The 230,686-nt window shown below is 51.5% G+C and carries 216 protein-coding genes, 1 tRNA gene, 2 pseudogenes and 1 riboswitch (2 of these 220 cut by a window edge); of the genes and pseudogenes, 67 read left to right on the top strand and 152 right to left on the bottom strand.

All coding sequences use genetic code 11. The annotated features are described in order from the left end of the window. Window positions 1–396, bottom strand: the 5' portion of a protein-coding gene (locus PDUR_RS08370) for a TetR/AcrR family transcriptional regulator (RefSeq protein WP_233277506.1). Its footprint begins 138 nt before the window's first position; 396 of the gene's 534 nt are visible here — the first part of the coding sequence; it begins with the start codon at window positions 394–396; its stop codon lies beyond the left edge, outside the window. Window positions 397–636: 240 nt separating this feature from the next. Here PDUR_RS08370 and PDUR_RS08365 point away from each other — a divergent pair, with 240 nt between their 5' ends. Both PDUR_RS08365 and PDUR_RS08360 read left to right on the top strand, forming a co-directional pair. Beyond that, window positions 637–1,524 (top strand): ABC transporter ATP-binding protein, encoded by an 888-nt coding sequence (locus PDUR_RS08365; RefSeq protein ID WP_042205876.1) that lies wholly within the window; start codon window positions 637–639, stop codon window positions 1,522–1,524. Next, the gene (locus PDUR_RS08360) at window positions 1,521–2,333 is read left to right on the top strand and encodes an ABC transporter permease subunit (RefSeq protein WP_042205874.1); all 813 of its coding nucleotides are present in this window, start codon (window positions 1,521–1,523) and stop codon (window positions 2,331–2,333) included. Before PDUR_RS08365 ends, PDUR_RS08360 begins: the two co-directional genes overlap by 4 nt. Window positions 2,334–2,842: 509 nt before the next feature. Here PDUR_RS08360 and PDUR_RS08355 read toward each other — a convergent pair. From PDUR_RS08355 to PDUR_RS08345, 3 genes are all read right to left on the bottom strand, one after another. After that, window positions 2,843–4,066, bottom strand: a complete 1,224-nt coding sequence (locus PDUR_RS08355) for an aminotransferase class I/II-fold pyridoxal phosphate-dependent enzyme (protein WP_233277505.1) — start codon at window positions 4,064–4,066, stop codon at window positions 2,843–2,845. Between the two features lie 185 nt (window positions 4,067–4,251). Further along, window positions 4,252–4,983: a ThuA domain-containing protein gene (locus tag PDUR_RS08350; RefSeq protein WP_042205873.1), complete on the bottom strand. Its 732-nt coding sequence runs from the start codon at window positions 4,981–4,983 to the stop codon at window positions 4,252–4,254. A gap of 28 nt (window positions 4,984–5,011) precedes the next feature. After that, a complete protein-coding gene (locus PDUR_RS08345; RefSeq protein ID WP_042205872.1) occupies window positions 5,012–5,947 on the bottom strand; it encodes an AraC family transcriptional regulator in 936 nt (311 codons plus the stop codon). A 300-nt stretch (window positions 5,948–6,247) separates the two neighbouring features. On the opposite strand from PDUR_RS08345, the gene PDUR_RS08340 reads away from it, so the two are divergent. The 6 genes from PDUR_RS08340 (at window position 6,248) to PDUR_RS08315 (ending at window position 13,544) form a co-directional block, all read left to right on the top strand. Then, complete coding sequence (locus tag PDUR_RS08340) at window positions 6,248–6,766, top strand: hypothetical protein (protein ID WP_156130371.1); 519 nt, start codon at window positions 6,248–6,250, stop codon at window positions 6,764–6,766. A 220-nt stretch (window positions 6,767–6,986) separates the two neighbouring features. Beyond that, complete coding sequence (locus PDUR_RS08335) at window positions 6,987–7,979, top strand: substrate-binding domain-containing protein (RefSeq protein WP_042205871.1); 993 nt, start codon at window positions 6,987–6,989, stop codon at window positions 7,977–7,979. Then, window positions 7,976–9,436 (top strand): sensor histidine kinase, encoded by a 1,461-nt coding sequence (locus tag PDUR_RS08330; protein ID WP_042205870.1) that lies wholly within the window; start codon window positions 7,976–7,978, stop codon window positions 9,434–9,436. Before PDUR_RS08335 ends, PDUR_RS08330 begins: the two co-directional genes overlap by 4 nt. Continuing rightward, window positions 9,411–10,742, top strand: a complete 1,332-nt coding sequence (locus PDUR_RS08325) for an AraC family transcriptional regulator (RefSeq protein ID WP_042205869.1) — start codon at window positions 9,411–9,413, stop codon at window positions 10,740–10,742. Before PDUR_RS08330 ends, PDUR_RS08325 begins: the two co-directional genes overlap by 26 nt. A gap of 245 nt (window positions 10,743–10,987) precedes the next feature. Continuing rightward, complete coding sequence (locus tag PDUR_RS08320) at window positions 10,988–12,421, top strand: sugar porter family MFS transporter (RefSeq protein WP_042205868.1); 1,434 nt, start codon at window positions 10,988–10,990, stop codon at window positions 12,419–12,421. Window positions 12,422–12,596: 175 nt separating this feature from the next. Further along, complete coding sequence (locus PDUR_RS08315) at window positions 12,597–13,544, top strand: ArsR/SmtB family transcription factor (RefSeq protein ID WP_042205867.1); 948 nt, start codon at window positions 12,597–12,599, stop codon at window positions 13,542–13,544. Between the two features lie 142 nt (window positions 13,545–13,686). Here PDUR_RS08315 and PDUR_RS08310 read toward each other — a convergent pair whose 3' ends face one another. The 12 genes from PDUR_RS08310 to PDUR_RS08255 all read right to left on the bottom strand — a co-directional run bounded on the left by PDUR_RS08310 (window position 13,687) and on the right by PDUR_RS08255 (window position 24,468). Continuing rightward, window positions 13,687–14,457, bottom strand: coding sequence for a class I SAM-dependent DNA methyltransferase (locus PDUR_RS08310; RefSeq protein ID WP_042209182.1), 771 nt, complete (start codon window positions 14,455–14,457; stop codon window positions 13,687–13,689). Between the two features lie 28 nt (window positions 14,458–14,485). After that, window positions 14,486–15,424, bottom strand: a complete 939-nt coding sequence (locus PDUR_RS08305; RefSeq protein WP_042205866.1) for a CvfB family protein — start codon at window positions 15,422–15,424, stop codon at window positions 14,486–14,488. Then, window positions 15,421–15,768, bottom strand: a complete 348-nt coding sequence (gene rsfS, locus PDUR_RS08300) for a ribosome silencing factor (protein WP_042205865.1) — start codon at window positions 15,766–15,768, stop codon at window positions 15,421–15,423. The genes PDUR_RS08305 and rsfS overlap by 4 nt, the downstream gene beginning before the upstream one ends. Beyond that, window positions 15,765–16,343, bottom strand: coding sequence for a bis(5'-nucleosyl)-tetraphosphatase (symmetrical) YqeK (gene yqeK / locus PDUR_RS08295; protein WP_042205863.1), 579 nt, complete (start codon window positions 16,341–16,343; stop codon window positions 15,765–15,767). Before yqeK ends, rsfS begins: the two co-directional genes overlap by 4 nt. Next, entirely contained in the window at window positions 16,315–16,917 is a 603-nt protein-coding gene (locus tag PDUR_RS08290; protein ID WP_042205862.1) for a nicotinate-nucleotide adenylyltransferase, read from the bottom strand. Before PDUR_RS08290 ends, yqeK begins: the two co-directional genes overlap by 29 nt. Before the next feature lie 118 nt (window positions 16,918–17,035). Further along, window positions 17,036–17,332, bottom strand: a complete 297-nt coding sequence (gene yhbY, locus PDUR_RS08285) for a ribosome assembly RNA-binding protein YhbY (protein WP_025693178.1) — start codon at window positions 17,330–17,332, stop codon at window positions 17,036–17,038. Between the two features lie 50 nt (window positions 17,333–17,382). After that, the gene (locus PDUR_RS08280) at window positions 17,383–18,276 is read right to left on the bottom strand and encodes a shikimate dehydrogenase (protein ID WP_042205861.1); all 894 of its coding nucleotides are present in this window, start codon (window positions 18,274–18,276) and stop codon (window positions 17,383–17,385) included. Window positions 18,277–18,293: 17 nt separating this feature from the next. Next, the gene (gene yqeH, locus PDUR_RS08275; RefSeq protein WP_042205860.1) at window positions 18,294–19,421 is read right to left on the bottom strand and encodes a ribosome biogenesis GTPase YqeH; all 1,128 of its coding nucleotides are present in this window, start codon (window positions 19,419–19,421) and stop codon (window positions 18,294–18,296) included. Beyond that, complete coding sequence (locus PDUR_RS08270) at window positions 19,418–19,945, bottom strand: YqeG family HAD IIIA-type phosphatase (RefSeq protein WP_042205859.1); 528 nt, start codon at window positions 19,943–19,945, stop codon at window positions 19,418–19,420. The genes yqeH and PDUR_RS08270 overlap by 4 nt, the downstream gene beginning before the upstream one ends. A 92-nt stretch (window positions 19,946–20,037) precedes the next feature. Beyond that, window positions 20,038–22,269 carry a transglutaminase TgpA family protein gene (locus PDUR_RS08265; protein ID WP_042205858.1) on the bottom strand — a complete coding sequence of 744 codons (2,232 nt, stop codon included), beginning with the start codon at window positions 22,267–22,269 and terminating at the stop codon, window positions 20,038–20,040. Then, window positions 22,266–23,510: a DUF58 domain-containing protein gene (locus PDUR_RS08260; protein ID WP_042205857.1), complete on the bottom strand. Its 1,245-nt coding sequence runs from the start codon at window positions 23,508–23,510 to the stop codon at window positions 22,266–22,268. Before PDUR_RS08260 ends, PDUR_RS08265 begins: the two co-directional genes overlap by 4 nt. Before the next feature lies 1 nt (window position 23,511). Then, on the bottom strand, window positions 23,512–24,468 hold the full coding sequence (locus PDUR_RS08255) for an AAA family ATPase (protein WP_042205856.1): 957 nt from the start codon (window positions 24,466–24,468) through the stop codon (window positions 23,512–23,514). Between the two features lie 244 nt (window positions 24,469–24,712). Here PDUR_RS08255 and PDUR_RS08250 point away from each other — a divergent pair, with 244 nt between their 5' ends. Continuing rightward, window positions 24,713–25,405 carry a DinB family protein gene (locus PDUR_RS08250; protein ID WP_042205855.1) on the top strand — a complete coding sequence of 231 codons (693 nt, stop codon included), beginning with the start codon at window positions 24,713–24,715 and terminating at the stop codon, window positions 25,403–25,405. 131 nt (window positions 25,406–25,536) lie between these two features. Here the strand turns inward: PDUR_RS08250 and spoVAE are convergent, their stop codons facing one another. From spoVAE to spoVAC, 3 genes are read right to left on the bottom strand one after another with little or no spacing between them, the layout of a single operon-like run. Then, complete coding sequence (spoVAE, locus tag PDUR_RS08245) at window positions 25,537–25,887, bottom strand: stage V sporulation protein AE (protein ID WP_042205854.1); 351 nt, start codon at window positions 25,885–25,887, stop codon at window positions 25,537–25,539. Beyond that, entirely contained in the window at window positions 25,884–26,918 is a 1,035-nt protein-coding gene (gene spoVAD / locus PDUR_RS08240; RefSeq protein ID WP_042205853.1) for a stage V sporulation protein AD, read from the bottom strand. The genes spoVAE and spoVAD overlap by 4 nt, the downstream gene beginning before the upstream one ends. Then, entirely contained in the window at window positions 26,915–27,382 is a 468-nt protein-coding gene (gene spoVAC, locus PDUR_RS08235; protein WP_407944315.1) for a stage V sporulation protein AC, read from the bottom strand. The genes spoVAD and spoVAC overlap by 4 nt, the downstream gene beginning before the upstream one ends. A gap of 480 nt (window positions 27,383–27,862) precedes the next feature. Here spoVAC and PDUR_RS08230 point away from each other — a divergent pair, with 480 nt between their 5' ends. Beyond that, window positions 27,863–28,936, top strand: coding sequence for a M42 family metallopeptidase (locus PDUR_RS08230; protein ID WP_042205851.1), 1,074 nt, complete (start codon window positions 27,863–27,865; stop codon window positions 28,934–28,936). Between the two features lie 688 nt (window positions 28,937–29,624). Here PDUR_RS08230 and PDUR_RS08225 read toward each other — a convergent pair. Genes PDUR_RS08225 through PDUR_RS08210 form a run of 4 tightly spaced genes read right to left on the bottom strand, consistent with a single transcriptional unit; the run spans window position 29,625 to window position 34,825 of the window. Further along, window positions 29,625–30,812 carry a mannitol-1-phosphate 5-dehydrogenase gene (locus PDUR_RS08225; RefSeq protein WP_042205850.1) on the bottom strand — a complete coding sequence of 396 codons (1,188 nt, stop codon included), beginning with the start codon at window positions 30,810–30,812 and terminating at the stop codon, window positions 29,625–29,627. After that, complete coding sequence (locus PDUR_RS08220) at window positions 30,809–31,246, bottom strand: PTS mannitol transporter subunit IIA (protein ID WP_042205849.1); 438 nt, start codon at window positions 31,244–31,246, stop codon at window positions 30,809–30,811. Before PDUR_RS08220 ends, PDUR_RS08225 begins: the two co-directional genes overlap by 4 nt. A 16-nt stretch (window positions 31,247–31,262) precedes the next feature. Beyond that, complete coding sequence (locus PDUR_RS08215) at window positions 31,263–33,338, bottom strand: BglG family transcription antiterminator (RefSeq protein WP_042205848.1); 2,076 nt, start codon at window positions 33,336–33,338, stop codon at window positions 31,263–31,265. A gap of 20 nt (window positions 33,339–33,358) precedes the next feature. After that, a complete protein-coding gene (locus PDUR_RS08210; protein ID WP_042205847.1) occupies window positions 33,359–34,825 on the bottom strand; it encodes a PTS mannitol transporter subunit IIBC in 1,467 nt (488 codons plus the stop codon). 192 nt (window positions 34,826–35,017) lie between these two features. Then, window positions 35,018–35,115, top strand: a riboswitch (purine riboswitch). Between the two features lie 54 nt (window positions 35,116–35,169). On the opposite strand from PDUR_RS08210, the gene PDUR_RS08205 reads away from it, so the two are divergent. Further along, window positions 35,170–36,582 carry an 8-oxoguanine deaminase gene (locus PDUR_RS08205; protein ID WP_042205846.1) on the top strand — a complete coding sequence of 471 codons (1,413 nt, stop codon included), beginning with the start codon at window positions 35,170–35,172 and terminating at the stop codon, window positions 36,580–36,582. A 94-nt stretch (window positions 36,583–36,676) separates the two neighbouring features. Here the strand turns inward: PDUR_RS08205 and PDUR_RS08200 are convergent, their stop codons facing one another. Genes PDUR_RS08200 through PDUR_RS08190 form a run of 3 tightly spaced genes read right to left on the bottom strand, consistent with a single transcriptional unit; the run spans window position 36,677 to window position 39,118 of the window. Beyond that, window positions 36,677–37,642, bottom strand: a complete 966-nt coding sequence (locus PDUR_RS08200) for a 2-hydroxyacid dehydrogenase (RefSeq protein ID WP_042205845.1) — start codon at window positions 37,640–37,642, stop codon at window positions 36,677–36,679. A 21-nt stretch (window positions 37,643–37,663) separates the two neighbouring features. Next, on the bottom strand, window positions 37,664–38,566 hold the full coding sequence (locus PDUR_RS08195; RefSeq protein WP_042205844.1) for an aldo/keto reductase: 903 nt from the start codon (window positions 38,564–38,566) through the stop codon (window positions 37,664–37,666). Between the two features lie 18 nt (window positions 38,567–38,584). Beyond that, entirely contained in the window at window positions 38,585–39,118 is a 534-nt protein-coding gene (locus PDUR_RS08190) for a DinB family protein (protein WP_042205843.1), read from the bottom strand. A 327-nt stretch (window positions 39,119–39,445) separates the two neighbouring features. On the opposite strand from PDUR_RS08190, the gene PDUR_RS29330 reads away from it, so the two are divergent. Further along, entirely contained in the window at window positions 39,446–39,805 is a 360-nt protein-coding gene (locus PDUR_RS29330) for a hypothetical protein (protein WP_042205840.1), read from the top strand. Window positions 39,806–39,952: 147 nt separating this feature from the next. On the opposite strand, the gene PDUR_RS08175 is transcribed toward PDUR_RS29330, so the two are convergent. The 9 genes from PDUR_RS08175 to PDUR_RS08135 form a co-directional block, all read right to left on the bottom strand. Then, a complete protein-coding gene (locus tag PDUR_RS08175; RefSeq protein WP_042205839.1) occupies window positions 39,953–41,926 on the bottom strand; it encodes a glycoside hydrolase family 125 protein in 1,974 nt (657 codons plus the stop codon). Between the two features lie 34 nt (window positions 41,927–41,960). Continuing rightward, window positions 41,961–42,770, bottom strand: a complete 810-nt coding sequence (locus tag PDUR_RS08170) for a carbon-nitrogen hydrolase family protein (RefSeq protein WP_052410126.1) — start codon at window positions 42,768–42,770, stop codon at window positions 41,961–41,963. Between the two features lie 35 nt (window positions 42,771–42,805). Continuing rightward, a complete protein-coding gene (locus PDUR_RS08165; RefSeq protein WP_042205837.1) occupies window positions 42,806–43,639 on the bottom strand; it encodes a carbohydrate ABC transporter permease in 834 nt (277 codons plus the stop codon). Window positions 43,640–43,643: 4 nt separating this feature from the next. Continuing rightward, window positions 43,644–44,579 carry a carbohydrate ABC transporter permease gene (locus PDUR_RS08160; RefSeq protein WP_169744899.1) on the bottom strand — a complete coding sequence of 312 codons (936 nt, stop codon included), beginning with the start codon at window positions 44,577–44,579 and terminating at the stop codon, window positions 43,644–43,646. A 57-nt stretch (window positions 44,580–44,636) separates the two neighbouring features. Next, window positions 44,637–45,995 (bottom strand): extracellular solute-binding protein, encoded by a 1,359-nt coding sequence (locus PDUR_RS08155; RefSeq protein WP_042205835.1) that lies wholly within the window; start codon window positions 45,993–45,995, stop codon window positions 44,637–44,639. Between the two features lie 233 nt (window positions 45,996–46,228). Then, on the bottom strand, window positions 46,229–47,311 hold the full coding sequence (locus PDUR_RS08150; protein ID WP_052410125.1) for a LacI family DNA-binding transcriptional regulator: 1,083 nt from the start codon (window positions 47,309–47,311) through the stop codon (window positions 46,229–46,231). A gap of 157 nt (window positions 47,312–47,468) precedes the next feature. After that, complete coding sequence (locus PDUR_RS08145; protein ID WP_052410124.1) at window positions 47,469–48,452, bottom strand: phosphotransferase; 984 nt, start codon at window positions 48,450–48,452, stop codon at window positions 47,469–47,471. A gap of 19 nt (window positions 48,453–48,471) precedes the next feature. Then, the gene (locus PDUR_RS08140) at window positions 48,472–49,260 is read right to left on the bottom strand and encodes a HipA family kinase (RefSeq protein WP_042205834.1); all 789 of its coding nucleotides are present in this window, start codon (window positions 49,258–49,260) and stop codon (window positions 48,472–48,474) included. Between the two features lie 14 nt (window positions 49,261–49,274). After that, entirely contained in the window at window positions 49,275–50,738 is a 1,464-nt protein-coding gene (locus PDUR_RS08135) for a hypothetical protein (protein WP_042205833.1), read from the bottom strand. Window positions 50,739–50,914: 176 nt separating this feature from the next. On the opposite strand from PDUR_RS08135, the gene PDUR_RS08130 reads away from it, so the two are divergent. The 4 genes from PDUR_RS08130 to PDUR_RS08115 are packed head-to-tail and all read left to right on the top strand — an operon-like array spanning window position 50,915 to window position 54,457. After that, on the top strand, window positions 50,915–51,598 hold the full coding sequence (locus tag PDUR_RS08130; protein ID WP_042205832.1) for a glycosyltransferase family 2 protein: 684 nt from the start codon (window positions 50,915–50,917) through the stop codon (window positions 51,596–51,598). 14 nt (window positions 51,599–51,612) lie between these two features. Further along, on the top strand, window positions 51,613–52,932 hold the full coding sequence (locus PDUR_RS08125) for a glycosyltransferase (protein WP_042205831.1): 1,320 nt from the start codon (window positions 51,613–51,615) through the stop codon (window positions 52,930–52,932). Then, window positions 52,932–53,441, top strand: a complete 510-nt coding sequence (locus tag PDUR_RS08120; RefSeq protein WP_052410123.1) for a PIG-L deacetylase family protein — start codon at window positions 52,932–52,934, stop codon at window positions 53,439–53,441. The genes PDUR_RS08125 and PDUR_RS08120 overlap by 1 nt, the downstream gene beginning before the upstream one ends. A gap of 50 nt (window positions 53,442–53,491) precedes the next feature. Further along, complete coding sequence (locus PDUR_RS08115; RefSeq protein WP_042205830.1) at window positions 53,492–54,457, top strand: glycosyltransferase; 966 nt, start codon at window positions 53,492–53,494, stop codon at window positions 54,455–54,457. 1,613 nt (window positions 54,458–56,070) lie between these two features. On the opposite strand, the gene PDUR_RS29735 is transcribed toward PDUR_RS08115, so the two are convergent. Further along, window positions 56,071–56,295 carry a hypothetical protein gene (locus tag PDUR_RS29735; RefSeq protein WP_233277607.1) on the bottom strand — a complete coding sequence of 75 codons (225 nt, stop codon included), beginning with the start codon at window positions 56,293–56,295 and terminating at the stop codon, window positions 56,071–56,073. Between PDUR_RS29735 and PDUR_RS08105 the strand changes: the two genes are divergently transcribed. The 8 genes and pseudogenes from PDUR_RS08105 to PDUR_RS08070 all read left to right on the top strand — a co-directional run bounded on the left by PDUR_RS08105 (window position 56,191) and on the right by PDUR_RS08070 (window position 63,217). After that, complete coding sequence (locus PDUR_RS08105) at window positions 56,191–57,552, top strand: transposase (RefSeq protein ID WP_233277503.1); 1,362 nt, start codon at window positions 56,191–56,193, stop codon at window positions 57,550–57,552. The genes PDUR_RS29735 and PDUR_RS08105 overlap by 105 nt on opposite strands. Window positions 57,553–57,556: 4 nt before the next feature. Next, window positions 57,557–58,201 (top strand): MFS transporter, encoded by a 645-nt coding sequence (locus tag PDUR_RS08100; RefSeq protein ID WP_233277502.1) that lies wholly within the window; start codon window positions 57,557–57,559, stop codon window positions 58,199–58,201. Window positions 58,202–58,216: 15 nt separating this feature from the next. Next, window positions 58,217–58,444 carry an HPr family phosphocarrier protein gene (locus PDUR_RS08095; protein WP_042205826.1) on the top strand — a complete coding sequence of 76 codons (228 nt, stop codon included), beginning with the start codon at window positions 58,217–58,219 and terminating at the stop codon, window positions 58,442–58,444. A gap of 61 nt (window positions 58,445–58,505) precedes the next feature. Further along, window positions 58,506–59,030: pseudogene (locus tag PDUR_RS08090) on the top strand (alpha-amylase family glycosyl hydrolase); the annotation flags it as partial. A 186-nt stretch (window positions 59,031–59,216) separates the two neighbouring features. Continuing rightward, a complete protein-coding gene (locus tag PDUR_RS08085; RefSeq protein WP_052410173.1) occupies window positions 59,217–59,753 on the top strand; it encodes a DUF6431 domain-containing protein in 537 nt (178 codons plus the stop codon). A gap of 40 nt (window positions 59,754–59,793) precedes the next feature. Next, window positions 59,794–61,146, top strand: a complete 1,353-nt coding sequence (locus PDUR_RS08080; protein WP_042205201.1) for a DDE-type integrase/transposase/recombinase — start codon at window positions 59,794–59,796, stop codon at window positions 61,144–61,146. Next, window positions 61,139–61,939, top strand: coding sequence for an ExeA family protein (locus PDUR_RS08075; protein ID WP_042205200.1), 801 nt, complete (start codon window positions 61,139–61,141; stop codon window positions 61,937–61,939). The genes PDUR_RS08080 and PDUR_RS08075 overlap by 8 nt, the downstream gene beginning before the upstream one ends. A gap of 33 nt (window positions 61,940–61,972) precedes the next feature. Then, on the top strand, window positions 61,973–63,217 hold the full coding sequence (locus PDUR_RS08070) for an alpha-amylase family glycosyl hydrolase (RefSeq protein WP_081949438.1): 1,245 nt from the start codon (window positions 61,973–61,975) through the stop codon (window positions 63,215–63,217). A 389-nt stretch (window positions 63,218–63,606) separates the two neighbouring features. On the opposite strand, the gene PDUR_RS28665 is transcribed toward PDUR_RS08070, so the two are convergent. From PDUR_RS28665 to PDUR_RS08030, 7 genes and pseudogenes are all read right to left on the bottom strand, one after another. Beyond that, window positions 63,607–65,016: a hypothetical protein gene (locus tag PDUR_RS28665; RefSeq protein ID WP_169744897.1), complete on the bottom strand. Its 1,410-nt coding sequence runs from the start codon at window positions 65,014–65,016 to the stop codon at window positions 63,607–63,609. 493 nt (window positions 65,017–65,509) lie between these two features. Then, entirely contained in the window at window positions 65,510–66,172 is a 663-nt protein-coding gene (locus PDUR_RS08060; RefSeq protein WP_042205823.1) for a UPF0158 family protein, read from the bottom strand. Between the two features lie 80 nt (window positions 66,173–66,252). Then, window positions 66,253–66,687: pseudogene (locus tag PDUR_RS08055) on the bottom strand (transposase zinc-binding domain-containing protein); the annotation flags it as partial. Between the two features lie 157 nt (window positions 66,688–66,844). Then, window positions 66,845–67,552 (bottom strand): DNA alkylation repair protein, encoded by a 708-nt coding sequence (locus tag PDUR_RS08050; RefSeq protein ID WP_042205822.1) that lies wholly within the window; start codon window positions 67,550–67,552, stop codon window positions 66,845–66,847. Window positions 67,553–68,217: 665 nt separating this feature from the next. Continuing rightward, on the bottom strand, window positions 68,218–68,919 hold the full coding sequence (sigK, locus tag PDUR_RS08040; RefSeq protein WP_025694476.1) for an RNA polymerase sporulation sigma factor SigK: 702 nt from the start codon (window positions 68,917–68,919) through the stop codon (window positions 68,218–68,220). A gap of 261 nt (window positions 68,920–69,180) precedes the next feature. Next, on the bottom strand, window positions 69,181–69,516 hold the full coding sequence (locus PDUR_RS08035; RefSeq protein WP_042205819.1) for a hypothetical protein: 336 nt from the start codon (window positions 69,514–69,516) through the stop codon (window positions 69,181–69,183). An 85-nt stretch (window positions 69,517–69,601) separates the two neighbouring features. Continuing rightward, complete coding sequence (locus PDUR_RS08030; protein WP_042205818.1) at window positions 69,602–73,669, bottom strand: AAA domain-containing protein; 4,068 nt, start codon at window positions 73,667–73,669, stop codon at window positions 69,602–69,604. A gap of 814 nt (window positions 73,670–74,483) precedes the next feature. On the opposite strand from PDUR_RS08030, the gene PDUR_RS08025 reads away from it, so the two are divergent. The 3 genes from PDUR_RS08025 to PDUR_RS08015 are packed head-to-tail and all read left to right on the top strand — an operon-like array spanning window position 74,484 to window position 75,701. Next, entirely contained in the window at window positions 74,484–74,753 is a 270-nt protein-coding gene (locus PDUR_RS08025; protein WP_052410119.1) for a DUF3006 domain-containing protein, read from the top strand. Beyond that, window positions 74,750–75,004, top strand: a complete 255-nt coding sequence (locus PDUR_RS08020) for an excalibur calcium-binding domain-containing protein (protein ID WP_042205817.1) — start codon at window positions 74,750–74,752, stop codon at window positions 75,002–75,004. Before PDUR_RS08025 ends, PDUR_RS08020 begins: the two co-directional genes overlap by 4 nt. Window positions 75,005–75,050: 46 nt before the next feature. Beyond that, window positions 75,051–75,701: a hypothetical protein gene (locus tag PDUR_RS08015; RefSeq protein ID WP_042205816.1), complete on the top strand. Its 651-nt coding sequence runs from the start codon at window positions 75,051–75,053 to the stop codon at window positions 75,699–75,701. Between the two features lie 629 nt (window positions 75,702–76,330). Here PDUR_RS08015 and PDUR_RS30060 read toward each other — a convergent pair. After that, on the bottom strand, window positions 76,331–76,948 hold the full coding sequence (locus PDUR_RS30060; RefSeq protein ID WP_218918451.1) for an MFS transporter: 618 nt from the start codon (window positions 76,946–76,948) through the stop codon (window positions 76,331–76,333). Then, a complete protein-coding gene (locus tag PDUR_RS30055; protein WP_218918450.1) occupies window positions 76,896–77,795 on the bottom strand; it encodes an MFS transporter in 900 nt (299 codons plus the stop codon). Before PDUR_RS30055 ends, PDUR_RS30060 begins: the two co-directional genes overlap by 53 nt. A 396-nt stretch (window positions 77,796–78,191) precedes the next feature. Between PDUR_RS30055 and PDUR_RS30200 the strand changes: the two genes are divergently transcribed. From PDUR_RS30200 to PDUR_RS07985, 6 genes are all read left to right on the top strand, one after another. After that, window positions 78,192–78,308: a pirin family protein gene (locus PDUR_RS30200; RefSeq protein WP_156130675.1), complete on the top strand. Its 117-nt coding sequence runs from the start codon at window positions 78,192–78,194 to the stop codon at window positions 78,306–78,308. Between the two features lie 33 nt (window positions 78,309–78,341). Then, window positions 78,342–78,929 carry a TetR/AcrR family transcriptional regulator gene (locus PDUR_RS08005; RefSeq protein WP_042205815.1) on the top strand — a complete coding sequence of 196 codons (588 nt, stop codon included), beginning with the start codon at window positions 78,342–78,344 and terminating at the stop codon, window positions 78,927–78,929. A 218-nt stretch (window positions 78,930–79,147) separates the two neighbouring features. After that, on the top strand, window positions 79,148–79,903 hold the full coding sequence (locus tag PDUR_RS08000) for a 3-oxoacyl-ACP reductase family protein (RefSeq protein ID WP_218918449.1): 756 nt from the start codon (window positions 79,148–79,150) through the stop codon (window positions 79,901–79,903). Between the two features lie 51 nt (window positions 79,904–79,954). Next, window positions 79,955–80,551 carry an NADPH-dependent F420 reductase gene (locus PDUR_RS07995; protein WP_042205813.1) on the top strand — a complete coding sequence of 199 codons (597 nt, stop codon included), beginning with the start codon at window positions 79,955–79,957 and terminating at the stop codon, window positions 80,549–80,551. 125 nt (window positions 80,552–80,676) lie between these two features. Next, the gene (locus tag PDUR_RS07990) at window positions 80,677–81,078 is read left to right on the top strand and encodes an STAS/SEC14 domain-containing protein (RefSeq protein ID WP_042205812.1); all 402 of its coding nucleotides are present in this window, start codon (window positions 80,677–80,679) and stop codon (window positions 81,076–81,078) included. Further along, complete coding sequence (locus PDUR_RS07985) at window positions 81,075–82,229, top strand: MFS transporter (RefSeq protein ID WP_042205811.1); 1,155 nt, start codon at window positions 81,075–81,077, stop codon at window positions 82,227–82,229. Before PDUR_RS07990 ends, PDUR_RS07985 begins: the two co-directional genes overlap by 4 nt. 16 nt (window positions 82,230–82,245) lie before the next feature. On the opposite strand, the gene PDUR_RS07980 is transcribed toward PDUR_RS07985, so the two are convergent. The 21 genes from PDUR_RS07980 to PDUR_RS07885 all read right to left on the bottom strand — a co-directional run bounded on the left by PDUR_RS07980 (window position 82,246) and on the right by PDUR_RS07885 (window position 106,178). Continuing rightward, a complete protein-coding gene (locus tag PDUR_RS07980) occupies window positions 82,246–82,989 on the bottom strand; it encodes a hypothetical protein (RefSeq protein ID WP_042205810.1) in 744 nt (247 codons plus the stop codon). A gap of 91 nt (window positions 82,990–83,080) precedes the next feature. Continuing rightward, window positions 83,081–85,174: a 3-keto-alpha-glucoside-1,2-lyase-like domain-containing protein gene (locus PDUR_RS07975; RefSeq protein WP_042205809.1), complete on the bottom strand. Its 2,094-nt coding sequence runs from the start codon at window positions 85,172–85,174 to the stop codon at window positions 83,081–83,083. A gap of 30 nt (window positions 85,175–85,204) precedes the next feature. Beyond that, complete coding sequence (locus tag PDUR_RS07970; RefSeq protein ID WP_042205808.1) at window positions 85,205–86,782, bottom strand: response regulator transcription factor; 1,578 nt, start codon at window positions 86,780–86,782, stop codon at window positions 85,205–85,207. Further along, window positions 86,757–88,505, bottom strand: coding sequence for a sensor histidine kinase (locus PDUR_RS07965; RefSeq protein ID WP_042205807.1), 1,749 nt, complete (start codon window positions 88,503–88,505; stop codon window positions 86,757–86,759). The genes PDUR_RS07970 and PDUR_RS07965 overlap by 26 nt, the downstream gene beginning before the upstream one ends. A 171-nt stretch (window positions 88,506–88,676) precedes the next feature. After that, complete coding sequence (locus PDUR_RS07960) at window positions 88,677–90,035, bottom strand: ABC transporter substrate-binding protein (protein WP_042205806.1); 1,359 nt, start codon at window positions 90,033–90,035, stop codon at window positions 88,677–88,679. A 141-nt stretch (window positions 90,036–90,176) separates the two neighbouring features. After that, window positions 90,177–91,013: a carbohydrate ABC transporter permease gene (locus tag PDUR_RS07955; RefSeq protein ID WP_042205805.1), complete on the bottom strand. Its 837-nt coding sequence runs from the start codon at window positions 91,011–91,013 to the stop codon at window positions 90,177–90,179. Between the two features lie 21 nt (window positions 91,014–91,034). Continuing rightward, the gene (locus tag PDUR_RS07950) at window positions 91,035–91,976 is read right to left on the bottom strand and encodes a carbohydrate ABC transporter permease (RefSeq protein WP_042205804.1); all 942 of its coding nucleotides are present in this window, start codon (window positions 91,974–91,976) and stop codon (window positions 91,035–91,037) included. Further along, window positions 91,973–93,340, bottom strand: coding sequence for an FAD-dependent oxidoreductase (locus tag PDUR_RS07945; protein WP_042205802.1), 1,368 nt, complete (start codon window positions 93,338–93,340; stop codon window positions 91,973–91,975). Before PDUR_RS07945 ends, PDUR_RS07950 begins: the two co-directional genes overlap by 4 nt. A 261-nt stretch (window positions 93,341–93,601) precedes the next feature. Further along, the gene (locus tag PDUR_RS07940) at window positions 93,602–94,936 is read right to left on the bottom strand and encodes an exonuclease domain-containing protein (protein ID WP_042205801.1); all 1,335 of its coding nucleotides are present in this window, start codon (window positions 94,934–94,936) and stop codon (window positions 93,602–93,604) included. Between the two features lie 149 nt (window positions 94,937–95,085). After that, window positions 95,086–95,478: a PIN domain-containing protein gene (locus PDUR_RS07935; protein WP_042205800.1), complete on the bottom strand. Its 393-nt coding sequence runs from the start codon at window positions 95,476–95,478 to the stop codon at window positions 95,086–95,088. After that, window positions 95,479–95,712, bottom strand: a complete 234-nt coding sequence (locus PDUR_RS07930) for a hypothetical protein (protein WP_042205799.1) — start codon at window positions 95,710–95,712, stop codon at window positions 95,479–95,481. 249 nt (window positions 95,713–95,961) lie between these two features. Beyond that, window positions 95,962–97,506 (bottom strand): HAL/PAL/TAL family ammonia-lyase, encoded by a 1,545-nt coding sequence (locus PDUR_RS07925; RefSeq protein ID WP_042205798.1) that lies wholly within the window; start codon window positions 97,504–97,506, stop codon window positions 95,962–95,964. After that, window positions 97,499–98,605, bottom strand: coding sequence for a thiohydantoin desulfurase (locus tag PDUR_RS07920; protein WP_042205797.1), 1,107 nt, complete (start codon window positions 98,603–98,605; stop codon window positions 97,499–97,501). Before PDUR_RS07920 ends, PDUR_RS07925 begins: the two co-directional genes overlap by 8 nt. A 169-nt stretch (window positions 98,606–98,774) precedes the next feature. Further along, window positions 98,775–100,439 (bottom strand): thiourocanate hydratase, encoded by a 1,665-nt coding sequence (locus PDUR_RS07915; RefSeq protein ID WP_042205796.1) that lies wholly within the window; start codon window positions 100,437–100,439, stop codon window positions 98,775–98,777. Window positions 100,440–100,460: 21 nt separating this feature from the next. Beyond that, the gene (locus PDUR_RS07910; protein WP_042205795.1) at window positions 100,461–101,396 is read right to left on the bottom strand and encodes a nucleoside hydrolase; all 936 of its coding nucleotides are present in this window, start codon (window positions 101,394–101,396) and stop codon (window positions 100,461–100,463) included. 18 nt (window positions 101,397–101,414) lie between these two features. Next, window positions 101,415–101,561 carry a hypothetical protein gene (locus PDUR_RS29450; protein WP_218918448.1) on the bottom strand — a complete coding sequence of 49 codons (147 nt, stop codon included), beginning with the start codon at window positions 101,559–101,561 and terminating at the stop codon, window positions 101,415–101,417. Beyond that, window positions 101,558–102,091: an ABC transporter permease gene (locus PDUR_RS07905; RefSeq protein ID WP_218918447.1), complete on the bottom strand. Its 534-nt coding sequence runs from the start codon at window positions 102,089–102,091 to the stop codon at window positions 101,558–101,560. The genes PDUR_RS29450 and PDUR_RS07905 overlap by 4 nt, the downstream gene beginning before the upstream one ends. Continuing rightward, window positions 102,072–103,040, bottom strand: coding sequence for an ABC transporter ATP-binding protein (locus PDUR_RS07900; protein ID WP_233277501.1), 969 nt, complete (start codon window positions 103,038–103,040; stop codon window positions 102,072–102,074). The genes PDUR_RS07905 and PDUR_RS07900 overlap by 20 nt, the downstream gene beginning before the upstream one ends. Before the next feature lie 152 nt (window positions 103,041–103,192). After that, entirely contained in the window at window positions 103,193–104,125 is a 933-nt protein-coding gene (locus tag PDUR_RS07895) for a glycine betaine ABC transporter substrate-binding protein (protein WP_042205793.1), read from the bottom strand. Window positions 104,126–104,424: 299 nt separating this feature from the next. After that, window positions 104,425–105,066: an ABC transporter permease gene (locus PDUR_RS07890; RefSeq protein ID WP_042205792.1), complete on the bottom strand. Its 642-nt coding sequence runs from the start codon at window positions 105,064–105,066 to the stop codon at window positions 104,425–104,427. A gap of 371 nt (window positions 105,067–105,437) precedes the next feature. Next, on the bottom strand, window positions 105,438–106,178 hold the full coding sequence (locus PDUR_RS07885; RefSeq protein WP_042205791.1) for an IclR family transcriptional regulator: 741 nt from the start codon (window positions 106,176–106,178) through the stop codon (window positions 105,438–105,440). 448 nt (window positions 106,179–106,626) lie between these two features. Between PDUR_RS07885 and PDUR_RS07880 the strand changes: the two genes are divergently transcribed. Further along, a complete protein-coding gene (locus tag PDUR_RS07880; protein WP_052410118.1) occupies window positions 106,627–107,592 on the top strand; it encodes an NADP-dependent oxidoreductase in 966 nt (321 codons plus the stop codon). Window positions 107,593–107,686: 94 nt separating this feature from the next. Here the strand turns inward: PDUR_RS07880 and PDUR_RS07875 are convergent, their stop codons facing one another. Further along, window positions 107,687–108,280 carry a TetR/AcrR family transcriptional regulator gene (locus tag PDUR_RS07875; protein ID WP_042205790.1) on the bottom strand — a complete coding sequence of 198 codons (594 nt, stop codon included), beginning with the start codon at window positions 108,278–108,280 and terminating at the stop codon, window positions 107,687–107,689. Window positions 108,281–108,860: 580 nt separating this feature from the next. Between PDUR_RS07875 and PDUR_RS07870 the strand changes: the two genes are divergently transcribed. The 3 genes from PDUR_RS07870 (at window position 108,861) to PDUR_RS07860 (ending at window position 111,358) form a co-directional block, all read left to right on the top strand. Then, window positions 108,861–109,448: a TetR/AcrR family transcriptional regulator gene (locus tag PDUR_RS07870; protein ID WP_042205789.1), complete on the top strand. Its 588-nt coding sequence runs from the start codon at window positions 108,861–108,863 to the stop codon at window positions 109,446–109,448. 218 nt (window positions 109,449–109,666) lie between these two features. Next, on the top strand, window positions 109,667–110,422 hold the full coding sequence (locus tag PDUR_RS07865; protein ID WP_218918445.1) for a 3-oxoacyl-ACP reductase family protein: 756 nt from the start codon (window positions 109,667–109,669) through the stop codon (window positions 110,420–110,422). A 51-nt stretch (window positions 110,423–110,473) separates the two neighbouring features. Further along, a complete protein-coding gene (locus PDUR_RS07860) occupies window positions 110,474–111,358 on the top strand; it encodes an NADPH-dependent F420 reductase (RefSeq protein ID WP_081949437.1) in 885 nt (294 codons plus the stop codon). Between the two features lie 38 nt (window positions 111,359–111,396). Here PDUR_RS07860 and PDUR_RS07855 read toward each other — a convergent pair whose 3' ends face one another. Next, window positions 111,397–112,845 (bottom strand): sucrose-specific PTS transporter subunit IIBC, encoded by a 1,449-nt coding sequence (locus PDUR_RS07855; RefSeq protein WP_042205787.1) that lies wholly within the window; start codon window positions 112,843–112,845, stop codon window positions 111,397–111,399. 16 nt (window positions 112,846–112,861) lie between these two features. Further along, window positions 112,862–114,499, bottom strand: a complete 1,638-nt coding sequence (locus PDUR_RS07850; protein ID WP_330217249.1) for a glycoside hydrolase family 13 protein — start codon at window positions 114,497–114,499, stop codon at window positions 112,862–112,864. A 116-nt stretch (window positions 114,500–114,615) separates the two neighbouring features. Between PDUR_RS07850 and PDUR_RS07845 the strand changes: the two genes are divergently transcribed. Then, entirely contained in the window at window positions 114,616–115,479 is an 864-nt protein-coding gene (locus PDUR_RS07845; RefSeq protein WP_042205786.1) for an AraC family transcriptional regulator, read from the top strand. A gap of 177 nt (window positions 115,480–115,656) precedes the next feature. Here the strand turns inward: PDUR_RS07845 and PDUR_RS07840 are convergent, their stop codons facing one another. Then, window positions 115,657–118,824 (bottom strand): DEAD/DEAH box helicase, encoded by a 3,168-nt coding sequence (locus PDUR_RS07840; protein WP_233277500.1) that lies wholly within the window; start codon window positions 118,822–118,824, stop codon window positions 115,657–115,659. Window positions 118,825–119,125: 301 nt separating this feature from the next. On the opposite strand from PDUR_RS07840, the gene PDUR_RS07835 reads away from it, so the two are divergent. From PDUR_RS07835 to PDUR_RS07825, 3 genes are all read left to right on the top strand, one after another. Further along, a complete protein-coding gene (locus PDUR_RS07835) occupies window positions 119,126–119,575 on the top strand; it encodes a MarR family winged helix-turn-helix transcriptional regulator (protein ID WP_042205785.1) in 450 nt (149 codons plus the stop codon). 61 nt (window positions 119,576–119,636) lie between these two features. Next, window positions 119,637–120,449 carry an arsenite methyltransferase gene (locus PDUR_RS07830; RefSeq protein ID WP_042205784.1) on the top strand — a complete coding sequence of 271 codons (813 nt, stop codon included), beginning with the start codon at window positions 119,637–119,639 and terminating at the stop codon, window positions 120,447–120,449. A gap of 22 nt (window positions 120,450–120,471) precedes the next feature. Then, window positions 120,472–120,969, top strand: a complete 498-nt coding sequence (locus PDUR_RS07825) for an arsinothricin resistance N-acetyltransferase ArsN1 family A (RefSeq protein WP_042205783.1) — start codon at window positions 120,472–120,474, stop codon at window positions 120,967–120,969. A gap of 69 nt (window positions 120,970–121,038) precedes the next feature. Here the strand turns inward: PDUR_RS07825 and PDUR_RS07820 are convergent, their stop codons facing one another. From PDUR_RS07820 to PDUR_RS07780, 10 genes are all read right to left on the bottom strand, one after another. Further along, window positions 121,039–121,668: a YfbR-like 5'-deoxynucleotidase gene (locus PDUR_RS07820; protein ID WP_042205782.1), complete on the bottom strand. Its 630-nt coding sequence runs from the start codon at window positions 121,666–121,668 to the stop codon at window positions 121,039–121,041. Between the two features lie 202 nt (window positions 121,669–121,870). Further along, window positions 121,871–122,488 carry a PepSY domain-containing protein gene (locus tag PDUR_RS07815; RefSeq protein WP_042205781.1) on the bottom strand — a complete coding sequence of 206 codons (618 nt, stop codon included), beginning with the start codon at window positions 122,486–122,488 and terminating at the stop codon, window positions 121,871–121,873. A gap of 18 nt (window positions 122,489–122,506) precedes the next feature. Then, the gene (locus PDUR_RS28655; protein WP_156130365.1) at window positions 122,507–123,208 is read right to left on the bottom strand and encodes a hypothetical protein; all 702 of its coding nucleotides are present in this window, start codon (window positions 123,206–123,208) and stop codon (window positions 122,507–122,509) included. Between the two features lie 176 nt (window positions 123,209–123,384). Next, entirely contained in the window at window positions 123,385–124,212 is an 828-nt protein-coding gene (locus PDUR_RS07810; RefSeq protein ID WP_042205780.1) for a Cof-type HAD-IIB family hydrolase, read from the bottom strand. Between the two features lie 29 nt (window positions 124,213–124,241). Continuing rightward, window positions 124,242–125,126 (bottom strand): DeoR/GlpR family DNA-binding transcription regulator, encoded by an 885-nt coding sequence (locus tag PDUR_RS07805; protein ID WP_269079204.1) that lies wholly within the window; start codon window positions 125,124–125,126, stop codon window positions 124,242–124,244. 51 nt (window positions 125,127–125,177) lie between these two features. After that, entirely contained in the window at window positions 125,178–125,543 is a 366-nt protein-coding gene (locus tag PDUR_RS07800) for a glyoxalase/bleomycin resistance/dioxygenase family protein (RefSeq protein WP_042205779.1), read from the bottom strand. A gap of 43 nt (window positions 125,544–125,586) precedes the next feature. Beyond that, window positions 125,587–126,162 (bottom strand): NAD(P)H-dependent oxidoreductase, encoded by a 576-nt coding sequence (locus tag PDUR_RS07795; RefSeq protein WP_042205778.1) that lies wholly within the window; start codon window positions 126,160–126,162, stop codon window positions 125,587–125,589. Between the two features lie 125 nt (window positions 126,163–126,287). Next, window positions 126,288–126,758, bottom strand: coding sequence for a MarR family winged helix-turn-helix transcriptional regulator (locus tag PDUR_RS07790; RefSeq protein ID WP_042205777.1), 471 nt, complete (start codon window positions 126,756–126,758; stop codon window positions 126,288–126,290). 160 nt (window positions 126,759–126,918) lie between these two features. Continuing rightward, window positions 126,919–127,806, bottom strand: a complete 888-nt coding sequence (gene modA / locus PDUR_RS07785; protein ID WP_042205776.1) for a molybdate ABC transporter substrate-binding protein — start codon at window positions 127,804–127,806, stop codon at window positions 126,919–126,921. A gap of 35 nt (window positions 127,807–127,841) precedes the next feature. Further along, window positions 127,842–129,518, bottom strand: a complete 1,677-nt coding sequence (locus tag PDUR_RS07780) for a glycoside hydrolase family 13 protein (protein ID WP_042205775.1) — start codon at window positions 129,516–129,518, stop codon at window positions 127,842–127,844. Between the two features lie 280 nt (window positions 129,519–129,798). Between PDUR_RS07780 and PDUR_RS07775 the strand changes: the two genes are divergently transcribed. Next, window positions 129,799–130,794: a LacI family DNA-binding transcriptional regulator gene (locus tag PDUR_RS07775; protein ID WP_081949435.1), complete on the top strand. Its 996-nt coding sequence runs from the start codon at window positions 129,799–129,801 to the stop codon at window positions 130,792–130,794. Window positions 130,795–130,931: 137 nt separating this feature from the next. On the opposite strand, the gene PDUR_RS07770 is transcribed toward PDUR_RS07775, so the two are convergent. The 16 genes from PDUR_RS07770 to PDUR_RS07700 form a co-directional block, all read right to left on the bottom strand. Beyond that, window positions 130,932–133,274 (bottom strand): xanthine dehydrogenase family protein molybdopterin-binding subunit, encoded by a 2,343-nt coding sequence (locus tag PDUR_RS07770; protein WP_042205774.1) that lies wholly within the window; start codon window positions 133,272–133,274, stop codon window positions 130,932–130,934. Between the two features lie 17 nt (window positions 133,275–133,291). Beyond that, complete coding sequence (locus PDUR_RS28650; RefSeq protein ID WP_052410117.1) at window positions 133,292–134,050, bottom strand: fibronectin type III-like domain-contianing protein; 759 nt, start codon at window positions 134,048–134,050, stop codon at window positions 133,292–133,294. Then, window positions 133,953–135,527, bottom strand: a complete 1,575-nt coding sequence (locus PDUR_RS07765) for a glycoside hydrolase family 3 protein (protein WP_052410116.1) — start codon at window positions 135,525–135,527, stop codon at window positions 133,953–133,955. The genes PDUR_RS28650 and PDUR_RS07765 overlap by 98 nt, the downstream gene beginning before the upstream one ends. Window positions 135,528–135,537: 10 nt before the next feature. Further along, on the bottom strand, window positions 135,538–137,832 hold the full coding sequence (locus PDUR_RS07760) for a xanthine dehydrogenase family protein molybdopterin-binding subunit (protein ID WP_042205773.1): 2,295 nt from the start codon (window positions 137,830–137,832) through the stop codon (window positions 135,538–135,540). Between the two features lies 1 nt (window position 137,833). Then, complete coding sequence (locus PDUR_RS07755) at window positions 137,834–138,343, bottom strand: (2Fe-2S)-binding protein (RefSeq protein ID WP_042205772.1); 510 nt, start codon at window positions 138,341–138,343, stop codon at window positions 137,834–137,836. A gap of 26 nt (window positions 138,344–138,369) precedes the next feature. Then, window positions 138,370–139,242: an FAD binding domain-containing protein gene (locus PDUR_RS07750; RefSeq protein WP_042205771.1), complete on the bottom strand. Its 873-nt coding sequence runs from the start codon at window positions 139,240–139,242 to the stop codon at window positions 138,370–138,372. 21 nt (window positions 139,243–139,263) lie between these two features. After that, window positions 139,264–139,698: an SRPBCC family protein gene (locus PDUR_RS07745; protein WP_025688391.1), complete on the bottom strand. Its 435-nt coding sequence runs from the start codon at window positions 139,696–139,698 to the stop codon at window positions 139,264–139,266. Between the two features lie 54 nt (window positions 139,699–139,752). Continuing rightward, window positions 139,753–140,448: an isochorismatase family protein gene (locus PDUR_RS07740; protein ID WP_025688392.1), complete on the bottom strand. Its 696-nt coding sequence runs from the start codon at window positions 140,446–140,448 to the stop codon at window positions 139,753–139,755. A gap of 12 nt (window positions 140,449–140,460) precedes the next feature. Further along, entirely contained in the window at window positions 140,461–140,832 is a 372-nt protein-coding gene (locus PDUR_RS07735; RefSeq protein WP_042205770.1) for a DsrE family protein, read from the bottom strand. An 88-nt stretch (window positions 140,833–140,920) separates the two neighbouring features. Beyond that, window positions 140,921–141,736 (bottom strand): DUF3891 family protein, encoded by an 816-nt coding sequence (locus PDUR_RS07730; RefSeq protein ID WP_042205769.1) that lies wholly within the window; start codon window positions 141,734–141,736, stop codon window positions 140,921–140,923. A 22-nt stretch (window positions 141,737–141,758) separates the two neighbouring features. Next, window positions 141,759–143,024 carry an FAD-dependent monooxygenase gene (locus PDUR_RS07725; RefSeq protein ID WP_042205768.1) on the bottom strand — a complete coding sequence of 422 codons (1,266 nt, stop codon included), beginning with the start codon at window positions 143,022–143,024 and terminating at the stop codon, window positions 141,759–141,761. 33 nt (window positions 143,025–143,057) lie between these two features. Then, window positions 143,058–143,750 carry a GntR family transcriptional regulator gene (locus PDUR_RS07720; RefSeq protein ID WP_042205767.1) on the bottom strand — a complete coding sequence of 231 codons (693 nt, stop codon included), beginning with the start codon at window positions 143,748–143,750 and terminating at the stop codon, window positions 143,058–143,060. Between the two features lie 140 nt (window positions 143,751–143,890). After that, window positions 143,891–144,727: a sugar ABC transporter permease gene (locus tag PDUR_RS07715; protein WP_042205766.1), complete on the bottom strand. Its 837-nt coding sequence runs from the start codon at window positions 144,725–144,727 to the stop codon at window positions 143,891–143,893. Beyond that, the gene (locus PDUR_RS07710; protein WP_042205765.1) at window positions 144,728–146,083 is read right to left on the bottom strand and encodes a carbohydrate ABC transporter permease; all 1,356 of its coding nucleotides are present in this window, start codon (window positions 146,081–146,083) and stop codon (window positions 144,728–144,730) included. Window positions 146,084–146,178: 95 nt separating this feature from the next. Beyond that, window positions 146,179–147,474 (bottom strand): sugar ABC transporter substrate-binding protein, encoded by a 1,296-nt coding sequence (locus PDUR_RS07705; RefSeq protein WP_042205764.1) that lies wholly within the window; start codon window positions 147,472–147,474, stop codon window positions 146,179–146,181. Between the two features lie 23 nt (window positions 147,475–147,497). Beyond that, a complete protein-coding gene (locus tag PDUR_RS07700) occupies window positions 147,498–148,616 on the bottom strand; it encodes an alpha/beta hydrolase (RefSeq protein ID WP_042205763.1) in 1,119 nt (372 codons plus the stop codon). Window positions 148,617–149,033: 417 nt separating this feature from the next. Between PDUR_RS07700 and PDUR_RS07695 the strand changes: the two genes are divergently transcribed. Continuing rightward, a complete protein-coding gene (locus tag PDUR_RS07695) occupies window positions 149,034–149,906 on the top strand; it encodes a LysR family transcriptional regulator (protein ID WP_042205762.1) in 873 nt (290 codons plus the stop codon). Between the two features lie 83 nt (window positions 149,907–149,989). On the opposite strand, the gene PDUR_RS07690 is transcribed toward PDUR_RS07695, so the two are convergent. From PDUR_RS07690 to moaA, 3 genes are all read right to left on the bottom strand, one after another. Then, complete coding sequence (locus tag PDUR_RS07690; RefSeq protein WP_042205761.1) at window positions 149,990–151,231, bottom strand: MFS transporter; 1,242 nt, start codon at window positions 151,229–151,231, stop codon at window positions 149,990–149,992. A 241-nt stretch (window positions 151,232–151,472) separates the two neighbouring features. Beyond that, a complete protein-coding gene (locus PDUR_RS07685) occupies window positions 151,473–152,162 on the bottom strand; it encodes a GntR family transcriptional regulator (RefSeq protein WP_042205760.1) in 690 nt (229 codons plus the stop codon). Between the two features lie 165 nt (window positions 152,163–152,327). After that, entirely contained in the window at window positions 152,328–153,341 is a 1,014-nt protein-coding gene (gene moaA / locus PDUR_RS07680) for a GTP 3',8-cyclase MoaA (protein ID WP_042205759.1), read from the bottom strand. A 282-nt stretch (window positions 153,342–153,623) separates the two neighbouring features. On the opposite strand from moaA, the gene PDUR_RS07675 reads away from it, so the two are divergent. The 4 genes from PDUR_RS07675 (at window position 153,624) to PDUR_RS07660 (ending at window position 156,405) form a co-directional block, all read left to right on the top strand. Continuing rightward, on the top strand, window positions 153,624–153,842 hold the full coding sequence (locus PDUR_RS07675) for a PspC domain-containing protein (protein WP_042205758.1): 219 nt from the start codon (window positions 153,624–153,626) through the stop codon (window positions 153,840–153,842). Between the two features lie 21 nt (window positions 153,843–153,863). Continuing rightward, window positions 153,864–154,556, top strand: a complete 693-nt coding sequence (locus PDUR_RS07670; RefSeq protein ID WP_042205757.1) for a PspA/IM30 family protein — start codon at window positions 153,864–153,866, stop codon at window positions 154,554–154,556. A 140-nt stretch (window positions 154,557–154,696) separates the two neighbouring features. Next, a complete protein-coding gene (locus tag PDUR_RS07665) occupies window positions 154,697–155,599 on the top strand; it encodes a stalk domain-containing protein (protein WP_042205756.1) in 903 nt (300 codons plus the stop codon). 86 nt (window positions 155,600–155,685) lie between these two features. Continuing rightward, the gene (locus PDUR_RS07660) at window positions 155,686–156,405 is read left to right on the top strand and encodes a 3'-5' exonuclease (protein WP_233277499.1); all 720 of its coding nucleotides are present in this window, start codon (window positions 155,686–155,688) and stop codon (window positions 156,403–156,405) included. Between the two features lie 97 nt (window positions 156,406–156,502). Here PDUR_RS07660 and PDUR_RS07655 read toward each other — a convergent pair whose 3' ends face one another. The 18 genes from PDUR_RS07655 to ggt all read right to left on the bottom strand — a co-directional run bounded on the left by PDUR_RS07655 (window position 156,503) and on the right by ggt (window position 177,714). Beyond that, entirely contained in the window at window positions 156,503–157,459 is a 957-nt protein-coding gene (locus tag PDUR_RS07655; RefSeq protein WP_042205755.1) for a 3'-5' exoribonuclease YhaM family protein, read from the bottom strand. 236 nt (window positions 157,460–157,695) lie between these two features. Next, window positions 157,696–158,148 carry an IDEAL domain-containing protein gene (locus PDUR_RS07650; protein WP_042205754.1) on the bottom strand — a complete coding sequence of 151 codons (453 nt, stop codon included), beginning with the start codon at window positions 158,146–158,148 and terminating at the stop codon, window positions 157,696–157,698. 538 nt (window positions 158,149–158,686) lie between these two features. Continuing rightward, the gene (locus PDUR_RS07645; RefSeq protein ID WP_042205753.1) at window positions 158,687–160,516 is read right to left on the bottom strand and encodes an adenine deaminase; all 1,830 of its coding nucleotides are present in this window, start codon (window positions 160,514–160,516) and stop codon (window positions 158,687–158,689) included. Between the two features lie 168 nt (window positions 160,517–160,684). Next, window positions 160,685–161,911 (bottom strand): pyridoxal-phosphate-dependent aminotransferase family protein, encoded by a 1,227-nt coding sequence (locus PDUR_RS07640; protein ID WP_042205752.1) that lies wholly within the window; start codon window positions 161,909–161,911, stop codon window positions 160,685–160,687. Next, a complete protein-coding gene (gene allC, locus PDUR_RS07635; protein ID WP_042205751.1) occupies window positions 161,908–163,197 on the bottom strand; it encodes an allantoate deiminase in 1,290 nt (429 codons plus the stop codon). Before allC ends, PDUR_RS07640 begins: the two co-directional genes overlap by 4 nt. Then, a complete protein-coding gene (locus tag PDUR_RS07630; protein ID WP_042205750.1) occupies window positions 163,194–164,588 on the bottom strand; it encodes an allantoinase in 1,395 nt (464 codons plus the stop codon). The genes allC and PDUR_RS07630 overlap by 4 nt, the downstream gene beginning before the upstream one ends. A 56-nt stretch (window positions 164,589–164,644) precedes the next feature. Continuing rightward, window positions 164,645–165,022, bottom strand: a complete 378-nt coding sequence (uraH, locus tag PDUR_RS07625; RefSeq protein ID WP_042205749.1) for a hydroxyisourate hydrolase — start codon at window positions 165,020–165,022, stop codon at window positions 164,645–164,647. Window positions 165,023–165,215: 193 nt separating this feature from the next. After that, entirely contained in the window at window positions 165,216–165,686 is a 471-nt protein-coding gene (uraD, locus tag PDUR_RS07620; protein WP_233277498.1) for a 2-oxo-4-hydroxy-4-carboxy-5-ureidoimidazoline decarboxylase, read from the bottom strand. A gap of 52 nt (window positions 165,687–165,738) precedes the next feature. Continuing rightward, window positions 165,739–165,834, bottom strand: a complete 96-nt coding sequence (locus PDUR_RS27855; protein WP_081949432.1) for a 2Fe-2S iron-sulfur cluster-binding protein — start codon at window positions 165,832–165,834, stop codon at window positions 165,739–165,741. 325 nt (window positions 165,835–166,159) lie between these two features. Then, window positions 166,160–167,089 (bottom strand): ABC transporter permease, encoded by a 930-nt coding sequence (locus tag PDUR_RS07615; RefSeq protein ID WP_042205747.1) that lies wholly within the window; start codon window positions 167,087–167,089, stop codon window positions 166,160–166,162. 22 nt (window positions 167,090–167,111) lie between these two features. After that, entirely contained in the window at window positions 167,112–168,161 is a 1,050-nt protein-coding gene (locus PDUR_RS07610) for an ABC transporter permease (RefSeq protein ID WP_407944314.1), read from the bottom strand. 62 nt (window positions 168,162–168,223) lie between these two features. Continuing rightward, a complete protein-coding gene (locus PDUR_RS07605; RefSeq protein WP_042205745.1) occupies window positions 168,224–169,756 on the bottom strand; it encodes an ABC transporter ATP-binding protein in 1,533 nt (510 codons plus the stop codon). A 142-nt stretch (window positions 169,757–169,898) separates the two neighbouring features. Then, a complete protein-coding gene (locus PDUR_RS07600) occupies window positions 169,899–171,074 on the bottom strand; it encodes a BMP family ABC transporter substrate-binding protein (protein ID WP_042205744.1) in 1,176 nt (391 codons plus the stop codon). Window positions 171,075–171,334: 260 nt separating this feature from the next. After that, window positions 171,335–171,979 (bottom strand): NTP transferase domain-containing protein, encoded by a 645-nt coding sequence (locus PDUR_RS07595; RefSeq protein ID WP_052410115.1) that lies wholly within the window; start codon window positions 171,977–171,979, stop codon window positions 171,335–171,337. A gap of 19 nt (window positions 171,980–171,998) precedes the next feature. After that, a complete protein-coding gene (locus tag PDUR_RS07590; protein WP_042205743.1) occupies window positions 171,999–172,934 on the bottom strand; it encodes an XdhC family protein in 936 nt (311 codons plus the stop codon). A 34-nt stretch (window positions 172,935–172,968) separates the two neighbouring features. Further along, on the bottom strand, window positions 172,969–174,543 hold the full coding sequence (locus tag PDUR_RS07585) for a PucR family transcriptional regulator (protein ID WP_042205742.1): 1,575 nt from the start codon (window positions 174,541–174,543) through the stop codon (window positions 172,969–172,971). A 250-nt stretch (window positions 174,544–174,793) separates the two neighbouring features. Continuing rightward, window positions 174,794–176,026: an amidase gene (locus tag PDUR_RS07580; protein WP_042209166.1), complete on the bottom strand. Its 1,233-nt coding sequence runs from the start codon at window positions 176,024–176,026 to the stop codon at window positions 174,794–174,796. A gap of 110 nt (window positions 176,027–176,136) precedes the next feature. Beyond that, the gene (gene ggt, locus PDUR_RS07575; protein ID WP_042205741.1) at window positions 176,137–177,714 is read right to left on the bottom strand and encodes a gamma-glutamyltransferase; all 1,578 of its coding nucleotides are present in this window, start codon (window positions 177,712–177,714) and stop codon (window positions 176,137–176,139) included. 319 nt (window positions 177,715–178,033) lie between these two features. On the opposite strand from ggt, the gene PDUR_RS07570 reads away from it, so the two are divergent. Next, complete coding sequence (locus PDUR_RS07570) at window positions 178,034–178,618, top strand: chromate efflux transporter ChrB (RefSeq protein ID WP_042209165.1); 585 nt, start codon at window positions 178,034–178,036, stop codon at window positions 178,616–178,618. After that, entirely contained in the window at window positions 178,619–179,158 is a 540-nt protein-coding gene (locus PDUR_RS07565; RefSeq protein ID WP_042205740.1) for a chromate efflux transporter ChrA, read from the top strand. A 53-nt stretch (window positions 179,159–179,211) separates the two neighbouring features. Here PDUR_RS07565 and PDUR_RS07560 read toward each other — a convergent pair whose 3' ends face one another. Then, complete coding sequence (locus PDUR_RS07560) at window positions 179,212–179,592, bottom strand: PH domain-containing protein (RefSeq protein ID WP_042205739.1); 381 nt, start codon at window positions 179,590–179,592, stop codon at window positions 179,212–179,214. A gap of 200 nt (window positions 179,593–179,792) precedes the next feature. On the opposite strand from PDUR_RS07560, the gene PDUR_RS28645 reads away from it, so the two are divergent. Beyond that, the gene (locus PDUR_RS28645) at window positions 179,793–179,957 is read left to right on the top strand and encodes a hypothetical protein (protein ID WP_155986863.1); all 165 of its coding nucleotides are present in this window, start codon (window positions 179,793–179,795) and stop codon (window positions 179,955–179,957) included. Window positions 179,958–180,104: 147 nt separating this feature from the next. Then, the gene (abc-f, locus tag PDUR_RS07555; protein WP_042205738.1) at window positions 180,105–182,069 is read left to right on the top strand and encodes a ribosomal protection-like ABC-F family protein; all 1,965 of its coding nucleotides are present in this window, start codon (window positions 180,105–180,107) and stop codon (window positions 182,067–182,069) included. A 314-nt stretch (window positions 182,070–182,383) separates the two neighbouring features. Here abc-f and PDUR_RS28640 read toward each other — a convergent pair whose 3' ends face one another. Both PDUR_RS28640 and PDUR_RS07550 read right to left on the bottom strand, forming a co-directional pair. Then, window positions 182,384–182,539, bottom strand: coding sequence for a hypothetical protein (locus tag PDUR_RS28640; RefSeq protein ID WP_155986922.1), 156 nt, complete (start codon window positions 182,537–182,539; stop codon window positions 182,384–182,386). A gap of 357 nt (window positions 182,540–182,896) precedes the next feature. Continuing rightward, window positions 182,897–183,253, bottom strand: a complete 357-nt coding sequence (locus tag PDUR_RS07550) for a hypothetical protein (RefSeq protein ID WP_042205737.1) — start codon at window positions 183,251–183,253, stop codon at window positions 182,897–182,899. Window positions 183,254–183,305: 52 nt separating this feature from the next. On the opposite strand from PDUR_RS07550, the gene PDUR_RS07545 reads away from it, so the two are divergent. Further along, window positions 183,306–184,484 carry a sensor histidine kinase gene (locus PDUR_RS07545; protein ID WP_156130361.1) on the top strand — a complete coding sequence of 393 codons (1,179 nt, stop codon included), beginning with the start codon at window positions 183,306–183,308 and terminating at the stop codon, window positions 184,482–184,484. A 92-nt stretch (window positions 184,485–184,576) separates the two neighbouring features. Here PDUR_RS07545 and PDUR_RS07540 read toward each other — a convergent pair whose 3' ends face one another. Next, entirely contained in the window at window positions 184,577–185,398 is an 822-nt protein-coding gene (locus tag PDUR_RS07540; protein ID WP_233277497.1) for a protein-glutamine gamma-glutamyltransferase, read from the bottom strand. Window positions 185,399–185,639: 241 nt separating this feature from the next. Here PDUR_RS07540 and PDUR_RS07535 point away from each other — a divergent pair, with 241 nt between their 5' ends. After that, a complete protein-coding gene (locus tag PDUR_RS07535) occupies window positions 185,640–187,004 on the top strand; it encodes a dipeptidase (RefSeq protein WP_042205736.1) in 1,365 nt (454 codons plus the stop codon). A 173-nt stretch (window positions 187,005–187,177) separates the two neighbouring features. On the opposite strand, the gene PDUR_RS07530 is transcribed toward PDUR_RS07535, so the two are convergent. Further along, window positions 187,178–187,251: transfer RNA gene (locus PDUR_RS07530), tRNA-Gly, on the bottom strand. Window positions 187,252–187,305: 54 nt separating this feature from the next. Further along, window positions 187,306–189,432: a putative bifunctional diguanylate cyclase/phosphodiesterase gene (locus PDUR_RS07525; protein WP_042205735.1), complete on the bottom strand. Its 2,127-nt coding sequence runs from the start codon at window positions 189,430–189,432 to the stop codon at window positions 187,306–187,308. 308 nt (window positions 189,433–189,740) lie between these two features. On the opposite strand from PDUR_RS07525, the gene PDUR_RS07520 reads away from it, so the two are divergent. Genes PDUR_RS07520 through PDUR_RS07510 form a run of 3 tightly spaced genes read left to right on the top strand, consistent with a single transcriptional unit; the run spans window position 189,741 to window position 192,259 of the window. After that, a complete protein-coding gene (locus PDUR_RS07520; protein ID WP_042205734.1) occupies window positions 189,741–189,983 on the top strand; it encodes a FeoA family protein in 243 nt (80 codons plus the stop codon). Next, on the top strand, window positions 189,980–191,992 hold the full coding sequence (gene feoB, locus PDUR_RS07515) for a ferrous iron transport protein B (protein ID WP_042205733.1): 2,013 nt from the start codon (window positions 189,980–189,982) through the stop codon (window positions 191,990–191,992). The genes PDUR_RS07520 and feoB overlap by 4 nt, the downstream gene beginning before the upstream one ends. A 42-nt stretch (window positions 191,993–192,034) precedes the next feature. Continuing rightward, window positions 192,035–192,259, top strand: coding sequence for a FeoB-associated Cys-rich membrane protein (locus PDUR_RS07510; RefSeq protein WP_330217248.1), 225 nt, complete (start codon window positions 192,035–192,037; stop codon window positions 192,257–192,259). 137 nt (window positions 192,260–192,396) lie between these two features. Here PDUR_RS07510 and PDUR_RS07505 read toward each other — a convergent pair whose 3' ends face one another. The 4 genes from PDUR_RS07505 to leuB all read right to left on the bottom strand — a co-directional run bounded on the left by PDUR_RS07505 (window position 192,397) and on the right by leuB (window position 196,480). Further along, window positions 192,397–193,512, bottom strand: coding sequence for an ATP-binding protein (locus tag PDUR_RS07505; RefSeq protein ID WP_052410113.1), 1,116 nt, complete (start codon window positions 193,510–193,512; stop codon window positions 192,397–192,399). A gap of 523 nt (window positions 193,513–194,035) precedes the next feature. Beyond that, the gene (locus PDUR_RS07500) at window positions 194,036–194,443 is read right to left on the bottom strand and encodes a hypothetical protein (protein ID WP_025695991.1); all 408 of its coding nucleotides are present in this window, start codon (window positions 194,441–194,443) and stop codon (window positions 194,036–194,038) included. A gap of 202 nt (window positions 194,444–194,645) precedes the next feature. After that, window positions 194,646–195,185, bottom strand: a complete 540-nt coding sequence (locus PDUR_RS07495; protein WP_042205731.1) for a peroxiredoxin — start codon at window positions 195,183–195,185, stop codon at window positions 194,646–194,648. Between the two features lie 215 nt (window positions 195,186–195,400). Next, a complete protein-coding gene (gene leuB, locus PDUR_RS07490; RefSeq protein ID WP_042205730.1) occupies window positions 195,401–196,480 on the bottom strand; it encodes a 3-isopropylmalate dehydrogenase in 1,080 nt (359 codons plus the stop codon). A 356-nt stretch (window positions 196,481–196,836) separates the two neighbouring features. On the opposite strand from leuB, the gene PDUR_RS07485 reads away from it, so the two are divergent. Further along, entirely contained in the window at window positions 196,837–197,817 is a 981-nt protein-coding gene (locus PDUR_RS07485; protein ID WP_042205728.1) for an aldo/keto reductase, read from the top strand. 106 nt (window positions 197,818–197,923) lie between these two features. Here the strand turns inward: PDUR_RS07485 and PDUR_RS27205 are convergent, their stop codons facing one another. The 8 genes from PDUR_RS27205 to ilvB all read right to left on the bottom strand — a co-directional run bounded on the left by PDUR_RS27205 (window position 197,924) and on the right by ilvB (window position 206,061). Then, the gene (locus PDUR_RS27205; protein WP_052410112.1) at window positions 197,924–199,015 is read right to left on the bottom strand and encodes a DUF4097 family beta strand repeat-containing protein; all 1,092 of its coding nucleotides are present in this window, start codon (window positions 199,013–199,015) and stop codon (window positions 197,924–197,926) included. An 18-nt stretch (window positions 199,016–199,033) separates the two neighbouring features. After that, the gene (locus PDUR_RS27200; RefSeq protein ID WP_052410111.1) at window positions 199,034–199,534 is read right to left on the bottom strand and encodes a hypothetical protein; all 501 of its coding nucleotides are present in this window, start codon (window positions 199,532–199,534) and stop codon (window positions 199,034–199,036) included. A gap of 69 nt (window positions 199,535–199,603) precedes the next feature. Continuing rightward, entirely contained in the window at window positions 199,604–200,053 is a 450-nt protein-coding gene (locus PDUR_RS07470; protein WP_042205727.1) for an anti-sigma factor family protein, read from the bottom strand. Then, window positions 200,050–200,709, bottom strand: coding sequence for an RNA polymerase sigma factor (locus PDUR_RS07465; protein ID WP_052410110.1), 660 nt, complete (start codon window positions 200,707–200,709; stop codon window positions 200,050–200,052). The genes PDUR_RS07470 and PDUR_RS07465 overlap by 4 nt, the downstream gene beginning before the upstream one ends. A 297-nt stretch (window positions 200,710–201,006) precedes the next feature. Then, window positions 201,007–202,548, bottom strand: coding sequence for a 2-isopropylmalate synthase (locus PDUR_RS07460; protein WP_042205726.1), 1,542 nt, complete (start codon window positions 202,546–202,548; stop codon window positions 201,007–201,009). A gap of 122 nt (window positions 202,549–202,670) precedes the next feature. Further along, window positions 202,671–203,663: a ketol-acid reductoisomerase gene (gene ilvC, locus PDUR_RS07455; protein ID WP_042205725.1), complete on the bottom strand. Its 993-nt coding sequence runs from the start codon at window positions 203,661–203,663 to the stop codon at window positions 202,671–202,673. A 167-nt stretch (window positions 203,664–203,830) separates the two neighbouring features. Continuing rightward, window positions 203,831–204,316, bottom strand: coding sequence for an acetolactate synthase small subunit (gene ilvN, locus PDUR_RS07450; RefSeq protein WP_042205724.1), 486 nt, complete (start codon window positions 204,314–204,316; stop codon window positions 203,831–203,833). A gap of 2 nt (window positions 204,317–204,318) precedes the next feature. Beyond that, window positions 204,319–206,061 carry a biosynthetic-type acetolactate synthase large subunit gene (ilvB, locus tag PDUR_RS07445; protein ID WP_042205723.1) on the bottom strand — a complete coding sequence of 581 codons (1,743 nt, stop codon included), beginning with the start codon at window positions 206,059–206,061 and terminating at the stop codon, window positions 204,319–204,321. A gap of 601 nt (window positions 206,062–206,662) precedes the next feature. Between ilvB and PDUR_RS07440 the strand changes: the two genes are divergently transcribed. Further along, the gene (locus PDUR_RS07440; protein ID WP_042205722.1) at window positions 206,663–207,121 is read left to right on the top strand and encodes a GNAT family N-acetyltransferase; all 459 of its coding nucleotides are present in this window, start codon (window positions 206,663–206,665) and stop codon (window positions 207,119–207,121) included. Window positions 207,122–207,129: 8 nt separating this feature from the next. On the opposite strand, the gene PDUR_RS07435 is transcribed toward PDUR_RS07440, so the two are convergent. From PDUR_RS07435 to PDUR_RS07415, 5 genes are all read right to left on the bottom strand, one after another. Further along, on the bottom strand, window positions 207,130–207,459 hold the full coding sequence (locus PDUR_RS07435) for a hypothetical protein (RefSeq protein ID WP_042205720.1): 330 nt from the start codon (window positions 207,457–207,459) through the stop codon (window positions 207,130–207,132). A 219-nt stretch (window positions 207,460–207,678) separates the two neighbouring features. Next, window positions 207,679–208,635 (bottom strand): ABC transporter permease, encoded by a 957-nt coding sequence (locus PDUR_RS07430; RefSeq protein WP_042205719.1) that lies wholly within the window; start codon window positions 208,633–208,635, stop codon window positions 207,679–207,681. Beyond that, on the bottom strand, window positions 208,636–209,709 hold the full coding sequence (locus PDUR_RS07425) for an ABC transporter permease (protein ID WP_042205718.1): 1,074 nt from the start codon (window positions 209,707–209,709) through the stop codon (window positions 208,636–208,638). Then, entirely contained in the window at window positions 209,702–211,240 is a 1,539-nt protein-coding gene (locus tag PDUR_RS07420) for an ABC transporter ATP-binding protein (protein WP_042205717.1), read from the bottom strand. The genes PDUR_RS07425 and PDUR_RS07420 overlap by 8 nt, the downstream gene beginning before the upstream one ends. A gap of 172 nt (window positions 211,241–211,412) precedes the next feature. Continuing rightward, complete coding sequence (locus tag PDUR_RS07415; protein ID WP_042205716.1) at window positions 211,413–212,489, bottom strand: BMP family lipoprotein; 1,077 nt, start codon at window positions 212,487–212,489, stop codon at window positions 211,413–211,415. A gap of 287 nt (window positions 212,490–212,776) precedes the next feature. Between PDUR_RS07415 and PDUR_RS07410 the strand changes: the two genes are divergently transcribed. After that, window positions 212,777–213,319 (top strand): acyl-CoA thioesterase, encoded by a 543-nt coding sequence (locus PDUR_RS07410; RefSeq protein ID WP_407944290.1) that lies wholly within the window; start codon window positions 212,777–212,779, stop codon window positions 213,317–213,319. A 90-nt stretch (window positions 213,320–213,409) separates the two neighbouring features. Here PDUR_RS07410 and rplT read toward each other — a convergent pair whose 3' ends face one another. The 4 genes from rplT to PDUR_RS07390 all read right to left on the bottom strand — a co-directional run bounded on the left by rplT (window position 213,410) and on the right by PDUR_RS07390 (window position 216,071). After that, entirely contained in the window at window positions 213,410–213,769 is a 360-nt protein-coding gene (gene rplT / locus PDUR_RS07405; RefSeq protein WP_042205714.1) for a 50S ribosomal protein L20, read from the bottom strand. Between the two features lie 33 nt (window positions 213,770–213,802). Further along, window positions 213,803–214,003 carry a 50S ribosomal protein L35 gene (gene rpmI, locus PDUR_RS07400; protein ID WP_042205713.1) on the bottom strand — a complete coding sequence of 67 codons (201 nt, stop codon included), beginning with the start codon at window positions 214,001–214,003 and terminating at the stop codon, window positions 213,803–213,805. 32 nt (window positions 214,004–214,035) lie between these two features. After that, window positions 214,036–214,533, bottom strand: a complete 498-nt coding sequence (infC, locus tag PDUR_RS07395; protein ID WP_042205712.1) for a translation initiation factor IF-3 — start codon at window positions 214,531–214,533, stop codon at window positions 214,036–214,038. Between the two features lie 299 nt (window positions 214,534–214,832). Continuing rightward, window positions 214,833–216,071 carry a glycosyltransferase family 2 protein gene (locus PDUR_RS07390; protein WP_042205711.1) on the bottom strand — a complete coding sequence of 413 codons (1,239 nt, stop codon included), beginning with the start codon at window positions 216,069–216,071 and terminating at the stop codon, window positions 214,833–214,835. 406 nt (window positions 216,072–216,477) lie between these two features. Here PDUR_RS07390 and PDUR_RS07385 point away from each other — a divergent pair, with 406 nt between their 5' ends. Then, on the top strand, window positions 216,478–217,005 hold the full coding sequence (locus tag PDUR_RS07385) for a phosphatase PAP2 family protein (protein ID WP_042205710.1): 528 nt from the start codon (window positions 216,478–216,480) through the stop codon (window positions 217,003–217,005). A 258-nt stretch (window positions 217,006–217,263) separates the two neighbouring features. On the opposite strand, the gene trmB is transcribed toward PDUR_RS07385, so the two are convergent. Next, a complete protein-coding gene (gene trmB, locus PDUR_RS07380) occupies window positions 217,264–217,998 on the bottom strand; it encodes a tRNA (guanosine(46)-N7)-methyltransferase TrmB (RefSeq protein ID WP_042205708.1) in 735 nt (244 codons plus the stop codon). A 220-nt stretch (window positions 217,999–218,218) separates the two neighbouring features. On the opposite strand from trmB, the gene PDUR_RS30050 reads away from it, so the two are divergent. From PDUR_RS30050 to PDUR_RS07360, 5 genes are all read left to right on the top strand, one after another. Then, complete coding sequence (locus PDUR_RS30050; RefSeq protein ID WP_269079203.1) at window positions 218,219–218,347, top strand: hypothetical protein; 129 nt, start codon at window positions 218,219–218,221, stop codon at window positions 218,345–218,347. 82 nt (window positions 218,348–218,429) lie between these two features. Then, window positions 218,430–219,386 (top strand): tRNA modification radical SAM protein MnmL/YtqA, encoded by a 957-nt coding sequence (locus PDUR_RS07375; protein WP_042205707.1) that lies wholly within the window; start codon window positions 218,430–218,432, stop codon window positions 219,384–219,386. Beyond that, window positions 219,386–219,985 (top strand): tRNA 5-(aminomethyl)-2-thiouridylate-methyltransferase MnmM, encoded by a 600-nt coding sequence (locus PDUR_RS07370; protein WP_042205706.1) that lies wholly within the window; start codon window positions 219,386–219,388, stop codon window positions 219,983–219,985. Before PDUR_RS07375 ends, PDUR_RS07370 begins: the two co-directional genes overlap by 1 nt. A gap of 36 nt (window positions 219,986–220,021) precedes the next feature. After that, entirely contained in the window at window positions 220,022–220,990 is a 969-nt protein-coding gene (locus PDUR_RS07365; protein ID WP_042205705.1) for a type I phosphomannose isomerase catalytic subunit, read from the top strand. A gap of 90 nt (window positions 220,991–221,080) precedes the next feature. Further along, entirely contained in the window at window positions 221,081–222,037 is a 957-nt protein-coding gene (locus tag PDUR_RS07360) for an alpha/beta fold hydrolase (RefSeq protein WP_179945184.1), read from the top strand. Between the two features lie 234 nt (window positions 222,038–222,271). Here the strand turns inward: PDUR_RS07360 and PDUR_RS07355 are convergent, their stop codons facing one another. The 6 genes from PDUR_RS07355 to recQ form a co-directional block, all read right to left on the bottom strand. Further along, window positions 222,272–222,526, bottom strand: a complete 255-nt coding sequence (locus PDUR_RS07355) for a hypothetical protein (protein WP_042205703.1) — start codon at window positions 222,524–222,526, stop codon at window positions 222,272–222,274. A gap of 241 nt (window positions 222,527–222,767) precedes the next feature. After that, window positions 222,768–223,346 carry a nucleotidyltransferase family protein gene (locus tag PDUR_RS07350; RefSeq protein WP_233277551.1) on the bottom strand — a complete coding sequence of 193 codons (579 nt, stop codon included), beginning with the start codon at window positions 223,344–223,346 and terminating at the stop codon, window positions 222,768–222,770. A 5-nt stretch (window positions 223,347–223,351) separates the two neighbouring features. Then, window positions 223,352–223,531, bottom strand: a complete 180-nt coding sequence (locus PDUR_RS29725; RefSeq protein ID WP_233277496.1) for an N-acetyltransferase — start codon at window positions 223,529–223,531, stop codon at window positions 223,352–223,354. Beyond that, on the bottom strand, window positions 223,525–223,887 hold the full coding sequence (locus PDUR_RS07345) for a GNAT family N-acetyltransferase (RefSeq protein WP_052410108.1): 363 nt from the start codon (window positions 223,885–223,887) through the stop codon (window positions 223,525–223,527). The genes PDUR_RS29725 and PDUR_RS07345 overlap by 7 nt, the downstream gene beginning before the upstream one ends. A 76-nt stretch (window positions 223,888–223,963) precedes the next feature. After that, on the bottom strand, window positions 223,964–225,850 hold the full coding sequence (locus PDUR_RS07340; RefSeq protein ID WP_042205701.1) for a B12-binding domain-containing radical SAM protein: 1,887 nt from the start codon (window positions 225,848–225,850) through the stop codon (window positions 223,964–223,966). 15 nt (window positions 225,851–225,865) lie between these two features. Beyond that, window positions 225,866–227,710, bottom strand: coding sequence for a DNA helicase RecQ (recQ, locus tag PDUR_RS07335; RefSeq protein WP_042205700.1), 1,845 nt, complete (start codon window positions 227,708–227,710; stop codon window positions 225,866–225,868). Between the two features lie 136 nt (window positions 227,711–227,846). Between recQ and dhaS the strand changes: the two genes are divergently transcribed. Together dhaS and PDUR_RS07325 are read left to right on the top strand one after the other, a co-directional pair. Continuing rightward, on the top strand, window positions 227,847–228,416 hold the full coding sequence (gene dhaS, locus PDUR_RS07330) for a dihydroxyacetone kinase transcriptional activator DhaS (RefSeq protein ID WP_042205699.1): 570 nt from the start codon (window positions 227,847–227,849) through the stop codon (window positions 228,414–228,416). Window positions 228,417–228,639: 223 nt separating this feature from the next. Next, the gene (locus PDUR_RS07325) at window positions 228,640–230,220 is read left to right on the top strand and encodes an oleate hydratase (protein WP_042205698.1); all 1,581 of its coding nucleotides are present in this window, start codon (window positions 228,640–228,642) and stop codon (window positions 230,218–230,220) included. Between the two features lie 99 nt (window positions 230,221–230,319). On the opposite strand, the gene PDUR_RS07320 is transcribed toward PDUR_RS07325, so the two are convergent. Continuing rightward, a protein-coding gene (locus PDUR_RS07320) for a DsbA family oxidoreductase (RefSeq protein WP_042205697.1) crosses the window boundary here: on the bottom strand, window positions 230,320–230,686 show its 3' portion. Its footprint extends 350 nt past the window's final position; 367 of the gene's 717 nt are visible here — the last part of the coding sequence; its start codon lies beyond the right edge, outside the window — the gene reads right to left on this strand; the stop codon is at window positions 230,320–230,322.

Below are 230,686 nucleotides of genomic sequence, written 5' to 3'. Positions count from 1 at the left end.
GGAGTTTACGGAAACCTTGGACGAGATTTCATTCCTCGCCTTCCCCTCCTCCAGCATCCGGATCATCAGCGGCAGGACTGCCTGCTCGTACCGTTCCTGAATATAGCGGAACATTTCCTGATCTTCAAGCATCATCTTCTTCATCAGCGACGGGGGAATGGCGGCATACGTTTCTTTTTCCTGAATAATGGTATACTCCACAATCTCTTTGATCGAGCGCTTCTGATTGAGAACTTCTTCAAAGCCGTCAATCGCCCGGTCCAAAAAGTCTTTGAGCGATTCCTCGATGAGCGCTTCTTTGCTGCCGAAATAGTTGTAGATCGTTACCTGCGAGACGTCCGCCGCCTTGGCGATATCGGCAATCCGCATCCGCTTGGGCTCCCATGTTTTTAGCATTTCTAGAGTCACCCTCATAATTTTTTGCCTGATTTTCGCCGCTCTCTTTTCAAAACCGTTCATTTTTTTCATCTGAAAATCCACCCTATCTGGCATTGTATGATATAGAAAGTGTAATTAATGAAATATATAAATAAAATAATTTCATAATTATATTGACGCTGAGCCTGATTGGGATTATTATAACACATGAAATATCTGACCAAAAATATTTCATTATTTTACACCGGAGGTGGCAGTATGCTTACTGTCCAAGGATTGACCAAGACATTTTCAAACGGGAAGGGAATTCGGGATATTACCTTTTCGGTAAACAAGGGCGAGGTATTTGGCTTTCTAGGACCGAACGGAGCGGGCAAGTCGACGACCATCCGGCATCTTATGGGCTTTATGAAGCCCGACCGGGGACATGCGGCCATATGCGGGCTCGATGTGTGGAAAGCGCAGGGCACGGTGCAGAAACATGTAGGCTACCTGCCGGGAGAAATCGCCTTCGTCGACGGGATGACGGGAATTGCCTTTCTCGATTTTATGGCGGAGATGCAGGGCCTTAAGGACAAAAGCAAGCGCGGTGAGTTGATCCGGCGCCTGCAGTTCGACGCGAATACCCCAATCCGCAAAATGTCCAAGGGGATGAAGCAGAAGGTAGGCCTTGTCGCCGCATTCATGCACAGCCCTCAGGTGATTATTCTCGATGAGCCTACTTCCGGCCTGGACCCGCTGATGCAAAAGGTGTTCATTGAATTAGTGCTGGAAGAAAAAGCGCAGGGCACGACCTTCTTAATGTCGTCGCACAGCTTTCCCGAAATCGAGCGCACTTGCGACCGGGCCGCCATTATCAAGGACGGCATCCTCATTGCCGTCAAGAACATTCATGAACTGCAGTCCATGCAGCGGAAGCTGTTCGACGTCGTCTTCGAGAACAAGGAGGACGCGCTGCGGTTCCGTACCTCCGGTCTTTCCATCGAGAATTACGATGATTTCCGCGTTAGGGTCGCCATACAAGGCAACTATAATACATTCATCGAAGAAGCGGCGAAGTACCGTATCCGCAGTATGGATGTGTTTACCCAGAATCTGGAGGATATTTTTATGGATTATTACGACCGGGAGGGAAGCCAGCCATGAATTTCCCATTATACAAACAAATGATGAAAGTAAATGCCAAAGGCATCATGAACTACGCCTTCGGCTCTGCCTTCTATATTCTCCTGATCTTCTGGCTGTACCCGGGTATTGCGAAGAATACGCAGGCGCTGAACGATCTTGTAAAGTCCATGCCTGAGGGCGTGAACAACGCATTCGGCCTGAACAGCGGATTCGCCAGCGCGGAAGCGTTCGTCTCGGGGGAATATTACGGTCTCATTCTGGTGCTGATACTAGCCATTGTCTGCGTTCAGATGTCGACCCGGCTGATGGCCGGCATGGTGGACCAAGGCTCGATGGCCTATCTGCTGTCTACACCGACCACCCGCGCCAAAGTGTCGGCAACGCAGGCCCTAGTGCTGGTAACGGCCCTGATCGTAATCATAGGCGTAACGACCTTGGCGGGATTTTTGGGAGACGCTTGGTTTCTTGACGCCTCCTTCCCTTTCAACAGCGGACGGTTTCTGCATCTCAATATTGTTGCCTTCATGCTGTTCTTCGCGATCGGCGGCCTGACCTTTCTAGTGTCCTGCCTGTCCAACGATGAGAAGAGAGCGCTCGGCATTTCCGGCGCTATTGCCTTCGGCTTCTTCACCATTGATCTGGTCGCCAAAATCAGCGACAAGCTGAGCTGGATGAAGGCTCTGACGCTCTTCTCGCTGTACCGGCCCAGCGAAATTGTCACGGGGCAAGCGAAATGGGGCCAAATCTCCCTTGTGCTGCTGGCCGTCGGCCTGCTCGCTTTCGCCCTCGGCATCCTTCTGTTCAAGCGGCGCGATCTGCCGCTGTAAGAGCTTCGCACCAGCGGACGGAACTGCATGGCCGGGCGGAAGCAAGGCGGGACGGTGTGGCAAGCGGGACGCGGGACGCCTGCAAGCCCGGCGGCTCGTGCTGTCTAGGCTGCCCGCGCCCTCACCCAAGCCCCGGCACTACGCTCGTTCCGCTAAAACGGAATTTCTCCCCCTTATTTTACTAATAAGGGCCCAAATCATAATTAAGCGGGAATTTCTCCCTCACATTAGATCGATTAAGATCATTTTCCCGGAAACAGGCCGAATAAGATGGAGATTTTCCTGTTCATCCAGCTAATTCAAGCCTTAAAGGGAAAATATGAGGGAGAAATTCCCGTTCATATTTTCTATAGAGATTCCACCTGATCATTTTGGCAGCCGGATGAATCGGCGTTATCGCCCCTGCCACTCGCCGGGACGCCAGCCGGGGCACTCTGCCGGTTGACCAGCGCCTGCCTCCACCCAATCCGCTCCCGCTCAGCACCGACCGCACCGCACGTACAAAGCCTCTACTCCGCCAATCCCTTGGCGCGGAGAAACCGCCCGATCCGCCGGGCCGCTTCGGCGAGCCGCTCCTCTTCCTCCACGAGCGCGATGCGGACGAAGTCCCGCCCTTCCGCGCCGAAGGCGTCGCCGGGGATGACGGCGACGCCCGTCTCCAGCAGCAGCTCGCGGGCGAAGCGGCGCGAGTCAAGGCCGCCCGCAGCCGCCGCTACGGGCAGCGGCGCCCACACGAACATCGTCGCCGCGGGCTTCGGCACGTCCCAGCCTTCCCCGCGCAGCGCGCCGATGAAGGCATCGCGCCGCCGCTCGTACAGCGGGCCGACGCCTTCGCCTGCGTCCGCGCCCATCGCCTGCTCCAGCGCGGCAATGGCCGCCTCCTGCACAGGCTCGAAGACGCCATAGTCGATGTTGCCCTTCAGGCTTCGCAGGGCGCCTACGGCTTCGGCGTTCCCGGTCAGGAAGCCGATGCGGCAGCCGGCCATGTTGAAGCTCTTAGAGAAGGAATGAAATTCGACCGCCGTCTCACGCGCCCCCGGCACCTGCAGGATGCTGATCGGACGATAACCGTCAAAGCCCATCTCGGAGTATGCGAGATCATGCACGACAAGCAAATTCCACCGCCGGGCAAAGCCGATCAGCCGCTCAAAGAACGGAAAGTCCGCTCTTACAGAGACCGGATTGCCGGGAAAATTCAGCAGAATAAATGCGGCTCGCTCCAGCACTTCTTCGGGGATAGAGCTAAGATCCGGCAGAAAGCCATTCTCCGCCTTAAGCGGCAGCGGCCAAGGCGTAACGTCGGCAATGGCCAGCGCTCCGGAATAAATCGGGTAACCGGGATCGGGCACAATCGCCACATCGCCGGGATTGCAGACTGCCAGCGCCAAATGCGCAAGTCCGTCCTGGGAACCCATCAGCGTCAGTATCTCTTTCTCGGGATCGACCTCTACTCCGAACCGGTAGTTCATCCAGTCTGCGGCTTTGCTGCGGAAAGCGAGTCCGCCTTCGGAGGACGGATACGAATAGCTGTCTTCCTTAAAGACGGCCTCGCTGAGTACGCGCCGGATTTCAGAAGACGGTCCGCGGTCTGGACTGCCGATACCGAGGTCGATAAGATCAAGGCCGCCCGCAGCCGCTTCGGCTTTCCAGCCGGCAACCTCTTGAAAGATGGAGGACCCGAGGTTCGACAGCTTGTTCGCGCGCCATCTATTTTTAGAAGCTTTAAGAGTCAACGATACACACCTGCCTGTTTTTTTAAAAATATATATTAGATTCAACTAAGTATAACACCGTCCGCCCGCTTCCGGCACCGCCCTGGAACGATTAATGAAGCTTAACGCGAATATAAGCAGCAAAAAGGAGCCGAACCAGGGGAATTTCCCCGGCAGGCTCCTTTTGTTCTCGGAATCAGCTGTCCTTATAGCAGCACTTCCCGTCTGATCGTCTCCAGTTCCTGGGATCTGCCGTAAACCGGATAAGCGCGCTTTGTCGGCCCGCACCAGTTCACGCCGTTGACGATAACCTTCTGAATTTCCGGATGATAATAGGTCGGATAAGATTCATGGCCCGGCTGGAAGTAGAAGATTTTGCCGTTCCCGCGCCGGTAGGTGGAGCCGCTCGGAAAGACGTTCCCGCCTTCAAACCAGCCGACAAAGATCAGTTCGTCCGGCGCAGGCACATCAAAATGCGTACCGTACATCTCCTCATGCTCAAGCTCTATATATTCGCCGATGCCTTCCGCGATCGGATGGCTCGGATTCATGACCCATAGACGTTCCTTCTCACCGGCTTCACGCCATTTCAGATCGCAGCTCGTACCCATCAGCTTCATGAAGATCTTCGACATATGCCCGGAATGAAGCACCACAAGCCCCATCCCCTGAAGAACGCGCTGATGGACGCGGTCCACGATCTCATCGCTTACTTCCTTATGGGCAATATGGCCCCACCAGACGAGGACATCCGTATTGTTCAGCACTTCCTCTGTCAGCCCGTGCTCCGGCTCATCCAGGGTCGCCGTCCGGACATCCAAACCCGCGTCTTTCAGGAAGCTGGCGATTTGACCATGAATGCCCTCCGGATATACAGCAGCGATTTTTTCGTCGTTCCGCTCGTGGCGGTACTCATTCCATACGGTTACTTTAACCATACTATTCTCTCCCCTGTCCCCAAGTTAATCATTTGCCTTCCTTATCATACAACTCGGAGAAGGACCTTTCCTCCTGCATTCTAGCCGAATTATTCCCGAATATTGTCCTCCGGTATTTCATCGGCGAAACGCCGGTCGCTTCCTTGAAAAAATGATGAAATGTCTTCACGCTTCCAAAGCCCGAGGCTTCGGCGACCGCAGTAATCGGCGCGTCCTCGTTAAGCAGCAGCCATTTGGCCTTGTTGAGCCGGTATTCATTCAGAAAGGACACAAAAGTCATGCCCGTGTTGCGTTTGAACAGCTTGGTAAAATAGTACGGGCTGAATCCCATATATTTCGCGACTTCCTTCAGGGTTATGGCCTCACGGTAGTGCTCTTCGACATAGACGAAAATCCGCTCCAGCTTCTCCAGCGTTTCCTTGGATTTAGTGGCCGACTCCTCCGAAATTTTGGGCTGCCGATGCATGCCGCTTTTCGGAACCTCGCGAAGAATCAATGCCAGCATTTCAAACAGCCGGGCTTTGATCAGATAGGCGTACCCTTCCGCCCGCCGGACATTTTCCTCGTGAATGCTCTCGATCAGCCCCCGCATTTTATCCGCCAGCCCTTCGGGCCATTTCCATCCGGACTGCTCCATCGAAGCAAAGGTGTCGCGGAGCGAATGCTCCTTGGCGTCCAGAACCGAGACTTCCTGAAAAAAGCTCAAATCAAACTGAATGACCACCCGCTCGCTGTCGGGCGAAGCCAGAAAATAGTGCACGTCTCCGCCACCCACAAACTGGATTTCCCCCTGCCGCATATGGATTGGCACATCGTTGACTCCGAGATCCAGGCTCCCTTTAACCACATATATGATCTCGATTTCTTTATGCCAATGCGGGTAGCACAGCCGGTCTCCCTTGTTCACAAAGCTGCGAAACGGAAAATGCTTGTCAAGCTCCGGAATCTCCAGATATAGTTTCATGACGTCTCCCGTACCTTTACGCTTTAATCTAATCTGTATTGATAATAATTCAGCGCAGCGGCAAAGGGCAAAAGATTTTTTCAGATAACGGCGGGAAGCAGCAGAAAAGCTTAATATGCCTCAACCAAGGAACAATATTCTTGGTTTCCCAAGCTGCCGAAAAAAGATGCCGCAGTGCTCTTGCAACCTTTTTTCGTCTAATCCGTTAAATGAAGTGAAAGAATCGTTTGAGAAACAACCCAGAGGGTAAATAGCTTTATACTCTGCTTTATAGAGTCAAGGGGGAGATTGATCATATTATTGAAAAAAACTGTTGTAATGCCTGTCACTGTGCTGCTGTTCCTTTCCCTCATCAGTACCGCAAGCACAACCCTAACCCGGGCGGTTGCCCAGAGCATCGGGCCGGCGCAGCAATTGACCGTCTATATTCATTCATTGCAGCCTGACGGCAACAAGGTGATTCTGACGGCGGATGAGATTAATTGGTATGAAGGAGCTGAAGCCGACCGCGTCTTTGCACAGCGGGAACCGGAAGCCGCACAAGAGATTGGCGGCGCGCCGGACGGCTATTATATCGTGAACGACAGCGATACGCTTACGGAGTACCCGCTGGCTGAGAATGTGGACATCAAGACGCAAATATTTGACCATACCGGAATCCCCGGGGATCTGGATATTATATGGAATGAATCGGTTGATCTGGATACGTTCCTGAACAAGTTCGGCGATACGGATGTGGTGGATTTAAGCCAGTTCCCTTATCACATCACGGTTCAGGACGGCAAAGTGACTGCTATCGTTCAGCAGTATATCCCTTAACTTAAGTAAGATTAACAGCGGCCCGCAGAAGAGCTCTCTGACACATGAGCTCTGTCTGCAGGCCGTTTCACGTTTACGACTCTATTGACGGCACGGAAGCCGGTTTACCCCTGGGATCGATAATTTATCATTTGGGAGTCGGCATGTTCTCCGGTATAATAAAGATCAGGCGAATTGAATGATTATCTGACTAAAGGATATTTGACTAAAGGAGACTGGGATGTTTAACCGGAGATGGAGCATTGCCCTACTGATATTATTAGGCGGATTTCTTTACACCCTGGTCCAATTTATTATCTCCACGAACCGATTGCAGCATCAGGTGGATAACTTGCTCCCCGGACAGGCTCAGGCGGTCCCTTCGCATCGGATCATGCTTATATCCCAGGAACTCGACAACCCTTACTGGCGGTCCATTGAGCAAGGAGCCCGCGCAGCGGCCGGCAAGTACGGTATGGATTTCGAATATACTGGGCCCTTGCGGATTAATCCGGAAGAACAGCTCTCCCTGCTGGAACAGGCAATCGCTTCGCGGCCAAGCGCCATCATTGTGCAGGGCACCGGCGGAGCCGACTCTAAGGAGCTGATAGACCGGGCGGCGGCGCTCGGCATTCCCGTCGTGACCGTCGATGCCGATGAGCCCGGAAGCCACAGGCTGTTCTACGTCGGGTCTGACAATCTTACGGCAGGCGAAGAGATGGGCCGGCTGGTGGCGGAGGCCGCGGACGGCAAAGGAACAGTCGGCGTACTGGTGGGAACGGCCCGGGCCGACAGCCAGCGTCTCCGTCTGGAGGGCCTGCGCAGCATTATTGCGAGTTACCCGGAAATGAAAATTGCCGACGTTCGGACATCCGATATATCTCGGCTTCAGGCCTCTGAGCAGACCCGAAGCCTGCTTGCCGCTCATCCTGACCTGAAAGCGGTCGTCGGATTCAGCGCCCTGGACGGCCTTGGAGCACTGGACGCGGTGCGGCAGCTGAAGACAAATCGGCTGCTGTTCGCTTTCGACGATTTGGACGAGACAAAGGAAGCCGTGCAAAAAGGGTTAATAAAGCTAACCCTTGTCCAGCAGCCGCTGGAAATGGGCAGCACAGCTATAACACTGCTCCATGACTATTTTCAGGGGAAATCCGTACCGGATGTCAGCTATACGACGATCCGCTTGCTTGGAGACAGCAGCAATGCAAAGCCTGACGGGGAGGGTGCGCCATGACTATTCGCAGCAAACTGCTGATCTTCATCCCCCTGCTCGTTCTGCTGATGAATCTGGTGACTTATTTTTTATTTCAAAGCGGAACAATCGTTCGGGATAGCTATGACCTGATAATGGGCCGGATTCTCAAATACAAAGAGACCACCAGGGCGTCCGAGGACAGCCTTAAGGCGGTGTATGCATATCTGCTTCACCCGGCGGAAGACTCTAAGGCGCAGGCGGACCGAAGTCTCACTACCCTGTCGGGGCTTCATTCAACCCTGATGGATGCGGGCGCCGCCCCGCCCCTGGCCTCCTCTTTAACCGGGTATGGGAATATGATTCGAACTTTGCTGTCGCTTGAGCAGCAGACGCTCGCCGCCGCAGAGAACGGCAGTTCTTCGGATGCATTCGGGCATTATCTCGAAGCCGAAAAGACCGTTTCCTTTATCCGGAGCGAGGGACAGCGGCTGGTTGAAGGTGAATTGGATCATTACCGTCCGGTATTCCGGAACATTCAGGCGGAGAATGCGCGGCTGTACAAGCTGGGAGTAGCCGTATTCGCTCTGGGCACGACGCTTAGCCTTGTGGTTGCAGTCTGGATTTCCCGCAGCATTACGGTTCCGGTCAGCGCGCTCGTCCGCTCGGCGAAATCCGTGTCCAGGGGAAATCTGGACCCTCCCCTTCCCGCCGGGGGCAAGGACGAGCTTGCCGCCCTGTCTGCCGCCTTTACCCGGATGCTGGCCGGTCTGAAAGAGTCAATTGAAAAAGACAGGGATATAGCCGAGAAGGAACGGCTGGTCAAGACTCTGGAGCTGCAGGCGCTGCAGAGCCAGATCAATCCTCATTTTTTGTACAATACGCTTAATGCTTTATCGAAGCTTGCTCTGCTGGAAGAGGCGGAACAAACCAGCGATCTGATTGTCTCGATGTCAAACTTTATGCGTTACAACCTGCAGAACCTGGATCGGCAGGTTCCTCTGCGCAATGAGTTGGAGCATGTAAAAGAATACATCAGGCTCCAGCAGACCCGGTTCCGTGACCGGGTGTTATTCCAGCTCGATATCGACGAAAAAGCGCTCAATGTAAGGGTTCCCTCCCTGACCATACAGCCTATAATCGAGAATGCGTTCATACATGGCATCGGTCATATGGAGAGCGGAGCCGTCATCTCCCTTTCCATTTACGGCGGGCCCTCGATTACAAAGATAGTTATACAAGATAACGGCATGGGGATGACCGAGAATATACGTGCATCCTTGCTGAACCACACGCAAGTGCCGGCGGCAGAGACGAAGGTCCAGGCACGCTCTACCGGTCTTGGAACCCGTAATGTGTTCAGAAGACTGGAACTGGTCTACGGGCGGAAAGATTTGGTGGAAATCACCAGCGAACCGGGGAAAGGAACGACCGTAGTACTAAATATTCCGGTGGGAAGGAGCGGGATGAGCAGTGTATCGGCTGTTGATAGCAGATGACGAGGCGCTTGAGCGCGAAGGATTGGAGTGGATTATCCGCCGGGCAATGCCGGATACGTTCCTGATTATTCACGCCGAGAACGGAAGAACGGCGATCGGACTTGCCGAGGAGCACCGGCCCCATATTATTTTCATGGATGTCAATATGCCCGGCATTCAGGGACTGGAGGCCCTCAAGGAAATCAAAGCGCGGATGCCGGACGCCAAGCTGGTGCTGGTCACCGCCTATGACTATTTCGCCTATGCCAAGGAAGCCATCTCGCTCGGAGTGGAGGAATATATCGTAAAGCCCGCCAAGCGGGAGGAACTGGTGTCCCTGCTGCATAGACTGGTGGACGAATTGGATCAGGAAAAAGCAAGACGCGAGGAAGAGCTGGAAATGCGCGACCGGATGTCCCAGCTGATGCCGCTCGCCGAGAACGAGCTCGCCCTGCTGCTGATGATGAACAAAGCAGCGGATGAAGAAAGCCAGAAGCTTTCCGAATGGCTTGATTTTCCGCTTGACCGGGGACTCGGGCTCGTCGTGGCTTTCCATGACGAAATGAACATCGGAAGACAGAAAGTGTACAATGTCATTCACAGTCTCCTTAGAACCTTCGGCAGCTCGATTTCCAGTTCGATCATCGACCGTCATGTCGCCGTATTCCTGCGCATGCCGCCGGATATGTCCGAAACGGAGTTCAACGATGAAGTGCATCAGTACGGAGAGAAGCTGCGTTCCCACGCAGAGCAGCACTTCGGACTTTCTGCGGCAATCGGGATCGGCACGGTTCGCGAAGGCGCCGAAGGCCTTCATGAATCCTACTTTGAAGCCGTGTTCGCCTCCACTCTTGGCGCGCGAAACGGCGAAATCTGCCACTTTGGCGATCTGAAGAAGGAGGACTTCGAATTTACCGACAGGAATCCGGCTGCGGTCAACCAGGCGGGCCAGCGTTCCTATGTGGTCGCAGCGCTTGAGCGCATACGGGAAGAACGGGAACAGCAGACGATGAGCGTGATGGATAAAGCGAAACGGTATATCGGCTTAAAATTTACGGAGGAACTCTCGCTGGAGGAAGTCGCTGATCACGTGCATCTGAACCCTTTTTACTTCAGCAAAATCTTTAAGCAGTTAACGGGGGCGACCTTCATTGATTATCTGACTGGTCTCAGAATCGGCAAAGCCAAGGAACTGATTGCAGCCGGGGATCTCAGTCTTAAGGAAGTCACTTATCTCGCAGGATACAAGGACCCGAATTACTTCAGCCGGGTATTTAAAAAGGTGACCGGAGTCACTCCAAGCGAATATCGTGAACAGATTCATTAATACAGTCCATGCCGCCAGGCGTGGATTTTTTTGTGCCTGGAGGACAAGATAGTACTAGTCTCGATATTCCCCACCATCATTCCCTCCCCATCTTAAAGAAATGCGCAAAAGAGGACAAAATCGTGCAGGGGATAGCTCCTCTGTATGCTGAGGGGTGATGTTATAATTCTAAGAAGAAACAACTGCTGCGCTGATTTAATGGCGGTATCCGCCGGTAAGCGCACAGATGGAAAGGGGAATATGATATGAGTACTTTATTGCAACATCCGGCCAAAGAGTCGGAGACCAGTATAAAATTTGTTCTGCTTGTATCCATGGTCGCGGCCCTTGGCGGTTTCTTATTCGGATTCGATACGGCGGTAATGTCAGGAGCTAACGGATTATTACGGGCCCGGTTCGAGCTCGGCGACTTTATGCTTGGCTGGACGGTATCCTGCCTGATTATCGGCTGTATGGCCGGAGCAGCGGTGTCCGGTTCGATAGGTGAACGTCTTGGCCGAAAAAAAGTGCTGATTGCAGCTGCAGTTCTGTATACAGCCGGAATTTTCGTTTCCGCCCTCTCGCCGTCGCTCGGATTGTTCATCACAGCCCGCATGATCGAGGGCATTGGAATCGGGATTACATCGACGCTCTGCCCGCTCTATAACGCGGAGATCGCCCCCGCCAGATTTCGCGGCCGGCTGGTCGCCATGAACCAGATGGCGACAGTTAGCGGTATCTTTCTCGGCTCCTTTCTGGTCTTTGGCGTATCCAGCATGGGCAATGACGCATGGGACGTTTCCACGGGCTGGCGCATCATGTTTGGAACCGGTATCGTGCCGGGACTTCTGTTCCTGACTCTTCTGTTCCTGGTTCCGGAAAGCCCAAGATGGCTGATCAAGAAAGGAAGAGCTGCGGAGGCGCTGCCTATTCTGCTGAAGATTCACGGAGAAGAGCTGGCCAAGAAAGAAGTGCTTGATATCAAGCAGAGCTTTGCACAGGACGAGGAAGCCAAAGCTGCCTCCGGCCGGAGATTTACACCAGCCCTGCGCACCGTCCTGATCGTTGGCATTATCGTCGCTATGCTTCAGCAAGTTACGGGTATCAACGCCGTAATGTACTACGCGCCGGAAATCTTCCGCCAGACCGGTGCGGGAGCGAGCGGTTCCCTTACTCAGACCATTATGGTCGGACTTGTCAATCTGATCTTCACCGCGCTGTCCCTCTGGCTTGTTGATAAGCTTGGCCGCAAGGTACTGCTGCTGGCCGGTTCGTTCTTCATGACCGTCAGCCTGGGGATCATCGGCTTTGCTTTCCATACCGGGCGTACGGACGGTCCGATTGTGCTGATCTGCATTCTGGTCTATGTTGCGGCCTTCGCTATTTCACTTGGGGCCGTGGTTTGGGTAATCCTGTCCGAGATCTTCCCGAGCCGGATTCGCGGCCTTGCTACGGCGGTCGCCACAATGGCTCTCTGGGGAGCCGACTTCGCGGTTTCCCAATCCTTCCCGCCGCTGCTTGCTTCTGCGGGACCTGCTATAACGTTCTGGATTTTTGCCGCAACCTCCCTGTTTACATTCCTCTTTACTTGGGGAGTCATTCCGGAGACCAAAGGCAAATCCCTTGAAGAAATCGAAGCGATGTGGGAAAAGAAACACGGTGACAAACAAGAGAGTCTTAAGCCCTCTCTTCAGGATTAATCAATACGCGCAACGGGCCGAAAAGGGATCATCCCTCTTCGGCCCGTTTTTCGTCTGCCCGTCTGCTTGCTGCCGCCATCACTACAGACTTTCGCAGCTTTCTTTTTTACCCAAATAAGTTTATGATGATCTAAAATATTGTTTTCACAAAGCCACTGGGAGAAGATAGCTGAACATGATCTATATTAAAGATTTGATGAGCGGAATTGATATTTTCAAAGCGCTCAGTTCCGAAATACGAATACAAATTTTGGAAATGTTAGCCTCCAACCCGCAGCTAAACCTGAATGAAATCGCCAAACGGCTGAAGCTGAGTAACGGCGCCATCACGATGCATATTAAAAAGCTTGAAGAAAGCGGTCTTATTGAAATTAACACTTCCGTCGGCAAGCATGGTATTCAGAAGGTATGTTACTTGAACAAAGACCGGCTGATGGTCGAACTCCGCAGCAAGGCTATCGGCAATCTGTACGAGGTGGAGATTCAGGTCGGGCATTACAGTAACTATGCGGCTGTTCCAACCTGCGGTCTTGCGACTAAGGACAGCATTATCGGGGAATTCGACGAACCGCGCTATTTTGCCGATCCGGAGCGGATCAAGTCGGAGATGATCTGGATGGCCGATGGTTTTCTCGAATACCGGATTCCGAATTATTTAAAACCAAATCAGAGCTTCCGTGAGATCCAGCTCTCCTTAGAGCTTGGGTCGGAAGCGCCTGGCTGCTCAGATCATTATCCTTCGGATATTTACTTCTACCTTAACGGCGTAGAGCTCGGTTTCTGGACAAGCCCCGGTGATTTCGGTGATACACGCGGTACGTTCAGCCCGGATTGGTGGCCTCCCCATTTGAACCAGTACGGAATGCTGAAGCTGATCCGGATCAACGATGAAGGAAGCTTTATCGACGGCTCGCGCATTTCGGATGTTACTCTAGATGATATGAAGCTGGATTACAAAAGCGAGCTGACCTTCCGCATCGCTGTTACTGACAAGCCGATTAATAAGCGCGGATTGACGATATACGGCAAGCATTTCGGCAATTACAGCCAGGATCTTCTTGCACGTGTGCTGTACGATGTCCGCGAAGCCGGAGAGGTGCTTACGGTTCCAGCCAGGCCGTGACGAAACAAGACGACAGATTCATGCCAAAACGCTCCAGAAAGCGGAATATCCGTTCTTCTGGAGCGTTTGCGTTTGTTCGAATATAAGTGTCATTTGCCGGAGGCTGCAACCGCAGCCCCAGGGATGTCCTTTTTGCATCCAATTACTTTACAGCCACATAGAACAGCCGCTGCGTGTCGTCCCCGGCCGGTCTCCATTCAAAATCGGCATACACCTTTACCTCGCTGAATCCGGCTCTCCGGAGCGCTTCCTCCATCCACTGCGGATCGTAAGCGCGCTGCACATGTGTCTCCTCGAACCGGCGGTACCGGTCGCTGCCTGGTTCTTCCCGGACGAAGATAGAGAGATGATGCTCGATTTCGGTTCTTGGCCTATCCATTTCGCAGGTCCAAATGTAAGACACCGGGAGATCATCCATGATGAAGGGCTGCTCCTCCTCATAACGAATCAGAGTGCGGGGATGGTGAACGTCAAAGAGAAAGCTGCCCCCGGGCTTCAGTCCCTTGCAGGTACGCTCGAACACAGCGGAAATATCGCTCTCTTCGAGTATATAATTCAGACTGTCGCAAAATGAAATCACGGAGTCTACCGGTTCCGGCAGCTCCCATTCCCTCATGTCCTGTCTGATCCAATGGACGCTGCCTTCCCGCATAAACCGCCGTCCCCGGGGACGATCCTCCATCTTCTGGCGCGCCACGGCGAGCATATCCGAAGACAGGTCAATTCCCGTCATATGATATCCCGCCTCGGCCAGCGGAATGGTGAGGCTGCCGGTGCCGCAGCCAAGCTCGGCCACGGTCTTCGGCTTCCCCAGCCGCTCCCACGCAGCTTCGGCGAAGGCGAGCCACTGCGGATAAGGCATATCCGCCATCAGCTCGTCGTAGACATATGCAAATTTTCCATACGAGGACACTGACAACACCGCACTTTCCATTGCCGTACTAATCGGCAGAGTTTCCACGGCTGCCGCCGCTCTGTTCGCCGGAAGACTGACCGGGCTTATCTCCCTGCGCCAAATACGTCCAGCTCTCTTTCTGGGAGATAAGACCTTCCTTCATCAGCTTACCGAGCGCACGCTTGAACGCCGCCTTGCTGATTCCGAACCGCTGCTTGATAATATCCGGCGGCGTCGCATCCGAGTACGGCATTCCTCCGCCCGGACGATTCTGCAGAAATTCCAGAATCTTGGCGGAATCCATATCCCGTCCCACTTCCTTGCGCTGGGCCATGGACAAGTTGACGCGTCCGTCCTCCCGAATGAACGCTACACGGGCTTCAAACTCCTCGCCCAAACGAAGCAGCCTCGGGCGTTCAGAGGAATGGATCATGCCGATTGCACCGAAGCCGAGCACGCCTCCGTCCACAATGACAAAAGTACCCATTTGGAGAGGCTTGTACACCCGGGCCTTCAACCACTGGCCCTTCCAGCTGGAAGGGGCCGGGAACGTCAGCGGCGCAAGCTCCTGTTCGCCCGCCAGCTTGGCCCGCAGCCGTCCCTGCTTATCGTGCTCCATAATGACGAATACGCGGTCGCCTACCTGAGGATGCAGCTCCTTCAGTTCAGGCAGTTCGCGGATTGGCAGAAGCAGCTGGCGCCCAAGTCCCATTTCTAGAAAACAGCCAAGACGCGGATGAACATCCGCCACTTCCAGCAAGGCCATTTCGCCAAGCGTGAGATACGGTTTCTTCATCGTTGCCGCAAGGCGGTCCTCCGTATCGTAGAACAGGAACACTTCGACCTTGTCTCCCGGCTTGACCTTATCCGTAAGCTCCGTATAATGCAGCAGCACATCCTGGTCGCCCGCGCTCAAGAAATAACCGTAGGGCGAAACCTCTCTCGCCACTTCGAGCGTGACTACGCTTCCGGCTATCAGGCTCATACGGGTTCCACTACCTTCGCGTCGGACCACAGCCGCTCGATATTGTAATATTCGCGCTCGTCCCGGTGGAAGATGTGTACAACCACATCGCCCAAATCCATGAGCACCCAGCGCGCCGCGTCCATTCCTTCTATGCCGCGAATGACTGCCCCGGCTTCCTGCGCAACCTTGCGAACCTCGGTAGCGATCGCCTGCACCTGGGTATCGGAGTTGCCGTGACAGATAATGAAATAATCGCTGATCAGCGAAATGCCGCGCAAATCGAGGGCTACAACGTTCATCGCTTTTTTATCTTCAACTGCTTCAAGCGTCAGCCGAAGCAGCTCTTTTGATTGTATGGTCATTCATTTTCCTCCAATATTCTTACTAGATCGTTTCTTGCCATTACCGTCAGCGGGAATACAATCCGCCGTTTCTCCAGCAGCAGGCTGATTGTAGAATCGAATCCGGCGACAAGTCCTTCTTCCAGGCTGGAAGCGGCAAGCTTGCGTATACGGCCGACACCTGGAAAATCACGCCCCGGCTCAATGTAATCAGCCAGACAGACGATCTTGTCCAGAAGGGTCATGCCTACCCGGCCTGAAGTATGGTAGCGGATGGCATCGAGCACGCCCGTATCCGTGATGCCGTACTCTTTTTCCGCTACATAGGCCCCCACCTCCGCGTGCCACAGCTGCTTGTCATAGGACAGCAGTTCAGGCGAGAGGTGATTCTGTTCTATAATTTCGCGCTGGCGTTCGACCGGCCAATATTTCGCCACATCATGCAATAGCGCCGCCAGCTCGGCGCGTTCCGGATCGCCGCCATATTTCCTAGCAAGCGCTCCTGCCGATTCAACCACGCCCAGCGTGTGCTTCCAGCGCTTCTTCGGCATCTGCGAGGATACCGACTCAATTAGCGCTTCGCGGCTGAACCCCATACAACTCACTCCTTTGCACGTAGTCGTACACCGCATCAGGCACCATATACCGGATCGACTTCCCGGATGCAGCCCGCTCCCGGATCATTGTGGACGATATATCGACCATCGGCATGTCCGCAAGCAGCACCTTCTCGGCGATATTGACCGAAAGCGTCCCAAGATTAAGGGAATTGCCCGGACGTCCCACACCGATAAAGGTAAGCCGCCGCACCAGTTCACCGATATCCTTCCATTTTGGCAAATACTGCACCATATCCGCTCCGATAATAAAATAAAAATCATCGGACGGATAACGCTCGTTAAGCATCCGCGCCGTTTCAATCGTGTACGATATGCCCCCGCGTACAATCTCCCAATCGAGGATACGGAAAGATTCATTATCCCTGATCGCCTCGCTCACCAGAGCCAGCCTCGTCTCACCCGAGGCTCCTGCCGCATGCTTATGCGGCGGGATATGCGAAGGCATGAACCATACCTGTTCCAGCCCGAAGGCATCTCTGGCCGTCTCCGCAACAAGCATATGACCGATATGAATGGGATCGAAGGTGCCGCCCATAATGCCGACCTTCACACTCCCACCTCCTTGCAAATTTGCCTCACTCGCCTGAGGCCTAGTCTACGTACTGCTTACGTATGGAAGCAGCTTCGCCCCGTCCGCTTCCGGGATATTGACTTTCCGGGATATTGATCTATCTGGGCAGCTCAATCGTCTTGTTGTCGCGGGATTCCTTGTACAGGATGATCGTCTTGCCTATGACCTGCACAAGCTCGGAGCCGGACTGCTCCGCAAGCTCGCTGCCTATCTCCTTAGGATCTTCGGCGCAGTTGTTCAGCACGCTGACCTTCATCAGCTCGCGCTTTTCAATCGCCTCCTCGATATGACGGATCAGATGCTCGTTAACGCCGCCCTTCCCAACCTGAAACACAGGGTCAAGGTGATGGGCAAGCGAGCGAAGATAGCGCTTTTGTTTGCCGGTTAACGTCATGTATGCATACTCCTTATTTATGAACTATTATTACCCGATTATCCTAAAATCTATTTACTTCCTGATGATTCATCAGCGCCTAGACTGCTCATCAGAGCCTCACGCATCACATCGATCGGAGCGGGCATTCCCGTCCAGTATTCGAGAGCGTAGGCCCCTTGATATAGGAACATCCCCACGCCGCCGTGAATATTGCAGCCCCGGCGTTTGCGGCTTTCCAGCAGCAGACGGGTATGCAGCGGGTTGTAGATCAGATCGCTGACCACGATTCCTTCCGGAATGATATCCGGGTCTACGGGCATTTCATCTACACTCGGGTGCATTCCTACCGAGGTTGTATTGATCAGAATATCCGTACCGCCGATGCAGCCCCGGATCTGATCAAATCCAATGCCCTTGATATCGCCCCGGCTGCTCCAGCTTACCGCAAGCCGTCTCGCCTTCTCCTCATCGCGGTTTACAATAATAATCGACGCAGGATTCTCCTGAAGCAGCGCGTCGATGATGCCCCTTGCCGCGCCGCCTGCGCCGATAACCATTATCTTTCGTCCGGACAAATCGGAGATCGCTTCTGATTTCAGAGAGCGTACATATCCGATTCCGTCGGTATTGTAGCCGGTCAAAATACCGTTGTCGTTAACAATGGTGTTGACCGCCCCAATCGCCTCCGCTGCCGGGTCCACTCTGTCCAGATGTTCAATCACTGCCAATTTATGCGGAATGGTCACGTTGATGCCCCGAAAATTCAGTGTCCGTATGGCCTGGATCGTCTCTCCAACTTTATCGGGATTTACGTGCAAGGGAACATACGCTCCCGGGATTCCAAGCGCCTTCAGACCCGCGTTATGCATCACGGGCGATTTGGATTGCAAAATGGGGCATCCTATAACCCCTAGAAGAATGCTTCCGCTCGCCGAAGACCAGGTTTCCGTTGCAGCTGTCATCATTGTCCTCCTTCTATCTAAATCAGCGAAGGGCGAACAAGCACCTTCACGCCGCGGGGGACATGGACAGCCACAACCGCGCCTTCCGTTCCGTTCAATTTGATCCAGCCCAAGCCGGAGATGAATACATCGCTGTGGCTTCCTCTGGCTATTCTGAATTCGTGCCGCTGCCAGGCCGGGAGCTTATCCACATCGCCGGAAGCAGGCGGGGACAGCATTTCACCGCGGTGATTGCGGTACAAATCGTCCGCCCGCTCCAGCTTGGTGCGGTGAATCTTGAGGCTGCCGCTGATGAAGCAGGTGAACGACTGATGCTCGCCCTGCACGAAGTCGAACCGGCCCAAGCCGCCGAAAAAGAGCGTCTGTCCCGAGTTTAGCTGGTACACCGCAGGTTTGAGCGGCTTCGCAGGCATGACCGCATCCAGATCCTGACGCTCAACCAATTCACTGTACCGCCAAGGATAGACAATCCCCGGTGTGTCGATGATGTAATGACCGTCGTCGAGCGGAATCTTGACGCTATCCAGTGTCGTTCCGGGATACCGGGACGTCGTCAGCTCCTGCTCCAGATCGCTATAATCCGAAATGAGCCGGTTGATCAGCGTCGACTTGCCGACATTGGTTGCGCCTACAACGTACACATCGCGCCGGCCGCGAAGCGAAGACACCGAATCAAGCAGCCGGTCGAAGCCCTGTCCCCGCTTAGCGCTGCAAAGCACGATTTCCGCAGTTCTCAGTCCAAGCTCTTTGCTGCGCTGCTGCACCCAATTGCGCAGCTTGTTCCAGTTGGTCACCTTGGGCAGCAGATCGCATTTATTCACGGCCAGAATGACGGGATTGCTGCCGACAAACCGCTGCAGTCCGGAGATAAGGCTGCCTTCAAAGTCAAAAAGATCGACGATGTGGACGACAAGCGCGTTCTTTTCCCCGATTCCGGAGAGCAGGCGCAGAAATTCGTCCTGGTCTACGGAGACCGAGGAGACCTCGTTATAATTCTTAATACGGAAGCACCGCTGGCAAATGACAGGGTCACGGTCATAAGCCGCCTCCGGCATATATCCCGGCTGATCCCGGTGCACGGTCTGCAGCTTAATGCCGCAGCCGCTGCAGCTTATGGGACGCTGCCGTTCAGTCTGTTCGTTCATTCGTGTTGTTCCTCCTCATGCCACAATCCTCGTTTGCGCAATCTGGTCAGCGCAATCTGCTCGATCCGGCGGTTGATACGGGTGCCAAGTCCTTCATCCTCAAGGGAGATCGGCAGCACCAGCACGGTATACAGACCCAGCCGGTTGCCTCCGTATACGTCGGTAAGCATCTGGTCACCAACCACGATCGTTTTCTCCGGTTCCAGATTCATCAGCTTCATAGCCTTGTGAAAAGGGGCATTGCTCGGCTTGCGCGCCCTGTGGACAAATTCGATATTCAGCGGCGCCGCAAATCGTGATACCCGGTTCATATTATTGTTGGACACGATCACCAGCTTAAAGCCGAGCTGCTTCACCTTGTCGAACCACAGCACCAGCTCCGGTGTAGCCAGCGGCGCCTTGGCGCCGACCAGCGTGTTGTCCAGATCGGTAATGATGCCCCTATAGCCCTTCAAATACAGATCTTCGAGATTAATATCGAATACCGTATTTACCCGCAGCTTGGGGACAAGCCTTTCAAACATACGTTCACCTCGATTTCATACGACAAACTATATCATAATCTTAACTCTTCGGAAATGATTGTTAGATAGAGAAATCGCCGGTTATCCGCCGTTCATTTCGTCAGCTTCACACTCTTGCGCAGCCGCAAAGCTTCAGTATACACGGCTTGCCAGTCTTTGTCTTCAATTACTTCAGGGCTGTATTTCGCCTTCTCGAACCAGCCGAGCAGCGCCGATAGACTTTCCGATGCTCCCGGACGCTCGCCTTTCCACCGGGAAACCGATTCCCTAAGCGTCTCATGCTTGTCTCTGGAGAAGCCTTTCCGGCGCATGAACGCTACCCAGCGCTCCGTCTCGGCCACAATCTTCTCGGCGGAAGACAATGGTCGTCCGCTGCGGATTCTCTGCAGCAGATAGCGAAGGTCGGACCGGCGCTGCCACAGCAGGAATGCTGCCCAACCGGCTGCAATAGCAGCCGCTGCTGCAACGACCCATGTTCCCACGGACAAGCCGCTTTCTTCGGAACCCTCACCTGCAGTCTGTTCTTCGTCCTGCGTAACTTCGTTCGGAGCTTCGGATGCTTCGGGCTGAGGGTCGGACTCGCTTTGCGTCAGCAGCGGGGTATCGAAGCCGGGCGTCGCCTCTACTGGAATCCAGCCGTAATCCCCGAAGTATACCTCGGCCCAGGAATGGGCATCGGCGTTAGTGATCGTATAGTTATTGTTCACGGCCTCTCCCTGCCGCAGGGCAAGGCTGTCGGGAAGCTGGGCCTGTTCACCCGGAGCGTAGCCTTTGACCCAACGGGCCGGAATATTCAGCGAACGGGCCATGGTCACAAGAGCCGTGGAATAATAATCACAGTAGCCCTCTTTAATCTCAAACAGAAAGCCTTCCACAAAATCCCTGCTTTTTTTGAGGGACAAGTCGGGATCATTTGTGTACGGAAACGTCTGTTGTAAATATTGTTGCAGAAGCATCGTCTTTTCATACGGCGTCTGCGCCTGAGCCGTAATTTCACGGGCCAGATTCCGCACTCTTTCAGGAAAATTATTCGGAAGCTGCAGGAACGGGTTCGGGATATTCTTTCCGCCATACAGGTCGGAGAATGTCTTTGCGCTCAGTTCCTGAACCGGAACGACGGGCAGCTCGGAAGTCAGCTCATATGTCTTCGGGTAAGGAGCGGAATCGGCGCCGTTAATCAACAATTCGCCGTCCCGGCTGCGCCATGACAACCCGCCGGCTTCTGTTTCACCATTAATAGAATCGATTCTGGAAATCGAATAAGCGCCGAACAGCACCGGATACCGGTTGTTGCTGAGCATACGGACGGTATACTGCAGCTCCTGAGTTGGAGTAGACGGCGTATAGTCGTTCTCCAGCGCCTTCCCCGCCTCCGCCGGCTCCAGGCTGCCTTGTTTATTGCGGAGGTTATCGCTCCATCCCGTGCCGGAGTATATGTTTCTCGTCTCCCCGCGCATATAGATGCGCGAAGACGAGGTGACCGACATCACCGGGGAGTAATCAAAAGAGAAGCCTCCTCCGAGATTGGCATCATTGAGGCTGTACCCGGAAGCCGTTCCTGACGAGCCTGTGCCGCTTGATTCCGTTTCCGTATTGTCGGCTCTATTCGTTTGCGGCGCGCCGCTGCCGTTCCACTCCCTCCAGGCCGTATATGGATCGGTCAACGTGGGTTTGACCGACGGCGCATTCACGCCGGTAAGAATGACCAGCGCAAAAATAACGGCGATATTTACTGATATTTTGAGCGGATAATCAATTAGATATTTCCAGCCCCGGGGATAGCGCAGCTGAAAGCTCTTTAAATGATTGCTCACCAGCCAGCCCAGCCCGGCGAACACCGTCCAGGCGACTTCCTGCCACAGCACCGAGGGCGTGAAGGAATCCAGCGCCGCGAATGCCGCGATATTCATGCCGATAAACAGCAAAATACGGCTCTTGGTCGTTACCAGCAAGGAGGCCGACAGCATAATCGCCCAGCCTCCGAGAGCGAACCAGAGATATGGCGTCATCTGCGATAAAGCATCGGTCAGCCGTTCGTCAAGCGGCGCCGCAGGATATGGGATATAAAGTCCGTAATATTGAATGGTCCGGTATACGATGTACAAAACCGCGGCCGCTTCGATCATGATGCGGTACAGGATGGAAATCGGCAGCAAAATTTCAATAACTGCCACGGCCGCCAGCGTGATCAACACCGCAGTGCTCGTCTGCTGCAGCCAGATCGGCTCGGTGAAAGAAAGCCACTGCAAAGCTATGATGATCATCCACAGCAGACCGAAAGACCGGTGCCAGGACGATTTCATTAGGTTCCACCAGTTCCTCATCGTCCATCCCCCCCAAGCGCTGCGGGCAGTTCACGAAGCGAGCTTACCCTATGCCCCATGATCCCGCGGGACTCAAGCTCGCTGTACCATTCGTCGCCGCGCTGCGAACCCGCAGGGTTCTGTATGTGGATGTGGCAAGGAGTCATCCCTCTGCTCTCAGCCCACTGCAGTGTCTGCAGCACATTACCGTCCTTCTGCGGGCTGATCAGCACGAAGTAGGCTCCTCTCGGAAACATGCGGTATCCCTTTTCCAGCCGGGGAACAAGCGGTCCTCTGCCCTCCCCGTTGATGTCGATCAGATATTGAACCATCTTCTGCCGCTCCGCAGTGCTCTCCGCAGGGGCGAATACTTTAGTATTTTTGTCGAGACAGCACAGTCCGATGCCTATCCGTTCCCGTACGCCATACCCAAGCAGGGAGGCTGCTGCCGAGACCGCAAGTTCGAACTGCGCGGAAGAGGCGTAAGCCGAGGCGGTTCCGTCGAGAATAAGCATTGTTTTGGGCAGCGATTCATGCTCGAATTCCTTGGATTTCCATGCCCCGGTCTTGGCCGTCGCATTCCAGTGAATGCGGCTTAAGCGGTCGCCGTACACGTAATCGCGGACGCCGTTGATCTGCGTCGTCTCCCGACGTGACTGAGCCAGCGAAACCTGGGGCCCGGAAAGCCGCGAATTCCGTTCGTACAGCACCCATCTGGGGATGTGCACGACACGTGGCAGCACCCGGAATTGTCCCTGCGCGAGAAAGCTCCCTTTGTGCTCAACCAGCCCAAAAATATCCTCGCTGGAAATCCCCGTCTCGGAAAAAGAATAGCGGCCCCGTTCCAGCGGCGGCGTCTGAAATCTGAGTTCACCCTGTCCTTTAAAGTTCGGAACAAGGCTTTCCTCAAAAATCCAGGACTCTCCATTATGCCTTTTGAGCATTTCACGGACAACAACAAAAGGAATCGGCAGAAGGCCGGGGAGCGCAATTTCGAGCTTGACGCGCAGATGGCCTCCCGCATACAGCAAATCGGACTTTTCTCCGTCGGTGAAAAGGGTGCGGGCTCCCCGGGCTTTGCGTACTCCGGAAAATCCGCCGGCAAGCAGATATACCATCAGGACTGACACCATAGTGAACAGCATGAACGACGTTTTGCCGCCTTGAAACAGCACATACAGCAGGGTAACACACCAGACCGCGGCAATTCCGGCCAGCTTGGCCGGCAGCCTCACGGCGGCTGCGGACAAATAGCGTCTCATTTTATTGCCTCATTGTCACGGGCACCTGGATACTCTGCAGAAGATTATTCAGCAGTGTATCCGGGCTGACGTTGTCCAGGCGGGATTCGGGACGCAGCAGGAGGCGGTGGCCGAGCGTGTATGGAGCCAGCGACTTCACATCATCCGGCAGCACATAATCACGCTCCTTCATAAAGGCGAAGGCCTTGCATGCCATCATATAAGACAGTGCTGCACGGGGGCTGGCGCCGAGGAGGACCAGCGGATGCTCCCTGGTGCCGCGGACAATATCGAGCAGATAGCCCAGAACCGGCTCGCTGATATACACCTCGCGGATTTCCTCTTGAATCGATGCTATTCTTTCCATTCCGGTCACCGGCTGAAGCTTATTAACCGGTTGGCCTTCCTGATGGGTCAGGAGCAGATTTCTTTCCGTAGCCGCATCGGGATAACCAAGGCTGATTCGCAGCATGAAGCGGTCGAGCTGCGCTTCGGGCAGCGTGTACGTGCCTTCAAAGTCAATCGGATTCTGCGTGGCGCACAGCATGAACGGATGCGGAAGCGCATAGGTCTCCCCGTCCACCGTTACGTTGCGCTCCTCCATGACCTCCAGCAGCGCGGACTGCGTCTTGGTCGTAGCTCTGTTGATTTCGTCGGCAAGCAGGATATTCGTCATTACCGGTCCCGGACGGAAGTGGAACATCTCATCCCGGGGATGATACACCGATACACCCGTAATATCGCTCGGGAGAATGTCCGGATTGCACTGAATCCGGCGGTAGTCTCCGGAGATGGATCTGGCCAGCGCGCGGATCAGTTGGGTCTTGCCCGTTCCCGGGACATCCTCGATCAGGACATGGCCGCCTGCAAGCAATGCAGTCAGCAGCAGCTCTATTTCAAACGTTTTTCCGAGAATGCAAGATTCTAAATTGGCGCGGACAGCATTTACGATTTGCATCGATTCGTGGAGTACGGGCATATACAGTAAAACCTCCTAAGTCAGAATAAACAGTATACTTACTATTTTACATGATTAGGAGGGACAAAGTACATTCGGGCGATTTTGAAAGCGGTTAAGACGAGTACATAGATACGGATTGTCCGTTTTATCTGTAAATAATCTTGATGGAGCCGTCAATATTCCTTCCTGCACAGCAGGATTTCCATAATATTGAAAGAATCATTACATTGACAAAATTTCCTCAAACTTTGGGAGGGACAGGATGAACGCAGAACAGCGGAAGGTGTGGAATGAAGATCACAAACAGCTGACAGCCATGATTCTCATACCGAGTGAACATAAGGAGGCCGTCTCTTTGCTGCTGCGGCAGCGTGCTCTGTTGTATGCGGATGGCGAAGAGGGAAACGCAAGCTTGAGTTATGAGGATCTGCTTCTGAAAGACATCCGGGAGGATACGCTGCGATGCTATCCGGTGCGGTCTCCCGATACGCGGAATTCCATCGTTTGGCATTTATGGCACAGCGCCAGAATAGAAGACATCACTATGAACATGCTGGTAGCCGGTACGGGGCAGGTTCTGGATACAGACGGAATGCCTCAGGGACTGAATATCCGGTTCCACCATTCCGGCAACGAGATGACCGAGGAAGAAATGGCGGAGCTCAGCGCGGAAATCGGGATCGAGGGTCTGCTTGCTTATCGGCGGGCTGTCGGGCGGAGGACAAATGAAATTATAGCAACTCTTGCGCCGGGACAATTCAGGCAGAAAGTGGATGCGGGTAGGATCAAGGCTGTCCGGGATCAAGGGGCGGTTACGGAAAAAGCAAGCTGGCTGACCGACTACTGGAGCGGAAAAACGATAGGCGGCTTGATGCTTATGCCCGCGACGCGGCATAACTTCGTTCACCTGAACAAAGCGATGCGGATCAAAAGCAAGCTTCGGCGGGGCCGCTAACGAGGCAAATAGGCTAAGAAGAAATGGCCGCGCCGTTCTCCAAGGGGCCTATCTTCCAGCGATACAGTGATACTTTCCTTTTTCGCAAAAGAACCCGCCGGAGCCATGTCCGTCGGGTTCTTGGCAAGCATTCAGCCCTTGGGCCGCACAACCAGCGCAGCCAGGAAAGAAAATACGATCGCCGATGATATCCCGGCGCTCGTAATGTTGAAGATACCTGTAACTACACCAATCCAGCCGACCTGCTCCAGCTCGATCAGCGCGCCGTGGACCAGCGAGTTGCCGAAGCTCGTAATCGGTATGGATGCGCCCGCGCCGGCGAACTTGACGAGCGGATCGTATATTCCGACCGCATCCGCGATCGCCCCGGCGACCACGAGCGTGCTCATCGTATGCGCCGGAGTCAGTTTGATCACATCCAACATCAGCTGGCCGATTACACAGATCAGACCTCCGACCAGAAACGCCCACACAAAAATCATGCTTGCTCACCTCCGCTCTCCAGCGCAACCGCGTGCGCAATACAGGGAATACTCTCACTCTGCTGATACGTCAGCGGCGAGAGCAGCGCTCCCGTGGCAACGACGAGAACGCGCTTCAGCTGTCCTTGTTTCATCCGTTTCAAGATATGCCCATAGGTGACGGTCGCCGAACAACCGCACCCGCTGCCTCCCGCGATGACATATTTCTGTCTTTCCCGGTCGTAAATCAGCAGGCCGCAGTCGGTGAATTCGGTCTGTTCCATCGGAATGCCTTCTTTAGCAAGCAGTTCCTTTGTTATGGGCAATCCGACTGAGGCAAGATCGCCGGTCACGATCAAATCGTAATAACCCGGAGACAACCCCGTATCGCGAAAATGCGCCGTGATCGTATCCGCTGCGGCGGGAGCCATGGCAGAGCCCATGTTAAAAGGGTCTTTAATATCAAAATCCATAACTTTGCCAATGGTTGCGGCAGTGACAAACGGACCGGTCTGGGTTCCGTCGTTCCGGGTAATAACCGCGCAGCCGGAGCCCGTAACGGTATACTGCGCCGTCGGCGGTTTTTGCGAGCCGTATTCGGTGGGATAGCGGAATTGCTTCTCTACTGTACAGTTATGGCTCGCGGTTCCGGCCAGCACATATTTCGCTCCTCCGGAATCCACGATCATGGATGCGACCGCCAAGCTTTCCATGGAGGTGGAGCAGGCGCCGAATACGCCGAGATAAGGAGTGCCGAGCTTTTTGGCCGCGAAAGAAGCGCTGATAATCTGGTTCATCAGATCGCCGCCCACGAAAAAGCCCAAGTCCTCCTGCTTAATTCCCGCATTGATCAAGGCCAGACGGATCGACTTTTCAAACAGCCGGCGCTCCGCTTTCTCCCAGGTCTTCTCGTTCATCTTCAGAGTATCGTACACGAAGTCAAAATCCGAGGCGAGCGGTCCCTCACCTTCCTCCGGTCCCACTACCGCAGAAGCGCCAAGGATGGCTGGCCGGGATGTGAACTGCCACGTCTGCTTGCCCAGCTGCTTCATAAATGTCCTCCCCCATGGCCAAGGAAGATGTAGACGATGCCGATAATAAAGGCGGCCACGACACCGAAGACAATGACCGAGCCCGCAAGCTTGAACATATTGGCTCCCACGCCCAGCACAATCCCTTCGGCACGATGTTCAATTGCAGCCGAGCACATACTGTTGGCAAAGCCGGTTACGGGAACGGCCGTCCCGGCGCCGCACCACTGCGCCAGCTTGTCATATACGCCAAAGCAGGTGAGTATGACGGACAGCAGGATCATCACCGCGACGGTCGGGCTGGCCGCCTGCTTTGCACTCATGTTGAAGTAAGCCATAAACGCTTCCTGTATGGCCTGTCCAATTACGCAAATCAGGCCGCCTGATAGAAAAGCGCGAAAGCAGTTTTTAAGTACGGGCCTGGAAGGCTCGTGCTTTTTGGCCATCTGCTTGTAAACTTGGTTATTCAGGGAATCAAGCTGCAGCTTGACCCCCGAACGTTTGGTTTTTGCCGGCAATGAAGGCACCTCCTAAAGGTTTGGCGAAGACTTTAGTCCGCTTGCGTAAATACGCAGTCATGACAATTAACCGGCTTCGCATAGAAGATTTTCCTTTATTGTTCGCCGTCCGGCTTTTCCTTATGACATTTAAGATTCAGGAAAAATACAGCAGCACTGCGACCAGCAGCAAAAACAGCACTAAAATAAGGATAGCTTCGCGTTCCGCTTCAGACTTATTCATCCTATTCCCGCTCCTTTTCAGGGCTCCGGCCTTTCTAACGCCCGTCACAGCATTATATTCCCCGCCTTACCGCCGGGTGTACACTTAAGAACTACGCTAAACGCATATTTTAAAGACCAGATGGCCTGTATGCGAAGTGTTCTGGGATCCTTTATGACCCGGGTCCAATAGACAACCAGGTGGCGAAAGTTCATACTAGACGGTAGTAAAGGAGAGATGGCAAGATGAACCAGGAAACACTTGATATGTTCAAAACCCTTACCGAATTCCCTTCCGCCCCCGGTTTCGAACGTGAACTGCGTAATTTTGTAAGAGAAGCCATGGCTCCGTATACCGATGAATTTGTCCATGACCGTCTCGGCAGCCTGTTCGGTGTGCTTCGCGGCGATGTAAACGGACCGAAAATTATGGTCGCCGGCCATTTTGATGAAGTCGGCTTTTTGGTTACTGGAATAACCGATAACGGAATGATCCGTTTTCAGCCGCTTGGCGGCTGGCTGCCTTCGGCGGTTAACTCCCAGCGGCTGCAAATTATTACGCCAAAAGGAGCGATTACGGGCGTCGTCGGCAGTACGCCGATCCATCTGCTCAGCCAGGAAGAGCGCAACAAGGGCGGGGACATCAAAAAGATGTTCATTGATATCGGCGCGGAAAGCCGCGAAGAAGCGATGGAGTTCGGCGCAGCTCTCGGCCAGCAAATCGTTCCCGTCTGTCCCTTTACCCCGCTTGCCAATCCGAAAAAAATATTGGCCAAAGCATGGGACAACCGATACGGCGTAGGGCTTGCCATTGAGCTGGTCAAGGCGCTCAGCGGCAAAAAGCTGCCGAACACCATCTTTGCCGGCGCTACCGTGCAGGAAGAAGTCGGGCTTCGGGGAGCCCAGACATCAGCCAACCTTCTTCAGCCGGATATTTTCTTCGGACTTGACGCAAGCGCCGCTTCGGATATGACCGGGGACAAGCAGGCATTCGGGCGGCTTGGCGATGGCGCGCTGCTGCGCATCTTCGACCCGACGATGATCACCCATCGCGGACTGCTTGAATATGTGCAGGATACAGCGGATACGCACAGGATTAAATATCAGTATTTTGTCTCCCAGGGCGGCACGGACGCAGGCCAAGTCCACGTAAGCGGAATCGGCGTGCCTTCCGCCGTAATCGGCATCTGCTCGCGGTATATTCATACTTCCACATCCATGATCCATACCGACGATATCGACGCGGCCAGAGAACTGCTGATCAAGCTGGTGGAAGGACTTGATCATACCACGCTGCAGACCATTATTGAGCGAAGCTAAGGTCACGGGTTTGCAGCACTGGGACACATGCCGATCTAACGGTTGAAGCTATCCCATAAGTGAATATCTGCGGTACGGCCGCCTTCCTAAAAAAGTTAAGAAGCCAGCAAGTCTTAGGGTTATTGGAGACTTGCTGGCTTTTGCTTTTCTATTCGGCAATTCCTCCATCGGAGATCTTAGTTCAGCATCATTGCAAAACAGCTAAAGTACAGCTTTTTTCGATCAAAAACGTTTTTTCTCGAAGAAAACCTGCAATTATACAGGGATTTGAGGCTGTTCTGACTGAATTTGAGGCTGAATGGGAACAAACCTGCATTTTTGCAGGCGTGTTATACATAGGTGTTCTTAGTCCACCAAAAGATGCACAATTTCAGGTTTTCTGCATTATTTGCTTCACCCCCCTAAATTGAAGAAGAATCCCCCGCTTCCATTCGGGTGGCCCCGTCCACCTACCTAAATCCCACCTAAAAAAAGGGCATCCCATTAGCCTTCTACGGCTTATGGGACACCCCCTTTTTTTCGTCGGCTTGCATAGCGTGTTTTCGTCGGCTTGCATAGCGCACAATCAAGGCAGAAATTTTAATATCATTTATTATTATGAATTTTTCATATGATGATTTTATCATATATTATGCCGCGAAGTTGCCCATCTGCACCCTGTTTAATACCCTGTCAGCAGCTTTTGGAGCTAGGCTTGCTTCAATAGATCTAGCAGCTTCAATTCGTTAACACGCTTTAATTCATCGTAATGTTTCAGGATCGATTCATGAATCTTATGACCTGGCTGAATGCCTGTATACTTAGCCAGCGACGCCCGGGCTCCCGCTTTGGCCACGGAAGCCTGAAGCTCGGCAGCTTCGGGATCTTCCATCACATCGAACATCAGCGCTCCCGCCATCGACCTTGCCAGCGCCGAGAAGCTAAGGCCCCTCTCATAAGCCTGCATCGCAGGTGAGACGAGACGGTCGCCCGGTGAAAGCTTACGGATTGGAGAACGCCCGACGCGGGACACTTCATCAGTCAGTGCCGGATTTCGGAAACGTTCCAGAATTTTATCGATATATTTGCCATGCTCTTTACGGTCGAAGCCGTGCTTTTGCACCAATAATTCCCCGGTCTCTTCGAGCACTTCCCGCACAGAAGCGGTAAGCTCTTCATCCCCCATCGCCTGCTGGATCGTTTCCCAACCGCGAAGATAGCCGAGATAGGCCGCCGAGCAATGTCCGGTATTCACCGTGAACAGCTTGCGCTCGATGTATGGCTCCAGATTGTCGACGTAATGGACTCCCTTAATCCGCTTATAGCCCGGAATCATTTGTGAGGAATCCACGACCCATTCATGAAACGGCTCCACGACTACTTTCAGAATATCCCTATGCTGCTGAATGGGTACGATTCGGTCCACTGCGGCGTTCGGAAAAGCGATCATTTGGTCAGCCTTGCTTCGCGTTTCCTCGTCAAGTCTGGCGTAGACAAGCTCTTTAAGCTGTGCGCTGCCGCCTATCGCATTCTCGCAGGCGATGATATGCAGCGGTTCGGATGACTCCGCCACCCGAAGGGCCACACCCCGGGCGATGACACCCGCGATATGCTTCAGAATAGAAACACCTACTGCCGTTGTTATAAGATGTGCATTGGCGACAGCCAGCATCACCTCCTCTTCCTGGGAGGCGCTGCTGAGCGCAGTTACATTGTTCACCGTTACCGTTTCCCGTCCTTCGCTCGCCAGTGTAACGGTATATTCGCCGCGTTCCCGCAGCTCACGAACCATTGCTTCGTTCACGTCCACAAAGGTCACTTCATAGTCTGATTGCGACAGCAGCAGACCGATGAAGCCTCTTCCGATATTGCCGGCTCCAAAATGAACTGCCTTCATACCTGTACACCTCCCTCAAAAATCCCGATGATATCCAAGGGGCTTGCGGCGTTCATAATCCGTTCGATCGCGTCGTCCTCAGTGAAGATCATCGCCACATTAGTGAGGACTTCCATATGCTCTTCTCCTGCGGCTGCTATACCGATCACCACAAACGCCGGCTCGTCACCTCCGAAGTCAACGCCTTCCGGAAACCGGGCGATGGACAGCCCCGTGGAGTTGATATACGGTTTCGCATCCTTTGTTCCGTGGGGTATGGCGAGTCCGCCTCCCATGTATGTGGATACGACCTCTTCCCGCTCCAGCATCTTCGGAATATAATCCTTTGTGACATGCCCCCCCTCCACCAGCAGTTGGCCGGCGATTGCAATTGCCTCGTACTTGTCTTTGGCGGCGGCGTTCATCATAATTTTATTTTCTGACAAAATGGTCATTAGGTTTCTCCCTCTCTCATCTTTTATTTTCGAAAAAACGCAGAAGCTCGGCGGACAAATAGGTTCGGATCTCCTGCTCCGGCCTCTCCTCCAGCAAACGCATCAAATCCGTATCCAGAAGCATCGCGCTGATCTCGCTAAGCACTTCCAAGCTTTCCTTCGAAAGCACCTTCGGGGCAAGCATCAGCAGAATCGTTGTCACCTCGGTATTTCCGTCCAGAATAAGCGGCGACTGGAGCCGGTAGAGCGTCAGCGAGGACATAAGCACGTGGCTGCTGCGGGTATGGAACAGCGCAAGACGGGTATCCGGTATAACCTGGCTGGCCATTTTTTCCCGTTCCAGCAGCCGATTTTGCAGCGTCTTGGGATCATCGGTTACGCCGCTGCCGCGCAGCTTATCCAACATCGCGCCGATGGTATTCTCCAGATCCATCCCTTCATTGCTTAGTGAATAGTAGCGGAAGCGTTCGACCAAACCATCGATTTCATCGAGCAGCCCTTTGTAGCTCCTTAATCTGCCTATAACCGATTCCCCTGTCACCGGCTGGTCTTCTTCTCCGGCAGAAGCGCTTCCATCTTCCGCCGGCGCCTTGTTCTGGATGTAGCGCAGAAGCTTGTCGGTCTCTTCCGCCGTCAGCAGCGGGCTTATTCGGATATATTGGTCTTTTTCCATTGGAAGATCGATTGTCGATATGATCAGGTCGTAGTCTTCTTCCGGCATCCGGGCTGCCTCGTACCAGGAGACATTGCCCAATATTTCAAGCTGGGGCATTTCCTTTCTAAGCCGCTCCCCGAGCAGACGGGATGAGCTTAGACCGCTGGCACAGACGAGAATCGCCCGCACATTACGCCTCAGCTGGCTCAGCCGCTCCGTAGAGGCTCCAAAATGCATGACCAGGAAGGCAATCTCCTCGTCGGGTACGGCCAGATCCAGCTTCAATTCCTCCACCGCATCCCGGATCATGCGGAACAAGTACTGATAATCCTTGCGGATCGGTCCGAGCAGCGGATTGCGGATGCGGGTGCCCTCGCGGATTCGTCTAAGCGCCTGCTCCACATGCTCAAGAAGACCTTCCCTCAAAATACGGTCGCTTTGGAACGGAAATCCGGTTCGCTTGACGACCTGCTCCGTCAGACGGTATACCAGCCCCATCAGTCCGATGTCCCCATGCACAAAATCATCATGCCCGCTGGACTCCTGCGCCCTGTCAAACCATTCGGCGATGTATAAAGTCTCCGATGTCGGAAGCGAAAGGTTCATCTCATTCTTAAGCTGCTTGACGAACTGTTCCGCGCCGGAAATATTCTGGTGATCGGATATTCGCGGATAGGCCTTTTCCTCGGAATCGTGAATGACCATTCCGATTTCCCAGCGCCTTACGGCGACGGACAGGCCGAGCAGCAGTTCCATGTAGACACTTTCAGGCAGCTCGGCCGTCCAGTTCCATTCCATGTCCCACAGGAGATTCTCCACGTTCAGCAGTCTGCTCTGTCCGACAGCGGCGAGCAGCTTCCGGAAGACCGGACTTCCCTCTCCTTCGGGTTGAGGCCCCCGGCCGACCAGGTCCGACTGATCCAGATGCTCGGCTGCCAGCCTGCAGAGTGCGCGCCGCTTGTCGGCTTCGGCGCCGGTGATTTCGACGCCATATCCCCTTCTGCGAACGAGCTGAAGTCCAAATTTGCGTACCCACGGCTCCAGTTCATCCAGATCGTTGCTGACGGTAGCTACCGTTACTTTCAAGGTGTGTGCCAAGGCGAACAGCTTTAGCGGCTCTTCCGTCTCAATCAGCGAGCACAGCTCGAATATTTTTCGTTCCTCTCCAGAATATTCCGCCGGTTTTTCCGCCCGCAAAAAGTGCCTGAGCTGCCCAAGTCCGGTTTCCGGTCCATTCATTTGGATACCCTTGCCGGATTTGCGGCTTAATGTCAGCCCGAAATCCTGAAGGATATGTTCGGTATCCTCCATCTCCCGGTGGACGGTTCGCACGCTAACACCGATATTCCCGGCGATTTCTGCAGCGGTTATTTCCTCGCGATTGTCGAGAAGCAGTTGAATCATCTGCCGCTGCCTGGCGGTAATCTTCCTTAACATAGAAACCCTCCTGAAAAACCTTAACTCAAGCGTTCTACCAGTTCGTCATATTTTGGACTCTTCAGGAAATTATCAATTGAAATATGCTCGGCCTTCGGATTGCTCGCGATTGCCCGGTCCGTCAGTGTCTTTTGCGTAACCACAATGTCGGCATCGGCCGGAATTTCACTAACCGGTGAATTGACTACCGTCACCTGAACACCGGCATTTTGCAATTTTTTTCTCAAGACGGAGGCGCCCATGGCGCTGGAACCCATGCCTGCGTCGCAGGCGAACACGATTTTTTGTACTTCGCCCTTGCTGCGGACGTTCCCGGATGTACTGGAAACGATTGCATTTTGAGCTGTAACGGTTTGAGCGGTTGCGATTTGAGGCGCTGCGCCTGCCGTTTTCATCCCTTTTAATTTGGTCGATGCTTCTTCCAGATCCATTTCCTCTTTACTCTCCTTAACGGTCTTCAGCAGCACCGAGGCAATAAAGAAGGAGACGGCTGTCGCGGCGATGACGCCGGCAAACATCGGAAGGTATCCGCTCTTAGGCGTCATGGCGATATAGGCAAAGATACTGCCCGGGGAAGGGGAAGCCGACAAGCCTGCTCCAAGAAGCTGGAAGGTGAAGGTTCCTGTCACACCGCCGCCGATAACCGCCAGAATCAGACGCGGATTCATCAGAATGTACGGGAAATAAATTTCATGAATACCTCCCAGAAAGTGAATGATGATAGCGCCGGGAGCGGAAGTTTTGGCTGAACCCTTGCCTGCAAGCCAGTAAGCCAGCAGAATGCCAAGACCGGGACCCGGGTTCGACTCAAGCATGAACAGAATCGACTTGCCTGTGCTGGCCGCCTGCTGAACGGCAATCGGGCTTAAGATCCCGTGGTTGATCGCATTGTTCAGAAACAGCACCTTGGCCGGCTCAATGATAATGTTGACAAGCGGCAGCAGGTGGTTGTTGACCAGAAATTGTACGCCGCTGGACAGGATATTCGTCAGTCCTTGAATAAAAGGTCCGATGCCTGTGTAGGCTCCCAGAGCCAAAGCGCCGCCGATGATACCGAGCGAGAAGTTGTTGACAAGCATTTCAAAGCCCGCTTTAATCTTGCCGTCCACCGTCCGGTCAAACCATTTCAGCACCCAGCCGGCCAAGGGGCCGACAAGCATCGCGCCAAGGAACATCGGAATATCCGAGCCGATGATTACGCCCATTGTGACCAAGGCGCCGATCACCCCGCCGCGCTTGCCGTGAACCATTGTTCCGCCCGTATAACCAATCAGAAGCGGCAGCAGATAAGTAATGACCGGTCCTACCAGTTTGGCCAAGTGTTCGTTAGGCGCCCACCCTGTCGGAATGAATAAAGCGGTGATCAATCCCCAAGCGATAAATGCGCCGATATTGGGCATTACCATGCCGCTTAACAGACGGCCGAGCTGCTGTACCTTCACCCGGACACCGCCGGGTGCCGTTTGCTTTGTTGCCAGTGTAGCCATGTATTTTTCCCCCTAAATTAATAGAATGTAAAGCCTTTCAATAGGCTTGAAGGAAAGTCATTTCCTATGAATTCATCATAAATCGAAGCGCTTTCTTTGTCACCAAATTGTAAACATGGTTTCGGCATGAACGTTGTTGACAACATTTAAGAGCAGTGCTGTTGACATCTATTTGAGGTTCTACTTATACTAATAACAACTTCACAGGTTGTTCGTATAACCCTGATAATCGGTTCGGGGGCTCTACTGGGGTCCGTAAAATCCTAACTACGAACGCAATATTCCACGATATTGCGCTCGCGGTTGGGATTTTTTGCATTCCACATCAACAAGGGAGGTATAGCATGAGCACACTGCTGATCAAGAATGCTCGCAATATTATCACCATGGACGCGGAGCGCCGCTGTCACCCGGGAGGAAGCCTGTTCATCGAAGATCAGGAAATCAAAGCCATCGGGACTAACATCCCCTATGAGGACGCCGACACCGTCATTGACGCGGCCGGAAAGATCGTTTATCCGGGACTGATCAACACCCATCATCATTTATATCAGACCTTCACCCGGAACATCCCGTGGGCTCAGGACTGCGAGCTGTTTGACTGGCTGCTGACGCTGTACGAGATTTGGCGCCATATGCGGCCGGAGGATGTATACTTAAGCGCTATGGTAGGACTCAGCGAACTGCTCAAGACCGGCTGCACGACCGCTTCCGATCACTTTTACTGTTTTCCGGACGGGGTCAGCGGCGAGCTGATCGATGAAGAAATCCGCGCCGCAGGGGAGCTTGGCATCCGTTTTTACCCGACGCGAGGCTCCATGAATCTCGGCAGATCGCAAGGAGGGCTTCCGCCGGATGAGGTGACGCAGTCGGCCGAGGTCATTCTGAAGGATACCCGCCGGGTTATTGAAACCTATCATGACGCCTCCAAGTTTGCCATGGTTCGTATTGGCGTCGCGCCCTGCTCGCCTTTTTCGGTGTCCGAGGATCTTCTGCGGGAATCCGCCCGTTTGGCGCGCAGCTACGGCGTTCGGATGCATACCCACCTGGCTGAGACGAAGGATGAGGAAGACTTCTGTCTGGCGAAGCTCGGACTTCGTCCGCTGGAATACATGGAGAAGACGGGGTGGATCGGCCGCGATGTGTGGTATGCGCACGGCATCCATTTTAGCGGCGATGAAATACACAGAATGGGCGCCTGCGGCTGCGGGGTCGCCCATTGTCCGAGCAGCAACATGAAGCTGTCTTCAGGAGTGTTCCCCGTGCGGAGCATGCTGCAGGCGGGCGTTCATGTCGGACTTGGCGTAGACGGTTCGGCATCCAACGACGCGTCCAATCTGCTTGGGGAAGCGCGTCAAGCCTACCTGCTGCACAAGCTGACCGCCGGAAGCGCAGGCCCTACGGCTGAAGAAAGCTTATGGCTCGGTACGGTCGGATCGTCGAGAGTGCTCGGCTGGGAGGATGCGATCGGCTCTTTGGAGGTCGGCAAAGCGGGAGATCTGTTCATGATCGACTCGCGCAGGCTGGAGTATGCCGGCGCTTTGTTCAACGACACGGCCCTGCCCGTCGTAACAGGCATCAGCCAGAACGTGGACATGACGGTCGTCGGCGGGCGGATTGTCGTGAAAGACGGACGTCTCGTTAATATCGAGGAAGAACGGATCGCGGAAGCCGCGGGGGCCGCGGCTCTCCGGATGGTTCAGGCGGCATCGAGACGCACCGGGGTCAATTATCTCAGGCATCGCGGGCGCGTCTAGCCTATGCCTTACACTTCCTCCATTTATACAAAGAAGGCTGCCCCTTAAGTAGATTCATCGCTACTTTTGGGACAGCCCCCGCGTCTGCTCTTTTCTATTTTGCCTGAATCAGATTTGGAGGCGTCTTGCCTATAAGTCCCGCCACCAAATTTCTCGCCGCCGTCCAGGCCATTTCCAGCCTAGTCTCCCGTGTAGCCGAACCGATATGCGGCAGGAGAACGGCATTATCCAGCGAAAGGAGCGGATGATTCTCCGGCAGCGGCTCCTGTACGTACACATCCAGGCCTGCCGCCCAGATTGTTCCGCTGCGCAGCGCTTCGATCAATGCTTCTTCATCGACTGTGGCCCCTCTTGATCCGTTGACGAAAATAGCGGTCTTCTTCATCAGCTTAAATTCGCGCTCGCCGATCATCCCCCGGGTCTCCGGCGTCAGCGGCGTCATGAGGCACACAAAATCCGCTTCCGCCAGCAGCTCGTCGAGTGTGCGGTAAGCTGCACCATATTGTTCCTCCAGCTTGGGATTACGCGAACGGTTGTGATAAATAATATCCATATCGAATCCGAACCGGGCGCGCTGAACGATCTTCTCTCCGATGCCGCCAAGTCCGATAATACCGAGCTTCTTATGATGCACATCAAGGCCAAACTGGACATCATCTCTTGAATCCTTCCACTGCCCGTTCCGGACATACCGATCCAGCTCCGGCATCCGGCGCGCCGTTGCCACCAGCAGGCCGAAGATGGTATCGGCCACCGTATCATTAAGTACTCCCGGTGTGTTGGTCGCCATTATTCCGCGGCGGCTGATTTCAGGAATATTCAAATTATCGTATCCGACGGAAATATTGCTCACCACCTTCAACCGAGAGGCACGGTCCAACAATGCCGCATCCACCTTTAGTCCGGCGCCGAGCAGTCCCTCCGCTTCTTTGAGCGCCTCCGCGAATGGGGAACCAGGAGAGCTGTCAGGGGCATCGAAACATGACGCGTCACAGTGCCCCTTAACGTATTCCAATACTTCTTCGGGCAGTTTGCTGTATACAATCGCTTTTGGTTTCATCGATCCATTCCTCCGTGTAGTTTAAATGATGTCGAGCGGCATTTTCCGGGCCGGTTCGGGTAACGCCTCATCGAGCAGCCGCAGCTCTTTCCCGCTCAGAGTGATCAATCCTGCCGCCTTATTCTGCAGCACATGTTCCCGGGATGAAGCTTTGGGAATCGCAATGATATCCCCTGCCCGTATGCACCAGGCGAGGAGAACCTGCAGAGGAGAGGCACCGTATGCCGCGGCAATTTCCTTTACTGCTTCATTCTGAATAAGACCCTTCCGCAGCGCCCCTGCCTGGGCAAGCGGCGAATACGCCATAATCGGCATTTGCCGCTTACGCTGCCAGGGGAGCAGATCGAACTCAATTCCGCGCGATCCCAAATGGTACAGCACCTGGTTCGTAGCGCAGTGCGTTCCCCGGGCAAGCTGGAACAACTCTTCCATATCGTCCGTATCGAAATTGGATACGCCCCATCTTGTAATTTTCCCCTGCTGCACCAGCTGCTCCATGCCTTCTACCGTTTCTTCCAGCGGAACGCTGCCTCTCCAGTGCAGCAAATACAAGTCCAGGCGGTCGGTCCGCAGACGCTTTAGGCTGTCCTCGCAGCTCTTAGCGATCCGCTTTAGGCCGGCGTTATGCGGGTATACCTTGGATATAAGAAAGACCTTGTCCCGTATGCCTTGCACCGCTTCTCCCACCACCGTCTCGGACCGTCCTTCCCCATACATCTCTGCGGTGTCGATCATGCTCATCCCGAGCTCGATACCCAGCCTGAGCGCCTCCACCTCCTCACTCCTGCGGGAAGCATCGTTGCCGATATTCCAGGTTCCCTGTCCGATTCTGGGTACAAGAGCTCCATCCGGCAGAGCAATACGGCTGCGGGAATTGGCCTCTTCGATTTCGACTCTGCTCGCTTCATTAACGGAGTTGTTCATCGGTATGCGCCTCTTTCCTTAATGATATTTCCCCGATATATGCTTCTCCGTCCGGGACAAAATTTTGGCCAATAAAACAATCTGTCCGGTATGATAGCCGTAATGCGCCGATATCCTCAGTAGAAGAGTACGAATGCTGTTGACGTCCTTGGCGTCGCCTTCGGAAGCCTGACCGCCCTTCATCCGGTTCCAGTCCCCAAGATCATAAGGAACGGTAACCTCACGGTTCAAGTCCTGCTCCGATAAGGAGGAGAGAATCGCTTCCGATTGGCTTCTCACTTCTTTGAGCTTGGCAATGAGCTCTTCCCGTGATAAACCACCCTCTGCGGTAAATTCCTTGGAGCGCTCCCGAATGAGCGGCCTGCCGCCAACACCCGTTACGAAATACTGATATTCGTTGCCCGCAAGGTGCAGGCAGTAATTGCCGATGCTGTTCATCCCAGGATTCATTTTCGTCCAAATTTGCTCATCCGACAGGAGCAGCAGGCTTGTTTCGATGTTATTTAGCTGACTGTTCATATAATCCAGTGCGTCTTTTGCCAGTTCAATCATTATCATCCCTCCAGCTTCGTATAGACTATGGCAAGCATATCATATTTCCCCGAAGGACCGCCAAACCAGGCGAAGGCTCCTAATATTAACCTTCTCGCTTCCCGCCGACACGGTTTAGCCGTACAGAAATCGGCTATAGAAGCCGTCTTTTGCAACGTCATAGCTGACAAGACACGTTCTTTGCTATCCCAGATCTCACACTGCATGCTTTCCCGGCTGCGCTTTATCCATTTCAACGCAGAGCGTTGAGAAGCTTGGGGCTTTCTATCTCCATTCATCACTGGTATAATTTAGTTATTTCAATACAGTTAGGAGAGAATACCTTTCATGAGCATTGGCCTTATATTTATTGTAGTTTTGGCTTTTGTGCTGGTAAGCGGCATTATCCGAAGAGATGGATATGGTAAGCCTCCTGGTAAAACCCGGAACAACACCGACTATAATTCTTCCCTGTTTATGCTGTCCAACCCCGATCTTACCGGCAGTTCCGACAGTGATTCCCATCCCAATGGACGTAATCATCACCATCACGGCGGTTCCGATTGCGAAGGCGGCGGCCAGCATCATGGACATCACGGAGGCTCGCATGATTTCGGCGGCTTTGGCGGCCATTCCCACGGCGGACACAGCTTTGACGGAGATCCCGGAGGCGGAGGAGACTGCGGCGGCGGTGGGGGCGGAGACTGAGCTTGCCGCGTCAATCAAGACAAAAAAACGGCTTGTTTCCTCGGGAAACACAGCCGCTTTATGTTTATATTCGAATTTAAATGATGAGGTTATAATGGCCCGAACTTCCCCGGTTTCTAATTTTAGGGATTCTGAGTCAGCAGATTTTCACTCGCTAAGGGAATGAACGAATACAGAAGATATAAATGCACCCGGCCATGAAAACCAATGCCTTGATTCAACATCTCCAGTATGCTCGTTTACCGCCTCGGGAAAAAGTCCGTCCCACTGGACGGTCCCCGCCAATTTGCGCCGAACCTGTTGCTGACGCCTATCGTCCCCGATCTGCAAGCTGTACAGAAGCTCCTGCCCGTCTCCCAATGGCCAAGGGTGAGGGGTGTGAACAGAACCGAGTCCGCCGTATTCCCCGTCGTAAAAGCCTCCTTTATTCTCCTCCGAAAAAGCAAACTCCATCGTATTTATCCATCTCAGGTCATTCGAATTACAGAACCCCCAGATAGGAGCATAGACCGTCGGAAGATCGTTCGCATCATGATAAAGCTGAAAGCTTCCCTTCAAGTCAGAAAGATAGGCAAACAGTTCCCCGTCACCATGCGGCGTAACAAAGCAATCCAGGATATCGTTTTTGACGAGCCGGGCCATTTCCAGCAATTCGAGATTCGTAAAAGAAAAGGTTTCATTCAGCTTGGCCAGCGATGTGAGCGTATGCCAAACCAATACCTGGCTGGAGAAATGATAAGGGTACGCGACTTCGTCATCCGCCGGAGTTTCACCCGTTTGAAAAAGCCATCGTTCCCTATCCTTGTATTCCATGATCATATCCAGTATTTCGTGAATCTTGGGCATTAGTCTTACAACCGTTTGGTGATCCCCGAACCTGTCGTAATATTCGCAAAGCTGAAGCAGCGGATAGCACTGTTGATCCAGTTGGAATACATCATCCTTGCAAAATCCGTTAGTCAGGTAGGCGCGGCCCCAATAACGGTTCGGACGAACGGCTTGTTCGAACATCCACAATAGATGGCCCTTGACGGTTCGCTGTACCTGATTGTTGAATGCGGGAATGTAGGATGCCTCGTACAGACAGTGTGCGTACTGCTCCGAATCAAGCAGCAGCCTCATCATATAATAGGAATCCCGATTCCACGACAAAGGCAGAAGCTGATGATCGGTAATGATGCACACAGCCTCTTCATCGACCGGGACGGAGCAGCAGGACAGAATGTAGTCGATATTCCTGTGAATGATGGGCTTCTCCGCACCCAAACGGCCGTCCGTTGTCAGCCTTGGCGTCTCTTCCCATGCCCTCTTCATCCAAGCCTGAAGTTCGTCAAAGCTGAAATCTGCCGGATCTCCTGCTTCCTCTGATATCAGGCAAAGCATTGTAAGCTCGCGGCTTTCCCCGCTGTTTAAAAACAATTCTGTATCGTATATATAAGTTGCCGGGCGGTTCGCCAATTTCTCCATCGGCTGCAATTCCAGCGGGTCTTCTCCGTTAAAGAAATACAGGCTCGCCTCAGCCGGAAGATTCCGATTGGTAATTGTCAGGCGGTTGTTAGATGCAGTAAAAGCAAGATCCGCCCTCGGAATGGGGATCGGACCGCCTTCCGTCAATTGCCCGTAGCTGCACCGGTGAAGGCTGAAAGTGCCGCCAACCGCTAAAGGAATGGACTCCGGTTGTTCTCCGCAATTGGTGACCGTAAGCTGCTGGGTCATGCCGCTCATCCCATCATGATGAATAGGGATATACACCGCATGGATTTCAATGTTTGGCTTATGGTACCGGATGAGCGGGAAATGATTCCGGACCCAAAAAAACTCTCTTTTCCACTCCGTGCCCTTCGGTTGTATCCCGAATCCGGCGGCTCCCTCCGAGGCAGGCCGCTGATCTATTAGACGTCTGCGGTAATGACGAACGTATTCACTGTCGTACCATTTATCGTTTGGAAATGGTTCTGTTGGTTCCAGCGTAATGAATCCGTGGCGCGAATGAAAGTGATTGATAGAGCGGATATAACCATCCTCTCCGATGCTGGCAGAAAGCGGGCCGCACCCCACATCCAGAGGCTTGCGGTTTAATGCATCAGGTAAACGCATGAACTCAAAAGAGAAAAAAGACAAAGGAATTCCTCCAGTTTACCGCATTCTATTTGGCCTAATGTGTCAATGATCCATACAGCTCCGGTCTTCTACTGCGGAGGCTCATTTCCTGCTTCCGCTCTCTTGCGATTTCGCAAAGATCAATCGTGGCTGTCGCTACTTCTTCCTCATCGCCGGCTTCGCAAATCACGTCGCCCCGCGGATTGACGATCTTGCTGTTTCCGCAATAGACAATACCTGCTTCCGAGCCTACCCGGTTAACGGCTACCGTGAAGATTTGATTGTCCTGGGCACGGGCTCTCGTTCGCAAATCCAGCAGGTACTCGAAGTCTTTCGGAATGACGGAAGGGATAAAGATAACCTGTGCTCCTTTCAAGGCCAACACCCGGAACATTTCTCCGAATGCATGATCATAGCAGATGGCTATGCCTGCTTTTACCCCCCAAATCTCAAATATAGGAAAATCCGAACCGCTGCGGAAATATTGATGCTCTGTCGGATACAGGTGCGCTTTTCGATACTTCCCGACATACTCGCCCTTTTCATTGATGACAAAAGTTGTATCATAAAGCACGCCGTCCTGGTTCCCGTCCTTTTCCACGATCGTCCCGATAATGGCTGTCCCATAGGTTCCCGCTTTTTTCGCCAAACGTTCGACGGTCGGACCCGGAATCGTTTCCGCCAGTTCATAGAAAGCATCTCCGATCAAACCGAAATTGTAGCCGGTCGTAAAAAGCTCCGGGTAACAAATAACGTCCGCTTTCCCCCTTGTCTGATCCAGTAAAGCTTCCGCTTTGTGCAGATTATATTCCTTGTCCATAATTTTGCTGTCCATCTGTCCAATCGCGATTGTCAGCTCCGTCATATTCATTCCTCCGTCATTTTCACAATTTCACATGATTAGCCTTTAACGCCCCCGGCTGTAAGCCCCTGAACGAAGAAGCGCTGAAGCAGAGCAAAGATCAGTAAAGTCGGTATGGTGCCGAGAGCGGCAGCGGCGAACAGGACGCCGTAATTGGTCCCCATGATCGGATCGCCGACAAACTTGTACAGCATAACGCTGAATGGAAACTTGTCCTCATTAAACAGCATCGTTAACGGCAGGATGAAGTCGATCCAGGTCTGCATAAACGTAAACATGGCAGCAGCCCCGATGCCAGGCAGAGCCAGCGGCAGTGCGACACGATAGAGGGAAGCGATTTTCGAGCTGCCGTCCACCATCGACGATTCGATTAATTCGTTCGGAATGGACTGAAAAAAACCTTTTAAAATCCAAATGTTCAGTGGCAGCGTTCTTGCGGTATAAATGAGAATCAAGCCGGTGTAAGTATTCACCAGATGCATTCGCTGCAAAATATCGAATAAAGGGACAATCGCCGCCATACCGGGAATCAGTTGGGTGGCCAGGATGGCCAGCAAAAGAATGGTTTTCCCTTTAAATTCGTATTTCGCGAGTGCGTAAGCGGCCGGAAAGCTCAATGTGACACTTAGAGCCAGCGTGCCTACGGCTAAAATCAGGCTGTTGATCAATCCATTATCGATACCCGCTTCAAATAACGCTTTTGTATAGTTGCCGAATTCCCATTTATCCGGCCAGATCGTGGGAGGAAACTGGTACAGCTCATCAGTCGGCTTGACGGACATGATGAACATCCAAAGAACAGGAAAGGCAATGGCGACAGCCGCGGCGCTCATCAAAAGATAGATTCCAAGTGATTTCTTTCGGTTCGTCATCTTGTTACGCACCTTCCTTCAGCGTGTTCAAGCCGAACAACCGGATATACACCAGAGTAATCAGGATATTGACAACAAAGATCAAGGTAGAAATGGTTGCACCCAGCCCGAGGTCCATGAATTGGAAGGCGCTGCGCCACATGAACATTCCGATCACATCCGTACTGCCAAGCGGGCCGCCCGCCGTAAGGACAAAAATAATGCCAAAGGAGTTGATGGTGTACAAGGTAATCATGATCATGTTCAAAAGCGACACATAGCGTATGGATGGCAGCGTGATATGAACAAATTTGCCCCAGGATGTACAGCCGTCCACTTCCGCCGCTTCATAAAGTTCCTTGGGAATACCCTGCATCGCCGATTCCAGCATCAGCAGGGAGAAGGTGCTTCCCCACCAGACATTCGCTACAATAACGGCAGGAAGCGCGAAGTCAAAGAGCCAGTTCTGGGGATCGGCGCCAAGCAGAGTGGCGAAATAATTGATAATCCCGAACTCGGTATCCAGCATCTGCAGCCAGATTAGCGATACAACCAATTCGGAAAGCGTGTAGGGAACAATAAACGCCGTCCGAAAAAATCTTTTTCCCTTGACGCCCTGAGCGGAGAGCAGAGCAGCCAGCACAAGCCCCACGAGAAATTGCAGTGCGACCGAACCGGCCACATAGATGACGGAGACCTTCAGGGCATTGATAAATTCTCCGTTTGCAAACAGCTGGGAATAATGATCCAGCCCGACAAATGTTTCCCCCGGATTCAGAAGCTGCTTATCGTATAAACTGAGCCGAAATGCGTTGATGACCGGAAACAAAGCGAACAGTCCCATCACCGCAAGTGCGGGAAGCATCAGCAAGAAGGGGATGGATTTGGCCCATTTCTTGCTCAATCTGGATTTGGATGAACCGGTATTATCCCGGATCGCTGTGATCAGCGATTGTCCCACATGCGCCACCACCTTTTTAAAAAGAATAGGGGATGGAAACATCCCCCTTACTGTAAGTTATTGCTGAGGAAGTCCTGTAACATCGCTGATCGCCTTAGCCGCTTCCGTTACCGCTTGATCGGCAGGCGTTTTGCCGGATACCGCGCTCTCAATCATCTTCTGAATTTGTTCCGATACCTTTGCATATTCAGGAATCACCGGACGGACATTCGCGTCATACAGGAACTTGCCCGTTTCAGCGAGGAACCAGTCCTTGTCTTTGTCCAGACCTTCGGTTACCGAAATCCGCGGAGAATTCTGTGCCGTGTCCACTACGAACTCCTTCATCAGTTCAGGGCCGGTTACAATTTTCAAAATCTCCATGGCGAGTTCTGGCTGCTTGGCCTGTTCATAAATGACATAGTCCATCCCGCCCGCAGATGTGGCAACTTTCCCGCTGCCGCCGGCCGGAATAGGCACGAAACCAAGCTTTTCTTTCATTTCGGCATCGCTCCACCCGGTCGTGTTCTTGATCATCGCGTATTCATAGCTGCCCCCTACGGACAAAGCCACTTTTCCTGTTGCCAGCAATTTCGTGGCCCGATCCCATTCATAGGAAATCACTTCCTTGGTAGATGCCTTTTCATTAACAAGATCAGTCAGGAATTGGACCGCCGCCTTCGACTCCGGACTGTCTAATACCACTTTCCCATCCTTGAAGACATCCGCGCCGCTGGACCAGAAGAACGGCATTAACAGACTTGTCGTCGTTTCTCCGGCTTTCAGACCGCCTGGAAAGGCGATGCCTTGAGAGTTCCCGTATTTGGCCTGAACGTCCTTCTGGGAAAAATGCTTGGCCGCAGACATCAATTCGTCCCAGGTCTTCGGCGGTTGAATGCCTTCTTGGCTGAACCAATCCTTGCGGAACCAGATAAGAGCCATATCCGTTTGGGAACGGATGGCATAAGGCTTCCCTTCATAAGAGTCACCGCCAACGAATACCGGATAGAAGTCTTTCTTAAAATCATTCTCCACCCAGTCGGGATCGATCGAATCGAGCGGTTTAAGGTATCCGGCGTCCGCAAACTCCGCCACCCACACCGAGTCGATCAGGGAGAAGTCGGGAGCTTGTCCGGCTGCAGCTGCGGTTGTAATCTTTTGGCGCAATTGCGGGTAGCCGAGGACAAGCTGATTGAGCTTCACTTGCTTATCAGGATGTTGTTCGTTCCAGATTTTCACCGCCTTTTCCACATAAGGAGCCCAGCGGTCCTGGTTAATGACGATTAATTCAGTCGGTTCAGCGGAAGATGCACCTGCGCTATTTCCACCCTGACTATTCTGGGAAGTGCCGGAACCGGAGCTTTCTCCTCCGCATCCTGCCAAGATCGCCATGACTGCCATTACGAAAACCAGCACCAATACCTTCAATTTTTGCATGGTATTCTCTCCTCCTTAGATTTGCCAGTGTATTTTTCTAAAACGTTTTCCGAAAAAAAGGTAAAGCTATCGGATTTTTCTACTGCATCACACCCCTTGTTTCTCAAATAATCACCTGCTCCATCTGCTCTCTTATATGTGAACGAATAAAAAGCGGAGTGTTCACCTGGAAAGCTCCTTATTCGGTCCACCCATTTCCTAAAACGTTTTAGATAAAATTTGAAACGAAGGCGTTAGCCCTCTCGTTTCGTTCCGCTGCTTTCTCTGATCACAAGTCTCGCTGGAATCGTGGCATGCCGGGTAATTCCGTCTTGGCTGTCGATCAGCTGAAGAAGCATTTTTGCCGCCGTTTCCCCCATTGTAAATCGCTGTTGGTGGACGGTTGTCAATGGAGGCTGATAGTCTTTGGATTCGTCTATATCGTCAAAGCCGATGACTGCAATATCTTCAGGAACCCTGAACCCTAAATCCTTCAGAGCATCAATGATTCCGAAAGCCATCATATCGCTGGATGCGAATACGGCCGTGACCCCGGAAGGTTTTGAGAAGAAACGTTTGATTAACTGATAGGCTTTGTCCCTGGAGAACTCCCCGTATAGGATCAAATCGTTATCTACTTTAAGCCCATGCTTATTCAGTGCCTGCTTGTAACCTTCGATCCGGTCGTATGACGCCTTGGCCACCTGGTCTCCTGCCATCTTCAAAATTCTCGTATGACCCAGCTGAATCAGATGTTCTACCGCCTGGAACGAGGCATTCACATTTTCCGTTTCAACGAAGTTAACATTGGTGTATTGATAGGATACGCTGTCGATATAAACGGTCGGCAGACTCTCATGCAGTTCCCGGATGTTTTCATCCGTACGCTGGTCGCCGGTGAGAATCAGGATGACGCCGTCGACACCTTTTTCATAGCATATGGTCTTATAACTGGACGTAGTTCGCTTCTGATTGGCGAAGATGAGAATATCGTACCCCTCCGCACCGGCCACATCCTTGATCGAACGGATCAGCTCACTGAAGAACGGATTGTCGAACCCCGAGTTCTGCCTGTCCCCGAAAAAGATTCCAATCGTATTCGATTTCTTCGTGATCAGCCCCCTAGCCATTACATTGGGCAAATAATCCATTTCTCTCGCGACATCGAGGATCATCTCCCTTGTCTTGCTCTTTACATCCGAATAGCCGTTCAATGCTTTGGAAACGGTAGATACGGAAACTCCAGCCGCTTTAGCGATATCTCTTATGTTAACTATAATAACGCACCCCACATTATCTAAAACGTTTTCGATAATTTTTATATATTCATAATACATTCATAACAAAGGACTTGCAATGTTTTTTTATTTTAATGTTATTATATTTGACATTGATATTAGTCCGGATATCGTATTTCAATTATACATCTGGAAAACAGCGAAAAAACAGCCTGCCAATGACAAGCTGCACTTTCCTCTCCCTCTACTGCTCAGACTAACGTTTGGTGTGCTGCAGGAAATACACGGTTTTGTCATACTCTCTTTGTAAATAAGCTGTCACATGATCCAAGGACATATTCCTGTATCCGCCTTTATCTACAAAGCGGTAAAAGCTATGAGGAAAAGCCAAGTCCAAAAACATTAGATCCAGTTGGTCATCACGGAGCGGATTTTCCCGGAGATAAGAATTCAGAAGATGATCAAACCAGACAGGGTCCCAACCTTTTCGCCGGTTCATCATACCTTGCAGAAAACGGGCTATATCTTTGGAAGGATAGTCATATCGGATGAATTCAAAGTCGATAACGTAGAGACTTGATCCCACCGTCAGGATATTATCGCTATGAAAGTCGCCGTGACACAAAAAATGCTTGTGAAGAGGAGTATCGATCCAGCTTTTAAAAAAGGCATGCCGCTCAAGCCGTTCAACCAACTCCTGTCCTGCCTGCTGAAAAAAATCGGTATAGGACAGGATCATCTTTTTTTTGGATGCTCTAGAGTTTTGGTACCAGTGAACCCAATCCTTCAAAGAGGATAGTTCCCTTAGATAAGTACTTAGCCACAGCCTTTCCTCAGAACCGTATGGTCCATGTTTCGAAAGGAAGCCTAGCGAAGAGGAATGCATTTTCCCCAGAAGGGCCGCCCTGCGGGTCAAGGCCTCTATTGTCGTCGGAGGAAACGGAACACCCCGCAATTTTTCTTGCAGGACATACCGGTCCCCTTCCCACAGAAAATAACGCGTACCTGCGAGAGTAGGAAGAATCTCGGGGATATGAATTCCCTGCAGCCGCAGAAAGTGTTCGGCTTCCAAGATAAATTGCAGGCGTTTTTCACTAGTAAATATACTTTTCAGAACATAATCACCCTGCAGGGACTTCACAGCCAGGACCAGCGTCCGCCCCGTTTTATGAAGAATTTCAAATTCGCAGAATGCGATCCCATATTGTTCTGAAGCGGCTTGCAGCAACTGGTGAAACATAAAGAATCACCTCGTCAGGCTAATATTGAGGCGCGTTATTCCAGATCGGAAAATAGTCTCTTAATTCCTCCAAAGCACCCCGAACGAGGTTCTTCCTGCACATTAAAAAATCAATCAGCCCAGTCACATCTTCCCGGGAGATATTCCACTGTTTTGGAAGCCCCTGTACCGCTTGAATCACCGTTTTCTCGCTTACCTGTTCGACTAACGAAACATAATGACCGAACGGGTCCGGGCCGTCGATAAAAGGAACAAATCTTTCATATAAAGGACCCCAGAACACATCCATTCTATCACTGTCTTCCATAAATTCTTCTTTATCCCAATACGGTCCGAAAAAAGCATCCGAGTGATCAATCAGTTGAATTTTCCGCTCATCCGGTATATATAAAAGATTGGACTCTGCGGTATGCCGGTCCCAATTATTAATCCAATGATCAAATACAATCATCCCGGCTGCATGATGAAAATTTTTGCATAATGCCAAATTGAATTCTCCCAGCAAGGTCGTCCCTTGTTCGAAATATAAGCTGCCAAGGTGCAGGCCTGCAGGGATATCCATGCTTTTCAAAACAGGGAACATATCCACAATATCCCGTGTTATCTGAATAATGCGATAGGGTGGAATCGGCAATCCAAGCCATTTCCCCAGACGATAAGCAATCAGCTCGTTCGCTAATATACCAGAACCGGAACGATTATTAATGAATTTAACAACATAGGTTTGACCGTCCTCGCATTTGAACAGATGCGGGAGTGTCCATCCATCATCCATTGGTCTAATGTATTGCACAGCCAGGATGCTCATCGGTCCTCAACCTCTTAATCGTAAGGTCCATACCACACCCAGCTGTTGTGGTCGTCCCTAACGTAGTATTGATACTTGCCTTCTTTACATGAAATTGCTGTCAATTGTTTCTCATTGTTCTCTACTAAAATCACTTCGTCATACTGCTCTGTACCGAATACGATCGGGCCAAACCATGGAAGCATGGGATCGTCGTTGTTTCTCCACCAATGACCCAGCCCCCCCTCCTTAAGCGGGGCAACCACCTCGAAATTTCCGTAGCTGCTCTCCAGAAAAGCGGGCATTCCCGTGACACCTTCCGCAAATGGTTCAGATGGCGACCATTCCCCGGTATGCTCATCTCTCCAATAATGCACAAGCCTGTTGCCGGTTCGGCATACCGCTTCAAGATTGCCGAATCTGCTTTCAAGCGCTGTTAATCCTTCAATCTTTTCGCTTCCGAATGCATAGGGGCCAAACAAGATATCTTTAGTTCTGCCTGATTGATTTTCCCTCCAGTAAAGCAGCCCTTTATCCTCTGAGGCGGCAAGCCATTCTATTTTTTTGCCATAATACTTGCTTCTGCGAATAAGATAAGGCATTTCGCCGAGATACTCTTCCATAAATCGTTCTTGATAGTCGGGACTGAGCTGAATTTTCCGTTTCATTGCCTCCCGGATAAAGCTTCTTGCTTCATCCTTAAGCTCCCGAAAGACCGGATGAATGAGAGAGCATTCAAGTTGAAAATTCACAAGACTGACCATCTCATCCAATGGAAAATGCGGCCGATAACGAATAGCTGATGCAACATCCTCCCGGTAAGCATGCAATTTATAGCCAAGCCGTTCAACCATCGTGACAAAGACAATCTCATCTACTCCGAAGGACTTTGTATCACGGAGGTTACTTTTTAACAATTCATACTGGTCATCATGTAATAAGCGAAGGACCAATTTCCTGCTGTATACCTGCCCTACGTTAAAGGACTCCCTATAAGGTTCGTTTCCCAGCAGGGGGATCCATTGGTTGAATTCCTGCCTAAGTTGTACTAAGCAATAAAAATCATCATCCGGTATTTTCGTACCGACACCCATGTATTCCTTGTCTTTCATCTCGTTAAGAATGAACTGCTCAAAGCCTTCTCTGGCAAACAAAACATCAGAATCCAGATTAATAAGTACATCGTAGGAATAATCAATATCCTCGAGCCACTCCATCACTTCAAGCATATATATTGCGGTTACCCCGTAATATAATTTTCTGCTGGTTGGGCATACCGGATATCCCACACCTTTGCATAATTCCGGGTCATCTCCACCGTTGTACAAGACGACAGAACTGTTAGGACAGTAACAGCGGATATTGTCTAATAAATCGATGAGAACTTCACTTCGATTATGCACCAATATGGCAAAACAGATTTTTTTGCGTGGATAGTCCGTGTACTCAGAATACGCTGAATAGTCCGTATATTCAGTGTAATCACTGCTTTCCGTCACGATAAATCACCTTCCTTATGTTGTGCCGCTGTTATTGTATTTCTAACCCCCAATTTTGATTGGGTAGGTACATATTTCCTTATATAATTTAGGAAAATATACAGTTACCCCTTTCAAATGTTTTCTTTAGTTCATATGGTGAACAGACATGATTGTTGGAATGGAGGGGTTGACCTGTGCCGCTTGCACGAATTGACCAGCTTGTAAGCATCGTGATCCCGTGCTTTAACGCGGAATCTTACATTGAGGACTGTCTGGATCATTTATACGAGCAAACCTACCCAAACATAGAATTCATCATTGTAGATGATGCGTCGACGGATAGATCTGCCGATCGTATCCAGTTGTGGCAGGCCCGCCGGCGATTCCCCCGCTTCACACTGCTTCAGCTGCCTCGTAATGTAGGATTCTCCGGTTCTCTGACTACGGGGCTGTTTATGGCAAGCGGAGAATATATCGCCATTCACGATGCGGATGACTACTCCCATCCCGAAAGGATTCGTAAGCAGGTCGAGTTTCTGATGAACCACCCGGAGATCGGCTTGGTCGGCACGAACTATATGGCTTTTGAAGAAAGCGACATTCTCAAACAAACCCCATCTAATTGGCTAAGTTATGGTGAGGATATTCCCAAGAGATATGCGATAGGAGAGCATTGCGTTTCTCATCCGACCATTTTGTTTCGAGGCAGTGTATTCGATCGCTTGGGAGGACTTTCCCGGAACATGAATGGAGCCGAGGATTATGAGTTTATTGCCAAGTGCGTTTATCATGGCATCCGGGTAGAAAATCTGCGGGAGACCCTGTATTATTACCGCTCTCATCCGGCCCAGCGGTCCCGTGAGTTTTATCCAGAATAAGGAGCTGAATCAGATTGAAAAAAAAGGTAGAGGATCGCAGCAAGAAACGCACGGTTAAGAAACGCATATACACCCAAAAGCCGATTGTACAATACGTCGTGAACACCCAACCGCCCAAGCAAGTGGTCTGGCTTAATAAAGATGAATCGAATTACAGCATGGAATCGCGATATTCAGTTAGAGACCTGCGCATTTTAATGGTGCTGGACCAATTTAACATCGGCGGAACCGAAACGCACGTTCTGACATGCGTACGGGAATTGCTTAGAAACGGTATTCACGTCGTTGTAGCCGCGAAACGCGGGGAAATGTGTGATGCATTCGCCGCATTAGGCTGTCCCGTATATGAGATTAACTTCGTTACGAACGAATATATAGTTAATGATGCCGATGAGCAGAAGATTATCTCCCAATTAAAACAAATCATGAATACGGAAGGAATTACAGTCGTTCACATTCATCAAATCCCTTCCGGTTCTTTTGCCGCAAAAGCCGCAGATCAATTGTGCATCCCCCGCTTATGGACGCTCCACATGTTACTCCCATTTACATTCCATGAATTCGAGCTGATCAAAAGCAGCGCGGCGGTTGTCTGCGTTAGCCCATCCATAGTGAAACAACTGCCGGTAAAAGAGATGCCTGTCCAATTGATTCCTAACGGAATTGATACCATACAGTTCAATTACCGCTCCCTTATTCAGAGTGACTTGCGCGAAGAACTGGGAATTCCAAAAGGCGCGCCCGTTATTATGTACACCGGCAGATTGTCTTGGGAAAAAGCGGACATTTGCAGAGACATTATAGAAGCTTGCAGACGGTTAAAGGCTGAACACTACCCTAACCTGAACATCCTCGTGACCGGCGAAGGGCGGCATAGTGAGAGTATTAAATCACTGGTTGATGTGATCCATAAAGAAATGAATGGAAAATTCATTCATTTGCTGGGAAATACTCTCAATATGTCTTCCTATTATTCTATTTGCGATGTCTTTGTTGGCACCGGGAGAGCCGCCCTAGAGGCTCTGGCCTGCTGTCGTCCTGTGGTCGCTGTTGGTGTGAAGGGCTTTGTCGGACTGGTGCATCCAGGTAATTACCGGGCAGCATGGGAGACATGGTTCGGTGACCATCATGCCGATGAAGGCTGGACAGTAGAGAAGTTAAAAGCAGATATTAAGCGAGCGCTGGATATGCCGGTTCAAGAAAAGATGGAAACAGGCTGGGTAAACCGAAATCTGGTAAAGGAACAATTCAACTTCACCCGTACTACAGATATGCTGATAAACGTATATACCAACATTCTAAAAGACCGTTATGCCCCCTACGAGGTGGAGTGATGTCAGCCTATTCGGAAGCAGATAAGCTAATGATCGTCGCTCATCCTGACGATGAAAGCATATTTGGAGGCGGAGCCTTAATCCAGGAGTCAGGCTGGAAAGTCATTTGCTTAACCAACGAAAGCAACGAGACTCGTTCCAGGGAATTCCAGGAAGCAATGAATTTCGTTGGCGCCGAGTTCGAAATATGGGATTTCCCGGACGAATACAATGGAGAGTTTGATGAAGAAGAAGTGGGAGACGCTTTAAGAGACGTATTAGATTCCGGAGATTTCCATAAAGTTGTCACTCATAATCTGGAAGGGGAATACGGGCATAGCCAGCACCGGTCGTTGTCCCGTATTTTGCACAGCATGGATTTAGATAATCTGTATGTATTTGAAAGAGCGGATGATCCGCTTCCATATCATATATTGCAGATGAAACTCCAATTATTGCAGCACTATAAAAGCCAAATGTATGTAATTGAACAACTGATGCCATTCATCGTGAATGAGCGGTTAATTTAGATTGACCCATGGGAATCTTAAGCTTCCATGATTTTAAGCAGAGGTGATTTATGGTGATCATTGTTCAGATCGCTCCGAACATCATTCCTCTTCCCGGCAGCGGAGGTCTCGAAAGGGTCGTTTACAATTTATCGGATGCGCTTGTCGATATGGGACATGAAGTCTATGTGTATGCTCTCGCAGCGAGCCGAAGCCGTGCTGTCGTCATTCCGTACGGACACCGGTATGAAACGGACAGCATCAAGGATTTCGTTCTTGATACGATTCCGGACAATACCGATATCATACACGACCATACCCATGATCTCCTGTTTGGACAGGAAGACCTAAACATTCCAACGGTCTCCACGATTCACACGGAATGGTCGCTTCATCTCCCGGTAAAGCATCCTGTATATGTGAGCCGTACGAAGCTTAAACAGTCTCCTAACCGGTATAAAGGATTTTATGTACACAATGGAATTGACCTAAACGAGTATAAATTTAGTGAGCGCAAAGACGATTATGTGCTGTTTCTAGGACGGATTGATTGGGAAAAAGGCGTGCATACTGCGATCGATGTGGCCGAAATGACAGGTGTAAGAACGATCATAGCAGGTCCCGCCTGGGACGGAGACCTGTTTAATCAGATCCTTCCACGAATTAATAACAGTCCTAACATCGAATATGTCAATGAAGTCCATGGAAAGGAAAAGCAAGAATTACTGCGGCATGCCAAATGGCTTATGTTCCCGACCGCTTGCGAAGAGCAATTTGGACTGGTGATGATTGAAGCGATGGCCTGCGGAACGCCTGTTGCCGCATTCCCAAGAGGGGCTGTCCCGGAAGTATTATCAGGATTTCCCCAATTCTTGTGTGAAAGCGCGGAGGATATGGCGAAGATGATTATGGGTGATGCATCCGTCCATCCCCAGCAGCTTCGTCAGTATGTCGCTAGCCGATTTACAAAAGAAAAGATGGCTGAGCGTTACTTGAAAATCTACGAGAAGGTTATTGGACACAGTCATAATCTGTAAAATAGACAACTAAAACAACGCGGCCGTTTCCCGGACTTGGCCGGGGAACGGGTGTTTTTGTAAAGTATAGCCACCAACTGGAAATCGTTCCGATGACCGTATATCCTTATCCGGCTTCGCGAATTCGTTATACTATGGACTTAAGAGCATCTTTTCACCGAGATTACGGAAAGCGAAGCTTTTAAGAACGCTACGGTGTAATATCTCCCCTGAGCACTTCCATGAATCGATCCAGTGCTTATTTCCACACGCTGTAACCACAATCGCTAAAAGAGTGAATAATAGTACTAAAACACTTTTCCTTATTTAAGATTCCTCACTACCTTTTTTTGAATACGATTAAAAGTGCATTGAATGAAAGGACTGTATGGCAGGCGTTCATCATTTGTAGTGGTACTCCGCAGGCAGATTGGTCTCTCCGTTCACGATTTGAATACGAACCCCTATATTTTTTCAATTCTTATTATGTACTTACTATTTTGTAAATATAATATTTTATATCTCTCATAGCTCCTAATATGCTTGTTATATAAATATGTCTTAATATCAAACTTAATTTTATTCACTTCAAAAAATTGGGAACGGATTTTAGTGCCTTCGATACTGATATTTCTTGGTTTTCCCTCAACCATGCGGTAATTACCACTAATCAAATTAGGGATATCAAGATACATATTAAGCAGGTAGGATTTGTTAAACAAAACAAAACATAAATACAAGATAATAACCGCAGGTTTAATGAAAACTGAAGATTTACCATAATATTGCTTAAACTTATTAATGATAGATAGTACCAAAGAATAAAGGATAATAACGGGTAATATTGTAAAGAATAGAAGCTCACAAATAAAGTAAATTTTAGTATTAACCGCAATGATGGAGTACACTAGAAACAATATATCTGTCAATAGAATGATTATGAGCGACAAGAAAATACTTCTGTCACTTTTATTTACTCGAAATTCATCCATAATAATCTCCTTCATATTAAAAACTATTTAAATCGAAAATTTGGTTATTAATTTTCTAAGTATAAAAATCTAAGTAGAGCCTGAGGGCATGATAGATGATGTTAATATCATACCCTCTACTTCATCAAGATTTTGAGAAAATACTATTTTCTAATGATACCAGTACTTATTATTCTTAATCCTCATACAACTATAATTGTGACGTTGACTATAAATAAGCCTTTAAAGAGTTTATCAAGTATCAAGTTTTTTAGTGGTTGGATTGTACGATCCTATTTACTGTGATTGTAAATACACAATTTCTCGTAATCATTTTTGATGGTTAAATAATGCCCTAAAGGGGGATGGCCGGTTTCTACATTCCTTAATAATGTAGGCTTTCTAAATCTTAAGCTGTTTTGCAACTTGAAAAAAGCAGTATCTTGATTCATCTTCACATATGATACATTTATCCATATTGGAACTAAAGGTACTAGCCCGCAGTACAAATTTATAGTGTTTTCTAAAGGAAGCTTTTTCCCTCCAATATTTTCTTCACTAAATAACTGGACAGTGAAAAGTTCTCTATAGAAAAATAACCCAATCGGGCGATTGTATGGTATCCTAAGGTTCTCACACGAAAGGATAGAATCGCTGAAAGGGTTATAGACAGTAGTCTACCCCATTTCCGAGCGATTGACCAGACCTATGCTCCCATTCATCGATAAAATTTTGCTTCAATTTCGTTCCTGCTTTTCCAGACGAGCCGCCTTTCACTGGTTTGTGATAACCGTCATCGGCCTTATGCTGCGTTCCGATCAGTTGGGCGTAACTTCCATCCTCCGGGATCTTTCGTTGCATCCGCGTTGCTACGAGACCTTGATCCATTTTTTTCGTTCCTCTGCTTGGTCACTGGAATCCCTTCGGCAGACCTGGCTTCAAGTTGTCCGCAAGACAGCTCCCTTGATGGTTGTTCATGAGCGTGTCGTACTCGTCGGAGATGGGATGAAGCAGGCCAAGGAAGGTCGGCGAATGCCTGGTGTGAAGAAATTACATCAGGAATCGGAAAATTCATCCAAAGGCGAATACATCTTCGGCCATCTGTTTGGCGCCATCGGCGTGTTGGCAGGGACGCCAACCAAGTGGTTTTATTTGCCGCTGCTTATGAATCTGCAAGACGGGGTGAAGGCGATTCGGAACTGGAACGCATCCGCCGAACAAGAACCAGCCTCCCATGTCGTGCAAATGATCGATCAGGGCTTTGCCGCTGCAAAGACGTTCGGCAGCGCCTTGCTACTTCTGGACCGCTACTTCCTGTCCATTCCTGCTTTGGAGCAATGGAAGCGGAGCCAGACTTCAAATAAGGCTTGTCTGGATCTCGTCACAAAGGCCAAAACCAACGCCATTGCCTATGAGCCGCCCGCAGCTAAGAAACCGGGCCGGGGCCGCCCGCCAAAGAAGGGCAAGAAGGGCAAGCTGAAAGAGTTGTTTCAAACGCGAGCCGCGGAGTTTCAGACGGCCACCCTGTTACTATATGGCAAAGAAGAATCCGTTTCGTTTTTGTGCCTAGATCTGTTGTGGGGACAAGGCTTGTACCAGCCCTTGCGCTTTGTGCTGGTGCTGCATCGGGGGCAGCCCTCTATTTTGGTGAGCACAGATTTGACGCTTGAAGCAACGGAGATCATCACCCTTTACGGCTATCGGTTCAAAATCGAATGCACCTTCCGGGAAATGAAGCAAGTGATCGGCGCCTTTGGCTATCGCTTCTGGAGCAAATCGATGCCTAAGCTCAAGCGGTATCTGCGTAAGAATGAGGGGCATCCGTTGGAACAGGTGACAGACGAAGCCGACCAGAAACGGATTCGGCTCACGCTAGAAGCCATTGAGAGATTTGTGATGTGCAGTTGCATCGCGACAGGCTCGGTCCAGATGATCGCGTTGCGGTTTTCTACGCGTACGCCGGGCTTGTTTTGGCGCTACCTCCGAACGCCTTCAAAAGCGATCGTCTCCGAGGCCACCGTTATGGTCTATCTGCGTAAATCGATTTTTCGCCTGTTAGCCCAAAGCCCGCACCTAACCCTAACCCAAATTATTCGTTTCAAGCAGGAAAAACGCCATATGGACGCGGATTTGCTGGCTTCTTAAGCATTTGAACTTTTCACTGTCCAGTAACTTTATAAGCCAAGGAATTGGCGGCGGCATTTTCATTTACTATGCACAATATGTGCTACATGATCCCAATCTAGTTGGAACTCTCATGCTAGTCGGAATGGTTCCAACGCTCGTCGGCTTCGCGTTGCTCCCCCCTATTATCAAGCGGATCGGCAAACGGAATGTAGCGATGATTGGCTGTGCCTTGCTGATCTTGGGGTCACTTGCTATCGTACCCGATCCAGGCAATCTGATTACGGTTTGCGTCGGGAATGTTATCCGAGCATTCGGAGGAGCGGCAACCTTGGGCACCTTTTTCGCCATGCTTGCAGATACAATTGAGTACGGTGAATGGAAAACGGGTATGCGCACGGAAGGGCTCGTATACAGCGCTGGCAGTTTTGGAACGAAAGCGGGCACAGGTTTAGGCGCGGCCGCTGTTGATTGGGGGCTGTCTCTAGGCGGGTATGTCGGAGGACAGACTACAATAAGCGCTTCGGATCTTACGTCAATTCACGTCATGTTTATTTATATGCCCATCATCTTGTCCGCCATCCAGATTGTTATCCTGGCATTCTATAAGCTGGATAAATTGTACCCGAGAATTATCAAGGATTTGCAAGCTGTAAAATCTGAAAATTAAAGGAGTCAAGCCGAAATGAAGACAAAGGAAATCATCGTTCATCACGGCGGGTTTAATGTAGTGTTTGCCAAAAAACTGACCTCGGCAGCTGAACAATTTGCTTCCCAAATTCGCATTGTTTGGGAGGCTAAGAATATCGTTTCGGATGCAAAGAGCATCTTGGGGGTCATGGCGCTGGATGTGGCGAAGGGAACGGCGATCACCCTTACAGCGGAAGGACCTGATGAAGAACAGGCCGTTTAAGTATTAGCGAGCTTGTTTGCCGATGAACATTACTAAACAAGAAAGAAAGGACAGATTAACAATGGAAACAACGAAAAGATGGTGGGAAAATGCGGTGTTTTATCAAATCTATCCACGTAGCTTTCAGGATAGCAATGGGGATGGGATTGGTGATTTAAAAGGGATTACTTCTCGTCTGGACTACTTGAAAGAACTGGGTATTGATATTATTTGGCTTTCGCCGGTCTACCAATCTCCAAATGATGATAACGGTTATGATATTTCCAATTACCGCGATATCATGAAAGAATTTGGTACGATGGCTGATTTCGATCAAATGCTGACGGAGGCTCATACTCGTAACATCCGGATCATGATGGATCTTGTAGTCAACCACTCCTCAGACGAGCACCCATGGTTTATCGAATCTCGCTCCTCCATTGATAATCCTTATCGGGATTATTACATATGGAAAAAAGGCATTGACGGCAGACCTCCGAATAACTGGGGATCTCTCTTCGGAGGTTCCGCATGGGAATGGGATGAACAAACTGGGGAATACTACCTCCACCTTTTTAGTAAAAAACAGCCGGATCTTAATTGGGAGATGTTTCTGCTAAAGCATAACGCCGCGAAGCTGGCGGGATTGCCTGTCCGGAAGTTGCCAGATATAATGACCGTATTCTAGCAAAGGAAAAAGGATACTTCCATCGCGTGTATGCCTGCTAGCACAGGCCGCACCGGAAATATCCTTCATCATTAGACATGGTCATTGTAACAGAGTATGCGCTGGTTGAAAAGATCCCTGGTGTTTTTCGTCAGGGGTGCGGAGGAGGTGCCCTGCCCGTGCTGCACAGAGAACCTGGAGATTATCGGTAGCCGGGAGCGGAAGGTCCGGGGTGGGGGTGGTGAGCTGCGCCAACTGGTGATTCGCAGACTCCGGTGTGCGGGATGCCGCAGGATTCACCATGAGCTCCCGGATCTACTCATTCCCTATAAACGGTACGATTCCCGTTGTATCGAACAGGCGGTCACGGAGCCGGAGGCGTCCGTGACCGCCTGCGCGGAAACCTCTACGTTACGGCGTTGGAAGGTCTGGTTTCGCGTGCTCTCTATCTACTTCATCCTCGTTCTGCAGGCGCTGGAGGCTCGGATGTCCGGCCTCGCTCCCGGGTCCCCCGAAGCTTCGGATCACCTGCGTATGACCTCCGCCCCCGCCTTTCGTCAGCAAGGACCCGGCTGGCTGGCCAGACTTGTCCGCCCCGTCGCAAACGCTCATTTGTGGGTACATACCCGTTTTGCCTATCTGTCCGCCCCGGCTCTACGGTAGACTCTCCTTGAGTTCATTTCAGGAAGGAGTTTACCGACCCATGAAAGACCAAAAGAAAGCCGAAGCCCTCGCCGCAGAGCGGATGCAGCTTCTCGCTCCCCTGCTTGCCGAAGGGCTGGACCCGGCCAAAGCCCGGGAGATGAAAGCGCAGATTTGTAAGCAAACCGGACTCTCCGAACGTACCTTGCGCCGGTATTTGGCGAGTTACCGGAGCGAAGGATTTACCGGCCTGAAGCCCAAAGGCAAAGGGCGGCAGCCCTCCGAAGAGATTCTTCCTACCGCCGTGCTCGAGCAAGCGATTCTCTTGCGCCGGGAGGTCCCCGGCCGCAGCGTCGCACAGCTCATTCAGATTTTAGAATGGGAAGGGCGGATTTCGCCGGGCCAAATTAAGCGTAGTACCCTGCAGGAGAGACTGACTGCCTGTGGCTACAGCTCGCGCCATCTGCGGATGTACGCCGAATCCGGGGTTGCCGCCAGACGCTTCCAGCAGCGCCACCGGAACCAGCTGTGGCAGTCAGACCTCAAATACGGACCGTATTTGCCCCTTGGCGAAAGCGGGACGATGAAACAGGTGTATCTGGTCGTGTTCATTGACGACGCTACAAGGTTTATTCTGCATGGGGAGTTTGTGCCGGTCATGGACCAGCGGCTGGTCGAATCGGCGTTTCGCCAAGCGATCCAGAAGTATGGGGTACCAGAAGCGGTCTATTTTGACAACGGCAAGCAGTACCGTACCCAAGCCATGACCCGGATATGTTCCAAGCTCGGAACCCGGCTGCTCTATGCGAAGCCCTACTCGCCTGAATCCAAAGGCAAGGTCGAACGGTTTAACCAAATCGTCGATTCGTTTCTGAGCGAAGTCGCCTTGGAGAAGCCGAAGACACTCGAGCAGTTGAATGAGCGCTTCGAGGTATGGCTCTCGGAGTGCTACCAGCACAAGCCCCACTCCGCCCTGCCGGACAAGCAAAGCCCGGAAACGGCGTTTCGGAGTGACAAGAAAGCACTGCGGTTCATGGACCCGGATACCTTGGCGGACGCGTTCTTGCATAGTGAAAAGCGGAAGGTCGACAAGTCGGGCTGCATTAGCTTCATGAACCGAAAGTACGAAGTGGGCCTGACGGTCATTGGCTGTACGGTCGAGGTGGTTTATGACCCGGCAGACCCCACGGAACTGACGATTGAGTATGAGGGACGAGCGCCGTGGCGGGTGCGCGAGATGGAAATCGGTCAGCGGGCGGGAACCCGTCCGGCGTTGCCGGAGCACCTGGGCGCATCTATGACCGACACGTCGAGACTGCTGGAGGCGGCAGAGCAGCGACACCAGCAGCGCAAACAGCGGGAAGCACCTGCGGTGACGTACCGCAGAGTGCAGGCGGAGGATGGCCATGTTTGAGTCCTTCTACGAGTTGCACCGTGCTCCGTTCTCCAGAGATCTTGCGGTAGACGAGTTATATGCGTCTGCGTCGCAGGAAGAAATGCTCGGGCGTCTGGCCTATGTCGCGGAACGCCAGTGGTTTGCCGTGCTCACAGGGGACTGCGGGACCGGGAAAACGACTACGATCCGGCGGTTAGCCAAGGAACTGGACGAGGCGCGCTTTAAGCTACTCTACCTGTCCGATTCGAAACTGACCCCGCGCCACTTCTACAAAGGGCTGCTGGAGCAGCTCGGCTGTGAGTCGAAATTTTACCGGGGGGATGCAAAACGGCAGTTACACCGGGAGATTGAACTCATGCGTGGGATTCACCGGCTACAGCCCGTGGTCGTGGTCGATGAAGCCCATCTGCTGGACCGGGAGATGCTGGAGGAACTGCGATTTCTACTAAATCTGAAAATGGATTCACAGAGTCCGATGGCCCTGATTCTGGTGGGGCAAAGCGAACTGTGGGACCGGCTGGGGCTGCAAGCCTATGCGGCGATCCGCCAGCGAATTGATATGCAGTGTTATCTTCCGCATATGGACCGGGCGGAAGTGGGGGCCTATATGAAGAGGCATCTGAGTGCAGCAGGTGCCGAGCATGAACTGTTTACGGAGGCGGCGATGGATGAAATCTACCGTTTTTCCAGCGGAGCCGCCCGGCTGGTGAACAAGCTCTGTACCCACGCGTTGATCTACGGCGCACAGAACAAGCACCGGATTGTGGACGACCATATGGTAAAGCGCGTGATCCAGGGAGAATTGTCATGATTCTCCCTGCTTTTCTATCCTACTGCGGACAGCATGGCCGTCAATAGCAGGACAGCTTACACCGTCAACCTCCGGTCATTATGGGTTAGCAGTAACAGGGAGAATCCGCATTTGCGTGATGAAGTGTACGAAATGATGCTCTGGTGGCTGGATAAAGGCGTGGACGGCTTTCGCATGGATGTTATCAATTTTCTTTCCAAAGTTCCAGAATTGCCGGATGGTGAAGTTGTGGAAGGATATAGCTACGGTAACGGCTTCCCCTATTTTATGAACGGTCCGCAAATCCATACGTACTTGCGGGAGATGCACGATCACGTCTTGTCGAAGCATGAAGTGGTAACTGTCGGCGAAACGTTAGGGGCTACGGTCGACGAAGCCAAACTCTATACGGGAAAAGAGCGTCACGAACTGGACATGGTATTTCAGTTTGATCACGTAACGTTGGGCTACGGTAAATACGGAAGATGGTCTGTTGAAGACTGGAAGCTAACCGAGTTGAAGGAGATTTTTAGCAGATGGCAATATGGGCTTGAAGAGGATGGATGGAACAGTCTTTATTGGAACAATCACGATCAGCCCCGGGCAGTTTCTACTTTTGGCAATGACAACGAGGAATACCGGGTCGTTTCAGCAAAAATGCTGGGGGTATGCCTGCATCTGCAGAAAGGAAGTCCTTTCATTTACCAGGGCGAAGAGTTGGGCATGACGAATGTTCAGTTCCCCGAAATCGGTTCCTACAAGGATATAGAAACCATGAACGGCTATCGGGATTATTGTTCAAGTGGACTTATTCCGCATGACGAAATGATGAAGGCCATTCACAAGAGAAGCAGAGACAATGCTCGTACTCCCATGCAATGGAATAGCAGCCTGCATGGAGGATTTACGACTGGAGAACCGTGGATTAAATTGAATCCGAATTACCCTGTCATTAATGCGGAGCAATCGCTGGCCGATCCAGATTCAGTTTTTTACTTTTACAAAAAGCTTATTAAGCTCCGTAAGGAAAATGAAATTGTTGTCTATGGAAAATTCGATGAGATTCTGGAAGAAAATGAGGAAATCTTTGCCTATACCCGAACTCTGAAGGAAAAGGTATGGCTTGTTGTGTGCAATTTTACCGCAGGCACACCAGTATTCATCTTACCTGAACGCTATGCAGCTTATTCTTTGGAAGAGTGGGTTCTTGGGAATTATCAGGAGGATTTAAACCGGTCCATCCATGAATTTGAACTAAAGCCATACGAGGCAGCTGTGATTTCTTTAAAAGCACGCTAAAAAGAACGCCTGCCACGAGAAAAAAACTGCATCGTCGGTTTGTCCCGGCATCCATGCCCTGCTTGTTCACCTCATGTTCTCTGGCCCGCATTTTATTTCTTATGAGGTGTAAAACATGTATTCCCAAAAAATTCACTTAATTCATCATCGTCATCTCCCTTCAGGATGAGTAACCCACCATTAGGTAACTTACAAAAATTAAAATATTTATTCATTCTATAGCATCCCCCTTTTTGTTGAAATGCTAGACATTTGTCGGCATGTTCGACATGCAAGAGGGATGTTTTTTGTTCTAAATAACGTTGATAAGAAGCGGGAGGGATGGCAGTCTCTTCAATCCCTCGACCCTAGGTGCTCGCCAATCAAAAACCCACTTGCATTCATTTCGCTCACGATGATGATTCGATCACGAATGTTTTCAAATAATCGTTCAGATCGAAATTCTTCATCGTTTTTGCACAGCAGAACTTGTATTTCGCTTGGCTGCCGCACGGACACGGATCATATATATTCGCGGGCGCAAACCGTTCTTTTAGCGCTTTCTTTAAATCGCTTAAATCCTCCGTAAGCTCCATGCCCATGATGTAATGCCAATTAAAATGATCACATACGCGCGCGACCTGCGCCGCCCGCTCTTCCGTTCTCACTTTGACAATGATGGGTTGCCGCTCGGATCCCCAGCCTGTATCCGGATAACAGGCTTTATCTTTTCTCATGACCGTCTCCTCACCTTCTTCCAACTGTTGCATGGTTTGATGCTTGCGAAGCTTGCGCTCATGTTCAGGGATGTCATCCGTCAATGTCCCCATATACATCTCCGCCACCGGCAGGAATGACTCCCGATCCCCTGGTTGCAAATCAAATTCATACAATTGTAATTCATGCGTTGCAGTTGCAGCCGTTTCATTTAACTGCTTCATAACATCAAGCTCCTCCTCCGTCGGCAGAAAAGGAACTTTTTCTTTCGTTTCACGATGAATATCCAACAGCTTGCATAAGCTGTCCGCCAAAAAATCCCGAAGTTTCAAAGCATCCAGCCTCGTGTATGCGCGAGCATATACCAGAGTCTGCCGAAAATACCTCCCGGAAATCTCCAGTTCTCCAATTTGCAACAGCATATCGGCTAGCGAATAGCAGGATTCCACGTGTGAAGCATCGACTTCGATCGAATGCTCGAAAACTGCCGCTGCCAACTCCGGGCGCCCACCCTTATAATACAAATTCCCCAGTTTGTTCCATAGATGACTATCTCCCGGATCATTCTTGAGCCGTTCCAGAAACCGTTCTTCCCCATCACTTACCCATTGCGGACTCGTGCCGTCGTATAACTGCATGCGTCCAAGCATAAAGCCTACATCCGGATCTTCCTTCACCCTCATTACATGCCCCATCAGACCAAGCGTAAAAAGAGGCGAGGTAAACTCCCATGCCCCTGCTCCATTGCACTTGGCGCAACGAATATAGCCGGTAAATTGTGCGTAATCAATCAAATTCCGCCGCATATCGAAGTCCGTATTCGTATTGGAAAGATAATCGCTATTTTCAACCGCTTTCGCCCAGCCTGTCCCGTTAAAAACAGTAATGCCAATATCGTATACCGCAGCGTGACCGCATCGCATGCACCGCAGCCGCTGCTTGTTAGATTTATAGGCGGGCGCAACTTTCTTGTTTCGCTTGGCAACCATTCGTGCTGCGCTTCCCGGCAACATCTCTGCAGTCGGTGCTTCATCTGTCGGTAGTTCCGCTCCGGTCATCACAGCAATCAGCTTTGGATTAATTCCTTTTTCCTTTCGGCTCATACTCTCCCTCATCTCGTTCAATTCATTACATTTAAGTAAGGACCGATCTGCTCCCATGATGCTTGCAGAAATTCGGTTGTATCAATAAATATCAATTCCGACTGCGGAACAATGCCATCAAAATGTGCATCATCCAATGCTTTGATCATTGTCCTTGCATAGCTGGTTTGATCTTGTCCCGTCGCTTTTAGCTCCGAGATCCCTTCAACAATAACGATCTTACGGATCTGCAGCAGATATGCCTTATCGACTTTTGCGGTTTAAAATTATTCCTGCAAGGGATACCAGTCATCATTTCCCCGATTTCGCGATACGTTTTTCCTACAGCCTGAATGACATGCGGACTTCTCCGCGCCCATTCCACCGCCACGGCAATTGCCTCTGACTGCCAGACCAGCTGTGCTTTCTGAAAACACACTACGAATCCGGCATTCGGATTTTTGTCAACTGATGATTCTGATCAAGCAACGTATGGACAAACAACTTATGTTAGTTAAAGGTTTAAATCGCCATTTCCAACACTTACCTTCAGACTAACGTCTATGGATTCTAACCAATCCAGGACACGTTCTTTATTTCTGCTTTCCACAAATTGATAATAACGATCCAATTCACGGGCATCCGAGGATAATGTGTCCTTGAATCTTCGGAATATTTTCTTCCCGCCACTCAATACGTTAAACAGCTTGGCCCTTAATTTCTCGTTTGGTACTGTATCAGCAAAATCCTCCATATCCATATACCCCTCATGAGATTCGCGACTGGGGATTCGGAAATATATTTCATTAAACCCTTCTTCAATGGCTTCACTTAACGCTTCATCTTCATCGTCCTTGTCAAACGAGTTTAGCATAACAATTTCACCAGTATCGATATTCAAGAAATGCTCTATTCCATCCATATACATATCATAGGTCTCTATGAGATCCTTAAGCTGATGTTCCAAAAGAATCAACTCCTTCATTTGAGATTCTCCTTCGCTAATTCTATTCTCCAAGGCAAGGGCTGATTGAGCCTCATACTTCTCCCACGTCACCCCATAAGGAGCTCCACCTTCCGTATAGCCGGCAATAAAATAAAACTGATCATCTTGCTCAATGGAAACTAATTCATGATCTGAAAAGATCCACTTCTTTCTCTTCTTCTTACTTCTCATAAGCCCACGTCCTGTAAAAATCATAGTGTAAATTTATAAGCTCATCCCGTGGTACCCCATTGCTTCATAACCCTTGACACGATAATCCCCGGCGTTACCTTATGTTTCTTCTCGAAATGCTCTTTTACAACATGGACCGCCTCGTCCATAAATGCTTTAAGCAATTTGTCCCAGTGCAGCAGAAACACTTCCCGCAGTCCTTCGTCGATCGTGAAGACCACATGGCGGTGGTTGACCTGAAACACATCCTCCTCCAAGAGCCTCGCCCATTCCTCTGTCTCTCCGCATGAACATGTTGTACAGAATCTTCCTTTACAGCGATACGGAACAAGCCGCAGGTCATGGCATCCTTCGCATACCAGCAACTTAAATCCCTTCGCTATCTCTCCGCAATTCCGGAATTTCTCTACTTCCTTCAAGACATTTGGCCGCAGCTTACCCTTATGCTTCTCTACAAATCGGTCCCAGTGTCCATGCTCATCAAAGAAAATTCGTTTCAGAATGTTCGTCTCCATATCCTCACCTTACCAAAAACAAAAACGAAGGGGAAGACAATTCCACCTCGAAATTTTATAAATTCTAATGAGCCCGATGAACCAGCAGCCTTGTGTGGCTGCTGGTTCTTCATTTCTGAGCTATCGGTCTCGGAGTAGGTTTAAGCTTTTGTCACGGTCAACATCTTACATGCTTGCGTTTAAAACCAACCTGCCCTTTGTCGACTGCCTTTTGAATATTTTCGTAAGCGTGAAGAAGTTTGCTTTTGGCCTTATCCTTATTGACTTCTACAGCGCCTACAGTCCTTGCGGTCTCACACGCTTTATCATGAAGAGGCACATAGGATACCGCCACTGTGTATAAAAAGTTGTTCATTGCGTATTTAGTGCGTTCTGGTGAATCATGAATCGTATTTTTCACCATCTCAAGCATACCGGCAAGTTTGCTTTCGGAAAATTCATCGTCCGGTCGGCTGCCGAGCAGCCAGCAGTAACAGCTCCAGCCCGCTGACATTCTCAGCTCTTCACCGCTCGCGATCCATTTATCGGCAACTTCTTGTGCAATATCCGCTTCGGCCAAGGTTACTGCAACTACATAATCGGACAGCATATAAAAATAAGCCGCATCCATCCATCGGTCAAAATCGGCTTCCGTCATTGCATTGGGGTCGGCTATGATGCCGGCAAAATACATGGCGTCGTAATTCCCTGTGGCGTAAAGCTGCTCAGCCAGAGGCTGATTTATTTTAGTTTTCTTGAAGATAGGCTTCATTGCGCCGGTAGCCACGCCAAAAAGCGGTTCGTGCGCGCCATTCGAGCTGTATATTTTCTTGGTTCGTTCCTTGCCGAGCGCTTCAAGCTCCCGCATGACCATTTCTACATTCATTGTTTAACACTTCCTTTTTTCGAGGTAGTACTGGATAAAGAAAGTGTACTGTACGGATTTCCCTGTCGCAAGCTCAGTATCCCTTCAGCTACCTGATCTTACTGGTTCTTATCCAAAAAACGAGGCATCCCCGGCCGTAGAACGGAAACAAGACGCCCCATGTCATATACTAGCAACCCAATACAATAGTTATTATTACCATACGGGAGGTTGCTATGTTCAGAAAATTCAACAGCGTCAACTGCTTGAAAAGGAACAGCAAGTCAATGCTCTCGAACAGAAAATCGCAAAAAAGAAGAAGAAAAATATCATCAAGAAATAGCTAAAAACATAGAGCTTTTACAAACAGAAACTGACGTAGACAAAATAGCCGCTTTAGAAACAAGATTGAAAGAGCTCATGCAACTGTTCAAGAGTTACAAGATATTGTACAAGAAATTGACCCTACAATTGAGTTTATACAAACGATGGCAGCAATGGAGTATCGACAAAGTCAGAGTATTAGCACTAGTGAAATAGAATTAGAGCCTGTCTTTTCATAAGCAAAAAGCCTGGACATAGGGTGCCTCCTAATGTCTAGGCTATTATTATTTTTCACCGCTCGCTATACACAATTCAAACCCATATCAATGCAAGGAATTTCTTTGTGACAGCATATTTAGATTTTACCTCTTCGCCTTATAAAACTCATGATACAGCTTCATGAGCGCCCGTTTCTCGATCCGTGATACGTAGCTGCGGCTAATGCCCAGCTCTTTGGCGATCTCCCGCTGTGTACGCTCCTCTCCCCCGGTGTCCAGGCCGAAACGGCCGACCACCACCTCTTTTTCCCGGTCGTCCAGGATGTCGAGGTTGCGGTAGATCTTGCTCTTCTCGATCTTCAGGTCCACTTCCTTGATGACATCGTCCGTATCGGAGCCCAGGATATCGATGAGCGTAATCTCGTTACCTTCTTTGTCCGTTCCGATCGGGTCATGCAGCGACACGTCCTTGCGGGTCTTTTTAAGCGAACGGAGGTGCATGAGGATCTCATTCTCGATACATCGGGCTGCGAAGGTGGCAAGCTTCGTCCCTTTGTTAGGCCGGTAGCTCTCGATCGCTTTGATGAGACCGATCGTTCCGATGGAGATCAGATCCTCCATGTCTTCGCCGGTGTTATCGAATTTTTTCACTATATGGGCTACAAGCCGCAAGTTATGTTCAATCAGCAAATTCCGGGCTCTGGCGTCTCCCTCCGCCATCATCCCCAGGTATCGGCTTTCCTCTTCCTCCGTCAGCGGTTGGGGAAAAGCGTTGTTCCTTACATACGATACCAACAGCGTCAGTTCTTTAATCAGCAGCGCAATGGTGCTAAGAAATCCGGGCACTTTGGCGACACCTCCCGCACTTGTACAATGAAACCGGTCAATAAGTCTTACGGGTTCACGGTCATTTCATTGTATGTAGGCGAAGGCCCAGAAGTGCCTGTACGGGAGAAAACTGAGGTCAAAAAAATCAAGTAACTGCTCCTATTTTGATCATTGAAGTTAACAAACCTGGAAGAATGGAAAGCTTTATTAGATATACTTTATGCTCACAGTCACACTACACCAGAAAAGCTAATATAAAAATAAAAGAGCTTGATGATTTTATAAAAAATCCCGGTCACTGAATATAATAATAATCTTCTCCGCTCCCACCAGTTGCTTATATTTTATTAGTGTACGTTCAACGGAATACTTACCATCTAATACCTCACTAATATATTTGAAGTGTCCAGCAATGTCTTTTACTTTATGGTTTCCTATTATAGGGTATTGTTTTAAAACTTCTTCTGCGAACTCCTCTCTCCTTCTTACTTTTTCTCCTCTTCTTGTTCGTGCCTCTAGTTCTCTATACTGATTAATAAAATTACGTATGATTTTATCCTGGTCCTCAGTCCAGTTTGGAGCAGTTTTTTTTACTTTATAATGAGAATTATCCATTAAGCTCCCTCCTTGAGTGTACTTGGTATTTCCGACTACAACTGTAGAATTATTTTCTTGGACTAGTTATTTTGAGTTATGAAGTTCAGCTTTTTATATTCAACTTATCTACATGTTGCCGTACTTTCTCAAGTTCACCAGAACGATTTTTCCACCAGCTCCGGCTCCAAATCCGATGAATTGTCCATCCGTGGCTTTCCAAGAATCTCTGCCTATAGTAGTCCCGTTCCCGCGCTACCTTTGAGGAGTGGAACATAGCGCCATCACACTCAACCCCAAGGATATAACGTTCATTGTTATTCGGGTGTATAATTCCTAAATCAATTCGATATCCAGAGAATCCTACTTGCGTATCAACTGAATAATCAAGATCTAATAACCCTTCGTACACCTCAATTTCAAAGGGGCTATCGAATACCAGATCACTGCGTCCGTTAACAGTAGTGCCCTCCAATAGACCCTTTAGGATACGATGAACTTGATCTCTATCTCCGTCTGATACAGCCTTACCATATTCTAGATAGCGTTTAAAGAGACGCACGCCCGGAGCATATGTTTCTGCCCGGTTCCATTCTCTTGGATCGAAAGAACATACGATGTGTATTTTTTTCTTAGCCCGGGTTACTGCAACGTTCAAACGGTTTTCGCCTGCTCCTTGGGATAAAGGACCAAAATTGCTAACCATTCGCCCTTCTTCGTTTTTGGCATAAGCCACAGAAAAGAAAATGATATCCCGTTCGTCCCCTTGAACGTTATCGATATTTTTTACAAACAATCCTACAAATTCATCACCATTTCTACGGCTTTTCGCTTCGTCGATCAGGACTTGAACTTCAGGATCTTTTCTTCCCGCTTCATCCAGCATTTCATAGATAGCTTCCGTTTGAGGACTGTTAAAGGTGATAATACCAATTGTTGGTTTCAACTCATCACTTTTTAAAGTATCAATCACCAGCTCAACTATCTTTTCAGCTTCTTTTTGGTTTTGGTTGTTGACCCACTTTCCCTCTACCTGATAAAAGCTTATTGGCCTTCCTTCCGGACGGTGGGCAGAAGGAGCGATCTCCATTCGGCAACCGTAAAAAGCATAATTTGAAAAATTAATCAACGCATCATTTTGAGAACGATAGTGCCACGTAAGCCAAATATCAGCAAAGTACGGCTTGCTCCACTCCAGCAAACTCTGTGCTTTATCCGCACGATCCTGAGACGCTAACTCTTCGTCCTCGCCTTCGTCTTCTTCTGTAGAGTTCTTAAAATAATCGCTAGGCGGAAGCTGTTTTTCATCTCCTGCAACAACCACTTGCTTACCCCGGTATAAAGTTGGTATAGCATTTTCTACGGAACATTGAGACGCTTCATCGAACACAATCAAGTCAAACAAACCAGGAGTCATTGGGAAAACAGTGGAAACTGTCTCAGGGGTACAAAGCCAGCAAGGGATCAGCTTCAAAATATCGTCGGGATAGGTTGCAAAAATCTGTCGAAGTGTTGATTGCTTCCGCTTCTTTTGGGCTTCTCGCTTTAAGCTAGATTTTCCACTAATCCCTACTTCGTTAGCCTTAACACTTAATCGCCGATTGATCCAACCTGGTACTGCCTTACGTTTTTCTTTATGCAGTTGAATATAACGAGACCTGTTCCGCTCAAAGATTTCCGTCGATACGTCTTTAACATGGGGCTCCTGTTCTTCGATCTGGAGAATCCAAGCGTGCAAGAAACTATTTTCAATCAGATCAGGCCAACTGTCCTCTTCGAAATGCATTTTCTCCTTACATCTCTGCAGGAGCTTGGTATTCAATTCATCCGTTTCTGCCTTCAATTGATCTAATCTGCACATACTATCAAAATGTTCCAGTGTTCTTACCATCTCATTAAACAAAGAAACCCTCGTAGTACCCTTTTTGAAGTCTTTCGAAATATTAGTTATTTCTTTTTCACTAAGGTACCCATTCAAGGTTTCTAAAGTACGAAGTAAAGAGGCAGTCAGCTCCCCTAACTGGATAGCTGAACTCAACTTGTTCTCAAATTCATCCTTAGAAAATGAATCGGTTATAGGAGTAACCCACTGAGGAAATTTTTCTGAAGCTTCTAGATATACTTGCAAGAATTGAATAGCCTTCTGTTTCTCCAATCCCCACATTTCCCAATCCTGGACGTTATCTGAAAATGGTATGTCCTCCAGTATTGGGTGAAGAATAGTTTTTTGCTTAACTTCCTCCATAGATAAATAGAGATCCAATTGTGATTGTAATGTCACTGGACTAATGCCACGGCCAGAAGCAGCTGCCTCTACTTCACGGCGTATTTTTCGCCATTTCGTGGAGAATACTCTTGTCCATTTGGTTAGGTAAGTCTGATAGTCGTTTATTTTTTCAACCATTAACCGGGCTTCCTCAACAGAATATCCTTGTGCAGGAGTATTGTCAGAGTCCCACGTACGAATCGCACTGTCAAGCTCACTAAACGTTTTACGGACGAGCCGGAAATCCGGTTCCTCAGTTTCCCAATACTTAGCTACTTTACTATTATAGCTAGGCATTTCTTGATTTAATTTTTTCAAAATACTAATGTGTTCCACATGATGCTCAGGGGCAGTTGCAAACTTTTCACCGTTTTGAATGTCAAGTGCTTTACTAGTGTTATCCATAATATTGGCAAGCAAAGTATGAAGCTTGTAATGGTGATCAGCTGTAAAGTTGGCAAAGCTCCTTCTGTTAGCCCAAGGGTAGTCGTTGCGATCATATTTTTTCATTAATTCAATGATCGTTTCAAGCTCAACTTTTCGTTCTTGTAGGTTCGTATATGTAACACTCGGTACTAAATCCTTTACAGGCATAATTAACTTGTCATCCCATATGGCTTTGGAATAAAGCTGATGGAGTGTCCTGCCAAAAGGGCGCTCTTGATGCAATGAACCAGCGATAACATTCAATTTAGTAGCCAAGGTATGCATTTCCTCCGATACCCGCTCATGCTCATTGTCATTAGCAAAGGAAGCTCCATTTTCGAAGATAGATAACAATGTAGCGTAAGCCGAATTTCGGTCTTTCATTGAATCTCGAAGCAAGGCCGCGTGTCGATTTAAATTAAGACTACTCAAACGGTTGTAAACCACTTCGAGGGCAACCGGCTTTTGACAGACAACCAATACTTTTTGTCCGCGTGCCAACCTATCTGCCACCAAATTGGCAATCACTTGAGATTTGCCGGTTCCAGGCGGACCATGAACAATAAGGCCTTGTCGGTTATGTGATGCTACAACAGCTGCCTCTTGACTCGCATCTGTATCGAGAACAAAATAAGTTTCTTTTTCGTGGACCAGATTTAACACTTCCTTGTCCACTTCCTCCAAATCCCTTTCATTAGCATTGCCATCCAGCATAGTAGATAAAATCCCTTCACTAGGTGGGTTCTGCATTAAATGATCGTAATCTTGCAGAAGAGGGCTGGCACTTTGCCTAAACTTCCCCATGACTACAAATGGCTTTAAAACAAAACCAGGCCCAAAGCCGGGTATGTCGTCCCGACGCATATCTGGAAAAGGAAGCATCTTAGAATCAGTATCCCATTTTATGTCCACTCTATTTGTTTCACATAAGCTAATGACTTTATCCAAGAGTTCTCGAGGTTTACATGTTTCCAACTCTGCAGAAAGTTGAGATAGATCTACATTGCTAAAGCGTCGCAGAGCTAATTGGAGGGAACGATTAAAAAACGGGACTTCATCCTCGTCCCATTCCAAGGCCCAGTGTAGAACATTGCGAATTTGCAGCCTCACAAGTTTAGCCGGATACAAAAGAATAGGAGATCGGACATAAAAATCTGGATTCAAGTAGCCTTCGAGAAATCCGTAGGCCACATGAAAAACGTTAGCTCCTGTTTCTTGCTCTATCAAATCAATCTCGCGTTTTAGACTTGCCAAAGATCGACTGTGATTATTCCATTTTTCATCAATCGATGAGACAGGCATTAGAATTGTTTTCTCTTTCTGGAGTCGATCCAGCATCATAAAACCTTGTCCGTCAGGCAAATTTATAAAGTGATGCGCATCAAAATGATTTTTTTTATGTAGTTTCAGGAGACGTAGGCTTGCGTTTTTCGCTGTTAGATCGGTTAGACGATCCTGAATTTTTTGTAACAAGTCTTGCAAGTGGGAAATCCCCTTTCGATTTCTATTACTAAGCCGAGGCAGATCTTTTAATTCGATGATTATCGAAATTATTCCAGTAGGACTTACGAATTATATTTAAACGTATTTATTATACATCAAATGGAAGAGTTTTTCTTTATAAGTTACATTAAGTTAGTCATCATTGGCTCTATTTAGGTATGCAGTGGAATCGTTAGATCTTAGTCTAGTCTAATAAGCTTTATAATATTGTTCATTATAGAAATACTCATAGTAAATTTTACCTAAAACTGATAGACTGAGATTTGTAATTTATTATCAGTTTAGGGGGAAAAACGTTACAGTCAATCCCGCGCGATGCCAATTTCACAATTTCACTCGTCTCCTTATCTGTGGCTCCAAGTTACGAACTAATCATCCTAGCCAAAAAACTATAAGATGCTTACCTATAAGAGTCATGGCATGAGCAACCGAACGTATTAGAAAGATGTTGAAAAAGTGATCCAGTATATCCTACGGCATCCGAGGAGCGTTTTGTCCGCACGCACATTTACCTCGCATTCCTGAACGAGATCAGTTATGAACTTGTCACCGAGCACCGGTACTACATAACCGTCGACCGCGGACGGCAGGCGTGGGACGCCATACGGAACTGCTCGGCAACCAGGAAAAAGATGTGTCCACCTGGTATTGCTTAGCCATTGATTCACGGAGGAGGTAGCAGCTTGTGGAAAGTGTAAAGCCTGAGGTAAGCGGCCACACGAAATTCGGAAATTCGTGAGTAGCCTTTTCCCAACCGGTAGGAAACGATCGAGATCGACAGAAATACGATGGAATGGAGGTTGAACTAAAGGTGCTTCGCCACTACATGGTCTCCAAACCCGTCTTCTGCTTTATTGATCGGTTCGAGGGCGACCTTGCAATAATTGAAGTGAAGGGCGCCACACAGGACATCCCGCGCAGCCGCTTGCCGAGAAGCGTCAAACCGGGCGATGCTGTCATCATGGATGGTCTAAAGGTCAGGCTGGACCGAAAGCGGAAGGCAGCCCGGGAGAAGGAAATCTATGACTTGATGTACGACGTATGGGAGGACTTAACTGGATGAGAAAACTCACATGGGCCCTTTTGGCCACCGCCCTGCTGCTCGGCGCCGCCCTGCCGGTAAGCGCCGAAGGTGCCAAAAGGTATCAGAACTGCAAGGCGCTGAATGCAGACTATCCGGGTGGTGTCGCTAAAGCGGCCGGGATTAAAAACAAAGGCGGCAAGACAAAGTACAAGCCGTTAGTCTCGAAGGCGCTGTACGAAGCAAACAAGAAGAGCGATCGCGACAAGGATGGCATCGCTTGCGAGCGGTAAGCGAGCCGAATAAGACGTAAAGACTTGATCAATTTGGGGGGCAAACATGAAGACAACTAAATGGATCGTCATGCTGATGGTCCCTTTCCTGCTAGCCGGCTGCGTCTCGCAGGGCAAATACGACACGATAGAGAAAGAGAAAACCACTCTTTCTGCCAAACTCACCACGGCAACGACGGATCTGGACGCGGCAAAGAAAAAGTCGGACGAACAGGCGAAACAACTCGCCGAACTCGAACAACTGCGGACTGAAAACGAGCAGTTGAAAGAGAAACTGGACCTGTATCGAAAGCAGGCTAACCCGTCTGCAACAGACACGAGCAAGTACAATACAACCGTAGAGCAAGAATACATCAACAACTTGATCCAGGTCTCCGACTTCCAGGCGAAGTATTTCGACTCCCTGCTCGACGGGAAGGTACCGGGCGTCATGTTCAAAATCAAAAACAAGGGGAACAAGATCCTCTCCGAGATTGAGGTCACGGTCTATTTCAAGGACGTGAACGGCAACAATATCGCCGAGGAATCGTATACTCCGGTAAACGATATGGATTTCGATTACAAGGAACTGAAGCCGAATTACACGTTCCAACTTGACAGTGACCATTTTTATACTGCCAAGACGGTGCCGAAAGAATGGAAAGCCGGGAATGCCGAGATCAAGGTGACACGGATCAAGTTCAAAGACGAGTTATGAACCACTGGCACCCGAGCACCGGTCTTACACGACAGCCAGGCAGCGAGGTACTGCGGGTGTCTTATAGAACTGCTCGGCTACCAGGAAAATGTAGTGTCAACCTAGTATTGTTTACGCCATTAACGGGAGGGACAACGACGTATACGCTTTATGTGAACGGGCATTTCAATAAGTTAGACGGGCTGTTGTTTCGTATCTTCCCATCCCGTATATACATGTGCATGGCCAAATCAAAATCATCAATGGCATAAATCGGCTTTTGATCCGGCTGTACCTGCGCGGACTCAAATAATCACGCAATTTTCGTCGAACAGGATTTTTCAGCAATCAAAGCCGCATGCGGTTCAGTCGCATGCGGCCTCATTTCTATACCCCCATACTATTTATTTAGTACTTTATTTACCAGCAAGGTAAATATTAGCATACTAACAAATCTATATCCTGATACATACATCACTCTATAAGTCCTATTATCATTCATTTCTCTTAGATTAGTGCATGAAAAAAGACCTATTCCTACTCATGATTTGAGTGAAATCCACATAATGACAAATCTAAAGGACCCTCTTCCACATCCAAGTGAAGGAGAGTCCGTTTATTTAGTTAAAAGAACTCTTTTCAAGAACCCGTTATTTTACGACAAGTTCTGTGTTGGCAGTCAACTGCTCCGCCTTCGTTTCAGCGGCATGCATGGCCCGAGACGATGGTTTTTTAATAGTTAAAGAGATAAGCATTCCTATTAGGATTCCAATTGCTGCGGCGTACATCGTGATGCTGGTTCCGCTAACCATCGCATGATTCAACTGCTCGCCGGTTAATCCGCGCGTATTCGCATTGGCGACAGCGACCAGAACGGCAAGACCGACCGCGCCCCCAATCTGCAAGCTGGTGGATGCCATAGCCGTAGCCACTCCTTGCTCACCCGGAGAGATATCGGACCCAGCGATGATCCATATTGGACCGTAAGTAATACCCATCGCGAGACCGATCAGAATGAGCCCGGGAATTAGCGCCGCATAACCGCTCCCTGGAAATATGCCTAAACCAAGTGCAGCTCCTCCAAGTCCGCCGATGAAAAAGCCAACCAGCAGCGTGGCGCGTATGCCTATAACTCTTGATAAAGGGTTGCTGAACTGGCTTCCAAGCATCTGAAACATCGTCGGAACAAGAAAAGCAAAGCCGGTCTGCATCGCGCTAAAACCATAGCTGTGTTGGAACAGAACTGTAAGAAAGTAGGGGATGGCCATGAACGTTCCCATGAAGACTGCGGTAAAGCCACATCGCAATAGCAAGATTGCGGTTTTTCAGTAGCCTAAGGGGCATCAGCGGATCGGAGCTGCGTGACTCGATCATCGCAAAGGCAGATAGGAAAAGGGCGGAAGCGATAAGACTGATCAAGACAAACGCTGAAGTCCAGCCTATTTCCGGTCCTTGCACTAGCACAAATACGAACAGTGTAACTCCCGCAGTCGCCGTAATTGCGCCGGGAAGATCGAAGCTGCGCTTCCGTGTGTTTTTGGCATCGGCAGGCATAACCATTAGAGTACCGGCACCCAGTATGAGGCCAAGCGGAACGTTAACGAAAAAAACGGAAGTCCAACCCCAAGTGCTAACAAGGATACCGCCAAGAAGCGAACCTAACGCAAGACCGCTTGATCCGGCAAGACTCCATATGGAAAGCGCCCGATTCCGCTCACGGCCTGCCGCAAACAGACTGTTGATCAGGGAGAGAATGGAGGGGAACAGAAATGCGCCGGCGAGTCCCTGAATAGCGCGCGCAAGGATCACCGTTCCGGCGTTGCTCGCAAAGCTGCCCATTAATGACGCAGCCGCAAAGATGAACAGCGCATTAACGAAGGTTTTCCGTTTGCCTAACAGGTCGGATATGCGTCCGCCCAACAGCAAAAAACCGCCAAAAGCGACGATATAGGCGCTTACTACCCATTGAAGCGTCTGCTGGGAGAAGCCAAGCTCTGCGCCTATTTCGGGAAGCGCGACATAAACAATATTGAAATCCAGTCCAAGCAGCACATGCGCAATCGACAGGATAAGCAGACTTAAGCGGAGTCTGGACCGCGAAATGGACCCGTTCATCTATGTACCTCTCTTAATGCTTTTGCAGATGTTGTCATGATCATTCACTCCTTCAAATTATTTTTGAAACGTTCGGTTCATAAGTGAACCTTAATGCATTCGTCCCTGTACTGTCAACCTTTTTTCGTCGGAAATAAAAAGAACCGGTATTTCGGCGCTAGACGATCGCCGGGCGATTACCGGGCGTTCGCCGGTGTTTGCCAGACATTTGCCGGGTGTTTGCCGGGTGTTTGCCGGGAATTTTCGGATCATTGCAGGGTAATTGCATGGCATATGCCTGCCGATACTTGCATACAGCCCGCTCTAGAGGGAATACTTGACATCCATCATGCAGCGTGATATTTTTCATATATGTACCGAACGTTCCAGAATGATAGGCGGAGTCTATCCTAAGCCATTAGAGGAAGGGCTATTGATCTAAATCCGCATAAAGGTTGTGAGATCATGACCTATTTCATTAACGGGCGGGCGGAGCATGGGGATTTTTTAGGGACAAAAAGTCCATCCCCTTGAGCAGTTGAAGCACACAGTGAGGAGGAAATCAGTATGGCAACAGGACGGCCGCGCACCTTCGATAATACCGAGGCGTTGAAGAGTGCGCTTCAGGTGTTTTGGGAAAAAGGTTATGAAGGCGCCTCCCTCTCGGATTTAACCGAAGCGATGAAGATTAACCGTTCGAGCCTCTATGCCACTTTTGGCAGCAAGGAACAACTATTTAACCAGGCGCTTGATCTTTACTTTGAAGGTCCGCCGAAGCTGACAAGCGCGGCCTTCAACGAGCCGACAGCCCGCGCCGTTGTCGAAAAACTCTTGAATGTTACTGCCGACTCCGTAACCAATCCTTCTTACCCGAAGGGTTGTCTGACCATTCGCGGAGCCATTGCTTGCGGAGAAGACGCGGACATGATTCGCCAAGAGCTTACGTCGCGCCGGGTGGAGACGGAACTGGCTTTGCGCCGTCGCTTTGAACAAGCGGAGTCTGCCGGCGACCTGCCTGCCGGCTCTAACCCGGCGGCGCTTGCCCGCTATATCATGACCATCTCCGAAGGCATGTCCATTCGGGCTGCGGATGGCTCAACCCGCGACGAATTGCAGGATGTGATTGAGCTTACGATGAAGGCTTGGCCATCATAAGCAGTCATATCCACTATCCCCTGCTTGTCTCTAAAAACATTCATCATTGGAACATACCCCCATTGAACAATCGGTGGGTATGCACGTTCCCTTGATGAATGTTTTTTATTTTCTCACTTTTTTTATTTTCCCTCTTGACAATTCATTTTCCCTAAGGTTATAGTTAGCACATAGTTTTGAACCGAACGTTTCAAAACAAAAAACTTGAGGAGGTTTTTATGATGACAACAACAAATAATAATTTATCTGGAAAAGTGGCACTGGTAACTGGAGGGTCCCGAGGCATTGGAGCAGCCATCGTAAAACGTCTGGCAAATGACGGCGCGGCAGTAGCTTTCACCTACGCCAGCGCGCAGCAAAAAGCGGAAGAATTGGTAAAAGAAATTGAAGCGTCCGGCGGACGCGCACTGGCTCTTCGCGCCGACAGCGGAGACGCCGATGCGGTGAAAGGTGCGGTTGCTGAAACGGTAAAAGCCTTCGGCGGCATCGACATTCTCGTGAACAATGCCGGACTCGCAAACTTGAAGCCCTATGATCAATTTGCCATCGAAGAATTCGATCGCATGGTTGCCGTCAACGTCCGCGCCGTGTTCGCAGCAGTGCAGGCAGCAGCTCCTCAAATGGGCGAAGGCGGACGCATCGTCAATATCGGCAGCATCAACGCCGACTTCAATCCGTTTCCGGGCAACAGCCTCTATGTGATGTCCAAGGCGGCTGTCGCCGGACTTACCCGGGGCCTCGCACGCGATCTGGCTCCGCTCGGCATTACCGTTAACAACGTGCAGCCGGGACCGACCGACACCGATATGAATCCGGCTGACGGTCCTTATGCTCCGGTTGTCTCCGGCATGATTTCGGTCGGCCGTTACGGTACGGGCGCGGAAATCGCCGACATGGTAGCTTATCTGGCTACACCGGGAGCCGCCTTCGTAACCGGCGCAACCATTAATGTAGACGGCGGAACCACAGTCTGATTCTTGGTCCAAGCTTGAAAACCAAAACCCAAATTTGAGAGGAGAATTTATATGTCTATTGGAATTATTGGCGCAGGTGAAATCGGGCAAGCCTTTGCCAAACAAGTCGTTAAAGCAGGTTATGAGGTTTTCTTAAGCAACAGCCGCGGACCGGAATCGCTTGCTCCGCTGGTAGCCAAACTTGGGGGCAAGAGCAAAGCCGTTACCGTTCGGGAAGCCGCAGCCGCCGATATTGTGTTTATTGCCCTGCCTTGGAAGCATCTGAAAGAAGCGGTTGCCGATTTGCCCGAATGGAACGGACGTATCGTGATCGATGCGATGAACCCGATTATTACTCCTGAATTCATCGTGGCTGATCTTGGAGGCAAAACGTCGAGTGAGGTGGTTTCGGAATTGGTTCCCGGCGCAAGGGTGGTCAAAGGATTCAATACACTGACTCCCGCTGTTCTGGGCTCTGACCCACAAATTGTCGGACGCCGCGTCATCTTCATATCCGGCGATGATGCCGCGGCCAAGGCAGAAGTCACCCGCATGAACGATAAAATCGGATTCGCCACCATTGATCTGGGCGGTCTCGCTGACGGCGGCAAATTGCATCAATTTCCGGGAGGTCCCCTCCCTACACTTAATCTGATCAAATTGCCATAAGTCTCGTCAGGGGGCGGTGTCCAAGGAACACAGGTCATGCGGTATGGCTGGTGACCCGAGTCTCCCTGGACACCCTCGCTGCCGAAGTTTACATATTAAAAGATGAACAATGGAGCGTGAGAGCTATGGTTTATTATGAATCCCCTCAAGTGGAGATTACCTGGAATGAAGCGCAGCAAATCGTTGAACTGAGATGGAAGGCTTTTGCCCAAGGCGAGCAGTTTCGTACCGCTATGGATAAGGTAGTGGAATTGGCCGGAAAAATGAATGGTAGCAAAGTGCTGTATGACAACCGCAAAATGTCGGTCATTAGTCAAGAGGATCAAGCCTGGGTTTCCCAAAACTGGGTGAAGCGGGCATCGGGCATCCAATACTGCGCAGTAATTGGGCCGGAGAAAGTCGTCGCCAAATCAAGCTTAAACCGGATTGTCGGCACCATCGACGAGTTCCCATACGAGTTGCAGTTTTTTCAGAATAGGGAGGATGCAGTGAACTGGCTGGCAGAAATGAGGTATAAAGTGAGATGAAACCTTATTATTATGTTGCCATTATCGCATTCGGACTGTTCAGCATCGTCAACACGGAATTTGGCGTCATCGGCACTTTTATTCAAATTACAGAAAAGTATCAAATTAGCGCTTCGCAGACCGGTATGCTCGTAAGTTTATTTGCGCTCACGATTGCGATTTTTGGCCCGTTCATGACGCTGCTGTTCTCAGGGTTTAACAAAAAACGGATCATGGCCTCTGTGCTGGCCCTTTTTACCGTCGCCAATCTCCTGTCAGCAATCGCTCCTAACTTTTCGCTTCTGCTCATCGTCCGCATCCTGCCCGCTTTTCTTCATCCGGTCTATTTCTCGCTGGCTTTCGTAGCCGCGGCAAGTTTTTTCCCAAGCGAACAGAAGAGTAAAGCGACAGCCTATGTATTTACTGGAGGTACGGTAGGGATGGTTCTGGGGGTGCCGTTCACCTCTTTTATCGCGGATCAATTTTCACTTGAAGCCTCATTTCTGTTCTCCGCCGCGCTAAATCTGATCGCGTTAATCGGTCTGTTAATCTCGGTTCCAAGCATGCCGGTAACAGCAAAACTATCCTATAAAAAGCAGCTCGGAGTATTGGCGAAACCCCAGTTATGGCTGAACATTGCCACCGTCTGCTTAACCATTTCGGCGATGTTTGCCGTATTCAGCTATTTTGCCGAATATCTCGGACAAATTACAAAAATGAGCGGGAAATTAATAAGCACCATGCTGATTCTGTTTGGAGCAAGCGGTGTTCTGGGAAATTTGCAGGCAGGCCGATTATTAAGCAAGCATGTGATCAAAACGACCCTTCTGTATCCTGTTGTATTGGCCATCACGTATCTGATCGTATTCTGGGGCGGAAGTTACTTCATTCCAATGATGATCATCGTGATTGTATGGGGATTCATTCATACCGGGGGCTTTATTATCAATCAGAACTGGTTAGCCTCCGAAGCATCTGAAGCGCCTGAGTTTGCCAACAGCTTATTCGTCTCTTTCTCGAATTTGGGCATTGCGATTGGTACGGCTTCGGGAGGCCAGTTCTTATTGCATATGGGTACACACCAGATCATCTGGGGCGGGTTATTCTTTCTAGCGCTTGCGGTCACCCTGATGCTTGCCAAAATAAAATGGTTCGGGTTCCGCGCGATTTAAACCTAAAACGTTCCGATCACTCCATCGACAGCTTGTCGTACAGGGAAGGATTCACCCGAACGACGGCGTTCGCCGCCTGCCGGTTCAGCCACGCTTCATAGCGTTCGTCGTCCAGCGGCCTGCCGGAGCGGTCGCCGTCCTTCTCGGCAAGCCACTGCCGCAGCGCCAGCGTAAGATTGGCCAGCGTATATCGGTAATAGGTTTGTTCGCTGTACTGCTGCGGACCATAGATCACTTCGCCGCGCCGAAGCCGGCTGCTTCGCGTCCGATTCTCCGCATCCAGCCGCGACAAGAAAGCCTCGTATCCGATGTCTTCAGCGATTCCGGCTTCCTTGGCGGCAATCTGCTGGACCTTTACCCTAACCAGAAGGTCCAGTGTCTTCTCTTTCAGCAGACCGAGCGGCGTCCGGCCGCCGATGTCGGAGGTCCAGAAGCTCTTGGCCGCCGGGTCGGCGCCGCCCTTCGCTGTCTCGGCGACAACCTCGCCCCGCAGCTCCAGCATGCGGGTCCGGAATTCGCCGTCCGCAACCGGTTCGCCGTTCACCCAGGCGACGGCGGTAAACAGATCGGTCGCCGCCCCGCCTCCGGCTTCGGAAACGGCAGATTCTGCAGGCGGCTTAGGCGGCGAACAGGCGGCGGGCACCAGCATCAGAAGCAGCAGCGCCAGCACCGCCAGCGGCCGAAGCCGGTGCCATCCTCCCTCCGCCAAGCGCAGGCGGAATTTGCGGTTTCCACCCCTCGCCTTCGTTCGGACGGTCATCGTTCATCCCTCCTTTCCTTATTCGCCCCGCCCGTATTCTTGCCGAACGAATGGCGGCGGCGGCAGGCTAGCTTAGCCGGCCAATCGGCCGTTACTCGGTCACCCGTACATTGTCGAATGACGCCATGCCGGAGTGCACGCGCAGGCCGATTTTGCCTGAAGCGAGTTCTGGTCCGCTGCCGGTCCAGGAAATGAGATCCGTGCCGTCCACGGCCCCGGTAATGGACTCGCCCTGAACCGTCGCCTTCAGCCTGTATACCTGATTCGGATTTACGGTTATCGGCACGCTGGCCAGCACTTGGAGATTGCCTCCCGTCTTCTTGTACAGATCGGCGGTGCTGCCCGTATCGTTTAAGCGAAACATATAAAAATTGTTCGCATCCTGATAGCGGAACAGAATGCCGCCATTGCCGCCAAGCTTCTTCACCTTCACATCCGCTTCAAGGCTGTAGTCCGTCCAGGAGGCTTCGCCAGCGAAAGCGATTGATTCCCCATAAAGGCCATTCTGGGCGTAGACCAGCGAATCCTCGGTCCCAATATCCCAGCTTCCTCCAACCGTGGCCCAGCCGTCCGCCGTTCCGTCTTCGAAATCGTCATTAAGCAGCGCCCCCGCAGGGTCCGTCGTTCCCGGGGCTTCGTATACGCCGATGTCGGGCGCCCCGCTGTACAGTGGATTGCCGAAGAAGTCGGCGCCGCCGTTGCCCCATACGACGGCACCCGCATTGATGGCCGGGGAGCCTTCGGCCAGCTGGTACGCCGAAGCGGTGTCGATGCCGGACGCGCCGCCGCCGTCAAGAAACATCGGGTCGGCCATAACCTTGCTTGGGTCATTCGGCACGTTCGAATTCGCGCCGTAGAACAGGTTGTGGCTGTATTTCACGTAATTGCTATTCGTGTACGTTCCCCCGGCGGCGTTATAGAAAATATTGTTGCTGTAATAAGCCATTCCGCTCGTGCTTGATTGGGTCAGAGCCGACGTAACACCGTGGTCGCGGTAAACAACATTGTTGTAGATATACAGGTTGCCGCCGCCCGGTCTCAAATGGAACGCACCGAAAGCGTCGTAATCATTCTGGCTGATATTGTAGCGGAAAATATTATTGTTCGTGCTATCCATAACCAGCAGGGCTCCGCCTTCGTTATGATGGCTAAAGTTATACTGATAGATGCTGTCGCTCACCTTGATGTCGAAATCCCAAGCCTGGCCGTCTCCCTGAAGAACCCGGGTATTGAACGCTTCGTTATGCTGGAAGACGGCCCCGGTAGTGTAATAAGCCCACTGGGCGGCGACGAAACCGATATTATCCAGATAATTTACCACCGATGTGTCGATGTCACAGCTGACGCCGATCTCGTTCGTCGTGTTGTATTCAATCAGCGGAGAGACGCCGGCGCGGACCAGAATGCCGTCCCGGTGAATTTTCTCCACATAGTTGCCGCGAATAATCAAATGGGTGAAGGCGTCCTGCTTATGGGCCCAGGACGTGTTGGCGAAGGCATCCGTCATCACCTGAATGCCGGTATCCGCCACGTTGATCACCGTATTGTTCTCAATTAGCACATCGTCCCACGTGCTCTCGGGACCGGTATTGCCGCCGCGGGCGTGAAAATTGATGCCGCCGGTTCTTCGGTCCGTGCCGAATACGTCATGGATGTCGTTGCCTTTAATATAAATATGCTTGAACGCGCCGGCGCCCGCCCCTTCACCGACGACGAGAATGCCGCTTCGGCGCATGTCGGTCGCGTGCTGCCCGCTCGTGATTTCCAAATTGTTAATTTCCCAATACGATACATTTTTAAGGCGGACGCCGAACCCTTCGCCGCCCACCGCCGTATTGCCGAAGTTAATCAGCGGTTTGGGCCCGGTTCCGTACCGGTCGACCACGATTGGGCTTCCTTCCACGCCCGACCCCTTCAGGTCCAGATAGGTATCGCTCCAGACCGAACCGGCTTTAAGCAGAATACGGTCGCCTGGATCGAATACGGCCGAATTGACCTTGGCGAGCGATTTCCAGGGACTATCTGTGCTCGTGCCGCCGTTCTCGTCGCTTCCCGCCCCGGCGTCCACATAATACGTCGTGCCCGCTGCCGACGCCCGTTCCGCCGGCATGAGGCCGACCGGACCAAATAACAGGGCGGCCATAAGCGGAAGCAGTAATAATTTTCTCAAAGTAACCGCTTTCATAAATATTCCCCCTAATTTGCTAGCCCCGTTCTACACATTCTTGAACTCGCTGGGGCTCTTGCCGCTGTACTTCTTGAAGACCTTGGAGAAATAAGCCCGGTCCGAGAATCCGAGCGTATAAGCTACATTTTCAACCGTCTCGTTCTCCCGGCGGAGCATGGAGATGGCGATGGAGATTTTGTAGCTATTGACGTAATCCGTAAATTTCATTCCGGCCAGCCGCTTGAAATAGCGGGAGAAATAGCTCGGATTAAGGTGCAGATGCTCCGCCATGTCCACCGAGGTTATCGTCCGGTCGACATGCTCCCGCAGAAAATCGTCGATGGCCTGAAGCCGAATGTCCTTCTCCAGATCGCTGATCGGCGTCAGCGCCTGATGCCGCCACAGGTTCCACAGCTCCCGCTTCGTCAGGTGCGCCGCTTCCTCCGCCCGGAGGGACCGGCTTAAGTGGACGAAGAATGCTTCCTCCGCCGTCCCGTTCGTCTCGGACGCCATCCGGCGTACACAATCGGCGTACGTTTCTTTAAGCAGCCTTGGCGTCCAATGCTCTGCTTCGGCGTGCTGCAGCAGCTTGCTCACGGCCAAATCAATCCAGGCGGCGTTGTCTTCCTCGAGCGCCAGTGACAGCATCGCCTTCTCTTTCTCTGGTTTCGATTCGGCCGCAGGCAGGAACGTGCGGTCCGGCTTCAGCATCACGGCGGGCAAAGCGGGGCCATAGAAGCTGTGATCGCGGTACTCCGCCAACTGCTTGTAGGTCTCGACGAACTGCCGAACCGGAACCGCCTCAGCCGCATAGAAGCCGCGCACGCTAACCTTTAGATACTGCTCCGCCTTCTCCCGGACAGACATCATATACCGGATCAGCTCGTCATCCGGGACATTCCGGTCATTGGTGTTCCACAGCAAATAAATGTCCGCCTCTCCGTCCATCAGCGGCGTGATCGTTGCCTGACCGGAGGACAGCTCAGCCGCGATGTTACCGACTGCAAAATGAAGGAGCGGCATATCCTTGTACCGGTAGCGGCCGACGACGGATGCGGCGTCGATATGCAAAAAGCCGTGGCGAAGATAAGGCAGCTTCCAGGAAATGCCGAGCCGTTCGCCGAACAGCAGAATATTGTCCCATTCCCCGCCTTCGGAGAGCAGCTGCTTCAGGAAATTCTGCTTCAGCACCTCCCGGTTACGCTCGATCGCCTGCTGGAACGAGTAGCGCTCCAGCAGCTCCCGTCGTCTCCGGATGCGTTCCATTGCCTTGCTGACACTATCTCTGAGCTGTTCGGGTGTAAGCTCATCCTTGATGAGATAATCGTCGGCCTCTAGCCCAATCGCCCTTTTGGAATAATGAAAATCTTCATAACAGGTCAGGAAAATAAGCCGCACCTCCGGCTTCATGATCCGGAATGCTTCCGCCAGCTCCAGTCCGTCCATGCCGGGCAGCCCGATATCGACGATGGCGAGATCAGGCAGGCTGTCATGAAACTGCTCCAGCGCCTGTTCGCTGCCGGAAGCCTCAGCGACCACCTCAAGCTTCAGATCGAGACAGCCCAGCAAATGCTTCACATAGTCCAGCATAGGCACATCGTCATCGATCAACATGACCGTCATCATGGGAAGAAACCTCCTTGCTGCCCGTTACCGGAATATAAAATGTAAAGATCATGCCGCCGTCCGGGTTCGCTGCCGCCGTCAGCCGCGACCGGTAGCCATACAGCACCTGCAGCCGCCGCGCCGTGTTGATCAGCCCCACGCCCTTTTCCGGCTGCGGCAGCTCGGGCTCCGCGCCCGACAGGCGGCGGCTCAGCCGCTTGATCGCCTCTTCGGCCATTCCCCGGCCGTTGTCGGAGATCGCGATTTCGAGCATGCCGCCGCTTAGGCGCGATTCCAGCTCGATACGAGGATGATCGGGACGGGCGGAGAAGCCGTGGCCGATCGCGTTCTCGACGACGGGCTGCAGCAGCAGCCTCGGCAGCTCCAGCTCTTCGGTTCCCGGCTCCAGCCGGTAATGAAAGGCGATGTCCAGCCGGTTGCGGACCTGCATCACCTGCACATAGCTGCCGAGGATGGCGCACTCTTCGGCAAGCTGAATCGGCTGATCGGCATGGACGTAGGCCCGCTGCAGCTTCATCAGCGCGTCGATCATCGCCCCGTGGGTGGTGTCGCCGGCCATCAGCAGATTGACCTTGATCGAATTCAGCGTATTGAGCAGAAAATGCGGACGGATCTGTGCCGACAGCGCCCGAAGCTCAAGTCTCCGCTTCTCTTCTTGCTCGCTTTCCACCTGGTGCAGCAGCTGGTTAATATCCTCCAGCATCTGGTTAAAAGCAGCGGACAGCATTGCCACCTCGTCCTTGCCCTTGACCGGAATCCGCACGTCGCGGTTGCCGCCGACATACTGCTTGACGCTGGCGCGCAGCAGACTGATCGGCTTGTTCATATACCCTGCCCAGAACATGGAGAGCACCAGAAAAGCCAGAAAAAACACACCGAACACCGAAACGGACACGAGAAACTCCCTGTTGATATGGCTGTCGATCGAACTGCGGGGAAGCTCGCTGGCCAGCAGCCAGCCGGTTCTTGAGATCCGCACCTCGCTGCGCAGCGGCTTCTTCCGGTCCGCTGCCTCGCTTCCCCCGCGTACGGCGATCGTCTCCCCCGCCGAATCGGTCAGCGACAGGACGACGGAAGCGTTGCCCGTATCCAGCAGATTTTCGAAATAATGGCGGGGAATGCCGATGAAGAGAGTGCCCAGCTTCTCATGGTTGCGCGGATCGAAGATGAAACGGGCGGCATAATAGTACTCCGGAACAGAGGCGCTTTCCCGGTAGGGAAACCACTGCAGGACCGTCCCTTCTCCCAGGTTCAGCCTGCCGCTCTCCTGCAGGAAACGGTCAGGTACCTTCGAGAAGACAGGGCGGTCCAGGTTGCCCATGATAATCCGGTTGTTCCGGTTGACGATTATAATTTCAAGGTCCGCGTCGAGCGTCTGTATCGTCAGAATGCCGCCTATCGATTTCAATTTGGCCTGATGGATGTAGGACTTATAATCACCGAAGTTCTCAGCGTTCGTTAAGTAGCGCAGACTGTTCAAGACTTCGGGATCATAGGTTTCGGAGAGATAGAGGGATGCGAAGGAAATGCTGTCGATCGTTTTTTCGATCTGATTGGCGATGACGGTGATCGTCTCTTCGTTGGTGCGAAGGATCTTGTCGCTTACGTTCTGACGAACGGATTGGTAAGACCAGAAGGTCACGGCGGCAAAAGGCAGCAGAATCAGGGCCAGGAACGAGAACTGCAGCCTCCGATGATAGGAGAAACGGCTCAGCCATTGCATAACGGGTCATCCTTCTCCCAGAGTATCGTTCTACTTCCATTATAAACCCTGACCTACGCGCCTGTATGACATTCCGGGTAAAAGTCCCGCAAAATAATGCCGCATGGCATCTTCGAAGCTTACCTGCGATTATTTTGCGGGGAACAAGGCAGCTTATCTACATACCGCCGTTTACCGGTTGGCGGCCACTACCTTTTCGACTTCCGCCGTCATTTCCGCCTTGACTTCATCGAAATTGCGATTGTCCAGCATATAGCTGGCAAAGGAATTTTCAACAATCGTCTTGAGCTGGCTGCCGTAGGGAACGGTGAAGGTGCCTTCCGGCATTTTGTTGCGGCTGTCGAACAAGGTTTTGGCGAGCGAGTCGGTATCGATCAAGTTTTTGTTCCCGCTGAAAAATTGTTCCAGAAGCGCCTTGCCGTCGACATTTTTCAGCGCCGGAATTTCCTGCGTGTACTTATAGGATTCCTTGGTCATCCAGCGGATAAAATCGTATGCCGCCTGCTTGTGCTCCGACTTGGCGCCGATCGCCAGACCACCGCCCGAAATGTTTGTCATCCCTACATCGGTTGCGTTCACGGAACGCGGCAGCGGCGCGTACACCATCTGAAAATCATGGGGGAATTTCTCCAGGTTGAGACCCGCCCGGACCGCGTAGCTCGGAACGGCCAGCATGCTGGCTTTGCCGGCAAAAAACTGCTGCAGCACATGATAATTCGAGGCCAGCACATCCGCATAAGGCTCAGCGCTCTTGTCTTCCTTCTCCATGGCGCGGCGGAGGTTGAAGAAATAACTAAAGGACGGGTCGTCGAAGATCGGCTTCAGGTCGGCGCTCAGCTGCGGATTCGGATGCTCGGTATACGCGATGATGTTCGCATATTCGCCCCAGGTGTGAAAATAAGTCCCGTAATGATCCGGGGCCGTCAGCTTTTTGGCGTAATCGCGGAAGTCGTCCCAAGTCCAGCCCATTTCCGGAAGCTTAAGTCCGGTCTCATCCAGATGCTTCTTGTTGAAGACCGTAAACCACTGTGTGGCAGAACCCATCAGCCCGTAGATTTTGCCATCCAGCTTGAGCACCTTGAAATATTCATCCTCCGGCTTGACTCCCTCGGCCTCAAAATACGAGTTAAGCGGTTCCACAACTCCGCGCGAAGCCCGCTCCATCAGTTCTTCCTCATTCCCGGTCATGAAAGCGTCTACAATTTCACCGCCGGCAACGAGAACGTCCAGCTTTTTCAGGAACTCCGTACTATCGCTGTTCTGGACAAGTGAAATATATTCCACCTCTACTTTGTCCTGCGACTGGTTGTAGGCCTGAACCGCCTGGTACGCAGGCTCCTCCGGTTTATTGGACTTAAAGGTGTAAAATTTGATCTTTTCTTTCTCCGCGGGTGTGTTCGCCTGGCTTGTCGCGGCCGGATCGGCGGCAGCCCCTTTGTCGCTTGCGGCCGGAGCGTTCCCTCCCCCGGAACAAGCGGTAACCGAGAACGTCAGCAGCAGGGAGGCCAACCATAGTGCAGGTTTCTTCATACCATTTCCCCCTTCATTTCATTGGTGCAATCTAATTATACTACCCTGCCGCCGTGCGTACCGTGTATAGTCTTGTGGTGCGGGTGTAGACATTTTTGACTTTGCCTGCGGCGAAAGTCCCGCTAAGCCGGGCCCCTTCGCTCATCCTTTGACCCCGCCGATGGAAATACCCTGGATCACCTGCTTCTGCAGGATCAGGAAAAGCACGAGCAGCGGGATAATGGCCGCAAGCGAAGCCATCATCATCACTGAAATCGTGGTTCCGAACTCCTCCTTGAAGAACTGCATGCCGAGCGGAATCGTATACAGATTGGTCGAATTCAGCATGATCAGCGGACCCTGGTAGTCATTCCAGGTCCAGATGAATTTGATGATGCCGACGGTGGCCAGAATGGGACGGCTCAGGGGCAGCATGACGCTCCAGAAAATACGGTAGAATCCGGCGCCGTCCAGCTCGGCCGCTTCCAATAGATCGTTGTGCACCCCGATCATGAACTGCCGCAGCAAAAAGGTGAAATAACTGGAGAACATGCCCATCAGAATGAGCGCGGCATGCGTATCGTAGAGTCCCATTTCCTTGATCATGATGTAGCGGGGAACGAGCGTCGCCTGCTCCGGAATCATCATAAAGGCCATCATGGCGCTGAAGACGAGGCCCCTCCCCGTAAATTTCAGCTTGGACAGCGCGTAGCCGGCCATGGCGGAGACGATGAGCGTTGCGAGCGTGGAGATCAGGGCGATTTTGACCGAGTTCATATAGAAGAGGCCGAAGGAGACATCCCCCATCCAGACGGTCCTGAAATTTTCGGCAAAATGCCAATCCTTAGGAATCCACTGAATCGGAAACGTCCAGACCTCTTTCTCCGTCTTGGCGGCGGCGGACATCATCCAGACCAGCGGCAGCAGGAAGAAGAACGAGAGCGCGCCGAACAGCGCTGTCAGTACGATAGGCCCAAGCTTGATTTTTCGTATCGTCATTTGCGCGAAGTCCTTTCTACATTAATAATGAACCTTCCGGCTCTGGGTGATCCAGGTCAGCGAAGTCACGAGCATAATGATCAGGAATAATATCCAGGACATGGCGGAAGCGTAGCCCATCCGGAAATGCTGAAATCCTTCTTCGTAAATTTGGTATACAATGACCGTGCTGGAGTAATTAGGTCCGCCGTTTGTCAGGAACTTGATCATATCGAACACCTTGAACGAAGAGATGATGCTGGTAATCGCCAGAAAAAAAGTCGTCGGCCCGAGCAGCGGCAGCGTGATCCGCCGAAACTGCTGGATGCCGGTCGCGCCATCGATAGTCGCAGCCTCGTAGAGCTCATCCGGGATATTGGTCATCCCCGCCATAAAAATGATAATCTGGTAGCCGAGCAGCTGCCAGATATAGATCACCATGATTGCGGCAAGCGACCAGCTCGTGTCCACCAGCCAGCGGGGCGGATCAGAGACTCCAAGCTGCATCAGCAGCTGGTTCAGCGGTCCCTTGGACGGATGATAGAGTGCCGACCACACCGCGGATACCGCGACTGTCGAACAAATATAGGGAACGAAGAACGCTACCTTGAAATAATTCTTGAAGTATAGTTTCTTGTGGATGATCGCTGCAAAAATAACGCCCATCAGCATCGTGGCCGGCACGGTGCCGGCAGTGAAGCCGATGTTGTTCTTCAGCGCCTTTAGGAACCTGTCGTCCCGGAACAGCTCGGCAAAATTATCGAGGCCGATAAACTTGATGGCGGACAGGCCGCCGACGAGGTTCCACTCGGTCAGGCTGAGGCCCAGGCTGAAGATGAGCGGAAACACAGCGAGGACGAGCATGCCGAGTACCTCGGGCGCGATGAACAGCCAGCCGGCTAGTTGTTCGCGCCTCCGGCGGGTCCAGTACGTTCTTTTTTCCGCAGCGGCGAGCTGCTTCTGTACGGTTGCATGATGGCTCATCTCACGTCACCCCTGTTCCCGGCGGCGGACATCTCGGGCAGATAGGCCCCTTCTTCCCGCAGGCGCTGCCGCAGCCGGCCGACGTTGACCGCATGCACATCGCCGTCCGCCGAGGCGGCGAGGGCTGCGGCCAATCCGGCGGCTTCACCCATCGCGAGGCAGACCGGCATGACGCGGACGCTGCCGAGTACCCGGCGCTCGCAGGAGATGGACCGCCCGGCCACAAGCACATTGCGCAGCCCACGCGGCGTCAGGCAGCGGTAGGGGATGCCGTGCGATTCGCCGGGTCCGTACAGCGTAATCGTCTGCGCCGAGCCCGCCTCGCTCTTCTCCTCCTTCTCGGTGCCGTGCACATCGATGAAGTAGCTGTTGCGGCAAATCTCGTCCTCGAAGCTCCGGCGGGAGACGTAGTCATCCACCGTCAGTACGTAGTCCCCGATGATACGCCGCGATTCGCGGGTGCCCATCAGCGTGCCGGTGCTGGCGACATAAGCATTGCCAAAAGAAGCCGGCTGGATCTCGGCCAGCATGTCGCGGTAGGCGGCGGCCATCTTCCGCCCCCGGATCAGCGCCTTGGATACGGAATGGGCATTCGTATTGTCCACCTGCCACAGATGGCCGGCGTTGAAACCGACGGCGCGCGGAGCGATTAGATTGTTGCAGAGATGCGTGTCCGGTACTTCCGGGTACCGGCCCGAGGCCACCGCTTCATGGATCGGGCTTTGCGGGTTCTCTTTATGGAGAAGCGGCCCGTTCAGATAAGCATATTCGTCCACATTGCCGAGGATGAAGCAGTGGGTCGCCGGCTGGAGGTCACCGGTGGCGCTGTCGCCTTTCCGGTACTCCGCTCCCGCCCAGGCGGCCACATCCCCGTCGCCCGTGCAATCGATATACACCGGCGCACGGAACGCCTGCAGCCCGCCCTTGTTCAAGGCGACAATCGCCGTCACATTTCCCTGCCCGTCCGTCTCCACCTCGGCCAGCGAGGTGAGGAACAATACGTCGGCGCCGGCCTCTGTCACCAGATTATCGTAGACGACCTTCAGCTTCTCCAGCTCGATCGGCACCCAATCGAGCGCCTCCGGCTTCACATGGGGCATTTGCGCCTTCAGCGTCTCGAACACCTTGCCCGCCAGCCCGCGGTAGACCATTTTCTCCTTATCCGAGAACGGGCACCATGCCGGGACTAGCCCCGATGTCCCCATCCCGCCTAGACTTCCGGTGGCCTCGATCAGCAGCGTCTTCGCCCCTTCCCGCGCGGCTGACGCCGCGGCAGTACATCCTGCCGGTCCGCCCCCGACAACGATCACCTCATAGGTTGTATTCAGCGGGATTTCCCTGCTCTTCAATTTGTAGCTATCCATGCGAGCCTCGCTTTCCCGGCGGATTCCCCGCTTCCGGCGGTCCGCCGCCTTTATTCGACCTCATTATATCAACCGGTGGTCCAAAATACGGTATAGCTCTCATACCGGTTGACGTGTATTTTTTTGACCTTGGGGGCCGGATTCTTGTCTAAGTAAAAAGCGCAAAAAAAGCAGGCATCATCTGCCTGCGTGGGGGGAAAACGAGATTGGGAATACTTAAGACCCGTGAGCGGGATGAAGAAGCTGCTAAATCCTTGATTGTTACAACGCGGTCTCGCTGATGATTTCGATGCAGCTACCCTTGTCCTTCATTTCCAGCGCTTTTTTAATTTTTCCGCCAAAATTGCCGTAAGCCCAATTCGCGCTTCCCTCCCCGCCGACAATCAGGTAGTGGACCGCTTTCGTAAGCCCTGGCACGCAGCTGCCTCCTCTCTGAACAATGAGCCGCTCCAGTTCCGCTTTCGTTCCCCGGATGAATGTACCGGTCAGACAACATACTTTTCCATTCAAATCGATCGATTCTTCCATGTCGGCGGCAATCTTCGGGTTCACATATCCTTCAATCAGCGAAAGCAGCGCCGACTCTTCCTCGGCGGTTATCCGGCCATCCTTAAGAATTTGCACCAGCGCTTCATAGATTTTATTGAACGGGTAGTTCCCGCTTAGTTCGCTATGCTGTTCCATCCAGCCTTTGAGCGCGTCGACCTCCTCCCGACAGATCAAACCATCGCCAATAATACCTTTCAGAATGCCGTACAGTACCTGCATTTCCAGAGTAAGACTGCTGAACAAGTTTGAAGACTCATGGGTCTTGATCCACTGCATGAGCTGCTTGAACTCCTTCTCCGTAATGACCTGATCCTCCAAAATTTGGTCGAGCACACGGTAGCATTCCGCGAAATGTTCCTGACGGCGGTAAGCTTTATACTCCTGCATCCAAGTCTCAATCGCTTTGTGCTCCTCCACCCGGATCAACTGATCGATTCCGATTCCATAAAGAATACCGTACAATTCATTCATCGCTTTCTGAAGCACGATCCCGTTGGCCTTTAGCGTCTCGTCGAACCGAAACGCTTGGACATCTCCGGGCAGCAAGCCATAATGTTGGGTCAACCAGACAAACAAGGACATGCAGGCTCGGGTGTCGTGCAGGGCATGATGATGCTCGGACAGTTCGATATTCAGCTCACGAGCTAAATCCGGCAGACGGTAGGAACGCGCCGGCAGATGTCTTTTGGCCTTCTCGCATGTGCAGAAATAGTTGAACTCCGGTATGGGCAAATCGTAATAGAGCAGTGCTTTACTGATGACCCTGAGATCGAACCGGGCATTATGGGCTACCGTTACAGCCGTTACCAGATACGGCTCAATTTTAGGCCATACCTGAGCAAAAGTCGGCTTGTCCTTCACATCGGCTGCCTTGATGCCGTGTACCGCCATATTCCGCTCGTCAAAACCGGCCTCCGGGTTAATCAAGTAGTAGCCTTCGAACTCAATAACCCCGTCTTGAACATGAATAATCGCCAGGGAACAGATTTTGTCATTCGAAGGATTGGGCGTTTCGACATCAATAAAGGTATAGCTGTTCGGATTCATGGATTTTCCCTTCCCTGTAATTATATGGTTCAACTATACCATAAGGATCAGGTCCGGTATGGGAAGTTTGACACAGAAAGCGAATGATTGATTCTTCCCTTAATAAAAAACAACCCATCGTATCTCCCTATGGAGTGACGATGGGTTAGCTAGATTGATATTAACGGTATACCAAATGCTTCCTGAACAAAGTTCATATCATGATCCCTTGACACAAGACCAAGCTGGTGTTCTAAAGAAGTGGCGATAATAATCGCATCCGGTGTTTTAAGCTTACGGCCTTTTGATCTTTGTTCTCTTCTTATGTCGCCGGCAAGCCGTGCAATGGGGGAGCTTACGTCGATGCATCTGCGGGTATTAAACAGTTTAATCCCCTGCAAGCGGACTTCAGAACTTAACCCACTGAACACTTCACACTCCGTAATAACGGAAAAATAGATGGACATCCGATCATCCCTGGCTTGTCGAACAAACTCCAATGCGGCAGGTTCAGCCGCAAGAAGAGCTATGGCAATATTCGTATCGAGTAAATAACCGTCCAATTAATTCCACTCATCCTCGCGCATTTTTTTGACATCCTCAGTCAATTGCTTCGCTTGTTCCGGAGTTAATACGCCGGCTGATTCAAGAATGTCATCAATGGAGTAGTCATCCTCAACTTGAATGGTTTCATTTTCCAAATTAATTTTAATTTTACTTTGCGTAATATTCATTTTGGCTAAAATGGAACGAATTTCCTTGGCCGTTTGTCTATCCATTTTTTTCGGTAGGGACATGTCGGAGACAGCCTCCTTCCAGTTTGCATTTTGACAACATTATAACATGCAGGCAACAGATAAAGAAGGAAACGAATTCACATTGATCGACACCGTCCCGAAGATCTTCGACTCACCCACTCTCACAGCAAAACACGCCTGTCCACAAACCGGACCGCCTAATGACATCGGTTTGCTGAACAGGCGGGAAAATCTGTGTAATCAAAATATGTCGACTCAGAATGCGCAATCTGCTGCAAGTATGGGCTTTCACTTGCTTAGCACCCGCCGCACTGACGTCAGCAACTCCCCGTCCTTGATCAGCCGGTACGCCGCTTCAATATCCACCGTCTGGATGCGGTCGGCATCCAGGAAAGGCACGGCGGTGCGGAGCAGCCGGTAGACCGCCTCCGTTCCCCGTCCCAGCTTAACCCCGCCGCGCAGGTCAATGGCCTGCGCGGCGTGAATGGCTTCAATCGCCAGCATATAGGTGAGCCGGTCAATGATCTCCCTTGTCTTGGAGACGACAAACGGCGCGTTGGTTCCGTGGTCCTCGATATCTCCCGCCAGCGACATGTAATCGGCGGAGGCCGGATTGCTGAGATGGCGGATTTCCGCATCCAGCGAAGAGGCCGTCTTCTGGACGGTGCCGAAGCCGATTGAGCGGTCCGCATCCGGCGTCAGAAAGCGGCTGAGGCCGGTAAAGGCCGGGTCTCCGAGCTTGAGGATGCGGTAGCAGGAGCTTTTGGAGACATGATGCAGGGCGCTGCCCAGCATCTCGAATCCCAGCGTCCAGACCACGGGATCAAAATTGGCGCAGGATAATATGCGCCGCTCTTCCGCCAGCACGCAGGGATTGTCATCCGGGCTGTTCAGATGAATCTCCAGCAGCTCCCGGGTATAGGCAAGCGCGTCACGGGCCGCGCCGTGGATCTGGCAGGCATCACGGAAGCTGAGCGGGTCCTGCAGGGAGTCCGGATTATACGCCTCCCACAGGCCACTGCCGGCCAGATTCTTGCAGACATTCGCCGCGCTGGCAAGCTGCCCCCGGAATGGACGCTTGCGGTGAACGGCTTCGTCCAGCGGGCTGACATTGCCGCGAATTGCCTCCAGCGACAGGGCGTATACCGTATCGGTGACTTCCAGTAATCCTGCCAGATCATGCAGCGCCAGCGCGCCGTTTCCGGCTGAGAGCGCATTGGAGCTGACGATGGCCAGCCCGTCCTTCGGCCCCAGCCGCAGCGGAGCCAGTCCAAGCTCCGCGAGCGCCTGCTTGGCCGGCAGGCGGCGTCCGCCAAGCTGCACCTCTCCTTCCCCGATCATCGCCAGACCCAGGTGGGCGATCAGGGTGATATCCGCGGCGCCCACCGAACCGCGCAGCGGCATAACCGGGTGAAGCCCCAGATTGAGGAAGTCGGCGTAGAGCGCAGCGATTTCCGGCTGCGAGCCGGTGGCTCCTGAGAGCAGGCCGTTCAGCCGGGCGAGCATCGCCGCCCGGACCACCTCCTCCGGGGCCTCGGGCTTGACCCCCGCGCTGTGGGACAACAGCAGGCTGCGGTTGTAATCTTCATACAAGCCGGGAGAAATGACTTTGTCTTTATTCCAGCCTACGCCCCGGTTCAACCCATATACGGGCAGTCCTTCTTCTGCCAGCTCGAAGATTACCTGCCGCGCCTTCTCTAGCCGTTCCCAGGCGCTTGGCGCGATTACAACTTCCCGGTTGCCCCGGGCAACGCTGTCCACATCGGCCACACTAAGACCGGTTCCATCCAGCACCAGAGCACTGCCGGAGACCGGGCGGCTTCTCTCAGCCATGAACCTGCTTCTCCTTGCCGAAGGCGTAGCTCTGGAGGTCGATCCCCAGCACCTCTTCCACTTCGGGATAGACGCTCGGGTCCTTGACGCTGGAGCTGAGCGGAACATTCGATTTGTCGATGGCAAACACGGCAATCTCCTGTCCTTCCTTCAGATCCCCCACGCTGACCGGACGGCCTGTGGCCAAATCAATGGTCGTAATGACATCGGGGAAGGTGGTCAGCCGTGTGCCCGACCGGTCGTCCACGGCCATATATTCGTTCATCACGTGCAGGATCAGCGAATTCCCCGGAATTTCCACTTCAATGGTGCCAATATCAAAAGCGCCGGAATAGCTCACATTTTTCTTCGTTACCGTACCTTTGCCGACAATTTTGCCCTTTGTATGGCGCACGATCGTGTCAAGCACCGCCTCCGCGCCGTCCGGCTCGGCCGCTAGGATCGCCCGTCCCAGCTCAATCGCAATCGAGATACCGCCCAGCGCGGCATGCTCCTTAATATATTTCGCCGGGAGCGGATGGCGCGCTGCGGCGATAAAGCCGCCGGCCATGTCCGATGCGGTGCGCAGAACGTTCGAGGTCCGCGCCGGGGTCCCTTTGACAACCAGCTCAATGTAGCTGCCCAGCTCCGGCTTGCCGCCAGCAACCGCCTGGACCGTCTCGTAATCAATGGACGAGGCGAGGCCGAGCGAGCCCATTTTGCCGGTGGGATGGGCGCGGATGTCTCCGGTAGCGTCCACAACGACAAGGCCGAGCGCGGCCGCCGGCAGCCAGCCGTTGATCGTGCTGGACATGCCGTTCTGCGGCGTCATGACGCCGGCAATTTTGCCGTCATAGTGGTCGATGACGAGCTGCACGGCTTTGATATAATCTTTGCCGAGCATCTGCCAGTCCCGGCCCGCCGGTGCGCCGATAGCCGTACACGTCAGAATAACAGCGTTTTCCGGCAGCTCATCGACCGACACCAGCTTCGGACGGCCCACGCTTAGCGCGGCGTGACCGATATCCAGGCCGTGGTCCACCCAACCGCCCCCGCCGCTGGCAAATACGGAACCGCCTCTAACCGCGGCGTTTACATCATCTCTCGTTAACTCTCTCATTTACTCCAGTCTCCTTCTGCGGCAAGCCGGGCGCAGCGGCACGAAAGGCATTCATTCGCCTATTTCCAGCGCTTTTCCGGCTCGTCGCCGTTATTTTTTGCACACGTATCCGTGGGCCAACTGTCAGCCGGCACAACGATTAGTCCACCAACTGTCGGCCGGATAAAATTTAGTCCGTCAAAATTTCTTCGTGCCTGCCGGTATCGATTCTTGCGATGCCTTTGCGTTCCACCTCGTCCAGCGACTCCTCGTATCCGGCATCCGCATAGCGGAGCACGCCCAGTCCGGTATCGTTATCGAGGGCGGTCCGCAGGCGCAGGTCGCTTTCCTCCTTGCCGTCGGCGACAATGGTGACGCCGGCGCTCGTCATGTACCCCGCATATCCTCCGCCCCCGGAATGAATGGCCACAAGATCGGCCATGGAGGAGCAGTTCAGCATCGCGTTCAGCAGCGGCCAGTCGGCAATCGCGTCGCTGCCGTCCTTCATCCGCTCGGTCATGATGTTCGGGTGGGCCATGGCGGCCGCATCCAGATGGTCCCGCGAGAACGCCACCGGACCGCTCAGCTTGCCTTCACGAACCATCTCATTCACGGCCAGCGCCAGCCTGCTGCGATCGCGGTGGCCGAACCAGCCAATCCGGGCAGGTAGCCCTTCGACCGGTACGTGAATGTTCGCCAGCTTGATCCAGTTCGACACGATCTCGTTGTCGCTGAATTCGCGCAAAATATATTCGTCAATCGTCCGGATGTCCTGCGGGTCGCCGCTGAGGGCGATCCAGCGGAAAGGGCCGATGGCCCGGGCGAACAAGGGCCGCAGGAAGGCTTCGGTGAAGATGTCGATGTCAAAAGCGTTAGCGACGCCATACTTCACCGCCTGCGAACGGATATTATTGCCGTTGTCGAAGACAACCGCGCCGCGCGCCTTGAATTCCAGCATCGCTCCTACCTCGGCCGCAATCGACGCTCCGGCGGCTTCTTGAAGTCCGGCGGGGTCCTGCTTGCGGGCCTCCGCCGCAGTGGCGGGGGTATAGCCACTCGGAATATACCCGTAGAGCAAATCATGCGCGGAGGTCTGGTCCGTCACAATATCCGGCAGCACTCCGCGCGCCAGCAGCTCGGGATAGACGTCGGCGGCATTGCCGAGCAGGCCGACCGACAGCGCCACTCCGCTTCCTTTCGCTTCTTCGATCCAGGCCAGCGCTTCGTCCAGGCTTGCGGTCTTGCACTGCAAGTACCCCGCCGCAATGCGCTTGTCGATCCGTTCCTCCGCGACCTCCACGCATAAAATCGTCGCGCCCGCCATCGTTCCGGCCAGCGGCTGGGAACCGCCCATACCGCCAAGGCCGGCGGTCAGAATGAACCGGCCTTGCAGGCTTCCGCCGAAATGCAGGCGGGCGATGCTCTGAAATATTTCATACGTTCCCTGAATTACGCCCTGGGAACCGATGTACTGCCAGGCGGCAGCGGTCAGCCCTCCCCAGATGATCAGGCCCTTGTCCTGCAATTCATAGAAGTTCTCGCTGGTCGCCCACCGGCCTACCAGATTGCAGTTCGCCATCACAACGAGCGGGGCCTGGCGGTGCGTGCGGAAGACGCCGATCGGTTTGCCCGATTGAATGACCAGTGTCTCGTCCTCTTCCAGATTCTTCAGCGTGTCCACAATGGCCCTGTAGGACGGCCAGTTCCGCGCCGCTTTGCCCAATGAAGCATAGACGATCAGTTCCTTCTGGTTCTCGCCGTTCTCCAGCACATTCTCCAGCATCCGCAGCAGCGCTTCCTGCCGCCATCCTTTACAGCGAAGTTCTCCTCCTCTTGCCGCAGTAATTCTGCTCACGGCTATCCCATCCTTTCTGTTTCAATCTCTCTCCGCGCTTAAAAACTTGCCTGTCATCCAATCCCAGAACCGATTGCAGTCGATATCAACCGCAGCGCTCACATTCGGTTCTTTTCCCGTAACGTTGTTGAAGTCGGCAACGGTCATGCCCCGGGTTACCGTCCCTTCGGTCTCCACCGTCACTGCATATTGGTTCAGCGTAACGAGCCCGGGAACGACCAGACTGGCCAAAGCGATGGCATCATGGACATTCGGCGGGTCAAAGCCGTACTGCTCGCAGCGGCGCAGCATAAAATCGAAAATCCGGGCGGCAAGGCCGGCAAATTTGTTGTCCAGCCGCTTGACGGTTTCCACAACCGCAAGCGGAAGCTGCGGTTTCAGCGTCACATCCAGCCCGACCATGACCAGAGGAATGCCGGACTCGAACACGATTTTCCCAGCGTCCGGATCGACATACAGATTGAACTCGGAAGCCGCGGTCATGTTGCCGCCTCTGAGCGCGCCGCCCATAATCGTAATCCGCTTGATCAAATGGACAATATCCGGGTAACGAATGATGGCCTCGGCAATATTGGTAAGCGGGCCGACGGCCACAATTTCAAGCTCGCCTTGCATCCGAGCGGCATGCTCATAGATGGTGTCAGCCGCATCCTTCCCGTAAAATGACCGGTTCGACTTCGGCACAGTCACATCGCCGAGTCCGGCCCGGCCATGACTGATCGCGGTATGCAGCTCCTTGTTAAGCGGCTTCGCCGCACCGACCGCAACAGGGATATCAAAGCCAAGATAATCCACAATATTCAGCGTATTGCGGCTTGTCAGATCGACTCCGACATTTCCGGCGACGGCGGTGAATGCTTTGATATCCAGCACCTCCGTGCTCATCAGCGCGCAGATAATGGCAATGGCATCGTCTGTGCCGGTATCGACATCCATGATTAAAGGAATTTTGTTCATGAGAATCTGCCCCCGGCTTTACGCCGCCTCCTTTTTTCGCAAATGCTGTTCGCCGCGCGCCCGTTTCATCGCCCGTTTTTCAAAGAATAATAGAATCCGGTTGGCAATTAGGGACAGGGCCGAGGCCAGAATCGTTCCCCATACGATCTTGTATGCGAAATTCATGCGGAGACCGTCAAACAGCAGCGTGCCAGACCTCCCGCACCAATCATGGCCGCGATCGTCGCCATCCCGATAGAGGAAATGACCGCCAATCTGAGGCCGCCGAGCAAGGCAGGCATGACAAGCGGCAGCTGCACTTTGAAGAATAGCTGCGAAGCGCTAAGACCCATCCCTCGCCCCGCTTCCAGCATGAACGGATCGACCGATCTAAAACCTGCGAGAATATTTCTCACCAAAATAAATTGGGTATAGACGACCAGCACGGTAACGGCTGTGGGGATGCCGAGCCCGAGAAGCGGGATCAGGATCGCAAAGAAGGCAAGGCTGGGAATAGCGTACAGCGCTCCAAGCACAGCCAGTACAATCGTTGACAGCTTGTGCGAACGGTAGAGTGCAAGGCTGAGCGGCACGGCGATAATGATCGAAATAAGCAGTACGAGCGTAACGATTTGCAGGTGCTCAAGCGTCATCGCGAGCATTTTGTCACCATATTTGGTGAAGTAGGCCAGAAAATCAGCGATGGATTGGAGCATGAATGTTCACCTTCTCACCGTCTCGGCTTGGGGCATCCGTCTGCACCCTGTCAGCTTGTGATTGCAGCAGCCCGTTTAACTGATCCCAGACGATTTCGCCTACCGGCTGACCATCCGCATCCGTCACAATGATCGATTTCCTGCCGCTTTCAAAAAACTTGGACAGCACACCATCGAGAAACTCTTCCCTGCCGATATAGATATCCGAATCATCCAGGGTTCTTGTTAACGGCTGCGCCGCGGTTTCTGCTTTCAGAATCTTGAGCCGGTTGATGATATTCTCGGAAGCTACCAACTGCGCAACAAATTCATTGGCCGGGTGAAAAAGAATATTGTACGGCGTGTCAAACTGCTGGACTTTCCCCTGGTCCATAATGATGACTTTGTTGCCGAGCTTAAAGGCTTCATGAATATCATGGGTGACAAAAAGTATCGTTTTGTTCAGTTTTGTCTGAATACGTATCAGTTCATCCTGCAAATTCTGTCTTGTGATCGCATCAATCGCGCCAAACGGCTCATCCATCAGCATGACCTGAGGATCGGCAGCCATGGCCCGCGCCAGCCCGATTCGCTGCTGCTGCCCGCCGGATAGCTGCGAAGGATACCTCTTCCTGTAGCTCTCGCCCGGCAATCCCACCAGTTCCAGCAGCTCGTCCACGCGGGCATTGATTTTCTCCTTGCTCCAGCGAAGAATTTTGGGCACGGTAGCGATGTTGTCCGCCACGGTCATATGCGGGAACAGCCCGATTTGCTGGATGACATAGCCGATTTTTCTCCGGTAGTCCTCCACCTTCAGCTTTTTGATATTTTCGCCATAGAAGCGGATTTCGCCCGAAGTGCTTTCATGGATCCGGTTGACCATTTTTAACAGCGTGGTTTTCCCGGAACCCGACGTTCCAAGTATCGTGACAAAATCACCCTCATTTACGGTAAGACTGACACCCGACACGGAGTCGGCCTCCGCATGGGGGAACCTTTTTCTTATATTTTTAAATTCAAGCGCTATCCTGCTCACTGAAGATCAACCCCTTTCCACCAAGAAAAAATGAAAACCACTACCCGAACGATACGTGGTTTTCATTTCCTATTGGGTTCGTAATCTTATTTGTCCGCTGCCGCTTTCACATCGGCTTTGATGGTCTCGAAATAGTCGCCCGCGACTTCTTCATACTCTTTTTTGTCGATATCGACGGCGGCGTTGAGCTTGATAATCGTAGGGTTGTCAAGCTTTGCCGACACGGCATTCAGGATGGTCGCCACCTTCGGCGAATCCTGTACTACGCTCTCTCTGACCACCGGCGCTACATAATAAGGAGGCCACAGATGTTTGTCATCATCCAGCACGACGAACTGCGGATCGACCAGCGAGCCCTCTGTCGTGTAGGCCACGGCCAGATCGGCCTCGTCATTTTTAAGCACCTGATACTTGATGCCGTCGTCATAGACCTTTGAAGATTTGAAGTTGAACTCTCCGTAGACTTTTTTCAGGCCGATCAGTCCATCCTCGCGTTGATCAAACGAACCGTTGGAGGCATATCTGATTTTGTCCGCATTCTTCTGCAGATCGGAAATCGTCTTGATGCCGAATTGATCCGCTGCTTTCTTGGTGATAACCAGACCTTGCGAGTCATTGATATTGGCCTGATCGAGCAGATCGAGCTTGAACTTGTCTTTGTATTCGGCTGCAACCGTGTCGTACACTTCCTTGGCGTCAAACAATGCCGGTTCCTTCAAAATAACCGTTAACGCCGTTCCGGTGTATTCCGGGTATAAATCGATGCTGCCTTTCAGCAGCGCCTCGTGAGGCCCTTGCCCGCTGATATTAAATTCTCTCTTCACCGAAAATCCGTTGTCTTCAAGCGCCTTTGCATAAATTTCCGCAAGAACGAGCGACTCCGTGAAGTCTTTGGAGCCTACCGTAATTTCTGGGCCGCTTGCGCTTCCCTTGGAGCAGCCGGCGAGCGAGAGCAATGCAGAAAGGACGATAATGGCCAGCAACGAAGTGGTGAATATGGACTTTAAGGATTTTTTCATATGGATTTTCTCTCCCCAACTAAAAATATTTATCAGTTCTGCCCTATATAAGCTGAACTTAAGATTTTTCCATCAGATATCAGTCGTAACTACGAGGAATGTTTGGACTTCCGGCCGCTGTTGTCTCCAGATTTCTTGATTTATACCGCTCTCTGCGGATGAAATCCGGAGACAAAGGCGATCGCTATCGCTCCTACAGTTCCAAACTTCCCCTTCGTTGCTCCTTACCCTGATGCCATTTTTCAAGTTCATCTTATATAGCAAACTTTCCAGCCTTTCAATCTTGCAGCCGCCCAATCTCAGTTCAGCCACAAATGTCGCGTAAGTCTCTTCTGGGTAATGGCTAGAATTACGTCCGCCGCTATGGACAGGATCGCTACCGACAACCCCCCGACAAGTAAAATGGCTTTACTCGGCAGCCGGAGCCCGATGATGATCAGCTCCCCAAGACCGCCGGAGCCGATGTAAGCGGCCAATGTTGCGCTCGCAATCACTTCCACCGCAGCCGTTCGTATTCCCGTGATAATCATGGGAAAAGCAAGCGGAAATTCAACCGTGAACAGAATCCTGCGCGGGCTCATCCCCATCCCTTTGGCCGCCTCGATAACCGAAGGATTGATCCCCGTGAAGCCAATGCTCGTGTTGATCAAAATCGCCGGAAAAGCAAGCAGCGTCAACGCAAATATGGCGGGAGCCAGCCCTGTTCCGAGCACCGGCATCATCACGACGAGAACGGCGAGGCTCGGAATCAGACGAAAAATGTTAAACAGTCCCTGGACCGGCTGGGACAGCTTCAAAAACTTGGCGCACAGTACCCCGAGTGGAACAGCGATCAGTATGCCAATGGTTACAACCGCAAGACTGATGCCGATGTGCGTCAGTACGGCTTTAAGATAGACGTCGTGATTCTTGGACAGATATTCGAGTATTCCGTCAATCAATCCGGGTCACCGCCTTCAAAATAAAATGTCGAAAGCAGAATGTGCCGCTTGCCGGTGAAGGTTGGAGCGTCAACATCGCCCGGTTCCCGGGATGTTCAGACGAAGAGGCAGGATGGATTTCATAGCTGTAGAACACCTCACAAATATGTAGTATTCAAATCAATATAATATGAATTAGGGTGAAGATAAATCACAAACACCATGAGATGCTTGTGATAAGCGTCTGGGAATTTGGCTTGATACGAATAATTCATTCATGATCAAGGATTAATTATTAATATGTGATAATCGAAATCCACATTTCAATATTATTATTCATTACATGATTTTGTCAACTATTAATTCTAGTATTTTCGTCGGAATTTAAAATATTAATATTCAGCCCCCATCCGCCGCGACAATTCGGCCGCAGCCAGCTTCACCGCCTCAATGATAACTCCTTCCCGCTCCGGGCTGCAGCGGAAGCTTGGACCGGCCACGGACAGGCTGGCTACCGCATGGGCGTGACCGTCCGTAATCGGGGCAGCAATGGCGAATACATCGGGGTCCACCTCGCCTTTGGTGATGATATAATGGTCAGCCCGGGCCGCTTCCAGCTCCGCTTTCAGACGCGCTATGTCCCCGGCATCCTCAATAGTCTGAAAAATCCGCTGAGCGACCTTGTCGCTCTCAAAAGCAAGGATACATTTGCCTGAAGCGCCCAAATGCAGCGGCAGAATGCGTCCATTCTCGATGGAGAACTGGATCAGGCTGTTGCTTTTGACATTCTGGATGCATACGGCATGATTGCCGGTCCGCACGAACAGCACCGACGTTTCCTGCACCTTCTCCGTCAACTCTTCCATAATCGGCAGCGCCAGGGGCAGCAGGTCACGCTGAAACTGAAGGTTGAGGCTTCTTGCCAGATCCAGAATCCGCAGTCCCAGGGCGATCCGGCTTCTTCCCCTTCTCTCCACTATTCCGTTCTGCTCCAGCGTCTGGAGAAACCGGTACGTGCTGCTCTCCGGTATCGAGACCTTCTCGGCAATCTCGCTGACCGTAAGCGTATCGCCGGCTTCCGCCAAGGCGAACAGGATATCCAGCGCGCGGCTGAGCGTTTGTGTTCCGTTCATTTTCTGCACCTTCCAACGACTCCCCTATTGTCCATTGCAATCATGTCTCGCGAATTTGAAAAAAAGACCTCCCGCATTCGGAGGCCGCTGAAAAAGTCAGAACAATCAAATTTCGAAGATTAATTTATACAGATCTTGAACATGGTTCATGACGCTTCATCTTCTATCCCGTATGCAATCTTGCCAACAATTATAGCATACTCACTTAATATCAAGAAGGAAAGGCCCCACAAATGGCTTGTCCGAGCGGTCTATTTTCCATTGACCTTTCCTGCATACACCTTAATGGCCGCATTCCCGGCATCAAGAACCGACGAGCTTCCACTGAACATTTCAAAGAGTATTGTTGATTGTTTTGAAGATAATCAGAGAGTAAGATAGATTCATACAAATGATCAACGCGTTGTTCATTAATGCTTGCATTAAAAAAGACTGAGAGGTATTCAAAATGACAATAAAAGGTGATATGAAAGCTGTCAGAATTCATGAATATGGCGGCACCGAGGTTATTCGTTATGAAGTGACTCCTATCCCTGAAATAGACCAAGATGAAGTATTAATCAAGGTGGTTGCGACTGCATTTAATCCTGTGGATGCAGCGATTCGAATGGGAGCGCTGAAGAACATTTTTCCTCATCAGATGCCGTATATCCCGAATGTCGAAGCATCCGGCGTCATTGAAAGCATCGGCGGGGCCGTAACAAACTTTAAACCGGGTGATCCCGTCTTTGTCTTTCTGGATATGACCAAAGACGGTGCCGCTGCCGAATATGTCGTGACCAAAGCTGAAAATGCCGCTCTTGCTCCTAAGAGTATTGATCTCCAAGATGCTGGCGCAATTCCTGTGGGGGCTTTAACGGCTTGGCAAGGATTGTTCGACCATGGCAAGCTTCAAGAAGGCCAGCGTGTACTGATTACCGCAGCCGCAGGCGGAGTCGGATCTTATGGCGTTCAACTGGCCAAGTGGAAGGGTGCACATGTAATTGGCACAGCTTCGGAAGCGAGCTTCCCGCTTCTCCAAGGGCTTGGGATCGATCAGATTATTGACTATAAGCATGAGGCTGTGGAGGAAAAAGTAAGCGAAAAGCTGGACCTGATTCTCAATCTTGCTCCGGAAGGCCCGGCGGAATTGAATAAGTGGCTGCCCTTGCTGAAAGAGGGGGGGATTTTTGTATCGACCACAAGTCCGGCGGACGCTGAACTTGCCAATCGTTCGGGTGTCCAGACGATCCGAATGTTTGTGGGGCGCAATGCCGGACAGCTTACGCAAATTGCCGCATTGGTAGACGAAGGGCGAATTAAGCCCGTAATTACCGAAAGAGTAAAGCTTGACGATCTGGCGCTGATTCACAACAAAAGTCAGGCAGGAAAAATCCGGGGGAAAGTATTGATTAACTTGGATTGGCGGCAGTAATGGCGTGAAAGAAGACAATTCCTCCCCTTGCGGCAGATGGCGGCCGGGCTCATGATTAGTTGAGCTTGACCGCCGCTCTGCCGCAAGGGGTGATTTATCTAAAAGGCTGAAAGAAGAGTAATTTGATATAAATTACGGCTATTTGTTCCGGGGAATAAGGCGGGTTCTGGTTTAACCACTCCTCCGTGACACCAAGAAATACGGATACCGAGAAAGCGGTCAAATATTCTTTCGGGATCGAAGGGTTATTTTCAAAAGTATGGTGGTTGAACAGCTTCTTATAGAAGCTTTCGCTCACCACCTCTTTCATTTTGCCCGGGAAGCCGGATTCTCCTTTGGGACCTAACAGCAATCGGATTAAGCCCCCATGCTCATGCAGATATTGGAATATGCAAACGAATGGAGCATAGGGCTGTTCATCTAAATAGGTTTGCTGAAGCTCAACCGAAGAGATATCCACTACCATGACCTTCTGCAAGCCATCCAGAATCTCCGTTTGAATTTGTTCCATTAAATCATATTTATCTTTGTAGTGGAGATAAAATGTTCCTCGATTTATCCCTGCACTTGCAGTTAAATTCCGGACAGACACCCCGCCGAAGCCCTCTTTCTCAACTAAACGGACGAAGGTTTCCTTGATTAGCTCTTTGGTGCGGGCCGCCATTGCATCATGTTTATTCTCAGGCATGGTGTTTAAGCCTTTCTATAGATATGTTGTCTTTGATGTCACTAACATATCATATTATTTCCATTAAGCATAACCCGGCACTTCGGCGGCATCTCCCGCAGATGTACAACGAAACCGGACAGCAGGTTTACTCACTGGTTAACTGTCCCACGTTCGTTTCAGGGGCATGTATTACTTGAGACGATGTTTTTTTATAGTTAGAGAGATAAGTATCCCGATCAGAATTCCAATTGCAGCGGCATACATCGTGATGCTGGTTCCACTAACCATCGCATGCTTTTGCAGATGTTGTCATGATCATTCACTCCTTCAAATTATTTTCGAAACGTTCGGTTTATAAGTGAACCTTAATGCATTCGTTCCTGTACTGTCAACCTTTTTTCGCCAACAAAAAGAACCGGCATTTCATCCAGGGCATTTGCAGAGTAATTGCACGGCTTTTGCCAGCCATTACTTACATACAGCACGCTCTGGCGGGAATACTTGACATCAATCATGCAAAATGATATTTTCCATATATGTACCGAACGTTCCAGAATGATAAGCGGAGTCCATCCGCATCCAATAAGGAGGAATTCATATGGCAACAGGACGGCCGCGCACCTTCGATAATACCGAGGCGTTGAAGAGTGCGCTTCAGGTGTTTTGGGAAAAAGGTTATGAAGGCGCCTCCCTTTCGGATTTAACCGAAGCGATGAAGATTAACCGGTCAAGCCTCTATGCCACTTTTGGCAGCAAGGAACAACTATTTAACCAGGCGCTTGATCTTTACTTTGAAGGTCCGCCGAAGCTGACAAGCGCGGCTTTTAACGAGCCGACGGCCCGCGCCGTTGTCGAAAAGCTCTTGAATGTTACTGCCGACTTCGTAACAAATCCTTCTTACCCGAAGGGTTGTCTGACCATTCGCGGAGCCATTGCTTGCGGAGAAGACGCGGACATGATTCGCCAAGAGCTTACGTCGCGCCGGGTGGAGACGGAAATGGCTTTGCGCCATCGCTTTGAACAAGCGGAGTCTGCCGGCGACCTGCCTGCCGGCTCTAACCCGGCGGCGCTTGCCCGCTATATCATGACCATCTCCGAAGGCATGTCCATTCGGGCTGCGGATGGCTCAACCCGCGACGAATTACAGGATGTGATTGAGCTTACGATGAAGGCTTGGCCATCATAAGCAGTCATATCCACTATCCCCTGCTTGTCTCTAAAAACATTCATCATTGGAACATACCCCCATTGAACAATCGGTGGGGATGCACGTTCCCTTGATGAATGTTTTTTTATTTTCTCACTTTTTTTATTTTCCCTCTTGACAATTCATTTTCCCTAAGGTTATAGTTAGCACATAGTTTTGAACCGAACGTTTCAAAACAAAAACTTGAGGAGGTTTTTATGATGACAACAACAACAAATTCTTTATCTGGAAAAGTGGCACTGGTAACTGGAGGGTCCCGAGGCATTGGAGCAGCCATCGTAAAACGTCTGGCAAATGACGGCGCGGCAGTAGCTTTCACCTACGCCAGCGCGCAGCAAAAAGCGGAAGAATTGGTAAAAGAAATTGAAGCGTCCGGCGGACGCGCGCTGGCCCTTCGCGCCGACAGCGCAGACGCCATCGCTGTGAAAGGCGCCGTTGCCGAAACGGTAAAAGCTTTTGGCGGCATTCACATTCTGGTTAACAATGCCGGACTCGCAAACTTGAAGCCCTATGATCAATTTGCCATCGAAGAATTCGATCGCATGGTTGCCGTCAACGTCCGCGCCGTGTTCGCAGCAGTGCAAGCGGCAGCTCCTCAAATGGGCGAAGGCGGACGCATCGTCAATATCGGCAGCATCAACGCCGACTTCAATCCGTTTCCGGGCAACAGCCTCTATGTGATGTCCAAGGCGGCTGTCGCCGGACTTACCCGGGGCCTCGCACGCGATCTGGCTCCGCAAGGCATTACCGTTAACAACGTGCAGCCGGGACCGACCGACACCGATATGAATCCGGCCGACGGTCCTTACGCCCCGGTTGTCTCCGGCATGATTCCGGTCGGCCGTTACGGTACGGGCGCGGAAATCGCCGACATGGTAGCTTATCTGGCTACACCGGGAGCCGCCTTCGTAACCGGCGCAACCATTAATGTAGACGGCGGAACCACAGTCTGATTCTTGGTCCAAGCTTGAAAACCAAAACCCAAATTTGAGAGGAGAATTTATATGTCTATTGGAATTATTGGTGCCGGTGAAATCGGGCAAGCCTTTGCCAAACAAGTCGTTAAAGCAGGTTATGAGGTTTTCTTAAGCAACAGCCGCGGACCGGAATCGCTTGCTCCGCTGGTAGCCAAACTCGGGGGCAAGAGCAAAGCCGTTACCGTTCGGGAAGCCGCAGCCGCCGATATTGTGTTTATTGCCCTGCCTTGGAAGCATCTGAAAGAAGCGGTTGCCGATTTGCCCGAATGGAACGGACGTATCGTGATCGATGCGATGAACCCGATTATTACTCCTGAATTCATCGTGGCTGATCTTGGAGGAAAAACATCAAGCGAGGTGGTATCGGATCTTGTTCCCGGCGCAAGGGTGGTCAAAGGATTCAATACACTGACTCCCGCTGTGCTCAGCTCTGACCCACAAATTGTCGGACGCCGCGTCATCTTCATCTCCGGCGACGATGCCGCCGCCAAGGCTGAAGTCACTCGTATGAACGATAAAATCGGATTCGCCACCATTGATCTGGGCGGTCTCGCTGACGGCGGCAAATTGCATCAATTTCCGGGAGGTGATCAAATTGCCATAAGTCTCGTCAGGGGGCGGTGTCCAAGGAACACAGGTCATGCGGTATGGCTGGTGACCCGAGTCTCCCTGGACACCCTCGCTGCCGAAGTTTACATATTAAAAGATGAACAATGGAGCATGAGAGCTATGGTTTATTATGAATCCCCTCAAGCCGAGAAGACTGGTTTCCCAAAACTGGGTGAAGCGGGCCTCGGACATCCAATACTGCGCCGTCATTGGGGCGGAGAAAGTCGTCGCCAAATCAAGCTTAAACCGGATTGTCGGCACCATCGACGAGTTCCCGTACGAGTTGCAGTTTTTTCAGCATAGGGAAGATGCGGTTAACTGGCTGGCAAAAATCGCAATGCTTAAGAAGCGATTTTATTCACCGGCTTTAATTCTGTATTCAGTTTTTTTGATTTTGACAAAATGATCGTTATTACAAATCCCGATACAAAAGAAATCAAGACGGCAATTAAAAAGTTCAGCACACTGCCAGCTTGAATACTGACAAACCCGATCAGTCCAGCAGGTCCGGGGGCTGCGTTTAAAATGTGATTGAATGCTACAAAGGCACATCCAAAAGCTGAACCGATCATAGCGGCATAAAATGGATATTTCATTTTCAGGTTAACGCCAAACATCGCGGGTTCCGTAATGCCAAGCAGGGCGGAAATTCCGGAAGAAACCGCAATGCTTTTCATTTTTTCGTCTTTTGTCAGCAGCATGGCCGCAAATGTCGCGCCTCCCTGGGCAACATTATTGCATGAAACAAGTGCCAGTAAAAACGAACCGCCAGCAGCAATTAACTGAATGTCAATCGGAAGAAGACTATGGTGCATACCCGTTAATGTCAAAGGAGATAAAATCAACCCAAAAACGGCTCCTCCAAAGAAACCAAGTGTATCATACAGCCAAACCATTCCATCAGCCAAAAGATTCCCGGCAGATCTCATTATACCGCCAACTACAGTAAACGTAAGAAAGCTTGTGATAAATACCGTTAATAACGGAGTTAATAAGTTATCAAGAAAAGACGGAACAATCTTACGTAAATTTTTCTCGACTCGCGCCAGGATAAATGAAGCAGCTAAAACAGGAAACACGGTTCCTTGATAGCCCACTTTTTCAATTTCAAGTCCAAAAACATTCCATACCGGCACTTTATTATTCAAAATAGCTTGCCCGTATCCATATGCATTTAAAAGATCCGGGTGCACCATGATCATTCCCATGACAGCTCCTAAATAAGGGTTTCCTCCGAACATTTTTGTTGCGGAGAATCCTATTAATATCGGCAGGAACACAAACGCTGCATTAGCAAACACATTGATCATGTTCGCAAGATCGGTTATGTTCGGGTACACATCAACTAAAGACCTATCTTTGAAAAATAATCCGCTGGATGTCAGAACGTTGTTGATACCCATCAATAAACCGGCGGCTACCAGTGCCGGGATAATCGGGACAAATACGTCGGACAACAATTTCACCAGCCTTTGGACCACATTCATTTTATTGTCGGCTTCTTTTTTAACCTCATCTTTACTAGATTCTTTAATACCTGCTAATTCAACAAAAGCGTGGTACACTTCATTGACCGTACCAGCACCGATAATAACCTGATATTGTCCTCCATTGCTGAAGTGGCCTTTTACAAGATCAATATTTGACAGTTCTTCTGTCTTGACAATGGATTCGTCTTTTAACACCAACCGAAGGCGGGTCGCGCAATGCGCAGCACTGATAATGTTCTCAGATCCGCCAACGGCAGCTAGAATTTGCTGTGAAGCTCGTTCGAATTTGTGGTTAGTCATTATTCTGATCCCTCTTTCAGATGATTTCATATATAATGGCTTCATACGGACGCAATGTGATGTTTTTTAAATCGCTGCTCGAGTGGCTGTAGTTGCTGATTAAAATGTTTACGGCTGAATGACTTTCGGGAGAGTAAGAAAAAGTGGCTTCCGGTTCGTAAAAATTGCATACAATAAGCAGCTTTTTGTTTTCGAGTATCCGTTCGTAAGCATAAATATTGGGTTCCGAATCAAGAAGACGATAGGTCCCATAAATAAGTGTGTAATTTTGTTTACGAATCTTGATTAATTTTTGATAATGATAAAAAACAGAATCCGAATCATATAAAGCGCTTTCTACATTAACAGAAGGATAATTGGGATTAAGCTTCATCCATGGTTTTCCTGAAGAAAATCCTGCATTTTTTGCATTCGACCATTGCATTGGGGTTCTGGCATTGTCTCTTGCTTTCATATAGAGCGATTCCATGATGTCTTCTTCGCTAAAACCGGCTGCTTTTCGTTCTTTATAAATATTTTGAGTTTCAATATCCATATAATCTTCTATGGACTCAAAAGCAGCATTTGTCATGCCGATTTCTTCTCCCTGGTAGATATAGGGGGTTCCTTTCATTCCATGTAATAAAGTGGCCAACATTTTGGCAGACTCCACCCTATATTCACGGTCATTCCCCCATCTCGATACAATGCGGGGCAGGTCGTGATTGTTCCAAAATAAGCTGTTCCAACCCTCTTCGTTTAAAGCATATTGCCACTTGCTTAACACTTGCTTTAGTTCATTGAGCTCTAGCTTTTTCAAATCCCATCTTTGTTTGCCCGGAATTTTATCTAGCTGAATATGTTCAAACTGAAAGATCATGCTCAATTCCTTGCGTTTGGGGTCAGAGTACAGTTTCCCGTCTTCAGTTGTCGCGCCCCACGCTTCTCCAACCGTTAACAAATCTTTGGTTCCAAACGTTTTTCGATTCATTTCCTGCAAATAATCATGAAGTTTAGGCCCGTTTTCTTTTATTTGTTTATCGGGATCTTTTCCAATCAAATCAATCACATCCATACGGAAGCCGCCGATTCCCTTGTTAATCCAAAAGTTAATCATATCCCAGATGCTGCTACGCATTTTTTTGTTTTCCCAGTCCAAGTCGGGCTGTTCTTTGCTGTAAAAATGCAAATAGTATTGGTTGGTTGTTTCATCAAATTGCCACGCTGAACCACCGAAATTCGATTTCAGTTCGTTGGGTTCTTTGCCGTTAACCGGATCGCGCCAAATATAATAATTTCTGTACGGATTGTCTTTTGATTTTTTTGCTTCTATAAACCACGGATGCTGGTCTGAGGTATGGTTGACAACAAGATCCATAATAATTTTAATGCCGCGCTTGCTGCTTTCTAATAACAATTTATTCATATCTTCCATGGTTCCAAATTCCGATAAGATGGAGTAATAATCACTAATATCGTAGCCATTGTCTACGTTGGGAGAATCATAAACGGGACTTAGCCAAATGACGTCGGCGCCTAATAATTTTACATAGTCTAACTTTTGAATGATGCCTTGTAAATCGCCAACTCCATCGCCATTACTGTCGTAGAAGCTACGGGGATATATTTGATAAATAACACTTTTGTGCCACCATTTTTTTTGAATCTCTTTCATTTTTGCTCTCCTTTTTGTCAATTGGAAACGTCTTCAGTATAATGAATGTTAGCAGTTCTTTCTTGCACATTTTCAAAATTTATAACACTATTCTCACTTTTAAGGAGAAAATAAGAATGAAATCATCTTTAAAAGAAAATTCTATTCATGGCACTCCGTCTTTTCCGTTGCATATATACAGTAAGGTACGTAAAACCGATTATTATGTAGGGTATCACTGGCATGAAGAATTAGAATTTATTTATGTTGAAGAGGGAGAAATGGAGGTGACGATCAATTCAGAAATTATATATGTTTCCAAAGGAGATTTTGTTTTTATCAATTCTGGAGACTTGCATCAAGTTACCTCAAGCGGTCCATCCATTCATCATGCTATTGTTTTTCATCCCCAGTTATTGAATTTTGAATATCCAGACATATGCCAGCAAGCTATTATCAAGCCGATTACCTCGGGAGCCTTGCAATTTCCTTGTGCCATACATTTAGATAAGGAATCAAAAGAGGAGTTATCAGGAAAGTTACGAAATATCATTGACATAAAAAAGGGGGAAAACAAGCTCTCATCCTTGCGTATTAAAGTGATTCTCCTTCAAGTCATCGATCTTTTATATGAAAGAAAACTCTTCCTGGAAAATCGACTTCATACAAAAGTCAAACAAGAAAAAATCAAAAAAGTGATCCTATATATTGAGGAACATTACAATGATAAAATTTTTCTTGAGGACTTAGCTTCGCTTGTAGGAATGAATAAAAATTATTTCTCAAAATACTTTCAAATAGCTGTAGGGAAAAATCCAGTTACGTATATTAATGAATACCGTTGTGAAAAAGCAGCGAGACTGCTAAAAAATAGCGAGTTAAAAGTATTAGAGATTTCCTTGATGGTGGGTTTTGAAAACTTCAGCTATTTTATTCGTAAATTTAGAGAGTACAAGCACTATTCTCCATCGCAATATAGAAAAATGGTTTATGATAATTAACAAAAAGAAGCAGGTGTTAACGCACAATGCGTGATGACCTGCTTCCAGTCCGAATTCATGCTATGCCTGGTTTGCCTTGACATGTATTCGCAAAAGGCCTATGGCACATTCGGCTTGTAATATTGTTCCCGCACCTCTTGGCCGGAAGGGCTGAGGTGAGATTGGAAATATCCGGGATCAACACTCCCAGCGTACCGGTCCGTTTATGTATAGCATTTCACGGATATCCTGTTCGGACAATCTGCTGACGGAGTTCTCTCCCGCTTCAATGACTTCCTCAATTAAATCTTTCTTACGCTGCTGCAGCTCCAGAATCTTCTCCTCTATTGAGCCTTCCGTTACCATGCGTATGACCTGAACTACACTTCGTTGTCCCATACGATGCGCACGTCCAATCGCTTGTTCCTCCACCGCAGGGTTCCACCATAAATCATACAGGATAACGGTATCAGCGCCCGTCAGATTAAGTCCGGTTCCGCCAGCCTTAAGTGAAATTAGAAAGGCATCCCCTTCGCCTTCGTTAAAATGCCGGCACATTTCCACGCGCTCCCCCGCAGGTGTTGCGCCATCAAGGTAAAATGGCAGGATACCGGCAGCCTCCAAGCTTTGCCGAATCAATTTCAGCATGCTTGAAAATTGAGAAAATACAAGCATCCTTTTTCCGGAAGCCTGGCATTCCTTCACTGTCTCCAGCAGCTGTTCAAGTTTGCCGGAACCCCCCTCATAGTTCTCGATAAAAAGTGCCGGATGACAACAAATCTGCCGCAAACGCGTGATGCCCGCCAATATTTTCATGCGGCTCTTCTGGAAGCCCTCGGCCTGCAAGTCTTGTTCCGTCTCCTCCCGATGCTTGGACAAGTAGGCGAGATAGATTTTTTTCTGCTCGTCCAGCAGTTCGGTACGCTGCACCGTCTCAATACGGTCGGGCAATTCCTCCAGTACCTCTTTTTTCAGCCGCCGCAAAATAAAAGGAGACACGATAGCGGAAATGCGCTCTACCGGGAGTTCTTTAAAAGCTTTTCTGCCGGAGAACAAGAGCGGGAAGACCACACTGAAAATAGCGCCCAGTTCATCCAGTGAATTCTCAATAGGCGTTCCTGTTAAAGCAAATTTTCTCGCCGCTGTGATGGACTTTACAGCCTGAGCCGTTTGGGAAGCCGCATTCTTGATCGCCTGTGCCTCATCCAGGATCAGCGCATGGAATGTTTTACCGGAGTAAAGTTCAATATCTCTTCGCAAAAGCGGATAAGAGGTGATAACCACGTCGGCCTCTTCCATTCCTTCCAGCAATTCGCTTCGCTCCGCCTTTTGCCCGGCCGCTACAAGAACTCTGACCTCTGGAGCAAACCGCGCAAATTCATTGGCCCAATTATACGTCAGCGAGGCTGGACAGATGATCAAAATCCGGGATTGGTCTGAGATCTCGGCAAGCTCGGAGCAGATGTAGGCGATACTCTGAATGGTTTTTCCGAGGCCCATATCATCAGCCAGAATCCCTCCGAACCGGAACCTTGATAGTGTCTTCATCCATTGAAAGCCTCTTACCTGATAATCGCGGAGAACGGACGCCATGTGGACAGGGAGCTCGAAGTCCATATTTTCCGGCTCCTTTAGCTGTTCCAGAAAAAGCCGAAGCGACTTGCCCCATTTTAAATGTTTAGATGATTTCTCCCGCTCCGGGAGCTGAAGCGCATGTACAGAGGGGAATCGTATCGTCGCTGCCCGAAGGTCTTTTTTGCCAATATTCAGATGGTCTGCCACCATGCGAAAATCATTGAAATACTCCTCTTCAAGAGATAAAAAAGCGCCACTGCGAAGCCGGATATATTTCTTTTTCTCAACGATTGCCTGCATCACACGAATGATTTCCTTCTCATCCAATCCCTCCAGCTCGAACGAGATATTGAGCCAGTCAAGTCCTTCACTTAAATCGGCGCTGACTTTGGGATAGGGCTTACGCTCCTGAACAAGATTTTGTACGGCTTGGGTCAAAAATATGGCGGTACTGTCCTCCAATAAAGGAATCAGTTCATAAAGCGCTTCATAAATTCCGGACTCGCTTCCGGCAGCCCACAGCTCTTCCTTCCTGCGCATAGATGACTGGTCCATAACGTCAATGATATGGTCTTCCAGCTGCAAATTTCTTACCAGAATAATGTTGTTATTTTCTATGAAGGCTTGATCTTTAATTAAAGGATTGATCAGGATGGCATCATAATGAAATTCAACCCGGGCGGTTAATTCGCCATTCTCATAGTCCAGAAAAAGTTTGGGCTCAAGTTCAGGTTCGACTATTCTTTCCTTGACCTCTTTTTTTACTTTAACGGTTCCCATTAACCTCAAGGCGGGCAGGACTCGTTGAACCAACGGCTCCATTTGCAGAGGAGATAGATCCATCCGTTTGGAGGCGGAGAAATTCTGCTGTAATTGCGCAATTCGGTCTATGTTAGTTGCGTCCTGATTATAGATTCGTCCATCCGATATAAGGCAGGAATGATCCGGAAGCAGCAGCAGCTTATCCAAGCCGGAGACCGTCAGGGCATACCCTTCCGTTCCGCCTTTGCCGATCGAAAAGCTGAGTGGAGGAGCTTCATTTAGTAATTCTACCCGCGCTCCCGGATGTCCAGTTCCCTCAAGTACGGCATTTACTTTGGAAAAAAGCGGTTTTAGCTTGTCCCATGCCAGAGGAGAAATAACCATGGCTCTCCCGTCCGGTGTTCCAGGATAACTATAATAACCGACGCCCGTTCTTTTATAGATTTTCTCGGTATTCTTCATAAGAACCAGAACACTTAGGAACTCGATATCCGCATCATTTATACACTGCTTTTCCTGATCAAAGGTGAACTGGCTTGTAAAATACATGGGTTTGCGCTGCTCCATGCACTCAAGGAACTGTTTGATTTTGGAAACGACGTAGAGACGCTTGAGCCCCATTCTCATTTCAAGGGACAAACCTATACTGCTCGGCGTGTTCTGGACTTTAATTATAAACTCAAACTGCAGCTGTTCACGGCCAGAGGATATCATGTTAATATCCTTGCCCATATCTACAGGCGTCCCATTGAATAAGGAGATGAACTGTTCTGCCTGTCGATAAGAAGGTTTGGCCACGGTTTTGGCCTGAACAAGCTTCGAACCCGTCGCTGGAGCTTGGGCCGGGACAGCAGAAAAAAGAGCGGATTGCGCTGAATTTTGGTGCTTGCCGCCGGTTGAACCCTTTTGCTGAAGCGTGTTGATCGCAATCAGTGTCGCCGCCGCATGTTTGCAGCAGCCATAGTCTTCGTAGGCGGGACAGGTACAATCTACTTCCATATCTCCTTCACTATCAATATTAATTTGCACCTTATATGATATGCTCCCCTTGACCTGGGCCGTATAACTATTCTCATTCTCATGAAATGTCAGTTTATTAACACGTCCAGCCTTATAATAGGACATGCCCCGTTTATAAAAGGTTTCTCCACAGAGGTCTCTAATATCTCTTAATGTAAAAAATATAATGATCACCCTCGCATTCTGCCTCGTGCAATGATTTACTTATACAATTATACCATGAGCCTAGATACCGGCGCTGAGAAAAGCAGAAAACTATACTTGCACTTTGCAAATATTTGCGATATAACTAATCTATGAGGTGAAGCTAATGGAAAATGCACGCGAATTGTTCCAAATCATGACCAGACGCCTGGGTTTGCTGAATAAAGACTGCTGCAGCGTAGGCGGAAGCAACCTGTCACTGGCTCAAAGCCATCTGCTCCACGAAGTGGAACGCCGGAACAATCCTTCTATGCAGCAGGTTGCGGAGACGCTGGGAACGGATGTTACCACCTTTAGCCGGCAGGTGCAATCCCTGATCAAAATGGATCTTGTCAAAAAAACGCCGGACCCAAGCGACCGCAGAGTGTTCACCCTGTCTCTGACTGAGGAAGGAAAAAGGATTGCCGCGACCATTGATCAGCAAATGAACAGTTATCTGGATGAAGTCTTCTCCTATATGACCGAGTTTGAAAAAGAAACGGTCCTGCGTTCGGTACAGCTTTTTAATGAAGCTATGGGGAAATCAAGCCGATGCTGCGCACCGGTCACCGGGTGATACTCCCAGTTTTTATAATTGCATTTTGCAAGTATAATTTCATATACAAGGAGAGATTATGATGAACAAACTTACCCATGACCAAATTCGTCAGAAGGTTAGAAGCCGGTACCAACAGGTCGCGGTAAAAAAGGCAGAGGCGCCATCTTCCTGCAGTTCTGCCGGAAGCTCTAGCAGCTGCTGCGGCGGTCCAACCGACTATGATGCGATCTCCGCCAGACTTGGCTATTCCAATGATGAGTTGTCCGCCGTACCGGAAGGCGCCAATTTGGGACTCGGCTGCGGCAATCCTCAAGCGATTGCTGAGCTAAAGGCCAGTGAAACGGTACTCGATCTCGGCAGCGGCGGAGGCTTTGATTGCTTCCTCGCTTCCCGCCAGGTTGGAGACAGCGGCAAGGTCATCGGCGTCGATATGACTCCAGAGATGATCAGCCGCGCCCGGAACACTGCCGACAAAGGCCGGTTCGCCAATACCGAATTCCGGCTCGGTGAAATTGAGCACCTTCCGCTTGCCGATCAATCCGTTGATGTTATTATCTCGAACTGCGTGATTAACCTTTCCCCTGATAAGCAGCAGGTATTCCATGAAGCGTTCCGGGTCCTAAAGCCCGGCGGCCGGCTTGCTATTTCCGACGTCGTGGCCACGGCGGAACTCCCGCCGGAAATCACGGACAATATAGACGAACTATACACAGGGTGTATTTCGGGAGCCTCGCCGATCATGAATCTCGAATCCATGCTGCGGCAAAGCGGTTTTACCGGCATTTCCATCGAACCGAAGGATGAATCCAGAACCTTCATTAAAGATTGGGTTCCCGGTGCCAATGTGCAGGATTATCTGGTCTCCGCCGTCATTAAAGCAACCAAAAAATAATGATACCGATAGGAGAATGCTTATGGAGTCGACCGTTACGATTCGGGAAGCAGCTTCAAAAGATATCGCGAATATTCTTCGCATCTATAATCAGGGGATTGAAGACCGCATTGCGACACTGGAAACGGAAACCAAAGATACGGCCTACATGGAAGCTTGGTTACAGGAACATCAGGGCCGTTACACCGTCCTGGTAGCTGAAAGGGACAGCGCGGTTGTCGGCTGGGCTGCCCTTAATCCGTATTCCCACCGCTGCGCTTATAGCGGTGTTGCCGACCTCTCCATTTATATTGAACGCGAATCCCGCGGACAGGGCGTCGGAAGTTCCCTTCTTCAAGCCTTGGAGCATACAGCGAAAGCATCCTCTTTTTACAAAATCGTGCTGTTTACCTTCCCCTTTAATCAGATGGGCCAAGGGTTATACCGGAAAATGGGTTACCGCGAGGTAGGTGTCTTCGAAAAACAAGGGGTCATTGACAGTAAGCCGATCGACGTGATGATCATGGAGAAAATGCTTTAGAACAGAGTAAAGAGAGCCTAACCGCGTGTTAGGCCCTCTCTGCTTAAAATTCACCGGTTTCATCTGATACTAATTGGCCAATGCTTCTTCCGTTATCCGTCTGATGTCGACGGGAGACATCGTTTCTTCGTTTACGAGATCCGGCAGGATGCGGTCGAGAAAATAACCGACGCAGTGCAGCGGGATATCCTTGATCTTCATCAGGGCGCTGCGGTACATCGTAATAAATTCCTTCTCCGTATTGCCCTTTTGCAGCTCGGCGAACGCCTCGTACACCTGATCCAGCTTGTCGGCGACTTCAAGAATGCGCCCTTCCACCGAATCATCCTTGCCCTCGCGCAGTTGGTTGTAGAAGATGCTTTTGAATTCGAGCGGGATGTTTTCTTCGATAAAATGGTGTACCATCCCCTCTTCCACCTGCTGCATCAGCGCCCGAAGCTGCGGGGAGGAATGTTTAACCGGCGTTTTGATGTCCCCAATAAAAATTTCGCCATAATCATGGCTGCTCGTAATCTCGTAAAGCTTCTTCCAGTCGATCTTCACACCGTGCTGTTCCTCGATATCCGCCAGCGTCTTGGCATACTGTACTACTTTCCACGAATGGGCCGCGACACTGTGTTCCTCGAATTTGAATTTCCCCGGACAGCGGATTATCCGCTCAAGCCCGCCCAGAGACCGGAAATACGCATGAATTCCCATCGGCTCAGCCACCTTTTTTATGATGAAGGTCTTGATTCTACTATAAGGCGCTTATGTTATGGGCATATTAATAAGAGATTGAACCGGGAAATGATGGAGGTAGACACGTCAAGGCCAGCTACAGTCGTCAGCGCGTTGATCGCTAACAAGTTTACCTTTAGAAGAACTAAGTTGAGCAATCTATAGCTAATTTTTCCAATCATTATTGATATGTGAATGAAAATAAAACTTCACCACTAACAGCATCAATAACTACATTATATTCATTGTATGTGGGGACTTTATCTCCTACTGCAGCATGACCGACACCATTTATACCCTTAAAGGTGACAATATAGACGGGTGTCTGATTTAAAAATCCTTCAGCTTTTAGTTTTGGATTTTTGCTTAAAGCAGATTCGGAAAATGCATTCAAATAGGGGTATGTCAAGAGTTGAAGTTCCGAAGAAACATCTTTTGCTTCGGAAGCAAACTTTTGCTGGTTGCTTTCAGCCTTTTCTATAGCCGATTTTTCGGATAGTATAGCTTTTCCCGAAGTTGGTTTGTCAAGCTTGATTCCTAAAGTCTTTAAGCTTGCTTTATTAAGTTTTGTTTCAACATTGTCTGGTGTTGTGACATCAAAAAAAGTTACTGGAGTGTTATACGTCGCATCAGAAACAGTTACTTTACTTTCTTCTAAGCTATTCGGCTGTAACAGAAATTGGTCCTCATCGGTTTTTGATGAAAGTAAATCAGAGTTGGCAGCAATGGCGATTCCAGATGAACATAAAAGAAAAGTTGAAATAATCCCACCAATAATTAATCTTCTTCTTGATTTCAATAGTATCACCCTTTCAATTTAATATGATGCATTCCATGTTGTGAAATATCCACTCGAATCATAATCGTCCTTGTATAGTCCTGAACCTGTTTGATTTACCCAACCTAAGCTTGGTTTAAGAAGTGTACTACTTCCAGATTTAGTATATCGAACACTGGAGAATTTCATTCGGTCGGAATTAGTGCCAATGAAAGGAGTGTACATTGGATCATCACTAATCTCTGCACAATATTGAACTGTATCAGGCGAGACTCCTGAAACGGGTAATGTACCAATGGAGGTGTTGTCAACCATTCCTACCCAGTTACTTCCAGAAATATACGCTTTATAAGTATGAGTGCTTCCTTTTGCCGGGCCAACCTGAGCACGAACTTCGGAATAGTGTCCATTAACTATTGATGCTACAAAGTAAAGAGGATATGTTACATATGATATTTCAGGCTCATGAGCCCAACCTACCTGAAATAAGTCGCCAGGGGTACTGCTGTATTGCTCAGAAACCATCACCCAAGAACTTGAAAATTGTGATCCCGATGGTGAGGTGTTAATTGTTGGATATGTAGCCGGGGTATAAATGGCCGATTGTGCAGATGTGACATCAGAGATTGAAGCAATCCCCCCTACATAACTGTGAGCGCTAACAATAGAAGGGGCTAAAGTAAAACACATTAATGAACTAACTACAAAAGTCTTAAATTTTTTAGTGGTGAATAATTTCACTTTACATTACAACTCCTTTCGAATAATAAAATAATAGTTTCGGAACTATTTTTTTCACATCTATATTATCCTTGTAGAAATTGTGAGAGTAAATGATTATTTATAACTATTAAAAAAAGTAATAAAATATCGAATAATAGAATAATTGTTAAATAAATACTGCTATTTTCCTAACCTTACAAGCGGCCCGAGGATAAAACAAATCTCTCAATTCCGTCCTTCAAGCCGTCCTCGTCATTGCTTAAAGTGACCGTATCGGCAATCCGCTTCACTTCCTCCGGCGCATTCCCCATTGCAATCCCCAGTCCCGCGTACAGGATCATGTCGATGTCGTTATAATTGTCGCCGATTGCCATCAGCTCACGGTTAGAGATATGAAGCACCTCTTCCAGCTCACGGATTGCATACGATTTGGACACCATTTCATCCATGATTTCGAGGTAGGTGTCTTTGGATTTATAGATGCTGACGCCTGGAACTACTCTTTTCAGTGTTTCCGCCAGCCAGTTAATCTCCTGCGGATTTCCCATGCATAATATTTTGTGAATCTCATGATCTTCTTCAATATATGCAGATAGCTCTCTTTCAATCGGATCGACCTTAATAATCTCCTGCTCCTGGATGACCCACGGGTCGTAGCGGTAGCCGACAATCCACTGGTCATGGCTGTACAGACTGAAGCTGATGCCCGGAAAACCCGTACTTACAATGCCGCGCATGAGATCGACGCTGTTCTTGCCCATTCCGACGCTGTGAAGGGTTTCCCTTTGGCCCCCGCTGTCGCTTCCGCCCAGAACAAGAGCGCCGCTGTAGCAAATAACGGGCGCATTGATTTCAAGCTCTTGCTGCAGAGAAAGAATACCGCTTGGCATCCGGGCCGAAACGAGGACAAACGGAATATCCCGGTCCTTCACCTTCTGTATGGCCGTTTTGGTCTCCGGTGTAATCTGATGCCGCGAATTCAGCAGGGTTCCGTCAATGTCACTGAAAATAGCTTTGATCATGGCGCAATCGCTCCCTTGTCAACGATTTTCTACTTTCCTTCCCCGTTCGTTTGGATAATCTCGATCCCGCTCTCCCGCAGGATAGACTGCAGATGCTCCGGCGGATCACCGTCGGTAATCAAGACATCGATATCGGAGAATTCCATACCCTTGAATGAAGCGGTAAGACTGAATTTCTTCATATCCGCCAGCACGTAGACTTTTCCGGCCCGCCCGGTTACGAGCTTCTTGATCAGCGCATCTTCCCGGTTGGCAAAGTAAATCCCGTCTTCCATAATGGCCGCAGCCCCCATAAAAGCCTTGTCAAAATAAACCTCGTTCAGCTGCAAAGCTTGGGTCTCGTCATAAAAAAAACGGTTGTCATGGAAAAACTTTCCCCCCAGCAGGTGAACGTCAATGCCGGTCTTTCCCGCCAAGACCTCAACGTTATCAAGCGAGTGGGTGTATACCGTCAAATGTTCCTCAACCTGCCCGCAGAGCTCCCGGACCGTTGTCGAGACATCCATAAAGCAGACATCCCCGTTTGCAATATAGGCGGAAGCTACCCTGGCGATGTGAAGCTTCTGCTCGGAAGCGGCGGCCGCGCGATCCTTGTAAGCCTTGATTTCTTCCTTGAAAAAAGGTAAAGCGATCCCTCCATGTGTCCGAATGGCAGCGCCTTCCTCCACCAGCTTGATAATATCCCTTCTCGCCGTATCTCTGGAGATGTCCAGCAGCTCGCAAATGTCCGCATTGGACAGTTGGGCATGGGTCTTCAGTTGATCCAAAATTTTCAGCAGGCGTTCCTCCTGGTAAATGGGAAACCCTCCCTTCTCATTCTCATTATAAGCATTTTTATGTATTTTGTTAAGCGTTTTTAAGCATTTATTATAAAAAAAGCGACCTGCCCGGATATACCGGAAACAGATCGCCATAAAAGGAAAGGGCAGCCCTGTGTAATGATCTTGGGCTAAATGATATGAAGGTTACTCCGGAACGACTTGCACATATTCCGCAATCAAGCCGTCCGGGTGCTTGACCAGCATAATCCAGCTTCTGGGTGTCCGCTTGGCTTCCGTCAAACAGACTGCACCATGCTGCTGCAAATAAACGGCCGCTTCCTGGATAGAATCAACTAAAATAGTTGCGCTTGCAGACTCATATAGCCGCCTAGACTCAGCATCACCTGCAATGATGATGGTCCGGGCAATCATCGCCAATTCCAAATTTAATTCCTCATAGAAAACACGTGCTTTACACTTTTCTTGATACAAATCTTCATAGAAGCGAATGGTTTGATCCAGAGCATCTCTTTCAACAAATACTCGAATTAATGTATCCAACACCTTCATGAACAACACCGCTTTCTTTTATTATTTTAGGTATTTATGAGTCCTATAGTTGACGCGCTTGATGGTAGACATGCTGCAGCCACTTCTCTCTTCGCTGGATACTGCTGCCCTTCATTCCCGCAAACATCATTCTTTTCACAGAACGAATGCCGCAAAACTTCAGGATGGAAGTCTTGATGACTTTCCATTCGGTGCTTCCTCTTAAAAGCCTCACAAACCAAGAAGGGGAGTCGATCGTATAGATGACCCATGCAGATTTTCCCGCCAACAATCCCTTAGGCATCAATCCTTCATAGATGTAGGCAAAGCCGGATACGAACACCCGGTCAAAAAAACCTTTTAAGATCGCAGGCGTACCATACCACCAAACAGGGTATACAAAGATAAAATGATCCGCTTGTTTCACAAGACTACGATAACGCTCCGTCTCCGGATCATTCTTTAAATCTCTTCTCTTGGAGGTCTCGTCGAACCTCAGAACGGGATTAAATTGTTCTTGATACAAATCAAGAATAGTGAATGTATGGCCTTTCTCTTTCAGTCCTTGCTTTACTTTTTCCAAGATGGCATGATTGAAGCTTGCCGGATTGGGGTGCGCATAGATGATCAATACGTTCATTTAAAACTCTCCTTCTCATCAGTGAATAAATGATATGTCATTTAATAGGGTAAAAAGAAACGTCTGCCCCGTTCTTTTAGGGACGGTACCGTTTCTCGCAGATTCTTCCGGCATAATGTCCGCGATTATGGCTCGTATCCGCGTCTTTTGAGAGTATCCGCCAAAGATTGTCCCTTTAAAAAACGAAACAACAACGAACTCATGGTCTCAAGCTCTTCTTCGGAATACAGTTGCATGAGCTGTTCGTATAGTCCCTGCTCGATGTCTTCAACTAGTTTAGCTTTTTCCACTCCCTGAGTTGTAAGTTGAAGAATTACATACCGCGAATCCTTGGGATCAACTACTTTTTCAACAAGACCGTCCGCAGACATTCGGTCCAGAAGCCGTGAAGGACTGCCGGATTCACATATCAATAAATGCCCAAGATCTTTCAGAGAAAGAGTCTTCCACTCATCCAATATACGTAACACTTCTGCTTGCGAAGCGGTTAACCCGATTTCCTTCAGCAAGTTATTGAGCAGCCTATTTCCCTGCCGCTGTACGGCTAATATTTCGTAACGAAAAGCCTCTGCTTTGGAATACTTATTCCTATCCATATAAAAATCACCTTTGATCAATTATTTGTAAAAATAGATGATCTATCATTTAACTTCATAATATATGATGTATCATCTAATATCAAGTAAAAAATCGATCTGCCCGGAAATACCGGAAACAGATCGGCATAAATAGAACGGATCATGTGGAAAAGAAAACTTATTTTCCAGCCAGCTTGAAGCCGTATTTAACGAATACATCGCCGGCTTCCTGCGAAAACAGATAATCATAGAAGGCTCTCGCCTGCTCCGGATGCGCGCTTTCCGCCAGAACGGCGGCCGGATAGCTGATCGGATCGTGGTGGGACGGATCAACCTTCATGGCGACTTTCACTTTCGGTTCACCGGATGCGTCGCTGCCATACACAAAGCCCGCCTGCACATTGCCGGACGCCACGTAGGTCAGAACCTGTCTGACATCCTTGGCAAATACGATTTTAGGCATTAGCTTGTCCCAAAGGCCCGCATGCTGCAAGAACTGCTGTGTGTACATCCCGGCAGGCACGGATTCCGGCTGTCCGACCGCAATCTTGGAAAATCCGGAGCCGGTCAAATCCTGGGCCGAAACGTTCGCCGCCGCTGAATCGGCAGGCACAATCAGCACCAGATCATTCGTGAGCAGGGTTTGGGTCAGTTCGGGATTGGTAAGCTTCTTGTCCGCAAGGGCATTCATTTGTTTCTTACCAGCCGAGATGAATAAATCCGCTGGAGCGCCCTGCTCAATTTGCTTCTGAAGCGCGCCTGATGCCCCAAGGTTCAGGTTCACGGCAATATCAGGATGCGCCGCCTCGAATTTCGGAACAAGCTCATTCAATGCATCCTTAAGGCTGGCGGCCGCCGATACAAGCAGCTCCGTCTGTCCCGCTGCGGCCCCTGGCGATGCGGCTGGGGATGCAGCAGGTGCCTCTGAAGCAGCAGGTGCCGGGCTGGATACTGAAGCTTCATTGCCAGAAGGCGTATTAATTGAGGCACAGCCGGCGATTATCAGAAGGAACAGCGGCAATAGTAGTATTCTAGCGAACCAATCATTTTTTTGTCTCGAAGTCATGGAATCCTCTCCTTTCCAGCCTTATTTTAACCAAATTACTGTTTTTGAGCCAGACGGTATACCCTTGCTTCGAACGGCTTCAGGTTGATCGTCCGGATGCTGCCTCCCGCAGGGGCCTCGTAATTTGCGAGCAGCAGTTCGGCGGAGCTGTAACGGACAGCCTTAGGCAGATGGAACAGCGCCTCTTCTGCGAACAGGTTGGTGATGATCAGCAGCTGGTCATCCTCAAGCGTCCGGGTATAGGCATAAATTTGCTTATTCTTCGGCAGGATCAGGTCATATGCGCCATAAACGGCGACCGGATGGCTCTTGCGCAAATGGATCATTTTTCTGTAATAATGGTAGATCGAATCGGGATTCTCAAGCTCGCTTTCCACATTGATTTCCTTGTAATTCGGATTCACCTTCATCCACGGCGTTCCCGCCGTAAATCCGGCCTGCTCTCCGGCAGTCCACTGCATAGGCGTTCGGGAATTGTCCCGCCCGTTCTTCCAGATGACCTCCATCAATTCTTCATGGGTCTTGCCTTCTTCCCTTTCAAGGCGGTACACAGTCTTCATATGCACATCGTCATAATCGTCGATAGACGGGAACTGCACGTTCGTCATGCCGATCTCCTGCCCCTGATAGATGAAGGGGGTTCCCTGCATCAGAAAATACATTGTGGCCAGCGCCTTGGCCGACTGCACCCGCAGCGCTCCGTCATCGCCGTAAGTGGATACCGAGCGGGGTTTATCGTGATTCTCCATGAAGAGCGCGTTCCAGCCGGAGCCTTCAAGCGCTTTTTGCCATTCGGTTAGCACCTTCTTGAAGGTTAGCAGATCGAAGCCGCTCTCCAGGCTCTTGTCCCACAGATGCATATGATTGAATTGGAACACCATATTGAACTTGCCTTTTTCCTTGCTGACCCACAGATCCGCGTCTTCCGCCGTAACCCCGCTCGCTTCCCCGACGGTCATGATATCGTATTTGTCGAACGTTTCCCGCTTCAGTTCTTCGAGGAAATCATGGATTCCTTCCCGGTTCATATGCCCTTCAAAAGCACTCACGTACCGCAAACCTTCCGGGTTCGGAAGGTCGGGAAAGCCGGCCAGCTTCTTGATGTGCGAGATGGCATCGATCCGGAAACCGTCAATGCCTTTATCCATCCACCAGTTGACCATTTCGTACAAATCCTGGCGCACATCGGGATTCTCCCAGTTAAGATCCGGCTGTCTCTTCGAGAACACGTGCATAAAATACTGGTCCGTAACCATGTCATATTCCCAGATGGACCCGCCGAAGATGCTGTCCCAGTTGTTCGGCTCCGCTCCGTCTTTCGGATCGGCCCATATATAGTAGTCCCGTTTCGGGTTGTCTTTGCTTGACCGCGATTCGATGAACCAGGGATGCTCGTCAGAGGTATGGTTGATGACCAAATCCATGATCAGCTTCATCTCTCTGCGGTGAACTTCCTCCAGCAGCTCGTCGAAATCCTCCATCGTGCCGAACTCATCCATAATGTCATGATAATCCGAAATGTCGTACCCGTTATCGTCATTGGGCGACTTGTAGATCGGGCAGATCCAGATCACGTCGATCCCTAGGTTTTTTAGATAATCCAGCTTGCCGATAATTCCCCGCAAATCGCCGATTCCATCACCGTTGCCGTCCATAAAACTGCGGGGATATATCTGATAAGCCACCGCTTCTTTCCACCAAATTCGTTCCACTGCTGTCAGCTCCTCCAACCTGCTTTTGGGAAAATTTTTTCCTATTTGCAGTATAGAACGAATCATTTTTCCCGGTCAAGTCCATTTGGAAATAGGATGCCGCCGTGTTATGATAAATATAGAAGACAGCTTATAAAACACTGCTAAAACACCGTAATCGAGCTATTCTATAGCTGACCGGCTTATAAATTTTTGCGATTTTCCGCGCTGATCTCGTCTTCCATTCAGGAAAATATTTTCCCATCATGGGTATCTTATTGTTCGGAGTTGTGGTGCTAAGATGAAGGTAACGATTAATGATATTGCCAAAATGGCTGGAGTTTCCATCTCAACCGTCTCCAGGGTAATCAATAACAGCAAACCCGTAAACGAGGAAGTCCGGCAGAGAGTGATGGAAGCCATCAAACAGACCCAATACCGTTCCGGCACTCCCGCGGGCGATGTCGCCAAGACCGATTCCGCGTTGATCGGAGTTATTGCCCCCCAGTTCAGCCAAACGGTGCTTAACGATATGGTAGCGGGCATTGAGTCGGTTTCCAGGCTTTATGGCTATGAGCTGCTTATCGGGCTGACGGACGGAACGCTTGAAAGCGAGCTTGATCATTTGACAAGGTTCGGGAACATCGAGTCGCAGGGGATTATTTTTGTCGGGTCCATGCTGGAACGAAGGCATGCCCAAACGATTGAAGCGGCGGGAATCCCCTGCGTTGTGATCGGACAAATCTCTAATATTCCATCCATTCCTTCCGTCCATGTGGATAATATCACCGCTTCCTACGAAGCCGTCACCTATCTCATTCAAAAGGGGCACCGCCGCATCGCGATGATCCGGGGAATAGGCGACGAGGGCATTGGAAACGACCGTTATCAGGGATTCCAGCAAGCGATGAGCGATGCGGGCCTTTCCGTCCGCGAGGATTGGGTTGTGAATAGCGCGCTCTCTGTAGATGACGGGATGAACGCGATGCGCCAACTGGCGGAAACCGGCGAAATGCCAACTGCAGTATTCTGCTCAACGGACTGGATGGCGATCGGGGCGATGAATTATGTATTGGATCAAGGCATGCGAATTCCGGAGGACATAGCTGTATTCGGGTTTGACGGCAGCTATCTGTCGTCCATCTTCCGTCCCAAGCTCTCTACGGTGGAGTATTCCGCAACGGAAATCGGCATGACCGCTACCCGCAACCTGATCAAAATGATTAAGGGCGCTTCGGATATCCCGCAGCATTCTAATGTAACGCATTATCTGGCGATTCGCGAAAGCACGAGCTAAAGACGGGCTGGAGTCCATCCGGGCATTCCCATTTCCGCAAAACAGCAAGCTTCCTGTCGGTACGGAAGCTTGCTGTTTTTATGAATTCGGGCATTTCAATTGCCAGGCCCATTTCACGCTTACGGAAGCTTGACCTATTATTGAATCGCAACTTCACCCTGCTCCAACGCCGCTTTGCTCAGTTGCTCCTTCAGATACAAAGGCTTAACAGGAATTTTATGAATTTTGACGCCGGTGTGCCGCAGCGCATCCTGAACGGCCGACTGGATGACGGCGAGAACCGGTATCGACCCGCTTTCGCCCGCTCCTTTGACGCCAAGCGGATTCAGCGGAGACGGCGTTTCAATATGATGAATCGTCATTTCCGGAATTTCCGTGGAAGACGGGACGAGGTAATCCATCAGGCTGCTCGTAAGAAGCTGCCCTTCCCGGTCGTAGACAATTTCTTCATATAAGGCGTTGCCGATTCCGTTCGATATGCCGCCCTGATACTGTCCGGTTACAATCAGCGGATTAAGCAGCTTGCCGCTGTCGTGAACCGATAAATAATGCAGCACTTTGATTTGCAGCGTCTCGGGCTCCACCTCGACGACGGCCATATCGGACATCGACGTAATGGCCGCACCTTCGGGAGCAAAATAATCGGTCGCTTCCAGCATCGGGTCGGTTGGAAGATCGTAGGTTTTCCCCGGAGCGCCCCCTTTGGCCGCATGGGACAAGGCTCCCAGTGAAATGTGTATACTCGGCTCATCTTTGTGCCGGACATGCCCGCCAGCCAGCTCAAGCTCGCTTTCCGGAACATTCAGTTCATGCGCAGCGAGCCGGAGCGCATGCTGCTTCACCATCTGAGCCGCCTTGTACACCGCGTTGCCCGCAATGGTCGCAATTCTGCTGGCGAATGTACCGGTGCCGTACGGAAAGAGGCTCGTATCGCCTTCCCGGACGATCACCTTCTCCAGCGGGACATCCAGCACTTCCGCCGCAACCTGGGCCAGTGACGTTTCATGCCCCTGCCCCTGGGTCGCGGCGCCTGTAAACACCGTCACTTCGCCCGTATCCTCCACGCGGACGGTCGCCCCTTCATAATTGCCGAAGCCGGTGTTCTCGATACAGACGACCGTTCCGATTCCGACATTTCTGCCCTGCTTCCGGTACTCCTCCTGAAGCATGCGCCAATGCGCGTACGCCCCTTCCGACTGAACGGTTTCCACAAGCTTAGGAAAATTGCCGCTATCGTAAATCTGGGGCTTCCCGTCTCTTGACAAAAGACCGGTGCGATACGGAAATTCATCCGCCTGAATCAGATTGCGGCGCTTTATTTCAAGCGGGTCCATATTCAGTACATGTGCCGCTTCATCTAGCAACCGGTTCAGAATCATGGCCGCCTGCGGTCTGCCCGCTCCCCGGTATGGCGCGAGCGGAACCGTATTCGTATAGAAGACGTCGATATCGCAGGCATAGTTGGTCACGCGGTACGGGCCGGGGATCAGTGAAGATGTAATGATGGGAACGATAACTCCCCAGGGCACGTAAGCGCCCGTACTTGCCAGGCCTTTATCGATTACCGCCACAATTTTGCCTTCACGGGTTACGCCCAGCGTCGCCTCGTGAATCTGTTCCCGCTCATGAATGCAGCTCATCATATGCTCCATCCGGTCCTCGATCCAGCTTACCGGCGCGCCCACCTGAAGCGACGCCCACGGGACGAGCATATCCTCCACGTAGAATGGAGCCTTCGCGCCAAAAGCGCCTCCGACATCCGGGGCAATGACGCGAACTTGATGCTCCGAGATCCGGAAAGTTTCCGACAGAATTTTGCGCATTTCATGCTGGCTCTGCGTTGCAGCGTATACTTCCAGCATAGGTTCCGGCTGGTGATAGCTCCACTTCGCCATCAGTCCGCGCGTCTCAATTGGCAGACAGCTCACCCGGCCGATTTCAAAACGGTGGCTGACGACGACATCGGCCTCCTTCATCTTTTCATGGGCGTTACCGATCGACTGACTGATTTTCATCGCTACATTGGATTCCATATGCCGGTGGGCCAGCGGCGCTCCGGGACGCGCGGCATCTTCCAGAAAGGAAACGGCAGGGAGCTTCTCGTATTTGATCTTGATCAGATCGACTGCGTCTTCGGCGATATATCTGGAGGTTGCGATTACCATAGCAACCGGCTCTCCAACATGGTGAACGGTTCTGTCAAGCGGCCGCTGGGTAACAGATATCAGGTTGGGATTGGGAAACACAACCGGCAGGCAAGGAAGCTCCGCCGCCTCATCGGGGCCGAATACCGCTACCACGCCCGGCAGTTTTCTCGCCTGCTCCAGGTCAATTTCCGTAATATGGGCATGTGCGTGCGTGCTCCGCAGAAAAGCCGCGCTCAGTGCCCCGTCCAGCTGAATATCGGCGATATATCGTCCTTGTCCCCTGATCAATCGCGGATCAATTTTCCGTTTCATGGGCTGACCTATATACTTCATACCTTCACCTCCACAGTCTATAGACCGAATAACTCTTCCATCATCCGGCCGGACCAGCGCTCCGCCGTTCCGTCCCTGGACAGAAGCTTGATAAATCTCCACAATGGCATCTCTAGGAAAAAGCCTCTCAGCTTCCCGGCCAGAATCGTCTCTTTCAGGTTCTCATCTTCCGCAACATGCTCAGCCAAGTAGCGGACAGCCTGCAAGCCTCGCTCAGTCTTAAGCCACTGCTTCAGAAGGCTGTTTGCGTCAAGCGTTATTTCGGTCTTGCCGGTGAATTCAATATGAACGCGCGTAGACAAACGAATGTCGCGCGAAGAAGCGCCAATGGACAGAACAAAGTCTCCACTGTCGGCCGTCCAGCCTCCGGCAGCCGGATGGTAATAGGAGAAGTCGCGTTTTTCTAATTGCAGTGTAACGGTCTGTGTTTCACCTGGTGAGAGTTCAACCTTAGCGAATCCCTTCAATTCCCGGTCCGGACGAACCAGCTCGCAATCCGGGTCGGAAACGTACAGCTGGACAATTTCTTTCCCGCATCTGCTCCCGGTATTCGTTACCTTGACCGACACGGCGAAGCTTCCCTCTTCCGGTTCCCCGACAACCTCAAGATCCGTATAATCAAAGCTCGTGTAGGATAAGCCATACCCGAATGGAAACAACGGCTCAATCTCCTTGCGGTCATAATAACGGTATCCGATAAATAATCCTTCGCCATATACCGTCTTGCCGTTGTCGCCGGGAAAATTCAGATAAGACGGATTGTCCGACAGCTTCACCGGAAGGATTCACCTCCCCGAACAATAGACGAGCCAAGGCACTGCCGCCTGCCTGCCCGGGAAGCCATGCCTCAAGCACGGCGGACGCATCCGAGATCCACCCGCGCATATCTACGGCAGACCCGTTATTCAGCACAACAACACAGGATTTATGAACAGATGCCACAGCTTGCAGCAGCGCTGAATGTCCGGCAGGTAAATCCATGCTCTCCCTGTCGTTTCCTTCAAGCTCCGTGCTGCCCGCAAACAGAAGGACGACCTCCGCCTGAAGAGCTGCACGAACCGCTTCAGAAAGCAGCCCCTGGTTGTCCGCGCCATCCTCATCATAGCCATCCGCATAGATAATCTGCGTCCCGGGGTCCAGCATTTTTACAATCTCGTCGAAAGGAATTTCCAGGCATGACGGATTGATACTGGAGCTTCCGCCGCCCTGAATTAACGGGTACTTCGCATTTCTTCCGATAATTGCGATTGAAGGCAGCCCGGACGGCTCAAGCGGCAGAAGGCGATTGTCATTCTTGAGCAGCACCATGCTCTCTTCGGCCGCTGTCCGGGCAAGCCGGTGGGCTTGCTCCAGGCTCCAGTCAAGATCGTCAGGAGCGGGCCCCGTGCTCCCAAGGCTTTTCTCCACGGCCGACAGCACATTCAGAACCGCCCCATCCAGTGCCTCCTCGGCAAGCTCGCCCGAGTGCAAGGCTTCTTTGAGCTGCTTGGCGTTTGACATGGCAGGGCCTGGCATCTCCAAATCGAGTCCGGCCTGAAGAGCTTTTACCCGGTCATTAACCGCCAGCCAGTCGGACATCACGAACCCGCTAAAATTCCATTCCCCGCGAAGAATATCTGTCAGCAGCAACCGGTTCTCCGAAGCATAGGTTCCATTTACTTTATTGTAGGAGCTCATAATCGACCAAGGCCCGGCTTTCTTGACCACACGCTCAAAGGCAGCCAAATAAATCTCCCTCATTGTTCGTTCATCCACTTCCGAACTGATCGTCATCCGCTCGAATTCGGTATTGTAGCAGGCATAATGCTTCAGTGACGTGCCGATGTTCCGGCTCTGAACCCCTCTGATGAACACCGCAGCCATTTCTCCCGCCAAGAAGGGGTCTTCCGAATAATATTCGAAATTCCGGCCGCACAGAGGCGAGCGCTTCATGTTAATGCCGGGTCCCAGCAAGATTTGAACGCCCAGCTGCTGGCATTCTCTCCCCAGGCTCACGCCGATCTGTTCCATCAGCTCCACATTCCAGGAAGAGGCCAGTCCGGACGAAGTCGGGAAACAGGTGGCCGGCTTGCTGAGGCCAAGCAGCGTGCCATCCTGCTCCTTCCTCACTCCATGAGGGCCATCAGTCATGCAGAGCGATGGAATCCCGAGCCGTTCAACAGCGCTCGTGCTCCAAAGATCTTTTCCCGCGACCAAGCTGATTTTCTCATCCAATGTCAATTGCCCAAGCCACTTTTCCGCCAGTGAACTCATCTCGCTGGGATCACCTCTCCGGCTTCATTTGTTTGAGCGCCTCACGGATCCGTTCGGGCCGAAGGGGGAGAGACGTAATCGGAATAGCGTATTCCTGCAGCGCGTTTACGATTGCATTGGCAATCGCGGGAGCTACGGCTACCGTTCCGCCTTCTCCCGCGCCCTTTACCCCTAGCGGATTCAGCGGCGAAGGATAGTTCTCCAGAATTTCGGTTGTAACCTCCGGCACTTCCATCGAGGTTGGAATCAGATAATCCATGAAGCTGCCGGATACAAGCTGCCCGATTTCATCATATTTCAGATTCTCGTAAATGGCGCCTCCGAGTCCCTGGGCCATTCCGCCAATGAGCTGGCCCTCCACGAGCATCGGGTTGATCGCTTTGCCGAGATCATAGGCAATATAATAATTCAGAATTTGCAGCGCCCCCGTGTCGGGATCAAGCTCCACTTCGGCTGCGTGGCAGCCGTATGGGTAAGTCATATGCTCAATATGGAACGTGTATTTCTCACACAGCGAAATGCCAAGGTCCGAGCAAACAGGCAGCAATTCCTCCAGCGGCATGGCCGCCTGCCCCGTCTCGGCGTACACTACCCCCCCGTTCTTGAGGGCGAGCATGTCCGCCGGAACCTCAAGCTGCCCGGCCGCAATGTTCAGCAGCTTCTCTTTCAACAATCCGGCCGCGTGCCAGGCGGCCGATCCGCCAACAACCGCTCCGCGCGTGGCGAATGAGCCGTTGCCCTTCTCCACAAGCGCGGTATCGCCGTGAACGACGCTGACATCGCCGTAAGGAATGCCAAGCTGATCGCTGCAAATTTGCGCCAGTGTCGTTGTAATCCCCTGACCGACCTCCGTCAGGCCGGTCTTGCAAATCACCCGGCCGTCCGGCCGCATCTCCACCTCGGCAAATTCCCACGGGCCAAAGCCCGACTTTTCCACAAAGGAAGCAAAGCCAAGGCCGATAAAGCGGCCTTCCTGCCTGGCCCTGGACTGCTTCCCGGCGAACTCGTCCCAGCCCATGAACTTCCGGGCGCGGTCAAGCGTCTCGGCATAGTCGCCGCTGTCATATTCAATGACTTGACCGAGAGCGGACAGCCCGTTGCTGTAGGGCATCTGTTCGGGACGAATGTAATTTCGTTCCCTGACTACAGTGGGGTCCAGCTTCAAATGCGCGGCGACCATGTCGATGACCCGCTCGCGGACAAACGTCCCCTCGAACCGTCCCGGCCCGCGGTACGTTCCAACCGGCGTCTTGTTGGTCAATACCAGATGCGTTACGATTTCAATGTCGCTGAAATCGTAAGGCCCGGGCAACATAGCCTGGGTCAGAGACGGCACGGTCGTGCCATGCGTTCGGATATACCCGCCCTGGTCGAAGAAGACTTCATCCCGCAGCGCATAAATCCGTCCATCGCCGTCAAAGCCGACCGTTACCCGGTGCTTCTGTTCTCTGGAGTGGTTGGTCGCTTTGAAATGCTCCAGACGGTCCTCGATCCATTTAACCGGACGCTTCAGCCGCATGGCGGCGAACGGGATTAAATAGTCTTCCGGGTAAAATTCGCCGCGCGGCCCGAAGCCGCCGCCGCAATCCGTTTCGACCAGCCGGATTTCGTCGATATTCTTATTTAGGAGCCGCGCCATCAGCTGATGATTGAAATGAACAACCTTCGCGGCTCCGTATACCGTCAGCCGCTCGTCCTCATCGCATAGCGCAAGCAGCCCTCTCGTTTCCATCGGAATGCCGGAGTGCCGCTGCACGTAAAGCTCCTCCTCCAGTACATGCTCGCATGTCTTCAGCCGCTCCGCCGCATCCCCCTTCTTGCCGTGAATCAGGTACATTTCATTCGTACCCGCATCGGGATGAAGGATCGGCGCCTCCGGCTCCAGCGATTGAACCGCATCCGTAACCGGAGGCAGCACTTCATATTCGATTTTGATTAAATCTGCGGCGTCCTCGGCCATATAGCGGTTCTTCGCCACAATAACGGCCACCGGGTCGCCCACGTAACGGACGCGGTCTTTTGCCAGCGGATATTGCAGAGCCTTTTCAAGGATCGGGTCCGGAGACAGCCGCATCGGGATCGGACGCAGGTCGTCCGGCAGGTCGGACGCCGTCAGAATCAGGAGCACCCCGTCAAAGCCCCGGGCCTCTTCTACGTCGATGGAACGAATGATCGCATGCGCATGCGGGGAGCGGATGATCACGGCTTCGCATTGATCCGAAAATTGCAGATCGCCGACATATTGCCCTCTGCCCGTTAAGAGATTATAATCCTCCAGCCGTTTCAGACTTGCCCCAATCGACATGTCACTCCGCCCTTTCCCTCATTTCTTTAGCCGCGTATTCCACCGCATCGACAATCCCCTGATATCCTGTACAGCGGCATAAGTTGCCGGAGATCGCCTCGCGGATTTCCTCACGGCTCGGGTCCGGATTATGCTCAAGCAGATGACAAGCCGTCATCAGCATGCCCGGCGTGCAAAATCCGCATTGCAGTCCGTGCTTCTCCCAGAAGCCCTTTTGCAGCGGATGAAGCTCCCCGTCCTCGCTTTCCAGTCCTTCAACCGTCACGATGTCCGCCTGATCCGCTTGCACGCCGAACACGAGACAGGACCGGACGGGCCGTCCGTCCATTGTAATCGTACAGGCTCCGCATACGCCGTGCTCACAGCCCACATGCGTACCCGTAAGTCTGAGGATGTCGCGCAGGACATCGGACAACAGCATGCGAGGCTCCACATCAACCGTGTATTCCTTATGGTTGACCTTTAACGTTATCGTCTTCAACCGGTTCGATTCCGCGGTTTTTTCCGTCATGGACGCTCATCCTCCCTTTCTTCCTGTCAGGCCAGTTTTGCCTCGTCTGCGGCTTTCTTCAGCACTCGGCGGCTTAGCGCCACGCACAAATCCTTGCGGTACTCCACGCTGGCGTGAATATCCTTCTCCGGCTCGACCATATCCGTGATTGGCGCGCAGCTCTCCTCGAACAACTCATCGCTCGGAGCGTGGCCGATCAGCTCGTCGGTGACATCGTCCAGCTTGACCGGAACGCCGTCCACTCCGCCGATGCAGAGCGCAGCGCTCTCTATCAGACCTTCCTCATCCAGCGTAACGGAAGCTGCGGCGATAATGATCGCGAAGTCGCCGCTGCGCAGGGTAAACTCTTCAATCGCATGGCCTGTCCGTTCCGCAATAACGGGAAAATGCACGGATTTGACAATTTCATTAGGTTCAATCGTTGTCGTCATATAGGTCAGGAACAGCTCCTCCGGAGTCAATTCCCGCTCTTCGCCGCTCGACACGACGGTTACTTTCCCGCCCAGCGCAGTCAGCATAACCGGAAGCTCCGCCGTAGGGTCCGCGTGCACGATGCTGCCGCCAATCGTTCCACGAGAGCGAATCTGCGAATGCCCGATCAGCTTAATGCCTTCCGCGAGCATCGGGCAGCTGCTTCGAATCTCTGCGGAGTGCTCCACCATGTAATGACGGGTCAGCCCCCCGATGACAATCTCGCTGTCGCCGACTTCAATTCCGGTCATGCCCGGAACGCCGTTAATATCAATCAGAACCGGCGGTCTGGCCAGCCGCATATTCATCATCGGAATCAGGCTTTGCCCTCCCGCCAAAATTTTGGCGTCATATCCGAACTCATCCAGTAGCGATAAGGCTTCATCCAATGTTTCCGGTTTATAATAATCGAACGCTGCGGGTTTCATTGTATGCGGCTCCTCCCTTCCCTACACTTCCTTCGCAAGCTTCTTGAAGAAGTCTTTCACAATCATCTTGCCGATCCCGGACAGAATGCGCTGGCCCACTCCGGCAATCAGGCCGCCCACCTGGGCCGTTCCGTCATATTTGATAATCGTCACCGAATCGCTCTCGGACTGAAGCTCAACGCGGGCGTCGCCTTCAATGAATCCGGCCGGACTGTTCGCCTTCATGACAAGGCGGTAATTCTCCGGCTCATCCTTGTCGAGAATTTTAATCTCCGCTTCATAGCTGCCGCGCACCGCCGCAATTCCGATCGTAATATCGGCCTTGTACGTATCCGGCTCCGTCTCCGTAATCGAATTGCAGCCGGGTGTGGCCTTTTTCAGCACATCCGGATCGTTAAGCGCCTTCCACACCGCTTCTTTTCCCGCCTTCACCTTTACTTCACCCTGAACCTCCATAAGTATCCTCCATTTCTGCTGCCCAAGTTTATTGGTTAACGGCTGCTTGTCCTATTAAACGCTCAATGGTTTCAGTTCCGCGATTACTTCGGCTACCGGCACGACATCCGCATATTTCTGCTGCATATCGAAGAGATTGATCGCATGAGAGGCAATGCCGCGGTCAAACGCGCATTCCTCCGGCACAATGACTTTGAAGTTGTTGGAAAAGGCATCAATGACAGAAGCGCGCACACAGCCGCTTGTCGTACAACCCGTCACGATGACCGAATCGACATGACGGGCTGTCAGGTATGACATCAGCGGCGTTCCGAAGAACGCGCTCGGCTTCTTTTTGGAGATGACGATTTCGCCGTACTGCGGTTCAAGCTCGCTGACCACCTGCGCTCCCTTTGCGCCTTCAAGCAGCTCGGGGTGATCAAAAATGTTGCCTTTAATGGCAATCCGGTCATTCGGCGCGGACCTGCTGCCCTCAATAATCGTGAAGAACACCGGAATTCCTGCCTGCCTTGCGGCCGTGAGCAGTTCCTTGATATGGGCAATTGCTTCCCAACTGCTTTCCCCGCAGCTTGTCGGATATTTCTGAATGGATTCCTCGATACTCTCCGGTGAATCTCCTGTGAATCCGTACTGCACATCTACAATAATCAGGGCCGGACGGCTGCCGATGCCCATCGCATGGCCAAGACCGGCCTTCGCATATACCCTCTTGTCCCGTTCATCCAGATAGTTGTCCCAGATTCGCGCCATGAGCAATCCTCCTTATCCGTAGGTAATAACCCGGTCATGATCGACGGTCAGACGCACCAGCACATTCGGTTCCGCAAGCTGGGCCTGCTTGCCGCTTAGCTCCTTCTCCGTCATCCCCCGCGCTCCGCAGGATATCCGGGAGAGATAAATGGCCCCTCCGCCTTGAATAATTGCATCATAGGATTCGCGTACTGTCGTCACGCCGTCTCCCACTCCGATCACGCTGTCCAGGATGTCGTCGCGCAGAAGCTGAACGGCGCTCCCTGCAAGAAACATAGAGACGAAATGTCCTTCCTGAATGGCGGTCTTGGCGATAAGAAACGCCCGATCGGCCTGAGTCGGCGCTTCAGGTCCATGTGTAAGATGAATTAAAATTTTGGCCATGCCATTTCCCTCCTTGTCATTTACAACCGCAGGTCAGACAAACTTGCAAAATGCCGATATATATGCAGGTCCGGTATGGAATCCATGCTCAAGCTTCTGCCGGAACCAGCTTCCAGACAACCTCCTCGGTCTCGGCCTTCTCCATCACTTTATAAAGCTCCTCATGCGAAGCGTAGCGGGTATCGGGAATTTTGCGCCGCAGCACAGTCGTTTCCACAACCGAATCGAACGGGAACGGATCGACGGCAACACGGCCGTCCCCCTGCCCCTGAACCGTAATCATTTCACCCTCGGAACCAAGCGTCCGGCGAACCGGACCAAGAACCCACTTCTCCTTCGTGTCCTGAGTAAGCATAGATACGTACTGGGACAAGCGGTCCATCATCTGTACCAATTCATAGTTCATCCACAGGTTATCTTCAAACAGACTTCTTCGCTCCGCGCGGTTCCACAGGGCCATCTTCAGATCGACCCATTCCTTCTGCTGTCTGATCGTATTCTCGTCAATAAGCGAGGCCAGTTCACCTGGAATTTTAAATGTAAACGACGGATCATACCCGAACCGGTTGGTGTACAGACCGATCCAGTGCATGCCCACGAGCAGTCCGGCATACGGGTCTTCGTCCCTGACCTGCTCATATCCCTTGCCGTAGAACTCGACATGCTGGAGCAGGTTGACGCTTAAGAATGGAACGGGTTGTCCGGTTTCCGGGTTGAACAGTATTTTCGTGTCCGACTCCACCCAGCCGATGTCATGCTTCTCGACGGCCAAACACATCGACTCAAAATGATCCGGACGCCGGAATTGCCCATTTCCCCAGCGGCGCGCAACCTGTCCGGCCTGAACGGAATGATGGTATTGGTTGACAATGTGCAGATGCTCGTCATATTTTGTAATGAACATAAGCGGCTCTCCCTTTCGGCGGTTAGTCGGCAAAAACAAACGATGGATCAATGTCGAGCGGCTTCTCTCGCGTATAAAGGCGCTTGTACGTATCCGTGATGTCCGGGAGCTTGGTGCAAATGCTGAAAATATGAGGGGCCAGATCCTTCTTGACGGGCTCCCGGGTCAGGAATCTTTCCAGAGTTACCTGAAGATTCTGAATCATCTTCACCTCGTCCTTGCGTCTGGCCTGAACCTGCTTCAGCGTTTCAAGCGACAGGTCGCCGGTACGGAACCCTTTATAAATCACATCCGCCGCAATAATTGCGGTCCCCATCGCTAGTGTGCTGCCAACCGCTCCCCAGGGAGTGACGCAGTGGGCGGCATCGCCGATCAGCAGGCAGCCGTCCTTGGCCCAGTCCTTGACATACCGCATTTTGCATAACAAGAGAACAAAGGACTTGAAGTCTTCCATCGGCTCCACATAAGGTTTAAGAATGGGCAGGTCTTCGAGAATCCGGCTTTTGAAGGCTTCAATGCCTTCTTCCTTGATTTTCTGAAACTCGCCCCTTGTGAGCGAAATTCCGCATTGGATGAGTCCGCCCAGCTTGGGCAGGAAAAGATAATTGTAGTTTTTCTGGAAGTAGAAGTGGTAAATGTTATAGTCCCATGACTCCGGTTTCTCAAAAGAGAACCACAGCAGGTCATTCACATAATAGTCGAGGTCCAGCTCGAAGCCGGCGAGCTTTTCCATCGTTGAATTCCGGCCGTCCACGGCTACCGTTACCGCCGCGCGAATATCGAATTCCCCTTCCTCCGCCAGCTCCTCCGCGTTTGTAGAATCCCCTGCTGTTCTCACCGCATGAACGCCGATGATTTTGTCGCCGTCTTTAATCAGGTCTTTCACTTTCGTATTAAACAGGAGCTTAAAGTTCGGGTAGTGCCGTGCCTTCTCCAAGAGGGCTGCAAGCATCGTCGGCTGGGTCAGTCTGGCACAGTAGCTCTCCTCATCAATTAAGGTATCAAAGGAAAGCTGCATGATTTCCTTATGATCGTGGAATACAACCACTTCATTGATCTTCACATGGTCGTGGCTCTCGATATAGTCAAGCAGGTTAAGCTGCTTCATCATCTGGACAAAACGCGGCTGGGTAATTTCCCCGCGATATTCCCTGTGAAAGTCCGCATTCTTCTCCAGTACGATCACGTTAATTCCCTGTTTGGCGAGCAGCAAGCCGAGCAGCATTCCGGCAGGACCGGCTCCAACAATGCATACGTCTGTCTTCACTTCGTTCTTAGGCGTCTCCATAGATGCGTCACCTCTCCCTTCCGTACCATCCGTTTAACTTTTTCGAAGTTCTCCTGCCATTTGCAGCGTGCCTGGCGGATCTATGATGAGTTTAATGGAATCCCATACATGCTCCTGCATCCGGGAACGGGCCAGCTTCGGGTTCCGGGCCATCAACGCATCCAGAACGCCCTGGTGCTGATGGAAGGTGCTGAAATGCCGGTCCTTATTGCGGCTCCATGCCATGACTTGAATCCAGTTAATCCCCACTCTTAAATGCTGGAGCGTATTTTTTAACGAGAGATTTCCGCTGGCCTCCACGATGAGATCATGGAACTGGTTATTTAGCTCAACCGCTTCATCGGAGCGTTCCGTCTCAAATGTCCGGTGCAGGTAGAGAATCTCCTCCATCTTGCCGAACATAAGCTTGCTTCCCCGCTCGGCCGCGAGCTCCGCAGCAAGACCCTCAAGCTCGGCGCGAAGCTCGTAATAATCCTGGATTTCTTTCGTAGAGTATTCTTTGATACGGACGCCGTGATGGGGGACCAATTCAAGCACCTGCTCCTGTACAAGCATTCTCAACGCTTCCCTGATCGGTGTACTGCTGACACCAAGCATCTCCTTGAGCTGGCGCTCCCTGATCCATATACCCGGTTCAAACTGGCCGCTCATTACGTAGTCAAACAATCTTTTATAGACGGCCATGGCTGTTGTTTCTTTAACTAGCTTGTCGGGCTGCTGCGTCATTTGTATTCACTCCTTGCCTGTCCGGGTTCGGCTTCCTGTCCCTAAAAAAACTATATTATATATAATATATATTGTTAAATATCAATTGCTTATGTTCCGATAAAGTTGATGAATGTTAGATATACCGGGACTCCAGCGGTTCAGCCCTTTTCGCCGCCTGCAGTCAGACCGTCCACCAGAAAGCGCTGCATGATTATAAACAAGAGCGTGATCGGTATGGCGATCAATACGCATCCGGCAGCGAACACCGTAAAGTCGTTCGAAAAATTGGTGGTGATCATATCGTACAGCCCGACAGCAAGCGTCTTCGTCTCGGTTGAGCTTAATACCAGTCTCGCAAAAATAAAATCCGTGAATGTGCCTGTAAAACTAAGAAGCGCCATATACACGACCATAGGCGTTGACAACGGTGCGACGATACGGAAAAAAACACCCAGATGATTCGCTCCATCGATACGGGCGGCTTCAACGAGCCCTTTAGGGATCGTATCGAAGTAGCTTTTGGCAAACAGGAAGAACACCGGCGAGCCTGCCACATAGACGATGATGACGGCCAGATGCGTGTCCAGCAGATTCATCATGTTCAGCAAGATGTAAACGGCGATCATGCTCATGAAAGAGGGGAACAGCCCGAGAACAAGCAAGGTGCTCATCAAGGTTTTACGGCCGCCGAAACGGAAGGTGGAGAATATATATCCGGTCAGCAAAATCAGAATCGTCATAAAAATCGTGCTGATTACGGAAATTTTGAGCGAATTCAAATACCAGAGCCCGAAATCGTATTTGGCGAACAATTCCTTGTAGTGAATGAACGTTACCTGCCGGGGAACCAGCGTCTCGCTGAATAACGAGCCCCCAAGGCGCAATGAGGACAGGATGACCCAAATGGCGGGATAGATGGAGATGATGCCAACGATGATAAGAAAGGTATAAACAGATGTGATGCTGACGATTTTTTTCGGTTTTACACCATCCATTTATTTAACCTCCTCTTCCTTGAACGCTTTCGTATTGCGTATGCTCCAGACGGCAAAGAACGACAATATAATGAAGATAAAAATTCCAATAACCGAAGCAAAATTGTATTGGCCCTGATCAATGGTCAGTTTATAGATCCAGGTAATCAATATATCGGTATGGCCGGCGAATCTGAAATCCGAGCTGCCGGGCTTTCCTCCGGTGAGGAGAAAGATCAGGTTGAAATTGTTAATGTTGCCGACGAACTGCATGACAAGCAGCGGCGCCATCGAGAACATAACAGCCGGATACGTAATCAGCCGAAGCTTTTGGAAGCCGCTTGCTCCATCGATATCGGCCGCTTCATACATATCGCTTGGAATGGTGGACAGGATTCCGATAATCATCAGCATCATCACCGGGAAGCTGAGCCAGAAGTTCACAATCACCAGCGTTATTTTCGCCATCGTCGGGTCGGAAAGCCAGGGTACGACGGGAAGTCCCAGCATTTTCAAATATTGATTGATCGGACCGAACTGGCCGTTGAAAATGTTCTTCAGAATCAAAGTTGAAACAAACGCTGGAATGGCGTAGGGCAGAATGAAAAGCGTCCTCCAGAATGATTTCAAACGCACCTCTTTGCGCTGCACCACAAGAGCAACGGCAAATCCGCCGATAAAGCTGGTCAGCGTGGTCAGCAGCGCCCATACAAATGTCCACAGCGCCACCGAATACAAGGTATGGCTCCATGACTTGATGACGAAAATATCTTTAAAGGTCTTGAAGCCCTGCCAATCAATCAAATGAGCGGGCGGCTGATTGTTGATCGTGTAATTCGTAAAAGCCAGCAATATCATGAATATAATCGGCATAATGGTGAAGAACAGTATCCCCAGCATGGGGATGGAAATCGCGATTTGCGGGAACCGGTATTCGGCAACGTATTTCAGGCTTTGTACGAACGTGCTCGTTGCTCCGCCTTCTTCTCTGATTTTTCCGGTACGATACGCATCTTTAATGTTCAAAAAATAGATCCAAGCAAACACAATCAACAAGAATATGGTAATCAGTCCTTCGACCAGAAGGAAGATGGAATGATCGCCCATAACTTGCTTGTATATTTTCCCTACTTTTTCCAGGTGCCTTTCTTTTTCGCCCAGCGTAACAATACCCCAAACGGCATGCGGAAGCCGGGTAACCGCCGTATAGATCCCGAGAGAGGAGAAGATCAGGAGCATAATCCCTTTCCCGTATTGGCGGTTATATAATTGGCCAAGACCCATGAGAAGAACAGACAAGACCGCCGCAACCTTACGATGTTCGACAACCTTGTGAGGCTGATATACCCCTTCCAGCGTCTTGCGGTGCTCGTACATGTAGCCAACTCCTTTAAAAATCGTAATGGATACCCCCGGCTAGCTTCTGCCGGGGGGAATTTACTGCTAACCAAGCGTATAAGCCATCCGTATCGTTACTGACTTCCGGCAATCGAATCCTTCAAGCTCTGTGCGGCTTTATCCAATGACGTTTTGACGTCGGCACCGTCCCATATTTGTTCAATGGCTGGCGTGAATATGGTATCGTTGTACGCCAGAACCTTCATTTCAGGAATAATCGGGTAAAAATGCGATTGCTTCAATTGGCGGATGAAGCCCAGGGTAACCGGATCATCCTTGTACAGCTCTTCATTTTGCAGGTTTTTGGCCAAAGGAAGAAATCCGGTGACTTCATTAATTTTCATCTGCATTTCTTCCGACATCAGGAAGTTGGCGAACAGCTTGGCGGCGTTCGGATATTGCGTATAAGACCCGACGAAGAATCCGCCGACGCCGGTCATTACCGGAGCCATTTTTCCGTCCGGCAGGTTGGGCAGCGGCATGGACTCTACTTTGAAAGGAAGCTGCTTGAATCTTCCGCTGTTCCACGTTCCATCCATAATCATGGCGATTTTACCTTGTTCCCAGAGGCTGGTCTTAACGTCACCGGACGCATCGGCTGCTTTTAAAGGTAAAATTTCTTTCAGGCTCTGGAAATATTCCAACCCTTTAACCGCGCCCTCGTTATTGATGCCAATATCGTTCGCGTCCGTTCCGTCTTTGCCGAAATAATAACCGCCCTCCGCAGCCATAAACGGATAAGCGCTGTCCTTGGAGTTAGCTTCAAAGAAAAATCCGAATTTATTGTTTTTGACATCGTTAAACTGTTTCGCAAAAGCTTTAATGTCATCCCAAGTTTCAAATTTGGCATCCTTCACCAAATCCTTGTTGATGAATATGGCGGGCAAATAAGCATAGCTGGGGTAACCGTAGAGAATACCGTCCCACGTAAACGACTGGATCGCCTCTTCAAGCATCATATTTTTGGTATCTTCTTCAAAATAATCATTTGGCAGCACACTGCCCGATTTCACGGCATCTCCCAAATCAAGGCTGCCAAGGACAAAGACGTCGGCGCCTTTTCCGGCCGGGCCATCGGCTTTATATTTATTCAGGATCGCGTCGTAACCGACATCTTGAAGCGTCACGGGAATGTTGTATTTTTTCTCGAATTCTTGTACCGCATATTCAGAGAAAGGAGTCTTGGGGTGCCAGAATATAAGCTTGGCGCCAGGTTCAGGAGTCAGTTCGTCCGATGCCGCCCCTGCCGGAGCGCTGCTGGAATCCGGGGCTTCAGATTGCTGAGCGGAATTCGTGGAGTTTCCGCCGCATGCGGCCAAAGCAAACATCAGCATGAGGGACAATATTACCAATCCAACTTTCTTCGTCATTCCCGATCACTACTCCTTATTGTTCAATTAAGTTCGAAGTATTTTCTGATTCCTTCGGCAATTTCATCGAGACAATCCTCCGCTTGAGGGTACAGTCCGAGCTTGTCCAGGAAACCGTGATTGGTTCCGTTATATTGGATCAGCCTCGTCTTGACCCCGTATCTTGACAGCTTTCTTGCATAGGCTTCAGCTTCCAGCCTCAAATAATCGTATTCGGCTGTCAGGATCAGAGCTTCCGGCAGACCGTCCAACTGTTCCGCTAATAATGGGGAGATGTAGGGGATGGATGCGTCCAAATTTCTCGCGTATACCTGCCTGATGACTTCAAGATTGCCCTTGATCTCCTGAAGACCTGGCATGATAAACTCGTGATGCCGGTTAATGACATACTCCTCAATGCTCCAACTGAAATCGTCTGTAACGGCTTCGGCATTATTGACGACGGGATAAATCAGCGCCTGGTACTTGATCACTTCCGTCCCTGACTCCTTGTCCTTCAGGGCGCAGGCGGCTGCGAAATTTGCTCCGGCGCTGTCGCCCGCTACCGTGATTTGGTTTGCGTTTACGCCAAGTTGTTCGGCACTGCGCCAGGTCCAATACACCGCATCGAGACAATCGACGAATCCGGCCGGGAACGGATGCTCGGGAGCAAGCCTGTAATCCACGGAGACGACAACGGCGCCGGCCTTCTCCGATAGAGCTTTACATGCATTTTCCATGCCGTCCACGGTCCCACCGACAAATGCCCCTCCATGAAAAAACACGATGGCTGGCAATTGCTGCCTGTTCCCGGGCCTATATATACGGATGGGGATGCTGCCGTTCGTTCCGTTAATGGAAAGCTTCGACTGCACGATATCCGTGCGGGTAATATCCTTGCTGCCCGAGCCCAGCATGCCGGATCTCATCCGGAGGGCAAGCTTTTCAAATGCACCAAGGTCCGCAGATTCCGGTTCGCGCTCTTCGGCCGAAGCTTTACTCTGCTGCTGCTGTTGTACACTTAACACTCTCGGATCAAGCTCGCCTTCGTTATCCGAATCCGGAATTTTTTTAACAACAAAGTCGTATCCGTCTTTAACCCGGGCAACTGATTTTGCACGAAGAAGAGAAAGCAATTCTGTATATTCGCCGGGTTGGTTCAAAGCTTCTCACTCCCTTTCTTATCGCAATCCTCCTGTAGTTGTTTTTTATCTTAGGATGTATATGAAGGTGTCGGACGACACTCACATTTTAAAAGAAATAGATTAAATTTTAATATTCTCTGTTAAGGGGATTATAAAATGCATTATATATAATGTTAAATATGAATCCCTTATTTCCAAATAAATAATAAGCATGTTAGGTAGGGTTTTCTGACAAAAAGATATGATTAATGTCACTTATTATGACGCAACAAGCATTTTATCCGATAAAAATATGAATAAATCATGGACTAAATATTATATATGATATATATTGTTACATAGAAGAAGGTTTCGAGGCTGTTGTGAAGGATTTGCAGGTTGTAACCCGTGTTACTAATATTTTCACATTGTGTTATCAGGGGGGAATTCTTGACCATGAACATCGTGCATCTGGAGACTTTCATCATCGTGTGTAAATACGGTAATTTTACAGAGGCGGCCAAGCATCTTTACGTCCCTCAACCAACCGTAACCAACCGCATCAATCAGTTGGAGGATGAGCTCGGTCAAGAGCTTTTTGCCAGAGGAAAGTCAGGAAAACGAAATGTTCAGCTTACACGTGCGGGAGAGAGGTTCCTTCCTCATGCCCAATCTGTCATTGATACGCTCAAGATGGCCAAGCAGGAAATTACCCATACTACCTCGTTGTCGATCGGAAGCTCGGTTCCCCTCAGCCACCCTCTCATCTATAATGTTATTCAGGATCTTTCCAATCTGAACGAGCATTTGAATATCCATTTGATCTTCCTGGAATCTTCCAGCATTTTGAAAGCACTGGTTGATAATGTAGTGGACGTCGCCTTTACAACCGATTTAATGATGAACACCTGCTATCAGAGCTATCCGCTTGGCTCCGAGGAGTTCAACCTGATTCTCCCGGCTGATCACCCGCTGTCGAATCAGCCCTTGCTGGAGAACTTCACATGCATGGAAGAAGAGAATATCATATTCTATGAGCCCTACAAGAACAGCATCGCGGATTTAACGGATCTGAATTTTAAAAAGAAGCTTTATTCGAACCAGGTTGAAGTGATCAAAAGCTTGATCCATGAACAGCACGGAATCAGCTTTCTTCCCCCCATGATTCTTGAGAAGGAAATCAAAAATAACGAAATGGTCAGTATTCCGTTATCGGAGAATATTCAACTGAATAAAATCAACTACTATTTAACCTGCAATAAAGAGAATTTATTGAAAAAGGGGATTCATTTGAATCAGGAGAACTGGACCTTCAAAGAGGTTGTCTAGCTGTAAAGTTTATACGTAGCGAGCAGAAATATAAAAAGGCCATGAGTCTACAAATGTAGAAACATGGCCTTTTGTATTGAAGCTTACAACGCTTGATCCAGAGATGTCTCACCTTCATCCATGTTCAATGCAGGACGAGTCTCTTTGCCCAGAAGAAGTACACTGAGAGCACCGATGACAATAAAGCTGCAAAATATAGCAAAGATAGTACCGAAGGTAACCTCTGCCGCTATAAGATACCCAAGCATCAGCGGCCCTAAAATCCCGCCTATACGTCCAATAGCCGAAGCCATTCCAGTACCGGTTGAACGAATTTTAGACTCATATTGCTCCGGGGTATAGGCCCAAATGGTGCCTATTGCTCCTACATTGAAGAAGGAAAGGAGAATACCGCATATCATAAGCATAGACAGCGAATCTGCAGTGCCGAAGAAATAGCCGCAAAGGGCTGCCATGATTAAGTAGGTGATAATAACGAACTTGCGTCCCACTTTATCAATCAACCAGGCAGCGCTTAGTAAGCCGGGTAATTGAGCCAGCGTCATAATAAGAACGTATCCAAAGCTTTTGACCAGAGCAAAGCCTTTCAGAACCATCACTGACGGCAGCCATAGAAACATGCCATAGTAGGCGAAGAAGACACAGAACCATAAGAGCCAAAGCATGATCGTGGATTTGGCATATTTACTCGACCAGATGGCTTTCATATTTTCTTTAATGGAAGGCTTCTTTTTCCTTGGTTGCCGAAACGATGGTGAATCCGGAATCTCCCGCCTTAAATATACGGTATAGAGGGCTGGTAACGCGCAAATCAGCAAAGCCGACTGCCACCCAAATTTAGGTATTACAAAATAGGATATAACCGCCGCCAGAATCCATCCGGCAACCCAAAAGGTATCTAACAAAACGATGGTTCGGCCGGAATGCTTCTCGGGAATGCTTTCAGATACTAACGTGCTTGATACGGGAAGCTCTCCTCCCAGTCCTAAACCGATAAAAAAACGGAGAATAAGAAATACCGTGAATGTGGTTGCTAACGCGGAGAAGCCACTGGCAAGAGAAAACAGTAACACGGTAGCCAATAATATCGGCTTACGCCCAACACGATCGGCAAATATTCCTGCTAACAGAGCGCCGACCATCATTCCTAAAGAATTGACGCTCCCGATCAATCCTACCTGCTGGGGCAACAAATTCCAATCTTTCATTAGAGCTGCACCAATGAATGCGATAATGCCCACATCCATTGCATCAAAGAGCCAGCCAAGTCCTGCAACGAACAACAGTTTCTTTTTAGCCACCGGTTTGATTATGGTAGTGCCCATGTCATTCCTCCTCGTTGGTTAGGGACCCGATTCGTCTCGGTATACCTTCTTTTTCGCAACGATGAATTGTCATCGTATACTTATTTAAATTTTAAAATATATTATATATAATGTTAAATATCAATTATGTATCTCCAGATAAAGAATATGAATGTCAACAACAAAAAAACATGTACACGAGGACCATAAGCCGAAACTCCTGGTCTTGGTACATGTCTGACTTCGTTCTATCTGCTTGATACTATTCTCCCGCTTGCTCACTTGCGTCTTCTTGCCGCGATTTTAGCATTAAGCTGATCGTATCCCATATATGCTCATGCATTCTGGCCTGGGCAAGCTGAGGGTCCCTGTTCACAAGCGCCTCCCAAATCCCGCGATGCTGGTGGTCGGTAAGCGCATGGCGTTCTTTATTCCGGTTCCATGCCATCACCTGTATCCAGCTAATTCCCGCACGCAAATGATGCAGGGTGCTCTTCAGCGCGAGATTCCCGCCGGCCTCTACAACCAGATCGTGAAACCGGTTATTTAATTCAATGGCATCCGTGGCGTGGCCGGTATTCCCGCCATGAGCCTGCTCAAGATTCAGGAGATTCTCCATCTGCTTGAAATGCGTGCTGCTTCCCCGCTCGGCGGCAAGCCGGGCCGCCATTCCCTCCAGTTCGGCGCGAAGCTCATATAAATCCTTCAGCTCTTTCACCGACAGCTCCTTGACCCGAACGCCGTGATGGGGAACAGATTCCAGAATGCGTTCCTGCACCAGCATGCGCATCGCTTCACGAATCGGCGTGCTGCTTACACCCAGCATCTCCTTCAGCTCGCGTTCCCTGATCCATTCACCCGGCTGAAATCTCCCGCTCAGCACCAGATCATATAACCGTCTGTATACAGCCATGGTCGTTGTTTCTTTAACAAGCTTATTAGCCAAGTCCATAGAGTCTTCCCTCCAGGCGATAAGAACAGCTTTACCCGCCCTTATTCATAAGAGCGGGAGCGGCTTCTGCGCGAATATTTGACAATCATTCGAAATCCTCTAGCTATACCTCTATCATAGCAGATTATGGTTTTTTCGTAAAAGCCGGGGATTCATCGTTCAGGTCTAACCTCCAATATAGAACATTTCAATCTTCTGCTTGCCGCCTGCTTCATTCGTATCCCGCCCCCGCTTGGCGCTGTATTGGTTGTCCCTGTTATTCCAGATGTGTGCGATCCTGCCCGCGAGCACATCATCCGGCATTCCTGACCGCAAAAGCCCTCGGAGATCGGTTCCCTCCGTGGCGAAGAGACACGTATACAGGGAGCCGTTCGCTGAAATTCTCGCTCTTGTACATGTTCCGCAGAAGGCGTCCGAAACCGCAGAAATAATACCGACCTCCTGCTCTGTTCCTTTATACCGGTAACGGGAAGCCACTTCTCCGAAGTATTGGCCGGGAACCGCCTCAAGCGGCATCACATGCCGGCCAATCCTGTCAATAATCTCCTGTTTGGTTACGACCTTGTCCAGATTCCAGCCGTTGCTATTCCCCACGTCCATATATTCAATGAAGCGAATCGTATGTCCGGCGTCTTTGAAATATTTCGCCATCGGAACGATATCCTGATCGTTGACGCCTTTTTGAACAACCATATTGATCTTCACCTTCAACCCGGCCCTTGCTGCCGCTTCAATCCCCTTAAGCACCGGTTCGACTCCGATTCCCCTGCCGTTTATATAGCCGAACCGCTCGTCCGACAACGAGTCGAGGCTTACCGATACCCGCCTCAGTCCCGCAGCTTTTAAGTCCGCTGCATATTTGGGCAGCAGCACACCGTTTGTTGTCAGCGCGACGTCCTGAATACCCTCTATGGAAGTAAGCTTGTCCAATAAGAGCGGAAGATTGGGTCGCAGCAGCGGTTCACCTCCGGTGAGGCGTATCTTGGTCACGCCGAGAGCCGCAAATATTTGCGCAAGCCTTGCTATTTCTTGAAAATTGAGCAACTCCTGTTTGGAAAGAAAGGGATAATCCGGGCCGAAAATTTCCTTCGGCATGCAATATACACAGCGAAAATTGCAACGATCCGTGACGGAAATTCTCAAATCTTTGAGCGGGCGTTGAAGTAGGTCATTGATCATAAGTTCCTCCCGAAATCCGCATATATCTGATAAATATCATATTGTGATTCTATACTATACAGCATTATTCATAACTTTTAAAATACCAATTGCTTATGGCTAAATAAATATACTGAATTGAGCTGATTCCTCCCTCCTCTCCCTTCCCCCCGTCCAATTGCCGGAGCCTTCCCCGCCTTAGGTCGAGATTGCAAAACCGTCCCCAGCCCGTTTTACGGTATACGTGAAAATAATAGAATAAAGCCATAGATAACGGATATGACGAAAGGAAGAAATGAGATCATGAAAAAACTTTACCGTTCCGAGAGAGACAAGAAATTCAGCGGCCTGTGCGGAGGGTTGGCTGAGTGGCTGGGCATCGACTCCACCCTTATTCGGCTGATCGCCGTAATCGTCGCTATATGCAGCGTCGGCACGTTTATTCTTTTTTATCTGATAGCCAGCCTCATCGTTCCAAGCGACCCGACGGGGGGCTTCATGGATGGACATCATTATTACTAAAAAGAAAAGGGAGAGAGATCAATGAGCATATTGCAGAGAATTGCGACTTTAACGAAGGCGGCCTTGCATGAGGGCCTAAACCGGCTGGAGGACCCGGTCATGATGACCGGACAATACTTGCGCGACCTTGAAGACAAGATCGCCGAGGCGGAGCAGCGCAGCCGTGATTTGCAAGCGGCGGCCAGACTGCTGGAACGCCGGCTGAAGGAATACCGTATGCTGGCGGAGCTTAGCGAAGGCGATGCCTTAAAGGCGCTGGAAAGCGGCGACGAAGCTAAAGCGCAGCAGGCCGTTATGGCCAAGCTCACCTATACGGAGAGCGAGAAGGAATGCGCCGCTGGTCTGGAAGAGACCCGGCAGGTACTGGCCGGACTCGGATACGAGATTGCCGCAGCCAAGGAAGAGCGGGTCCGGCTGAAAGCCAAAAGGGCCGAGCTCTCCGAACGTGCCGAGCGTCTCCGCAAAGTTCCAGATAACGTCACCCCCGCCCCTTCCCGCGCTGCCTTCTCCGGCCTAAATACACATTCCGCCGCCCGGGGATTCGAGCGAATGGAAGAAAAAATAGAGGAATGGGAAGCAAGACAGACGGTACCGGGCCGGTATGTGTCTCCGGCTGCCGGCACAGAAGGCAGCCCCGCTGACGCCCGCGTGAAGGAACAAGCCGCAGCCGAACTGGAGCGCTTGCGCGAGCGGACGAAGGGCAGCGAGCAGTAAGAATATATTGAATTTGCTGTACAAAATGGGTACTCTCCTTAGCAGGGAGAGTCCCCTTTTTTGTTGTAAGATTCTGTAACTTATCAGACGATTTCGCGTCTAAGATTACGAGAATTCTTTTTCAGGGAGGAATGTATCTAATGAAGAAGCTGGCAAGTCTGGGCTGCGCTTCAATTCTTACTCTAGCCATCGTTTCGGGAGGGACATCCTTCGCCGCTGGCGAAATTGAAGTGATCGTAAACAATAATGCAGCCGGGCAGGGAACATCCGCCTATCTGGCGAACGGTACGACTATGGTACCCTTGAACGTTGTGCGGCAGATTCCGGGAATATCGGTAAGCTGGGATAACAAGTCCAAGACGGTAACGGTTATGAGCGGCAGTAAAAGGATTCGTTTGGCTGCCGGCCAGAAGACAGCCTTCGCTGATTCCGGTAAAATTACGCTCTCCATGCCGGCCACTCTGGAAAAAGGGCGCATCATGGTCCCTTTACGTTTTATCGCCGAAGTCTCAGGCGCTTATGTAACCTGGAATTCCCAATCCCGCACGGTGTATGTGGCCAAGGCCGATAATAAATTGAAGGAACGCCTGGCTTCAGGTAATCTAACCGATGCGCGCAGAGCGGCCCTGCAGCTGCCCCGCGTAAGCATGATCCGGAATCTTGAACCGACGCCATCCTCTTTGGAGGGCCAAAGCTTCACCTACTATTTTCTGGAAGGCGAATATAAGCGGTTCTTAATCGGAGGCGGCGACCTCCTCTCTTACTATGAAGTGGTGAATGAACGAAGCCAGCTGATCTGGACAGCAAGACTGGTTGGCAGTGCAGAGACGGACAGCCTCCTGTTTCTCAAGGAAACCAAGGCATCCGAGGAAAGCGGCGTCCGGCCCTTACTGAATAGCCGGCTCGCCTACTTTCATGTCATGCCCCATATCGGCGCAGCCTCCTACGGATTTATCGGCCCGGATGGAACTGTAACGGAGCTCGGCACCAAAGATGTCACCATGAACGAGGAAGTCGTCGATATTCCGGAAGAACAGAAGTGAATACACTCTTTTTTCATACACGACCTCTGTTATACTTAATAGATGGAATACTATCAATCTATTACCAAGGGAAGACAGGAGCCGGTATGATGGATTTTGTGGCAATCGATTTTGAGACGGCGAATGCCGGCCGGGCCAGCGCCTGCGCGCTGGGACTGGTTGAGGTCAAGGACGGAATCATCGTGTCCGAACAGGCTTGGCTGATTAACCCGGAGCAGCGCTTCGACCGCAGAAATATCGCCATCCACGGGATAACGCCCGAAATGGTAGCCGGGCAGCCGACCTTCCGCGAGCTGTGGCCAGTCATTGAACCGCTTATCCACGGAAAAAATATTGTGGCGCATAACGCTTCCTTCGATATGAGCGTACTCCGTTATGGACTCGATCAGTGCTCCCTGCCCTATCCGTCCTTTCAATATTGGTGCACCTACTTGCTGGCCAAAAAAATGCTGGCCGATCTCGGCTCTTACCGGCTGAACATACTGGCCGAATATTTCGGCATCCCCCTGCGGCATCACGACGCGCTTGAGGACGCCCGCACCGCGGCGGTCATCCTGGTGAAGCTCGCGGAACGGTTCGGGCATTCCGGCCTGCTGGCGCTAGCGGAAGATCTGGGCTGCCGGATTGGCACGCTGCATGCCGGAGGTTATACTCCGTTCTCGATTCCGGCGCGCAAGCCATCCCGCAGCAAGGCGAAAACGGGCGGGAACAAGTCCGCAGCCGTCTCGGCGGAATCTGCCGAAGCACTTCTTCAGAAAGCGGAAACCGCAGCCGCCCGAGAAATGCTCGGTCCGGGTAAAGAATAAAGAAGGGGAGGCTTACTCCTATTCAGGATATGCCTCCCCCGTCTATGGCCGGTCTTCGCCGATAACAGGCGTTACCCGGCTTTTTTGCCGACTGGATTTACAGCTTCATCCGATAAACCGCTTTATTCTCCAGCCCACGGATAAACGGCGTCCAATCTTCACTCTCCGGCGTCGTATCCAGCGCATCCTCAACCATTTGAAGCTTGGCGTCCATGGCGTCGATATGGTGAAGCGCTACCGCCTCGGCCGTCTGGGGCTGCACCGGACTTCCCCATTCCCCAAGATTGTGATGCGACAGCACCAGATGCTGAAGCCCGAGTACCTTCGGGGACCCCAGGTCGATATTTGAACGTATGGCCGCTTCCGTAATCCAGCTGGAAGCCATCGCGATATGCCCGAGCAGCTTGCCCTGGACACTATAATCCGATACAATGCCAAGCTGGGATATCATTTCCTCCGGCTTGGCGATATCATGCAGGATAATACCCGCTTTCAGCAGATCGGGATTCAGAAATGGCCGCTGCTTGCACAAAAAATCGCCAATCTCCAGCATTCGCACCATATGATAGGCAAGCCCGGCAAAGTAAGCGTGATGATGGGTCTTGGCCGCCGGATAATGCATCAGCTTCTCCTCCACCTTGCCCACACAATACGCAACAATTGTCCGGATCTCCGGGTCGCTTATGGAGCCCATGGCCTGCTTGATCGTATAGATTAAATCTACCGGACGGATGGGCGCGGAGCGGATAAAATCTGTCAGAGCTACACCATCCTTCTCCGTAGCCAAACGCATTTTACTAATCTTGATTTGCAGCTTCTCCCGGTATAAATGGGCGAGACCTTGAACCTTAACAAGACCCATCGGAAAAAAAGTCTCTTTGTCCGCAGTCGACACATCCCAATACTTCGCGGACAGCTGGCCGCTGGAATCGCTGAGTACGACATCGAAATAATCCTTCGGCGGATTACCATTCGTTTGTTTGACCGTCAATTCCCTAATCAGATAAAAGCCGATGAATTCATCTTGCGGTGCCAGTTGGTTGATTTGCTTCATGATGAGCCTCCTACTTATCTTAAACCTTATTCCCACAATAATTTTGACGCCGGCCGCTTCAATCCCTTCAAAATACTTCAATAAAGATAAAATACCTTCTCGGCTTCAGGTTCGGCATTCTTAAATTTACTTAAAAAGACCGCCTCTATCAATCCACAATCGGCGAGTGTGAATTGATAGAGGCGGTCTGCTTCAGGGCGGTAATAACCGGCAAGTGTCTATACGGTGCACGGCGCTTAAGCGCTCAGCTCTTTATATTTCTCGGTAAGCTCTTCGAACCATTGTCTGTCCTGCAGCGCCAGCGCAAAATCGATCAGCTCGGCGATTTCGTTCTTCCCAAGGTCCGGCTTATCGTTAAAGTTAACCTCAGCAACAGCATTAGCTTCAATTATAGATCCTTCGGAAAAATCAAACGAAAACTCCAGGTCGATGTCGCTTTCCAGGTACTCATTGCGGAGAAAATACAGCACTTCACACATCAGAACTGGCCTAACCTGATCTTCAAAAACACAGTCCATTACTTTTGCCCAATAGTGACGGTTGGTCAGATGCAGCTTGTCATCATTTAAGAGACTCTTCTCACCTTGAAAATCATTGACAAATCTCAGTTCAAGCGGCTCCATCTTAAAGATACTGGCGATTTGCTTCTTGGCGATACTCACGATCTCATTCGTTTCCAATCTAATCATCTCTTGTTCCCCCATCCTAAAATTTAATTTGGGCTTTGCGTTAAGCTTAGAACAGTAGACCTATCACATCGGCAATGATTCATTTATTTGTTATATCGTCTATGGATTGCCCTTAATTAATATTATATTAGCATCTTTTCCGAAAAAATGTTTCATCCCTATTCAATTTGGTTAATGTTTTTAGCCCCAAAACGCTCAAATTTCATTTAAAATTCAAATTTTCAAAATGAAAATGTAATTATTTATTAAAAAAATAACAAAATCCCATTTGCTTATTGCCATATCTATCGCCTAAAGCAAACAAAAATCCGCTGCCCGAAATGACACAGCGGATTTTTGTTGATGAAGATAATTATGGGGGTAACAAATGACCAGGGTTACTCACTGCGAGAACATCCGGGCCGGTCGGTTACCCGTCTCGAAGTGCTGCGTGGATGCCCTCTGTTCTGAAGGCCCACACCAGCCCTAAGGACAATATGCGAAACAGCTTCTGGCTCAATTGGGCGCAGGAGGATAGAGTAATCCCGTCAGCCGGATTTTATATAGACGCGTTGACGCTCTCCTCGTAGAACAACGGCACCAGTTGGATACCATCCTCCGGCGTAATCCGCACGAGACCTTTGTCGGAAAGGCGAAGGGTCGGAATAACCGCAAGGGCAAGCAGCGATAGCGTCATGAAGGCATAATTGAGGGTACAGCCCGCATCATATAGCGCCTTGCTGATTGCGGCTGACTGGGCGGCGGCGACTTCAAACGGCTCGGCGGACATCAGTCCGGCAATGGCGAGCGGGAACAAGGTCGTGCCGGACCCCGTGATAACCGCAACTCCGCCCTGCGCGTCGGCGACAGCATGTACCGCCTTAGCCATAAGTTCGTCGTCGCTGCCGATCACAAGCACATTATGGCTGTCATGCGCCACGGTCATGGCAATGGCCGCGGGTTCATGGAACCCGACTCCCTCCACCACTCCGACCGCCATATTTCCCGTTCCTTTATGGCGCTCCAGAACGGCGATTTTGCATAAGCCGCCCCCTACCTGAAGGTTCCCTTCCAATACGGGCAAGGACAGAATACGTTCCATTGTCTCCACATGGTTTTCCAGCACCTTAATAACCCGGGTGCTTACATTACCGGACTCCACCGGCGCCTTGATAACAAAATCTCCGGCCGTCGGGCGCTTCGGCAGATGAACGGAAGCCAGCACTTCCTGAGGATAGGCAAAAGAAGGCAAGGACACCGTCATAGCTCCATTCTCGGCCACTACGGTCCCGGCGGCAATCGTCATGACGACGTTGACGTCGGCGAGATTGCCGTCCAGCAGAATAATGTCGGCGATATTGCCCGGAGTAATAGAGCCGATATCGCGGGCAACGCCAAAGCGCTCGGCGGTGTTGATCGTCGCCATCTGGAAGGCGGTCACCGGCTTCACCCCCTGGGCAATGGCATGCCGGACCACGAAGTCCATATGGCCTTCGTCCCGCAGCGATTCCGAGCTGCGGTCGTCGGTGACGAGCATCATCCGCCTTGGGTCGAGGCCATGCTCCGTATGCGCCGTAATCGTCTTAGCGACATCATGCCAGGCGGAGCCGCGGCGCATCTTGGCGTACATACCCAGCCGCACGCGCTCGATCACATCCTCGGCGGTCACGCACTCGTGATCGCCGGTTACACCGGCTGCCGCGTATACAGGCAGCCTCCAGTCGCTCGCGGGCCAGGTGAAATGCCCGTCGACATAACCGCCGGCGCGAAGAGTAGCCTGAATTTCTCCGAGCATTTTATCATCGCCGTAGACGACGCCGGGAAAGTTCATCACTTCACCGAGCGCGATGACATCGTCTCCCCAGGTGAAAGCCTCCGCCACTTCCTCCGGCCCGATCGCCGCTCCGGTCGTTTCGAATTCGGGACCCGCCGAAGGAACGCAGGAGGCAACCTGCATGTATGCGGCAAGCGGAGTCGTACGCATCTCTTCCAGCATCAGCTTGATTCCTTTTAATCCGAACACATTGGCGATTTCATGAGCGTCGAAGAAGCCGCCGGTCGTTCCGAGCGGAAGAACCGCGCGCGCAAATTCAGTGACGGTCAGCTGCGTGCTCTCAATATGGCAGTGTCCGTCCAGCAGGCCGGGGGCGATATATTTTCCCGCCGCATCGATGATCTTGGTATTCTCGCCGATCATATGCGATACGTCCTTGCCTACATAAGCGATGCGTCCTTCCTGAATGCCGACGGACAGGCCTTCCAAAATTTCGCCGGAACACACGTTGACCAGTTTGCCGCCTGTAATAACCAGCGTTGCCGGCATGTCGCCGCGCGCCGTAGCTACAAGCGCCGGAACGCAGTCGGCGAGAGGTTTTCTTGCAAAGACCATATTGATCCGCTCCCTTCGGAAAAATAGTTAACCGCAGCAGCTTCCCTAAGCGGCAGTTTAAGAAAAAACGGCTCTGCCTTCCCCGCAGGGACGGTAGCCGTTTTTACCGATTCCATCCGGCAGGTATGTCTTCCGAATGTCTTGCGTATTTCACTTTTCAAAATTATCCTATACCTGGTCGTAGATATCAAGCGCCGCCTGAATGCCAAGTCCGGCAGGCAGCGGGTGGCCGTGGCGGAGCAGTGCCGCCTCCAGCGCGCCCAGCACCCGCAGCACATTGTTCCCGCGGCAGCTGAAGCCCATCGTTCCTATCCGCCAGATTTTCCCTTTAAGCGGTCCGAAGGAGCTGGCAATTTCGATGCCGAAGCTGTCCAGCAGCATGGAGCGGACTGATTCTCCGTCGATTCCATCCGGGATCACTATGCAGGTTACCATTGGCATTTTGCAGCCGGGGTCGCCGTAAAGCTGAAGTCCCATCGCCTCGATCCCGGCGACAAGCGCACGCTCATGCAGACGGTGTCTGGCAAATCGCGCCTCAAGCCCCTCTTCCAGTACGAGCCGCAGACCTTCACGCAGCGCGTACAGCATGGAGGTCATTTCCGTATGATGGTTCAGCCGCAATGGACTCCAGTAGTCTTGAAGCATACCAAGATCGAAATAATTGCTGCGAACCGCAATGATCTCATCGGCACCGGTGTCGCCGGTGCGCAGTCCGCGCTCCACCCGCTTGCGCGACATAATCTTGTCTTCGGCGCGCTTATTGTACGTGACCGGGGCCATACCCGACGGAACGGACAGGCATTTCTGCGTGCCGCCGATCACCGCATCAAGCTGCCAGGCATCCGTCTCGACAGGCACGCCGCCGATGGTTGCCACCGCATCGACAATCAGCAGGGCATCCATTTCCCGGCAGGCCTGCCCAATCCCTTCAAGCGGCTGCAGGCGGCCGGTCGACGTCTCGCCGTGAACCATTGCCACCACATCGGGCTTCACCTTGCTCATCTCGGCAATAATCTCTTCCTGATCGAAGACCGTTCCCCACGGCTTCTCAATGGTATGCACTTCAGCGCCGCAGCGGTCGGCGATTTCATGCAGCAAATGCCCAAAACGGCCGTAAATCGGGATCAGCACACGATCTCCCGGAGAAATCAGGCTGACCATGGCCGCCTCAATCCCTGAACGGGAGGTGCCGTCAACGGGATAGGCCCACTGATTGCTTGTAGCGAACAGCTCCCGAAGCATACCCATCGTCTCATTCATAATATCCGTAAACTCGGGATCGAACTGCCCCAGTATCGGAAAAGACATCGCCCGCAGCACGCGCGGGTCAACCTCCACCGGTCCCGGAGTCATGATGCACCGTAGTGACGGTGACAAGTCTTCGAACCGCTTCATGTCCATCTCTCCTTCGTATTTTGCGGCACTAGACCGTCTTCATCCGTTTCTTCATATCCTAGCTTATATAATAGCGCGATCAGCACCTCAAGCCCGGCAGCCAACTCTTCTGGCGGAGTATATTCCTCCGGGGAATGGCTGATGCCGCCTCGGCTAGGCACGAAAATCATCGCCGTCCCGCAGCGGGGCGCAAAGAGCTGGGCGTCGTGACCCGCCCCGCTGACCATCGCCTTGTATGTCTTGCCCTGCCGGAGACATATAGCTTCAAGCTCCGCTCTCAGCCCGCTGTTCATCGGCGCGGGAGAAGCGCTGAGCCGGAGCGTTATGTCGAGTGCAACATCCCGGCGTTTTGCTATTTCCTCAAACGCGGACGCGACCGATGAGCAGAACGCCTCCAGCTCATCCTCCCGGCTATGACGGATGTCCAGCGTGAACACCACTTCGCCGGGAATCACATTCGGCGTATTAGGGAATGTTTCCAGCCTGCCTGTAGTGGCCACCAGCGGATCTCCCGCTTCAATCGCGAAGCGTTCCAGCTGCAGCACCATCTCGGCCGCCGCAGCAAGAGCGTCGCGGCGAAGGCCCATCGGCGTTGTTCCGGCATGATTGGCCGTACCTTTGACCGTCACGGTAAACCGCCGCTGTCCGGCAATCGCAGACACGACGCCGATTTGTGTCTCTGTCTGCTCAAGGACGATCCCCTGCTCGATATGAAGCTCTACATAAGTGGAGATGTCGCTTCTAGGCGCATCCGGATTCTGATCGCCCAGGCGGCAGCTTTCCATCGCTTCTTGCAGCGTCACACCTTCGCCGTCGCGGCAGTCTTTTGCTTCGCTCCCGTCATACAGTCCGGTCACGTTGCCCGATCCCCAAAAGGTCAGCGGAAACCGGCTGCCTTCCTCTTCGGCGAAGGAGACGGCTTCCAGTGTCCGAAGCGGCGGGCCGTACACGCTGCTTAAGTAGCGCAGCGCTGTAAAGGCTGCCACTACGCCGTAAGTCCCGTCGTATTTTCCGCCATTTACAACCGTGTCGATATGTGAACCGGCCAATACGACTTTGCCGTCATCGCGCGTGCCGGTCAATCTGCCATAGACATTGCCGACGCTGTCGGCATAAACCCTCAGGCCGCTCTCCCTGACCCGGTCCAGCAGAAACTGCTGCGCCTTCTTCCATTCCGGCGTATACAGCAGCCGGGTAACTCCGTCTCCCGGCGCGCTGAACGCGGACAGTTCTTCAAGCAGTTCCAGCATTTCGGCGGCTGGAGCTTGAATGTAGGAAGCACTCATAATACCAGCTGCCCTTCACCGATTTTTATCCACTGTCCGCCTTCCGGAGAGATCACTCCCTGTTCACGGGTATAGACAAGATTACCGCGGCAGATGGTGGAAGTCACCCTGCAGGAGAGATTCATTCCAGCATATGGGCTGTGCTTGTGGCGGTAGAGCAAATCCGAAGCGGCAAGGGTGTAGGGCATATCCGGATGCAGGACCGCCAGATCGGCGTCCATCCCAAGAGCAATTGAACCTTTGCGGCCGGATAACCCGAAACGCTCCGCTGGAAGCCCCGACAGCAGCCGTGAAATCAGCGTGACCGGAAGCTTCCGCTTGTTCACTCCTTCATGGAACATCAGTTCCATGCTGCTCTGAGCACCGGAGATGCCGCCCCAGGCATCAAAGAAACTCAGTCCGGAAGCAAGCTTCAGCTCGGGAGGACAGGGCGAATGATCGGAGGCAATGAGATCAATCTTCCCTTCGGACAGCGTCTTCCAGAGCTTCTCCTGCTCTTCGGCGCTCCGCAGCGGCGGCGCACATTTAGCGACCGGTCCCATTTCCTCCATATCGTCTTCCGTCAATATCAAATAGTGCGGGCAGGTTTCCGCCGATACGTCCTGCCCTCGCAGTTTGGCTGCATGAATCATGTCGATTGCAGCGGCCGTGCTGATATGGACAAAATGCAGCCGGCATCCCGTCCGCTCCCCGTACAGCAGCGCCCGGGCGACGGCCTCCAGCTCCGCCTGCGCCGGCCGCGAAGCCGCAAAATCACGGGCTCCCGTCCGTCCGCTTCGCACCGCTTCCGCCGCGAGCATAGCCGTCATCTCATCGCTCTCCGCATGCAGCGCCAGTATGCCGCCGAGCGATGCGATCTTTTTCATCCCTTGGTACAGGGTCTCATCGTCTACCTCGCGAAAGCGTCCTTCGCCTTCTCCGCCCGGATTCGATATAAAGGCTTTGAAGCCCGTGACGCCCGCCGACCACAGCTCCTCGAGATTATCCAGATTGCCCGGAACAAGGCCGCCCCACAGCACATAATCGACAGCAGAATGACCGGCGGCCATTTCGGCTTTCAGACCGAGAGCAGGCAAATTCACCGTCGGCGGATTGCCGTTCAGCGGCATATCGGCATAGGTGGTGCAGCCCCCTGCCGCCAGCGACGCCGATCCGGTGGGAAAGCCTTCCCAGTGCCCAAACGACGGCTCGTTAAAATGGACATGCATGTCGATCATGCCTGGCAGCACATACTGTCCTTCGGCGTCAATGACGGTTGTATCTGGGCCGGCTTCTAGCCCGGCTTCCAGCGCAGCAATTTTGCCGTCGGCAATGCCGATATCAAGCTTCACGACCTCTCCGGGGAGTACCGCCAAACCATTTTTAATTACCAGTTCATAAGATTTGCTCAAGTGGGTTCCCTCCCATCGTCATCAGATTTCTTCTAAAAATAAGATATATCCGGTTGTCAGCTTCCGCGATAAGTGCTGTATCCTCCGGGAGCGAGCAGAAGCGGGACATGATAGTGGCCGCCTTCGCTGCTTATATGGAAGCGGATCGGAATCAGATCAAGAAATCCAACTTGCTCACGGGACGAAGATGTCTCCGGGCTTTCCGCATTTATTTTCCGAAAATAATCTCCCGCTTGGAACAGCAGTTCATACTCGCCGGGCTTCATTTCCGCATCCTCCAGCAGAGGAGCATCCAGCCTGCCGTCCGCGTTCGTAGCCGCCTCGCGGAGCAGCAGACTCTCTCCGTTCTCCAGCCGCCTCAGCTGCAAAACAATGCCGGAAACGGGTATGCCTCGCGCCAGATCGAGCACGTGGGTAGTCAAGCGTCCGCTCATGCAGCCACCTCCCTAGACAAATTGTGGGTCGGAACGTGCGATATATCACTGCGTGTCCCGTAATTTTTGTGGAGAATATTCATAATTATGCTGGCTATTTCTGTCTTCCGAATCGAAAATCGGCCTTTGGAAGTGTTCGGTATGAGCATGGCTGGCACCCCGTTAACAAAAATGATTGGATTGAAAGATGTCTTTACTCCGCCAGGAGATCCTCCAAACGAAACTTCGTAATTTTGCCGATTTCGAATAAGGCTCGGTTCCATTCTTCCTCAGGTGATAGGTTTACCCGCTCGCTGACGGATTCGATGATGTCGTCTTTATTTTTACCACGGACAGCCAGTATGAATGGAAACTGGAATTTGTCCGTGTATTTCTTGTTCAGGTCGTTTAACAATTCAAATTCCTCCGGGGTCAGACGGTCAAGTCCTGCCCCTTTCTGCTCGGCCGCTGACAGCGGTGTTACCTGGAGCCTCGTCGCCAGATCGGGATGCGCCCGCAGCAGCGACAAAGTCTTCTCCCGCCCTGCGATTCGGGCAGCCTCCGCCATCGCTTCGTGCAGCTCGCCAACCGATCCGAAGGGACGGGAAGCGTAGGCCGATTCCGCAACCCATGGCGAATGCTCAAAAATTCCGCCAAGCGTCGCCACAAACTCTTCCTTACTCATTTTATTAATCTCTGACAGTGTAAGAGGTGAAGCAGGGGTTACCATGGTTATCCTACTCCTTTTCAATTGCTTTGTTTACGGCCCGCATAATGCCGCCATACCCTGTGCATCGGCATATATTGCCGGAAAGCGCCGCTTCCACCCTCATCTGGCGCCGCAGCGGCCCAGCTCACAGGCACTTTGTCCCGGTAAGCCCGAGACCTTTGCGCAGCACGGTCAGAAGACGGCGCGAAGGCGGCACTTCGGCAATTACAGCTCCCTTTCGGTAACTCCGGAAAACGCTCCCTCTCCCAGTATTACATTATTGGCCGCTGTTTCCAGCCTTTCCTACCAATGTCTTCCACGGTTCGGCAGCGGCAAGATTGCCTGCCGTCATCTTCGTCAATGTCAGCAAGGCTTTCTATGCCGGTCAATCAATCAGCGCCTTTGGCATCGAAACCGTTCCAGCTTTATTATGAAACCGCCTTACCGCCCTAGAACCGCTGCTCGCGGATGTACGGGACACCCAGCGATTCCGGCGTACCGGAAGGCTTGTTGCGGTTGCGGTACCCCAAATACATGAGGACAAGAATGGTTACCACATAAGGAATCATTTTCAGGAAATACGGCGGAATGGCGCTGCCAAGCAGCTGCATCCGGAAGCCTAGCGAATCGAGCGCTCCGAAGAAGTAGGCGCACAGCAGCGCCCTTACCGGATTCCATCTGGCAAAAATAACGAGACCAACCGCGATCCAGCCTCTGCCCGCTGTCAGCCCTTCGTTCCAAGTAGGGGCGACGGTCAGAACCATATCCGCTCCTGCAAGCCCGATCAGCATGGCGCCGACGGTAACGTAGCCGTAACGGATCAGCCGGACATGAACGCCCATGACATCCGCGGTGGCCGGACTGTCTCCCACGGCCCGCAGATGCAGACCCCATGAAGTGCGGTGAATGAGCAAATGCAGCACAATGACAAGCACAAAGCTTAACCAGGTCAGAACATCCAGATTTCCAAAAATATCGCCGATCACCGGAACCGGCTTCAGAAAGTCAAGATGCAGTCTCGGCAATATGCCGGGCAGCGGGTTGCCGCTGATCGACTTGCCGAGATAAGCGCTAAAGCCGCTGCCAAACAGTGTCATCGCAAGACCCGACATCGTCTGGTTGGCACGGAGCGTGATACTTAGGAAGGCATGGACCAAGCCGAGCGCCGCCGTTACTCCAACTGACGCGAGCAGCGCCGCCCCGAGATTTTCGGTACGAATAAACACAATGCAGGTTGTGACCGCCCCCATCAGCATCAGGCCCTCGGCTCCCAACTGAATAATGCCGGCGCGTTCGTTCAATATGCCTCCAAGCGTCGCCAGGAGCAGCGGCGTGCCCGCAGTAATGGCGGCGATTAATAACTGTGTGACAAAATCCATTTCTTTCGATTCCTCCTTTGGGCTACGCTCCCCGGCGAATGCGGAAGCGGGTGACCATATCGCCGGCAATCAGGAAAAACAGGATCGCGCCCTGCAGCATTTCCGAAATGGACGACGGCAGACCTATGGTCTGTACGCTAAAACCGCCGACAATCAATCCGCCGAACAGCACCGAAGTGACAACAAGCCCGAGCGGATTCAGCTTGGCAAGCCAAGCCACGATAATGGCGGTGTACCCGTAGCCCGGCGAAATGCCCTGCATCAGCTTGTGGCTTACTCCCGATACCTCGGCCATACCGGCAAGACCTGCAAGTCCTCCGCTGATCAGCATAACAATGATAATATGGCGATTGATGTGAATTCCGGCGTAACGGGCCGCGTTCGGATTCGCTCCGATCAGCCGCAGCTCGTAGCCCCAGCGGGTAAAACGGATCATCAGATAGTAAATGACAACCGCGACCAGCGCAAAGATCAGGCCGATATGCAGCCGGGTTGCTCCGAGTACAGGCAGCGATTGCGCGTCGGTAAATACCGGCGAGCCCGGCATGTTGAAGCCTTGAGGATCTTTCCATGGTCCGAACGTGACGTAATCAAGGGCCAGCAGCGCTACATAATTGAGCATTAGCGAAGTAATCAGCTCGTTCACCCCGAAATGCGTCTTCGGAATAGCCGTAAGCAGCCCCCAGAGAGCGCCGGCGGCAACGCCGAAGATCAGCATCAACAGAATCGACCAGAATCCCGACAGATTCGGAAAATAGATCGTTACGGCAGTTGCGGCTATCGCGCCAACAATCAACTGGCCCTCGGCTCCGATATTCCAGACCGATATCCGGTAGGCCACGGCGATGCCGAGTCCGCACAGCAGCAGCGGAATAGCTTTGACGAGCGTTTCGGTGATGCCGTATGAGGTTCCAAAGGCTCCCTTAACCATTTTGGAGTAGACAGTTAAGGGACTCATGCCGTTGGCATAGATAAAAATCGCGCACAGCACGAGTGCAAGCGCCACCGATAAGATCGGTGTCCACCACGGCGTACGGATACGGGATGAATCAAATTCCAGCCGCCAGGGCATCTTTCCTCCGGAAGTCTGTTTAACAGGCTGCGCAAGCGCCCTTCCGCCTGCCTTTTCCTGGCTCATACCATGCTCTCCTCTCTGCTCCGGATGCCCGCCATCATAAGGCCGATGTTTTCTCTGTCCGCCATCTCATGGGTCTCCTCACCAATAATTGCTCCGTTATAAATGACCAGTATCCGATCCGACAGCTGCAAGAGCTCATCCAGATCCTCTGAAATGAGCAGCACACCGCTCCCGGAAGCGCGGAGCTCCATAAGCAGCTCATGCACCCCCGCTGTCGCGCCGACATCAAGGCCCTGCGTCGGATGAACAGCCACCATCAACTTCGGACGGTGGGTAACTTCCCGCGCGAATAACAGCTTTTGCTGGTTGCCGCCGGACAGATGCTGGACAGGCGTATCCAGTTCCGGCGTCTTCACATCAAATTTACGAACAAGCTCCTCGGACCATGCACGGTTCTTGGCCGCTTTCAGGATGCCTAATTTCGAATGCTCCTCGGAACGGTACGATTTGAACAGCAAATTATCGACAGACCCGAGCTTTCCGGCCAAGCCGCTCTTCATACGGTTTTCCGGTACATGAGAGATGCCCGAGTCAATCGCTCCGCGAACCGAAGCTGTCTTGACGGGACTTCCGTCAAAGATAATTTCGCCTTCTCTCCACGTCCGAAGACCGGTCAGAACTTCAGCCAATTCCTTCTGGCCGTTGCCCGCCACTCCGGCTACACCGACGATTTCGCCCTTTCGCACGCTCAGGGACAGACTGTCCAGAGCCTTGCGGCCATGATCGGCATGGACGCTTAAGTTTGTAACGTTAAGCAGTTCTTCGCCCTCCGTAGCTTCGCGCTCCTGACGCTCAATAACCACTTCTCTGCCGACCATCAGCCGGGCAAGCTCGCGCTCATCGGTATCTTTGGTAACCAGCGTAGCAATCATTTTACCCTTGCGCATGACCGAAATGCGGTCCGAAGACGCCATGACTTCCTTCATTTTATGCGTGGTCATGATAACCGTCTTTCCTTCCTGCTTCATCCGGCGCAGTGTGCTGAACAGCCCTTCTACCTCACCCGGCGTAAGCACCGAAGTCGGTTCATCCAGAATGATAATGTCGGCGCCGCGATAGAGCGTCTTGACGATCTCCACCCGCTGCTGCTCCCCGACGGAAAGCTGCCATATGGGACGGTCCACCGGAAATTTTAGTCCGAAGCGTTCCGCCAACTCCTCAATTTCTTTATGTTTGTTTTTAATCCAGTTTCTCCCGCGCCAGAAAGACGACTTTTCGCCAAGCACGATATTTTCCGCTGCCGTCAAGGTCTGCACCAGTCTGAAGTTCTGAAATACCATGCCGACGCCGAGCATAGCCGCATCTTTGGGAGAACGAATCTTGGCAGATTTGCCGTGAATCAGAATCTCTCCTTCATCCGCCCTATACACGCCCGACAGCATGCTCATGACGGTGCTTTTTCCCGCCCCGTTCTCACCAAGCAGCGCGTGTATCTCGCCCGCGTTTGCCGAAAAATCGACTTGGTCGCTCGCGGTTACCGAACCGAACCGTTTGACAATCCCGCGCATTTCTACCGAATATTCCTGCATGTGGAACGCCTCCTTCCTCATAGTTGTAGTACAGGTGGGGAAGGTTCTTGGATTAAGAGCCCGCCCCACCTGTATGGTCTTCCTCTTATTTAACGGATATTACAAACGAATTTTGCATAGCTTAAAACAGGTCAAAACATGCTTATTTAGGAAGCGTTCCAACTACGCCCTTGGCCAGCCAGTTCATGCCCAGCACTTCTTCAAGTGTAAGACTCTTTCCTGCCGGAACTTTCTCATTGCCCTGGTTATCGCTGATCGGACCCGTGAAGACATTCAATTCACCGCTGATGATCTTCGCCTTGGCATCGGCCACAAGCTTCTGCACATCCTCGGGAACCTTGTTGCCGAAAGGAGCCAGATCAATCATGCCGTCAGCCATGTCGCCGGAATACTGCTCGTTCTTCCAGGTTCCGTCCATAACCGATTTTACGGTCTTCGTGTAGTACGGTCCCCAGTTCCATACCGGGTTCGTCAAATAATTGTCAGGCGCGTATTTCTTCATGTCGGAGTCGTTGCCGCCAGCGAATGCGCCGCGCTCAGCAGCCGCCTGGATCGTAGCAGGGGAATCCTGGTATGCGAGCAGCACGTCGGCGCCTTTGTCCAGCAAGCTGATTGCAGCCTGGCGCTCCGTCGTCGGATCATACCAAGTGTTTGTCCATACGACGTCGACTTTAATGTCCGGGTTTACACTTTGTGCGCCAAGCGTAAACGCATTAAGGTTGTAGATAACTTCGCTGATCGGGAAAGCGCCGACATAGCCAAGATGATTTTTCTTGGTCATTTTGCCTGCTGCAATACCCGTCAGATAACTCGCTTGATAGTTCTTTCCGAAGTAGTTGCCCATGTTCTCGGCGGTCTTAAAACCGGAAGCATGATCGAACTTGACGTTCGGGAATTTCTTCGCTACGCTGAGCGTCTGTTCCATATAGCCGAAGCTTGTCGTAAATACGATGTCATGGCTTTGCGCCAGCTCGGTAATGATGCGCTCAGCATCAGGGCCCTCAGGAATGTTCTCTATAGCATCGGCCTTAATGCCGAGTTCCGCTTCCATTGCTTTGCGCCCTTGATCATGCTGGTAAGTATAACCACCATCGCCTGGAGGCCCGATGTATACGAACGCCACCTTGGGCTTCTCTCCTGACGGCTTCGCGGACGCACCCGCCGAATCTCCCGCCGTCGCCGTGGCGGTTGCCGCCGGCTCCGAGGACGCTCCTGCGTTTCCTCCCGTATTGTTGTTGCCGCCGCAGCCTGCAAGCACAATCGCAAGCACAAACAGCAGCATGAAACTCAATTTGAATGCCCGACCCCTTTGTTTCATTGTTTTCCTCCTCCTAAAATGTCGTGTAGCATGAAAGCTAACATATTATGAACTGGCCGTTTCCAGCCGAAGCTCCGTCATTGGAGCTCTGGTCTTCAGGAATATTATATTTTTAATATACTGGAGGCCAGAGCCGTGCGTAAATTTATATAACATACGTTTGTGCATAACGACGAAAAGGAGGGGATATTTTGTGCGTTTCGCACTATCCCAAGCCTAAGAATATTAAAAATTGTAAGGAATCATAACATATGCCAGGCTTATATATCGGCAGAGTCTCGATTCCGGCCGCTTCTAAGCATCCACTCCCGGCGAACTTCTATGAAATCCCCTTCCGTATCAGCATCCATGAAGAATAAGGGAGACTCCCCTTCAATTACCGCGCCTTTATAGTCCGGGGAACGGAATATGCCTGCCGCGCCGCGGTCGCCATCGAGCTGCTGGAGCGCCGGAAACAACGTTTTGGAGAACAGAGCCGGCGGCATGACCGTTCCGTTGCCATTGGAAGCGACATAATCCAGAGCCGGCGAGCACCGGAAGGTTTCAATCAGGCGGCCGACCAGCCCTGCTGTAATGAACGGCTGATCGGCAAGCGCGACCACCACCGCATCCGGTTCGGCTGGCAGCACCGCATTCAAGCCGCAGCGGAGGGAGAAAGACAGTCCTAGGTGTGCGGTTAGGCAAGTCTCCGTTCGTCTTGATCCCAGCACTCCGCTCTCGGGCGGAAGCCACTCCAGCTTGTCGTTAGCCCTCACAACTACGACCAGCGGTTCAAGGCCGCAGCGTTCCAGTTCACTGAGCGCGACGCTCCCAAGCGCCACGTCCTGCGACAGCCTCAAAGAAACCTTGGAGGTGCCCATCCGGCTGCTCTGCCCCGCCGCCAGGTAAATTCCGGCTACTTTCAACGTTATCCGCTCCTTTCGGCTACTTACGGGAACCTGATCTTCTGACCTGAATCATCTCTGCCACAATACTGACGGCAATTTCTTCCGGCCCTTCTCCTCCGATAGACAGCCCGACAGGCGCGTACAGCGTCTCCGGCGCATCCAGCCCCTCCAGCAGCATGCCTATTCTCGCTTTGGAGCCAATGATGCCTATATAACAAGGCTTATGCTTAATAACATATTCGAGAAATATGCGATCCCGCTGGAGCTGATGGCTGCAGATCAGGACGTAATCGCTTCTGCCGATATGAAGCCGGTCTGCGGCCTCGCCCGGAGAACAAACGACTTTTTCCTCTGCATCAAATCCAAGCAGTAAGCTGGTCTCGCGCCAGTCAGCGATGGCAATGCGAAAGCCGGTTCTGACCGCTAAATCCGCGATGGGGCGTGCGTCATGCCCGGGACCAAACAGAACAAGACGCGGCTTGGGAACAAGCAGCGTTACGAACGAAGCTTCACTCCAGCCATCATCCGCCCGCATCTCCAGCGCTCCGGCAGCCGCTTCCAGCGAATAGGCATAGTTCCCGCCTGCTAGACTCCGCCGCAGCATCACGCTTTGACCGTAGGTCATGAGGCCATGGGCTTCAAGCATCAAATTCCTGAGATCCCCTTTTACCGGCTCCAGCACTACCTTAATCTTGCCGCCGCAGCCCACCGCTTCTCCCCATGAGAAATCATCCTGAGACAGCATATCATATTCCACGGTCTCTGGCATCCCTGATTTCCACACATCCCCGGTTCGGAGCTGCAAATCGCTTTCCAGACATCCAGGGCTAAGGCTTCCTATCGTTCCCTCCTCATGAAATAGCATGACCGCTCCGGCCTTTCGGTATGAGTGTCCTTCTACTCCAATCAGGGTAGCCAGCACGGCGGGAGTCTCATCTCTCTTGATGCGGTTTACAATATCGTACGCGCTCATGAACTCCCTCCTTTACTCTTCAGCGACCCGTATTTCAGCCGCGCTCCAGCATTTTACGGAATAGAAACGCCAGCTTCAGCCGCAGCAAGTCGTCGGTCTTTTTGAAATCAACGTCCAGCAGCTCGCTCAGCTTCTCCATCCGGTAGGTGGCCGTATTGCGGTGAATGAACAGCTTTTTGGCTGTTTCATTGATATGGCCGTCATTTTCCAAAAAAGCTTCCAGCGTATGCAGCATCTCCCTTACATACTCTGGCTCACGGCCCAGCAGTCCGGCCAATATGCGGCTGAAATATTTCTGCATCATCTCGGCAGGAACCTGCTGCAGCACCATGGCCAGTTCAAGCTGACGGTAATGCGCAACCTGCTGTCCCGCATTCCAGTGCGCCGTCAAACGCAAAGCTTCTTTTACTTCGGCAAAAGCTTCCCTGGTCTCCTCCGGTTTACTCTTCCGGCTGCTGATCGCAGCCCGGGGGTAGAAGCTCTCGCCGATCTTCAGTTTGTCGAAGCAGGACTCAATAATAGCGGAAAAACGCTCCGGCGCCACCCTTTCTCCCGAATAGATGGACAAGAGCCCTTCTTCCATCACAAGATGAAAAGCCTTCATCTTGTCAAACTCCGGATGCTGCGCATATTCTTCTTTAAGGCGGGTCAGTTCGTGCTGCCGCAGCTCTCCCGCTTCGGGCACATCACTAAGAACAAGCTGAAACGGCGCTTGCAGCAGCCCGTAGTCCAGTGTATCAGCCGCCTTTACCAGTTCGGCACAGGACAGATCGCCCTTCAGGTAACGGCGAAGCAGCTTCCCAAACTCTCTATGCAAATCATGCTCAAAATAATCCTCATCCCCAGACCGGATGTGGTGCGCGATAAGCTCGGCTCCCTGCACGAACAGGCTTTCTTCAATAGATAGAAGCAGCGGGTCAATGGAGCAAAAGATAAGATAACCGAAGCTCTCTTCTCCCTGCAAAAGCGGAAGACGGTAACCCGCTTCCTCTCCGATGCGCACCTTGCGGTTCCGGTTCCCCCACGGCCATCCGCCGAGCAGTTCCCGCTCGCTGTGGGAGGAGTTATTGAACAGCAGTTCGCCCCGGCTGCCGATGATGGCAATCGGATGGCCGATGACATCGGAGACCGACTCCAGAAGCGAGCGGCTGCGGACGGGGCGCAGGGCAAAGCGCATCAGCTTGCGCTGCTTCTCAAGAACGGCTTGCAGGGTACCCGTCCTGCGGGCGAGCTCCGCCCGAAACAGACCGTTCATCTGGTCGGAAAAGGTAAATTGGAATGGAAGCTCGATGAGCGGGAAATTCAATTCGTCCGCTTCGGCGATCAGAGCATCAGGAACCGATTCCCAGAATCGGCCAAGCTTGATGCCGAGTCCCGAAGAGCCCCTCCGATTGAGCTTGTGAAGCAGCGCCGACGCCTGCTCCGGGTTATCCTTGATCAGATAGGCTGTCGTAAGCAGCATCTCGCCTTCCTTGATCCAGTCCGAAATATCCGGCGCATCCATCACATTGATCGATTTGACGATTCTGTGAGTTCCTTTGGAGCCAGCAATCAGCTTTGCTTCCGACAGAGGATAAATCGATAACGCCTCTTCGACCGTAAGATGCATGCAACCTCTCCTCCAGTTTATATACAAAAATCAAATTTTTTATGATTTCTTGTGTTACTTTATGTAACATTATAAAGAATGCGACTCCCTTTGAAAAGAAAAAAGTTAAAAAAACGCCTTCTTATGTTATGTATTTATACATATATTTCATATTGATTTTTTTTGATTATCTGCTTCATAAAAAAAACAAAAGCCGTCCTGCGCGGCGTTTACCACGGGACAGCTTTGTATTCTGTATAAAAACTGCTGATCAAACAAGCGCCGGCTTCCAGATCTCATTTACCCATGCCAGCAAGCGCAGGTCCTGACCATAGCCGCCGATAACGGACAAACCGAGCGGAAGACCGTCAGGACCGCCCACCGGAAGCGTGATTTGCGGAAGACCGGCCAGGCCTGCGATGCAGCAGAGCGACATGGCTCCGCTGCGGTTAAACTCCAGCTGCGGGGCATCGCCGCCGACTATCGGTGCGGAACCCGGCACTGTCGGAATAACCAGCGCCCCGCTCTCGCCAAGCAGATTGCGGAGCCGGACGATCGCTTCCTTGCGGAACGAGGCCGCAGCTGAAAGATCGCGGCCGTACAGCTCTTCCGCAAGTTTAAAGCGGGCTGCAATGTCCGGCGCAAAGGTTGGCCGCTCCTTCCGCACCCAGCTTCCATGCGTTTCCCATATTTCACTGCCCTGAAGCTCCCGAAAGACATCCATCCAGGCCTTGAGTCCTTCCGGAGCCGCTTCGGTCTGCACGCTTCTCCCCGCGCCGGCTTGTAAAACCTTCAGGGCACCGGTTAATTCCCCGGCGCTTTCCGGCATCGTCAGCGCCCAGGCATCCTTTGCGATAAACAGCGTATCTATCTGAAGCTTCGCGGCTTCGGCCGATGGTGCTCCAGAGCCTGGGTCTGACTCCGCCAGACTTCTCGCTTCGTTCCCGCCAAGCAGCACCCTGCCGACCATTTGCAGAAGCCCTGCGCTTTTTGCCATCCAGCCGACGGTATCGAACTGCGGCGCAAGCGGGATAACGCCATTCATATCAACCGCTCCATGACTCGGCCGAAAACCATAAATACCGCAGTATGAGGACGGTACGCGGACAGAGCCGCCCGTATCCGTCCCCAGCGCGAAGTCTACGCTCCCCGCGGCGACCGCGACTGCCGAGCCGCTGGAAGAACCTCCGGGAATTCTCCCCGCTCCCCGCGGATTCACCGGCGTGCCGTAATGAATATTTTCCCCGCCAAGGCTGTACATCAGTTCATCCGTGTGGGCCGCGCCTTTGAGAGCGGCCCCAGCAAGCAGCAGGCTGCGAACCGCTGCGGCATGCTCTTCAGCCGCCGGATGACTGCGCAGCCAGTCCGGGTTGCCTGCTGACGAGCTATGGCCCTTGACCGCAAAGACGTCTTTGACTGCAAAGGTCAATCCGTCCAAGGGTCCGCGCGCAAGCGGCGATACCTCAAGTCCCGGATCGATAAACGCTCCATACCGATTGTCCAATTCCATGTCCTTCCCTCCTCTCACTTTTCCATTCCTTTATTCTAAGATCCGCACCATCCGATTGTCCGGACTGTAATTATTCAACCTGTTCATGTATCCAATGCTTGCCGTTACCAGCCGATAGCGGCTCCGTCACAGCGCGGGTCAGTGCCGCCGATGCGGTAGCCATTGTCATCGATGGAGATCACATGGGCGTGACCGGCTAATCCGTCATAGTCCGCCACTTTCCGGACCTTATGGCCGGCCTCCTCCAGTTCTTCCAGCACCGCATCCTCAACTCTGCCCTCCACGGTCAGCTCCTGGGTCGGCTCACCCCAGGTTCTCCCCCAGACGAAGCGAGGTTCATCTACCGCCTGCTGGGGATTCATTCCGTAATGCAGCATTCTTGTCAGCAGGAGCGTCTGAGTCTGCGGCTGTCCTTCGCCGCCCTGCGTGCCGTACAGGATGGCGGGCTTGCCGTCCCGGCAGGCCATCGCCGGCATCAGTGTATGGAAGGTACGCTTATGCGGCTCCAGCGTGTTGACGGCCGCCGGGTCCAGCGAAAAGAAGGAGCCCCGGTTCTGAAGCAGAACACCGGTGCCGCCCGGAGCGGTCCCCGACCCGAATTCAAAGTACAGGCTCTGGATGAAGGAAACCGCATTACCTTCCGCATCCACGACAGCCGCGTAGGCTGTGTCCCGGCCGGTCGGCTCACTGGCCAAATCGGCCGCCCTGCTGGGTGAAATGGACGCCGCAAGCTCTGCAGCGTAAGTCTTATCCAGCAGCCGGTCCAGCGGAATCTCATTGAATTCCGGATCGGTGAGCACCGCGTCGCGATCGCGGAAGCTGGCCTTTATCGCCTCAACAAGCAGATGATAATATTCATAAGAACCGTGCTGGATTCCTGCGAAGTTAAAGCGCTCCAATATATTCAGCGCCATCAGCCCGGCGAATCCCTGCGAATTAGGCGGAGCCTGGAAGATGGTATACCCGTGATAATCCGATGAGATCGGATCGCACCAGTTGCCCCGGTGATCGGCAAAATCCTCGCGGATCAAATATCCGCCTGCTTCTGCCATGCCGTCACAGATGGCCTTGGCGATTTCCCCTTTGTAGAAGGCGTCACGTCCCCCAGCGGCCAGAATAGACAGCGTACGGGCTAACTCCTTCTGTACGAACTTCTCCCCGGGCCTTGGAATCCGTCCGCCCGGCATATAGATGGCCGCCGCTTCAGGAGACAGCGCAGCGCCGGCATGTATGGTGTTGCCATGCTGGTCCGGCGACAGCGGAAAGCCTCCGGCCGCATAATCGATTGCGGCCTCCAGCACCTCCGAGAGCGGAAGGCGGCCGTACCGGCTCAGGATCGCATCCCAGCTGTCTGCCATGCCGGGAACCGTTACCGCGCTGCGTACTCCTCTTCGCGGGATCGCGGTCTCTCCGGCGTAGCGGCCCCGATGCACCCCGTACCCCGAACGGCCGCTGCCATTATAGGCCTGAACGCGGCCTTCATCGGCGCTGTAAGCCAGCCAGAACGCGTCGCCTCCAAGGCCCGTCATATGCGGGTAGACGACCGCCAGCGCCGAGCTGACAGCTACCGCAGCGTCAAAAGCATTTCCGCCCTTTTGCAGAACCCGCGCTCCCGCGGCGGACGCCAAATGGTGCGGGCTGACTACCATCGTTTTCGTGCCAGTCACCGGTCGTTTTATCATTTTGATCCTCCTAAAAGTTTTGCTAAGTGAATTTACTTCCTGAATGATCTTCAGCAAAACTGGCATCGTAAGCATAGGCTTTATGTTTTGCAAAACTGACATAAAAAGCGTTAACCAAATGAATTATTGTCATTTAACCTTACACGGCTGTATGAAGTCAACCGGAAGTGCAGAGAACACTAATGCTGCACGCCTGATTTGTGAGCCATGCACAAAGTTATCACTCGGGGGATGCAAAAAGAAATATAATGTGGGGGTATTCATACGGATTGTATATAATGTACTTTTGACAACATAAGGAGGAAACGGTTTGAAACCAATGAACAAGGACTATATAGAGCTTGGAGTCTCAATGGTCCGCACCGGAATTCTCGGCTACGGAGGGGGCCCTTCGGTCATCCCGCTGATCCGCCACGACGCGGTTATCCGCTACCACTGGATCAGCGACGAAGAATTCGGGGAAACGCTGGCGCTGGCCAACGCCCTTCCCGGACCGATCGCCACCAAAATGGCCGCTTACTTAGGATACAAACGCGCAGGGGGCCTGGGAGCGTTCTTCGCTGTAATTGCGCATATTTTGCCCAGCGTTCTTGCCATGATCCTGCTGCTGTCTGCGGTTAATTATCTGGCAGGCTCCAAGGTCGTTAAGGGAATGATTGCCGCCGTCTCACCCGTTATCGCCGTCATGCTCGGGTTAATGGCATATGAATTTGCGAAAAAAGCAGTCAAGGGGCTCGGCATCGCAGCCGGCGTCGCCTTTATGCTGCTAGCCCTGCTGCTGCTTGAAGTGCTGCACGTTCATCCGGCCATCGTCATCGTACTGTTTCTCGCTTACGGTTCAGTGCATTACCGGGCTGTGGCTAAGCTCCGCCGAGGACAGGAACGAAAAGGAGGAACGTCTTAGATGGAATGGCTTGATCTGATTATTGGCTTTTTTATCGCTAATCTGCTGGGATATGGCGGCGGTCCTTCCTCCATCCCGCTGATGTATACAGAAATCGTACCGCATTACCATTGGTTGACTAACTCTGAGTTTACCAACATGCTGGCTCTGGGGAACGCGCTCCCCGGACCAATCGCCACCAAAGTGGCGGCTTATGTCGGCTTTGAAATCTACGGCTGGGTTGGAGCGATTTTGGCGCTTCTAGCCACTGTGCTGCCTTCCGCAGCCGCCCTGATCGCTATGATCCGCCTGCTTCAGAAATACCGTCAGTCCTCGATCGTCAAAGGCATGACGCTTCTGGTTCAGCCGGTCATCGCGATTATGATGGTTGCTTTGACCTGGCAGATGAGCAAAGGGCCGCTCGCCTCCGTAGGCATTTGGCAGACTCTGATTATTGCTGCGGTCTCTTTTTGGGCAATGGAACGGCGGAAGATTCACCCTGCTCTCGTTATTCTGGTCGCTTTTATTTATGGCGGATTTATTCTCCGGTACTGGGTATAACGGCACGACAACGGTTTGCGGCCCTGCTAAGGGATATCGCGGCCGTTTTTTTGTTACAGCTTCAAAATATACTGGGACAGCACCGCCTGCACCTCATAAATATTCACGCTCTTGTTAAACGTTTTTTTCAGCGGCAGCGCGCTGCCGGACACGAAAAGGCACAGCTCCGCATCGAGATCGAAATGTCCCGCCGTCTCCACGGAATAATGCGTAATGCTTTTGTAGGGGATGGAGTGGTATGCGATCTTTTTGCCGGTCATGCCCTGCTTGTCGATCAGTATGAGCCGTTTATCCGTAAAAATGAACATGTCGCGGATCAGTCTGTACGCCCGTTCGATTTGTTCCCCGGGGGCCAAAATTTTTCCGTATTCCTTGCGGGCCGCACCAAGATCCACCTGAGACGCATTGCCGAGCAGACCGTCGAAAAAAGCCATATGCCTTCCTCCTTCTGATTGCCGAGATGGGGCGTCTTGGCCGCCCATACCCCATTCATATCGAAAAATAACGAAGGGTATGCAATTAATCGGAGGCAGGGAGCGAGATCGCTTTGGCTTTTTTCGGAAAATTATGCTTGCTAACTGTAAATTTTTTATTTAATATGAAGGTAACTTTGTTAAGAGGGAGGTGAGGAAAGATGAATTATGAAGGTCTGGGTAACATGGTCGGCCGTTTGCCTATCGCAATGGCAGGCATCGTTCATGCTTTTGGCGTTAACGGGAGAGGTCTGTCCTTTTTTGCCAAAATCATAACGCCCGGCTACCCAGAAATGTCTTTCCTGCCTTCCGACCGTCAACCTTAAACCGGACACGGACGAACAAGGCCGCGGGGAATGTTTCCCTGCGGTCTTTTTATGTTGTCCTTCCATGTGAGATGGCAGGGGCGTTTCCTTTGATATCACAAGCTCTTCGGCTTTTCACGCCGCTGAAGCTGCTAAAGGAGAATCCCTATGATTATTCAATGTCAAAATGTGCAAAAATACCATGGAGCCCAGCTTGTGCTGAGCGATGTCTCATTTGCCGTCCGTCAGGGGGAAAATGTCGGCCTCATCGGCCGCAACGGCTCCGGCAAAACGACCTTGTTCCGCCTTCTGAGCGGCGAAGAAGCACCCGACTCGGGCCAAATCGCCATCCGTAAAGGCAGCGCCATCGGGCTGCTGGCCCAAATTCAGGAAGGCGGCGAGGATACGGTGTACGAAGTCCTGCAGCGCAGCTTCGACGAGCCGCTGGCGTGGCAGCGGCGGCTGCGGGAGCTTGAACGAGAGATGTCGGACCTCGGCGCAGACAGCGAAGCGCGGATGAGTACGCTGCTGCGCGAATACGGCTCGCTGCAGGAGAAATTCGAAGCGGCTGGCGGCTATGAAATCGAATCCGATATCCAGCGGGTATCCTCGGGACTTGGGATCAGCGGCGAACAGTTTGAGCGCGCCTTCTTTTCCCTCTCCGGCGGAGAGAAGACGAAGGTCGGGCTGGCGGCACTGCTGCTGCTTCGGCCAGATGTGCTGCTGCTCGACGAGCCGACGAACCATCTGGATATGGCCGCCATCGAATGGCTGGAGCAGTTCCTAAGAGACTATGATGGCACGGTAGTCGTCATTTCTCACGACCGCTATTTCCTGGACGCCGTCGTCACAAAGATCGTCGAGATCGAAGACGGAGAGGCCGTCACCTATCATACCGGCTACACCGGCTATCAGGCCGAGAAAGAAGCAAGACTGCTCCAGCAGTTCGCCGACTACCAGGAGCAGCAGAAAAAAATCAAAAAAATGCAGGAAAGCATCAAACGGCTGATCGAGTGGGGCAACAATGCCAATCCGCCCAATCCTTCCTTTCACCGCCGGGCCGCGTCGATGCAAAAGGCCTTGGACCGGATGGTCAAGATCAAGAGGCCGATCCTGGAGCGTAAAGCAATGGATTTGCAGCTTGAGCAGCAGGACCGCTCGGGCAACCGGGTGCTTGTTCTTGACAGCGTCGGCAAGCGCTACGGACAGCGTACGCTGTTCACCGAGGCCGGCGGCGTGCTGCGCTACGGCGAGACGACCGCGCTGATCGGCGGCAACGGTGCGGGCAAAAGCACGCTGCTGCGCATCATACTCGGGCTGGAACAGCCGGACGAGGGAAGCTACGCGCTTGGCTCGCGGACAGCGGTCGGCTACCTTGCCCAGGAAGCCGTGCCCGAGGATGCCGGCCAGTCCGTGCTGAAGTATTTTCGCGAACAGGCCGGCATGGAGGAAGGCGAAGCGCGGGGACAGCTGGCCAGGTTCCTCTTTTACGGGAGCGATGTGTTCAAGAGCGTCGCGGGACTGTCCGGCGGAGAATGGACCCGGCTGCGCTTCGCCGTGCTCATGCACCGGCGGCCCAATCTGCTCATCCTCGACGAGCCGACCAACCACCTTGACATTGACTCTCGGGAAGCGCTGGAGGAGGCGCTGGAGGAATTTCCCGGCACAGTGCTTGCGGTGTCTCACGACCGCTATTTCATCAATCGCTGTTTCCGCAGCATCTGGGCCTTAGAGGACGGAAGTCTCTCCATGTTCCCGGGCAACTATGAGTACTTCAAAGAGAAGCGCGGGGAACAAGCGTCTGCCCGTGCCGCCGAATCTGCCGGCAGCGGGGCGCATACAGGTCCCGGGAAACAAACTTTGGCAAGTGATACACCGTCCCCGGAGATGAAGCCTCGCGGGGCGCAGAGCGGGAGCGGTCCGGTCCGCTCCCGGGACGCCCGCTCCGCCGCTGCCTGGGAAAGCGAGATTGCCGAAGCCGAGAAGCTGCTTCATGGCATCGAAGCCCGGATGCTGAACCCGCAGCTAAGCAGCGATGCCGACCGACTAGCCGAGCTGTACGCCGAGCGCGAAGCGCTGCAGTCCAAGCTCGACATGTTATACGCGGCGTGGCTGGACAGTTCCGGCCAATAATTCAAGGCCGGGGGATAAGGCACAGCCAGCTTGGCTCGGCAGAGCGGCGCTCGTGGCAGGCACTGCTGCCCAGCTATTTAAAAGGCCGCCCCTTCAATATCGAAGAGGCAGCCTTAGCCTAGAACAATATCCGGTCATTTACAAATAAACGGCTTGCACCTCCCTTTAAAGCGGGCGATGCAAGCCGTTTACTCTTGACCGTTTCTTATCTATCTATGCTTAAGCGCCACAATATCGCTACAATGCCGCGCTTCTCTTTCCCGGTTACAATTCATAAGGATGGCTCTAGAGTACTATCGCTATCTTCCGTCGTACTACCTCGTAAAGCTAATAATCCAGCCTAACAGCGAAATCCATAACGGGATGCTGATCAGAATTCCCCACAGAAGTCCGGCCGAGAAACGGCCTTCGGAATGTGCTCTCATACTTTCCTGCTGCAGCGGTAGTCTCAAATTCTCTTGCTTTTCCATGCGATCCCCTCCTAAATAATCTTATCGTCACAAAAGAGGAAAAAAATTAGACCGCCGGACCTAAATTTTTTTATCAGGGATATAATTAATTATAGCCATAAAGACTCAGCGGATATACCTTTATTGTAAACCCTTTCATTTACTTATTCTAAACGATTTCCGTTGTTTTTTAAACAAAAACTTTATGTATTTTTTATGTAATATCGGATTGGTTTCGTTCGGTTCCAAGGGGAGATTTAGGTGCAGACAGCAACCCAAACCTTGCCGCAGGCCCGGGGTGCTGCTCGTTGCGCACTCTCCATCACAATCCGACCATAGCAATCGTCATTGTGTTTGGAAAGAATTTATTTCTGTCTCTTATTTCTTTGCTGGTTGGGCTTTTACAGCCGGCTGCGCAGTCGCGATCCCTGCTTTATCCAAAAGCTCCTGCACTAAATCAAAATCATTATTGTCGTAGGCTGCAATCAGTTTGTCTTTTTCGGCCTTGGTCAACTGGTTCAGATTGTTTACGAAGTTTTTGAAGTCGGCGGCTTTCGCCAATGCATCATCTTTGTTCTGCTCACTTCCACCTCCAGCCGGCTGAGCAGCTGCAATGCCCGCTTTCTTTTTTACAGTAGATGCGACATTAGCGGAAGGGTTCTTGGCAGATGGGTCCGGCTGCTCGTCCGCAAAGGCAAAGCTTGTCAGACTCCCAATGGCAAGTCCTGTTGCCATAAGGGCCGCGAATGTTTTTTCATGTTCTTCATAATTGGTGCCTCCTGATATTTTGGATTCAACAGCGCTTCTGTGCGCTTGTTGTGACTTAGAACAGGTAATCTATCCTTTTACTGAGTATTTGAGGGAAGGCGAACAGAAGCACATATCTTTTATTGCGGATTATTTCTCGAAGCATACCACGGAATTCAATGAGAACAAGCTGGTTAAAGCTTCGAATGCCGCCAGCATGTTCTACCTTACCGGTGTGACGTTGGACAACGGCTATCATGTGGTTGCTTATTTGGACATTACGCCGTTTCGAACTTTTAACCAAATGGTAAATGGAGTGCTCGCCGCCCTGCTTGTTCTCTCCGGCCTGGTGGTAACAACGGTGGGCATACGCATGAACGGAGGCATTCATAAAACGATACGCTCCTTCTGCAGTTATACGGAATGTATCGGCAACGGCAATTACAGCACGCCGCAGGTCACCTCGCGCTATCTGGAATTAAACCAGCTCTCCAGAAGCATGGCCGAGATGTCCGGCAAAATTGCAGGGTACGATGCCAAACAGAAGGAGTTCTTTCAAAATGTATCTCACGAGCTTCGAACCCCGCTTATGTCCATACAGGGTTATGCCGAAGGGATTATGACCGGCGTGTTCGAAGACCCCAAGGAGGCCGCGGAAATTATTGCAGGCGAAAGCAAGGCAATGGCGGAGCTGGTCGCAGAGATTCTATATCTTTCAAGACTGGACCGGGATATGCAGCCGCTGGCTAAGCGGGATGTAGAAATTGGTGATCTGCTGGAAGAGGCTATAGAACGGGTAAAGATGGTGAGCCGGAATCACGGAAAAACCATCCGCTATTCGGGACTCAAATCGCCTGCCTGCATCTATGGCGACAGGGAGAAGCTGATAACCGCCATAATTAATATCCTTTCCAATTGTATTCGCTACGCCAAAGCCTGTGTCACAATAGAAGCGAGGACAGAAGCGGGGATTCTGATCCTCACCATAGCCGATGATGGTGAAGGAATTAACCCGATGGATCTGCCGCATATTTTCGAACGTTTTTATATGGGCAAAGACGGGCATGCCGGGATCGGCCTGGCCATTACCAAAGAAATCGTTGAATATCACCAAGGCACAGTAGCAGCAATGAATGGTGAGAATGGAGCAGTTTTTACCATTTGCCTGAAGACAGTGAAGCAAAAGGTGAGCTATCCTGAACTGCCTGAAACAGGCTAAATCCATCAACCGGCCTGTAAATGTCTAACGACTTCGCCCAACTAAGATGTATGAAAAGCCAATTTTTCCCGCTCTAAAGAAATGGGCCTTTTTTAGCTAATTCTGTAATTGTGCGAACCTATTCTGGCGATAACTGCATAGCCTGTATAGCGGACAGCCGCTGATGGAAGACTTCTTCCCGCAGACAATCTCCGTAAATACTCAAAGTCCGGGTGGAACGTCTCATCCAGAAGATAAGCAGATGTTCTGCTGCCCGGCACTCTCTCTCTATTCAAAGCAGAGATGATTCCCTCGGCGGTGGTAATGCCGATTCCATGCCCGAAATACATTCCTCTGCCCAGCACGATTACATTCTCGCCCTGCCATTCCGGTTTGTTAGGGTCATGGTCGGGATTCTTAAAATACTGCACATCACCGGGATAGGCTTCCTCCCTGTTATTGACCGCAGTTAACTGTAAATCGCTGTCATACTGCCAATCATAGAGCAGCAGGTTTTTAAAGTATGAATTAAACACCTCTTCGCCCAGCGCATCAAGGACTCCCTTATATAAAACAATCACCGCAGCCGTTGCGCATTCAAAGGCATACAGACGGCCGTTCCGGAAAATATCGTTGATCCCGTCAGACGGTAAAACCCCGTCGTTTAAGCGAAGGCCTCCTTCACGGGTGCGCGACCAAAAGTTGCGATTCCCCCTGGTGGTCTCAAACGGGACAAAGGTCACTCCGCTTGCATCAAGCGCGACAGCCGCTTCAACAATGCGCCTTCTCATATTCAGCTCAAATGCGAGCGCGGCGGGCGATTCGTAAACATAATTTTCCGGACTTCTCCGCTTCTTCTCCACAATCTCCCTCTCCACACCCGATAGCGTTGACATATCAATTCCATCCTGGCTGCCGGTCAAAAAAGTAATCACCGCTGTTCCTCCATTACTCGTTATTCTCTGAATATGGGTTATTGTACGTGGCGGCGCCCAAGTATGTGCGAAACAACCATACATTGTCTTCGGCCCGGCTGAGGCGTTTTTTCTAAGCGTGATTTTTGATTGTGCGAGGGTTATTCCAGTATAATAGTTCCTATGGATCACCGAATCCGATTCGGCGCATCCGCCACAAGCCCAAGGCTTGCGACCCCGCAAATCCAGGAGGTACATAATTATGGCTTACGCAGAATATTTTGCATCCCGCCGGGACGAACAATTGAACGAACTGAATGAATGGCTTAAGATCCCCAGCATTTCCGCACTGTCCGAGCACAAGAAAGATATTTTGACGGCTGCAGAGTGGCTTGCGGATACGCTGAACAAAGCGGGACTCGAGCATATCGAAATTCACCCAACCGACGGCCACCCTGTCGTCTATGCGGACTATCTGCACGCACCGGGCAAGCCGACTCTGCTTCTCTACGGGCACTACGATGTTCAGCCGGTCGACCCGCTGAATCTCTGGACAACTCCGCCATTTGAGCCGAATATCCGGGATGGCAAGCTGTACGCCCGCGGCGCAACCGACGATAAAGGTCAAGTCTTCATGCATATTAAGGCGGTAGAAGCCATATTGAGTCAAGAAGGTGCCCTACCGGTTAACCTCAAGGTATGCATTGAAGGCGAAGAAGAAATCGGCAGCGTTCATTTAACCTCCTTCTTGGAAAAACATAAAGACATGCTGGCTGCGGACGCCGTTCTCGTCTCCGACACCTCGCTTCTGGAACGCGGAAGACCCGCCATCTGCACCGGACTCCGGGGCCTCTGCTCGCTGGAGGTGGACGTCACGACTGCTTCCACGGATTTGCACTCGGGCACTTACGGCGGCGCTGTCCCTAATGCGCTGCACGCACTCGTTTCCCTGCTCGCGTCGCTGCATGACGACAAGGGCCGGGTCGCCGTAGACGGCTTCTATGAAGGCGTGCCGGACCTGTCTCCGCTCATGCGCGAGGAATTCGCCAAGCAGGGACTTGACGAGGATAAAATCCGGGAGGGACTCGAACTGTCCGCTCTCTACGGCGAAGAAGGCTATTCGTTTGTCGAACGCGTCGGAGCCCGGCCTACGCTGGAGCTTAACGGCGTCTACGGCGGCTTTCAGGGCGAGGGCACCAAGACGGTTATCCCGAAAGCGGCCCATGCCAAAATCACCTGCCGCCTTGTGGGCGACCAGAATCCACAGCATGTCCTCGACGCTATTGAAGCCCATCTGAAATCGCATATTCAGCCGGGAGCCAAGGTTGAAGTGCGGCAGATGGAGAAGGCATTCGCCTTAGACATTGATCCGTCGAATCCCTTCCTGCAACTGGCGGCGGACGCTTACGGCAAAGTATACGGCACACGCGCCCTGTTCACGAAGGACGGCGGCTCCATCCCGATTATGGAGAGCTTCTCCCGCATCCTGAAGGCGCCGATCGTTCTGATGGGCTTCGGACTTGACGACGAGAACCTGCACGCGCCTGACGAGCACTTCAACCTGGAGAACTTCGACAAGGGTCTGCTGACGATCGTGGAATTTTTGAAATCGGCAGGAACGGTCTAACTTGACCTCAAGCTGAACTAATATGGCAAAAGGCTCTTCGCTCGTTATTAAGCGGAGAGCCTTTTTTATTGGAATGCGCTGTTTCGTTGGGGCCTACCGTCATCCAATGATTATCGGAAACGGAAATCAAACTAAAAAACCCTTGCTCAGCAAGGGTTTAATATTTTCAATATTGGAGCGGGTGATGGGAATCGAACCCACGCTATCAGCTTGGAAGGCTGAAGTTCTACCATTGAACTACACCCGCGCTTTCGTGAACATTTAATATTTTAACACTTCTAACGGGAGAAGGCAATTCCAATTAGGATGGCATTCCATAAATAGTAGGTTTCAGGAAAATTCTTTCGAACTCCTGAGCCCTGATCGGCTTGCTGAAGAAATAGCCCTGCGCCTCATGGCAGCGCTGCTGGCGCAAGAATTGCAGTTGATCCTCGTTCTCCACTCCCTCGGCCGTCACCTTCAGCTTCAAATGATGCGCCATGGAAGTAATTGTTGAGACAATGGCAGCATTGTTGCTGTCCTCCATAACCTCCGCCACGAAGGAACGGTCGATTTTGAGGCGGTCAATCGGCATATTTTTCAGATAGTGCAGCGAGCTGTAGCCCGTTCCAAAATCGTCGATACTGATGTACACCCCGAGCTCCTTAAGCCGCTTCAGCTGCTCGAAGGCTTTTTCCTTGTCCATCGTCATGCTCTCCGTAATTTCAAGATCCACATAGCTCGGATCGAGGCCAATCCGTTGCAAAAATCCTCCGATCTTACCGGCCAGATTCGGCTGGAGGAACTGACGCAGGGACAAATTGACCGAGACGCAGATCGGACGGTATCCCGCCTTCTGCCATTCCTTGTTCTGAGAACAGGCGGTTCTCAGCACCCACTCCCCAATCGGAACAATCAGCCCGCTCTCCTCGGCGATGGGAATGAAATCAGCCGGCGACACAAGTCCGCGTTTCGGATGCTGCCAGCGAAGCAGCGCCTCCATGCCGACAATCTCCTTGGTGGCCAGTTGAACCTGCGGCTGATACAGAAGGAAAAATTCCTCCCGCTCCAGCGCTCTGCGCAGATCGTTCTCCAGCTTTAATCTTTCCTTGGCCTTCATTTGTATTAACGGCACGTACCTGCGAATATCTACGCCATGTTCCTTGGCATCATGAACAGCGGTATCCGCGTTCTGAATGAGCTGCTCCGCCGTATCTCCGTCAGCGGGAAATATGCTGATGCCCAGGCTGAGCGAAATATGATATTCGCCGGCCTCCAGCTCAATAGGCTGTTCGAACAGATTGAGCAGCTCTTTGGAGCGGAGAAAGCAGCTATCCAGACTCTGCATGTCTGTCATCAAATAGGCGAATTCATCTCCGCCCATACTGAATAAATCCTCGCCCGGCCTGATGCCATCCTTAATCCTCGACGCCACCAGTTGCAGCAGACGGTCTCCGGCTAAATGGCCCAATGAAACGTTGATATCCTTGAAATGATTGATATTGAGGACGGCTAGCGCCGAGCAGCCGCGAATGGCAGAGGTTTTATGAGACTCAATAACTTCATCAACATGCTGGAGCAGCCGGCGTCTGTTCGGCAGTCCGGTCAAATCGTCATGATAGACCAGATAATTGATCTGCGCTTCAATCGCCTGCTTCTCACGGAACGGCTCCTCGATCGTCAATCTGTACACGCCGGTAAGCAGCAAATAGTAGGCTGCCGCGCAGCTTGCCGCTCCGAACAGCAGATCGATATTCTTATCGGACCCCGCGTCAATATAGAACGCCTGACCCAGAGCGAGAAATACGAGCGACCTGATAATAATCAGCAGCGAGGACGACTTCTCTGCACGTTTCGTATAGAAGATAATAGCGATGTCCAGAAGGTAAACCAGCAGCACAACAAAATTAAGCAGTTTTCTGGCAAAATCCGCCTGCACGGGACTGATTACCTCCGGAAGGAAATAAGAGCCCGCACTGAATAGAACCATTGACAACACGACCAGAAGGATGGACTTCCGCAGGACGCTATTTTTTCTCGGGACAAGCACCGGAGAATCTTCCTTACCAAAGATCAGAAGAATACCGACTGCACTCGCAAGCCTTGAGAAGGATAGCAGCCAAAATGCCCTGTCTTCGCTTATCACGGTCTGGATGAACGGAATTCCAATAAAACCGAGCGTATGCAGAAGATCGAACACGCAAACTCCCAAAAAAAGAGCGGAAGAGTAAAGTCTGCCCCTCGATAATTGATTGGAGAAAAGAAGCCATCCCTGGGCAAAAATCGCAAATCCGAAGGCGCTGGTACACCAGCTGCTAATCAGATACAACGCAGACAGCGCTTCCCGTTCGTTATCGCCATTCAGCGTAACGTGCATACTTTGAACCAACAGTAATAGCGCTGCGCCGCAAACTGCTGTAAGCAGTGTTTTTTTCTCTTCTATTTTCATAGGCTTTCGTAGGCCCCTCGCGTCTAAGTATCACTCTATGGCTCACAAAATTATATATCCTTAATATAAATATCGGTTGGATGAGGCTGGAAATTTACAGTGTTCTGCCGTTGGCCAAAAGACCTAATTTTGATAAGTAACTGCATTAATATATGCAAAGAAATAAGCATCCGTTTATGGATTATCGGCTCGAGATTTGTCGAATCTTCTTACTCTTGTGATTTTCGTCATTGAATTGAGTATGAAAAAATGATAAATTACAGAAAAACAATTGAGACTGATTCTCAGTCTCCACCGGAGGGATTAAGATGATTGCTTCAGTTTGCCACCTACTGCAATTGCAACCGGGTTCCGCCGGCGCTATTCAAGGAATAGAGGGAATGGATCCTGTTCTGCGCCGCCGTCTGGCCGATTTGGGAGTTTCGGAAGGCTGCACCGTCTGTCTTAAAGGAAAAGGTCCATTCATGGGTCCGGTTATGTTGGAGTGCAACGGACAATTGCTCGCCATCCGCCGGAAAGAAGCCTCGAAAATTGTGGTGACCGTGCCATGAGCTCTATCGCACTTCTTGGGAACCCTAATACCGGAAAGACGTCCCTTTTTAATACATTGACTTCTTCTTATGAATATGTTGGCAACTGGGCAGGCGTAACGGTTGAGAAAAAGGTCGGCGACCTGAAAAACGGCGCAGGCACACTGATTGATTTGCCCGGCATTTACTCCCTTCATCCGCTGTCGCGTGACGAAGGCGTTGCAACCCAATATCTGCTTGAAGAGTCGCCGGAGGCGCTCGTCAACATCGTCGACGCTTCGCAGCTTGAACGAAATCTGCTGCTGACCGTCCAACTGCTCGAGTATGGCAGGCCGACGGTCATCGGACTCAATATGATCGACGTAGCCAAAGCAAGAGGCATTAAGGTGCATCCGGACGTTCTGCAAGCCAAGCTTGGCGTTACTGTGCTTCCGCTGGTCGCGAGAACGGGCAAAGGCACCGCACAGGTGCTGAGCATGCTGGAGAACTCGGCGGATATCCCGGCTGTGAACTTCAAGCTGGATTATGGATTAATTGTCGAACAAGCTATCTCCTCCATTGAGCGGGAGCTAAGCCAAGAAATCGGCCTTCCCAATCATCGTTGGGTTGCCCTCCAGCTATTGGAGCAAAATCCGGTCATCCTGGAATTCCTTAAGGGCCGCGCGGATGCGGACAAATTGCTTGCTATTCGTGATAAATGTCAGAATGAGCTTCAAAACAGCAAGTTGGCGCTTACCCTTCCTCAATGGATTCGTTCTGTTCGAACCGATTATATCCGTTCGCTTTGTCTTGACGCTCTGGACACATCGGGCATAAAACCCCATAACTTGACGGAACGGCTCGATTCCATCCTTACGAATCGATATCTCGGACTGCCGATATTCCTTGCGTTTATGTATGTGCTGTTTAAGACGACCTTCGAATGGGTTGGCGCACCGTTGTCCGATTTGCTGGACGGCCTCCTTGCCGGTCCAATCAGTACGGGAACATCATCGTTTCTTGATACGGTCGGAGCATCTGATTTCGTGCACGCTTTACTTGTTGACGGCATTATAGGCGGCGTAGGCGGCGTTATCGTCTTTGTCCCGCAAATCTTCATTCTGTTCTTGATCATTTCTTTTGTTGAAGATTCCGGGTATATGGCCCGTGTCAGTCTCGTTGTGGACAGCATCATGGAACGAATGGGATTGAACGGCAAAGCTTTTATTCCATTTATCATCGGTTTCGGCTGCAACGTGCCTGCCGTTATGGCCGCGCGAAGCATTGAACAGCCCAAAGAGCGGATGCTGACAACTCTGCTGCTTCCTCTTATGTCATGCTCTGCCAGACTTCCAGTCTATCTGCTGTTTGCCGCCGTCTTTTTCCCGGAAAATCAGGCTGCTGTCATTATGACGATGTATGCTTTGGGAGTGGTGTTCGCGCTGCTGCTGTGCAAGCTCTTCTCCAAGTATTTGTTCAAGAACGAGTCCTCGGTATTTGTAATCGAGCTTCCTCCTTACCGGATGCCGCAGCTAAAGTCGCTGTCGCGCAGCACCTGGGAAAAAGGAAAAGGTTTCCTGCGCAAAGCAGGGACGATTATTTTAGCCGGTTCGGTTATCATCTGGATCATGTCTTACGCCGGACCTACCGGGTTAGGTGTGGATATGGACAACAGCTTCCTCGCCAAATTCGGTGGTCTTGTCGCACCTCTGCTGGAGCCGCTCGGCTTTGGTTTCTGGCAGGCAGGCTCGACGCTGGTTCCAGGCTTCCTTGCCAAAGAAGTTGTCGTTTCAACGATGAACATTATCTATCACGCACCGGAGGCTGCCGGACTGGAAGCGCAGATTTCCCAGGCGTTCACGCCGCTCAGCTCGGTTAGCTTTATGGTCTTCATTCTACTGTATACACCTTGCCTTGCTACGGTGGGCGTAATCAAGAAAGAAACGGCTTCCTGGAAATGGACCTTCTTCTCCATAGCCTATGCCGTCGTCCTGGCCTATTTGGTAAGTCTGGTTATCTATCAAGGCGGACGGCTCCTTGGATGGGCCTAACCCAATACGAATAGCCCTATATGGGGAAAGCGGGGAAATTACATGATGAGTGTACTGATTAATATATTGATTGCTGTGGCGATCTTCGGTTATTCCGGCTGGATTCTCTACCGCCATGTGCAAAAAGGGAAACAAGGCGCTTGTGCCGGTTGTGATAAAGGAAAAAGCTGCCAGGGCGCGTCTCAAAACTCTTCGCTGTCCTGCTGCAGCACTCAAGAAACGCCCCCGCCATCCGGACTGCATCATGGCAATCAAGTCGGAATGTAGTTGTCAAAAAGGTATACAAAAGGACCGGCCAAGTGATCTTCTTGCCGGTCTCTTTTTATGTTTACAGTTTTCACGTCTTAGGCTTATTTCTCCGGGGTCGGGGTGAAGCCAGGAGTAATTTCGTTCCTGCTTTCCGGTTATGCGGTAAACCCGGGAGTCAACGGAAGCGATATCACAAAACTGGTCCCCTCATTAATCCGGCTGCTGACCGAAATTCGTCCCCCATGATTTTTGATGATCCGGTCGCTGACGGAAAGACCCAGCCCTGTGCCGTTCTCCTTGGTAGTGAAGAATTGGTTGAACAGATGGCTCATGGTGCATACATCCATGCCTTTACCGTTGTCGGAGACGATTATCCGTACTTCTCCGCCTTCTCTATACGCCCCAAGCTCAATCCTCCCTGTGGTATCGTCCAAGCGGTCGGAGATCGCCTCCAGGGCGTTTCTTATCATATTGATCAGGACCTGCTTAATCTGCTTCACATCTACGGAAATATACAACTCGCCGGCTATAGCGTTAAGAACGATCTGGCAGCCTTTCATCAATACTTCGCTTTCTGTCAGCAGTATGACTTCTTTCAACAGGGCAGAAATGGAAATGATTCCAGCTTGAGGAGAGGAAGGCTTGGACGAGGATAGAAATTCATGAATAATATCATTGGCACGGTCGATCTCGGCCAAGATGATCTTGGCATATTCTTCCTTCCCAAGTCCCTGCAGATGCGGGCGAAGCAGCTGGATAAATCCACGAATGGCTGTCAAAGGATTTCGGATTTCATGGGCAATGGAGGCGGATAATTTGCCTAGCATAGCCAGATTGTCATTTTGGTAAGCGGTTTGTTCTATCTTTTTATAATCGGAAATTTCCTTGAATGTAAATAAATAGCTGCCGTTCATACCCGCGCCAAAAGACGCGTTTACTTCCCAATAGCGGCCATATTCGTCCATAAACTCATACATCGTCTTTCCTTTGTAAACTGTCTCCCGATAGATATGCAGCAGTTGTCTTTTCTTAATCCGGCTCAAAGAAAGATGTGTCAACAAATCGACTACAGTGCATCCTGCCAGTGTATAGCGCTGGATTTCAAGCATTCCGTACGCCCGCGCATTTACAAAGGTTAGAACTCCTTCTTCATCAAAAAGCATAACTCCACAATCAATATGCTCCAGAACATTTTCATATGTACTGTCCAGAAGCCCGGCTTGGAACGATCGCGGCGACAGAAGCCGACTTTCGTGAATTTCATGTAGCACGATGTGAAGTTCCTCCTTCAACTGAAATTGACGGAGCAGAACGACTAAATTGACGAAGCAGTTCTGCGACATCAAATTATGCTGTTATATAAGTGTATGCTATGGAACCGCTAGTACATTCGGCAATAATCTTAGTTTTATTCAGTCATCCAAGCGTTTTAACTATATTCCAATCATATCCAAGAAAAGTGCTCAAATCAATCAGAGATACTGTCGAATGTAAAAAAATTCATAAAATGATACTTTAGTGCCCTCCCGAGGGCCTAAGCAAACCGTCTATTCTTCATGAAAAAGACCCTCGCAATTGCGAGAATACTGAAATTCGTTCCATCAAAACGGAGAAACCGCGATTTACGGCCGTTTACGGCGGTTATCGTTTTTTTGTTGTTTCCGCGCTTTTTTGCCTTCTTGTATATCAAAAAGGCCATGGATCTCTACATGAAGTAGAAATACACGGCCTTTTTCAGTGTCCTCGTAAGTTGTGGAGATCTTTCCAGATGAAGTAATAAAATACGCCATGCCTTTACGCTTTTTGCTGAAGACGATGACGCCGCTGACTCATAACGGCGAGTCTCTTCTTTAGCTCCCGCTCCCACTTGACATCACCAATTTGTTTGGACACGGCCAGCAGATCAAGCGCCATATCAATCTGGCTGCGGATAATGGCCATAGCGTCTTCACTTTCCATATTGACGACATTTTCAAAAATCGACTCTTCGTCTTCCATCACATAATCCTGGAAATCCACATCGGTAACGCCGTCGCCATGCGCGTATTCCGCCAAGATTTCATACTCATTCTCGACCTTGTAATGAACCTCGACCCGGTGACATACCGGGCAAAAAAGCAGGGGAACATTATGGACTTGCGTGCGATAATGCTTAAGCGTCCCCTTCGTACCTACCATACTCGCTCCACAGCAAAAACTCATGATTGTTCACCCTCCTCAGGTCAGTTCCAATGGTTTCGTATTATTGTATTATACTCGGTTGCCGGCGATTCCTGCTGATAAAGATCAAGACAAGACTGACGGGCGTTTTGTTGCAAAAAGCCCCCTTGGCCGGATAATCATCCGGAAGGAGGCTTTGATCAGCATTTCAAAGGACATGGATGAGGACGCCCTGCAGCTTTGCTTACAGGTTCTTGTCGCCCGGTTTCCAGTTCATAGGGCACAATCCGCCCGATTGCAGCGCCTGCAGCACACGCAGAGTTTCTTCTACGCTGCGGCCTACATCGTTATGGTTAACTACTTGGTATTTCAGTTCGCCTTCCGGATCGATAATGAAGAGACCGCGAAGCGCGATGCCGTCTTCTTCGATCAATACGCCGTAATCGCTGGCTACTTTCTTCGTGATGTCCGAAGCAAGCGGGAAATTCAGCTGTCCAAGACCGCCAGCTTCTTTCGAAGCATTGATCCAAGCCTTGTGGCTGTGTACGGAATCGATGCTTACGCCAAGAATCTCGGTATCAAGCGCCGTGAATTGGTCGGCTGCTTCGCTGAGCGCCGTAATTTCAGTCGGGCACACGAAAGTGAAATCCAGAGGATAGAAGAAAAATACGAGCCATTTGCCGCGATAGTCGGACAAGCTAACTTTGCCAAATTCTTTGCCGTCTCCCGATACGGTTTCCATAGTGAAATCGGGAGCCTGTTTGCCTACCAAACGTTCTGCCATTGTGAAAATCCTCCTTTGATTATGTAAGAAAAACAATCTGCCATCCACCCGCATTAGGTGATGAAGAGGCGGTGTCTTTCTTGAGTTTGATCGATTTGGTTACGTCTTTGCTGTTACAAACCAAATGGTATCACCGTACAAAATCAAAGTCAAGATTACATTCATTATTTTTTTATAATAATTATAAATAAGCAATATTTTGTGACGATTTTCGCTTATTTACGGATAGCTGCGACAATCAGATCGCCCATCTCGCTCGTGCTGATCGCTTTGCTCTTGTCTACGGCAATATCGCTGGTACGATGCCCTGCATCAAGCACCTGCGCTACTGCGGCTTCGATTGCTGCAGCTGCGTCTTCATAGCCGAAGGTCAGGCGGAACATCAGAGCAAGCGAGAGGATTGTGGCAATTGGATTGGCCAATCCTTGTCCTGCAATGTCCGGAGCTGAACCATGCACCGGCTCATAAAGGCCGTAGCTTCCTTCGCCCAGCGAAGCGGAGGCCAGCATGCCGATGGAACCTGTGAGCATAGCGGCTTCATCGCTCAAAATATCGCCGAACATGTTCTCGGTGACGATGACGTCAAAGCTCGACGGGCGGCGCAGCAGCTGCATGGCGCAGTTATCGACCAGCACATGCTCCAGTTCCACATTCGGATAATCTGCTGCAACCCGAATAACCACTTCACGCCAGAGACGCGAAGTTTCCAGCACGTTCGCTTTGTCGACGGAAGCCAGCTTGCCCCGGCGCTTGCCGGCAATTTCAAATGCCTGGCGGGCGATGCGTTCCACTTCGGTCACATTGTACGCACAGGTATCAACCGCTTCTTCCCCCTGCTCGCTTTGACGGCGGAACTTCTCGCCGAAGTAAATACCGCCGGTCAGCTCGCGTACGACGATGAGGTCCGTTCCTTCAAGCACTTCCGGCTTCAGCGTGGAAGCATCCTTCAGACAGTCGAATACGACTGCGGGACGGAGATTCGAGAACAGCCCCAGCGCTTTGCGGATGCCGAGCAGCCCGGTCTCCGGACGAAGTTCCTTCGGATTGGTGTCCCATTTCGGACCGCCTACGGCGCCCAGCAGCACAGCGTCCGCGCTTTTACAGATATCCAGCGTTTCCACAGGCAGCGGCGTGCCCTTCTCGTCGATTGCGATACCGCCGAACAGCGCGTGCTCGGTCTCAAATTTGTAGCCGAATACTTCCTCGGTTACTTTCAATACTTTTTCCGCTTCCGCCACAACTTCTGGACCAATACCGTCCCCTGCGATTACGGCGATTTTTTTAACTTCGCTCATTCTTTGTCACTCCTCAAGTTGATCCGCGCCTACGCGGACATAGTTCTTCTGTATATTGTTGTAACATAATGAGGTCAAAAGGACAAAGATATAGAATCTATCATATTAATAGGAATAGCCTATAACCCGGTTAGGATCGAGCGGAAAGCAAATCTTCCAGCAAATCAGAGTCGGAAAATTACAGCCGGGCGCCTCATTCAAACAACGATAGCATTCCCGATTGCCCGGCATTCATTACATTTGCTCGAAGTGCCCGCTTTACCGTATTGCCCGTGCCTGCAAAGTTGTTTACAATTAAGTAAGTAAACGCTTTCGGTTAATGGCTTCTTAATTTTATTTTGGGGAGTGATCAAGAGGTGCAATACACGAAGCTTGGCAAATCCGGCATGAAGGTCAGCCGGCTATGTCTGGGGACGATGAATTTTGGACCGCTGACGGACGAGCAGGAAGCTTTCAGCATTATGGACGCCGCGCTTGATGCCGGAATCAATTTTTTTGACACTGCGAATGTGTACGGGGGCAGGGAAAGCTCCGGCCTGACCGAAAGCATTATCGGCCGCTGGTTTAAGCAGGGCGGCGGACGGCGGGAAAAAGTCGTGCTCGCCACCAAAGTGTACGGCGCCATGAACGATCCGCTTGACGGTCCGAATGACGAGCGCTCGCTGTCTGCGTACAAAATCCGCCGGCACTTGGAAGACTCTTTGCAGCGGCTTGCGACCGACCATATCGAGCTGTACCAGATGCATCATGTGGACCGCAGCGTTTCTTGGGACGAGCTGTGGGGAGCCTTTGAGCTAGCTGTAAAGCAGGGCAAAATCGGCTATGTCGGCTCCAGCAACTTTGCGGGCTGGGATATTGCGGTTGCTCAAGCGGAAGCGAAGGCCAGGGGCTTCCTTGGCCTCGTATCGGAGCAGCATAAGTACAGCTTGACCTGCCGGCTGCCGGAGCTTGAAGTGCTGCCGGCGGCGCAGAGCCTGGGGCTTGGCGTTATTCCCTGGAGCCCGCTGGACGGCGGTCTGCTCGGCCGCAATGCCCTCAAAAAAATCACGGGCAGCCGCAGCGGCGGGAATATCGAACGCGTCGAACGGCACCAGACTCAGCTGGAGCAGTTCGCCAAGCTATGCCTGGAGCTTGGCGAACCTCAGGACAATGTCGCCTTAGCCTGGCTGCTGGCCAATCCGGCTGTAAGCGCGCCGATCATCGGTCCCCGCTCGCTGGAACAGTTCGAGAGCTCCCTGCGTTCCCTGGAAGTCGAGCTTGACAATGCCGTTATGGCCCGGCTGGACGAGATCTTCCCCGGACCTGGAGGAGCGGCTCCTAAAGCATACGCCTGGTAGGACAATTAACAGATAAGTCCGGGAGCTAATAATTTCTGGATTTGGACAGCAACAGCCGCACGCTGCCGGATTTCTCCGAAGCGTACGGCTCCTTCTTTTTTCAAGGCTATTCTGTTATATCCGCGCTCACGCTGCCATTGGTTGTGGACAGCTTTACAATATGATTTCCGCTGCCAAGCACCGCAGTTCCATTGTTGTCGCTTTGTTTCTGCCAGTTGACGCTTCCCTTCAGCGATCCGTTGGTCGTGTCGGCGGTAATTGACGCATCCGTCGCCCCAGGCAGCTTCAGCGAGATGCTGCCATTGCTCGAAGCGCACTCCCAGTTTCCCGTAACGGGAGATTGGATGGTTATTTTACCGTTGCTGCTCTTGGCGTACACTTGGCCGGCAATGTTCTCCAGCGTGATGGAGCCGTTGGAACTGGTGATATGGGCTCCTCCCTCCACCCTCTGCAGATTAAGCGAACCGTTGCTTGTACCGGCCTTGACTCCGCCTTTTATTCCCCGCATTTCGATTCTGCCGTTGGATGTACTGGCTTCGATGCCGTTGTCCAGATCCGATACGTCCAGCGAACCGTCGCTTGTTCCGATCATGACCGCAAGATCCGCAGGAAGACTCACATTGAGATAGGGAGTGTTGCCGGAAAAGCCGAAATAAATCCCCGATAACAAGCTTTTTTCCGCCGTCATCTCAAGCACTACCGTGTCTCCATTCGTTGTCACCTTCCAGTAATCATTCATTGCCCGCTCGCTTTCACTTTGGCTGCTGCCGGGAGCGAGCAGGCGCCCATCATAAATAAGAGTTCTTCCCTGAATACCGTTCACCTTAACCTTGCCGCTAGGGATCGATATTTTAACCCTTTTGATGTTCTCTCCAATCTGCACCGTTCCGTTAACAGAGCTTAAATGCGCTTTACCCAGCAGGGTGTCCAGCGAGCCTCCCGGAAGTAGGGATTGTCCTGCGCTCACGAGGCCCAGCAGCAGAATCAGAACGATTGCCCATCCGCTGGTTCGGGCTCTGGCCTCCGTTCTAAACAGCAGCCGCAGCAGCATTTCCACTCCAAGCAGAATAAGCAGTGCCGGCCACAAAAACCTAAGCGCCTCATACGTTAGCTTACCGAATTGAACTAGTGCAATAATGACGCCAAGCGCAATGCACCCAAGCGCAGCCGTCAAGCTTCCAATTTTCCATCTTCCCATGCCCATGATTCTCCGTTCTTATGCTTTTGTGTTCTTTCTAAGCATATGCAGCCCGTAACCAATCAGGCCCAGCGACAGCAAAATAGTACCGATATTGAGTTCGGTCAGCAAATACCACAGTCCCGGGAATACCGTAATCAGCAGCAGGAGAACCCCTGCTATGATGCAGGCGCCTCCCATCCATGCCGGACTGACGTCATCCTGCGGGTAATCGGGCATCGGGGGCATGACAAACGGCGGCCAGGGCGAGCCAAGACCTTCCGGGCCATACATCAGCCGTTCGTGCTCTGAAAAGGCGAGCTTGTTCCATGTTGCCTTTTGCAGAGCGTCGAATAATTGATAGAACCATAGCGCGGCCAGCGCGAACGGGAATACCGTCGGCATGGAAGGAATAAAGACGATGCAGACAAACGCGCCGATCATAAACTGCATTCCCTGTTTTTTGAAGCCCAGATACAAATGTCCGAGTCCCGGAACCATGGCCAGCATAAAAGTGAGCCAGCGTTTCTTTTTTATCATGTAATATCCTCCTGATCCTGTGTTTGCCGACATTGGCATTGTCCAGCCTATTTATCTATCGCTTCGGCTCTAGCGGTTCCCCTGGTTGCCGAACAGCGCCGTGACCGAGTTCGACATTTGGCCATTGATTTGCGTCAGTCCGTAGCCCAACTGCTCAAATACACCATATTGAAGCAGCACAAAGGTCAGACAGGCCGCGAGCCCGTAGTGAACCCATGAGGTCCGGCGCGCTGAGCGCCGCCTTGAAGCTGCAGGTCCCGCACCATCCGACTGCCGCGCAGATTCCAGCCGTTCGATTTCCGCCATCACCTGCGGGACGAGATCGGGGATATCGGAGAGCTGAAAGTCCGGAGCGTCGTCCGCTCCCTTCCAAATCTCTTCCATCGCCTTTGCTTCCTCCAGCCACCGCGCGCAGCCTTGGCACGCCGCGATATGCTGCGTCATTTCCCGCTCCGCTTCGGGAGCCAGCAGACCTTCGATATAATGGGGAAGCCATTCCATCACTACATTGCATTTCATTCCCATCTCTCCCCTTTTCTTCGCATGATCTGTCTGGCGCGGTATAGCTGTGATTCAACCGTTTTTACCGATACGCCTTTCGCTTCAGCTATTTCCTGATAGGATTGCCTGTTAAAGTAGTACAGCTGCACGACCGACCGGTACGGTTCGGCAAGACTGTTCACACTTCTTCCCAGTTCTTCGGAAGCTTCCTTTCGGAGCGCGGCATGTTCCGGCGTCTGTGAAGTCACATAGTCATTCTCCGTATAATCCGCCATGCTGCGATACTTCCACTCCCTGTCATTGGCTCTTTTCCAGTCCAGACAAGTACGGTAGGCAATCCGGTACAGCCAGGTAGAAAATGAGGATTGTCCCCGGAAGGAGGGAAGCGCCTTGTAGGCCTTGATAAATACTTCCTGGGCCATATCTTTGGCCGACTCGGATTCTCCCGTTATTTTGATGCATACCCGGTATACCAAGCCCTGATAGCGCGTCACCAAATGAGCAAAAGCCTGACGCTCGCCGTTCAGTACGGCCGATATCCATTCCGCCTCTTCCAGTTGTCTCCCCTCCTCTTCTACATTACGTTTGACGTTCGCCTCTTCCGCTCCCCTGCAAAAATCATTGATTTCTATTATAAATCTAATTTGGACAAAAACTTCGACAATCGGCCTCAAACGATATTACGATTTTACAGCATCCGTACCCGGCGTCAGATCGTCATCCGATCGATATTGCCATAGGGTGAGGAATCTCGGAACCGCTTATATCCGTATGTACGCGCAAGAAGAAACGGCTTCGCCGTCCTTGCAGGGACGGTACCGTTTCTCGTAGAAATATAAGACAAATTGATTAGCGCTGAGCTTATAAATTCTTATATTTCGAAAAAAGGACTGCTCCTGAGCTGAATTCGCCCCGAAACAGTCCCTATATACCGCCGTTCTCATTCCTAAACAAGCTGCAAGCGCCGCTTTCTATAAATGAGCGTCCTCGCGCTTCGTAAACGTCTTGCGCTTCTCAATCAGCTTGTTGAGCGCATCAAGATAAGCCCGGGCGCTGGCCTCCAGAATGTCCGTGCTAAGTCCTCTTCCCGCCGCAGCAACAATGCCCTGTGACAAAATGACATGCACCTCGCCCTGGGCGTCCTTGCCTTGAGTGACAGATTTGATGGAATAATCGTCCAGCTTGACTTCCTCGCCAGTTGCCTGGTCGATGGCGTTATATATCGCATCCACCGAGCCGTTCCCCTCGGCTACTGCAACGATCGGCTCCTCCGGCGGGCCGTTCAGAATCAGCTTCGCGGTCGGCGTCGCTTCATTGCCGTAAGTGACGTACAGAGTGCGCAGACTGTAAACCTCCGGCGTAATGCCCAGCCGCTCCTCCATCAGCGCCAAAATATCCTCGTCGGATACTTCCTTCTTCTTGTCGGCCAAATCCTTGAATCTGGAGAACGCCGAATTCAGCACGTCTTCAGGCAGATCATAGCCCAAATCGGTCAGCTTATCCCGGAAAGCATGGCGGCCGGAATGCTTGCCGAGCACCAGCTTGCTCTCTTTCAGGCCAATCGTTTCCGGCGTCATAATCTCGTACGTTGTCTTCTCCTTGAGCATGCCGTCCTGATGAATACCCGATTCATGGGCAAAAGCGTTCGCGCCAACGATCGCCTTGTTCCCCGGCACGACCATGCCGGTCAATTTGCTGACCAGGCGGCTGGTACGCGAAATCTCGGACAGCACAAGCGACGTCTTCGCCCCAAAGAAATCGCTGCGCGTCTCAAGCGCCATCGCGATCTCTTCAATCGCCGTGTTGCCCGCGCGTTCACCGATGCCATTGATTGTGCCCTCAATTTGATCCGCGCCATTCAGGATGGCCGCCAGCGTGTTCGCCGTGGCCATTCCCAGATCATTATGGCAATGCGCGCTAAGCTGAACGCGGTCGATGTCCGGAACATTTTCTTTTAAATATTTGAAGATTGCGCCATACTCCGACGGATTCAAATATCCGACCGTGTCCGGAATATTGACGACACTCGCGCCTTCGCGAACCGCCATGCCGACGACCTCGGCCATGAAATCGAGCTCGGTTCGTCCTGCATCCTCAAGCGAAAATTCCAGCTTGGAGAAATACTTCTTCGCATAGCGGATGGCCGCCTGCGCCGTCTCCAGAACCTGCCCCTTATCCATCCGCAGCTTATGCTGACGGTGAATCAGGGAAGTCGCGAGAAAGAGATGAATACAAGGATCCTGCGCGCCCTGCAGCGCCTCCTTGACGGCATCGATATCGCTTTCGCGGGATCTGGAAAGGCCGATGACCGTAACATTCTTTACCGCTCTGGCAACTGCGTTGACTGCGGCCAAATCTCCCGGCGATGCTGCGGGAAATCCCGCCTCCATACGGTCAATCCCCAGCTTTTCCAACTGATAGGCGATCTCCAGCTTCTCCTGGGTATTCAGATTCACGCCGGGGGACTGTTCTCCGTCACGCAGTGTTGTATCGAAAACATAAATTTTTCGCATGCCGGGTACCTCCTTTAAAGTAATCGTCAAACGCTCCAAATGCGGCCCGCGTAAAAGCGGAGCCGCACCTGAAGACTTACGTTTATATGTGTATCCTTACACTGATGCTGATTATGCCAATCTTATTTCTTGATCCAAGCCATCATTTCGCGCAGTTGTCCGCCGACAACCTCGATCGGATGAGCAGCTTCGTTGCGGCGTGTAGCGGTCAGGAAAGCACGGCCCGATTGGTTCTCGAGAATGAAATCGCGAGCGAATTTACCCTGCTGGATATCGCTGAGCACAGCCTTCATCGCTTTCTTCGTTTCGTCGGTTACAACGCGCGGGCCAGTTACATAGTCGCCGTATTCCGCCGTGTTACTGATGGAATCGCGCATCGTTGCCATACCTCCTTCATAGATGAGGTCAACGATCAGCTTCATCTCGTGCAAGCACTCAAAGTAAGCCATTTCCGGAGCATAGCCGGCTTCAACCAGCGTTTCAAAGCCAGCTTTGATCAGAGCCGTAACGCCGCCGCACAGTACAGCTTGTTCACCGAACAAATCGGTTTCCGTCTCTTCGCGGAAGGAGGTTTCGATTACCCCTGCACGGGTACAGCCGATACCTTTGGCATAAGCAAGTCCGATCGCTTTCGCGTTGCCAGTCGCATCCTGCTCGATCGCGATCAAGCCGGGAACGCCAAAGCCTTCTTCATAAGTGCGGCGAACCATATGTCCTGGGGATTTAGGCGCAACCAGCAGCACATCCGAATCTTTCGGAGCTACGATTTGTCCAAAATGAACGTTGAAGCCGTGGGAGAACATAAGCGCCGCGCCTTGTTTCAGGTTTGGCTCGATCTCGTTCTTATAAACGGCAGCCTGGGTTTCGTCAGGCATCAGGATTTGCACTACGTCCGCACGGGATACCGCTTCGGAGACCGGCAGCACTTCGAAACCGTCATTCTTCGCGGTTTGGAACGATTTGCCTTCGCGCAGGCCGATGATGACTTGAAGTCCGCTGTCACGCAGGTTCTGCGCCTGGGCATGTCCCTGGCTGCCATAACCGATAACCGCGATTGTTTTACCTTTTAATACGCTCAAATCTCCATCCTGCTCATAGTACGTTGTTACTGCCATTGTTAAAATCCTCCTTTAATTTGGAACCCATCTAAAGAGCGGGTGCTTCAGGAGAAGGGCTGTACATGTTGCGCTTTCCCTCAAGCTCCCGCTCTTTAGCGGGCATGCCGTTCGTTATTATATTGTACTGCAAAAAAGCAGCAATTCGCTAAAGCTGTAAAATATACCTATTGCACATTTCCGCGGATCATTGCCGTTACGCCGGTCCGGGACAGCTCTCTGATGCCGTAAGGCTTCAGCAGTTCGATCATCGCATCGATCTTCTGCGTATCCCCAACGACCTGCACTAGCATGCTCGTGCTGCCGATGTCGACAACGGAGGCGCGGAACGTTTCGACCACGCCCATAATCTCCGGCCGCTCGGAAGGCTCGGCCTTGACCTTAATCAGCGCCAGCTCGCGGGCAACCATGGGCTTTGCACTAAGGTCAACCACCTTGATGACGTCGATCAGCTTATAGAGCTGCTTCTCAATCTGCTCCAGCTGGTCATCATCTCCCAAAGTGACGATGACCATTCTGGACAATCCCGCCTCCTCGGATTGACCAACGGTAATGCTCTCAATATTAAACCCGCGCCGTCCGAACAGCCCCGACACCCGTTGGAGCACACCAGGCTGATCGTTCACCAGCACGGAAATCGTATTTCTTTCCACCGTTATTCATCCCCCATCAGCATTTGATCAATCGTCGAGCCCTGGGTTACCATCGGGTAGACATTCTCGTCCTTGGAAACGCGGAATTCCACCAACACCGGTCCCGGCGTTTCCAGAGCTTCCTGCCATGCTGCCCTTGCTTCTTCTTTCGTTGTCGCCAGGATTCCTTTTACACCGTAAGCTTCCGCCAGTTTCACAAAGTTCGGGCTGCCGGCCAGATCCGTATAGCTGTAACGTTTCTCGTAGATGAGATTCTGCCACTGCCGCACCATGCCGAGCACCTCGTTATTGAGCACGACGATCTTGACCGGAATGTTATGGATAGCGCATATTGCCAGCTCTTGGGAACACATCTGCATACCGCCGTCGCCGTTGATCGAGACCACCAGCCGTTCAGGGTAGGCCATCTGCGCACCGATTGCCGAAGGGAAACCGAAGCCCATCGTTCCAAGACCGCCGGAAGTCACCCAAGAACGCGGATGATTGAACTTGTAATACTGCGCCGCCCACATTTGGTGCTGACCGACGTCCGTCGTCACAATCGCCTCGCCCTGTGTCGTATCATTGATCAGTTCGATAACCCACTGCGGCTTCAGCTCGTAATCGGAGTCAGTATAACTAAGGGGCTTATCCTGCTTCCACTGAGCAATCTGCGCTCTCCAAGCATCGGCGTTCGAAGTCCGTTCAACTTCGGGATTCAGCATCTCCAGCACCGTCTTAACATCTCCAACAATCGGAATGTCAGGCGATATGTTCTTGCCGATTTCGGCAGGGTCGATGTCGATATGAACGATCTTGGCTTTTGGCGCGAAGCCATCAAGCTTGCCTGTCACACGGTCGTCGAACCTCGCTCCGATATTAATCAACAGATCGCACTGCTGGATGGCGTTATTCGCCGTATACGTACCGTGCATGCCTGGCATTCCCATCCACAAATCATCGCCGCTCGGGAATGCTCCCAGTCCCAGCAGTGTTGTCGTGATTGGGATTTCCGTCCGCTTCACGAATTCGCACATCGCTTCATGCGCGCCGGAATAGATAACCCCGCCGCCGGCAATGATGATCGGCCGCTCGGCCTCCGAAATCGCGCGTACCAGCTTGTCGAGCTGAAGCTTATTCGGAACGGTGCGTGGATTATAGCCCCGAAGATTCACGCTCGTTACAGGGGTGAACAGCGTCTTCGCCGCGGATACATCCTTGGGAATATCGATAAGTACCGGCCCTTTGCGGCCCGTCGATGCAATATGGAAAGCTTCATGAATGATTCTGGGCAGATCCTCCACATTACGTACCAAATAGCTGTGCTTGGTAATCGGCATCGTGATGCCGGTAATGTCCGCTTCCTGGAAAGCATCCGTACCGATCAGGCTGGAGAATACGTTGCCTGTGATGACAACCAGCGGGACAGAATCCATATAGGCTGTAGCGATACCGGTGACCAGATTGGTCGCCCCGGGGCCGGAAGTCGCGATACAGACGCCAGTCTTACCGCTTGCTCTTGCATATCCGTCCGCCGCATGAATCGCCCCCTGCTCATGACGGGTCAGCACATGCTTGAAATCATTGAATCCATACAATGCGTCATAGATGTATAGAACGGCTCCTCCGGGATATCCGAACACGGTATCCACGCCCTCCAGCACCAGGCTGCGCAGCAGAATCTCCGAACCGGTAATCACTTCCGGCGTCTTCCACTTCTCCCGTAACTCCTCTGTCGACCGCATTTCCGGTATTTGCGTCATCATTCAGTCATCCTCCTTACAAAATATCAACTTTCCTATGCAAACGACGATCGCCTTTGTTTCTCCATTTCAGCCGGCTTTAAACAAAACAAAAAAGCCTTTCATCACCCCTGCGCCGAATTAGCGCGTGAGGGACGAAAGGCTGTTCTTCCGTGGTACCACCCATATTTACAGAGCATCTCGCGATGCAATGCCTTGGTAGGTATGCAAAAACCCATCGATGTAGGCAAAAGCCGATCTTTGCAACCTAAAGTCCGTAACGCGGACCACACGATTTCCCCTAATAATTCCACCGGATCAAGCTGGCGGACCTTTCAGGGAAACAGCTCCGAGGTGAGCTCGTATATAAGGGGTTTTGGCGGTGGTTTCAGCAGTTCCACCCGCTCTCTGGTCAAAAGAGCCCTTAAAACTTCGTCCTCTTCATTGCCGTTGACTATAGTCAAATGTTTAGACACATTATATGATTCCTTACACGGTTAGTCAATCCCTTATTTTAAAGTCCTTATTTTAAAGTCTCCGTCTTGTCCTTCTTTTATTCTGGGCGGAACACCCAGCCCCCCGCCAATCATATGATGTACGACAAAGTGTGGAAGGGGGATGCACCGTGATCCGTTACCGCCGCCCAAAGCAGGACGATCAGATTATTCACCGGTTAATTGAGACCGAGCTTGTGCCTTTGTCCCATTTGCCCGCAAAAGTGCTGGAACAGGTCAAAAAAGAACTCCCGCGCCGGCTCGGGCAGGGAGTTACGCTTGTAGCTACCACCGATTATGACAGCGACCCGCTGGGATTTGTCCATTTTATGCTGCACGGAGATTTGCTCTATATCGACATGCTGGCCGTCGCCGCTTCGGCGAAACGAAAGCGCTGGGGAAATATGCTGATGGACCGGGCGGAGCGGTTTGCATTATCACGCGGATGCCATCGATCCAAAGTAGCTGTAGACATCGGAAATGCCGCCGGGCTCTCTTTTTACGAGAAGCTGGACTATATCGTGATCCGGTATGTGCCGCAGAGTATGTGCTACGAGATGGAAAAGCGCTTCTTGCCGCCAGGCATTTAAATTATCTCTTAAAAAAAACCGTAAGGGTAAGGTCCGCCGCCATAACCGCCTTGGCCGTACCCATGGCTGTAACCATATCCCGGACCGTAAGGCGAGTAGGGTCCATAGCCATATCCGCCGTAGGCGTAAGGAGCGGTTCCTACTGCGAGCAGATCGAACAGCACGAGCGGTATGATGGCTTTGATTTGCACTTTTTTGCCTCCGGTACGCTGTACGATCAGACGATTGCCCGAAATGCGAAGCAGCTTGCCCGCAATCTTTGTTCCGTCTTTTTTCACCGCTACGATATTTTTGCCCACCAGCTTCATAACCTGCTTCTTGGTCACTTGTTGTGACATAATATCCCTCCCACTCTCTGGCGTTTCATTGGAACACAGATCGTATTGCCGTCTTCGAGTACAGTGTATTCGGAGCGGCTCCATCCTGCCTGTACCTATGCCCAGACTATCCCGGAATTACCCAACCGAAGCAGCTTCCCGACAAATAAAAAAACCGCGCTCCCGGCCGAATGCCGGAAATGCGGTTGGAACAGAAATGACGAGTCAGCGGACCCTCAATTAACGTTTGCTTGGATCATAAGGTTGTCCGAGCGCAGACGGAGCCGAGGAGCGGCCCACGGCGCTCACTAGAACGATGATTGTCAGCACATACGGAATCATATAAATAAATTCCTGCGGGATACTCTGGGACCAGCCGAATAACTGAACATAGTTGCGGATCGCCTGCGAGAAGCCGAAGAATACGGCCGCGCCAAAGGCGCCGAGCGGATTCCATTTGCCGAAAATCATAGCCGCAATCGCAATGAAGCCCTGCCCGGAAATCGTGTTGTGGGCAAAGGTGCCTGTGGTCGTCAGTGTAATCGTCGCGCCGCCTATGCCTGCGAACATTCCGCTGAGCATCACACCGACATACCGCATACGATTAACGTTAACGCCAAGCGTATCCGCCGCGCTCGGATGCTCACCGACCGCCCGGAGGCGAAGGCCGAACGGCGTTTTGAACAGCAGGAAATACACAACAATAACCAGTATGATCGCCAAGTACGTAGTTGGATAGTTATTGAACAGACCGGGACCGATCACCGGAATTTTGGAGAGCACCGGAATCGGATATTTGCTAAAGCCATCAATCAGAGGAGTTTCGCCCGCCCCTTCGAACAGCAGCTTAACCAGGTAAAGCGTACTGCCCGCGGCAAGAAAGTTGATTACCGTACCGCTGATCGTCTGGTCCGCTTTGAACGTAATGGATGCGACGGCATGAATAAGCGCTCCAATCACGCCGACCGCCATAGCGCAGAGCACACCAATCCAGGGAGCCATCGTTTCGTAGCCGGCGTCCTGCGCATAATAACCGCCGACGGCGGCGGCAAAGGCGCCGAACATCATCAGACCTTCAAGCCCAATGTTAACCACGCCCGAGCGTTCGGAGAAGATGCCGCCAAGGGCGGCAAAAATAAGCGCTGTGGAAAATACCAGCGTTGTATTGAGCATTTGTCCCAGTGTCAGCCAATCCATCTATAACACCTTCTCTTTCTTGCGCTTGAAGTAAAACGGCTTAAGCACCCAGCGCACAATCCCCTGTGCCGCGATAAAGAATATGATCGAGCCGATCACGATGCGGATCAGTTCCGGAGGCACGTCTGCGTTGAAGCTCATGCCTGCGGAACCGTAGGTCAGCATGCCGTACAGGATCGCGGCCAGAATGACCCCGAATGGATGAGTAAGCCCGAGTAGCGCAACGGCAATCCCGTCAAACCCATAGCCGGGTGAACCCGCGAATACAGACTGGTAGTGGAATACGCCAAGCACCTCGCCCGCTCCGGCGAGTCCGGCAAACACTCCAGCGATGAACATTGACTTCATTACATTACGACTGACATTCATACCGGCATATTCGGCCGCATGGGAATTCAGGCCAACAGCGCGCATTTCGAAGCCCTGCTTCGTCTTCCACAAGTAGATGTAAAAGAACACCGCCGCCGCAAGCGCGATCACAGTCCCCCAATGCAGACGGGCGTTGTCAAAGATGGAGTTCAAAAAAGTGAGCCACATCGACGCAGGAATATCCTCTGAGCGGTTCTGCCCCGGAATCAGGAGAAACGTTCTTACGATATAGTTCGCAAGATACAGAGCAACCCAATTTAACATAATGGTCGTAATAACCTCGTTAATGCCCCGTTTGGCCTTCAGATAACCTGCTATTCCGGCCCACATCCCGCCGAACAGACCCGCTCCGATCACTGCCAGCGGCACCAATAAAAATGTGGGCAGTCCAGCCAGCTTGATGCCGATAACAGAGGCTGCGGTCATTCCGATCAGCACCTGTCCGTCCGCGCCGATGTTGAACATTCCTGAGCGGAAAGCAAAGGCTACGGAAAGACCAGTCAGCATAAGCGGCGTCATTTCGCGGATCGCTTCCCCGAAATCATACGCGCTGCCGAAGACGCGCTTGAACAAAGCGCCATAGGCCGCGATCGGATCATAACCGCCGATCAGCATAACTGCAGCGCCGACCAGGAATCCGAGTATAATTGCGACAAGAGGCACAATATAGCTGTCTGTCGCAAATATTTTTTTAAGCTTATTCATCAGCTTTACCTCCCCGCTTCAAGCTGCCCGCCATCATGAGCCCAAGCTCCTGATCATTTGTATCCTTCGGATAGACCTCGCCGACAATTTGCCCTTCGTAAATAACGGCGATGCGGTCGGACACATTTATAATTTCGTCCAGCTCGAATGAGACGAGCAGCACAGCCTTGCCTTGGTCTCTTTGAGCTATCAGCTGCTTTTGCACAAACTCGATAGCGCCCACATCAAGCCCCCGCGTCGGCTGTGCCGCGATGAGCAGGGTTGGCTCTTTGTCTATTTCCCGCGCAATAATTGCTTTTTGCTGGTTGCCGCCGGACAGAGAACGCGCTGTATTGTGAATCGATGGAGTACGCACGTCAAACGCCCTAACCAGCTCCTCGGCATGCTTATCAATGACTTCGTTATTCATAAATCCATTCCGGTTATACGGGCTTTTGTAGTAGGTTTCAAGCACCATATTCTCGCTGACGGTGAAGTCAAGCACGAGTCCGTGCTTATGCCGGTCCTCTGGAATATGCGAAACGTTCATTTCCGATATTTTGCGCGGAGACAGGTTGGCTATTTCCTTCCCTTCCACGGTAATCGAACCGGAATCTATCTTACGGAGGCCCGTGATGGCCTGGATCAGCTCACTCTGTCCGTTTCCGTCAACACCGGCTATGCCCAGAATTTCCCCGGCCTTGACTTCAAAGCTGAGATTATTCAATACGGATATGCCTTCCTTGTTCTTACTGTTAACTCCGTCAAGCTTCAGCACCGTCTTCCCGATGTGCGGAGTCTGCTTGTCCACTTTGAACGTAACGCCTCGGCCGACCATTTTTTCCGCCAAATCGCTCGGATTGGTCTCAGAAGTTTTAACTGTGTCGATAACCTTGCCACGGCGGATAATAGTCACCCTGTCCGATATGGTCATAATTTCTTTTAGCTTATGAGTAATTAAAATGATGGATTTGCCCTCGGCAACCAGGCGCTTCATAATCGCCATGAGCTCATTGATTTCCTGAGGGGTAAGAACGGCGGTGGGTTCGTCAAATATAAGAATATCCGCACCTCGGTACAAGGTCTTCATAATTTCCACACGCTGCTGCATCCCAACCGAAATGTCATGGATTTTGGCCTGCGGATTTACTTGAAGACCGTACAGCTCCGACAGCTTGCGGACTTGCTCCGCTGCGGATTTATAGTCGATTTTAAGACCTTTCTTCGGTTCCGTTCCAAGAATAATATTCTCGGTCACCGTAAAAGGCTCTACAAGCTTGAAATGCTGGTGCACCATACCGATGCCGAGCTCAATGGCTTTATTCGGGCTATCGATGATAACCGGTTTCCCGCCGATTTCAATACTGCCTTCATCGGGCTGATACAGTCCGAATACGATATTCATTAGTGTTGACTTGCCTGCTCCATTCTCGCCTAACAGCGCATGAATCTCGCCTTTCTCCAGCGTCAGGCTGATGGAGTCATTGGCGACAATACCGGGAAAGCGTTTTGTGATTTGCTTCAACTCTACGACAGGAGCCGCAGCACTCATGGAATCACCCTCATTACAGGAATATATTACAGCGTTGCCGCTCACGTCCTTGGCCCAAAGCGGGGATCGTCCTCGGAACTCTTGCGGGGTAAAAACTCTCTAACTAAGAACAAGGCCAGCTAAATAACCGGCCTTGGTTCTTCTTCCGATCTTATTCAGTTGAGGGAAAGAGTTATTCGGCAGGAACGGTAATCTTTCCATCGATGATTTGTTGTTTGTAATCGTCAACTTTAGCCAGGATATCGGCGCTCACGTTGGCTTTGGAAGTTTCCGGCAGACCTACGCCGTTGTCTTTCAGGCCAAGTACGGTAGTGGTGCCGCCTTTGAAAGTGCCGTCGATAATTTGCTTGGAAACAACCTTAACCGCTTCGTCAACACGTTTCATCATAGAAGTCAGCGTTACATCATTGCCAAATTCGATCGATTGGTCTTTGTCGACGCCGATAACCCATACTTTCGCGCCGCCGGCTTTGTTGCGGGATTTAGCTTCGTTGAATACGCCGTTGCCCGTTGCGCCTGCAGCCGGGAAGATGATGTCATTGCCTGCGTCATACATTGTAGCTGCCAGCGACTTACCGATATCCGGCTTGTCATAAGCCCCGGCATAAATAGGCGTTACTTTTGCGCTCGGATTAACCGCCGCAACGCCCGCTTTGAAGCCCGCTTCAAACCGTTTGATTACCGGGCTTTCCGCACCGCCGATAAAACCAACTTTATTCGTCTTGGTAGTCAGACCTGCTACAACGCCGACCAGGAACGATCCTTCATTCTCGGAGAAGGTAACGGACTCAACGTTAGGAGCATCTACTACGTTGTCGATGATGGCCAGCTTGGCGTCAGGATTCTCATTCGCAACTTTTTTCACGGAGTCACCCATGTCAAAGCCGATGCCCCAAGTCAGAGCATAACCGTCTTTAATAAATTGGTTCAGGTTCGGCTCATAGTTCGCACTGGAATTACTTTGCAGATATTGTACCTTTACACCATTTTCTTTCTCAAGGGCTTGAAGGGCTTCCCAAGCGGATTGGTTAAACGATTTGTCGTTAACACCGCCAACGTCGGTAACCATACCAATTTTGATGTTGGAGTTATCCGTAGCAGCTTCGCCGGAGCCCGTATTGGTTCCAGTATTAGTGCCTTCGTTAGTGCCTGTGTCTCCCGACGCATTGTTATTGTCGCTTCCGCAACCGGCCAGAATGACCGTGAATGCAAGCAGCATAACAAGAGACAGCTGATAAATTTTTTTCATCGATTGTGATCCCCCTTAAAGAAATTGGATGTCTTCTGTAATCTCCTTGGACATGCCATTGTAACAAATTATAACGGGTAAAAACGGTAAAATCCAGTAAATTAATGACCCGCGGTTAATAAAAATTTGTATTTTCCTTCAATAAATCGCTTACTCTAACCTATTATGTAATCTTTATATCCCTCTGATGTTAAATTAGTTGAAATAGTTAGTTGAAATAGTATTGCATAATATAGGGAATTCCATTATTATAAATGCCTATCAATTCCCACGAAAGGAAGCCAATTATGATGAGTGAATCATCCCAGCCGGCAGCTCCGGCTTCGAAATACTGCCGAGAATCGCGTGTATTCAAAACGGGACGGGTCTTCCCGAACGATATTAACAACCACCAGACCCTATTCGGCGGCAAGCTAATGAGTAACATAGATGAAGTCGCCTCGATCTCCGCGATGCGTCACTGCCGATGCAGCGTCGTTACCGCCTCCACTGACTCTGTTGACTTTCTGTCCCCAATCCGGCCCACCGATTCATTCTGCTTTGAATCCTTTGTATCCTGGACCGGCCGCACCAGCATAGAGGTATTCGTTAAGGTCATAGCCGAAAATTTATATTCAGGCGAGCGCACCGTGGCGGCCACTTCCTTCCTCACCTTTGTGGCCATCGGACCTGACGGTAAACCGGCCCCTGTGCCTGATGTTATCCCCCAGACGGACGAAGAGAAGCTGGTCAGCGATTTGGCGGAGGAACGCTCGGAGCTGCGGAAAGTCAGACGCGCCGCCAGCAAGAAGCTGGCCTCTCAGCTTATAACGACAAAGTACTGGGAGTAACACGGCTTCCTTCTTCAAATACTTAAAGAAAAAAAGCACCGCTGCTCGGGAATTCCCGGAGGCGGTGCTTTTCATATAATAGGCAGCTGCTTACGCGTTGATCTTCTCTTTGGCTACGGAAGCCAGCGAGTTGAATGCGTTCAGATCGTTTACAGCGAGGTCAGCCAGCATTTTGCGGTTGATGTCCACTCCGGCCAGCTTCAGGCCGTGTACCAGCTTGTTGTAGGACAGGCCGTTCAGACGGGCTGCAGCGTTGATACGAACGATCCACAGTCTGCGGAAGTTGCGTTTGGTTTGACGACGGTCGCGATAAGCGTAAACCAGCGATTTCATTACTTGTTCTTTAGCTGTTTTGAAAATGCGGTGCTTGGAACCGAAGTAGCCTTTTGCCAGTTTCAGTACCTTTTTATGTTTACGACGAACGACGAAGCCGCCTTTAACTCTTGCCATATTAATAAACCTCCCAAAAATTGTGTGATAGAACTATTTCAAGTTAGCCAGGCCTTGCTTCAGACGTCTTACGTCGCCAGGAGCCATTTCAGGGTTGGTTCCCAGAACCCGCTTAGCGCGCTTGGACTTGTGGGACAGCAGATGGTTTTTGTACGCTTTGTAGCGCATTACTTTACCTGTTCCGGTAATTTTGAAGCGGCCTTTCAGGCTGCTGTGGGTTTTCATTTTAGGCATTGTGTTTCCTCCTCAATAGTTATGCTGCTAGTTTAAGATGATTTGGGCGCCAAAATCATAATCATGCTGCGGCCTTCCAGCTTGGGCTGGCGCTCCACAACGGAAATCTCGGCCACTTCCAATTTGACGCGCTCCAGAATTTTCTGACCGATATTCGCATGGGTAATTTCGCGTCCGCGGAAGCGGACGGAGCATTTCACCTTGTCGCCTTCATTCAGAAACTTGACCACATTACGGAACTTGGTCTGATAGTCATGTTCTTCAATGTTGGCGCGGAACCAGACTTCCTTGATGTCCACGATCTTCTGATTCTTACGGGCTTCCTTCTCTTTCTTCTGCTGCTCGTAACGGAACTTGCCGTAATCCATGATGCGGCATACCGGAGGCTTCGCCTGCGGCGCTACATTGACTAAATCCAGATTAAGATCGATTGCCATTTGCAACGCTTCGCGGATCGGTTTAATCCCGATTTGTTCTCCCTCCGCACCAACCAAACGAACTTCTCTCGCCCGAATCTCATCATTGATCATATGGTCCTTACTGATAATTCTCCACCTCCGGATCTGATTGGCTAATAAATATAACAGCTTCTACCCAATTAAAAAACGGGTGCCGGAAATTACCGACAACCCGTTTGATCAACGTTCATGAACGAACAACATTCATAAAGCATTGAGATCAAAACCAGCCGGCTGTTAGCCGATCAGGTGAGAAGCCGGTGCTTCTGCTTGCAATCTCTAATTAATTTAGCACACTTGAATATTGTACACTATTCAATTTAGGGATGTCAACCATTTTCCCAGCGTAATGTAAATGCTGTTACGCGGCTCTACCCCTGCTTGCTTTGAACTTCCTCCAGACGCACGACGCGGGTATGCTCCGTATGGCTCCACTGCTTGTTGTTTTGCGTAAAGAATGCGTAGAACGTAATCGGATACCATGAAATCAGGTAAATCGGGAACAGCAGCATATAGGCGTACACCTTTTTGAACTTTACCTTTTCAAGAATCATCGATATGAAAAAGGTAAACACATTAGCGGCAACGGCGACATAGCTCAGCCATAAAGGCAGGTGGCCGTACAGGTTGGCGATATGCGGACCACCCAGCAGCGAGTTGTCGATCCACATCACCGCAGTCATCAGGAACGTCAGCAGGACAATATAGACGTTGACACCGTATAGAGCCAGATCAAACTTGGTCAAGCTGCGTTCTTTAATACTCTGCCACAGCAGAGGGAAGAAATAACGGCGGGCGACGGTGAAATGTCCTTGCATCCAGCGTAGCCTCTGTCTGGACGAGGCCTTGAACGTAAGCGGCTTCTCATCAAACACTTTGGCGTCGTAGTTGAACTCCGGATACACACCCTTCGACGCGCTGCGCATAGTGAACTCCAGGTCTTCTACCAGACTGGTTGCGCCCCAGCCCATTTCCTTGAGCAGATTCGTTTCGAAACACATGCCCGTTCCGCCAAGAAAGTTAGCCATACCCAAATTATGGCGTGACAGCTGCCACAGCCGGTTAATATACCAGTAAGAGATGCCATAGGCTGCGGTAATCCAGGAATCCTCAGGGTTCTTCGTGTCGATGTAGCCCTGAATGACTTTTGCGCCGGAACAGAGATCATTGTTCATCTCCATCAGGAAGTCGGTGTGGGCCAGATTATCGGCATCGAACATCACGACGGCGTCGTACTGGCGCGGCATCTCCCAAAGTTTCCCCAGCATCCATTCGATTGCGTAGCCTTTGCCTCTCAAATTATTGTTGGTGCGGACGCAAGCGGTCATGCCATGCTCCCGTACAATACGGGCCGTTCCGTCCGTACAGTTATCGCAAATGACGAATACGTCGTATAGTTCCTTCGGATAATTCAGCTGCTTCAGGTTCTCCATAAGCGCTCCGACCACTTGTTCTTCGTTATGCGCGGCTACGAGCACGGCAAATGATTTTTCCGGCGGGAAAAGCTCTTTCTTCTTCTTCTTGCGCAGTCCGAACAACGAGAAACCAAACTGATAAACCGCAATTAGCGCCAAGATCACTTGGAGCGTTACAAAAATTGCATCTGCCATGATCCTTCGATGCCCCCTTTTTTTGTTCAGGTTCTTTTTTTCTGACCTTTGAACGTAATAAATGACCCTTTTGTTGCAATTCTAAGTGACGGGCATGGAACATGCCTTATTCCTCTGCGGTTCCGCTCTTTGTTATATATGCCGTCCATATGGAGTTACTGCTTGCGCTCCGGATTTTACAAAACGCATTATTTTCTCTGTTACCATATAAACGTGGGAAGTCCGCTTGAACCATTGTACGGCTTAATGGCATCCAAGTCAAAACTGTCATTTTTCGCGAAAAATCGACCTTTTTCTTGAAATCGGTTCGTGCAAAAAAGTATGATAAGGCTAGTTGTACAGGCAAAAGCGGGTTATCCTAATTAACGCCGTTAATTCTGCGGCTGTTATTAGCGGAGGGACCACTATGAGAACTAGAATGTTAAAACTGCTTACTGCAGAGCGGCGTCTGTTTCACTGGATCAATGGCCGGCTGCACAACCGTTATCTGAATTTCTGGCTGTTCTATCTGACTCATCTGGGCGGAGCGACCGCCAGCATCGGGATCAGTCTAATTGTATGGGGGGTTGCCCCTCATACGCTGAAGCTGCCCGCCCAGCAGGCGCTGATCGCCCTGGCTGTCAGCCACCTGCCCGTCGCCGTCGCCAAAAGGCTGTATCCCAGGGTCCGCCCTTATTTGGCCCTGCCCGGAACGAATACGTTCCGCAATCCGCTCAAAGACCATTCGTTTCCTTCCGGGCATACGACGGCAATCTTCGCTTCCACAGTGCCTTATGTGGCGGCTTTCCCCGTCCTGGGTTTCGTTCTGCTGCCGCTTGCCTTGTCAGTTGGATTCTCCCGGATCTATCTTGGACTCCATTACCCTTCCGATGTGGCGGCAGGCGCACTAATCGGCAGTGCGGTCGCGGCCGGAACGGTTGCATTATGGAGTTAAGGCCCATTGGAGTTAAAGCCCGTATCTCCGGACCTATAACCAAACGGAGGGGGCAGGTGAACATCGCCTTAAAATCGTTAATCGTCTTACCACGCTTACCCTATACTGGCTTTTTTATACCCGCATGAAAAATATGCTTAACAGCCTGCAAAGCAATTCAAAGCGTCATTTAATGTTGAAGCAAAAAAAGGGTCCTGCCGGCCTAAGCCGAAGGACTCTCTTTTTGTTATAGGATCTACTCGGCGGACGCCTTGTTATTCAACCTGAGTCATTGCCGGTTACAAGTCTGTACTTGTCCAGACGGGAGGCTTGATAGCGCTTCAGCGCTTCCGCTCCGACAATCGCCTCGCAGCGGTGGATCTGAATGCCCTGGCCGACAAATTTCGTTTCGTATTCGGTCATAACGTGCTCTTCATTGATCCCTCCCGCATGGAGATCCAGCGAAATATTCGACATCTGCAGACCGAAGTCGGCAAAGGCGTTCAAGGAAAATTCAAATAAACTGCGCGAATCCGTCTTCAAATGAATTTCTCCCAAACCGTCTAACAGCCCGCGATACTTATCCAAGAAGCGGGGATGCGTCAATCTGCGGCGGGCGTGCTTTGTTTTTGGCCAGGGGTCGCTGAAGTTCAGATAGATGCGCTGTAATTCTCCTTCAGCGAACACTTCTTCGGCATATTCAATATTGGCCAGTGCGAGCTTTAGATTCGGCGGCGTTTCCAGACCTTCCGGTTCCCATATATTCCGCGCCTTTTCCGCCGCCCGGCGGATCAACTCGTCATACATATCCACGCCGATAAAATTAATTTCGGGGTATTTATGGCTCATCCGGCTGATAAACTGCCCCTTCCCCATTCCGAACTCGACATAAATAGGGCGGTCGTTGCCGAAGAGCCCGGACCATTGTCCTTTATGCTTGCGAGGGTCGAGCACGACCAGATCGGTCTGCTGCTCCAGACTTTCACGTATTCCTTTTCTTCCGCGTAAACGCATGTTTACTCCTTTCACTTATCGACAAGTTACGATCATGATTACTGCAATATTGTGACTAACTTGCACCGAAAAGTAAAGATACAAAACAGAAAAGAGAAAGGAATTTCCCGGCTCCGCTTGGCTCAGCGAAACTCATGGAAATTCCTTCCGTGTTGTATTTGGAATTGGGGTCCCTAATTTCAACAATTCATAGTCTATCTTGCTTCCGAGCTAAAATCAAATGTCTTCTCAAAAGCATTGCGAATTTGCGCTGCGCTTCGGTCTTGATCTTCGGATTATGATTGTCATTTGCATGCGGCGAAGCGATTTCGACCCAGTGAATCCGCCGGTTCTTGGTCAGACCGACTGAGCGTTATGTCCTGTTACGCTCGCTCCCATTTTTTGATACAATGGACTCGGGTAAATCATTACTTGCATTAAAGGAGACATCCATGACTATACTAGAAACCCCTTCCACAGCCTCGCTGTGGGGAGACAAACGTTTTCATACCTGGAATTACGAGATGCGCGAACAGTTTGGCGACAAAGTGTTCAAAGTCATGCTGGACGCCGGGTTCACCTGTCCCAACCGCGACGGGTCGATCGCCAAAGGAGGCTGCACCTTCTGCAGCGCAAGAGGCTCGGGCGATTTCGCCGGAAGCCGGCGCGATGATCTGGTTACCCAGTTCGGAAGCGTCCGCGACCGTCAGCATCTGAAATGGCCGAACGCCAAGTACATCGGTTATTTCCAGGCATATACTAACACGTATGCGCCGATTGAGGAGCTGCGGGAATACTACGAGGTCATACTGGAACAGCCGGGCGTTGTCGGCTTGTCCATCGCCACCCGTCCCGACTGCCTTCAGGGTGATGTTGTCGATTATCTGGCGGAATTGAACGAACGGACTTATCTTTGGGTCGAAATGGGATTGCAGACGATCCACGAGTCCACTTCGCGGCTCATTAACCGGGCGCATGATACGAAATGCTACCGCGAGGCTGTGGAGAAGCTGCGCAGCCGGGGTATCCGGGTCTGCACGCACATTATTCACGGTCTTCCGCAGGAAACGCATGAAATGATGCTGGAGACGGTGTCCGCCGTATCACAGATGGATGTTCAGGGGATCAAAATCCATCTTCTGCACCTGATGCGCAAGACGCCGATGGTCAAGCAGTATGAAGCGGGGCTGCTTCGTTTTCTGGAGCAGGATGAATATGTAAAGCTCATCGCCGATTCATTGGAAATGCTGCCCCCGGAAATGATTGTGCACCGTCTGACCGGAGACGCTCCCCGCGATCTGCTCATCGGCCCGATGTGGAGCCTTAAGAAATGGGAAGTGCTCAATGCGATCGACGACGAGCTGAAGCGCAGAGATACCTGGCAGGGCAAGTATTGGAGGAAACGCTGATGGGTTTCCTATCCGTGTTGAGCTTTGCCCATAAAATGGTAGAAGATCGCCTTTCCCCCGGCGAGCGCGCCGTGGATGCCACGGTGGGAACCGGCGCGGACACCTTGTTCCTTGCTAAGAAGGCGGGGCCAAAAGGCGAGGTCTACGGCTTCGACATCCAGCCCGAGGCGTTGACGCTTGCCGGTGAGCGCCTGCGCCGCGCCAGGGAGGACGAAGGGGGAAGCGCCCTTGCTCCTTCGACTCTTCTACTCAAGAGTCATGCCGAGATGGTTGACGTACTGCCCCCTTCGTGGCGCGGCAGCGTCGGGGCCATCATGTTCAACTTCGGCTATCTTCCCTCGGACGCTGCGGATAAGAGCGTGATTACTTTACCGGACAGTTCGGTTGCCGCTCTTGAAGCTTCCCTTGAACTACTCCGGCCGGGAGGGATTGTAACGGCGGTCCTGTACCCCGGGCATCCCGGAGGCGAGCTGGAAGCGGAAGCGGCCATGGCCTGGGCGTCCTCTGTTCCGCAGCAAACGGCCAGTGCCATCGTATACCGCCAGCTTCAGCGCAGAACGGCTCCCTATGTTATTGCGCTTGAGAAAAAGAGAGGATAAGATTACTAAATCTGATTTGGAGAGGAAGATGGATCTATGACACTGCCTTATCCTTTAAAATTTCAACCGGAATTCAAAGAACGCGTCTGGGGCGGAAGAGCCCTTGAGAAGTTCGGCCTGGACCTGCCCGAAGGCCATATCGGCGAAGGCTGGATGATCGCCGACCACCCTAACGGAACTTCGTCCGTTGTAAACGGCGAACTCGCGGGACAGGGCCTGGACCAGATCCGTGAAGGCTACGGACGGGAATGGTTCGGCAGCAAAGGCTATTCGGAAACAAGCGGAAGATTCCCTCTATTGATCAAGCTCCTCGATTGCAACGACAACCTGTCCGTCCAGGTTCATCCCACCGATGACTATGAGCGGCTGCCCAAAGGTGAATTGGGCAAGACTGAAATGTGGTACGTTCTTGACGCCAAGCCGGACGCCAAAATCATCTACGGCCTCAAGGAAGGCGTGAACCGCGAAAGTCTGGGCCAAGCGCTGGAAAACGGAAGCGTTATGGATCTTCTTCAGGAAGTGCCGGTCTCGACAGGGGACACGTTCTATATTCCAGCCGGTACGGTGCATGCTCTGTGTGCGGGAGTTGTCGTGGCGGAAATCCAGCAGAACTCCGATACGACCTACCGGATTTATGATTACGACCGGCCCGGCCTTGACGGCAAGCCGCGTGAGCTGCATATCGAAGATTCGCTGAACGTGACCGCTTATGAAGGCGCAGGAGCAACTTCCATGAAGACGGATAGCGCTGTACCCGGAGAATGGCTGCGGCTGGCGGAATCGCCTTATTTTATCGTAGAAAAAGGCATTGTAAGCGGCCGCTGGAGCCTTGAAACCAGTCCGGAAAGCTTTACGATACTCGTAATTTGCGAAGGAAGCGGGCATTTGATCTGGGAAGGGGGCTCCCAGCCGTATTCGGCGGGGGAATGCTATCTGCTGCCGGCTAACCTCGGCACTTATACCATCGAGGGCCAAGCTACCCTGCTCCGCTCGTATTTGCCTTAAGCCTTATTAGCATCATAGGCGAAGCTCCCGGCTTGGAGATTGAAGCTTCTCTCAGGTCGCCCTGCCGCTTGTTATTAGGAGGAACAACTGGTGACGGAATATTCCTTTATGATGACCGATCCTCTCGGAGTCCCGATACATGTGTACGAATGGCTGCCGGAGGCGAAAGGCCCCGTGCGGGGCGTCCTTCAAATCTCGCATGGCATGTGCGAGACGGCCGCCAGATATGCCCGCTTGGCTGAACGGTTGAACGCAGCGGGCTACGCGGTATATGCGGGAGACCACAGAGGACACGGCAGGACTGCGGGACAAATCGATTTGCTCGGTGATGCTGGACAAGACGGCTTTTATTGGATGCACCGCAACCTTCTCCAGATTGCCGCAATCGCGTCCGGCAGGCATCCGGGAGTCCCCGTATTTCTGCTCGGGCACAGCATGGGCTCTTTTCTGACGCAGAAGCTGATGTGCTCGCCGGGGAGCGAAAGATACGCAGGCTATATTCTGAGCGGAAGCAACGGTCCCCGCGGGCTGCTGCGGCTGGGAGAGACGCTCGCAAAAGCTCAGCTGGCGCTTATGGGCGAAAGGCACCGCAGCGTGCTGCTGAACGGCATCGTGTTCGGCCCTTACAACCGTTCGTTCTCCCCCTCCCGCACCGCTTTCGATTGGCTGAGCAGCGACCCCAAGGAGGTCGACCGGTTTGTAGATGATCCGTTCTGCGGGGCGATCTGCACGACCCGTTTCTTCCGGGATTTCTTCCGGCTGCTGCAGGATATTCATACCGGAGCCGTGCTGGGTTCCTTGTGTAAGGACAAACCGGTATATTTGTTCTCCGGCGAGAAGGACCCGGTCGGAATGAACGGCCAAGGAATCCTTCGGCTCGCGGAGCTGTATCGGAAGCGCGGCGTCAACGATCTGGAAGTGAAGCTGTATCCGGATGGCCGGCATGAAATGCTGAATGAAAAGAACCGTGACCTGGTTACAGGGGATCTGCTCGATTGGCTGGTTCGCCATCTTCCCCCGGGGCAGGATCTCCTTCGGACGCAATAGGAAATAGCCGTATGAATACACAAAGACAGGCCTCGTCCGTGTTGGCGAAGGACCTGTCTTTTTTACGATTATCCAAAAATATGCTGTTATTTCCGTCCCACGTACAGGCCGTGGTTGCTGATGCCAAGAATGGAGAAAAAGTCCTCATCCGCCGAGCTGATTCTGCCCTACCGTCCCAGCGCCAAGGTTCAGTATTTTATGCTCTGCCGATATGTATGGGTCCAGGATATCAGTTTATTTGGTTCTTTTACGTCTCACTCTGCTGCGTTTTCTCCTGCGGATACGGATAATACATACCTTGCTGGAAGTGTGATAGACCAGCTTTCCGGGTCCGGCTTGATCAAATTCCGTACGGGCATCTTCGTCTGCAACCGCGCGAATCGGCTCGACCTCATCTATAAATCTTCTGGTGCCCTCCTGATGAAATTCAAGGACGGAGAACAAAACAAACTGGTTGGGAAACAGCTGCCTCATTTCTTGCCACTTCATTCCGTAATCCTCCCTTTTTGCCGGTGACCCTCACGTATTAAGGACCGTTATATTCTCAACCGAGATGAACACAGTTTACCACCTTTTGGGACATGTTTATAGCTTGAAGAGCGGAAAAATGGAGGAATCCGGAAAGCCGGGCGGCGCTGCTCAGGATCAGCTCCATCGCCTAAAGAGCAGGAAAGCCTGCTGGGAATGAGTCCGCATATGCTGGCTGCCGCCAAAAAGCCGGGATCAGGCGTTAAGTCTGCCACGGCATTACAGTAAGCTCCGGCCATCTGCTCTTCCATTTCTCCGCCTTGGCGAAATACGCGCTTTCCGTAACCAGAGACTTGTTCGGCCTGACGATCAACCGGAACAAGTCCTCCAGGCCAAAAGGCGCGTAGACCTGCCAGCTTCCGTCCGCCTCTTTACGAACCCCGAGTGATGAGGCTGTTGTCGGCCAGCTATCGATCGCCGCTTCCAGTGAAGCGTAAGGAGTAAGACCGACGCCGAACCGGCCGGGATACCACAGGTGAACACGGGCCTGATTCTTGATGTCGACAGGAAAGGGAAGCTCCGCAAAAAGACGCTTTCCCTGCTCCACCACCTCATTCTCCGCTTCATAGCTTAGGTCCGCGTCATCGAAATAGACGATATCGACATCCGAAATCCCGTGCATCGGCGGCCTGCCCGTCAGCTCGTTCCAGACCGTCTGCACCAGGCAGCCCGCCCCGATATAATACGGATACGGACCGAGACTTCCCGCCCGTTCGAACAAATCCCCCAACCAGCCGCTCCGTTCAAAAATGCCGGTCAGCCGGTCCCGCAGCTCCTGCATGTGGGTCACCGCCATTCCTCCTCGCGGGATGTGCGGGCATGGATAACGCCGGCTGCACCGGGCAGCGGGTATTGCAGTATTTTTTGCGGCCCTTTGGGACCCATCCGCCGCAGGCCGTTGTCCCGGAAGCCCGCCGATAAGTAAAGCCGCAGCGCGGAGCTATTTTCTTCGTTTACACTCAGCACGATTTCATCCGTACCGGGATATCGGGCGGCGATGTAGAGGGCAGCAGTCTGAGCGCCGCCTTCGCGTAGCCCTTCCCCTGGCTCGCGTAATCAATGAGGAATGCGCGAAACAGCATGGCCCGGGAACCGTCGCTGTAAACATCATTAATTCCTTCCCAACCATGGAGAACAAAGAATCCCACGGCCTTCTCCCCATCCAAAACGACCACAGGATGCCGGTTAACATCCCGGAGGGCGGGTTCCAGCGTATCAGCAGGCATTCCCGTGAACTCCTCCTGCTCCTTCGGAAGGAAGAACGTAAGCAGGCTCTCCTTGAATTTGTCCTCATATTCGGCAAGTCGAACTGTACCGCCCATCGGCATGAAGCCTCCTTATGTTCCCTTAACTTAAGAAGTGCGAATTGCTCTAGCGGTGACGTCCTTTGATCCTTTGCTACTGGAGAACCCGCTGAACCGGCAGATCATACACTCTAGGCTTCTGACTCTCATCCTGCTGGTACAGCACAAGCAAGAGGGTGCTTTCGCCATCCTGCGGCTGCATTCCGGCATCCACCGCAGCCGTTTTCGCTCCCCCGTTCATCCCTGCCGGAAGTCCACCAATAGAAGACAGCGCCTTCGCCAACGAGAAAGGCAAAATCTCCAGCACCGCGTATTTTTGCAGCTCCCGCTCGTTGATTCCCGCCGCCTGTATTCCCGCTGCCGGAGCTCCCGCAGCCAAATTCCCTGCCGCTTCGCCGGACACCGCTGCCGGGGTCCAAGGGTCGCCAAGAAGCTGAGGGCGCTCGGCAATCTCCCGGAGATAGCGTCCCCATTCATTTTTGCCGAGTACCGGCTCCCACCACACTTTGCGCGGTTTGTACTTGTGGCCAAGGAAATAATCGAGCTTCATAAGGCCCGTGATGATCTCCATCTCCGGCGTGCCGCGCTCCAGCAAAAATTCGTTCAGCCGGGTGAACAGATCCTCCAGCTGGTGCCCGATCTTTTGCCAGCCACGCGCTTCCCAGTAATCACCGAATTCCTGAAAGAAATCGAACGGGGACGCAAAAATATGACGGAACAAATACTTCACGGTATGGTCCAGCCGGTGGCTGTTCCAGTATTTCTCCAGCACATCTTCCAGCCGCTTCAGCCGCACGATGTCCGAGAACGGCATTACATGGGTACTCAAAATTTCATACGGCGCATGCTCCATATAGACATAATCATACTTGGCCGCCTGGGCGCGCAGTCCGGTGCCGCGCAGCATTTTGAGAAAGCCGAGCTGCAGCTCCTCCGGTTCCATGGCGAACACATCGTTGAACGTTTTGCGGAACGTCGCGTAATCCTCCATCGGCAGGCCCGCGATCAGATCGAGATGCTGGTCGATATTGCCGCTCTCCTTGATCTTCATCACCGTGCGGGACAGCTTGGCAAAGTTCTGGCGCCGCTTGACCAACTCGTTCGTCTCGTCATTGGTGGACTGCACGCCGATCTCGAAGCGAAAAATGCCGGGAGGCGCATTGTTCGCCAGGAAGTCCAGAACCTCGGGGCGCATAATGTCGGCGGTAATCTCAAACTGGAACACGCAGCCTCCGTGGTTGTCGATCAGGAACCGGAACATTTCCAGCGCGTACTCGCGGTTGATGTTGAAGGTGCGGTCCAGGAACTTGATCGTTTTAGCCCCATTCTCAATCAGATACAAGAGATCCGCTTTAACCCGCTCGATATCGTAATACCGGACGCCCACCTCGATGCTGGACAGACAGAATTGGCAGTTGAACGGGCAGCCCCGGCTGGTTTCAAAATAGGTAATTCTTTTGCTTAAATCCGGCAGATCCTCCGGAAAACGGTGCGGCGTGGGCAGCGTGTTCAGATCACTCTTCGGGCGCGGAGGGTTCACGATTATTTCTTCTCCCTTGCGGTAAGCGGCCCCGTACACAAAATGAAACTTGCGCCCGTCCCGCAGCTCCTGCAGCAGGTGATGGAACGTCTCTTCCCCGTCGCCGCAGACGATGAAATCGATGCCCGGCTCACGATTCATCCAGTACAGCGGCTCATAGGACACTTCCGGTCCCCCGAGGACGATGGAGACATCCGGCATGATTTTCTTCAGGATGCCAATCAGCTTGACCGTCTCTTCGATATTCCAGATGTAGCAGGAGAAGCCGATCACATCGGGCGATTGCCCAAACAAATCCGAAGCGATGTTCATCACCGGGTCCTTGATCGTGTATTCCGCCAGACCGATGTCGAATTCATGCTGACTGTAAGCCTTGAGCAGACGGATGGCCAACGAGGTGTGAATATACTTGGCGTTCAATGTGGCCAGGACGATCTTCATGCTGCATATGCCCCTTTACGATTCATTGGAATACAATTCGCTTTGAAAAAAATCCAGAAATTCCTTCCCATACTTCCGGTATTTCACTTCCCCGACGCCCTTTACCTTCATCATTTCTTCTTCCGTCTGCGGGGCTGCCACGCTCATCTCCCGCAGCGTCGCATCGTTGAAAATAATATAAGACGGCACATGCTCCCGGCCCGCCAGCTCGCGGCGGATCAGGCGCAGCTGCTCAAACACCGTCTCGTTGACGGCCGACGGCGAGAGATCGCGGCTGCGGCTGCGGTCCCTGCCGCCTGCGGACGGCCTGGACGGCCGGACAACACGCTGCAGCACCTGCTGCTGCCCGCGCAGCACCTCGGCGGCCGCCTGCTGGAGCCGCACAACCGGGTACTGGCCTTCGGACAAGGCCAGATAACCTTCGGAAATCAGCACATTGACGATTTCCGTAATTTCTTTCTCGGTGCGGCCGGACATCGCGCCATGGGTCGGCAGCTTGTCGAAGCCGTACTGCAGCACCTTCTGGCTGCGCGAGCCCTTCAGCACGGACGACACCAGTGCCACGCCGAAACGCTCGCGCATCCGGTGGATGCAGGAGAAGATCTTCTGCGCGTCGATGGTCATGTCGACAAGCTCGCGCTCGTCCGTGCAGGAGCTGCAAATGCCGCACGGCTTGTCCCCGTGGACTTCGCCGAAGTAGTCCAGCATAGCGCTTCGCAGGCACCGGGTTGTATAGCAGTAATCGATCATCTGCTGAAGCTTGCGGTAATCGTTAGCCTTACGCTCCGAGTCCTGCGGGTTCTGCTCAATCAGGAACTTTTGCGTCATGATATCCTGCGCGCTGAACAGCAGGAAGCACTGGCTCGGCTCGCCGTCCCGCCCTGCGCGGCCCGCTTCCTGGACATAAGCCTCCATATTCTTCGGCATATTGTAATGGATGACATACCGCACGTTCGACTTGTCGATCCCCATGCCGAAGGCGTTGGTCGCGACCATGACGCGGATATCGTCGTACAGGAACGCTTCCTGGCTCTCCGCCCGCTCCTCGTCGCTCATCCCGGCATGGTAGCGGCCCGCCGCGAATCCGGCATTCCGCAGACGCTGGTACAGGTCGTCGACTTCTTTACGGGTAGCCGCGTACACGATCCCCGGCTGGTGGGCATGCGAAGCGGCATACTCCAGCACGAACTCCTTCTTGCTCTCGCCGCGCAGCACCGACATCGCCAGATTGTCGCGGCCAAGACCCGTCACGAAGACGCCCGGATCGCGCAGCCGGAGCAGCCTTCGCATATCCTCCATAACCTCGGGCGTCGCCGTCGCCGTAAAAGCCGCCAGAATCGGCCGCTCGGGAAGCTCCTCCACAAACGGCGACACCGCTAGGTAGCTGGTGCGGAAATCATGGCCCCACTGCGAGACGCAGTGCGCCTCGTCCACCGCGACGCAGGATATCGACAATTCCGCCATCTCCAGGCGGAACCAGTCCAGCTCCAGCCGCTCGGGCGCAACATAGAGCAGCTTCAGCTCGCCCCGGCGGGCGGCGCGGATGCGCTCGTTCACCTCTTTGCCGGTTAAGGTGCTGTTGATATAAGCGGCGGGAATGCCCGCCGCCGTCAGCGCGTCGACCTGATCCTTCATTAGAGAGATCAGCGGCGACACGACGAGCGTCAGGCCCGGAAGCAGCAGCGCCGGTACCTGATAGCAGATCGATTTGCCGCCACCGGTCGGCATAATGCCGAGCGTGTCGCGGCCCTCCAGGAGACTCGCGACGATTTTTTTCTGGCCCTCCCGGAAATCGGGATAGCCGTAATATTTTTGCAGCATGTCCTGCGCATATTCCATCGTAAGCTCTTGCGGATTCATAGTTCAAAACTCCTTAAACACTGTCTTTCTTTAGTTTACCGGACTTTGCGGCGAAGGGGCAACTATGCGGAACAAATGAAGCCCGTCTATTTATTTTTGAACGCTCGAAAGTTAAGATGAGGAAGAGGTGACAAAGATGTCCAATTCCCTGCTGACCAAGAAAGCGTTGGCTCATAGTCTCAAAAAGCGGATGGAACATACCCCGCTGAATAAAATCTCCGTAAAACAACTGGTGGACGATTGCGGGCTGAACCGTCAGACGTTTTATTACCATTTTCACGATATTTTCGAGCTGCTGGGCTGGATTTATCAGAAAGAAGCTGTCGACGGAATTGCCGATTACAGGGGCTACAGCACATGGACGGACGGATTTTATAAAATATTTCTGTATATTGAGAACAACCGTTCGTTCTGTCTCAATACGCTGGAATCGCTTGGGCGGAACCATCTGGACGCCTACCTTTACTCCGTTACGAATGATCTTATTATGGGCGTAATTAATGAATTGGCGGCGGGTATGCGGGTGAACGAGGATGACAAGCAATTTATCGCCAATTTCTATACGCTGGCGTTTACCGGCCTGCTTATCCAATGGATGAGAGACGGCATGAAGGAAAGCCCGAAGCTGATAATTGAACGTCTGAGCGTGCTCCTTGAAGGACAATTTATGAGAGCTCTGTATAAATACGAGAAACAGCTGTCTTAGCCTCCAGGACGGGATAGCTGTATTCATTTGACGAACCTCCGGGAATTCTGTCGCAAAACTCTACATTTCCGCTCAAGTGACCAATTTTTATACACTCGGCGGAGATTGACGATACCGTGCGCAGCGGACATGGATTACATTGAACATGTAACCGGCGTGCAAGTTTCCACGCTTTTGCGGGCGATGCACGGCAGAATTCAATATTCATGTGGAGGCGACTGTCGTGATACAGGAATACGAAAACAAACAGGTTTATTTTGTCGGCGGAGGCATCGCGTCCTTGGCGGGCGCCGCTTTTCTCATCAGAGACTGCGGCTTCCCGGGAAGCGGCATTCATATTATCGAGGAAATGAACATTCTGGGCGGCAGCAACGACGGAGCAGGCAGCGAGGAGCACGGCTATGTCATCCGCGGCGGACGGATGCTGAATGACGAGACATACGAGAATTTGTGGGATCTCCTGATGTCGATTCCCTCGCTGGACCATCCGGGAAAGTCGGTGCGGGAAGAGATCATCGCTTTCGACAATGCGAATCCGACGCATTCCAATGCCAGACTGGTGAACGCAAGCGGCGAAGTGGTTGACGTGCTGTCGATGGGCTTCGATATGGCCGACCGGCTCGCCATGGGCAAGCTGATCATTACGCCCGAGGAACAAATGGGCAAGGCGCGGATCAGCGACTGGTTCGGCCCGCATTTTTTCACGACGAATTTCTGGTACATGTGGGCGACGACGTTCGCGTTCCAGCCCTGGCACAGTGCGGTCGAACTTAAGCGGTATATGATCCGGTTCATGCATGAATTCCCGAGAATCCAGACTCTGGAGGGCGTAACCCGTACCCCGTACAACCAGTACGATTCGATTATTTTGCCGATGAAAAAATATCTGGAGGACCATGGCGTCGACTTCACGCTGAAATGCACCGTGACCGATCTGGATTTCAAGGAAGGCGACGGGATTACCGTTACCGGCTTGCATGTCATCCGGGGCGGAGCTGAAGAGTATATCGCCGTCAAGGAAGAAGATCTGGTCATTATCACGAACGGATCGATGACGGAAAGCTCCAGCCTTGGCTCGATGACCTCCGCTCCGCGACTGAACGAGAAAGGAAGCTCCTGGAAGCTGTGGGAACGGATCGCCGCGAAAAAGCCTGGGCTCGGCAATCCTTCCTCCTTCGACGACCATATCGACGGCTCCAAATGGGAATCGTTCACGGTGACGTTCAGCGATACGGTATTCTTTGATCTAATGGAACAATTCTCGCGCAACCGTCCGGGCACCGGCGCCCTGGTCACGTTCAAGGATTCAAGCTGGTTGATGTCGATCGTGCTCGCGTACCAACCGCATTTCCGGAATCAGCCGGAGCATGTCCAGGTATTCTGGGGCTATGGCCTTTATCCCGACAAGGAAGGCGACTTCGTGAAGAAGAAAATGTCCGACTGTACCGGGGAAGAAATCATGACCGAGCTGCTCGGGCATCTGCATTTCGAGGAGCACAAGGAGGCCATTATGGCGACGGCGAACTGCATTCCGTGCATGATGCCGTTCATCACCGCCCAGTTCATGCCTAGAGCCATCGGTGATCGGCCGAAGGTCGTGCCGGACGGCTCCACCAACCTGGCGTTCATCGGCCAATTCTGCGAAATTCCGGACGACGTTGTATTCACCGAGGAATACTCGGTCCGGACGGCAAGAATCGCTGTCTATACGCTGCTTGGGGTGAACAAGCCGATCGCTCCGATCAATCATTACCAGTATGATGTTAGGACGCTGTTTGCGAGCTTGGTCACTTCGTTCCGGTAAGGGTTTGGCTGAGGGAACTTATTCACTCTTCGACGATAAAAAGGGGAGGCGCAGCGCTGCGTCTCCCCTTCCACTTATTCGCGTTCGCGGCCCGCTGAGTTACACGCTGCAAGAGCCGTCCGCGCAGCCGTCACCGCCGGATGCTTCAGCAGAACCGCCGATTACCCGGAGCACGGGCGCTTCCTTCTCCTCACTCCAGACCTGATCCAGTACCTCGGAGAATACCGGTCCCGGCTGGGCTCCCGAAATCGCATATTTGCCGTTAAAAACAAAGAACGGAACGCCGGTAATCCCGAGCCGCTGCGCGGCCGCGATATCCGCATTTACTTCATCGGCGTTAGCGTCCGAATTCAGCACGGCTAGCGCCTCTTCCTTGTCCAGTCCGGCTTCCGCCGCAAGTGCCGCCAGCGCTTCATGGTCGCCCAAATTCAGTCCGTCCGTAAAATAGCCGTGCATCAGGCGCTCG

It is taken from the genome of Paenibacillus durus (assembly GCF_000756615.1).
Lineage (GTDB): Bacteria > Bacillota > Bacilli > Paenibacillales > Paenibacillaceae > Paenibacillus_AQ > Paenibacillus_AQ durus.
This window is presented reverse-complemented; position numbering and strand designations above follow the sequence as displayed.

Bases quoted from the DNA above. Each gene is read 5' to 3' on its own strand.
- PDUR_RS08365 (WP_042205876.1), top strand. From the start codon at position 637: ATGCTTACTGTCCAAGGATTGACCAAGACATTTTCAAACGGGAAGGGA.
- PDUR_RS08360 (WP_042205874.1), top strand. From the start codon at position 1,521: ATGAATTTCCCATTATACAAACAAATGATGAAAGTAAATGCCAAAGGC.
- PDUR_RS08350 (WP_042205873.1), bottom strand. From the start codon at position 4,983: ATGGTTAAAGTAACCGTATGGAATGAGTACCGCCACGAGCGGAACGAC.
- PDUR_RS08345 (WP_042205872.1), bottom strand. From the start codon at position 5,947: ATGAAACTATATCTGGAGATTCCGGAGCTTGACAAGCATTTTCCGTTT.
- PDUR_RS08335 (WP_042205871.1), top strand. From the start codon at position 6,987: ATGTTTAACCGGAGATGGAGCATTGCCCTACTGATATTATTAGGCGGA.
- PDUR_RS08330 (WP_042205870.1), top strand. From the start codon at position 7,976: ATGACTATTCGCAGCAAACTGCTGATCTTCATCCCCCTGCTCGTTCTG.
- PDUR_RS08320 (WP_042205868.1), top strand. From the start codon at position 10,988: ATGAGTACTTTATTGCAACATCCGGCCAAAGAGTCGGAGACCAGTATA.
- PDUR_RS08315 (WP_042205867.1), top strand. From the start codon at position 12,597: ATGATCTATATTAAAGATTTGATGAGCGGAATTGATATTTTCAAAGCG.
- PDUR_RS08305 (WP_042205866.1), bottom strand. From the start codon at position 15,424: ATGAGCCTGATAGCCGGAAGCGTAGTCACGCTCGAAGTGGCGAGAGAG.
- rsfS (WP_042205865.1), bottom strand. From the start codon at position 15,768: ATGACCATACAATCAAAAGAGCTGCTTCGGCTGACGCTTGAAGCAGTT.
- yqeK (WP_042205863.1), bottom strand. From the start codon at position 16,343: ATGGGGTTCAGCCGCGAAGCGCTAATTGAGTCGGTATCCTCGCAGATG.
- yhbY (WP_025693178.1), bottom strand. From the start codon at position 17,332: ATGACGTTAACCGGCAAACAAAAGCGCTATCTTCGCTCGCTTGCCCAT.
- PDUR_RS08280 (WP_042205861.1), bottom strand. From the start codon at position 18,276: ATGACAGCTGCAACGGAAACCTGGTCTTCGGCGAGCGGAAGCATTCTT.
- yqeH (WP_042205860.1), bottom strand. From the start codon at position 19,421: ATGAACGAACAGACTGAACGGCAGCGTCCCATAAGCTGCAGCGGCTGC.
- PDUR_RS08270 (WP_042205859.1), bottom strand. From the start codon at position 19,945: ATGTTTGAAAGGCTTGTCCCCAAGCTGCGGGTAAATACGGTATTCGAT.
- PDUR_RS08265 (WP_042205858.1), bottom strand. From the start codon at position 22,269: ATGAGGAACTGGTGGAACCTAATGAAATCGTCCTGGCACCGGTCTTTC.
- PDUR_RS08260 (WP_042205857.1), bottom strand. From the start codon at position 23,510: ATGAGACGCTATTTGTCCGCAGCCGCCGTGAGGCTGCCGGCCAAGCTG.
- PDUR_RS08255 (WP_042205856.1), bottom strand. From the start codon at position 24,468: ATGCCCGTACTCCACGAATCGATGCAAATCGTAAATGCTGTCCGCGCC.
- PDUR_RS08250 (WP_042205855.1), top strand. From the start codon at position 24,713: ATGAACGCAGAACAGCGGAAGGTGTGGAATGAAGATCACAAACAGCTG.
- spoVAE (WP_042205854.1), bottom strand. From the start codon at position 25,887: ATGATTTTTGTGTGGGCGTTTCTGGTCGGAGGTCTGATCTGTGTAATC.
- spoVAD (WP_042205853.1), bottom strand. From the start codon at position 26,918: ATGAAGCAGCTGGGCAAGCAGACGTGGCAGTTCACATCCCGGCCAGCC.
- PDUR_RS08230 (WP_042205851.1), top strand. From the start codon at position 27,863: ATGAACCAGGAAACACTTGATATGTTCAAAACCCTTACCGAATTCCCT.
- PDUR_RS08225 (WP_042205850.1), bottom strand. From the start codon at position 30,812: ATGAAGGCAGTTCATTTTGGAGCCGGCAATATCGGAAGAGGCTTCATC.
- PDUR_RS08220 (WP_042205849.1), bottom strand. From the start codon at position 31,246: ATGACCATTTTGTCAGAAAATAAAATTATGATGAACGCCGCCGCCAAA.
- PDUR_RS08215 (WP_042205848.1), bottom strand. From the start codon at position 33,338: ATGTTAAGGAAGATTACCGCCAGGCAGCGGCAGATGATTCAACTGCTT.
- PDUR_RS08210 (WP_042205847.1), bottom strand. From the start codon at position 34,825: ATGGCTACACTGGCAACAAAGCAAACGGCACCCGGCGGTGTCCGGGTG.
- PDUR_RS08205 (WP_042205846.1), top strand. From the start codon at position 35,170: ATGAGCACACTGCTGATCAAGAATGCTCGCAATATTATCACCATGGAC.
- PDUR_RS08200 (WP_042205845.1), bottom strand. From the start codon at position 37,642: ATGAAACCAAAAGCGATTGTATACAGCAAACTGCCCGAAGAAGTATTG.
- PDUR_RS08195 (WP_042205844.1), bottom strand. From the start codon at position 38,566: ATGAACAACTCCGTTAATGAAGCGAGCAGAGTCGAAATCGAAGAGGCC.
- PDUR_RS08190 (WP_042205843.1), bottom strand. From the start codon at position 39,118: ATGATTGAACTGGCAAAAGACGCACTGGATTATATGAACAGTCAGCTA.
- PDUR_RS29330 (WP_042205840.1), top strand. From the start codon at position 39,446: ATGAGCATTGGCCTTATATTTATTGTAGTTTTGGCTTTTGTGCTGGTA.
- PDUR_RS08170 (WP_052410126.1), bottom strand. From the start codon at position 42,770: ATGACGGAGCTGACAATCGCGATTGGACAGATGGACAGCAAAATTATG.
- PDUR_RS08165 (WP_042205837.1), bottom strand. From the start codon at position 43,639: ATGACGAACCGAAAGAAATCACTTGGAATCTATCTTTTGATGAGCGCC.
- PDUR_RS08155 (WP_042205835.1), bottom strand. From the start codon at position 45,995: ATGCAAAAATTGAAGGTATTGGTGCTGGTTTTCGTAATGGCAGTCATG.
- PDUR_RS08150 (WP_052410125.1), bottom strand. From the start codon at position 47,311: ATGTATTATGAATATATAAAAATTATCGAAAACGTTTTAGATAATGTG.
- PDUR_RS08145 (WP_052410124.1), bottom strand. From the start codon at position 48,452: ATGTTTCACCAGTTGCTGCAAGCCGCTTCAGAACAATATGGGATCGCA.
- PDUR_RS08140 (WP_042205834.1), bottom strand. From the start codon at position 49,260: ATGAGCATCCTGGCTGTGCAATACATTAGACCAATGGATGATGGATGG.
- PDUR_RS08120 (WP_052410123.1), top strand. From the start codon at position 52,932: ATGTCAGCCTATTCGGAAGCAGATAAGCTAATGATCGTCGCTCATCCT.
- PDUR_RS08115 (WP_042205830.1), top strand. From the start codon at position 53,492: ATGGTGATCATTGTTCAGATCGCTCCGAACATCATTCCTCTTCCCGGC.
- PDUR_RS29735 (WP_233277607.1), bottom strand. From the start codon at position 56,295: ATGGATCAAGGTCTCGTAGCAACGCGGATGCAACGAAAGATCCCGGAG.
- PDUR_RS08095 (WP_042205826.1), top strand. From the start codon at position 58,217: ATGAAGACAAAGGAAATCATCGTTCATCACGGCGGGTTTAATGTAGTG.
- PDUR_RS08080 (WP_042205201.1), top strand. From the start codon at position 59,794: ATGAAAGACCAAAAGAAAGCCGAAGCCCTCGCCGCAGAGCGGATGCAG.
- PDUR_RS08075 (WP_042205200.1), top strand. From the start codon at position 61,139: ATGTTTGAGTCCTTCTACGAGTTGCACCGTGCTCCGTTCTCCAGAGAT.
- PDUR_RS08070 (WP_081949438.1), top strand. From the start codon at position 61,973: ATGGCCGTCAATAGCAGGACAGCTTACACCGTCAACCTCCGGTCATTA.
- PDUR_RS28665 (WP_169744897.1), bottom strand. From the start codon at position 65,016: ATGAGCCGAAAGGAAAAAGGAATTAATCCAAAGCTGATTGCTGTGATG.
- PDUR_RS08060 (WP_042205823.1), bottom strand. From the start codon at position 66,172: ATGAGAAGTAAGAAGAAGAGAAAGAAGTGGATCTTTTCAGATCATGAA.
- PDUR_RS08050 (WP_042205822.1), bottom strand. From the start codon at position 67,552: ATGAATGTAGAAATGGTCATGCGGGAGCTTGAAGCGCTCGGCAAGGAA.
- PDUR_RS08035 (WP_042205819.1), bottom strand. From the start codon at position 69,516: ATGGATAATTCTCATTATAAAGTAAAAAAAACTGCTCCAAACTGGACT.
- PDUR_RS08025 (WP_052410119.1), top strand. From the start codon at position 74,484: ATGGAGGTTGAACTAAAGGTGCTTCGCCACTACATGGTCTCCAAACCC.
- PDUR_RS08020 (WP_042205817.1), top strand. From the start codon at position 74,750: ATGAGAAAACTCACATGGGCCCTTTTGGCCACCGCCCTGCTGCTCGGC.
- PDUR_RS08015 (WP_042205816.1), top strand. From the start codon at position 75,051: ATGAAGACAACTAAATGGATCGTCATGCTGATGGTCCCTTTCCTGCTA.
- PDUR_RS30060 (WP_218918451.1), bottom strand. From the start codon at position 76,948: ATGGCCATCCCCTACTTTCTTACAGTTCTGTTCCAACACAGCTATGGT.
- PDUR_RS30055 (WP_218918450.1), bottom strand. From the start codon at position 77,795: ATGAACGGGTCCATTTCGCGGTCCAGACTCCGCTTAAGTCTGCTTATC.
- PDUR_RS08005 (WP_042205815.1), top strand. From the start codon at position 78,342: ATGGCAACAGGACGGCCGCGCACCTTCGATAATACCGAGGCGTTGAAG.
- PDUR_RS08000 (WP_218918449.1), top strand. From the start codon at position 79,148: ATGATGACAACAACAAATAATAATTTATCTGGAAAAGTGGCACTGGTA.
- PDUR_RS07995 (WP_042205813.1), top strand. From the start codon at position 79,955: ATGTCTATTGGAATTATTGGCGCAGGTGAAATCGGGCAAGCCTTTGCC.
- PDUR_RS07990 (WP_042205812.1), top strand. From the start codon at position 80,677: ATGGTTTATTATGAATCCCCTCAAGTGGAGATTACCTGGAATGAAGCG.
- PDUR_RS07985 (WP_042205811.1), top strand. From the start codon at position 81,075: ATGAAACCTTATTATTATGTTGCCATTATCGCATTCGGACTGTTCAGC.
- PDUR_RS07980 (WP_042205810.1), bottom strand. From the start codon at position 82,989: ATGACCGTCCGAACGAAGGCGAGGGGTGGAAACCGCAAATTCCGCCTG.
- PDUR_RS07975 (WP_042205809.1), bottom strand. From the start codon at position 85,174: ATGAAAGCGGTTACTTTGAGAAAATTATTACTGCTTCCGCTTATGGCC.
- PDUR_RS07970 (WP_042205808.1), bottom strand. From the start codon at position 86,782: ATGATGACGGTCATGTTGATCGATGACGATGTGCCTATGCTGGACTAT.
- PDUR_RS07965 (WP_042205807.1), bottom strand. From the start codon at position 88,505: ATGCAATGGCTGAGCCGTTTCTCCTATCATCGGAGGCTGCAGTTCTCG.
- PDUR_RS07960 (WP_042205806.1), bottom strand. From the start codon at position 90,035: ATGAAGAAACCTGCACTATGGTTGGCCTCCCTGCTGCTGACGTTCTCG.
- PDUR_RS07955 (WP_042205805.1), bottom strand. From the start codon at position 91,013: ATGACGATACGAAAAATCAAGCTTGGGCCTATCGTACTGACAGCGCTG.
- PDUR_RS07950 (WP_042205804.1), bottom strand. From the start codon at position 91,976: ATGAGCCATCATGCAACCGTACAGAAGCAGCTCGCCGCTGCGGAAAAA.
- PDUR_RS07945 (WP_042205802.1), bottom strand. From the start codon at position 93,340: ATGGATAGCTACAAATTGAAGAGCAGGGAAATCCCGCTGAATACAACC.
- PDUR_RS07940 (WP_042205801.1), bottom strand. From the start codon at position 94,936: ATGAATCCGAACAGCTATACCTTTATTGATGTCGAAACGCCCAATCCT.
- PDUR_RS07930 (WP_042205799.1), bottom strand. From the start codon at position 95,712: ATGTCCCTACCGAAAAAAATGGATAGACAAACGGCCAAGGAAATTCGT.
- PDUR_RS07925 (WP_042205798.1), bottom strand. From the start codon at position 97,506: ATGGCTGAGAGAAGCCGCCCGGTCTCCGGCAGTGCTCTGGTGCTGGAT.
- PDUR_RS07920 (WP_042205797.1), bottom strand. From the start codon at position 98,605: ATGAGAGAGTTAACGAGAGATGATGTAAACGCCGCGGTTAGAGGCGGT.
- PDUR_RS07910 (WP_042205795.1), bottom strand. From the start codon at position 101,396: ATGAACAAAATTCCTTTAATCATGGATGTCGATACCGGCACAGACGAT.
- PDUR_RS29450 (WP_218918448.1), bottom strand. From the start codon at position 101,561: ATGAATTTCGCATACAAGATCGTATGGGGAACGATTCTGGCCTCGGCC.
- PDUR_RS07905 (WP_218918447.1), bottom strand. From the start codon at position 102,091: ATGCTCCAATCCATCGCTGATTTTCTGGCCTACTTCACCAAATATGGT.
- PDUR_RS07895 (WP_042205793.1), bottom strand. From the start codon at position 104,125: ATGAAAAAATCCTTAAAGTCCATATTCACCACTTCGTTGCTGGCCATT.
- PDUR_RS07885 (WP_042205791.1), bottom strand. From the start codon at position 106,178: ATGAACGGAACACAAACGCTCAGCCGCGCGCTGGATATCCTGTTCGCC.
- PDUR_RS07880 (WP_052410118.1), top strand. From the start codon at position 106,627: ATGACAATAAAAGGTGATATGAAAGCTGTCAGAATTCATGAATATGGC.
- PDUR_RS07875 (WP_042205790.1), bottom strand. From the start codon at position 108,280: ATGCCTGAGAATAAACATGATGCAATGGCGGCCCGCACCAAAGAGCTA.
- PDUR_RS07870 (WP_042205789.1), top strand. From the start codon at position 108,861: ATGGCAACAGGACGGCCGCGCACCTTCGATAATACCGAGGCGTTGAAG.
- PDUR_RS07865 (WP_218918445.1), top strand. From the start codon at position 109,667: ATGATGACAACAACAACAAATTCTTTATCTGGAAAAGTGGCACTGGTA.
- PDUR_RS07860 (WP_081949437.1), top strand. From the start codon at position 110,474: ATGTCTATTGGAATTATTGGTGCCGGTGAAATCGGGCAAGCCTTTGCC.
- PDUR_RS07855 (WP_042205787.1), bottom strand. From the start codon at position 112,845: ATGACTAACCACAAATTCGAACGAGCTTCACAGCAAATTCTAGCTGCC.
- PDUR_RS07850 (WP_330217249.1), bottom strand. From the start codon at position 114,499: ATGAAAGAGATTCAAAAAAAATGGTGGCACAAAAGTGTTATTTATCAA.
- PDUR_RS07845 (WP_042205786.1), top strand. From the start codon at position 114,616: ATGAAATCATCTTTAAAAGAAAATTCTATTCATGGCACTCCGTCTTTT.
- PDUR_RS07835 (WP_042205785.1), top strand. From the start codon at position 119,126: ATGGAAAATGCACGCGAATTGTTCCAAATCATGACCAGACGCCTGGGT.
- PDUR_RS07830 (WP_042205784.1), top strand. From the start codon at position 119,637: ATGAACAAACTTACCCATGACCAAATTCGTCAGAAGGTTAGAAGCCGG.
- PDUR_RS07825 (WP_042205783.1), top strand. From the start codon at position 120,472: ATGGAGTCGACCGTTACGATTCGGGAAGCAGCTTCAAAAGATATCGCG.
- PDUR_RS07820 (WP_042205782.1), bottom strand. From the start codon at position 121,668: ATGGGAATTCATGCGTATTTCCGGTCTCTGGGCGGGCTTGAGCGGATA.
- PDUR_RS07810 (WP_042205780.1), bottom strand. From the start codon at position 124,212: ATGATCAAAGCTATTTTCAGTGACATTGACGGAACCCTGCTGAATTCG.
- PDUR_RS07805 (WP_269079204.1), bottom strand. From the start codon at position 125,126: ATGGCGATCTGTTTCCGGTATATCCGGGCAGGTCGCTTTTTTTATAAT.
- PDUR_RS07800 (WP_042205779.1), bottom strand. From the start codon at position 125,543: ATGAAGGTGTTGGATACATTAATTCGAGTATTTGTTGAAAGAGATGCT.
- PDUR_RS07795 (WP_042205778.1), bottom strand. From the start codon at position 126,162: ATGAACGTATTGATCATCTATGCGCACCCCAATCCGGCAAGCTTCAAT.
- PDUR_RS07790 (WP_042205777.1), bottom strand. From the start codon at position 126,758: ATGGATAGGAATAAGTATTCCAAAGCAGAGGCTTTTCGTTACGAAATA.
- modA (WP_042205776.1), bottom strand. From the start codon at position 127,806: ATGACTTCGAGACAAAAAAATGATTGGTTCGCTAGAATACTACTATTG.
- PDUR_RS07775 (WP_081949435.1), top strand. From the start codon at position 129,799: ATGAAGGTAACGATTAATGATATTGCCAAAATGGCTGGAGTTTCCATC.
- PDUR_RS07770 (WP_042205774.1), bottom strand. From the start codon at position 133,274: ATGAAGTATATAGGTCAGCCCATGAAACGGAAAATTGATCCGCGATTG.
- PDUR_RS07765 (WP_052410116.1), bottom strand. From the start codon at position 135,527: ATGAGTTCACTGGCGGAAAAGTGGCTTGGGCAATTGACATTGGATGAG.
- PDUR_RS07760 (WP_042205773.1), bottom strand. From the start codon at position 137,832: ATGTCGATTGGGGCAAGTCTGAAACGGCTGGAGGATTATAATCTCTTA.
- PDUR_RS07755 (WP_042205772.1), bottom strand. From the start codon at position 138,343: ATGACGGAAAAAACCGCGGAATCGAACCGGTTGAAGACGATAACGTTA.
- PDUR_RS07750 (WP_042205771.1), bottom strand. From the start codon at position 139,242: ATGAAACCCGCAGCGTTCGATTATTATAAACCGGAAACATTGGATGAA.
- PDUR_RS07745 (WP_025688391.1), bottom strand. From the start codon at position 139,698: ATGGAGGTTCAGGGTGAAGTAAAGGTGAAGGCGGGAAAAGAAGCGGTG.
- PDUR_RS07740 (WP_025688392.1), bottom strand. From the start codon at position 140,448: ATGGCGCGAATCTGGGACAACTATCTGGATGAACGGGACAAGAGGGTA.
- PDUR_RS07735 (WP_042205770.1), bottom strand. From the start codon at position 140,832: ATGGCCAAAATTTTAATTCATCTTACACATGGACCTGAAGCGCCGACT.
- PDUR_RS07730 (WP_042205769.1), bottom strand. From the start codon at position 141,736: ATGTTCATTACAAAATATGACGAGCATCTGCACATTGTCAACCAATAC.
- PDUR_RS07725 (WP_042205768.1), bottom strand. From the start codon at position 143,024: ATGGAGACGCCTAAGAACGAAGTGAAGACAGACGTATGCATTGTTGGA.
- PDUR_RS07720 (WP_042205767.1), bottom strand. From the start codon at position 143,750: ATGACGCAGCAGCCCGACAAGCTAGTTAAAGAAACAACAGCCATGGCC.
- PDUR_RS07715 (WP_042205766.1), bottom strand. From the start codon at position 144,727: ATGGATGGTGTAAAACCGAAAAAAATCGTCAGCATCACATCTGTTTAT.
- PDUR_RS07710 (WP_042205765.1), bottom strand. From the start codon at position 146,083: ATGTACGAGCACCGCAAGACGCTGGAAGGGGTATATCAGCCTCACAAG.
- PDUR_RS07705 (WP_042205764.1), bottom strand. From the start codon at position 147,474: ATGACGAAGAAAGTTGGATTGGTAATATTGTCCCTCATGCTGATGTTT.
- PDUR_RS07695 (WP_042205762.1), top strand. From the start codon at position 149,034: ATGAACATCGTGCATCTGGAGACTTTCATCATCGTGTGTAAATACGGT.
- PDUR_RS07690 (WP_042205761.1), bottom strand. From the start codon at position 151,231: ATGGGCACTACCATAATCAAACCGGTGGCTAAAAAGAAACTGTTGTTC.
- PDUR_RS07685 (WP_042205760.1), bottom strand. From the start codon at position 152,162: ATGGACTTGGCTAATAAGCTTGTTAAAGAAACAACGACCATGGCTGTA.
- moaA (WP_042205759.1), bottom strand. From the start codon at position 153,341: ATGATCAATGACCTACTTCAACGCCCGCTCAAAGATTTGAGAATTTCC.
- PDUR_RS07675 (WP_042205758.1), top strand. From the start codon at position 153,624: ATGAAAAAACTTTACCGTTCCGAGAGAGACAAGAAATTCAGCGGCCTG.
- PDUR_RS07670 (WP_042205757.1), top strand. From the start codon at position 153,864: ATGAGCATATTGCAGAGAATTGCGACTTTAACGAAGGCGGCCTTGCAT.
- PDUR_RS07665 (WP_042205756.1), top strand. From the start codon at position 154,697: ATGAAGAAGCTGGCAAGTCTGGGCTGCGCTTCAATTCTTACTCTAGCC.
- PDUR_RS07660 (WP_233277499.1), top strand. From the start codon at position 155,686: ATGATGGATTTTGTGGCAATCGATTTTGAGACGGCGAATGCCGGCCGG.
- PDUR_RS07655 (WP_042205755.1), bottom strand. From the start codon at position 157,459: ATGAAGCAAATCAACCAACTGGCACCGCAAGATGAATTCATCGGCTTT.
- PDUR_RS07650 (WP_042205754.1), bottom strand. From the start codon at position 158,148: ATGATTAGATTGGAAACGAATGAGATCGTGAGTATCGCCAAGAAGCAA.
- PDUR_RS07645 (WP_042205753.1), bottom strand. From the start codon at position 160,516: ATGGTCTTTGCAAGAAAACCTCTCGCCGACTGCGTTCCGGCGCTTGTA.
- PDUR_RS07640 (WP_042205752.1), bottom strand. From the start codon at position 161,911: ATGAAGCGGTTCGAAGACTTGTCACCGTCACTACGGTGCATCATGACT.
- allC (WP_042205751.1), bottom strand. From the start codon at position 163,197: ATGAGTGCTTCCTACATTCAAGCTCCAGCCGCCGAAATGCTGGAACTG.
- uraH (WP_042205749.1), bottom strand. From the start codon at position 165,022: ATGAGCGGACGCTTGACTACCCACGTGCTCGATCTGGCGCGAGGCATA.
- uraD (WP_233277498.1), bottom strand. From the start codon at position 165,686: ATGAGTAAGGAAGAGTTTGTGGCGACGCTTGGCGGAATTTTTGAGCAT.
- PDUR_RS27855 (WP_081949432.1), bottom strand. From the start codon at position 165,834: ATGAGGGTGGAAGCGGCGCTTTCCGGCAATATATGCCGATGCACAGGG.
- PDUR_RS07615 (WP_042205747.1), bottom strand. From the start codon at position 167,089: ATGGATTTTGTCACACAGTTATTAATCGCCGCCATTACTGCGGGCACG.
- PDUR_RS07610 (WP_407944314.1), bottom strand. From the start codon at position 168,161: ATGCCCTGGCGGCTGGAATTTGATTCATCCCGTATCCGTACGCCGTGG.
- PDUR_RS07605 (WP_042205745.1), bottom strand. From the start codon at position 169,756: ATGCAGGAATATTCGGTAGAAATGCGCGGGATTGTCAAACGGTTCGGT.
- PDUR_RS07600 (WP_042205744.1), bottom strand. From the start codon at position 171,074: ATGAAACAAAGGGGTCGGGCATTCAAATTGAGTTTCATGCTGCTGTTT.
- PDUR_RS07590 (WP_042205743.1), bottom strand. From the start codon at position 172,934: ATGAGCGCGTACGATATTGTAAACCGCATCAAGAGAGATGAGACTCCC.
- PDUR_RS07585 (WP_042205742.1), bottom strand. From the start codon at position 174,543: ATGCATCTTACGGTCGAAGAGGCGTTATCGATTTATCCTCTGTCGGAA.
- ggt (WP_042205741.1), bottom strand. From the start codon at position 177,714: ATGATAAAACGACCGGTGACTGGCACGAAAACGATGGTAGTCAGCCCG.
- PDUR_RS07570 (WP_042209165.1), top strand. From the start codon at position 178,034: ATGAACAAGGACTATATAGAGCTTGGAGTCTCAATGGTCCGCACCGGA.
- PDUR_RS07565 (WP_042205740.1), top strand. From the start codon at position 178,619: ATGGAATGGCTTGATCTGATTATTGGCTTTTTTATCGCTAATCTGCTG.
- PDUR_RS07560 (WP_042205739.1), bottom strand. From the start codon at position 179,592: ATGGCTTTTTTCGACGGTCTGCTCGGCAATGCGTCTCAGGTGGATCTT.
- PDUR_RS28645 (WP_155986863.1), top strand. From the start codon at position 179,793: ATGAATTATGAAGGTCTGGGTAACATGGTCGGCCGTTTGCCTATCGCA.
- abc-f (WP_042205738.1), top strand. From the start codon at position 180,105: ATGATTATTCAATGTCAAAATGTGCAAAAATACCATGGAGCCCAGCTT.
- PDUR_RS28640 (WP_155986922.1), bottom strand. From the start codon at position 182,539: ATGGAAAAGCAAGAGAATTTGAGACTACCGCTGCAGCAGGAAAGTATG.
- PDUR_RS07550 (WP_042205737.1), bottom strand. From the start codon at position 183,253: ATGGCAACAGGACTTGCCATTGGGAGTCTGACAAGCTTTGCCTTTGCG.
- PDUR_RS07535 (WP_042205736.1), top strand. From the start codon at position 185,640: ATGGCTTACGCAGAATATTTTGCATCCCGCCGGGACGAACAATTGAAC.
- PDUR_RS07525 (WP_042205735.1), bottom strand. From the start codon at position 189,432: ATGAAAATAGAAGAGAAAAAAACACTGCTTACAGCAGTTTGCGGCGCA.
- PDUR_RS07520 (WP_042205734.1), top strand. From the start codon at position 189,741: ATGATTGCTTCAGTTTGCCACCTACTGCAATTGCAACCGGGTTCCGCC.
- feoB (WP_042205733.1), top strand. From the start codon at position 189,980: ATGAGCTCTATCGCACTTCTTGGGAACCCTAATACCGGAAAGACGTCC.
- PDUR_RS07510 (WP_330217248.1), top strand. From the start codon at position 192,035: ATGATGAGTGTACTGATTAATATATTGATTGCTGTGGCGATCTTCGGT.
- PDUR_RS07500 (WP_025695991.1), bottom strand. From the start codon at position 194,443: ATGAGTTTTTGCTGTGGAGCGAGTATGGTAGGTACGAAGGGGACGCTT.
- PDUR_RS07495 (WP_042205731.1), bottom strand. From the start codon at position 195,185: ATGGCAGAACGTTTGGTAGGCAAACAGGCTCCCGATTTCACTATGGAA.
- leuB (WP_042205730.1), bottom strand. From the start codon at position 196,480: ATGAGCGAAGTTAAAAAAATCGCCGTAATCGCAGGGGACGGTATTGGT.
- PDUR_RS27205 (WP_052410112.1), bottom strand. From the start codon at position 199,015: ATGGGAAGATGGAAAATTGGAAGCTTGACGGCTGCGCTTGGGTGCATT.
- PDUR_RS27200 (WP_052410111.1), bottom strand. From the start codon at position 199,534: ATGATAAAAAAGAAACGCTGGCTCACTTTTATGCTGGCCATGGTTCCG.
- PDUR_RS07470 (WP_042205727.1), bottom strand. From the start codon at position 200,053: ATGAAATGCAATGTAGTGATGGAATGGCTTCCCCATTATATCGAAGGT.
- PDUR_RS07460 (WP_042205726.1), bottom strand. From the start codon at position 202,548: ATGCGAAAAATTTATGTTTTCGATACAACACTGCGTGACGGAGAACAG.
- ilvC (WP_042205725.1), bottom strand. From the start codon at position 203,663: ATGGCAGTAACAACGTACTATGAGCAGGATGGAGATTTGAGCGTATTA.
- ilvB (WP_042205723.1), bottom strand. From the start codon at position 206,061: ATGATGACGCAAATACCGGAAATGCGGTCGACAGAGGAGTTACGGGAG.
- PDUR_RS07435 (WP_042205720.1), bottom strand. From the start codon at position 207,459: ATGTCACAACAAGTGACCAAGAAGCAGGTTATGAAGCTGGTGGGCAAA.
- PDUR_RS07430 (WP_042205719.1), bottom strand. From the start codon at position 208,635: ATGGATTGGCTGACACTGGGACAAATGCTCAATACAACGCTGGTATTT.
- PDUR_RS07425 (WP_042205718.1), bottom strand. From the start codon at position 209,709: ATGAATAAGCTTAAAAAAATATTTGCGACAGACAGCTATATTGTGCCT.
- PDUR_RS07420 (WP_042205717.1), bottom strand. From the start codon at position 211,240: ATGAGTGCTGCGGCTCCTGTCGTAGAGTTGAAGCAAATCACAAAACGC.
- PDUR_RS07415 (WP_042205716.1), bottom strand. From the start codon at position 212,489: ATGAAAAAAATTTATCAGCTGTCTCTTGTTATGCTGCTTGCATTCACG.
- PDUR_RS07410 (WP_407944290.1), top strand. From the start codon at position 212,777: ATGATGAGTGAATCATCCCAGCCGGCAGCTCCGGCTTCGAAATACTGC.
- rplT (WP_042205714.1), bottom strand. From the start codon at position 213,769: ATGGCAAGAGTTAAAGGCGGCTTCGTCGTTCGTCGTAAACATAAAAAG.
- rpmI (WP_042205713.1), bottom strand. From the start codon at position 214,003: ATGCCTAAAATGAAAACCCACAGCAGCCTGAAAGGCCGCTTCAAAATT.
- infC (WP_042205712.1), bottom strand. From the start codon at position 214,533: ATGATCAATGATGAGATTCGGGCGAGAGAAGTTCGTTTGGTTGGTGCG.
- PDUR_RS07390 (WP_042205711.1), bottom strand. From the start codon at position 216,071: ATGGCAGATGCAATTTTTGTAACGCTCCAAGTGATCTTGGCGCTAATT.
- PDUR_RS07385 (WP_042205710.1), top strand. From the start codon at position 216,478: ATGAGAACTAGAATGTTAAAACTGCTTACTGCAGAGCGGCGTCTGTTT.
- trmB (WP_042205708.1), bottom strand. From the start codon at position 217,998: ATGCGTTTACGCGGAAGAAAAGGAATACGTGAAAGTCTGGAGCAGCAG.
- PDUR_RS30050 (WP_269079203.1), top strand. From the start codon at position 218,219: ATGTCTTCTCAAAAGCATTGCGAATTTGCGCTGCGCTTCGGTCTTGAT.
- PDUR_RS07375 (WP_042205707.1), top strand. From the start codon at position 218,430: ATGACTATACTAGAAACCCCTTCCACAGCCTCGCTGTGGGGAGACAAA.
- PDUR_RS07370 (WP_042205706.1), top strand. From the start codon at position 219,386: ATGGGTTTCCTATCCGTGTTGAGCTTTGCCCATAAAATGGTAGAAGAT.
- PDUR_RS07365 (WP_042205705.1), top strand. From the start codon at position 220,022: ATGACACTGCCTTATCCTTTAAAATTTCAACCGGAATTCAAAGAACGC.
- PDUR_RS07355 (WP_042205703.1), bottom strand. From the start codon at position 222,526: ATGAAGTGGCAAGAAATGAGGCAGCTGTTTCCCAACCAGTTTGTTTTG.
- PDUR_RS07350 (WP_233277551.1), bottom strand. From the start codon at position 223,346: ATGCAGGAGCTGCGGGACCGGCTGACCGGCATTTTTGAACGGAGCGGC.
- PDUR_RS07345 (WP_052410108.1), bottom strand. From the start codon at position 223,887: ATGGGCGGTACAGTTCGACTTGCCGAATATGAGGACAAATTCAAGGAG.
- PDUR_RS07340 (WP_042205701.1), bottom strand. From the start codon at position 225,850: ATGAAGATCGTCCTGGCCACATTGAACGCCAAGTATATTCACACCTCG.
- recQ (WP_042205700.1), bottom strand. From the start codon at position 227,710: ATGAATCCGCAAGAGCTTACGATGGAATATGCGCAGGACATGCTGCAA.
- dhaS (WP_042205699.1), top strand. From the start codon at position 227,847: ATGTCCAATTCCCTGCTGACCAAGAAAGCGTTGGCTCATAGTCTCAAA.